The sequence below is a fragment of the Nitrosospira briensis C-128 genome (genome assembly GCF_000619905.2).
In the GTDB taxonomy this organism is placed as follows: Bacteria; Pseudomonadota; Gammaproteobacteria; order Burkholderiales; family Nitrosomonadaceae; genus Nitrosospira; species Nitrosospira briensis.
The window spans coordinates 1,094,306-1,324,991 of sequence record NZ_CP012371.1 but is presented as its reverse complement, the minus strand read 5'-3'; the positions used below and the strand labels follow the sequence as shown (position 1 = coordinate 1,324,991).

At 53.3% G+C, this 230,686-nt stretch carries 195 protein-coding genes, 4 tRNA genes, 3 rRNA genes, 1 other RNA gene, 2 pseudogenes and 1 riboswitch (2 of these 206 cut by a window edge); of the genes and pseudogenes, 106 read left to right on the top strand and 99 right to left on the bottom strand.

Going from position 1 to position 230,686, the window contains the following annotated elements; genetic code table 11:
- From hflK to hfq, 3 genes are all read right to left on the bottom strand, one after another.
- On the bottom strand, nucleotides 1-1,190 hold the 5' portion of the coding sequence (hflK, locus tag F822_RS06025) for an FtsH protease activity modulator HflK (RefSeq protein WP_025040531.1). The gene continues 1 nt to the left of window position 1, outside the view; the window shows 1,190 of its 1,191 coding nt (coding positions 1-1,190); its start codon is at nucleotides 1,188-1,190; its stop codon straddles the left edge of the window (only 2 of its three bases are visible, at nucleotides 1-2).
- A 128-nt stretch (nucleotides 1,191-1,318) separates the two neighbouring features.
- Complete coding sequence (hflX, locus tag F822_RS06020) at nucleotides 1,319-2,485, bottom strand: GTPase HflX (protein WP_025040530.1); 1,167 nt, start codon at nucleotides 2,483-2,485, stop codon at nucleotides 1,319-1,321.
- Entirely contained in the window at nucleotides 2,478-2,723 is a 246-nt protein-coding gene (gene hfq, locus F822_RS06015) for an RNA chaperone Hfq (RefSeq protein ID WP_025040529.1), read from the bottom strand. The genes hflX and hfq overlap by 8 nt, the downstream gene beginning before the upstream one ends.
- Nucleotides 2,724-2,839: 116 nt before the next feature.
- Here hfq and F822_RS06010 point away from each other — a divergent pair, with 116 nt between their 5' ends.
- Nucleotides 2,840-3,085, top strand: coding sequence for a hypothetical protein (locus tag F822_RS06010; protein WP_025040528.1), 246 nt, complete (start codon nucleotides 2,840-2,842; stop codon nucleotides 3,083-3,085).
- Here F822_RS06010 and F822_RS06005 read toward each other — a convergent pair.
- Together F822_RS06005 and F822_RS06000 are read right to left on the bottom strand one after the other, a co-directional pair.
- A complete protein-coding gene (locus F822_RS06005) occupies nucleotides 3,082-4,077 on the bottom strand; it encodes a cytochrome-c peroxidase (RefSeq protein ID WP_025040527.1) in 996 nt (331 codons plus the stop codon). The genes F822_RS06010 and F822_RS06005 overlap by 4 nt on opposite strands.
- Before the next feature lie 289 nt (nucleotides 4,078-4,366).
- Nucleotides 4,367-4,930: an RNA pyrophosphohydrolase gene (locus F822_RS06000; RefSeq protein ID WP_025040526.1), complete on the bottom strand. Its 564-nt coding sequence runs from the start codon at nucleotides 4,928-4,930 to the stop codon at nucleotides 4,367-4,369.
- A gap of 453 nt (nucleotides 4,931-5,383) precedes the next feature.
- Between F822_RS06000 and F822_RS05995 the strand changes: the two genes are divergently transcribed.
- Complete coding sequence (locus tag F822_RS05995; protein WP_025040525.1) at nucleotides 5,384-7,093, top strand: proline--tRNA ligase; 1,710 nt, start codon at nucleotides 5,384-5,386, stop codon at nucleotides 7,091-7,093.
- A 116-nt stretch (nucleotides 7,094-7,209) separates the two neighbouring features.
- On the opposite strand, the gene F822_RS05990 is transcribed toward F822_RS05995, so the two are convergent.
- The 3 genes from F822_RS05990 to F822_RS05980 all read right to left on the bottom strand — a co-directional run bounded on the left by F822_RS05990 (nucleotide 7,210) and on the right by F822_RS05980 (nucleotide 10,663).
- Complete coding sequence (locus tag F822_RS05990; RefSeq protein ID WP_025040524.1) at nucleotides 7,210-7,746, bottom strand: TlpA family protein disulfide reductase; 537 nt, start codon at nucleotides 7,744-7,746, stop codon at nucleotides 7,210-7,212.
- A gap of 31 nt (nucleotides 7,747-7,777) precedes the next feature.
- Nucleotides 7,778-9,013: a YihY family inner membrane protein gene (locus F822_RS05985; protein ID WP_025040523.1), complete on the bottom strand. Its 1,236-nt coding sequence runs from the start codon at nucleotides 9,011-9,013 to the stop codon at nucleotides 7,778-7,780.
- Nucleotides 9,014-9,130: 117 nt separating this feature from the next.
- Nucleotides 9,131-10,663, bottom strand: coding sequence for a 2-isopropylmalate synthase (locus F822_RS05980; protein WP_025040522.1), 1,533 nt, complete (start codon nucleotides 10,661-10,663; stop codon nucleotides 9,131-9,133).
- A gap of 284 nt (nucleotides 10,664-10,947) precedes the next feature.
- On the opposite strand from F822_RS05980, the gene F822_RS05975 reads away from it, so the two are divergent.
- A complete protein-coding gene (locus F822_RS05975) occupies nucleotides 10,948-11,574 on the top strand; it encodes an SCO family protein (RefSeq protein WP_025040521.1) in 627 nt (208 codons plus the stop codon).
- Between the two features lie 122 nt (nucleotides 11,575-11,696).
- Nucleotides 11,697-12,497 (top strand): cytochrome c oxidase assembly protein, encoded by an 801-nt coding sequence (locus tag F822_RS05970; RefSeq protein ID WP_025040520.1) that lies wholly within the window; start codon nucleotides 11,697-11,699, stop codon nucleotides 12,495-12,497.
- Between the two features lie 266 nt (nucleotides 12,498-12,763).
- Here the strand turns inward: F822_RS05970 and F822_RS05965 are convergent, their stop codons facing one another.
- From F822_RS05965 to F822_RS05925, 10 genes are all read right to left on the bottom strand, one after another.
- Complete coding sequence (locus F822_RS05965; RefSeq protein ID WP_025040519.1) at nucleotides 12,764-13,699, bottom strand: pyridoxal-phosphate dependent enzyme; 936 nt, start codon at nucleotides 13,697-13,699, stop codon at nucleotides 12,764-12,766.
- A gap of 159 nt (nucleotides 13,700-13,858) precedes the next feature.
- Entirely contained in the window at nucleotides 13,859-14,257 is a 399-nt protein-coding gene (locus tag F822_RS05960; protein ID WP_025040518.1) for a hypothetical protein, read from the bottom strand.
- Nucleotides 14,258-14,581: 324 nt separating this feature from the next.
- On the bottom strand, nucleotides 14,582-15,925 hold the full coding sequence (locus F822_RS05955; protein ID WP_051536615.1) for a c-type cytochrome: 1,344 nt from the start codon (nucleotides 15,923-15,925) through the stop codon (nucleotides 14,582-14,584).
- Nucleotides 15,926-15,930: 5 nt separating this feature from the next.
- Nucleotides 15,931-16,329: a hypothetical protein gene (locus F822_RS05950; RefSeq protein ID WP_231623581.1), complete on the bottom strand. Its 399-nt coding sequence runs from the start codon at nucleotides 16,327-16,329 to the stop codon at nucleotides 15,931-15,933.
- Between the two features lie 67 nt (nucleotides 16,330-16,396).
- Complete coding sequence (locus F822_RS05945) at nucleotides 16,397-16,996, bottom strand: cytochrome c oxidase subunit 3 (RefSeq protein WP_025040515.1); 600 nt, start codon at nucleotides 16,994-16,996, stop codon at nucleotides 16,397-16,399.
- Nucleotides 16,989-19,022 carry a cytochrome c oxidase subunit I gene (ctaD, locus tag F822_RS05940; RefSeq protein WP_025040514.1) on the bottom strand — a complete coding sequence of 678 codons (2,034 nt, stop codon included), beginning with the start codon at nucleotides 19,020-19,022 and terminating at the stop codon, nucleotides 16,989-16,991. Before ctaD ends, F822_RS05945 begins: the two co-directional genes overlap by 8 nt.
- 6 nt (nucleotides 19,023-19,028) lie before the next feature.
- Nucleotides 19,029-20,096 (bottom strand): cytochrome c oxidase subunit II, encoded by a 1,068-nt coding sequence (gene coxB / locus F822_RS05935; protein ID WP_025040513.1) that lies wholly within the window; start codon nucleotides 20,094-20,096, stop codon nucleotides 19,029-19,031.
- Between the two features lie 113 nt (nucleotides 20,097-20,209).
- Complete coding sequence (locus F822_RS05930) at nucleotides 20,210-22,681, bottom strand: glycoside hydrolase family 15 protein (protein ID WP_025040512.1); 2,472 nt, start codon at nucleotides 22,679-22,681, stop codon at nucleotides 20,210-20,212.
- A 301-nt stretch (nucleotides 22,682-22,982) separates the two neighbouring features.
- Nucleotides 22,983-23,213, bottom strand: a complete 231-nt coding sequence (locus tag F822_RS15230; RefSeq protein WP_156304352.1) for a hypothetical protein — start codon at nucleotides 23,211-23,213, stop codon at nucleotides 22,983-22,985.
- Between the two features lie 605 nt (nucleotides 23,214-23,818).
- Nucleotides 23,819-25,408 (bottom strand): putative porin, encoded by a 1,590-nt coding sequence (locus F822_RS05925; protein WP_025040511.1) that lies wholly within the window; start codon nucleotides 25,406-25,408, stop codon nucleotides 23,819-23,821.
- A 509-nt stretch (nucleotides 25,409-25,917) separates the two neighbouring features.
- On the opposite strand from F822_RS05925, the gene F822_RS05920 reads away from it, so the two are divergent.
- Nucleotides 25,918-26,319, top strand: a complete 402-nt coding sequence (locus F822_RS05920; RefSeq protein ID WP_231623580.1) for a hypothetical protein — start codon at nucleotides 25,918-25,920, stop codon at nucleotides 26,317-26,319.
- A gap of 275 nt (nucleotides 26,320-26,594) precedes the next feature.
- On the opposite strand, the gene F822_RS05915 is transcribed toward F822_RS05920, so the two are convergent.
- The 14 genes from F822_RS05915 to fur all read right to left on the bottom strand — a co-directional run bounded on the left by F822_RS05915 (nucleotide 26,595) and on the right by fur (nucleotide 41,109).
- Entirely contained in the window at nucleotides 26,595-26,933 is a 339-nt protein-coding gene (locus F822_RS05915; protein ID WP_025040509.1) for a hypothetical protein, read from the bottom strand.
- Between the two features lie 95 nt (nucleotides 26,934-27,028).
- Nucleotides 27,029-27,484: a hypothetical protein gene (locus tag F822_RS05910; protein ID WP_025040508.1), complete on the bottom strand. Its 456-nt coding sequence runs from the start codon at nucleotides 27,482-27,484 to the stop codon at nucleotides 27,029-27,031.
- Nucleotides 27,485-27,875: 391 nt separating this feature from the next.
- Nucleotides 27,876-28,745: a carbonic anhydrase family protein gene (locus tag F822_RS05905; protein ID WP_025040507.1), complete on the bottom strand. Its 870-nt coding sequence runs from the start codon at nucleotides 28,743-28,745 to the stop codon at nucleotides 27,876-27,878.
- A 187-nt stretch (nucleotides 28,746-28,932) separates the two neighbouring features.
- On the bottom strand, nucleotides 28,933-30,351 hold the full coding sequence (gene zwf / locus F822_RS05900; RefSeq protein ID WP_025040506.1) for a glucose-6-phosphate dehydrogenase: 1,419 nt from the start codon (nucleotides 30,349-30,351) through the stop codon (nucleotides 28,933-28,935).
- A gap of 1 nt (nucleotide 30,352) precedes the next feature.
- Nucleotides 30,353-31,372, bottom strand: a complete 1,020-nt coding sequence (gene gnd / locus F822_RS05895; RefSeq protein ID WP_025040505.1) for a phosphogluconate dehydrogenase (NAD(+)-dependent, decarboxylating) — start codon at nucleotides 31,370-31,372, stop codon at nucleotides 30,353-30,355.
- 107 nt (nucleotides 31,373-31,479) lie between these two features.
- Complete coding sequence (locus F822_RS05890) at nucleotides 31,480-31,737, bottom strand: cation diffusion facilitator family transporter (protein ID WP_025040504.1); 258 nt, start codon at nucleotides 31,735-31,737, stop codon at nucleotides 31,480-31,482.
- A 220-nt stretch (nucleotides 31,738-31,957) separates the two neighbouring features.
- Nucleotides 31,958-33,643, bottom strand: coding sequence for a phosphoglucomutase (alpha-D-glucose-1,6-bisphosphate-dependent) (pgm, locus tag F822_RS05885; protein WP_036575213.1), 1,686 nt, complete (start codon nucleotides 33,641-33,643; stop codon nucleotides 31,958-31,960).
- A 119-nt stretch (nucleotides 33,644-33,762) separates the two neighbouring features.
- Entirely contained in the window at nucleotides 33,763-34,116 is a 354-nt protein-coding gene (locus F822_RS05880) for a thiamine pyrophosphate-binding protein (RefSeq protein WP_025040502.1), read from the bottom strand.
- A 231-nt stretch (nucleotides 34,117-34,347) separates the two neighbouring features.
- Complete coding sequence (gene pgi, locus F822_RS05875; RefSeq protein ID WP_025040501.1) at nucleotides 34,348-35,988, bottom strand: glucose-6-phosphate isomerase; 1,641 nt, start codon at nucleotides 35,986-35,988, stop codon at nucleotides 34,348-34,350.
- Nucleotides 35,985-36,758 carry a CDP-diacylglycerol--serine O-phosphatidyltransferase gene (gene pssA / locus F822_RS05870; protein WP_231623579.1) on the bottom strand — a complete coding sequence of 258 codons (774 nt, stop codon included), beginning with the start codon at nucleotides 36,756-36,758 and terminating at the stop codon, nucleotides 35,985-35,987. The genes pgi and pssA overlap by 4 nt, the downstream gene beginning before the upstream one ends.
- 279 nt (nucleotides 36,759-37,037) lie before the next feature.
- Nucleotides 37,038-38,054 (bottom strand): ketol-acid reductoisomerase, encoded by a 1,017-nt coding sequence (gene ilvC, locus F822_RS05865; protein WP_025040499.1) that lies wholly within the window; start codon nucleotides 38,052-38,054, stop codon nucleotides 37,038-37,040.
- Between the two features lie 79 nt (nucleotides 38,055-38,133).
- A complete protein-coding gene (gene ilvN / locus F822_RS05860; protein WP_025040498.1) occupies nucleotides 38,134-38,625 on the bottom strand; it encodes an acetolactate synthase small subunit in 492 nt (163 codons plus the stop codon).
- A gap of 3 nt (nucleotides 38,626-38,628) precedes the next feature.
- On the bottom strand, nucleotides 38,629-40,350 hold the full coding sequence (locus tag F822_RS05855; RefSeq protein ID WP_269430530.1) for an acetolactate synthase 3 catalytic subunit: 1,722 nt from the start codon (nucleotides 40,348-40,350) through the stop codon (nucleotides 38,629-38,631).
- A gap of 303 nt (nucleotides 40,351-40,653) precedes the next feature.
- Entirely contained in the window at nucleotides 40,654-41,109 is a 456-nt protein-coding gene (fur, locus tag F822_RS05850) for a ferric iron uptake transcriptional regulator (RefSeq protein WP_025040496.1), read from the bottom strand.
- A 55-nt stretch (nucleotides 41,110-41,164) separates the two neighbouring features.
- Between fur and F822_RS05845 the strand changes: the two genes are divergently transcribed.
- The 5 genes from F822_RS05845 to greA all read left to right on the top strand — a co-directional run bounded on the left by F822_RS05845 (nucleotide 41,165) and on the right by greA (nucleotide 48,087).
- A complete protein-coding gene (locus tag F822_RS05845) occupies nucleotides 41,165-41,911 on the top strand; it encodes an outer membrane protein assembly factor BamE (protein WP_051536613.1) in 747 nt (248 codons plus the stop codon).
- A 37-nt stretch (nucleotides 41,912-41,948) separates the two neighbouring features.
- Nucleotides 41,949-42,764 (top strand): 4-hydroxy-tetrahydrodipicolinate reductase, encoded by an 816-nt coding sequence (gene dapB / locus F822_RS05840; protein ID WP_025040494.1) that lies wholly within the window; start codon nucleotides 41,949-41,951, stop codon nucleotides 42,762-42,764.
- A gap of 155 nt (nucleotides 42,765-42,919) precedes the next feature.
- Nucleotides 42,920-44,059 (top strand): glutamine-hydrolyzing carbamoyl-phosphate synthase small subunit, encoded by a 1,140-nt coding sequence (carA, locus tag F822_RS05835; protein WP_025040493.1) that lies wholly within the window; start codon nucleotides 42,920-42,922, stop codon nucleotides 44,057-44,059.
- Nucleotides 44,060-44,268: 209 nt separating this feature from the next.
- Nucleotides 44,269-47,556 (top strand): carbamoyl-phosphate synthase large subunit, encoded by a 3,288-nt coding sequence (gene carB / locus F822_RS05830; protein WP_025040492.1) that lies wholly within the window; start codon nucleotides 44,269-44,271, stop codon nucleotides 47,554-47,556.
- Nucleotides 47,557-47,610: 54 nt separating this feature from the next.
- Nucleotides 47,611-48,087, top strand: coding sequence for a transcription elongation factor GreA (greA, locus tag F822_RS05825; RefSeq protein WP_025040491.1), 477 nt, complete (start codon nucleotides 47,611-47,613; stop codon nucleotides 48,085-48,087).
- Between the two features lie 43 nt (nucleotides 48,088-48,130).
- Here greA and F822_RS05820 read toward each other — a convergent pair whose 3' ends face one another.
- Nucleotides 48,131-48,493: a YhbY family RNA-binding protein gene (locus F822_RS05820; protein ID WP_025040490.1), complete on the bottom strand. Its 363-nt coding sequence runs from the start codon at nucleotides 48,491-48,493 to the stop codon at nucleotides 48,131-48,133.
- A gap of 30 nt (nucleotides 48,494-48,523) precedes the next feature.
- On the opposite strand from F822_RS05820, the gene F822_RS05815 reads away from it, so the two are divergent.
- The 27 genes from F822_RS05815 (at nucleotide 48,524) to F822_RS05685 (ending at nucleotide 77,171) form a co-directional block, all read left to right on the top strand.
- Nucleotides 48,524-49,144 (top strand): RlmE family RNA methyltransferase, encoded by a 621-nt coding sequence (locus F822_RS05815; RefSeq protein ID WP_025040489.1) that lies wholly within the window; start codon nucleotides 48,524-48,526, stop codon nucleotides 49,142-49,144.
- A gap of 157 nt (nucleotides 49,145-49,301) precedes the next feature.
- Nucleotides 49,302-51,197 carry an ATP-dependent zinc metalloprotease FtsH gene (gene ftsH / locus F822_RS05810; RefSeq protein ID WP_025040488.1) on the top strand — a complete coding sequence of 632 codons (1,896 nt, stop codon included), beginning with the start codon at nucleotides 49,302-49,304 and terminating at the stop codon, nucleotides 51,195-51,197.
- A gap of 146 nt (nucleotides 51,198-51,343) precedes the next feature.
- The gene (gene folP, locus F822_RS05805; protein WP_051536612.1) at nucleotides 51,344-52,120 is read left to right on the top strand and encodes a dihydropteroate synthase; all 777 of its coding nucleotides are present in this window, start codon (nucleotides 51,344-51,346) and stop codon (nucleotides 52,118-52,120) included.
- A 55-nt stretch (nucleotides 52,121-52,175) separates the two neighbouring features.
- A complete protein-coding gene (glmM, locus tag F822_RS05800) occupies nucleotides 52,176-53,537 on the top strand; it encodes a phosphoglucosamine mutase (RefSeq protein WP_025040486.1) in 1,362 nt (453 codons plus the stop codon).
- Nucleotides 53,538-53,724: 187 nt separating this feature from the next.
- Complete coding sequence (locus tag F822_RS05795) at nucleotides 53,725-54,702, top strand: PstS family phosphate ABC transporter substrate-binding protein (protein WP_231623578.1); 978 nt, start codon at nucleotides 53,725-53,727, stop codon at nucleotides 54,700-54,702.
- Nucleotides 54,703-55,259: 557 nt separating this feature from the next.
- Nucleotides 55,260-57,176, top strand: a complete 1,917-nt coding sequence (thrS, locus tag F822_RS05790) for a threonine--tRNA ligase (protein WP_025040484.1) — start codon at nucleotides 55,260-55,262, stop codon at nucleotides 57,174-57,176.
- 20 nt (nucleotides 57,177-57,196) lie between these two features.
- Entirely contained in the window at nucleotides 57,197-57,787 is a 591-nt protein-coding gene (gene infC / locus F822_RS05785) for a translation initiation factor IF-3 (protein WP_082204604.1), read from the top strand.
- A gap of 196 nt (nucleotides 57,788-57,983) precedes the next feature.
- Nucleotides 57,984-58,181, top strand: a complete 198-nt coding sequence (rpmI, locus tag F822_RS05780) for a 50S ribosomal protein L35 (protein WP_025040482.1) — start codon at nucleotides 57,984-57,986, stop codon at nucleotides 58,179-58,181.
- 11 nt (nucleotides 58,182-58,192) lie between these two features.
- On the top strand, nucleotides 58,193-58,552 hold the full coding sequence (gene rplT / locus F822_RS05775) for a 50S ribosomal protein L20 (protein WP_025040481.1): 360 nt from the start codon (nucleotides 58,193-58,195) through the stop codon (nucleotides 58,550-58,552).
- Between the two features lie 102 nt (nucleotides 58,553-58,654).
- Entirely contained in the window at nucleotides 58,655-59,680 is a 1,026-nt protein-coding gene (pheS, locus tag F822_RS05770; RefSeq protein WP_025040480.1) for a phenylalanine--tRNA ligase subunit alpha, read from the top strand.
- 438 nt (nucleotides 59,681-60,118) lie between these two features.
- The gene (gene pheT / locus F822_RS05765) at nucleotides 60,119-62,497 is read left to right on the top strand and encodes a phenylalanine--tRNA ligase subunit beta (protein WP_025040479.1); all 2,379 of its coding nucleotides are present in this window, start codon (nucleotides 60,119-60,121) and stop codon (nucleotides 62,495-62,497) included.
- 323 nt (nucleotides 62,498-62,820) lie between these two features.
- The gene (locus F822_RS05760; RefSeq protein WP_025040478.1) at nucleotides 62,821-63,126 is read left to right on the top strand and encodes an integration host factor subunit alpha; all 306 of its coding nucleotides are present in this window, start codon (nucleotides 62,821-62,823) and stop codon (nucleotides 63,124-63,126) included.
- A complete protein-coding gene (locus F822_RS05755; RefSeq protein WP_025040477.1) occupies nucleotides 63,107-63,487 on the top strand; it encodes a MerR family transcriptional regulator in 381 nt (126 codons plus the stop codon). The genes F822_RS05760 and F822_RS05755 overlap by 20 nt, the downstream gene beginning before the upstream one ends.
- 100 nt (nucleotides 63,488-63,587) lie before the next feature.
- A tRNA-Pro gene (locus F822_RS05750) sits at nucleotides 63,588-63,664 on the top strand.
- Between the two features lie 272 nt (nucleotides 63,665-63,936).
- Nucleotides 63,937-64,677: a 5'/3'-nucleotidase SurE gene (gene surE, locus F822_RS05745; RefSeq protein ID WP_025040476.1), complete on the top strand. Its 741-nt coding sequence runs from the start codon at nucleotides 63,937-63,939 to the stop codon at nucleotides 64,675-64,677.
- 87 nt (nucleotides 64,678-64,764) lie between these two features.
- Nucleotides 64,765-65,400 carry a protein-L-isoaspartate(D-aspartate) O-methyltransferase gene (locus F822_RS05740; RefSeq protein ID WP_407938234.1) on the top strand — a complete coding sequence of 212 codons (636 nt, stop codon included), beginning with the start codon at nucleotides 64,765-64,767 and terminating at the stop codon, nucleotides 65,398-65,400.
- A gap of 107 nt (nucleotides 65,401-65,507) precedes the next feature.
- On the top strand, nucleotides 65,508-66,476 hold the full coding sequence (locus tag F822_RS05735) for a peptidoglycan DD-metalloendopeptidase family protein (protein WP_036575333.1): 969 nt from the start codon (nucleotides 65,508-65,510) through the stop codon (nucleotides 66,474-66,476).
- Between the two features lie 7 nt (nucleotides 66,477-66,483).
- Nucleotides 66,484-67,440, top strand: coding sequence for an RNA polymerase sigma factor RpoS (gene rpoS, locus F822_RS05730; RefSeq protein ID WP_025040473.1), 957 nt, complete (start codon nucleotides 66,484-66,486; stop codon nucleotides 67,438-67,440).
- A gap of 231 nt (nucleotides 67,441-67,671) precedes the next feature.
- Nucleotides 67,672-68,103 (top strand): group III truncated hemoglobin, encoded by a 432-nt coding sequence (locus F822_RS05725; RefSeq protein WP_025040472.1) that lies wholly within the window; start codon nucleotides 67,672-67,674, stop codon nucleotides 68,101-68,103.
- Nucleotides 68,104-68,780: 677 nt separating this feature from the next.
- The gene (locus F822_RS05720) at nucleotides 68,781-69,398 is read left to right on the top strand and encodes a superoxide dismutase (protein WP_025040471.1); all 618 of its coding nucleotides are present in this window, start codon (nucleotides 68,781-68,783) and stop codon (nucleotides 69,396-69,398) included.
- An 18-nt stretch (nucleotides 69,399-69,416) separates the two neighbouring features.
- Nucleotides 69,417-70,622 carry a tyrosine--tRNA ligase gene (tyrS, locus tag F822_RS05715; RefSeq protein WP_025040470.1) on the top strand — a complete coding sequence of 402 codons (1,206 nt, stop codon included), beginning with the start codon at nucleotides 69,417-69,419 and terminating at the stop codon, nucleotides 70,620-70,622.
- A gap of 297 nt (nucleotides 70,623-70,919) precedes the next feature.
- Nucleotides 70,920-72,455: ribosomal RNA gene (locus F822_RS05710) — 16S ribosomal RNA — on the top strand.
- 123 nt (nucleotides 72,456-72,578) lie between these two features.
- Nucleotides 72,579-72,655 (top strand) — tRNA-Ile (locus F822_RS05705).
- 6 nt (nucleotides 72,656-72,661) lie between these two features.
- Nucleotides 72,662-72,737, top strand: a tRNA-Ala gene (locus F822_RS05700).
- Nucleotides 72,738-73,132: 395 nt separating this feature from the next.
- Nucleotides 73,133-76,022: ribosomal RNA gene (locus F822_RS05695) — 23S ribosomal RNA — on the top strand.
- Between the two features lie 178 nt (nucleotides 76,023-76,200).
- A 5S ribosomal RNA gene (gene rrf / locus F822_RS05690) occupies nucleotides 76,201-76,313 on the top strand.
- The 16S, 23S and 5S rRNA genes sit together here with 2 tRNA genes alongside, the layout of an rRNA operon.
- 438 nt (nucleotides 76,314-76,751) lie before the next feature.
- Entirely contained in the window at nucleotides 76,752-77,171 is a 420-nt protein-coding gene (locus F822_RS05685) for a hypothetical protein (protein ID WP_025040469.1), read from the top strand.
- Nucleotides 77,172-77,183: 12 nt separating this feature from the next.
- Here the strand turns inward: F822_RS05685 and F822_RS05680 are convergent, their stop codons facing one another.
- From F822_RS05680 to F822_RS05645, 8 genes are all read right to left on the bottom strand, one after another.
- Nucleotides 77,184-78,257, bottom strand: coding sequence for a sulfate/molybdate ABC transporter ATP-binding protein (locus tag F822_RS05680; RefSeq protein WP_025040468.1), 1,074 nt, complete (start codon nucleotides 78,255-78,257; stop codon nucleotides 77,184-77,186).
- The gene (cysW, locus tag F822_RS05675) at nucleotides 78,238-79,122 is read right to left on the bottom strand and encodes a sulfate ABC transporter permease subunit CysW (RefSeq protein WP_025040467.1); all 885 of its coding nucleotides are present in this window, start codon (nucleotides 79,120-79,122) and stop codon (nucleotides 78,238-78,240) included. Before cysW ends, F822_RS05680 begins: the two co-directional genes overlap by 20 nt.
- Nucleotides 79,123-79,132: 10 nt before the next feature.
- Nucleotides 79,133-79,966: a sulfate ABC transporter permease subunit CysT gene (gene cysT, locus F822_RS05670; protein WP_025040466.1), complete on the bottom strand. Its 834-nt coding sequence runs from the start codon at nucleotides 79,964-79,966 to the stop codon at nucleotides 79,133-79,135.
- A gap of 13 nt (nucleotides 79,967-79,979) precedes the next feature.
- Nucleotides 79,980-80,840: an EAL domain-containing protein gene (locus tag F822_RS05665; protein ID WP_025040465.1), complete on the bottom strand. Its 861-nt coding sequence runs from the start codon at nucleotides 80,838-80,840 to the stop codon at nucleotides 79,980-79,982.
- Between the two features lie 11 nt (nucleotides 80,841-80,851).
- Nucleotides 80,852-81,238, bottom strand: coding sequence for a DUF2325 domain-containing protein (locus tag F822_RS05660; RefSeq protein ID WP_025040464.1), 387 nt, complete (start codon nucleotides 81,236-81,238; stop codon nucleotides 80,852-80,854).
- 39 nt (nucleotides 81,239-81,277) lie between these two features.
- Nucleotides 81,278-82,279, bottom strand: coding sequence for a sulfate ABC transporter substrate-binding protein (locus F822_RS05655; RefSeq protein ID WP_025040463.1), 1,002 nt, complete (start codon nucleotides 82,277-82,279; stop codon nucleotides 81,278-81,280).
- Between the two features lie 60 nt (nucleotides 82,280-82,339).
- Nucleotides 82,340-83,947, bottom strand: a complete 1,608-nt coding sequence (locus F822_RS05650; RefSeq protein WP_025040462.1) for an alginate export family protein — start codon at nucleotides 83,945-83,947, stop codon at nucleotides 82,340-82,342.
- A 205-nt stretch (nucleotides 83,948-84,152) separates the two neighbouring features.
- Entirely contained in the window at nucleotides 84,153-84,350 is a 198-nt protein-coding gene (locus tag F822_RS05645) for a YezD family protein (protein WP_025040461.1), read from the bottom strand.
- Between the two features lie 363 nt (nucleotides 84,351-84,713).
- On the opposite strand from F822_RS05645, the gene ttcA reads away from it, so the two are divergent.
- From ttcA to lpdA, 7 genes are all read left to right on the top strand, one after another.
- The gene (gene ttcA / locus F822_RS05640; RefSeq protein WP_197272901.1) at nucleotides 84,714-85,598 is read left to right on the top strand and encodes a tRNA 2-thiocytidine(32) synthetase TtcA; all 885 of its coding nucleotides are present in this window, start codon (nucleotides 84,714-84,716) and stop codon (nucleotides 85,596-85,598) included.
- A 39-nt stretch (nucleotides 85,599-85,637) separates the two neighbouring features.
- Complete coding sequence (locus F822_RS05635; RefSeq protein ID WP_025040459.1) at nucleotides 85,638-87,008, top strand: Do family serine endopeptidase; 1,371 nt, start codon at nucleotides 85,638-85,640, stop codon at nucleotides 87,006-87,008.
- A gap of 246 nt (nucleotides 87,009-87,254) precedes the next feature.
- Nucleotides 87,255-89,852, top strand: a complete 2,598-nt coding sequence (gene leuS / locus F822_RS05630; protein ID WP_025040458.1) for a leucine--tRNA ligase — start codon at nucleotides 87,255-87,257, stop codon at nucleotides 89,850-89,852.
- Nucleotides 89,853-89,940: 88 nt separating this feature from the next.
- Nucleotides 89,941-90,429 (top strand): LPS-assembly lipoprotein LptE, encoded by a 489-nt coding sequence (locus tag F822_RS05625; protein WP_025040457.1) that lies wholly within the window; start codon nucleotides 89,941-89,943, stop codon nucleotides 90,427-90,429.
- A gap of 44 nt (nucleotides 90,430-90,473) precedes the next feature.
- The gene (gene holA / locus F822_RS05620; protein WP_025040456.1) at nucleotides 90,474-91,484 is read left to right on the top strand and encodes a DNA polymerase III subunit delta; all 1,011 of its coding nucleotides are present in this window, start codon (nucleotides 90,474-90,476) and stop codon (nucleotides 91,482-91,484) included.
- A gap of 253 nt (nucleotides 91,485-91,737) precedes the next feature.
- Complete coding sequence (locus tag F822_RS05615) at nucleotides 91,738-93,003, top strand: glutamate-5-semialdehyde dehydrogenase (protein WP_025040455.1); 1,266 nt, start codon at nucleotides 91,738-91,740, stop codon at nucleotides 93,001-93,003.
- 58 nt (nucleotides 93,004-93,061) lie between these two features.
- Nucleotides 93,062-94,879, top strand: coding sequence for a dihydrolipoyl dehydrogenase (lpdA, locus tag F822_RS05610; RefSeq protein WP_025040454.1), 1,818 nt, complete (start codon nucleotides 93,062-93,064; stop codon nucleotides 94,877-94,879).
- Between the two features lie 114 nt (nucleotides 94,880-94,993).
- Here the strand turns inward: lpdA and F822_RS05605 are convergent, their stop codons facing one another.
- A complete protein-coding gene (locus F822_RS05605; RefSeq protein ID WP_025040453.1) occupies nucleotides 94,994-95,464 on the bottom strand; it encodes a hypothetical protein in 471 nt (156 codons plus the stop codon).
- Nucleotides 95,465-95,606: 142 nt separating this feature from the next.
- On the opposite strand from F822_RS05605, the pseudogene F822_RS15225 reads away from it, so the two are divergent.
- Both F822_RS15225 and F822_RS05595 read left to right on the top strand, forming a co-directional pair.
- Nucleotides 95,607-95,851 (top strand): annotated as a pseudogene (locus F822_RS15225) (IS3 family transposase); the annotation flags it as partial.
- A gap of 47 nt (nucleotides 95,852-95,898) precedes the next feature.
- The gene (locus F822_RS05595) at nucleotides 95,899-97,833 is read left to right on the top strand and encodes an acyltransferase family protein (RefSeq protein ID WP_025040451.1); all 1,935 of its coding nucleotides are present in this window, start codon (nucleotides 95,899-95,901) and stop codon (nucleotides 97,831-97,833) included.
- Nucleotides 97,834-97,866: 33 nt separating this feature from the next.
- Here the strand turns inward: F822_RS05595 and rsmA are convergent, their stop codons facing one another.
- From rsmA to F822_RS05575, 4 genes are all read right to left on the bottom strand, one after another.
- Nucleotides 97,867-98,634 (bottom strand): 16S rRNA (adenine(1518)-N(6)/adenine(1519)-N(6))-dimethyltransferase RsmA, encoded by a 768-nt coding sequence (rsmA, locus tag F822_RS05590; protein ID WP_025040450.1) that lies wholly within the window; start codon nucleotides 98,632-98,634, stop codon nucleotides 97,867-97,869.
- Nucleotides 98,635-98,691: 57 nt separating this feature from the next.
- The gene (gene pdxA, locus F822_RS05585; protein ID WP_231623577.1) at nucleotides 98,692-99,750 is read right to left on the bottom strand and encodes a 4-hydroxythreonine-4-phosphate dehydrogenase PdxA; all 1,059 of its coding nucleotides are present in this window, start codon (nucleotides 99,748-99,750) and stop codon (nucleotides 98,692-98,694) included.
- Entirely contained in the window at nucleotides 99,692-101,029 is a 1,338-nt protein-coding gene (locus F822_RS05580; protein WP_025040448.1) for a peptidylprolyl isomerase, read from the bottom strand. The genes pdxA and F822_RS05580 overlap by 59 nt, the downstream gene beginning before the upstream one ends.
- Nucleotides 101,030-101,092: 63 nt before the next feature.
- Entirely contained in the window at nucleotides 101,093-103,882 is a 2,790-nt protein-coding gene (locus tag F822_RS05575) for an LPS-assembly protein LptD (protein ID WP_025040447.1), read from the bottom strand.
- A 512-nt stretch (nucleotides 103,883-104,394) separates the two neighbouring features.
- Between F822_RS05575 and mpl the strand changes: the two genes are divergently transcribed.
- On the top strand, nucleotides 104,395-105,756 hold the full coding sequence (gene mpl, locus F822_RS05570; protein WP_025040446.1) for a UDP-N-acetylmuramate:L-alanyl-gamma-D-glutamyl-meso-diaminopimelate ligase: 1,362 nt from the start codon (nucleotides 104,395-104,397) through the stop codon (nucleotides 105,754-105,756).
- 30 nt (nucleotides 105,757-105,786) lie between these two features.
- Here mpl and F822_RS05565 read toward each other — a convergent pair whose 3' ends face one another.
- Nucleotides 105,787-106,308 carry a DUF3617 domain-containing protein gene (locus tag F822_RS05565; protein ID WP_025040445.1) on the bottom strand — a complete coding sequence of 174 codons (522 nt, stop codon included), beginning with the start codon at nucleotides 106,306-106,308 and terminating at the stop codon, nucleotides 105,787-105,789.
- 364 nt (nucleotides 106,309-106,672) lie between these two features.
- On the opposite strand from F822_RS05565, the gene F822_RS05560 reads away from it, so the two are divergent.
- Entirely contained in the window at nucleotides 106,673-107,341 is a 669-nt protein-coding gene (locus F822_RS05560; protein ID WP_197272884.1) for an ankyrin repeat domain-containing protein, read from the top strand.
- A gap of 95 nt (nucleotides 107,342-107,436) precedes the next feature.
- On the opposite strand, the gene F822_RS05555 is transcribed toward F822_RS05560, so the two are convergent.
- Nucleotides 107,437-108,720, bottom strand: a complete 1,284-nt coding sequence (locus F822_RS05555; RefSeq protein WP_025040443.1) for a cytochrome P450 — start codon at nucleotides 108,718-108,720, stop codon at nucleotides 107,437-107,439.
- Nucleotides 108,721-108,948: 228 nt separating this feature from the next.
- Entirely contained in the window at nucleotides 108,949-111,132 is a 2,184-nt protein-coding gene (locus F822_RS05550; RefSeq protein ID WP_269430529.1) for a di-heme-cytochrome C peroxidase, read from the bottom strand.
- A gap of 748 nt (nucleotides 111,133-111,880) precedes the next feature.
- On the opposite strand from F822_RS05550, the gene F822_RS05540 reads away from it, so the two are divergent.
- The 5 genes from F822_RS05540 to mgtE all read left to right on the top strand — a co-directional run bounded on the left by F822_RS05540 (nucleotide 111,881) and on the right by mgtE (nucleotide 117,974).
- Nucleotides 111,881-113,734: a ribonuclease catalytic domain-containing protein gene (locus F822_RS05540; protein WP_025040440.1), complete on the top strand. Its 1,854-nt coding sequence runs from the start codon at nucleotides 111,881-111,883 to the stop codon at nucleotides 113,732-113,734.
- A gap of 161 nt (nucleotides 113,735-113,895) precedes the next feature.
- Entirely contained in the window at nucleotides 113,896-114,792 is an 897-nt protein-coding gene (locus F822_RS05535) for an energy transducer TonB (protein WP_025040439.1), read from the top strand.
- A 60-nt stretch (nucleotides 114,793-114,852) separates the two neighbouring features.
- Nucleotides 114,853-115,680 (top strand): shikimate dehydrogenase, encoded by an 828-nt coding sequence (gene aroE, locus F822_RS05530; protein WP_025040438.1) that lies wholly within the window; start codon nucleotides 114,853-114,855, stop codon nucleotides 115,678-115,680.
- Between the two features lie 32 nt (nucleotides 115,681-115,712).
- Nucleotides 115,713-116,405 carry a monofunctional biosynthetic peptidoglycan transglycosylase gene (mtgA, locus tag F822_RS05525; RefSeq protein WP_025040437.1) on the top strand — a complete coding sequence of 231 codons (693 nt, stop codon included), beginning with the start codon at nucleotides 115,713-115,715 and terminating at the stop codon, nucleotides 116,403-116,405.
- A gap of 126 nt (nucleotides 116,406-116,531) precedes the next feature.
- Nucleotides 116,532-117,974, top strand: coding sequence for a magnesium transporter (gene mgtE / locus F822_RS05520; RefSeq protein WP_025040436.1), 1,443 nt, complete (start codon nucleotides 116,532-116,534; stop codon nucleotides 117,972-117,974).
- A gap of 47 nt (nucleotides 117,975-118,021) precedes the next feature.
- On the opposite strand, the gene lysA is transcribed toward mgtE, so the two are convergent.
- Both lysA and lptM read right to left on the bottom strand, forming a co-directional pair.
- Nucleotides 118,022-119,278 (bottom strand): diaminopimelate decarboxylase, encoded by a 1,257-nt coding sequence (lysA, locus tag F822_RS05515; RefSeq protein WP_025040435.1) that lies wholly within the window; start codon nucleotides 119,276-119,278, stop codon nucleotides 118,022-118,024.
- Nucleotides 119,278-119,442 (bottom strand): LPS translocon maturation chaperone LptM, encoded by a 165-nt coding sequence (lptM, locus tag F822_RS15220; protein ID WP_156304351.1) that lies wholly within the window; start codon nucleotides 119,440-119,442, stop codon nucleotides 119,278-119,280. Before lptM ends, lysA begins: the two co-directional genes overlap by 1 nt.
- 80 nt (nucleotides 119,443-119,522) lie before the next feature.
- Between lptM and F822_RS05510 the strand changes: the two genes are divergently transcribed.
- From F822_RS05510 to F822_RS05495, 4 genes are all read left to right on the top strand, one after another.
- Complete coding sequence (locus F822_RS05510; protein ID WP_025040434.1) at nucleotides 119,523-119,723, top strand: hypothetical protein; 201 nt, start codon at nucleotides 119,523-119,525, stop codon at nucleotides 119,721-119,723.
- Nucleotides 119,724-119,727: 4 nt separating this feature from the next.
- Nucleotides 119,728-120,402, top strand: a complete 675-nt coding sequence (locus tag F822_RS05505) for an epoxyqueuosine reductase QueH (protein WP_025040433.1) — start codon at nucleotides 119,728-119,730, stop codon at nucleotides 120,400-120,402.
- 281 nt (nucleotides 120,403-120,683) lie between these two features.
- On the top strand, nucleotides 120,684-121,358 hold the full coding sequence (locus F822_RS05500) for an O-methyltransferase (RefSeq protein WP_025040432.1): 675 nt from the start codon (nucleotides 120,684-120,686) through the stop codon (nucleotides 121,356-121,358).
- 115 nt (nucleotides 121,359-121,473) lie between these two features.
- Nucleotides 121,474-121,800 (top strand): hypothetical protein, encoded by a 327-nt coding sequence (locus tag F822_RS05495; protein ID WP_025040431.1) that lies wholly within the window; start codon nucleotides 121,474-121,476, stop codon nucleotides 121,798-121,800.
- Between the two features lie 99 nt (nucleotides 121,801-121,899).
- Here F822_RS05495 and F822_RS05490 read toward each other — a convergent pair whose 3' ends face one another.
- The 10 genes from F822_RS05490 to F822_RS05440 all read right to left on the bottom strand — a co-directional run bounded on the left by F822_RS05490 (nucleotide 121,900) and on the right by F822_RS05440 (nucleotide 132,537).
- Complete coding sequence (locus F822_RS05490; protein ID WP_025040430.1) at nucleotides 121,900-122,868, bottom strand: type I restriction enzyme HsdR N-terminal domain-containing protein; 969 nt, start codon at nucleotides 122,866-122,868, stop codon at nucleotides 121,900-121,902.
- 74 nt (nucleotides 122,869-122,942) lie between these two features.
- Nucleotides 122,943-123,455 carry a hypothetical protein gene (locus F822_RS05485; RefSeq protein WP_197272883.1) on the bottom strand — a complete coding sequence of 171 codons (513 nt, stop codon included), beginning with the start codon at nucleotides 123,453-123,455 and terminating at the stop codon, nucleotides 122,943-122,945.
- Between the two features lie 53 nt (nucleotides 123,456-123,508).
- Entirely contained in the window at nucleotides 123,509-124,273 is a 765-nt protein-coding gene (locus tag F822_RS05480; protein ID WP_025040428.1) for a hypothetical protein, read from the bottom strand.
- 236 nt (nucleotides 124,274-124,509) lie between these two features.
- Nucleotides 124,510-125,286: a M48 family metallopeptidase gene (locus F822_RS05470; protein ID WP_025040426.1), complete on the bottom strand. Its 777-nt coding sequence runs from the start codon at nucleotides 125,284-125,286 to the stop codon at nucleotides 124,510-124,512.
- Between the two features lie 92 nt (nucleotides 125,287-125,378).
- Nucleotides 125,379-126,128: a lysophospholipid acyltransferase family protein gene (locus F822_RS05465; RefSeq protein WP_025040425.1), complete on the bottom strand. Its 750-nt coding sequence runs from the start codon at nucleotides 126,126-126,128 to the stop codon at nucleotides 125,379-125,381.
- On the bottom strand, nucleotides 126,125-126,658 hold the full coding sequence (gene gmhB / locus F822_RS05460) for a D-glycero-beta-D-manno-heptose 1,7-bisphosphate 7-phosphatase (protein ID WP_025040424.1): 534 nt from the start codon (nucleotides 126,656-126,658) through the stop codon (nucleotides 126,125-126,127). Before gmhB ends, F822_RS05465 begins: the two co-directional genes overlap by 4 nt.
- A gap of 1 nt (nucleotide 126,659) precedes the next feature.
- The gene (gene glyS, locus F822_RS05455) at nucleotides 126,660-128,795 is read right to left on the bottom strand and encodes a glycine--tRNA ligase subunit beta (protein ID WP_025040423.1); all 2,136 of its coding nucleotides are present in this window, start codon (nucleotides 128,793-128,795) and stop codon (nucleotides 126,660-126,662) included.
- On the bottom strand, nucleotides 128,792-129,697 hold the full coding sequence (glyQ, locus tag F822_RS05450) for a glycine--tRNA ligase subunit alpha (RefSeq protein ID WP_025040422.1): 906 nt from the start codon (nucleotides 129,695-129,697) through the stop codon (nucleotides 128,792-128,794). Before glyQ ends, glyS begins: the two co-directional genes overlap by 4 nt.
- Before the next feature lie 53 nt (nucleotides 129,698-129,750).
- A complete protein-coding gene (lnt, locus tag F822_RS05445; protein WP_025040421.1) occupies nucleotides 129,751-131,235 on the bottom strand; it encodes an apolipoprotein N-acyltransferase in 1,485 nt (494 codons plus the stop codon).
- Between the two features lie 144 nt (nucleotides 131,236-131,379).
- Nucleotides 131,380-132,537, bottom strand: coding sequence for a sensor histidine kinase (locus tag F822_RS05440; RefSeq protein ID WP_025040420.1), 1,158 nt, complete (start codon nucleotides 132,535-132,537; stop codon nucleotides 131,380-131,382).
- 378 nt (nucleotides 132,538-132,915) lie between these two features.
- On the opposite strand from F822_RS05440, the gene F822_RS05435 reads away from it, so the two are divergent.
- Together F822_RS05435 and F822_RS05430 are read left to right on the top strand one after the other, a co-directional pair.
- The gene (locus F822_RS05435; protein ID WP_036575288.1) at nucleotides 132,916-134,232 is read left to right on the top strand and encodes an OapA family protein; all 1,317 of its coding nucleotides are present in this window, start codon (nucleotides 132,916-132,918) and stop codon (nucleotides 134,230-134,232) included.
- A gap of 50 nt (nucleotides 134,233-134,282) precedes the next feature.
- Nucleotides 134,283-135,383, top strand: a complete 1,101-nt coding sequence (locus F822_RS05430; RefSeq protein WP_025040418.1) for an anhydro-N-acetylmuramic acid kinase — start codon at nucleotides 134,283-134,285, stop codon at nucleotides 135,381-135,383.
- 125 nt (nucleotides 135,384-135,508) lie between these two features.
- Here the strand turns inward: F822_RS05430 and erpA are convergent, their stop codons facing one another.
- The 6 genes from erpA to rplM all read right to left on the bottom strand — a co-directional run bounded on the left by erpA (nucleotide 135,509) and on the right by rplM (nucleotide 139,578).
- Nucleotides 135,509-135,877, bottom strand: coding sequence for an iron-sulfur cluster insertion protein ErpA (erpA, locus tag F822_RS05425; RefSeq protein ID WP_036575187.1), 369 nt, complete (start codon nucleotides 135,875-135,877; stop codon nucleotides 135,509-135,511).
- 56 nt (nucleotides 135,878-135,933) lie between these two features.
- Nucleotides 135,934-136,347, bottom strand: a complete 414-nt coding sequence (locus tag F822_RS05420) for a bactofilin family protein (RefSeq protein WP_025040416.1) — start codon at nucleotides 136,345-136,347, stop codon at nucleotides 135,934-135,936.
- Nucleotides 136,348-136,357: 10 nt separating this feature from the next.
- The gene (locus tag F822_RS05415; RefSeq protein ID WP_082204679.1) at nucleotides 136,358-136,960 is read right to left on the bottom strand and encodes a DUF6776 family protein; all 603 of its coding nucleotides are present in this window, start codon (nucleotides 136,958-136,960) and stop codon (nucleotides 136,358-136,360) included.
- A gap of 410 nt (nucleotides 136,961-137,370) precedes the next feature.
- Nucleotides 137,371-138,399: an N-acetyl-gamma-glutamyl-phosphate reductase gene (gene argC, locus F822_RS05410; protein ID WP_025040414.1), complete on the bottom strand. Its 1,029-nt coding sequence runs from the start codon at nucleotides 138,397-138,399 to the stop codon at nucleotides 137,371-137,373.
- A 347-nt stretch (nucleotides 138,400-138,746) separates the two neighbouring features.
- Entirely contained in the window at nucleotides 138,747-139,139 is a 393-nt protein-coding gene (gene rpsI / locus F822_RS05405; RefSeq protein ID WP_025040413.1) for a 30S ribosomal protein S9, read from the bottom strand.
- A 4-nt stretch (nucleotides 139,140-139,143) separates the two neighbouring features.
- A complete protein-coding gene (rplM, locus tag F822_RS05400) occupies nucleotides 139,144-139,578 on the bottom strand; it encodes a 50S ribosomal protein L13 (protein ID WP_025040412.1) in 435 nt (144 codons plus the stop codon).
- 273 nt (nucleotides 139,579-139,851) lie between these two features.
- Between rplM and F822_RS05395 the strand changes: the two genes are divergently transcribed.
- Nucleotides 139,852-140,724 (top strand): phosphoribulokinase, encoded by an 873-nt coding sequence (locus F822_RS05395; RefSeq protein WP_025040411.1) that lies wholly within the window; start codon nucleotides 139,852-139,854, stop codon nucleotides 140,722-140,724.
- A gap of 301 nt (nucleotides 140,725-141,025) precedes the next feature.
- Complete coding sequence (locus F822_RS05385) at nucleotides 141,026-143,275, top strand: UvrD-helicase domain-containing protein (protein WP_025040409.1); 2,250 nt, start codon at nucleotides 141,026-141,028, stop codon at nucleotides 143,273-143,275.
- A gap of 32 nt (nucleotides 143,276-143,307) precedes the next feature.
- On the opposite strand, the gene F822_RS05380 is transcribed toward F822_RS05385, so the two are convergent.
- The 4 genes from F822_RS05380 to F822_RS05365 all read right to left on the bottom strand — a co-directional run bounded on the left by F822_RS05380 (nucleotide 143,308) and on the right by F822_RS05365 (nucleotide 146,303).
- Nucleotides 143,308-144,063 carry a BPSS1780 family membrane protein gene (locus tag F822_RS05380; protein ID WP_025040408.1) on the bottom strand — a complete coding sequence of 252 codons (756 nt, stop codon included), beginning with the start codon at nucleotides 144,061-144,063 and terminating at the stop codon, nucleotides 143,308-143,310.
- 54 nt (nucleotides 144,064-144,117) lie between these two features.
- Entirely contained in the window at nucleotides 144,118-145,068 is a 951-nt protein-coding gene (locus F822_RS05375) for a homoserine kinase (protein WP_025040407.1), read from the bottom strand.
- Between the two features lie 87 nt (nucleotides 145,069-145,155).
- Nucleotides 145,156-145,518 carry a DUF2782 domain-containing protein gene (locus F822_RS05370; protein ID WP_025040406.1) on the bottom strand — a complete coding sequence of 121 codons (363 nt, stop codon included), beginning with the start codon at nucleotides 145,516-145,518 and terminating at the stop codon, nucleotides 145,156-145,158.
- Nucleotides 145,519-145,574: 56 nt separating this feature from the next.
- Nucleotides 145,575-146,303: an LOG family protein gene (locus F822_RS05365; protein ID WP_025040405.1), complete on the bottom strand. Its 729-nt coding sequence runs from the start codon at nucleotides 146,301-146,303 to the stop codon at nucleotides 145,575-145,577.
- A gap of 22 nt (nucleotides 146,304-146,325) precedes the next feature.
- On the opposite strand from F822_RS05365, the gene polA reads away from it, so the two are divergent.
- The 5 genes from polA to rplS all read left to right on the top strand — a co-directional run bounded on the left by polA (nucleotide 146,326) and on the right by rplS (nucleotide 151,334).
- On the top strand, nucleotides 146,326-149,067 hold the full coding sequence (polA, locus tag F822_RS05360) for a DNA polymerase I (protein ID WP_025040404.1): 2,742 nt from the start codon (nucleotides 146,326-146,328) through the stop codon (nucleotides 149,065-149,067).
- A 260-nt stretch (nucleotides 149,068-149,327) separates the two neighbouring features.
- A complete protein-coding gene (rpsP, locus tag F822_RS05355; RefSeq protein ID WP_025040403.1) occupies nucleotides 149,328-149,591 on the top strand; it encodes a 30S ribosomal protein S16 in 264 nt (87 codons plus the stop codon).
- 22 nt (nucleotides 149,592-149,613) lie between these two features.
- Nucleotides 149,614-150,126, top strand: coding sequence for a ribosome maturation factor RimM (gene rimM / locus F822_RS05350; protein WP_025040402.1), 513 nt, complete (start codon nucleotides 149,614-149,616; stop codon nucleotides 150,124-150,126).
- A 3-nt stretch (nucleotides 150,127-150,129) separates the two neighbouring features.
- Nucleotides 150,130-150,900, top strand: a complete 771-nt coding sequence (gene trmD, locus F822_RS05345) for a tRNA (guanosine(37)-N1)-methyltransferase TrmD (protein ID WP_025040401.1) — start codon at nucleotides 150,130-150,132, stop codon at nucleotides 150,898-150,900.
- Nucleotides 150,901-150,929: 29 nt separating this feature from the next.
- Entirely contained in the window at nucleotides 150,930-151,334 is a 405-nt protein-coding gene (gene rplS, locus F822_RS05340) for a 50S ribosomal protein L19 (RefSeq protein ID WP_025040400.1), read from the top strand.
- Between the two features lie 406 nt (nucleotides 151,335-151,740).
- Here the strand turns inward: rplS and F822_RS05335 are convergent, their stop codons facing one another.
- From F822_RS05335 to F822_RS05325, 4 genes are read right to left on the bottom strand one after another with little or no spacing between them, the layout of a single operon-like run.
- The gene (locus F822_RS05335) at nucleotides 151,741-152,310 is read right to left on the bottom strand and encodes a c-type cytochrome (protein WP_231623594.1); all 570 of its coding nucleotides are present in this window, start codon (nucleotides 152,308-152,310) and stop codon (nucleotides 151,741-151,743) included.
- Between the two features lie 2 nt (nucleotides 152,311-152,312).
- Nucleotides 152,313-152,468 (bottom strand): hypothetical protein, encoded by a 156-nt coding sequence (locus tag F822_RS15215; protein ID WP_156304349.1) that lies wholly within the window; start codon nucleotides 152,466-152,468, stop codon nucleotides 152,313-152,315.
- Nucleotides 152,465-152,947, bottom strand: coding sequence for a DUF411 domain-containing protein (locus F822_RS05330; protein WP_025040398.1), 483 nt, complete (start codon nucleotides 152,945-152,947; stop codon nucleotides 152,465-152,467). Before F822_RS05330 ends, F822_RS15215 begins: the two co-directional genes overlap by 4 nt.
- Complete coding sequence (locus tag F822_RS05325; RefSeq protein ID WP_025040397.1) at nucleotides 152,944-153,426, bottom strand: cupredoxin domain-containing protein; 483 nt, start codon at nucleotides 153,424-153,426, stop codon at nucleotides 152,944-152,946. The genes F822_RS05330 and F822_RS05325 overlap by 4 nt, the downstream gene beginning before the upstream one ends.
- Nucleotides 153,427-154,011: 585 nt before the next feature.
- Here F822_RS05325 and F822_RS05320 point away from each other — a divergent pair.
- Complete coding sequence (locus F822_RS05320; RefSeq protein ID WP_231623575.1) at nucleotides 154,012-155,184, top strand: hypothetical protein; 1,173 nt, start codon at nucleotides 154,012-154,014, stop codon at nucleotides 155,182-155,184.
- 13 nt (nucleotides 155,185-155,197) lie between these two features.
- Here the strand turns inward: F822_RS05320 and F822_RS05315 are convergent, their stop codons facing one another.
- The 6 genes from F822_RS05315 to F822_RS15210 all read right to left on the bottom strand — a co-directional run bounded on the left by F822_RS05315 (nucleotide 155,198) and on the right by F822_RS15210 (nucleotide 160,188).
- Nucleotides 155,198-155,527 carry a DUF167 domain-containing protein gene (locus tag F822_RS05315; RefSeq protein WP_025040395.1) on the bottom strand — a complete coding sequence of 110 codons (330 nt, stop codon included), beginning with the start codon at nucleotides 155,525-155,527 and terminating at the stop codon, nucleotides 155,198-155,200.
- A complete protein-coding gene (locus F822_RS05310) occupies nucleotides 155,527-156,099 on the bottom strand; it encodes a YggT family protein (RefSeq protein WP_025040394.1) in 573 nt (190 codons plus the stop codon). Before F822_RS05310 ends, F822_RS05315 begins: the two co-directional genes overlap by 1 nt.
- 30 nt (nucleotides 156,100-156,129) lie before the next feature.
- Nucleotides 156,130-156,942 carry a pyrroline-5-carboxylate reductase gene (gene proC, locus F822_RS05305; RefSeq protein ID WP_025040393.1) on the bottom strand — a complete coding sequence of 271 codons (813 nt, stop codon included), beginning with the start codon at nucleotides 156,940-156,942 and terminating at the stop codon, nucleotides 156,130-156,132.
- A gap of 225 nt (nucleotides 156,943-157,167) precedes the next feature.
- Entirely contained in the window at nucleotides 157,168-158,658 is a 1,491-nt protein-coding gene (locus tag F822_RS05300; protein ID WP_025040392.1) for a carbohydrate porin, read from the bottom strand.
- Between the two features lie 460 nt (nucleotides 158,659-159,118).
- Nucleotides 159,119-159,952, bottom strand: coding sequence for a bifunctional DNA-formamidopyrimidine glycosylase/DNA-(apurinic or apyrimidinic site) lyase (mutM, locus tag F822_RS05295; RefSeq protein WP_025040391.1), 834 nt, complete (start codon nucleotides 159,950-159,952; stop codon nucleotides 159,119-159,121).
- Nucleotides 159,953-159,990: 38 nt separating this feature from the next.
- Nucleotides 159,991-160,188: a hypothetical protein gene (locus tag F822_RS15210; protein WP_156304348.1), complete on the bottom strand. Its 198-nt coding sequence runs from the start codon at nucleotides 160,186-160,188 to the stop codon at nucleotides 159,991-159,993.
- A gap of 169 nt (nucleotides 160,189-160,357) precedes the next feature.
- Here F822_RS15210 and F822_RS05285 point away from each other — a divergent pair, with 169 nt between their 5' ends.
- The 23 genes from F822_RS05285 (at nucleotide 160,358) to F822_RS05175 (ending at nucleotide 182,322) form a co-directional block, all read left to right on the top strand.
- Nucleotides 160,358-162,076 carry a tetratricopeptide repeat protein gene (locus F822_RS05285; RefSeq protein WP_025040389.1) on the top strand — a complete coding sequence of 573 codons (1,719 nt, stop codon included), beginning with the start codon at nucleotides 160,358-160,360 and terminating at the stop codon, nucleotides 162,074-162,076.
- Nucleotides 162,077-162,273: 197 nt separating this feature from the next.
- Entirely contained in the window at nucleotides 162,274-162,984 is a 711-nt protein-coding gene (gene lolB / locus F822_RS05280; protein ID WP_036575176.1) for a lipoprotein insertase outer membrane protein LolB, read from the top strand.
- Between the two features lie 14 nt (nucleotides 162,985-162,998).
- On the top strand, nucleotides 162,999-163,844 hold the full coding sequence (ispE, locus tag F822_RS05275; RefSeq protein WP_025040387.1) for a 4-(cytidine 5'-diphospho)-2-C-methyl-D-erythritol kinase: 846 nt from the start codon (nucleotides 162,999-163,001) through the stop codon (nucleotides 163,842-163,844).
- 4 nt (nucleotides 163,845-163,848) lie between these two features.
- Nucleotides 163,849-163,923 (top strand) — tRNA-Gln (locus tag F822_RS05270).
- Nucleotides 163,924-164,092: 169 nt separating this feature from the next.
- A complete protein-coding gene (locus F822_RS05265; RefSeq protein WP_025040386.1) occupies nucleotides 164,093-165,043 on the top strand; it encodes a ribose-phosphate pyrophosphokinase in 951 nt (316 codons plus the stop codon).
- 128 nt (nucleotides 165,044-165,171) lie between these two features.
- A complete protein-coding gene (locus F822_RS05260; RefSeq protein WP_025040385.1) occupies nucleotides 165,172-165,867 on the top strand; it encodes a 50S ribosomal protein L25/general stress protein Ctc in 696 nt (231 codons plus the stop codon).
- A 93-nt stretch (nucleotides 165,868-165,960) separates the two neighbouring features.
- A complete protein-coding gene (pth, locus tag F822_RS05255; RefSeq protein ID WP_036575173.1) occupies nucleotides 165,961-166,539 on the top strand; it encodes an aminoacyl-tRNA hydrolase in 579 nt (192 codons plus the stop codon).
- Nucleotides 166,540-166,642: 103 nt separating this feature from the next.
- Complete coding sequence (ychF, locus tag F822_RS05250; protein ID WP_025040383.1) at nucleotides 166,643-167,734, top strand: redox-regulated ATPase YchF; 1,092 nt, start codon at nucleotides 166,643-166,645, stop codon at nucleotides 167,732-167,734.
- Nucleotides 167,735-167,786: 52 nt separating this feature from the next.
- Nucleotides 167,787-167,939: a hypothetical protein gene (locus F822_RS15200; protein WP_156304346.1), complete on the top strand. Its 153-nt coding sequence runs from the start codon at nucleotides 167,787-167,789 to the stop codon at nucleotides 167,937-167,939.
- Nucleotides 167,940-168,935: 996 nt separating this feature from the next.
- Complete coding sequence (locus tag F822_RS05240; protein WP_197272882.1) at nucleotides 168,936-170,660, top strand: di-heme-cytochrome C peroxidase; 1,725 nt, start codon at nucleotides 168,936-168,938, stop codon at nucleotides 170,658-170,660.
- A gap of 520 nt (nucleotides 170,661-171,180) precedes the next feature.
- Nucleotides 171,181-171,375, top strand: coding sequence for a hypothetical protein (locus F822_RS15195; RefSeq protein WP_156304345.1), 195 nt, complete (start codon nucleotides 171,181-171,183; stop codon nucleotides 171,373-171,375).
- Nucleotides 171,376-171,671: 296 nt separating this feature from the next.
- Nucleotides 171,672-171,968, top strand: a complete 297-nt coding sequence (locus F822_RS05230; protein WP_025040380.1) for an FmdB family zinc ribbon protein — start codon at nucleotides 171,672-171,674, stop codon at nucleotides 171,966-171,968.
- A gap of 17 nt (nucleotides 171,969-171,985) precedes the next feature.
- Nucleotides 171,986-172,657 (top strand): DUF502 domain-containing protein, encoded by a 672-nt coding sequence (locus F822_RS05225; RefSeq protein ID WP_025040379.1) that lies wholly within the window; start codon nucleotides 171,986-171,988, stop codon nucleotides 172,655-172,657.
- Between the two features lie 29 nt (nucleotides 172,658-172,686).
- Nucleotides 172,687-174,453, top strand: coding sequence for an aspartate--tRNA ligase (gene aspS / locus F822_RS05220; RefSeq protein WP_025040378.1), 1,767 nt, complete (start codon nucleotides 172,687-172,689; stop codon nucleotides 174,451-174,453).
- A gap of 123 nt (nucleotides 174,454-174,576) precedes the next feature.
- Nucleotides 174,577-175,071, top strand: coding sequence for a dihydroneopterin triphosphate diphosphatase (gene nudB / locus F822_RS05215; RefSeq protein WP_407938233.1), 495 nt, complete (start codon nucleotides 174,577-174,579; stop codon nucleotides 175,069-175,071).
- Between the two features lie 292 nt (nucleotides 175,072-175,363).
- Nucleotides 175,364-176,464, top strand: coding sequence for a quinolinate synthase NadA (nadA, locus tag F822_RS05210; protein ID WP_025040376.1), 1,101 nt, complete (start codon nucleotides 175,364-175,366; stop codon nucleotides 176,462-176,464).
- A gap of 90 nt (nucleotides 176,465-176,554) precedes the next feature.
- The gene (locus F822_RS05205; protein ID WP_025040375.1) at nucleotides 176,555-177,307 is read left to right on the top strand and encodes an endonuclease/exonuclease/phosphatase family protein; all 753 of its coding nucleotides are present in this window, start codon (nucleotides 176,555-176,557) and stop codon (nucleotides 177,305-177,307) included.
- Nucleotides 177,304-178,308, top strand: a complete 1,005-nt coding sequence (locus tag F822_RS05200) for an L-threonylcarbamoyladenylate synthase (protein WP_025040374.1) — start codon at nucleotides 177,304-177,306, stop codon at nucleotides 178,306-178,308. Before F822_RS05205 ends, F822_RS05200 begins: the two co-directional genes overlap by 4 nt.
- Before the next feature lie 60 nt (nucleotides 178,309-178,368).
- Nucleotides 178,369-179,148: an HAD family hydrolase gene (locus F822_RS05195; RefSeq protein WP_025040373.1), complete on the top strand. Its 780-nt coding sequence runs from the start codon at nucleotides 178,369-178,371 to the stop codon at nucleotides 179,146-179,148.
- A 117-nt stretch (nucleotides 179,149-179,265) separates the two neighbouring features.
- Nucleotides 179,266-179,709: a phosphate-starvation-inducible protein PsiE gene (locus tag F822_RS05190; RefSeq protein WP_025040372.1), complete on the top strand. Its 444-nt coding sequence runs from the start codon at nucleotides 179,266-179,268 to the stop codon at nucleotides 179,707-179,709.
- Between the two features lie 15 nt (nucleotides 179,710-179,724).
- On the top strand, nucleotides 179,725-180,216 hold the full coding sequence (purE, locus tag F822_RS05185) for a 5-(carboxyamino)imidazole ribonucleotide mutase (protein WP_025040371.1): 492 nt from the start codon (nucleotides 179,725-179,727) through the stop codon (nucleotides 180,214-180,216).
- Nucleotides 180,213-181,400 (top strand): 5-(carboxyamino)imidazole ribonucleotide synthase, encoded by a 1,188-nt coding sequence (locus F822_RS05180; RefSeq protein ID WP_025040370.1) that lies wholly within the window; start codon nucleotides 180,213-180,215, stop codon nucleotides 181,398-181,400. Before purE ends, F822_RS05180 begins: the two co-directional genes overlap by 4 nt.
- Nucleotides 181,401-181,425: 25 nt before the next feature.
- Complete coding sequence (locus tag F822_RS05175; protein WP_025040369.1) at nucleotides 181,426-182,322, top strand: phosphoribosylaminoimidazolesuccinocarboxamide synthase; 897 nt, start codon at nucleotides 181,426-181,428, stop codon at nucleotides 182,320-182,322.
- A gap of 34 nt (nucleotides 182,323-182,356) precedes the next feature.
- Here the strand turns inward: F822_RS05175 and F822_RS05170 are convergent, their stop codons facing one another.
- The 4 genes from F822_RS05170 to F822_RS05155 form a co-directional block, all read right to left on the bottom strand.
- Nucleotides 182,357-183,154 carry a sulfite exporter TauE/SafE family protein gene (locus tag F822_RS05170; protein WP_025040368.1) on the bottom strand — a complete coding sequence of 266 codons (798 nt, stop codon included), beginning with the start codon at nucleotides 183,152-183,154 and terminating at the stop codon, nucleotides 182,357-182,359.
- 84 nt (nucleotides 183,155-183,238) lie between these two features.
- Nucleotides 183,239-183,694 carry an EVE domain-containing protein gene (locus F822_RS05165; RefSeq protein ID WP_025040367.1) on the bottom strand — a complete coding sequence of 152 codons (456 nt, stop codon included), beginning with the start codon at nucleotides 183,692-183,694 and terminating at the stop codon, nucleotides 183,239-183,241.
- 227 nt (nucleotides 183,695-183,921) lie between these two features.
- Nucleotides 183,922-185,238, bottom strand: coding sequence for a sugar-transfer associated ATP-grasp domain-containing protein (locus F822_RS05160; RefSeq protein WP_025040366.1), 1,317 nt, complete (start codon nucleotides 185,236-185,238; stop codon nucleotides 183,922-183,924).
- Nucleotides 185,239-185,742: 504 nt separating this feature from the next.
- On the bottom strand, nucleotides 185,743-186,693 hold the full coding sequence (locus F822_RS05155; RefSeq protein WP_025040365.1) for a Kdo hydroxylase family protein: 951 nt from the start codon (nucleotides 186,691-186,693) through the stop codon (nucleotides 185,743-185,745).
- 627 nt (nucleotides 186,694-187,320) lie between these two features.
- Between F822_RS05155 and F822_RS05150 the strand changes: the two genes are divergently transcribed.
- Nucleotides 187,321-188,643 (top strand): CapA family protein, encoded by a 1,323-nt coding sequence (locus F822_RS05150; protein ID WP_025040364.1) that lies wholly within the window; start codon nucleotides 187,321-187,323, stop codon nucleotides 188,641-188,643.
- 36 nt (nucleotides 188,644-188,679) lie between these two features.
- On the opposite strand, the gene F822_RS05145 is transcribed toward F822_RS05150, so the two are convergent.
- The 5 genes from F822_RS05145 to F822_RS05130 form a co-directional block, all read right to left on the bottom strand.
- Nucleotides 188,680-190,161, bottom strand: a complete 1,482-nt coding sequence (locus F822_RS05145; protein ID WP_025040363.1) for an amidohydrolase family protein — start codon at nucleotides 190,159-190,161, stop codon at nucleotides 188,680-188,682.
- Between the two features lie 473 nt (nucleotides 190,162-190,634).
- Nucleotides 190,635-190,763: a hypothetical protein gene (locus F822_RS15865; protein WP_269430526.1), complete on the bottom strand. Its 129-nt coding sequence runs from the start codon at nucleotides 190,761-190,763 to the stop codon at nucleotides 190,635-190,637.
- A gap of 276 nt (nucleotides 190,764-191,039) precedes the next feature.
- Nucleotides 191,040-191,220: non-coding RNA, 6S RNA (gene ssrS, locus F822_RS14820), on the bottom strand.
- 88 nt (nucleotides 191,221-191,308) lie between these two features.
- Entirely contained in the window at nucleotides 191,309-191,617 is a 309-nt protein-coding gene (locus F822_RS05135; protein ID WP_025040362.1) for a cell division protein ZapA, read from the bottom strand.
- Complete coding sequence (locus F822_RS05130) at nucleotides 191,614-191,814, bottom strand: hypothetical protein (protein WP_025040361.1); 201 nt, start codon at nucleotides 191,812-191,814, stop codon at nucleotides 191,614-191,616. The genes F822_RS05135 and F822_RS05130 overlap by 4 nt, the downstream gene beginning before the upstream one ends.
- Nucleotides 191,815-192,002: 188 nt before the next feature.
- Nucleotides 192,003-192,350, top strand: a riboswitch (cobalamin riboswitch).
- A gap of 276 nt (nucleotides 192,351-192,626) precedes the next feature.
- On the opposite strand from F822_RS05130, the gene F822_RS05120 reads away from it, so the two are divergent.
- A complete protein-coding gene (locus F822_RS05120) occupies nucleotides 192,627-194,693 on the top strand; it encodes a TonB-dependent receptor (protein WP_025040359.1) in 2,067 nt (688 codons plus the stop codon).
- 277 nt (nucleotides 194,694-194,970) lie between these two features.
- Entirely contained in the window at nucleotides 194,971-196,800 is a 1,830-nt protein-coding gene (locus tag F822_RS05110) for an ABC transporter transmembrane domain-containing protein (RefSeq protein WP_025040357.1), read from the top strand.
- A 37-nt stretch (nucleotides 196,801-196,837) separates the two neighbouring features.
- On the opposite strand, the gene F822_RS05105 is transcribed toward F822_RS05110, so the two are convergent.
- Nucleotides 196,838-198,796 (bottom strand): polysaccharide biosynthesis protein, encoded by a 1,959-nt coding sequence (locus F822_RS05105; protein WP_025040356.1) that lies wholly within the window; start codon nucleotides 198,794-198,796, stop codon nucleotides 196,838-196,840.
- Between the two features lies 1 nt (nucleotide 198,797).
- The gene (locus F822_RS05100) at nucleotides 198,798-199,778 is read right to left on the bottom strand and encodes an MraY family glycosyltransferase (RefSeq protein WP_036575272.1); all 981 of its coding nucleotides are present in this window, start codon (nucleotides 199,776-199,778) and stop codon (nucleotides 198,798-198,800) included.
- Nucleotides 199,779-200,113: 335 nt separating this feature from the next.
- On the opposite strand from F822_RS05100, the gene F822_RS05095 reads away from it, so the two are divergent.
- The 3 genes from F822_RS05095 (at nucleotide 200,114) to F822_RS05085 (ending at nucleotide 205,468) form a co-directional block, all read left to right on the top strand.
- Complete coding sequence (locus tag F822_RS05095; RefSeq protein ID WP_025040354.1) at nucleotides 200,114-201,367, top strand: dicarboxylate/amino acid:cation symporter; 1,254 nt, start codon at nucleotides 200,114-200,116, stop codon at nucleotides 201,365-201,367.
- Between the two features lie 163 nt (nucleotides 201,368-201,530).
- Entirely contained in the window at nucleotides 201,531-202,745 is a 1,215-nt protein-coding gene (locus F822_RS05090) for a sialidase family protein (protein ID WP_036575150.1), read from the top strand.
- Between the two features lie 113 nt (nucleotides 202,746-202,858).
- On the top strand, nucleotides 202,859-205,468 hold the full coding sequence (locus F822_RS05085; protein ID WP_025040352.1) for a TonB-dependent receptor: 2,610 nt from the start codon (nucleotides 202,859-202,861) through the stop codon (nucleotides 205,466-205,468).
- Nucleotides 205,469-205,501: 33 nt separating this feature from the next.
- On the opposite strand, the gene serB is transcribed toward F822_RS05085, so the two are convergent.
- Nucleotides 205,502-206,332 (bottom strand): phosphoserine phosphatase SerB, encoded by an 831-nt coding sequence (serB, locus tag F822_RS05080; RefSeq protein ID WP_025040351.1) that lies wholly within the window; start codon nucleotides 206,330-206,332, stop codon nucleotides 205,502-205,504.
- Between the two features lie 970 nt (nucleotides 206,333-207,302).
- On the opposite strand from serB, the gene F822_RS05075 reads away from it, so the two are divergent.
- Entirely contained in the window at nucleotides 207,303-208,148 is an 846-nt protein-coding gene (locus F822_RS05075) for an SH3 domain-containing protein (RefSeq protein ID WP_231623574.1), read from the top strand.
- A 22-nt stretch (nucleotides 208,149-208,170) separates the two neighbouring features.
- Here F822_RS05075 and F822_RS05070 read toward each other — a convergent pair whose 3' ends face one another.
- From F822_RS05070 to F822_RS05055, 4 genes are all read right to left on the bottom strand, one after another.
- Entirely contained in the window at nucleotides 208,171-209,763 is a 1,593-nt protein-coding gene (locus tag F822_RS05070) for a sensor domain-containing diguanylate cyclase (protein ID WP_231623573.1), read from the bottom strand.
- 237 nt (nucleotides 209,764-210,000) lie between these two features.
- Nucleotides 210,001-213,462, bottom strand: a complete 3,462-nt coding sequence (gene mfd, locus F822_RS05065) for a transcription-repair coupling factor (protein ID WP_025040348.1) — start codon at nucleotides 213,460-213,462, stop codon at nucleotides 210,001-210,003.
- A 166-nt stretch (nucleotides 213,463-213,628) separates the two neighbouring features.
- Entirely contained in the window at nucleotides 213,629-215,473 is a 1,845-nt protein-coding gene (gene recJ / locus F822_RS05060; RefSeq protein ID WP_025040347.1) for a single-stranded-DNA-specific exonuclease RecJ, read from the bottom strand.
- A 151-nt stretch (nucleotides 215,474-215,624) separates the two neighbouring features.
- Complete coding sequence (locus F822_RS05055) at nucleotides 215,625-216,791, bottom strand: DUF1207 domain-containing protein (protein WP_025040346.1); 1,167 nt, start codon at nucleotides 216,789-216,791, stop codon at nucleotides 215,625-215,627.
- Between the two features lie 259 nt (nucleotides 216,792-217,050).
- On the opposite strand from F822_RS05055, the pseudogene F822_RS05050 reads away from it, so the two are divergent.
- The 5 genes and pseudogenes from F822_RS05050 (at nucleotide 217,051) to F822_RS05030 (ending at nucleotide 222,928) form a co-directional block, all read left to right on the top strand.
- A pseudogene (locus F822_RS05050) lies at nucleotides 217,051-217,378 on the top strand (DMT family transporter).
- Between the two features lie 38 nt (nucleotides 217,379-217,416).
- Nucleotides 217,417-218,313, top strand: coding sequence for a pirin family protein (locus F822_RS05045; protein WP_407938230.1), 897 nt, complete (start codon nucleotides 217,417-217,419; stop codon nucleotides 218,311-218,313).
- Between the two features lie 926 nt (nucleotides 218,314-219,239).
- On the top strand, nucleotides 219,240-220,001 hold the full coding sequence (locus tag F822_RS15860; RefSeq protein ID WP_407938232.1) for a PEP-CTERM sorting domain-containing protein: 762 nt from the start codon (nucleotides 219,240-219,242) through the stop codon (nucleotides 219,999-220,001).
- 432 nt (nucleotides 220,002-220,433) lie between these two features.
- Nucleotides 220,434-222,569: an Agd3-related carbohydrate deacetylase gene (locus tag F822_RS05035; RefSeq protein ID WP_025040343.1), complete on the top strand. Its 2,136-nt coding sequence runs from the start codon at nucleotides 220,434-220,436 to the stop codon at nucleotides 222,567-222,569.
- Complete coding sequence (locus F822_RS05030) at nucleotides 222,566-222,928, top strand: hypothetical protein (RefSeq protein ID WP_025040342.1); 363 nt, start codon at nucleotides 222,566-222,568, stop codon at nucleotides 222,926-222,928. Before F822_RS05035 ends, F822_RS05030 begins: the two co-directional genes overlap by 4 nt.
- A gap of 6 nt (nucleotides 222,929-222,934) precedes the next feature.
- Here the strand turns inward: F822_RS05030 and F822_RS05025 are convergent, their stop codons facing one another.
- Nucleotides 222,935-224,344 carry a transglycosylase SLT domain-containing protein gene (locus tag F822_RS05025; protein ID WP_231623572.1) on the bottom strand — a complete coding sequence of 470 codons (1,410 nt, stop codon included), beginning with the start codon at nucleotides 224,342-224,344 and terminating at the stop codon, nucleotides 222,935-222,937.
- 130 nt (nucleotides 224,345-224,474) lie between these two features.
- Here F822_RS05025 and F822_RS05020 point away from each other — a divergent pair, with 130 nt between their 5' ends.
- Nucleotides 224,475-224,783, top strand: a complete 309-nt coding sequence (locus F822_RS05020) for a hypothetical protein (protein ID WP_156304343.1) — start codon at nucleotides 224,475-224,477, stop codon at nucleotides 224,781-224,783.
- Between the two features lie 160 nt (nucleotides 224,784-224,943).
- Here the strand turns inward: F822_RS05020 and queF are convergent, their stop codons facing one another.
- Complete coding sequence (queF, locus tag F822_RS05015; RefSeq protein WP_025040339.1) at nucleotides 224,944-225,363, bottom strand: preQ(1) synthase; 420 nt, start codon at nucleotides 225,361-225,363, stop codon at nucleotides 224,944-224,946.
- A gap of 137 nt (nucleotides 225,364-225,500) precedes the next feature.
- Here queF and smc point away from each other — a divergent pair, with 137 nt between their 5' ends.
- The 3 genes in view from smc to ligA are tightly spaced (at most 4 nt apart) and all read left to right on the top strand, a layout consistent with a single transcriptional unit that may run on beyond the window.
- Nucleotides 225,501-229,058, top strand: coding sequence for a chromosome segregation protein SMC (gene smc, locus F822_RS05010; RefSeq protein WP_025040338.1), 3,558 nt, complete (start codon nucleotides 225,501-225,503; stop codon nucleotides 229,056-229,058).
- A 4-nt stretch (nucleotides 229,059-229,062) separates the two neighbouring features.
- Complete coding sequence (locus F822_RS05005; RefSeq protein WP_025040337.1) at nucleotides 229,063-230,319, top strand: cell division protein ZipA; 1,257 nt, start codon at nucleotides 229,063-229,065, stop codon at nucleotides 230,317-230,319.
- On the top strand, nucleotides 230,316-230,686 hold the start of the coding sequence (ligA, locus tag F822_RS05000; protein WP_025040336.1) for an NAD-dependent DNA ligase LigA. The gene runs 1,705 nt beyond the window's last position; 371 of the gene's 2,076 nt are visible here — the first part of the coding sequence; it begins with the start codon at nucleotides 230,316-230,318; its stop codon lies beyond the right edge, outside the window. Before F822_RS05005 ends, ligA begins: the two co-directional genes overlap by 4 nt.

Sequence of the window (230,686 nt, the reverse complement as noted above, 5' to 3'; positions counted from 1 at the left end):
TATCTTGTCTCCCGTTCACGGCCGCGAAACGCCTCGCGGGTGCGCGCGGCACCGTCAGGCATAACCTCTTGCGCCGAGGTGGCTGCCGCCTCGGGCGCTACCGAGGATGATGACGAGGGACCGCTTGCCTGAATCAGTTTATCCAGCGGCAGATAAAGCAGATTGTTGCCGGCTTTCTGATCCACAAGGATCTTGCTGGTGTTCGACAATACCTGTTCCATCATGTCCAGATAAAGCCGGTCACGCGTTACCGCCGGTGCTTTGTTATATTCAACAAGAACCTGCTTGAACCGGCTGGCTTCACCCTCTGAACTTGCGATCACCCGTTGCTTGTATCCCTCGGACTCTTCCAGCAGACGCGCGGCGTTACCCTTGGCCTTGGGAATGACATCGTTAGCGTAGGCCTGGCCTTCATTTTTCTGCCGCTCCCTATCCTGGCCGGCTTTAACGGCATCGTCGAAAGCCGCCTGTACCTGCTCCGGCGGTTGCGCATTCTGCATAGTCACTTTGCTGATGGCAATTCCTATCTTGTAACGATCGAGAATACCCTGCATCAGCTCGGTTGCTTTCGCCGCTACTTGTTCGCGTCCCTCATAGAGCACGAAATCCATTTTGCTTTTACCGATAATTTCGCGTATCGCCGTTTCTGCGGCCTGTAGCACCGCATTTTCGGGTTCGCGATTGTTAAACAGGAATTCTTCGGGATTCTTGAGGATGTATTGCACGGCAAATTGAATATCGATGATATTCTCATCATCGGTCAGCATCAGCGATTCCTTCAATACCTTGCTTCTTACATTGTTCCGGTAGCCGATTTCTACCGTACGCACGCCGCTGACGTTAACGGCTTCCACTACTTCCAACGGATATGGCAAGTGCCACCGCAGGCCCGCCTGGGTACTTTCCACATATTTTCCAAATCGTAATACGATGCCCCGCTGACCCTCGTTCACAATGTAGAATCCGCTGGCTACCCACAGCAGCAAAAGCAATCCGGCAAGCAGCCCTATACCGCCGCTATATCGCTTGGGATTGTCGCCGCCTCCTTCACCACTCGATCCGCCACCGCCCCCACCTTTGCGCTTTAAAAGATTATTGAGCTTCTTGTTGAAGTTGCGCCACATTTGATCCAGATCAGGTGGACCGGAATTGCCTTTTTTTCTTCCCCACTGAGGATCGTTTAATCCCATGATGATTCCTATTTTCTGTTTAATGTAGATAAAACCATCAAACGATATGGTGAAAAACGCTAAACTTCAGCCTATCGTAGAAATACTAATCGTATTATTTGCCCAATCGTCAAATCATTATTCGCCAATCAAGCACCGCCACTTTCCAAGTGCTCATCGACTCCTTGGAAAGTGCGCGCCTCGATTGCTTCCGATAGTGCCAACTTGATAAACTCCAGCCCCTCGGCCGTTTTCGCGCTCAGCCGAATTTGTTCAATTCTACCATACTCATTACGCCGATAACCCGCGCGTCCCACGGATAAATTGATCAGGTCTACCTTGTTCAGCACCAGTATCTGTGGAATCCCGTCAGCGCCGATTTCCTTCAGTACCTTATTTACCTCATCGATTTGCTCGGCACGATTGGGGCTCCCTGCATCCACCACATGGAGCAATAAATCGGCCTGTACGGTTTCCTCAAGTGTGGCCTGGAACGCAGCGACGAGCGTGTGAGGCAAGTCCCGGATAAAGCCCACCGTATCCGAAAGCACGAGCGGCCCGCGGTCAGGGATGAACATTTTGCGAGTGGTGGCATCCAGCGTGGCGAATAACTGATCGGCGACGTAGGCCTGGGCATGCGTCAGGCTATTGAACAGCGTGGATTTTCCTGCGTTGGTATAGCCAACGATGGAAACGGCCGTCACCCGGGCACGCTGCCTGGAGCGGCGCTGTAACGTGCGTTGGCGCTCGAATTTAACGAGTTTTTCTTTAAGAAGCTTGACGCGCTTCCCGATCAAGCGCCGGTCGGTCTCCAACTGGGTCTCGCCGGGACCGCGCAGACCGATACCCCCCTTTTGGCGTTCCAGATGTGTCCAGCCACGTACAAGGCGAGTGGCGAGATGCTCAAGTTGCGCCAACTCCACCTGCAACTTACCCTCGTGGCTTTTGGCACGCTGCGCGAAGATATCGAGGATCAGGCTGGTACGATCCACGACGCGACGCCCGAGGTTTCGCTCCAGATTGCGTTGCTGGGCGGGAGACAGGTCATGGTTGAAGACAACCAGCGATGCGTCGGTTTGCTCCAGGGCGAGCAAAATTTCGTCCACCTTTCCGCTACCGGCAAAGGTGGCTGGATCGGGTCTGGCGCGTTTACCCTTGATCACTGCGGAAACCGCAAGTTGATCGCTCGCGGCCAACCGACGTAATTCTTCCAGATTTTCAGCCGAGTCGCCGCCGCCAAGATCGAGGCTGACCAATACAGCAGAATCAGCAGCAGAGTCGGTTTTAAGCGTATTCCCGGCAGGTTGGTCAAGCATCAGGTATAGCGGGTGCCTCAAATGGAATGTTGACGGCCCTCGCGGGAACCACGGTAGAAATTGCGTGCTTGTATACCATTTGCGTTACGGTATTTTTCAGTAGCACCACATACTGATCAAATGAGTCGATATGCCCTTGTAGCTTGATTCCGTTTACCAGATAGATCGATACCGGAATATGTTCCTTCCGTAACGTATTTAGAAACGGGTCTTGTAACAATTGCCCTTTAGCGCTCATCGGGGACTCCGTATTGTAATTATTCAAGAAGTAACTCTACTTGATTTTCAAGAGTAAATCCATATTTCTGAAGGCTAAGGCCGTAGGACACCAAACCTGTCCATTCGATCAGATCGGTGACCGATAATCTGATCAATCCCGATCCTTCAGAAAATGAAATCGGCGGAAATGAAAAGAGCAATAAGAAAGTATTTGCTATGTTTCGGACACAGCCACAGCGACGCCCGGTGGGCTTGAATCTGCACCGAAATGACAAGTCCCCTGCGGTCGAATGCTTGCCCGGGCTATCGTTCAGCCCGGGCAAGCATTCAGAACATCCAATGAAACGTCAGCGCGTTGGTCAAACCAACCTATGTAATTAACTGAATGGTTTAGGTTTTGGCGTCTCATTGGTTGAGGGGGGCAGGATGGGTAGCTTGAATTCCGGCTGCTTCCCGGTCAACGTCTTCAGGAACGCCACAATCTTTGCGTTTTCGTCCTTGCTGAATTTGCGGCCCAATTGCAGTCTCCCCATGGTATCCACGGCTTCTTCCAGCGTCGCAGCGGCGCCATCATGAAAATAGGGATAAGTCAGCTCCACGTTTCGCAAGGTTGGCACCTTGAACATCATGCGGTCGGCATCTGCGCCGGTTACGCCAAATCGGCCTTCCGCCTTGTTCTTCGTTTTATAAGGTTCGACCACCCCCATCTTTTGATAGGAAGCCCCACCTACGGCGGGGCCGTTATGGCAGCCCGTACATCCGCTTTCCTTGAACAGCTTGTATCCTTCCAGTTCGTTTTGATTGATCGCTGTCTTGTCGCCCTTGAGCCATTTATCGAAACGAGAATCAGGCGTTACCAGGGTTTCTTCAAACGCGGCGATGGCGCCAGTCACCATTCCAATGTCGATTTTATCGGAATTGAACACCGCTTTGAAGCGAGTCCGATATTGAGGAATGGAGCGCAATACATCCACCGCCAATTCGTGGGTGAACCCCATTTCCCCTGGATTCGCGATGGGGCCACCAGCCTGCTCTTTCAAGGTTTTGGCTCGGCCATCCCAAAACTGCGCCAGGCTCATGCTCGAATTTAATACCGTCGGTGAATTGATCGGTCCCTCGTGCCAATTATGGCCAATGGATGTCGGCAGATTGTCCGTGCCGCCCATGCTCAGGTTGTGGCAGGAGTTACAGGAGATGAATCCAGATTTCGATAAACGTGGGTCAAAAAAAAGCATCTTGCCCAGTTCCACCATGTTCTGATCCTTCGGTGCGGCGGCCTGAATCGGCTGGATGGGTTCATCAGCGGCCATACCGGGGGGTGCGGCAATGGTTCCAACAGCTAGCAGCGATATGATCAATGCCCGCATTATCATCGGTAATCTCCTAAAAAACGCGGCTGTAATGGCGCAGCCGATTACGCCTGTAAAATCGCAGCATGGGCAAGTTTATCCGCCGACCGAGGACGAGAATAAAAACATTTGACATGACATATACCCTTTTAAAAAGGGACGTATCTGGAAAGCAGGGCGCTTCGAGCAATACCATGAGCAATAATGACCGCACTGGCTAATCCGCAAACCGGTGGAGTGCAAAGGTGCCGAAAAAGCCCTGGCAGCGCAGATTTTTCAGGCTGCACCGCGATAAAAAACGCCAATTCCTGGTTTAGTCCCCCTGTTTGGCAGGCGCAGACGCAACCTGTTCTCTGGCATCATAACCCGATCGGCCGTTATTATCGCTACCAAATGGCGGGAGAGGGCGGTTAAGCAAGCGTGCCAGTTCGGTCAAAGCCTGGCGATAGACTTGCCGTTTGAATTCGACCACGGATTCCAGTTCCACCCAATACTGATTCCATCGCCATGCATCAAACTCAGGGCGAACACTTGTGCGTAGCGATACGTCGCAATCACGCCCAACGAGACGCAATAGATACCAGATTTGTTTTTGTCCTTTATAGTTTCCCCGCCAATCGCGCCTTATCCATTGATCAGGCACCTCGTAGCGCAACCAATGGCGCGTACGACCGATGATTTCCACATGCCAGGGGTGCAAACCTACTTCTTCGGTCAATTCCCGATACATTGCCTGTTCCGGGCTCTCGCCCGGTTTGATGCCACCCTGGGGAAATTGCCAGGAATCCTGCTTGATGCGTTTACCCCAAAATACTTCGTTTTTCGAGTTCAGTAAAATGATACCGACATTCGAGCGATATCCGTTGCGGTCGATCATGCGATTCACCCGTTTGATCCATTACAATAGGCTTCGATTTTTCCATACTTTGTCCCAGATTGAAAGCCGTGCAGAGTTTAATAAAACAAGTAAGGTACAAATAAACTATTCGGGACCCGTAACTGGCAATCTGTCGCGTTATCTCCATGCGGAGAATGGGGAGATAAGCCATTCAACGGCCACATTCCATCCCGGCTGAATTTTAGAAGCGCCTGTCAACGCACGGGTGACGGTATGCTGGTTCAGTGCAATCACATTGTGTAATAAAGGCAGTCCAGCGGGATATCAGTTGGCGTAGCAAGGGGTCGAATGGCCTCTTTCGGGAAGAGATCGCGCCACCCTTTTTATCATGTGTCCGATTTCCTCGATAAAATCCGGATACATGCTGATCGGATAAATACGCCACCGTTTTTCAGGGTAGAATTGCGTATCGATCGTCACGACGGACCTTGTATGCGTTTATCAAGTTTTTTCATTTCCACGCTGAAAGAAGCGCCTGCCGAAGCAGAACTGGTCAGCCACAAGCTGATGCTGCGCGCCGGCCTCATCAAACGCCTCGGGAGCGGACTCTACACCTGGATGCCACTGGGTCTTAAAATCTTGCGCAAGGTTGAAAATATTGTACGGGAGGAAATGGAGTCGAATGGTGCACTGGAACTTCTGATGCCAGCGGTTCAGCCTGCCGAATTATGGCGAGAAACCGGGCGCTGGGATGTATTCGGCCCGCAGATGTTGAAAATCAAGGACAGGCATCAGCGCGACTTCTGCTTTGGCCCTACGCACGAAGAAGTCGTTACCGACATAGCGCGGCGGGAAATCAAAAGTTATCGTCAGTTGCCGATCGTTTTCTACCAGATTCAGACTAAATTTCGCGACGAGATCCGGCCCCGCTTCGGCGTCATGCGCGCGCGCGAATTCGTCATGAAAGATGCTTATTCGTTTCACGCCGGTGTTGATAGCCTGGAGCAAACCTATTGCGCAATGCATGATGCCTATTGCCGAATATTCAACCGTCTGGGATTGAGGTTTCGCGCCGTAACCGCGGATCCAGGGCCGATAGGAGGGAGGGGTTCGCATGAGTTTCATGTTCTGGCGGATTCGGGTGAAGACGCTATCGCTTTCTGCCCGAATTCGGATTACGCCGCCAACATTGAAATGGCCGAGTTGCTGCAGCCGGTAAAGTCCCGCGGGATTGCCAACGGTTTGATGCGGAAAGTCGAAACAACGTCAAAAAAAACCTGCGAAGAGGTCGCGGCAGCGCTGGACGTTCCTGTCGAACAGACCGTAAAAACACTGGCGGTCGTAGCAGATGGAAAAATGTATCTATTGCTGCTGCGCGGCGACCATCATCTCAATGAGACTAAAGCTCGCAAAATTCCTTTCCTTTCCGATTTCAGGTTGGCTAACGAAGAAGAAATCCGCACACACACCGGGTGTCTTCCGGGCTACATAGGGCCGGTCGGCCTGCGCCTTCCGCTTATCGCGGACCGTGCGGTAGTTGCAATGAGCGATTTCGTCTGCGGCGCGAATGAAGAGGACTACCATCTGGTTAATGTTAATTTCGGCCGGGATGTGCAAGAGCCTGACCACATTTTCGACATCCGCAACGTGGTTGCCGGCGACCCCTCGCCGGATGGACTGGGAACGCTCGATATCTGCCGCGGCATAGAGGTGGGACATATTTTCAAATTACATACCAAGTATTCCGAAGCGATGAAAGCCACCTATCTTGAAGAATCCGGGCAAGCCCGGCCGATGGAAATGGGATGCTACGGAATAGGCGTATCGCGTATCGTGGCGGCGGCCATCGAGCAGAGCCATGATGAGCGCGGTATTATTTTTCCGGCGGCGATCGCGCCATTCCAGGTCGTCATCATACCGATTGGCTTTAAGAAAAACGCACAGGTCAGGATGGAAACAGAGAAGTTATATGCCGACATGCTCAGCGCCGGCATCGAAGTTCTGCTTGATGACCGTGATGAACGGCCTGGCGTGATGTTTGCGGACATGGAGTTGATTGGTATTCCGCATCGCATTGTCATCGGCGACCGGGGCTTGAAGGCCGGAAATATCGAGTATCAAGGACGGCGGGATGAAAAACCGCAGGTTGTCCCGCTGACGGACGTGAGTGATTTTTTAAAATTACAAATAGGTGGAACGTGATGTGAGCATCCTCCGCTCGCTTTCACCTACGTTTGCCGTTACCCAGTTGCTTGGTTCAGGTTCAACGATTGCGTGGCGGTCGGATAACTTTCAGGCATAAGGATTAAGCGCAGGAATTACCTGCCTTTTCGGTTTGGTGCCTTTTCAGAACGTACACCCTTTGCATCACGGGAATCTTCCCGCATGAATTCTTCCAGGTCTTCGCGGGAAATCAACCCTACCTTATAGGCTGCCGGCTTGCCGTCCGGATTAAACAAGTATGTGGTGGGCAGCATGGATACCGGACCGATTTGCGCGGCAATTTTCCTGTCGCCAAGTACGATTGGATAGGAAATGGACAGGGATTTTACGAATTTCAACACAGTTTTCGGATCGCGATAATCCATTGCTACGCCGATTATCATGACATCCTTTTTTCGGCTCTCATAGAGAGACACGAGATCCGGAATTTCTTTCAGGCATGGCGGGCACCATGTCGCCCAGAAGTTTATCAGTACCCACTTGCCCTTATAGTCGGAGAGCGTGAGCTTTTTTCCTGTATGGTCCGTGAACGTAAAGCCCGTTGTCTGGGCGTTAACTGCTTGTGCGCTAACCGGCAGCGAAATCAACAGGCACAGCAACAGGGACAGCGCGAGAGAAAGGCGGCGAATCATTTCTTGCTTAACCTGTTTTTATAAAGAATAGTCACGCGAAAACATGCTCTTCATTATCGGGTTTTGGCGCAAAAAGTTGCGCTAGCGATATATTCATTTTCTCGTTCATACCCATCGTGATGTCCTCCAGCAGACGCTCCAGCTCTAAATTACCTGCCGCTGCCGACTGCAGCGCCTCGGGGCGAAATGTAAAGAGGCGATAAATATCGGCCACCGTAACCTGCTCGGGGTCGATTATTTGAACCCACCCTCCTGTTTTTACCTGCTGAACCAGATTCGCTTGGCTCAGCAGCGCCAGTAGCGGCTCCATTTCTTCCAGATTCAGTTTTAGATGTTGTTGCAAACTGGAATAGGTTTCAACTGTGCCTTTCCTGAGCGCTTCGCCCAATACCTGCAACAGGCGTAATGCATCCAGGAACTGCTTACCCTGTGCTGTCGGGTCATGCTGCCAATCGCCAAAACGCCAGCTCGACAGGGAAGCGGCAATCACAGCGCCGAGCAACACCATCAGCCATGAGAGATAAATCCACATCAGAAATATAGGTATAGTGGCGAATGCCCCATATACTGCCTGATAAGTGGGAAACCGGGTGATGTAAAAAGCGAACCCCTGTTTCATTATCTCAAATCCCACCGCCGCGGCCAAGCCGCCGGCTGCGGCATGGCGCCACGAAATTTGACGATTAGGCACGATAAGATAGGGAACGGAAAATGCAATGCTTGTCAGCATTAGCGGCCCTAATTGCAGAAGCGCGACATCAATGCCTGGAATATCCCGGGTCAGGCCCATGGATATCCCGATCAGCCAGGAAGTAAGCGACAAGCTTGCGCCTATCAATAACGGGCCGATGGTCAGCACAGCCCAATAGATGAGCAGTCGATGCAAGAGTGGACGCAACCGCGTCACGCGCCAGATGGCATTCAACGCTTTATCGATCGTCAACATGAGGGCAAGTGCTGTTACGCCCAGAAAAGCGGTGCCGATGGCGGTAAGCTTTACCGCATTATCGGCGAACTGTTGCATATATACTGCAATAACCTTATTTGCCGCTTCCGGCATCATGGTGGTGAGGATAAATGTCTTTATCTGGTCCGACATTTCTCCAAAAGCGGGAAATGCCGCTACGACAGACAGTGCAATGGCGATCAACGGCACCAATGAGAGCAGTGTCGTAAAGGTGAGGCTGGCGGCGACCTGCGTGCAGTTATGTTGAAAAAAACGCACAAGAACATAGCGTATGAAATCCAGCGGCCGCGAGGATTTCATGAGTCGTTGTGAGACTGGTGGACAGGATTGAGAGAAAAACTCAATGCGTATCCTACGCTTTTGAAGCAAGACAACCGATCTAGCATCTGATCCATGATGCTGCCTTTTAGTCCTCGATTACACTTGCGGGTGAGCCCGCTCGAGCTTGCTGTGAAGTTTGTTGAGTGCACTGAGATAGGCTTTGGCAGAGGCCACGACAATATCCGTATCTGCGCCGTTGCCATTGACGATGCGGCCGGATTTCTGCAATCGTACCGTGACCTCCCCTTGCGAATCGGTACCGCTCGTTATGGCATTAACGGAGAATAGCTGCAGCTCGGCGCCACTGGCCAGGATTTTTTCAATTGCCCGGAAAGTGGCGTCGACCGGACCGCTTCCGCCCGACTCGGCACGTGATTCCCTGCCTTCTTCTGCAATCACGATACTCGCATGGGGCGTTTCTCCCGTTTCACTATGGGCCGTGAGCGACAGAAGCTTATAGTGTTCATGCAAGGTCATGGCGTCATCCGAAACCAGCGCATGCAGATCTTCGTCAAAGATGTCGTGCTTCTTGTCCGCTAATTCCTTGAAACGCATGAATGTGGCGTTGAGCACCTCTTCTGATTCCAATTCGATCCCGAGCTCCGCCAAACGGCTGCGAAAGGCGTTGCGTCCGGAATGCTTGCCCAGCAGCAATTTGTTGGCGCCCCAGCCCACATCCTCAGCCCGCATGATTTCGTACGTTTCGCGGTGCTTGAGCACACCGTCCTGATGTATGCCGGATTCATGAGCAAACGCGTTGGCGCCGACGATGGCCTTGTTCGGTTGAACCGGAAAACCGGTAATGCCTGATACCAGTTTGCTTGCGGGTACGATATGAACCGTATCTATCCGTGTATCGCAGGGGAAAAAATCCTGGCGAGTCCGTACCGCCATCACGATTTCCTCCAGTGAAGCGTTGCCGGCACGCTCACCCAGGCCATTTACAGTGCATTCAACCTGTCGCGCCCCGTTCATGACCGCCGACAAGGAATTTGCTACCGCCAACCCGAGGTCGTTATGGCAATGCACCGAAAACACCACCTTATCGGAATTGGGTATACGCTCGCGCAGCGTATGAATGAGTTTTCCGAATTGCTCCGGCATCGTGTAGCCCACGGTGTCGGGTATATTCACGGTGGTGGCACCCGCATCAATAACCGCCTCCAGAATACGGCAGAGGAATGCGATATCCGAGCGACCTGCATCTTCGGGTGAGAATTCCACATCATCTGTATATTGACGCGCCCGTTTCACTGCTTTTACCGCCTGCGCCACCACCTGGTCTGGAGACATGCGCAGTTTCTTCTCCATATGGATGGGTGAGGTGGCAATAAAAGTATGAATACGTGCCGAACTCGCACCCCGCAAAGCTTCGCTAGCGCGGTCGATATCGGCTTCGGTTGCGCGGGCGAGGCCACAGACAATGCTGTCCTTGATCGAATCCGCTACCGCCTTTACCGCCTCGAAGTCACCGTTGGACGCGGCCGGGAAGCCTGCTTCAATCACATCCACACGCATGCGCTCCAGTTGCCGTGCGATACGCACTTTTTCCTCTCTGGTCATGGATGCACCAGGACTCTGCTCACCATCGCGCAACGTGGTGTCAAAAATAATTAAGTGATCTTTCAATGACTTCTCCGTTTTTGAAAGCATACTTGAACTGCGATACAGAATCCAGGAATCGATTCTGCAGGATAAAAACTAGAGAGGGGAAATAATATTAGCGCGCGGGGCGCAGCAGCGGTCGTGCGAGAAGCTGCGGGCGGTGTAAAAGGCGGAGCGGGGAAATGTAGTTTGTGTGCTTCATTCGAGAAATATAAAGGGTTTCCTCGATTCGTGCAATAGCGACATTGAATGCTATATTGAAACAGACGCGCGAACTCCGTCATGAATGATTCGCAGAAAAATTATCGATGAGCAAGGATGTAATCAGAAAGGGACGCTCCGTATCAGGCCGGTTTATTTTGGCGCTGATGACAGCGTTTGCCGCATTTGCCCTGTGCGCATGCATTTCCCAGAAATCCTGGCATGTGGAAGAGGTCACCGGCCATCTCCCGGACCTGAATTTTTCCCTGACGACCGATACCGGCAGGCTTGTAACGTCCACGGCCTATGAAGGGCATTTATTATTGATGTATTTCGGGTTTACGAATTGTGATTCCGAGTGTCCCGTTTCAATGGCTCGTCTCGCGCGCGTATTGCAGTTGTTGGGAAACGATGCGAACCGGATACGCATCCTGTTTGTCACACTTGATCCAGGCCGCGATACGCCGCAAGTCCTCCACCGTTATGTCACGCAATTCGATCCTGACCGTGCAATCGGACTCACCGGGACCACAAGCGATATCGAACGGCTTACGAAACAATATCGAGCCGCCTATCGTCCTCGTTCAAAGATTGGCGAAGCCGGCGATATCGATCATGGCGATGCGGTGTATATTTTTGATTTACAAGGTCGAGCGCGCCTGCTGGCTACGTCCGCCGACTCCGACGCGCACTTGGCGCAAGACTTGCGACGCTTGCTTGAAACAGCTCATTAGGTAAAGACCCGAACCAGATAACGCCAAATAACTGTACGCACTTGAAATAAGACGGACGCTGGAATAAGGCCCGGTTTTATTGCGAGAGTGCGCCGAACGCCACCTTTGGAACCTGTCCGGTAATGGATTTGTTGTATTGGTTCACCCCTTGGGAAGAGTCAGCGCCCGTTTTTATTGCCACGGTTGCTGTGGCGGTGCTGTTTTTGAGAGGTTGCGCCAGAAGCAATCCACGATTTCAACAGAAACTATATTTCTGGACGGGAGTTGCCTTTACCTATCTGGTTTCTCACACCCAGTTCGATTATTACGCCGAGCATCAATTCTTCATTCATCGGCTTCAGCATCTGGTATTGCATCACCTTGGGCCGTTTCTCATCGTGTTGAGCAGCCCTGTGGCTACGCTCCGGGCGGGCATGCCCGAGGCTGGGCAGCGAGCGTGCCGTCTCATCGCGGAGTGGAAGCCGGTTCAATATCTCTTGTCTGCCTTGTGTAATCCCATCGTGGCCGTCACCCTGTTCTGCGGACTCATCGGTTTCTGGTTATTGCCTTCCGTCCACTTTACCGCAATGATCGACTGGCGTTTGTATCGCCTGATGAACTGGAGCATGTTTATAAACGGTTTATTCTTCTGGGGCATCGTTCTCCATCACGAGCCCGTATTTTCGGTCCGGCTATCGCCGGGTTCGCGGATTGCCATGATGCTCGCAGTCATTCCGCCACAAATCGTGATTGGTGCAATAATATTCTTCGCTTCCAGCGAACTCTACCCGATATACACGATTTGCGGCCGTGCGATCGGAGGGTTGGGCGCCATAGCCGACCAGCAAATCGGCGGAATAATTCTATGGATTCATGGCGCGATGATGAGCGCGATTGGTATTTTGATTGTGGTGCGTGGGGAATTGATGCCGCAAAAACACTGACGGTACGGTCTATTTCGGCACGTCGACAACAGCCAGTGAAACATCACCCACGACAGCGCAAAGAATGTAGCCGCTGCAGGGGAGGCTGAAGCCCCTCGCCCCATGTTGATTGGGGAGCGCGTAAATCCGTGAATCCTTGAGGGAATTCATGGGTTGGTTTTACTCATGATAAAATACGTTATCAAGGGTAAAACAGGAAAATAAATTAATTGTTCTTAGCAAACGTTTTCTACCTTGTCCTCCTGGAAATGAGGCACACTGAATACTTAATATTTTGCTACGTCACATTCCACACGTGCCAACTCGACTAAGTCATCAGCGGTAGAACCAACGCCGCCGCATACGATAACCAATACCGTTTTATATCCTGATAACGCTGCAACTTTTTCGTACACCGCAGCGAGCGCAACGCCGCAAGCAGGCTCAACAACAATTCCATGATCTTGCAAAAACTGCAAAGAAGCAGACACGGCCATCTGGTCCGGCAACACAACGCTTTCGATTCGGTGATTTTTTGAGTATGCCAATGCTTGTGCACAAACCATGCGCGCTCCTAACGTCGTCGCAATACTCGATATGTTTGCAAGCTCGACAAGGAATCCCGCGTTTAAGGATTTCCCATAGGAGTCCGCACCTTCAGTTTCAACAGCGATGACGGGCACGTCGGCCCCTCCATTCCGCTTCAATCCCTCTATGACACCGCAAAGGAGGCCGCCACCGCCGACTGACAGAACGATTGCGTCAGGCTTCAGACCAGTACGGAATATTTCATCAATTAGACTGGCATGACCTCTCCAAATCAGCGGGTCATCGAAAGGATGTATATATGCATCGGCGGGTTGCATGAGTGACAGTGCAAATCGGTGCGCTTCGTCCAAAGACTTCCCCTGGACTATAACTTCCGCATTCTCTAAACACATCAAATTCACCGCCCGCTTTGAAGCTGTCTCAGGTACCACGATGATTACAGGTACCGAAAGGCGCCGTCCAGCAAAAGCAACTGCCAGCCCCGCATTCCCGCCCGATGACGCAATGAAGCGTTTTGCTCCTCGTTTTAAATATTCTTCGCATGCATAGCCGATTCCTCGGGTTTTGAAAGAACCGGATGGTTGGGCGGACTCCATTTTCAACCAAATGGATTGACCCACTTTATGGCTGATCAAATGGGATTCAATTAGCGGTGTTTCAATATGTAGCGGCATTTAGAAGAAATATAATTGACGAATACGGCAGGGAGCTGCGCAAAAACATGGAATCGCCGCTCATTGTTCATTCCAAGCACTATTCAAATTTTGCTGAAACGGTGGGCGGTGCATCCAGTTCCAGCCGGGTTCACCGCTGAGTTCTTGGGGGAATCCAAATCAATGTGGCGCGCTCGAAGCAATATAATCGCGTTTCGCAAGTTGCGACACCATCCTGTGGTGAAAAGCAGATTCGGCGGCTTTCTCTGCCGCAAGCTTGTATTTTTGCACTATGGCGATGGCATGCGCGTGTGAATCCTGCTCGTGTCTCCCATAGAGGTAGCTTTTGTCCTTGTAATGCTGGAGCCGTTTCTCGTGTTCCGCTGCTATTTCCAGCAGTTTCCTGGCCCGGTTTTCGTACCGCCTGGCGAGGCCGTCGTGATCGACAAAAGGCCTGATATTTTGTGCGGACACACTCGCGTCTTCCTTTTTTGCTTCGATTACACCGGTCTCCGAGCAGCTCGCTAGCAGGCCCAGCGTGGATATAGCCACTACAAACTTCCTTATTTCTTTTTGCATGACAGGCAGACTCCAATGAAATGGATGAAGTGAAAGCCGCTCCATCCTGATGCGGTCCATGACATTGGAACATTAGGGAAACTCTGGTTTTTAGGTGGAACCCTGATGCACAATGCATGAAGAAGCTTCATAATTGTACTCAGTATTACTATAAATAAAAGTCACGTGTTTTGATTATTATCATAATATTTTTCTTATATATTACGGGTCCTAAGTCCTAACTGCAGTTCCCCTCGGAATACGCCAAAAAATGGTTGTATCCGGCAGCCCGCTAGGTACCCATGTCATTCGCGTTGCGTCCATCGAAAAAGCGATGGAACCCGGTCACGGTGCCGATTGCGGGAGCCGATCGTCGTGCAGCGCTTTTCGCAATAGAGATACATCGCGCGGCGTCACTGCAGGTGCCGCGTTCCCCCAGCTATTACGTACGAAGGTAAGGACATCCGCTATCTCGCGGTCGGAAAACTTTTTTTCATAAGCTGGCATTTTTTTTGGTTTCGGCCCGTTTTTCGTCAGCGGCGCTTTTCCTCCTTCCAGTATGAGGCGAACGAGGGAGGACGCATTTTCGGAGAGAACCATCGCGTTGCCGCCAAGCCGCGGAATTTGCGGGGACTTGCCTGTGCCATTACTCTGGTGGCATTTAGCGCAAAATCCAGAGTAGAGGCCCGCGCCCGGGCGTTCGAATTGGTTTGCAACAGCCCCTGTCAGCACGAGTCGGCCTTGCATGGCGGGGGGGTTGTAGGATGTTTTTTCCTTCTTCCCCGGCAGGGATTTAAGATAGTGCGCAATGGCATCCAGATCAGCTTTATGTAAATGCTGAGTACTGTTTTCGATAACGGTGATCATGCTGCCAAAGGCGACACTATGTCTGTTATGGCCTGTTTCCAGGAACGTGGAAAGTTCCGCTTCGGACCATCTGCCCAGACCCGATGCATCTGTTCCAGTCAGGTTTCCGGCAAACCAGTTATCTATCACTGCGCCGCTCAAGTAGTCCGGCGATGATTCCGAATATCCTTTTTCCTGGAAAGCCAGGCCACGGGGCGTATGGCAGGCGCCACAATGACCAAAAGTTTGCACGAGGTAAGCGCCGCGGTTCCACTGCGTATCGCGGTCGGTGCGTGGCTGGTATGTCTTCCGATTGGCGAATGCCGCGCTCCAGAACATCAGGCCCCAGCGCTGGCTGAAGGGGAAAACGAGTCTGGTTTGGGGGGGCGTGTGATGAACCGGTTTCACTTCTTGCATGAAATAAGCATATAACGCCTGCATATCGTTGTCCGTCGCTGCTGCGAACGAGGCATAAGGCATAGCCGGATAGAGGCGTCTGCCGTCCTTGGCGATGCCTTCGCGAACGGCACGGCTAAAATCGGCGTAACTGTATCTGCCAATGCCTGTGGCTGGATCTGGTGTGATATTCGTTGAATAAATAACCCCGAAAGGCGAATTGATCGGCAGGCCGCCGGCAAAAGGGGGGTGATGCGGCCCGGCTGTATGGCAACTGGCGCAATCAGCCACCTTGGCAAGATATTCGCCAAGGGCGATGGTTTCGGGATCGGCAGCCTGGGCGTTTGCGACAATCATCCCCCCCACGGCAACCGATGCAACCCATGAACGGCCTGCAGCTAAAGCCCGGTTTGTCCAATCCCTGAGTGCCGTTCCTGATATCTTCATCCCTGTTAAATCCACGCACTGCACGGCGGTACCAATAAAACAGCGCACGCGGTAAACAAAATTGCGACGATAAACACGAAACTCGACATTGTCCCCAGCCTTGCCAGAAAGCGTGTCTGCCCTCCATCTGCTTCGAAGGCATGTTCTCCTGCTCCTGACACGCTTGGCCGATGACTTGCCCGTCGCCATAGATTCCACGCGACATAGCCCGAAATCAAGCCACCCGCCAGGCAAATCAGGCTGATCATTGCCAGAATTACCGACAAGTCGGCCAGCAACGGGGCGGACAGCGGAACCTGATGCGGATAGCAAGTATAGGCGGCAAGCGGTTCGCTTAAAGACATCTGGCCTACCCAGAACGTTGGCGCACCAAAAAGTGCCAGCAATATTCTATATGTACTCACCGAATCATGAGTAGGAGCACGATGTTCTTTCGCTATGTCCTGTTTGCCGGTAAAGCTCATTTGAATTTCAGAGGTAAGGAACCAGGTAAAGGGTAGTGAAAACGAACAGCCAGACAACATCGACAAAGTGCCAGTACACCCCGCCGATAGTGACGGCGACATGGCGTTTCTCGTTAAAGTAGCTGAACGATATCCACACCAGCAGGAGCAACAGGATGGCCAGTCCGATGACGACGTGAAGCAGGTGAAAGCCCGTGATCGTGAAATACAGCGATCCATACAGATCCGAAGTCATGCCATACGTTTTTTTATCCCATTCATTGAGCTGAATTCCGACGAAACAGGCACCCAGCACGATTGCGAGCGCCATCGCCGCCATGGCCCACTGGATCTGTTTTTTCCGGATGCAGCGTTCGCTTGCCCAAACGCAGACACTGCTCAGAAGCAAAATCGCCGTATTTATGCTGGGCAGGAGCAAGTCGGGCAAACCTGTCGGCGGCCAATGGTGTTCGGCTTGGGACGCAAGATAGAAGTAAGTAAACAGAAGATATCCAAATAGCGATCCCTCCGTTACGATCAGCGCCAGAACGCCCCACCACCCACCCGATAGTTTGCCCTTGCTCCCTACGGGCAGTGGCTGTACCAGCAATTGATCGGCGTTAACCATGGGCTTCCCGCCGTGGTGCATCAGGCAAGCGTTGAGCAAGCGCTTTTCTGGGCCACATCCAGACGATAAGCGCGGCAATGGTCAATATAATCATCAGCCCGGTGAAATTCCACCAGTGAAGCAGCATGCCAACGAACACCAGTGAAACGAACAACCCGACAAAGAAGGGTGCATAGGAGTCATCGGGCATCTTCAGGATGATCTCCGGTACCGCATCGATCGGAGAAGTGCCCATCGTTTCCCGGCCTTCCATCAGCAGGTAGCCTTCTTCCAGGCTCGAACGATTCCCGCTTTCCCCGTTTTCGTCGAGCCTGCCCTCCCATAGCGGATGCCGGCTTGCGACAACGGGAATGACGGCAAAGTTATAGGCGGGGGGCGGCGAAGGGATGGACCATTCCAGCGAGGCGGCATCCCATGGGTTTGGGCCTGCCCGAGCGCCACGCTTGAGGCTGATCGCGACATTGACAAGAAAAATCAGGACACCAAGCGCAAATACGAAAGACCCGATGGAGGTGATCATATTGACCGTATCCCAACCCATCCGCGATGAATAGGTGTAGATACGGCGCGGCATGCCCAGCAGACCCGATATGTGCATCGGAAAAAACCCTACGTTGAAACCGATGAACATGACCCAAAAACTCCATTTGCCCATCTTTTCATCCATCATGCGGCCGGTGAATTTGGGAAACCAGTAGTAGATGCCGCCGATGACCGGGAACACGTTGATTCCCAGCAGCACATAATGCAAATGTGCGACGATGAAGTAAGTTTCGTTAAGCTGCCAATCGAGCGATACGGCTGCCGTCATCACACCCGATAAGCCGCCGATGACAAACAGAAGGACAAATCCGGCAAAGAACAGAAACGGCGTCTTGAACACCGGCCTTCCGAGCCAGATGGTTGCAATCCATGAAAACACCGCGACTGAGCTCGGAATTGAAATGACCATGCTGGCGGCACCGAAAATCGATAGGGCCACCGTCGGCAAACCGGTGGCGAACATATGATGGATCCATACCTCGAATCCAAGCAGCATGGTCGCCATGGTGGCAAGGGCCATCGCTGCGTAACCCACCAGGGGGCGGCGGCAAAACGTGGGCAATGCGTCCGAAACGATGCCCATCGCCGGAAGCACAATCGCGTAAACCCACGGATGGCCGAAAATCCAGAAGAGGTGCTGCCACAGCAGCGGCTTACCGCCATTGACCACGTCGAAGAAGTAGGTGCCGATCTGGCGGTCCAGCCACAGAAGAAAAAACGCGAGGCTGACCGCGGGGATGACCAGCAGGTTGGCTACGGATGCGGTGAGCGTGCCCCAGACCAGGATCGGTACGCGATTGATTGTCATGCCCGGCGCCCGCATCCGGAATAGCGTAACCACAAAATTGACCGATCCGACAGTCGTCGATATTCCCAGCAGCACCATGCCGAGCGCGAAGACATCGATATTGGGGCCGGTGTTATAGATGGGGCCCGCGAAAGGAACGTAGTTGAACCAGCCGGCGTTCGGCGCCTGGCCGATAGGGAAGCTCGCATACATGAATATGCCGGCAAACAGGAAGACCCAGTAAGAGAGTGCATTCAAGCGGGGAAATGCCATGTCACGCGAGCCCAGCAGTAACGGCCAGAGATAATTGGAAAATCCCGACAATATCGGCAAGGCATACAGGAAGATCATCGTCACGCCGTGCATCGTGAACAATTGGCTGTATTGTTCCGGCGTCAACAGCGTAAGGCCCGGTCCGGAGAGCTGCACGCGCATGATCAGGGCTTCGACGCCGCCGATCAGAAGGAAAACAAACGCCGTGACGATATACCGCAGGCCGATCGTTTTATGATCGACCGTGGAGAGCGAGCCGCGCCAACCGGGGGCCGATTCCCAGGTATGGGCGAGGTGCGCCTCGGCAGCCGAACCAATCGGCGCGCGGCCAAAATCAGGCACGCGGTTCAGGCGGTCATCGCCTGAATGGACGCCGTGGATACTGTTGTCCGCTGGGTTATGCGTGATGTCAGAGGTAGCCATACATTCTTAATCCAATTCCGATAAAAATAACGCCAGCGCGGACTTTTCGGATTCCGATAACGCAATGCTGGGCATGCGTGACCCCGGCTTGAGTTGTTGGGCGTTGACGACCCAGTTCATCAGATGTTCAGGCGAGTTCGTTAATAGTCCAGCTGCAAGCCGGCGTCGTGAGTTCAAGTGAGTCAGATCGGGCGCATGCCGGCCGCTGGCATTGGTTCCCCGAATCGTGTGGCAACCGGCGCAACGATCCATGAACAGTTTGTGTCCCGGATTTTCATCCGTCATCGGAGCAAGTGAAACGGTTTGCCGCTGGGCGTTCTGCCATCTTTCAAAATCGCGGGCGCTTTCCGCAACGATCTCGAAACCCATGTGAGCATGACCGGCGCCGCAAAACTGGACACATTGCCCGGTATATATGCCCGGCACATCGGCCTGGATCCATTGCTGATTCGTGAGTCCCGGGATCATCTGTGTTTTGCCGGCGAGCTTCGGTACCCAGAACGCATGGATGACGTCGGCACTTTTCAGCTTGATCAGGACAGGCTGGCCGACCGGAACATGCAGCTCATTGGCAGTGATGAAGCGCTGCAATGGATCATCATGGTCATACTCGATTTTCCACCACCAGTCATATCCCGTAACGGTCAGCGTAATGGTTGGGCTTTGCGCCGGCTTGGCGACCGCGTTCAGCACCATCAGGGAGTAAATAACCAGGCCAAACAATATGCAGGTGGAAATTCCCGTTCCGATATATATCCACCGCAGCCCTTCGCCTTCACGGCCGATTGTGCGCGGGTTCATGGCGGGACGTCTGCGAAGCAAAGCTGCCAGCAGCAATAGCGTGATAATGGAGAACACTAGTACCGATAGCCCGGCGAGCACCCATCCGAGATGCATTGTCGGTCTGGACGCGGGCCCATAACTGTGCAGGAAATAATTTAGCGGTGCGTCCGCTGCATTCGCCGCGGGTGCCAGTATTGCCACTGTGGCGGATATGACGACCACCCGTGCCGCCAGGTCTGATGCCTGTTTTGAGGCTGCATGAAAATAAAATCCCGGCTTGATAATTTTCATTTTCCGGCTAGGCAATTAAAAAATGATTGTTCTCCATGATGACGATAAGGCTTGTCGGAACGCGGTTCGATACTCGGTTTATCCTGCATAGGCCCATTTTTTTACAAGATCGTTCAGTCCAGGCCGGGTTCAAATATCTCCGTTCGATCAGGATCGCCTTCCGAGCTGAGTCCATGCCTGTCATGTTGCGGCTCCGTCATGCTTTTATTAGTGGCTATGCTGAAATCCTGCCCTTCCCAATGTTCCGCATGATTCCAATAAAACGTAAACTTGAGCGCGATGGTATGGTTTAACTGCCCTTCCCCGAAGTCGTGCACATAAACGCCCAGGCTGGCATCCGATAGCGCGGTATCCTGGGAAGTCATCCAGTTGTCCGCGCTCCAGTGCAAGCGCCCTGAGGCATAAACTTCGATACGCAAGGGTCGTCCGGGATCAAATTCAAGCAGCCTCTGCTTGAATGTCCATACCTGCATGCCGGTGGTCACGCCATCGTTCACGTAGCGCTTGTGCACGGGCGCTATCAAATCGAAAATCGCGCCATCCTGTGCCGACCGCACCAGCTTGATGTATTCCGCGTGAGACCATACGAGCGGCAACGCCGAGCCGGTCGGGCGCCCGATGAGCATATGTTTCTCAGGAATATCGGCGGTGTCCCACACCTGTTCCGGTATCAGGCAGCAGGTGCTCGCAAAGCTTTCCATCGCCCTGATATAGGGATATGCGGAGTGTCCGGCGGCAAGTTCGAAATGGCCGCGCTCACCGGTCAGCAACGGCCAGAGCCGTCCGACACCGGTGGAATCAAAAGGGTCGCCATCTGTCTTTTGCCCGTAACCATCATGGTTATATCGGTGCCAGCCCGGCCCGTACGGCGTATCGACCTTTAGCACGCGATCATAAACAGCCAGGGTTTTCAGGATGTGTTCGTCGCCGGGTCGGCGTATCCCGTAGCGGACCAGCCCGAGGAAGCCGCCCCCGACAACGTCGCGAGACGGGTAACGCCTGGTCTCGCCGGGGGGCAGATTCTTGATCTGCACATAGCCGATATCGGGGTCCTGGACCCCCGATTTCTTTTTTTTGTTCGTAGAGCTGATGCGAACGTAATATTCCGGATTATCCTGGAGAAGCGATCCACAGGTGGTATAAGTCCAGCGCTCGACGTTGGCGGCCCAGTAATCCGCAGTCTCCAGGCAGAGTTTCGCTACTTGTCCGTCACCGCGCTTTGCTGCAATGTCGGCGGTACAAACCAACGCGGAAATTAACGTTGAAAGGCTCGAGGGGGAAATGCCCGCGTCTTCTTCCCAACGCTCCTGGGGAGAACTCGGACCCCGTTTTATAATATATGCCGCCCCCGCTTTTACCATGGGCCAGGGATCGAACCCGCCAAGCCCCTTGTTGTGCAAATGCCAGGCGAGCATGATGGGGAACGCCACTTCGTCCAGTTGGATGCCGCGCCAATGCGGGCGGCCATCCACCCAGCAATTCTGGGGCATGCCGCCATCATCCGATTGTATAGACGCCAGATAGCGGACCACACGCACCGCCAACTCGACATCGCCCGCCGCCAGCGCCGCGGTAGCGGCCTGAACCAGGTCGCGCGGCCATACCAGGTGATAACCGCCTACGTCCTGGTCGCCATGGATTTGTCCCCAGGGGATGGACAATGAGGCACATATCGCGCCGGGATGCAGGCGATCTTCATGCGCGCGTATGAGCATTGCGCTGGTATAGTATGTACGTCCACTGTCGGCGCTCAGCGCGCTGAGGTCGATCAGGCTATCGCAGTATGTATGCCAGGCGCTTGAATATCGCTTATGCGCGTGCTTCCAGCCGCGGGCAAGAGATTTTATGGCGGCGTGCGCCGCGTCCTCGCCCGATGCGCCAAAGCCGATCGCAAGCACCCATTCATGGCCGTGCCGCGTATCGAGTTCACTCATCAGTGCTACGTTGCCGTCAGTGGCGGAAGCAAATTCCCAGTCCATGCGGAAATTGAAATTCAGATCGGTCCAGCCATCGCTCGCGCCGACAAAACCACATGAGCATTTCAGGAACGGAATCGAGGCGATGACGGCAAGCGCTTTCCCTGCACGCTCCGCGATCAGGCAATCCCGGCCATCGACCAAAATGTGCTGCGCCGTATTCCCCATTCCCTGATTACCAATGTGCGGGGCTACCAGCGTATAGATCCGATAGTCATCCGCTTCCGGGCATAAGGCTTCAAAACGCGTGTGCACCAGCACGACCGGCGCATCGGGATCACTGATCGTCTCTTTGACAAAGCGATAGCGGCCATGAGGATCCACGTTGATTTGACGGTAGGCCAATGACCGTGGGTCTGAACATTCGACGCTATGTTTCATGTGACGCTTCTCTTCATGCATGAAACTATTCTCGTCCGCGACGAGGTACTGCGCATCACGTGTATTGGCCGTATCCACGCTCGGAAAATATATTTCATTAAGAATTCCATGGCCGAGGGTAAACCAGACGGGGGATGCCGCCGATAACGATGTACCGATTCCCTGTTTCGCGCTGGAGGTCCAGTTGGGCGCTATACCGGGATGCCCGAATGCTTCCGTATTTTCCATCTTCCGCCTTCATCCTGGCCGATAGCCGACCTGTAATCTCAACCGTCTCCCGCGGTGCTGTCTGCTTTACGAATTTTGCATCTGTCCTGGTTTTCAGCGATCAGTCATCTTCACCCTGGCGGCACCTTTCCGCGCCCTGTGTTTCGACACCGGCCAGGCAGGGAGGTATCGGGCTTGGGCAACGCTCGTCGTATTCCATTCGAACTGCCATCAGATTTTGGCGGGGCGGCAGGAATAGTAAAAAGCGGATACCCGTGCCCGGAGAGATAGGGGATTGCCTTTGTGCGCAGCGAGCAGGCGGCTATATCCATTTCAGACTCCAATAAGCGAAAATCTGCTTGGCGGAAGACTTGATGATGCTGCGTGAGTCCAGCCACGTACCTTTTGGCCTGTTTAAAAGTAACGTGGGGCGGCAGCGGGGTACGTCCGGATCGGTGTAGGCTTCCTGCACCGTCGGGCGGTTGGCGCGCCTTGCATATTCCAGGCCCTGTCGAACTCTACCGGCGATCGACGCCACACCCCGCGGGCTCAATCTCTGATTTCGGCTTGCGGCAACCCGGCTTCCGGCCAAGCCGAGGAGGATGATTGAATGCTACGCTTCTGGCACAATGCTTCTGTTCGCCAGCGCACTTATGATTTCTTCACAATCCCGCGATGCATAATCCAGAATCCGACAACTGGACGGAAAGGAAGCTCACAGGATATAAAAATCCTTTTCGGTTATAGTGCTCAGCTGAAAAATGAACAGCCCGCTGCGGGATTCAGGATAAAACACAGGCGAGCGATTTTTCTATCTGGACATGCGGGACATCAACGGCGGCGCGGCTTCTCTGCGCTAGCTTCAGGTATTCGCGGAATTAGACTGGATTGAACTTATTACAAGCGGGCGAGTCAGAATAAAAGAGAAGCGGAAGTGGCAAGGCAACCGAATAGGCGAATTTCGAGTCGGAGGCGGGAAGGATTCTTTGGTTTTATTCCAGGCTGCGTAAAATTACGGGTATGAGCAGGCAGCGATCGGCGGAATCCGATTTTTAGGCATCAGGTGTCGTACCAGAAAGAAATACGGAGGGAATGACCCCAAGCGAACCTGAACCATCATGGCTGCACCTGGGGCTGAGTGAAGGAGGGAAAAATCGCCTAGAAGGCAACCTGATATTGCAATACGAACTGTCCTCTGCTGGAAGTTTTAACGATGTCGCCGGCGGAGTTGGCGCGGAATATGGGCCGATTCTGGTAATCAAAGGTGACTTTACTGTTATGGCCGTGTAGCAGCCAGTTGACGCCGCCGGCAAAGACGTTCATCTGATCGTGGAGTGCGTCCCAGCCTGCGCTTGTTATCGATGTATAGACCTGCAGTTGGCCGTTATTTGACCCAAGCAAGCTTTTAGGCAACAGATATCCCGCCTGCGCGTACCACATGTCGCCAGTGCCAAACATTGGGTAAGTATTGCCGGGACCATTTCTACTGACGCCCGGGCCTGATCCGTTAGCCGAATTCTGGCCATTTCCGTTCATGCGAAGATAATTGGGCCCATAGTTCATGTGGAAGTATCCGACGTAAGCGGATATGGCGGTTTCCTTCTCCTTGTCCAACGGTGCATCCAGATAACCGGCAACCGACCAGTGAGTCATGTCGTGAAACTGAGGATTAGCCTCAGTGCCTGTCCACATGGCAGCTTTCTGGGTGGCAAAACCGGCTTCAAGATTCAATATGCTCTTCTTGCCGAGATAAGTACCCTGCATGTAGGGGTTGGTGTTGGGTTCAACGTCCCAGAAATTCCAGTAGAACATTCCGGTGTAATTTTTATGATGACCAACCTGGGCAAAATTGGCCACCGTCGCGTTGATGGCGCCGTCATTCGCTATTCCATCGGTTGTTATCGGAAACGAATCGTTCGCGGCTACCATATAGCGAAATTTGCTGATCTGGCCGCGAAGGTAGACGCCATATTGCCTGTTGAACGAAGATGTCCGTTCCGTCGTGTATTGAGCAAGAAGCGGAACATCCAGTGTCATGATGGTGCTGACGCTGGGCGCGCTGAAGCGGGACAGGCCGTTGAACATGCCAAGCCCGCCCCCTATGGTCATTTGATTTCCCTCAGTCAACCGCAGTTCACCGAAGGCGTCATGAAAGTACGCGGCGATGTGTCGATTACCGTTCTGCTGAGTCAGGAAGTTCTGGTTATTCATCCCGTACTGGGTGTAAAAATATACCCTGTCGGTAAGTTGCCCTTGTACGACGAGACGGGTCCGGCGTAGGCCGATATCCGTTGTATCATCCACAGGTTGGCCTTGTACCAGGGATCCCGGATTATTTTGTTCGTACCGTAATTGAACCTGGTTAAGAAAACCGAATTTGATGTACTGGCTTCCATCGCCGTTCAGATTCCATTTGAAAGGATCTTTATCCTTCCAGTTTGCGAAGCCGAAGCCGCCCTCCGGCTTTTTCACACCTGCTATCGTGGCGCCCGGCCCCATTGGAACGCCCTGGCCCACGTTGGGACCGACCTGTACACCGGGAGGTAATGGACCTGTTGCTGCGCTGGGAGCTGGCGTGGCTGGCTTATCCGAAACTCTTTCGAAAGAGCCCATGCGGACGCGGTCGGCTCCCGGTTCGGCATAGATCTGCTTGGTCTTGGTATCCACATAAAGGTCAATGGCCTGGGCATATAGAGAAGCCGGAAACAGGCAGCAGGACAAGAGACTTAGGGGGAAACGAAACTTCATAGATACTCCCGATATCAAAGTTGAACAGCGAAGACTTGAAGATTCAAAAGATGTTCATATCTTATTTGGAAACTATGTCCGCCATGGTAATCGCTCAGTTGATTGTGATTTTTTTTGGAATTCTTGCCGAGTCGAAAATAACACCGTGCCCATGAAAAAAACGTTACGGGAATGTGAAAAATGCGTGAGGAATGGTAAATAGAACTGAAGAGTTAGTCAAGATATTATGCAAAACCACTATTCATTAGTGGTTATCGTATCCTGGAAGGTTTAGTGTGTAGCGGGTAAATTTACGGTGATATGATCGTTATCACCGGTTTGCATTAACAGGTCTATGTCGTGCTTGGCACGCTTTACAAGCGACCACATAAACTTCGGCTTACCGTGAAAAACTCCCATTCAAACCCAGCCTTATACTTTGCCGCAAGCTGCATTATTACCGGATCGCAGGCACGCAGTCTGGAATTGGCGAGTGCAGAACGCGGGGTCGACCATTGAGAATTTGAGACATGATGTACAAACATCTGGCAAGATTTCTTTTTGCGGCGCTGTTGCTTTTTAGTTCCGGATGCTCCGTGTTCATGGCGATTGACCAGCCGGACAAGAAGAATGTGGATTTGTTCAGAGTAGGAACGCCCAGAAGCGTGCTTCTTGGCGAATTTGGCGCGCCCGCCGTGTCAGAAACGCGAAGCGGAAGGAAATACGAAATTTTCAAGTTCGTTCAAGGCTACAGCACGGGAGCAAAAGCTGGCAGGGCGCTAGTTCATGGCGCTGCCGATGTAGCAACATTCGGGTTGTGGGAGGTTGTCGGTACCCCTGCGGAAGCAATCTTCAGCGGCGACGAGATGGCATACGAGGTTTCATACGATCAGGACAATAAGATCGATGAAGTCACGACGCTGAAGGAATAAAAATAATGGAAATTTGTTCTGCTGCCGCTGCAGGCGGCGGCGTACTGCGCTTTCGCTGTCAGCCAACTTTGCTCTATAACTCGATTGTTGAACATGCACAAGATGGGAGACGGTGCTCCGAAATTTCCACCGACTAATCATTGCATGGCTTTAGTAGCAATTTCCAACCGGAGCCTTCGCTGCCCTCCGCCTCGCGATGCCTCGTTGCAACGTACCCGCCTCGAAGCATGGTATCTCATCCCGTTTTTGCAAGTTGCAAACTTACCCAGGAGGAATTACCCTCCCGCCGCTCCTCCCGCTGAAATATTCGTATCCACGTCGGTGTTCGGGCCGGGAGGCGTATTAGGTCCGTAGAGAACTCTTAGAATTTTTTTAAGCAGGCTTTCCTTCGGCGGCGTAGCCCAGCTCGTGGCTGCCTGCTCTTCACAGGTCTTGCTTGTTGCGTTTGCCTGATCAGGCGCATTCTCCACGGGTGTCGAATTTCTGCTTCCTGGCGGCGGAACGTCCTGACAGGTGACCTTGCCTTTCTCTTCCTGGGACGCGGAAGGCTCTCCACCCGTCTGCGCCTGAAGCGGATTTATTGGAAGGAGAATCGTGATAGCAGCAACCAACATATAGCGAACCGCTGCATTTTTTCTTGCGCAAAAAATATGTTTTATGTCAGTTCTCCATTATTCGTCAACGTGCCCGATATCCCCTGACCGCAAAATCAACCGCCAGCACCGCCAACCGAGACGTTTTCGTCCATGTCGCGGTTAGGTCCGCGCGGCGACTCAGCCCGATACAGGATACGCACGACCTTGCAGAGAAAACTTTCCTGCTCGGGAGTGGCGTGCTGGCACGAGTCAGATGTCTGTTGCCCGGCTGCTGACCAGCCTGATGAAGAATCTGTTTGGCTCGACGCAGCCTGGGCAGGTGCAGCCTGAGCAGGCGCAGCAGTATTATTCCCGGGAGCGGCAGCCTGGCCTGTTACAGGGTCTTGCCAGCCGGAAGCTGGCTGCCCGGCGCTTGAGCCAGCCTGCGCGAGCAAATGGGCTCCACCTTGTGCGGCCATATCCGTCTGTGCGGTCTGTGCATGGGACATCCCGACCATGCCGAGAATCAGAATCCCGGCAATTATTAAAGACCGGGTTGCGGGATTTTTCAGAATGAAAGAATGTTTCATAGGTTCCTTTTATTCAGGTCGGAAGATGACGAAAATGAAATACTACTCCTGTTTCTCGAATCTTAACGCAAGTAGACCCAACCGGCAGCCTCACGTTCATAAAATTTGCTCCATAACGCCGCAATGAACAACTGGTGAATGCAGGGGTTGGACCGGAGAGGAGCATTCGGGTCCACCTGGAATGCTTGACGCGTTCCTGCTTCCTGACATGGACGAAAGATTCAAAGATAAACAGGAAAAGAAGACGAGAAGGTCTGGGTGACGAACAAAGTCGTGCGTTCCGGGTTAGTGCAAAAATCAGATTATCAGCAGGAAATTGGAATGGAAGAAGGTTGGCAGTCCACCATCATGTGATGGTGGACGCATATAGTATTTAACCGGCTTCGGGCGCTTACGCAATAGACCCGACAAGCCCTGGTTTGCCCAGGCCCTTATTTTTGCGGTTTGCGACAAAGCCTATCAGCCCCAGCCCAACCAGCAGCATGGCATAGGTTTCCGGCTCGGGAACCGCGGCGGCGAAGCCCGGTACATCCGTGAGCACGATGCGCCCGTTAAGATCCTGAATCTCGCGCGCATCGCCATTCGGGAAAAGCGAACTATACGCATTGATTTCAGCCGCGGACATTTGCAGCGGCTGAGCGAGATCGATCCATTTCACACCCTCGGAGAAAGGGGGCGTCGTCAGCGAGCCATCATAGCGGAAAGATTCCATGTTGGTCGGCAGGAGGGCGTTCAGATCAAAGTGGTTGAAAACGTGCGTCTGCGTCGTGGTCTTGGGCAAATCGGAAAAAATGGGTTCAAGCGCGGCATTGGACGCACCTACCTCGATCCATCTGCCGACGACGAGGATGTTGTTCCTTGCGTCTTCAAATACCAGATGCATTTCCATCGGGAATACCTTGCCATTTTCCAGATGCTCTGCAGGTGTATGGAAGTGGAACTGGGCTAATTGATAGGTATCTCCATCAACGGTTACCGATCCGGCGCCCGCGACGACATTGGCTCTGGCGGCAGTTTTTTCTGTGCCAGGCGAACCGTTATTAATGACGCTCAATGTGGTGTCGGAGCTCAAGTTAAATTGCATCGGCGATAGTTTCTCGAATTTTGTGTCCGCGGCAGTGATGTCAATGGGGCTTTGCGCTTCCATTTTAGCCAGGTTCTCCGCCAGTGACGAAGCTGCATGCGCAGCAGGCAGGCCGTACAGGAAAAGGGCGGAAACAATCGATGCCAGTGGTAGTAACCGAGTCGATGGTGCATTCATGGTTAGTGTCCTCAAAAGTGTGATGCTTGAAATGAAGGGCATGGGTATGACGTTATGCGATTTGAAAATAACATGCCCGGTGTGAAAAAACCGTCGCCTAAATGTTAAGAATGCGTTAACCCTACTTGCTTAGTGCTTAGGTATTAGCCGCTTGTCGCCGCCGAAGGGCTTGGTTGCTTGTTTCATATCAGATTCCCGACTTCGGGTTGTGCCAGCAATTATCGGGCGCCATCAATGTATCCGCGGCTTCGGGTCCCCAGCTTCCACGTGCGTAGGGAATGACTGGATGATGTACCTTCAGGACATTATCGAGCGTTGCCCAGGCGGTCTCTACTGCATCCTCCCGCGTGAACAACGCTCCGTCGCCTCTCATGGCGTCATGTAACAGCCGTTCGTAAGGCAATTCCTGTCCAAAATGTTCTTCGACCAGGCAGAGCTCTCGCTCATCGCCAATAAACTCTTTTCCCGCACGTTTGACGCGTGCAGCGATAGCGATGGTGGAAACAGGGGAAAGCTGGAAGCGCAGGTAGTTGGCGCCGCAAGTTCGAAGGTCAGGTATCGAGTCGGCAAAAAGTGCCTGCGGCGGGGGTTTTAGCTGGACAAGAACTTCCGTGACTGTTTTGGCGAGAAATTTGCCTGAGCGCAAATACCAGGGGACCCCACCCCAGCGCCAGGAGTCGATAAATAGACGCAAAGCGCAAAATGTTTCGACATCCGAGTTTTTTGCTACGTCCGCTTCCTCGCGATAACCGGCATATTGACCCCGCACCAGGTCATCCGGGCTCAACGGCCGCATTGCGCGGAACACATTCGCTTTTTCGCCTTGAACCGCACCGAAGCCCCTATATGTTGGCGGTTCCATGGCAAGCAGCGCAATGATCTGGAAAATATGGTTTTGAACCACGTCGCGCAGGCAACCCGCGGATTCATAAAACCCTCCGCGTCCCTCTACGCCAAAATCCTCGGCCAGCGTTATCTGGATACCGCCTATATAGTTCCGGTTCCAGATCGGTTCCAGGAACGAGTTGGCGAAGCGGAAGTAGAGGATATTCATTATCGCCTCCTTTCCCAGGAAATGGTCGATGCGGAAAATGGAGTTTTCCGAAAATGCTCCGCGCGCGGTGCGGTTGAGCTCGCGTGCAGAGGCGAGGTCACGTCCAAACGGCTTCTCGACGATGACTCTGGCACCATCGGCCAGGCCAGCGGCACCCAGGCTTTTTATAACGGTAGCGAAAAGAGAAGGGGGTATGGCGAGGTAATGCGCCGGCCGCTTGGCACTTCCCAGCGCCTGCTTGAGTACTTTGAAAGTTTCCGGATTATTGTAATCGCCGGAAACGTATCGGAACAACGAAAGAAGACGATCAAGCGCAGGCTGGTCATCGATCTTTCCGGACTGTTTTACAGCTTCCGCTACCCTGCCGCGAAGCTGGGCGATATCCAATGGCGACGAGGCCACGCCGATGACGGGTACATCCAGGGAGCCCTGCTTTACCATCGCATAAAGCGCCGGAAAAATCTTCTTGTATGCAAGGTCACCCGTCACGCCGAACAGCACCAGCGCATCGGACGCAGCTTCTCCGTCGTTTGGCTTATTTCCCCCGTCCATCTCAGCTCGTCCCTTTTTTTTCGTCGTGTCCGCCAAACCGCTTTCGCATCGCCGAGAGCAGCCGGTCGGCATAATCGGCATTGCCGCGGGATTCAAAACGGCTGAAAAGCGCCGCAGCGATTACCGGTACCGGCACACCCTCGTCAACGGCCGCCAGCGTGGTCCAGCGTCCCTCTCCCGAATCCGACACGCGTCCCGAAAATTTGGTGAGATCTGCGTCCTCGATCAAAGCCTCCGCTGTCAGATCGAGCAGCCACGACGCCACAACGCTGCCACGACGCCAGACCTCCGCGATTTCTGGAAGATCCAGCTCATACTGGTAGAATTCAGGATTGCGCATCGGTGCCGTTTCAGCATCTGTATCGTGTGTCGCCTTGCCGGCGTTGGCGCTGTGCAGAATATTCAGGCCTTCGGCGTAGGCCGCCATCAGGCCATATTCAATGCCGTTATGGACCATCTTGACGAAATGACCGGCACCGTACGGTCCACAGTGAAGATAGCCTTGCTCGGCGGTGCTGCCGGTTCTGTTGCGGCCGAAGGTACGTGGCGCTGCCCCGATCCCGGGCGCCAGTGCGGCAAAGATCGGATCGAGATGCTCGACAATCCGGTTTTCCCCGCCGATCATCAGGCAGTATCCGCGCTCACGGCCCGCAACGCCCCCGCTTGTTCCCACGTCGACGTAATGAATCCCCTTGGACCGTAGTTCGGCGCCACGTCTGATATCGTCGTGGTAATAGGAATTGCCGCCGTCGATGATAATGTCGTTCGCTTCTACAAGAGGTACCAGTTTTGAAAGAATCGCATCAACCGCGGCTGCAGGCACCATTAACCACACCACGCGCGGCTTGGCCAGACGAGCGACCAAATCTTCCAGCGAGTCCGCTCCGATGGCGCCTTTCTGCCCCAGTTCCTGGACAGCTTCGGTGCGAGGGTCGTAAACCACGCATTCACTTCCGGCTTGTATCAGGCGCGCCGCCATGTTGATACCCATACGTCCTAGTCCGATCATCCCGATTTGCATCTTGATCCTCCTTGCAGTTAAGAATCGAATTCCGTGCACGCTAAGTTGGTTCGAACGTATGGCATATCTTCCGCCTGCGCCTTTCGATTTTCATTGCGCCGTCGGGGCTACCTCGTCAGGCTCCAGAAGTAAAGTTCTTTGCCATATCCATAGGGGTACCGGGAATCCGTTGGCTGATGGCTGCGATTGACGCCCAGGAGCAGCAATAGTTGATTGTCGGTGTAGACCGTGGAATGAATGCTTTCGGACAGCATGGCCGAACTGCCGGTATGCGCCGCAGCCAGGAATTTCATCAAGGCGATCGCAAGATTGCCTATGATAGCCAAGTAAATGACGAGTTTCGTTTTCGGTGAACCGGAAGCCATATCGTTGCCGCCACGATTTGGGATTGAGGTGCTGGGGAGCAGCGGGAATAGTTACTTTCTCCACCAGAAGCAGGATTTCAGCAAAACATTTTCGATCCCTCTCTACATCCGCATTTCCGGGGGAACACGCCTGAACCAAGCAAGCAACTTCCATTTAAGTTCCTCCTCCGGCTGAACCAAGGTGATAAAGTGGCTGGAATCGAATTACTTCATTAATGTCTCAGGCGGGTTCACCATGGGACGCTGCAGCAAGCGCATCACCGACAATTGCCTGCGCCTCCTCCACGATATGATGCAGGTGATCCGTTCCCCGGAAGCTTTCCGCATAAATTTTAAAGATATCTTCGGTACCGGACGGGCGCGCCGCGAACCATCCACTTTCAGCGATAACCTTGATGCCGCCGATAGGCGCATGATTCCCCGGCGCCTGGGTGAGAATATCCCTTATCTTTTCACCAGCCAGGTCCGAGGAATGGACCTGCTTTGGAGAAAGTTTGGCCAGCAGTCCTTTTTGTTCCCGAGTGGCGGGTGCATCGATGCGTTTAATGACGGAATGGCCGAATTCCTCTTCGAGCTGGCGGTATACCTCACCGGGGTCACGTCCCATGCGCGAGGTGATCTCAGCCGATAGCAGCGCCGGGATGATTCCATCCTTGTCCGTTGTCCAAACGGTGCCGTCCAGGCGGAGGAAAGATGCGCCCGCGCTTTCCTCACCGCAAAAACCGAGCGAGCCATCGCACAACCCATTTGCAAACCATTTGAAACCGACCGGGACTTCGTAAAGTTTCCGGCCCAGTTTCGCGGTCACCCTGTCGATTATCTGGCTGCTCACCACTGTTTTGCCTATCGCAATGCCGTTACCCCATTCTGGACGATACTGGAGCAAATAATAAACAGCCACCGAAAGATAATGGTCTGCTGGCAGCAGGCCCGCGCTTCGGGTTACGATGCCATGCCGATCATGGTCAGTATCACAAGCGAATGCAATATCGTAGCGATCCTTCAAATCGATCAGGCCTTGCATGGCGTAGCGCGACGACGGGTCCATGCGAATTTTGCCGTCCCAATCGACTGTCATGAAACGGAAGGTTGGATCGACAACGTTGTTCACCACCGCGAGATTGAGCCGATAGTGGTCCGCAATTGCACCCCAGTAGTGAATTCCGGCGCCGCCAAGCGGATCGACTCCCATGCTGATATTCGCGCCGCGTATGACGTCTACATCGATTACGTTGTGAAGATCGTTCACGTAAGTGTTGAGAAAGTCATGCTGGTGCGTCGTAGAGGCGCGCAATGCACTTTCAAAGCGCATTCTTTTTACTTCTGCCAGATTCTTTTCCAGGAACTCATTGGACCGGGATTCGATCCAGCCAGTGATTTCAACGCCCGCCGGTCCACCGTGCGGCGGATTGTACTTAAAGCCGCCGCTCGCAGGCGGGTTGTGAGAAGGCGTAATGACAATGCCATCCGCAAATCCGTCCGTCCGTCCCCGGTTATACGTCAGTATGGCGTGGGACACAGCGGGCGTAGGCGTATATTCGCCGTTTTTTGCCAGCATGACTTCAACGCCATTCGCGGCCAATACCTCAAGTGCGCTGGCATATGCCGGCTCGGAAAGCGCATGCGTGTCGATACCAAGGAATAGTGGACCATCGATGCGCTGCCGTTGACGATACAGACAAATCGCCTGAGTGATAGACAGGATGTGCCACTCATTGAAGCTTGCTTCCAGCGAAGACCCGCGATGTCCCGAGGTGCCGAATGCGACCCTTTGTACCGGCACCGTCCAATCGGGAATCAGCGCGTAATAAGCAGTAACAAGCTTGGGTACGTCCACCAACATTGCCGGTTGGGCAGGTTTTCCTGCCAGTGGACTGATCTTTTCAGCAATTTTTTCAGCGGCCATGTTGCCTCTCTTCACTGTGCCGGTAACCGACGCAAGAGCGTCAACCGGAATTTTAGCGTCCCTTCACGCCCTGCCCGAGCGGGCCGGTAGCGGTTTTGATACCGGGGGTCCAGCCGCATTCAGGTGGCCGGTGCAGCGGCTTCCCACCTGCCGGAAGTGCTTGAGGTCGTCAAGCGTGACGGCCAGCCTGCAGCCTGGTCATAACGAGGATTCGCCGCTTTTACACCGGTCAGATAGAGAGGGCTGTAGAGCAAGGCCGAGGCATGGTCGGTCGAAAGCACGAAGCGGCCGCGATTCAGCCATTCGGGGTCGCATGGATCGTAGCAAAGGAAGCGCTGCCAGAGGCAATATGCGGTTGGCGCCGCGCCCATCGGGGTTCCGGGGCAGCCGGAGTTTGACTGCTGCACCGCATCGAGCGGCAAGGTGCGAAGCGCATTGATACAAAGCTGGTCTGATTGCGTTTGTTGGGTCATGGCATGGTTCCAGTAGAGCAAGCCACTATGCTTGCCTGAAAAAATTTGCCCCTTTAAACTTTTAATCGCCCGCTCTTGTGTCTACCCTTGTGTCCGCCGTTCGCAGAATCGGCCTATCGCTATCTATATGAAAGTATTGTAATCCTCTTAATTGCAGAGTTATTAAAAAACTTATTATTCCATATATCAACTGTCGGGCACGGTGAGGATCACGTGACGGGTGACGTGCAGCTATTTCATTTTTTGCTGGTTGTAGCGTTGTATCAGTGCATTGGTCGAGCTGTCATGTTTCAGCGGCAACTCGCTGATACTCTCCAGTTCCGGCATGATGCGCTTGGCCAACGCCTTGCCCAATTCGACGCCCCATTGGTCGAATGAATCGATGTTCCAGATCGATCCCTGTGTGAAAACGCTATGTTCATAAAGGGCTACCAAAGAGCCCAGCGCATAAGGGGTGAGACGCTCGATGAGAATAGTGCTGGTTGGACGGTTTCCCTCGAAGCTTCGGTGGGGACATAACCAGTCTGGAATCCCCTCCGCTTTCACTTCATCCGGGGTTTTTCCGAATGCCAATGCTTCAGTCTGCGCGAACAGGTTGGCCATGAGCAAGTCGTGATGATTACCCAGCGGCTGCAAAGTCTGGCAAAAACCGATGAAGTCACACGGGATCAGGCGGGTACCCTGGTGTATGAGCTGATAAAAAGAGTGCTGGCCATTAGTGCCGGGTTCGCCCCAGACAATGGGCGACGTCTGGTAATCGACACGGGTGCCATCGAGCGTAACGCTCTTGCCGTTGCTCTCCATCGTGAGTTGCTGCAGATAAGCCGGAAACCGCTTGAGGTATTGCTCGTACGGCAACACAGCAATTGTCTGTGCCTGGAAAAAATTGTTGTACCAGATGGCAAGCAACCCCATGAGGGCGGGGAGGTTTTTCTCGATCGGAGCGGTGAGGAAGTGCTGATCCATGGCGTGAAAGCCTGCCAGCATGGCACGGAAATTCTCGGGTCCGATGGCAATCATCGTCGAGAGGCCCACCGCCGAATCCATTGAATAGCGTCCACCTACCCAATCCCAAAAACCGAACATGTTGCTCGTATCGATACCGAACCTGGCCACTTCGTCCGCGTTTGTCGAAACAGCGACAAAGTGCCTGGCCACCGCACGGTCGTCTTTTACCTTATCCAGAACCCATTCACGCGCAGAATTGGCGTTCGCGAGTGTTTCTTTCGTGGTAAAGGTCTTTGAGCAGACGATGAATAGCGTTTCTTCCGGGTCGATATCCCTTGTGGCTTCCTTGAAATCGGTGCCGTCCACGTTGGATATAAAACGGAAATTCAGGTCGCGCAAACTGTAATAACGCAACGCCTCATAGGCCATCACCGGACCGAGATCAGAACCGCCTATGCCGATGTTGACAACGTTGCAAATTCGCTTGCCGGTATATCCACGCCACTGCCCGTTGCGCAACTTGTCGGCGAAATCGCCCATCTGATCCAGTACCGCCTGCACCTCGGGTACTACGTCAATGCCATTGACACGGATTTGTTCGCCCTTCGGTGCGCGTAGGGCAATATGCAATGCGGGACGCTGCTCGGACAAATTGATTGGATCGCCCCTGAACATTGCGTTGATGCGATCACGCAAGTTGCATTCCTCGGCAAGCCGGACAAGCAGCTGGAGCGTTTCGTCGGTTATCCGGTTTTTCGAATAGTCCAGGTAAATTCCGGCGGCTTCGGCTGTAAACCGCTCGCCGCGTGTGGGGTCATCCGCGAAAAGCTGACGCAGATGCAGGGCTTTAACCGACGCATAATGCGCTTCCAGCGCTTTCCACGCGGGACGACCGGTCAGAGTCTGCGCCGCGAATGAGGTCATGGTTGCGGTCCATCAGGTATTTTTTTTCTCTTGGTGAACCGCCACATCCACATGACGTAGCCCGACAAGGCATAAAGCAAAAAGAGGCAGAACAGCACAACCGGTGGATGACTTGGAATCAGAACGAAAAAAAACAGCGCCAGCAGCAAGACGGTGACGAATGGCACGGTTTTGCGTAAATTGATTTCCTTGCCGCTGTAATAGGGGATATTACTGACCATTGTGAGGCCCGCGAATAAGGTGATACACCAGGCGAGCCATCGGATATCCGTACCCGCTATGCCAAAGTCTAGCACTACCCAGACCAGTCCTGCAATCAGCGCGGCGGCGGCGGGGCTGGGTAGTCCCTGAAAAAACCGCTTATCGACGACTTCTATGTTGGTATTGAAACGCGCCAGGCGAAGCGCGGCACAGACGCAATATATAAACGCCGCAATCCATCCCAGTTTGCCCATGCCTTTCAAGGCCCATTCGTATATGACCAATGCGGGTGCAGCGCCGAATGACACCATATCGGACAGGCTGTCGTACTCCGCCCCAAATTCACTTTGCGTATGAGTCAACCGGGCTACCCGGCCGTCCAGGCCGTCGAGTACCATTGCAATGAAAATGGAGACCGCAGAATGTTCAAAACGGCCGTTCATCGCCTGCACGATGGCATAAAATCCGGCAAACAAGGCCGCGGTGGTAAACAGGTTGGGCAGTAAATAAATGCCGCGACGGCGCAGTTTGGATTTGAGTATGAGGCGTGGATGAGGATCATGCATCATGTGTGCAATCCCATAGGAGACTGATGCATGTTAGGCGCTCATGAATTTGTCGTAAACAGCAGCTGCGAATAGCTGTGCGGGACCCGAAACTGGGAGATTCCCGACATTAAGCGCCCGACTGTCCGCATTAACAAGCAATCCGGCAACTTTTCATAAGCTTCCCCCGAATTTGACAGCGATGCGACTGCCGCTTTAACTGGCGGCTTCCGCTTTGCAAGGCCTCGAGCAAAGCGGAAGATATGAAACACCGTATTGATTCAGCCGCTGTTACTTCGTTTCCTAGTTTTTTGCCTGATCAACCAGCTTGTTCTTGTTGATCCAAGGCATCATGCTGCGCAATTTCGCCCCAACCGTTTCGATCTGATGAGCTGACGCAAGGCGACGGCTGGCTTTCAGCATGGGCGCGCCGGCACGATTTTCCAGAATAAATTCACGGGCATATTCACCCGTCTGAATTTCATGCAATACCTTGCGCATTTCATCCCGGGTAGCATCGGTAACGATGCGTGGGCCGCGCGAAATGTCTCCGTACTCGGCGTTGTTGGAGATGGAGTAGCGCATATTGGCAATGCCGCCTTCGTAAATTAAATCGACGATCAGCTTCACCTCGTGAAGGCATTCGAAATAGGCCATCTCCGGCGCGTATCCTGCTTCAACCAGCGTTTCGAAGCCGGCCTGAATCAAAGCGGTAAGACCTCCGCACAGCACGACCTGCTCGCCGAAGAGATCGGTTTCGGTCTCCTCGCGGAAATTGGTTTCTATCACTCCCCCGCGCGTGCCCCCGTTGGCTGCGGCATAGGATAGCGCCAGGTCTCGCGCCCTGCCTGACTTGTCCTGATGCACGGCAATGAGTGACGGTACGCCGCCACCCTGGGTGTAGGTCGATCGCACCAGATGGCCCGGACCTTTGGGAGCGATCATGATGACGTCGAGATCTTCTCTTGGCGAGACCTGGCCATAATGAACATTGAAGCCATGAGCAAACGCAAGCGTGGCGCCTTCCTTGAGATTGGGCTCGATTTCCGCTGCATAAACGGCGCCGATCTGCTCATCGGGCAATAGCACCATTACGACATCGGCCTCCTTCACGGCTTCCGCCACTTCTTTTACAGTAAGGCCGGCCTTCTCCGCTTTGCTCCAGGAGGCTCCCCCCTTGCGCAAGCCGACCGTCACCGTCACGCCGGAATCGCTCAGGTTATTGGCATGGGCGTGGCCCTGCGAGCCGTAGCCCACAATAGTAACCTTCTTGTCCTTGATGAGCGACAAGTCGGCATCTTTATCGTAATAAACGTTCATGGTTTCCTTTCTGCTCAAAAATAGAAATACGTCAGGGCACGGCGATAGCGGAAATATTCCGCTATTTCGCAGAGCGCTGCTACACCTTCAATATCCGTTCACCACGGCCGATGCCGGAGGCACCCGTCCGCACCGTCTCCAGGATCGCGCCCTGCTCCATTGCCTCAAGAAATGCGTCAAGCTTGGAACCGGTGCCGGTCAGTTCGATCGTGTATGATTTATCAGTCACATCAATGATGCGGCCACGAAAAATATCGGCCATGCGCTTTATCTCATCGCGGTCCTTTCCTACCGCGCGTACTTTCATCAGCATAAGTTCGCGTTCGATATGATCGCCTTCGCTGAGATCCACCACTTTGACCACTTCAATGAGTTTGTTCAGTTGCTTGGTTATCTGCTCGACCACGTCATCCGATCCCACGGTAACGAGCGTCATGCGAGACAGGGTCGGGTCTTCGGTGGCGGCGACAGTCAGCGATTCAATATTGTAGCCACGCGACGAGAACAGGCCGGCTACGCGAGACAGCGCGCCCGCTTCGTTTTCCATCAAGAGAGAAATGATATGTCGCATTGTTTATACCAGAATCATCTCGGAGAGACCTTTTCCGCCAGGCACCATGGGAAAAACATTCTCGGTCTGGTCCGTTATGAAATCCATGAATACCAGCCGGTCCTTGAGTTTGAAGGCCTCTTGCAACGCGCTTTCCACGTCGCCGGGCCGTTCGATCTGCATGCCGACATGGCCATAGCTCTCCGCCAGTTTGACGAAATTGGGCAGCGCATCCATATAGGATTCAGCATAACGATTCCCATGGAAAAATTGTTGCCATTGCCGCACCATCCCCATGTAACGATTGTTCAAATTAATAATCTTCAGCGGCAGGTTATACTGCTTGCAGGTGGACAATTCCTGAATACACATCTGGATGCTGGCCTCGCCGGTGACACAAGCCACCATTTCCCCGGGATGGGCAAACTGCACACCCATTGCTGACGGAAGACCAAAGCCCATGGTTCCCAAACCGCCGGAATTAATCCACCGCCTCGGCAGGTCGAATTTATAGAACTGGGCTGCCCACATTTGATGCTGGCCCACATCCGAGGTAATGAAAGCATTGCCTCCGGTTACCTCGTATAGTTTTTCAATCACCATCTGCGGCTTGATAATCGAGCTTGCGCGGTCATACTTGAGGCAATCGCGTGCGCGCCATAAATCGATCTGCGTCCACCATGCATCGAGAGCAACCTGATCAGGCTTTCCCTTGCGCGCCTTGATTAATTTTATCAACTCGTCCAGGACATCGGAGACGTTGCCGACAATGGGAATATCCACCTTCACACGTTTTGAAATAGATGAAGGATCGATATCTATGTGTATTATCTTTCGGTCTTCATTGGAAAAATGCTTGGGGTTGCCTATGACTCGATCATCGAAGCGGGCGCCCACTGCCACCAACACGTCGCAATGCTGCATCGCCATGTTGGCTTCATAGGTGCCGTGCATGCCCAGCATGCCGACAAACTGCTTGTCGGTTGCGGGATAACCACCCAATCCCATCAGGGTATTGGTGCAGGGGAACCCCAGCATTCGCACCATATCGGTCAGTAGTGGCGCCGCGTCGCTCAGGATGACGCCGCCGCCCGCGTAGATCATCGGGCGTTTGGCTTCCAGTATCAGTTGTACCGCTTTTTTGATCTGTCCGGCGTGTCCCCTTGTGATCGGGTTGTAGGAGCGCATGGTGACGTTCGCGGGATAATCAAATTCTGTTTTCTGCTGGCTCACATCCTTTGGAATATCCACCAGCACCGGCCCGGGGCGGCCTGTGGAAGCAATATAGAACGCCTTCTTGATGGTCGCGGCCAGTTCAGTGATATCTTTAACCAGAAAATTATGTTTAACGCAGGGACGTGTGATGCCGACGGTATCCACTTCCTGAAATGCATCCAATCCGATGGCATAGGTTGGCACTTGCCCGCTGATGATGACCAGGGGAATCGAGTCCATATAAGCGGTGGCGATACCGGTCACGGCGTTCGTCACGCCGGGTCCGGATGTCACCAGCGCCACCCCTACCTTATTACTGGAGCGAGCGTAGCCATCCGCTGCGTGCACCGCCGCTTGCTCATGCCGCACCAGCACGTGCTTGACCTTGTCCTGCTTGAATAATTCGTCATAAATGAACAGTACGGCGCCGCCGGGGTAGCCAAAAATATAGTCTACCCCTTCTTCTTGCAAGCAACGCACTGCAATCTCAGCGCCCGTCAATTCCGTGCTCATGCTTTCCTGAATTTCCAATGTTGAGTGACAGCAAAAAAATATTTGAATAAAAGCTGAACAGTAATGTTTAGGCGGTCGTTGGTCAACTGCTTTGCCAAGGAGTCAGCGGGGGCACGGCAGGTTGATAACCGCGTATGCCTCGAAAGTTGATTTATCGAACAGACTGCCCCAATCAGTTGAGGACGAGGAACACGGTAAATTCAGCAGACCGTGAATGGAGCACGCCGAATCTCAGCGTTTTCCAGGCTGAAGAATTGATATCCAGCGCGCTCAAGTGCATAACTATAGCCTGAATCTGCGCGCTTCAGAAAAAAATTAAACTCAACTTTTCACGTTCCCGCCCTTTTCTTCGGTTTTTCGATGCGGGCAAGCAGGTTTAATACAATCCGCGTAAAGTGAAAGTGAGTGCTCATGTATGGCAAAGCCTCGATCTTTGGCGATTTTAATTTGACGCCTCTCGATTTCAGCGTCGTAAAATTCTTCCACCCTGCCGCATTGCAGGCAAACCAGATGGTCGTGGTGAGCGTCGCTGGCAAGTTCGAACACTGCCTTGCCACCCTCGAAATGGTGACGTTCGAGCAACCCCGCCTGCTCGAATTGGGTCAGCACTCGGTACACGGTGGCGAGACCGATATCTTCCCCTTCTCCGATGAGGGTTCTGTAAACATCCTCGGCCGAAAGATGGCGCACCGTGCTGCTTTCGAACAAACTGAGTATTCTAAGGCGCGGCAGCGTGGCTTTCAAGCCCATGGTCTTGAGATTGTTTGGCTTACTCATAGCTCTATATCCATCCATTAGATTATTTGCTGTATCATATAACGTTGAGTTCGCTTTGGAAACCTACGTCGTCGCGATGCGCGCAAGAATACTCACGTTGGTCGGTTTGCTATTGCTCGCCGGATGTTCGTCTGTTCCATCTTTGATCTATAAAATCGAAATCCAGCAGGGGAATGTCATTACCCAGGAAATGGTGAACAAACTAAAGCCCGGCATGACTCGGTCGCAGGTACGCTTTGCGCTGGGCTCTCCCATGATTAGTGACGCTTTCCATGAAAACCGCTGGGATTATGTATATCGCCTCGAGCAGAGGGGGAAGCTGGTCGAGCAAAGACATCTGGCAGTTTTTTTTGAAGGCGATAAACTAGTGAGCACAAATGGCACTTTTACGCCTTCGCTTGCTTTTGTTCAGCCGCCGTCAACCGAGCCTTCCATGCCGGGCGAGTCAACCAGGCCCGTGGTCAAGGAAGAAAGCAGCACTCAAATGACCAGGAAGGAGGATGCTGATCAAGTACCCGGCGATATCCCTGCGTCGAGTAAAGAGGAAGGTTCCCAAGCCGCGACTTACGCAGTGACCGATACTCCCGCTCCCAATAAAGAGGAACCCAGTATTCCGGGTTCCAGCGATATCGCCGCCCAGGGCGAAACGGCGGCTGCTGCCACCAGTATGGCTGCGTCGAGCGGAATTCCCTACGTGAATGAGGCTTCAAGTTTGCCGGAGCCGGAAAAACGCGGTCCCAGGCTGGTGCCGTCGCCAGCAGCGGATATGGGTAATATGGAAGCAGACCTGCCGAAAGAATAGGATCACCTTGGGCGATCCAAAAAAATTCCTGAGATAAATGACGACATTGAAAATTGCCATCGCTGGAAGTTCGGGCCGGATGGGGCGAGCTTTGCTGGAGGCTATCGCCCAGGCCCCGGACATGCAATTGAGTGCCGCGCTGGAGCGTACCGGGAGCCCATTTCTCGGAAGGGATGCGGGGGAATTGGCCGGTGCGCCGTGTGGCATTGCCATTACCGATGATGTTGCTCCCGGGTTGCGGGCAACCGATGTGCTGATTGATTTCACCCGGCCTGAAGGGACGCTTGCGCACCTTTCGGCGTGCCGTGCGGCGGGGGTTAAAATGGTAATCGGCACGACCGGTTTTTCGGCTGAACAAAAAGAAGAACTCAAAGCCGCATCAAAAGACATATCAATTGTATTTGCTCCCAATATGAGCGTGGGTGTGAACGTTACTTTCAAGCTGTTGGAGACAGCGGCCAAGGCATTGAACCTGAACACGGGTTACGACATAGAAATTATCGAGGCCCATCATCGGCACAAGGTTGACGCGCCGTCCGGCACTGCGTTGCAGATGGGCGAGGTGATCGCAGGCGCGCTCGGCAGAGAGCTCTCCGAAATCGCGGTCTACGCACGTGAAGGCAATACCGGCGAGCGGGCGCCTGGCACCATTGGTTTCGCCACCGTGCGCGGCGGAGATATCGTTGGCGATCATATCGTGATGTTTGCAGGGACGGGCGAGCGCATCGAGATTTCACACAAGGCTGGCAGTCGCGCAACTTTCGCCGAAGGCGCGCTGCGTGCTGCGCGATTTCTTGCCGACAGACAGAGCGGATTGTTCGATATGCAGGATGTGCTGGGATTACGCGATTAATCCTGTGCCAAGTATGCTGCGCACGCCTTCGCGGTCACATGATACGGCGGCAGTTTCACTGAAGCCGCTTTTCGAAGTATAATCTCGCACTTATAAAATGGGACAATGACAGCTTGTCCCATTTTCATGTCTTGTCTCATTCGCAGGAGTCTCCCGTGTCACAACGTCCGCATGCCGTTCTCGCACTCGCCGACGGCACAGTTTTCCGCGGCATTTCTATCGGCCTTGAAGGCGTCAGTACGGGGGAAGTGGTATTCAACACTTCCATGACCGGCTACCAGGAAATACTGACTGATCCTTCATATTGCCGGCAGATCATTACGTTGACTTATCCGCACATTGGCAATACGGGTACCAATCCGGATGATGTGGAATCCGGCGACACCGATCGCGTATATGCCGCGGGCCTGGTAATTCGGGATCTTTCCCTCGTCTCAAGTAATTGGAGACAGACCCAGACCTTGCCGGAATACCTCAGGCAACATGGCGTGGTGGCGATTGCAGATATTGATACGCGCAAGCTTACGCGTATCTTGCGCGAAAAAGGTGCGCAGTCAGGCTGTATCATGGCAGGTTTTCTCGATGAAGCTGAAGCGCTGAAACGCGCTCGGGAATTTCCCGGACTGATGGGAATGGATCTGGCTAAAGTCGTGAGTTGCACTCAGCCTTACGAATGGAACGAAGGTGAATGGAGGTTGGGGTGCGATTACCAGGTCGATAAGACCCCTCGCTTCCATGTCGCCGCGGTGGATTTTGGCGTTAAGCGCAACATGCTGCGCAAATTGGCGCAACGCCACTGCAAGGTTACGGTACTTCCTGCTCAAACCACCGCTGACGAGATTCTGGCACTGCGGCCCGACGGTGTATTTCTTTCCAATGGACCTGGCGATCCAGAGCCCTGCGATTACGCAATTTCCACAATCAGAAGATTGCTTGAAGAAGAAGTACCCATCTTTGGTGTTTGCATGGGACACCAACTGCTGGGGTTGGCGAGTGGGGCCAAGACCGTAAAGATGAAATTCGGCCACCACGGCGCCAATCACCCCGTGAAGGATCTGGACAGTGGCACGGTAGCGATTACCAGCCAGAACCACGGCTTTGCGGTGGATATCGACACCCTGCCGAAGAATGCACGCGTTACGCATCTGTCGTTATTTGACGGCAGCTTGCAGGGATTCGAGTTGATCGGCCAGCGTGCATTCTGCTTTCAGGGACATCCTGAGGCAAGTCCTGGGCCTCACGATCTGGATTATTTATTCGATAAATTTATCGGATTGATGGAAAAAAACGGATGAAATACAAATATGAAAGAGACTCCTGAATAGGTCCGGCACGGGCGCTCACTGCATTGTATTCCTTGGCACCACCAGAGGGAGAAATCCGGCTACTGCTCGCAATGCGCCCTGCGATTATTCCGATTTTGCTGAAACGCACTTCTTATGGAATTTAGCCAGCGTTTCCTGAGGCAGCGTATCGACGTCACCCCAAAAATTTCACTGCAGCCATGCCTAAACGTAACGACATAAAATCCATCCTCATTATCGGTGCGGGGCCTATCATTATCGGGCAGGCATGCGAGTTCGATTATTCCGGTACCCAGGCGTGCAAGGCGTTGCGGGAGGAAGGTTATCGCATCATCCTGGTGAATTCCAATCCTGCAACCATCATGACCGATCCGGAAATGGCGGATGCCACCTATATCGAGCCCATTATCTGGCCCATGGTGGAAAAGATTATCGCCATCGAGCGCCCGGATGCGCTATTGCCGACGATGGGCGGACAGACGGCGTTGAATTGTGCTCTCGACCTGGCCAAGAATGGCGTGCTTCAAAAATACGGTGTCGAGCTGATCGGCGCTTCGCGCGACGCTATCGACAAGGCCGAGGATCGCGAGAAATTCAAGCAGGCAATGACCCGTATCGGGTTGAGTTCGGCACGTTCTGCCATTGCCCATAGTTTGGAGGAAGCGCTGCAGGTACAGGCAATGGTGGGTTATCCAGCTATTATCCGTCCGTCATTTACCATGGGTGGTAGCGGCGGCGGTATCGCATACAACCGCGAGGAATTTCTGGATATCTGCGAACGCGGGCTGGAAGCTTCGCCTACGCGGGAATTGTTGATCGAGGAATCGGTCATCGGCTGGAAAGAATTCGAAATGGAGGTAATACGCGATACGAAAGACAATTGCATCGTTATCTGCGCCATTGAAAACCTCGATCCCATGGGGGTGCACACCGGGGACTCCATCACCGTAGCGCCGGCACAGACCCTGACCGACAGGGAATACCAGATCATGCGTAATGCATCGATAGCGGTGTTGCGCGAAATAGGGGTGGAAACAGGTGGTTCCAATGTGCAGTTTGCTATCAGCCCGCAGGACGGACGCATGCTTGTAATCGAGATGAATCCGCGGGTATCGCGCTCCTCCGCGCTGGCTTCGAAGGCGACGGGATTTCCCATCGCCAAGGTGGCGGCCAAGCTCGCAGTGGGTTATACACTGGATGAACTCAGGAACGACATTTCCGGCGGGGCGATGCCGGCATCATTCGAACCCTCCATCGATTATGTCGTCACCAAAATACCGCGTTTCGCTTTTGAGAAATTTCCCCAGGCCAATGATCGCCTCACCACACAGATGAAGTCGGTGGGCGAGGTCATGGCGATTGGGCGAACTTTTCAGGAATCTTTTCAAAAAGCCCTGCGTGGATTGGAGATCGGCGTAGACGGGTTGGATGAGAAAACGGCGGATATTGAAACGATCGCAGCCGAACTGGCTGATCCGGGCCCGGATCGGATCTGGTTTGTTGCCGACGCGTTTCGTTGCGGCATGGCTTTTGATGAAATTCACGAGCATACGCGCATCGATCCCTGGTTCCTGGCCCAGATCGAAGATCTGGTAAGGCAGGAGCAGTCCGTTGCCGGAAAACCTCTGGATACATTTGATCTGCAGGCATTGCGTAAACTGAAACGTAGCGGTTTCTCCGATCAGCGGCTGGCGAAACTGATGAATGTGACACAGGAGGCGGTTCGCGCCCGGCGGCACCAGTTCGGCCTGCGTCCGGTATACAAGCGGGTCGACACCTGCGCCGCCGAGTTTGCCACCCATACTGCTTATATGTACTCCACCTACGAAGAGGAATGTGAAGCGCTGCCGAGTGACAGGAAGAAGATCATGGTACTGGGGGGCGGCCCCAACCGTATCGGTCAGGGTATCGAATTCGATTACTGCTGTGTTCATGCGGCGCTGGCCTTAAGCGAGGATGGGTTCGAGACTATCATGGTCAACTGTAATCCCGAGACGGTTTCGACCGATTACGATACTTCGGATCGGCTTTATTTCGAGCCCCTGACTTTGGAGGACGTACTCGAGATCGTCGCGGTGGAGAAGCCGCTGGGGGTAATCGTGCAATATGGCGGGCAGACGCCGCTGAAGCTTGCACGCGATCTCGAGGCTAACGGGGTCCCTATTATCGGTACCAGCCCGGACATGATCGACTGTGCCGAAGATCGGGAGCGTTTTCAGAAAATGCTGCACCAGCTTGGGCTGAAACAACCACCAAACCGTATCGCGCGAAATGCGGAAGCAGCGATTGCCGCTGCCGGCGAAATCGGTTATCCGCTGGTGGTTCGTCCCAGTTACGTACTGGGAGGGCGAGCCATGGAAATCATCCATGAGCAAGCACATCTTGAACGGTACATGCACCAGGCCGTGAAGGTTTCGCACGATTCGCCGGTGCTGCTGGACCATTTTCTGAACGACGCAGTGGAAGTGGATGTGGATGCGATTTGCGATGGCGAAACCGTGCTGATCGGGGGAATCATGGAACACATCGAGCAGGCCGGTGTGCATTCAGGCGATTCGGCATGTTCGTTGCCGCCTTTCAACCTGTCAGCTTCGATCCAGGATGAGCTACGCCGCCAGACTTCGGCAATGGCGCGCGCGCTCAAGGTCGTAGGATTGATGAATGTACAATTTGCCATTCAGGGTGATACCGTTTACGTACTCGAGGTAAATCCGAGAGCCTCTCGTACCGTGCCTTTCGTATCCAAAGCCACCGGATTGCAATTGGCAAAAATTGCTGCGCGCTGCATGACGGGGATAACGCTTGCACGCCAGGGTGTGATCAAGGAATTCATTCCCTACTATTATTCCGTAAAGGAAGCTGTCTTTCCTTTTATAAAATTTCCGGGTGTAGATACCATACTCGGACCCGAAATGAAGTCTACCGGTGAAGTGATGGGAGTGGGGCAAACGTTTGCCGAAGCGTTTGTGAAGTCGCAACTGGCCGCCGGCGTAAAACTCCCGCTCTCGGGTAAAGTCTTCATCAGCGTCCGCCAAACGGATAAGCCCCGCGTGGTGGAAATTGCGCGCAATCTTGCGCAACTGGGATTCACGCTTTATGCTACCCGTGGTACTGCAACAGTCCTGAGCTCGGCGGGGCTGGCCGTAACGCCGGTAAACAAGATGGCGGAAGGGCGCCCACATATTGTGGACATGATCAAAAACGGTGAGATGGCTTTGATTATCAATACTGTGGAAGACAAGCGGAGCGCGATTCACGACTCTTACTCGATCCGTCATGCCGTGTTGCAGGCAAGGGTAACCTATTACACTACGCTGGCAGGCGCACGCGCTGCCTGCATCGGCATGGCAAGCATGCAGGAGTTGCAAGCCTACAGTTTACAAACACTTCACGGATTGCGAGGAGTGAGGCCAGCCGCATCCTTTCATGCAGATGGAGGTGGGAATGTGCCGTTCAAGGCGCAGGGAACGGACTTGCCGCAAATTTAGCGAAATAGATCGATCAACGAAATCGAATATAAAACAGGTGGTGATAAAAGTCTTATGAGCACAATTCCCTTAACAGTGGTCGGCGCCGGAAAACTGCGCGCTGAATTGCAAGAAATGAAAACCGTGCAGCGTCCGGCCGTTATCGCGGCGATTGCAGAAGCTCGCGCTCACGGTGATCTTTCCGAAAATGCGGAATACGAAGCCGCCAAGGACCGACAGGGTTTTGTCGAGGGACGCATCGCTGAATTGGAGAGCAAGCTTTCCAATGCTCAGGTCATCGATCCCGCTTTGCTCGACGCGGATGGCGCCTGTGTATTCGGCGCAACGATCGATCTGGAGGACATAGCCAACGCGACGACGGTAACTTACCAGATTGTCGGGGACGACGAAGCCGACATCAAGGAGGGAAAAATCTCCATCAGTTCCCCCATTTCTCGTGCGCTGATCGGCAAGTACCCCGGGGATGTGGCCGAAGTCATGGCGCCGGGTGGATTGCGGGAGTATGAGATTCTTGACGTCAGATATGTTTGAGCATTGCCATATCCATTTTCAATGGGCAATGCGCAGTAACGTATCAGTTCGGGATACCACCCGGTAAACCCTGTCTGGTTCGGCGTGACTTCTTCTCATTGCGAAGAGGGGTAGTGTCAGGTGAGCTTATTTTTTCCGGCTTGGGACGATAAATCACCAGTATCTTGCCGATATGCTGTATAGGAGCGGCTCCGAGCCGCTCGCAGATTTCACCCAGCAGGATATTTCTTGCTTCACGCTCATCCCCCGATACCTTGATTTTGATCAGCTCGTGACTTTTGAGGCCCTGATCCAGTTCATGGATAACGCCTTCCGACAGACCGGCTCCGCCTATCCAGACAATTGGCTTGATGGCATGGGCAAGCGCCTTGAGTGCTTGCCGTCTGGCGAGTGCGAGTTCTAACATTAGTTTTCCGAAAATCGTCCATTTTACGCGATGAAATCCTCCAAAACCAGCAAAGCCTGGATGAAAGAGCATGTGAATGATTTTTTTGTAAAGCAGGCAAAAAAAGAAGGTTACCGTTCACGCGCCGCTTACAAACTGATCGAGATTGCCGAGCGTGATCATCTGCTTCGGCCAGGCATGACAGTGGTAGACCTCGGCGCGGCTCCGGGTGGCTGGTCGCAAGTGGCGGCAGAAAAACTGGCTGGAAAAGGCAGGGTGGTTGCGCTGGATCGGCTGGAAATGGCGGCTTTGCCCGGGGTCACCTTCATTCAAGGCGATTTCACTGAAGCGTCCGTTTTAGCGGAACTGAAAATACATCTTGGGAAATATCCCCTTGACCTTGTAATTTCGGATATGTCACCTAATATAACGGGCATAGGAGTAACCGATCAAGCGCGCGGTATGTATCTGGCGGAGCTTGCTTTGGAGTTTTCCGCGGAGCGATTGAACTCTGATGGTAATTTTCTCGTCAAAGTATTTCAAGGTTCCGGTTTTGAGGGGTTTTTACGCGCAATGCGTGCTACATTCAGTCGAGTGATAACACGTAAGCCTGAGGCATCCCGCGGTCGCAGCAGTGAACTCTATTTGCTGGGGATGGGGAAGCGGAGATGAGCATTTGAACCGAAAGCAAATGATATGCAGGCGAGTTTACGAAACACCGGGTTTACGAAATGCTATAAGAGCCATGGCAGGCTGGCTATTATAAATCTCGAAATGGGTTTAGAATGAAGCATTCAAGGATTTTGACGGCGCAAGCCAAGGAGCTATCTTGAACAATCTCATTAAAAACATGGCCATCTGGCTTGTGATTGCTTTGGTGCTGATGACGGTGTTCAATCAGTTCAGCACGCGACAGGCGGCACAGGCGCCGATGGAATATTCGCAGTTCATCGACGAAGTGAAGCAGGGCAGGATTGCCAAGGTGACCATTGAAGGGCGGACGCTGAAAGGTACCAAATCCGATGGCCGGCGGTTTACCACCTACACACCTTCGGATCCCTGGATGGTGAGCGACCTGCTGAAGGCGGGCGTCATCATTGACGCCAAACCGGAAGAAGAGCCATCGCTGCTGATGAACATTTTCGTTTCATGGTTCCCGATGCTTCTACTGATAGGCGTATGGATTTTCTTTATGCGCCAAATGCAGGGAGGCGGCCGGGGTGGTGGTGCGTTCTCGTTCGGAAAGAGCAAGGCGCGCATGCTTGACGAGTCCACCAATCAGGTAACGTTTGCTGACGTGGCGGGTTGCGAGGAGGCCAAAGAAGAGGTTTCGGAACTGGTCGAATTCTTGCGCGATCCCAGCAAGTTCCAGAAGCTGGGGGGACGGATTCCCCGCGGTGTGTTGATGGTGGGAAGCCCGGGCACGGGTAAAACGCTTCTGGCTCGCGCGATTGCGGGCGAGGCCAAAGTTCCGTTTTTCAGTATTTCCGGCTCTGATTTTGTGGAAATGTTTGTCGGTGTCGGTGCGGCGAGAGTGCGTGACATGTTCGAGCAAGCCAAGAAGCACGCACCCTGCATTATTTTTATCGATGAAATCGACGCGGTCGGCCGTCAACGCGGTGCGGGCCTCGGCGGCGGGAATGACGAGCGGGAACAGACATTGAACCAACTGCTGGTCGAGATGGATGGTTTCGAGGGAACCGCCGGCGTGATTGTGATTGCAGCGACCAACCGGCCTGATGTGCTTGACCCGGCGCTATTGCGTCCTGGCCGTTTCGACCGGCAGGTGACGGTGCCGCTACCCGACATTCGTGGGCGCGAGCAAATACTGCACGTACATATGCGCAAGGTACCGATCGCGCCCGATGTGCATGCAGAAATCATTGCGCGAGGTACGCCGGGGATGTCCGGTGCCGACCTGGCCAATCTGGTGAACGAGGCAGCGCTGTTTGCGGCACGCAGCAATAAGCGGCTCGTGGATATGGACGACTTCGAGCGCGCAAAGGACAAGATCTTCATGGGCGCGGAACGTCGCTCCGTGGTGATGCCGGAACGCGAACGGCGCAACACCGCCTATCATGAATCCGGGCATGCGGTAGTGGCGCAGTTGCTGCCCAGGACCGACCCGGTACACAAGGTTTCCATCATTCCGCGAGGACGCGCGCTAGGTGTGACAATGCAGTTGCCGACGGAAGACCGCTTCAGCATGGACCGCGAGGAAATTCTGCAGAATATTGCGGTGCTGTTCGGCGGACGTATCGCCGAGGAAGTGTTCATGGGGCAGATGACGACGGGCGCATCCAATGACTTCGAGCGCGCCACGGAAATGGCAAGGCGTATGGTTACGCAATGGGGCATGTCGGATTCCCTTGGTCCAATGGTATATGGCGAGAATGAGGGAGAAGTTTTTCTCGGTCGTTCCGTTACCACCCACAAGAACGTCAGCGAAGCCACCATGCAGAAGGTGGACGTTGAAATTCGCCGTATCATCGATATGCAGTACACGTTGGCCCGCAAGCTGATAGAGGAAAACCGCGACAAAATCGAGGTGATGACCAAAGCGCTGCTGGAATGGGAAACCATAGACTCTGATCAGATCGGCGATATAATGGAAGGTCGCCCACCGCGGGCTCCGAAGCCCAGCAAGTCCACGCCGACGCCGCCCAGGGACAATACCCCTCCGACAGCGCCAGCGCCAACAGCAACACCTGCTCAGGAAGTTTAAGCGTAAGATATTCCCAAGCTGGGTATCTAAAAGAAAAAGGCGGGCTCGTCCCGCCTTTTTCAATTTCTAATTGACGGCTATATCCCCGGATTTCCGTGCCCCTATTTCCGCAATTTAACGCGCATCATCCTGGCCGAACCCTCGTGATGGGGATCGTCAATGTAACGCCAGACTCCTTTTCCGACGGCGGTTTGTGCGGATCGACAGAACGTGCGCTCCGCCATGCGGTACGCCTGATTGAAGAGGGGGCGGACTGGCTGGATGTCGGCGGCGAATCCACCCGTCCCGGCAGCACCTCCATCAGTGTGGAGGAAGAATTGCGCCGCGTCATCCCGGTAGTGGAAGCTATGGCCAACATGAACGTATCTGTTTCGGTCGATACCTCCAAGCCGGAGGTGATGCGTGCGTCGATAGCGGCTGGCGCAGCCATGATTAACGATGTCAATGCGCTACAGGCAGCGGGTGCGCTGGAGGCGGTTGCGGCCGGCGGCGTGGCAGCATGCCTCATGCACATGCGCGGTGCCCCGCGCAACATGCAAATCGATCCTCGATACGATGATGTGGTGGCGGAAGTGAAAACCTTTCTGCAACAGCGCCTCGATGCGGCGCAAGCCGCAGGTATCTCGCGTGAGCTGTTGGTGATGGATCCCGGTTTTGGCTTTGGTAAAACGCACGACCATAATATCCAGTTGCTGCGCCATCTTGACCGTTTCACCGATCTTGGTGTGCCGATAATGGTGGGGTTGTCGCGTAAGGCAATGCTGGGGAAAATTACCGGTAACGAAGTGGGCGATCGGGTTCACGCCAGTATTGCCGCCGCTCTGGCGGCAGTGGCGAGGGGTGCGGCAATTGTGCGGGTACACGATGTAAAAGCAACCAGGGATGCGCTAGCGGTTTATAATATTATCGAGCAACGACAATAAACTGCAGGGCGCGCTTACGCCGCCGCTGGATTGTAACTATCGACGGAGCCTTCAATTGACAAAAAAATATTTTGGAACTGACGGCATACGCGGGCGTGTAGGAGAGATGCCTATCACGCCCGAATTTGTTATGCATCTTGGTTATTCTGCCGGCCAGGTCCTGGCATCGTCAGAATGGCATTTATCCAAGGGCGAACGTCCGGCGGTACTGATCGGTAAGGACACTCGCATATCAGGGTACATGCTTGAATCAGCGCTACAAGCGGGACTTTCCGCCGCGGGAGTGGATGTGCTGCTTTCGGGGCCTATGCCGACGCCGGCGGTGGCTTACCTCACTCGTGCCCTGCGGCTGCAGGCGGGTATCGTCATTTCCGCTTCACATAATCCGTTCGAAGACAACGGCATCAAGTTTTTTTCCGCAGCGGGCACGAAGTTGCCCGATGTGACCGAGCACGCGATAGAGGCGGGACTGAAGGCGCCCATCAAATCGATGCCGTCAGCGCAGCTCGGGAAAGCGCGCAGAGTCAATGACGCCAGAGGGCGTTACATCGAATTCTGCAAAAGTACCTTTCCGAATCATCTCGATCTGCGCGGTTTGCGGATTGTGGTTGACTGCGCTCATGGTGCGACATATCAAATTGCCGGCCCGGTGCTGCATGAACTGGGTGCGGATGTCGTTGCCATCGGCGCGCAGCCCGACGGCCTCAATATCAATCTCGAATGCGGCGCTACGCATGGTGCCGCTCTGCAGGAAGCGGTCCGGCTGCATCACGCCGATATTGGTATTGCGCTTGATGGTGACGGTGATCGCGTAATCATGGCTGACGAAAAAGGCGTGCTTTACGATGGCGACCGGCTGATCTATATTATTGCCAAGCATCGCCAGCAGAAGGGGTTGCTCAAGGGCGGAGTAGCGGGAACATTAATGACTAATCTCGCGGTGGAAAACGGTTTAAGGAAACTGGATATCCCGTTTGCCCGCGCTAACGTCGGCGATCGCTATGTATTGGAGCTATTGCAGAAAGAAGGCTGGCAACTGGGCGGCGAAGGCTCTGGCCATATTCTTTGCATCGATAAACATACCACTGGCGACGGCATTATTTCCGCGCTGCAAGTGTTATATGCCATGAGAGATTCCGCCAAAACGCTGCCGGAGCTTGCACATGGCGTCACGCTATATCCTCAGCAGTTGATTAACGTCAAGGTCCCCAAGGGGTTCGATTCGCGTGCCAATGTGGCGATCAAAGCGGCCCAGGCAGAAGCCGAGCGCGATCTTGACGATAGCGGCCGCGTGCTATTGCGCCCATCAGGCACAGAACCTCTGATACGAGTGATGGTCGAGGGTGAGTCCAAGCAGAAGGTTAAACATTGGGCGGAAAAAATAGCGGATATCGTGCGAAACGCTGCAGTGGAGTGAAACGTCGATAAAGCAGGTGCCATGGGTGCGAGGTTCCGGTCGTGCCCGCAAGAACCTGTCAGGTTCACAAGGAATGTCACAAGACCGTAATACTAATGACCTAGCATGACTGATGCTCCAAAAATGCGATATCTGATCATCTGACAAGTAAACGGGGGAAATGTTGAAATTACCGAATAGCAATAAAATGAGAATGTCCGTCGTATTTGCCGGACTGATCAGTATCAATGGCATTGCGGCGGCTGATGCAATTGTGAAAATCGACGGTTCCAGTACCGTTTATCCAATTACTGAAGCAGTGGCCGAAGATTTTCAGAAGGACACGAAAGGTGCGGTTAAAGTCACAGTCGGCATTTCAGGGACTGGCGGGGGTTTCAAGAAATTCTGTCGTGGTGAGACAGATATTGTCAACGCTTCGCGCCCTATTCTTAAAAAGGAAATGGACGATTGCAAAAAAACGGGCATTCAATATATCGAAATGCCGATCGCATTTGATGCGCTGACTGTGGTAGTGAATCCGAAGAACGGCTGGAGCAACACGATTACCGTCGCAGAGTTGAAGAAGATATGGGAGCCTGCGGCGCAGGGTAAAATCACCAAATGGAGCCAGGTGAACCCGGCATGGCCCGATGAAACGATCAAGCTCTACGGCGCGGGCGCGGATTCGGGTACTTTCGATTACTTTACGGAAGCCATCGTCGGTAAGGCCAAATCGAGCCGTGGGGATTTTACGGCATCCGAGGATGATAACGTATTAGTGCAGGGAGTGGCCAGCGACAAGAACGGCCTCGGTTTTTTTGGTTTTGCCTACTATGCCGAAAATAAGAAAAAACTGAAGGCTGTTGCCATCGATGCGGGTAAAGGGGCTATCATTCCCTCCGCCAAAACTGTGGAGGAGGGAAGTTACCAGCCTTTGTCCCGCCCTATTTTCATATACGTAAACATCAAGTCGGCAGAGCGACCCGAAGTCAGGCAGCTTATCGAGTTCTACATGAAAAATGCGCCCGCGCTGGTGCAAGAAGTTAAATTCTTTCCATTACCGACTCAGGCCTATACCACCAACCTGGAGCATCTTGACAAAAAGAAGGTGGGAACCGTTTTTGGCGGAAAACCGGAAGTGGATCTCAGGATTGAGGAAGTACTCAAGCGCGAGGCCAGCCTATAAATCCCACCTACGGTGGAGCATCGGATCGGGGATGGCGCTGAAGGAAGGTGCAGCAGGCCATCCCGGCAGGGCAGCTACAATGACAACGGATCTGCTGAACATCTGCGGTTACCCAACGCATACGTCCCTGACAGCCTGTCGGACTTAAAGGAAATCGGCCGCAAAAACGTCTGGCCGGTTCATATTTCGCCGCTTTTTCCGCCAGCAGAATAACTATTGGCCTTCAAAATCCGCAAAATCTGCCCTCACCACTCCCCTTTTCGCTGCAATTCCCCCCAAGTCCGACAAGTTGCTAGCGGTTTCCTTTCTTCCTTTTTCAGTTTTTCCCGGGTTTTCAGGGCCGGAGCAGTTCCCTCTACGGAAACTGCTCCGCATCCAGGACTAAAGCCGCTTATTCTGCTCGTTATGACTCTGTTTTATTGGATGAGGCAGGATTGGGCACGGACGCAAATCTATGGGAAAATAGGTTATTGCAGTCGTGAGTAGTGAATGAACCATGATCACTGTAAAATTTCCGTCGTTTCTTTACTTTCATATCTTTAAAAAAGGAATAAGTCGTGACTGTCATTCGTTTACCGGACGGGTCTGAGCGCAGGTATGAACACCCGGTGACGGTAGGCGACGTCGCAGCGTCGATTGGCGCAGGACTGGCTCGAGCCGCGCTGGCCGGCAAAGTGAATGGCAAGCTGGTGGATATATCCAGCGCCATCGAAACTGACAGCGACTTGACGATCGTTACCGAAAAGGACGCGGAAGGGCTGGAAATCATCCGTCATTCCAGCGCCCATCTGCTGGCACATGCAGTGAAAGAGCTGTTTCCGGAAGCACAGGTAACCATTGGGCCCGTGATAGAGGATGGCTTTTATTATGATTTTTCCTTTCATCGTCCATTCACACCGGATGATCTGGCTGCAATTGAAAAACGTATGGGTGAAATCAGCGCACGCAACCTGAAAGTCGAGCGCAAAGTTTGGGAGCGTTCCCAGGCAATCAATTTTTTCAAGAACCAGGGCGAGCACTACAAGGCGCAGATCATCGAGAGCATTCCCGGCAATGAGGAAGTTTCGCTCTATTCCCAGGGAAATTTTACCGATTTATGCCGGGGGCCGCATGTGCCTGCCACATCCAGGCTCAAGGTTTTCAAGCTGATGAAGCTTGCGGGAGCCTATTGGCGCGGCGACTCGCGCAATGAGATGTTACAGCGAATTTACGGCACCGCCTGGGCCAAAAAGGAAGATCAGGACACCTATCTGCGTCGCCTTGAGGAAGCGGAAAAGCGTGATCACCGTAAACTCGGCAAGCAACTGGATTTGTTTCATATTCAGGAAGAAGCGCCGGGTATGGTATTCTGGCATCCCAGGGGCTGGATCATATGGCAGGAGATAGAGCAGTACATGCGGGAAATATTCCGCAATAACGGTTACCTCGAAATTCGCACACCCTCGGTACTGGATAAAGGTCTATGGGAGCGGTCAGGGCACTGGGAAAATTTCCGCGAAAACATGTTTATCACTCAATCGGAAGAGCGTGAATTTTCGGTCAAGCCCATGAACTGTCCTGGTCATGTCCAAGTGTTCAAGCAGGGACTGAAAAGCTATCGGGATTTGCCGTTGCGCCTGGCCGAATTCGGTTCGTGTCACCGTAATGAGCCATCCGGCGCTTTGCATGGCATCATGCGAGTGCGGGCATTTACTCAGGACGATGCGCACATTTTTTGCACCGAGGCCCAGGTACAGGGTGAGGTGATACAATTTATTGATCTGTTGCAGAAGGTTTATACCGATTTCGGCTTTGATGAGATACTGGTGAAGCTTTCAACCCGCCCTCAAAAACGCGTGGGTTCGGAGGCGCAGTGGGATAAGGCAGAAGCCGCATTACAAGCCGCATTGGATCATAAGAAGCTCATATGGGAGTTGCAGCCGGGCGAAGGCGCTTTCTATGGACCAAAAATCGAGTTTTCGCTCAAGGACAGCATTGGCCGTTTGTGGCAGTGTGGTACTCTCCAGCTTGACTTTTCCATGCCGGAGCGATTAGATGCCGAATTTGTGGCCGAGGATAATTCCCGTCGGGTGCCAGTCATGCTGCATCGGGCGATTCTCGGGTCATTGGAGCGCTTTATTGGCATTATCCTGGAAAACTATGCGGGCGCCTTGCCGCTTTGGCTTGCCCCGGACCAAGCGGTAGTATTGAATATTTCTCAGGGACAGGCAGAATACGCCCGGAAAGTAGCCGAAGAGCTCAAGCATAACGGCATACGGGCGTGCGCGGACTTGAGAAATGAGAAAATAACTTATAAAATACGGGAACATAGTTTACAAAAGCTACCCTACCAGATCATCGTGGGGGAGAAGGAAGTAGCCGCGCAAACGGTTTCAGTACGAACCCGGGTAGGCTCCGATCTCGGTCAGATGTCTTTGCCGATGCTGATAGAACGGCTCAAAGCAGAGATATGTCTGAGAGCGGGCGAGGTTTAATTTATTAACATATTTGGGGAATTACTATAGTTCAAGAAAAAGCAGCCCGTATCAATCAGGAGATTAATGCGCCCGAGGTGCGCTTGATTGGTGTAGATGGAGAGCAAATAGGCATAGTCGCGCTGGCGGCTGCCAACACTTTGGCAGAGGAAGCCGAGGTCGATTTGGTTGAAATCGCCCCCACGGCTCGACCCCCCGTGTGCCGGCTGATGGATTATGGCAAGTTTCGTTATCAGGAGAGCAAGAAAAAACACGAAGCCAAGCTCAAACAGAAGCAGATCCAGATCAAGGAAGTCAAGTTCCGGCCTAACACGGACGATGGCGATTACAACATCAAGCTGCGTAACCTGATCAGTTTTCTTGAAGAAGGTGATAAAGCCAAGATCACGTTGCGGTTTCGCGGACGTGAAATGGCACATCAGGAATTTGGTGTGCGTCTGCTTGAACGCGTCAGAGATGATCTGGAGCCGCATGCGGTGGTTGAGCAGTTTCCCCGGATGGAAGGACGACAAATGGTGATGGTGCTATCTCCGCGAAAGAAAGAAGTAGCAGTCAAACCAAAGGAAGCGAAGTCGAAGGGGGTTACGGAACCTGATGTAGCCCGCGATTAGGGACGTAAACTTACCCGACCATCGCGCAGAAGCTGGAAGTTGGAGAGGGAGTAGCGGGACCGTTTATTCAAGCGTGAATCGGATAATGCGAAAGCGGGCACTGGTGTGAATTTCGATTCGAAAAACAAGTGATCTCCGGGTTTAAAGTGTTCCGGTCAGGAAACACCCGGCGTCATGTTAAAGCAGGAGTAATGCAATGCCAAAGATGAAAACAAAGAGTGGGGCTGCAAAGCGCTTCACGGTGCGAGCAGGCGGCAGCGTCAAGCGCGCACAGGCGTTCAAACGCCATATTCTTACCAAGAAAAGCACGAAGAACAAGCGCCAGTTACGGGGAACCGTAGGCATTCATTGCAGTGATGTGCCGTCTGTGCGCGCCATGCTGCCTTACGCCTAGGAGAGATCGAGATGCCAAGAGTAAAACGTGGTGTAACGGCTCACGCCCGTCACAAAAAAGTACTGGATCTGGCGAAAGGCTATCGCGGCCGCCGCAAGAACGTTTATCGTATTGCCAAGGAAGCGGTAATGAAAGCGGGGCAATATGCATACCGCGACCGCCGCCAGAAGAAACGTCAGTTTCGGGCTTTGTGGATTGCTCGTATCAACGCCGCTGCGCGGGAATGCGGGTTACCCTACAGCGTTTTCATGAACGGTTTGAGGAAAGCCGCGATTGAAGTGGACCGCAAGGTTCTGGCTGATATTGCTGTATTTGATAAGCCGGCTTTTGCGAAAATAGTCGAGCAGGCCAAAGCCAGCCTGGCTGTATAGCAGTAGTAGCAAAAAAATCGCTGCGAGGAGGCTAAAGGCAGAGACGCCTTGCCTCCTTTTTTCTTGTAGAAGATCCGGTATCCATCCTATTTTCGTTTGTGTATGACTAATCTGGATCACCTTATCAGTGAAGCCATTGACCTGTTCAATGGTACGGATGAAATTGCCGAGCTGGAGCAAGCCAAGGCGCGCTATTTAGGCCGGCACGGCCGACTGACGGAATTACTGAAGGGATTGGGCAAGCTCCCGCCGGAAGAGCGTCCCGCCGTCGGACATCGCATAAACCAGGCGAAGGAAACCTTGGAAGCGGCCCTTGATTTCCGCAGGGATGCGATCCAGGAAAAAAAACTGGAGATACAGTTGCTTGAAGAAGCGTTGGATGTGACGCTGCCGGGACGCGGCTTGGGAATGGGGGGACTGCATCCAATAACGCGGACCCTGGAACGCATCCAGTCACTATTCCATTCAATCGGGTTTACTGTAGCCACCGGTCCCGAGATCGAAACCGATTTCTACAATTTCACCGCGCTCAATATTCCGGAGAATCATCCGGCACGCGCCATGCACGATACCTTTTACGTCGATGACGAGGCCGGCAGGCATTTGCTGCGTACACATACCTCGCCGGTCCAAATCCGCTATATGGAGAAAAACCAGCCGCCCTTAAAGGTGATTGCGCCAGGAAGAGTATACCGTTGCGACTCTGATTTAACCCATACGCCCATGTTTCATCAGGTAGAAGGTCTTTGGGTGGATGAAAATGCCAATTTTTCGGCGTTAAAAGGTGTCCTGGCCGATTTCATGCAGCAATTTTTCGAGCGGGACGATTTGCCGGTGCGCTTCCGTGCTTCTTTTTTTCCGTTTACCGAGCCTTCCGCTGAGATGGATATCCGTTGCGTGAAGTGCGAAAACGGTTGCCGCATATGCAGTTATACCGGATGGCTGGAAGTGCTGGGGTGCGGAATGGTGCATCCTAACGTTCTCAAGCATGTTGGCATAAACAGCGAAAAATATATTGGTTTCGCGTTTGGGCTGGGGGTCGAGCGGTTGGCGATGCTGCGGTACGGCGTAAGCGATTTGCGGTTGTTTTTTGAAAATGATTTACGATTTCTGAAGCAGTTTAACTAACCCGGATGTTTCATAAATTGACGCGCGCCCTTGCTGGTCTTTTGTTTCGTATGAAAATTTCGTTCAGTCGGGCGTATGAATAACTACGCCACTCTTTCACAAAATCTCCCTACAAAACAAAATCCTGCGCAATCATCACGCGAATTTATGAAACATCCGGGTTAAAAGACTAACGGGATTACCGGAAACAGCATGTTGCATTCGCCACTCAATTGGTAAATCCAGAAATATCTGGAGAGGCAAGGACGCAAGCATGCCTGGGTAGCGCGGATACTTCTTGCGAATATACTGAAGAGCGGCGAGGTTACGCGAACCTGGAGCGCACGTGTGACTCGGCGAGCAGTGGATAAGCGGTAATCGCCAAACACATCTCATGATCCTTGAAAGGCCCCTTAAGTACACTCGGTCCGTCTCTCCCGCAAAGAAAAATAAATTCAAATGAAATTTTCAGAAAATTGGCTGCGCACTCTTGTTGACCCGCTGTTATCGACGGGCAACCTTGCTCAGGCGCTAACCATGGCCGGCCTGGAAGTTGAGGCTATCGAGCCGGTCGCGCCGGCCTTCAGCAAGGTAGTGGTGGCCGAAGTACTGTCCGTGCACAAGCATCCGGACGCCGACCACCTTTATGTTTGCAAGGTCAATGCGGGTATGGCGGAGGCTGGTGAGCCGCTCCAGATTGTCTGTGGTGCGGCAAATGTTCGTGCCGGCGTGAAGGTGCCATGTGCACTGGAAGGAGCGGAACTGCCGGGTCTCACCATTAAACGGACGAGGATACGTGGAATTGAATCCGCCGGGATGTTATGTTCAGCCAGGGAACTGGGTCTGGAAGAAGTCGCGGCCGGTTTATTGCTGCTTTCGGAGAGTGCACCAACCGGTGAGGATTTTCGACATTATTACGAACTCGAGGATAACCTCCTTACGCTCAAGCTGACGCCCAATCGCGGCGATTGTCTTGGGTTATTCGGCATAGCGCGGGAAGTGGCCGCGATTACATCCGAAGATCTCAAGCCGTTAACGATCAAGTCGATTGCAAGCCAGTTGGATGACACCCTGGTGATACAAGTCGATGCGCCGGACGCTTGCCCGCTTTACTGTGGCAGGGTGGTACGTGGCGTTTCCCTTGATATTACCACCCCTCAGTGGATAATCCGTCGTCTGGAACGTAGCGGTTTGCGTTCGATCAACGCTGTGGTTGACATAACGAATTACGTAATGCTGGAGACTGGTCAGCCCCTCCATGCTTTCGATCTCGCAAAGATTGCAGGTGCCCTGACGGGTTCGATTCATGTGCGCTATGCCAAGCCCGGCGAAAGGCTCCAATTATTGAATGGAGAAGACCTTGTGCTGCAGCCCGGCATGCTGGTCATAGCGGATGAGGTCAAGCCGTTGGCGCTCGCCGGTATCATGGGCGGGAATGAGAGTGGGGTGGTTCAAGGGGCAACCGATATATTTCTGGAGAGCGCTTTCTTCAGTCCTGAGGTGATCTCCGGCAAATCATTTTCCCTCGGGTTTAGTTCGGATTCAGCGTATCGCTTCGAGCGGGGCGTGGATTTTGGCGCGACACGTGACGCCATGGAGCGCGCAACGGGTTTGATCCTGGATATTTGCGGCGGTGGGGCCGGGCCGATTACCGAGATCAGGGGCAAGTTGCCGCAACGCGATCCCATCCGCCTTCGTGTGGAACGGACCCGGAGGGTTCTGGGCATCGATCTTGGTGAAGCCAGGATTGCCGAATTATTCCGCCGCCTGCAATTCGGCTTTTCCGTGGTGGGGGATGTCTTCCTGGTTACGCCGCCGACATACCGCTTCGATCTTGCCATCGAGGAAGACCTGATCGAGGAACTGGCGCGCATACACGGTTACAATCATATACCCGCTACCCTGCCCCAGATGAAGCTGGGCATGCTGCCTGCGCCTGAAACATTGAAGCCCCTCGCACAGTTGAGGGAAATCATGACAGGACGGGATTACCAGGAAGTCATCAACTATGCTTTCGTAGATGCCTCCTGGGAATTGGAGCTGGCGGGCAACAACGCACCGGTAGCACTGAAAAACCCCCTGTCCAATCAGTTAGCGGTAATGCGCAGCAGCCTGATCGGCGGCCTGGTATCGAACCTGCAATTCAACCTCAACCGCAAGCAGCCCAGAATACGTCTGTTTGAAATTGGAGATTGTTTCGAAAAAAGTGGAGACACTTACGCGCAACGTGAAAAATTAGCCGGCCTTTGCTACGGGGATGCATTGACTGAGCAGTGGGGCGAGCGGGCGCGCACGGTGGATTTTTATGATGTAAAAGCAGATATCGAAGTGCTGTTTTGTCCAGCAGCAGTTGAAGTCGAAGCGGCGCCTCACCCGGCGTTGCATCCCGGGAAATCGGCTCTGATCCGCCTGGGTGGCAAAATCGCCGGCTATCTGGGGGAGCTTCACCCTCGCTGGCAACAAAAGTTTGGCTTGCCCAAACCGGTTGTGCTGTTCGAACTGGAGGTGGCAAGCGTCATGGCACGAACCCTGCCGAAAGCGGCGGAGATTTCAAAATATCCACCCATACGGCGGGATATCGCCGTAGTGGTGCCGGAAGATGTTCGCGTTCAGGCAATGCTGGACTGCATGCACGCCGAGAAACTGCCCGTTATTTCGGAAATTTCCCTGTTTGATGTGTATCATGGCAAAGGTATGGAAAACGGCAAAAAAAGTCTTGCATTCCGTATGTTATTACAAGATACTCAAAAAACGTTAACCGATGCGGAAGCAGATCGGGTTGTCGCACAGTTGATAAATGTTTTGCAGAATCAGTTCGGGGCAAAACTCCGCAGCTGATTAAAGCAGAGTAATGACCAGGGGCTACTGTGCGAACCGATAGTGATTCGCAGTGGCACCGGATTCGTAGAGATCCCAAGATAGGGAGACGATGGCCGGAGGCGGAGCGCGAATGATTCGGCTTCGCCACCCCATAGGGTGCCAAACCGTCGGATGCCTGCGCCAGTGGATCGAATACCCGTATTATGTTTGCAGGCCATAGGCCCAGGTAACCACGGCGTCTTGTGATATTTCGTTTTGCCAACTCAGCGGCCACTGAATGCTCCCCGGAAATTATTCAGAGGCTACCAGGTTTGAAAGTAACTAAACAGGTGAGGGAGACTATGACCTTAACAAAGGCCGAGCTGGCGGATTTGCTTTTTGAAAAAGTCGGGCTCAACAAGCGCGAAGCCAAAGACATGGTGGAATCCTTTTACGAGGAGGTTCGCGTTGCCCTGCAAAATGGCGATGGCGTCAAGCTTTCCGGCTTCGGCAATTTCCAGCTGCGCGACAAGCCGCAACGTCCTGGCCGCAACCCCAAGACAGGAGAAGAGATTCCCATTACTGCCAGAAGAGTAGTCACTTTTCACGCCAGTCAGAAATTGAAGGCAATGGTGGAAGAAAATCACGATGGAAAACGTAACACCTAGCAACGCTCTGCCGCCCATTCCGACGAAGCGTTACTTCACTATTGGCGAAGTCAGCGAGTTATGTGGCGTTAAGCCACATGTGTTGCGGTATTGGGAACAGGAATTTACACAGTTGAAGCCCGTCAAGCGGCGTGGCAACCGCCGCTATTATCAGCACCATGAAGTACTGCTGATTCGTCGCATCCGGGAGTTGCTCTACGAACACGGTTTCACCATTCATGGCGCTCGCAGCCGTTTGGGGCTGGGTATGGCCGAGGCAGCTCTTCCTGTTTCCGATTCGATTGCCCCACATCCCTCATCAGTCGATCTGGCGCTATTGAGAGATGAAATCAAAAGTGTCGTGTCATTACTTCAATCTTGATCCATTTTCTGTGGTCCCGCTCTCGCTCTACGGGTCATAAAGCAGCAATAGCAATTTCTAAGGTTCCTAACCTCTTGGCTTGTTGTTATAATTCCATGTTCGGGGCGTAGCGCAGCCTGGTAGCGTACTTGCATGGGGTGCAAGTGGTCGGAGGTTCAAATCCTCTCGCCCCGACCAATCAAGCTTACGGGTTGATTGATTCTGTCGCATATTGCGGGTTTATCAGCACCGCTTGCGAATGTTTTTCTCCCGCTGGCAGCCTGTCGGGCTTGAAGAATCGCAGCGAAAAAGGGACTGGGTGAGGGCAGATTTTGCGGATTTTGAAGGCCAATAGTTATTCTATTGGTCGAAAAAGCGGCGAAATATGAACCGCCCAGACGCTTTTGCAGCCGATTTCCTTTAAATCCGACAGGCTGCTAGGCAAAAAAATTACTTGGGTAACTGTTCGAATGCGCATATTGCTCAGTAACGACGATGGGTATTTTGCGCCAGGTCTCGCCTGTCTCGCCGAAGCGCTTTCCGTTATTGCAGATATCATCGTGGTTGCGCCGGAACGCGACCGGAGTGGCGCCAGCAACTCTCTTACGCTCGATCGGCCCCTGAGTCTCCGCAAATCCCATAATGGATTCTTTTATGTCAATGGCACGCCCACGGATTGCGTGCACCTGGCTGTCACCGGTATGCTCGACACATTGCCGGATATGGTGGTGTCCGGGATAAATGATGGCGCCAACATGGGTGACGACACGATTTATTCCGGTACCGTAGCTGCTGCGACGGAGGGTTTCCTGCTGGGCATCCCTTCTATTGCCGTCTCTCTTGCCAGCTTTTCCACCGGTAATTTCTCCACCGCGGCACGTATAGCGACTGAAATAGTGCAACGTTTCCAAAACGACAAGCTTCACGGGACGGTATTGCTGAACATCAATGTGCCCGACATCCCGTACGACGAATTGCAAGGCATGGAGGTTACCCGGCTTGGCCGTCGGCATAAGGCGGAGCCCGTGGTCAAATCGCGGAGCCCGCGCGGGAATACCGTTTACTGGGTAGGCGCAGCCGGGCCTGCTCAGGATGCGGGAGAGGGCACGGATTTTCTTGCCATTCAGCGTAACCGTGTATCGGTGACCCCGCTGCAAATTGACTTGACACGATATGGGCAGTTGGATGCCGTAAAAGAGTGGTTGAAATAGCAGCACAGCATTTCGGTTATTGTGCATGGTTGAACACCACCTGTTCAAGGTATCGCTAATTTGAACACCCACTACTCCGGTATCGGCATGACGTCGGCGCGTACCCGTGCGCGCATGATCGAGCGTCTGCGCGCGCGGGGCATCGTTGATGAAGTGGTGCTGGCGGCAATGAGCGTCGTTCCCCGGCACATCTTCGTCGAGGAAATCCTGGCAAACCGTGCTTATGACGACGTGGCATTGCCTATCAATTTCGGTCAGACCATTTCGAGTCCATTTACCGTGGCGCGTATGAGTGAGCTGCTGCGCGCGGGTTCAGGCCTAGACAAGGTGCTTGAGATCGGTTCGGGCTGCGGCTACCAGACCGCTGTACTGGCGCAGTTTGTGCGGGAGGTTTATTCGATCGAGAGAGTCGGGCCCTTGCTTACCCGCACCCGCACTCGTTTGCGACAACTGCGCCTCAACAATGTCCGTCTGAAGCATGCTGACGGGTTGCTCGGGTTGCCCGAGTCCGCACCGTTCGATGGCATTATCTTTACCGCCGCGGCTACACATATTCCAGCAACATTACTTGAACAGCTGGCGATTCGCGGCAGGATAGTTTTTCCCAAGGGAAGCCAGGACCAGTATCTGTGCGTTATCGAACGTAATTTGCAGGGTTATACTGAGACAATGCTTGACGAGGTCAGGTTTGTTCCGATAGTACCCGGAATCTGGAAACGTTAAACGATGCAAAATAAGAGACGGGAATGAGGCGTGCGAGGATCAGGCAGAAGTATTTGAGCAGTGATGCATTGTGCCGCGAATTTTTCAGGGGGCGTCGTTCATTTCGTATGAGCAGTTTTTTTTCTTCAGCCTATTGCCCGCTTCTCGTGTTATGCCTTCTGGTTACGGGTTGTGAATCTACGCCTAATCGCGCGCCGGTAGTCGATCGCGCGACGGTAGAGCCGGAAAATGCCGGTTCCGAGGTATCCACCCGGCGACCTGATGCATACATCATAAAAAAAGGTGACACGCTGTACAGCATCGCGCTCAGCCATGGCATCGATCAGAAGAGTTTGGCGGAGTGGAATAATATTTCGGATCCGGGCGCCATTCATGTCGGACAGCAACTTTACTTATCCTCGCCTTCCCTGCTGGCACAGCCATCGTTATTTCCCATCCGGGAAACGACGCTGCCATCCCCGGTCGTAACCACACCTGTCATCGTCTCCCCAAACGGAGCAAAGCCCCAGGCCAGCACGGATAAGCTGAAAACAGAACCCAGGGGGTTCAAACTACCTTATTCGGATCAGGCCGTCGCACAATTGAAAGGCTTACCGGGCGCACCCCCCTTGGTGGTGCCGGTAAAAGTCGACCCGATGACCGAGAAGAATACCGGTACCGAAATTAATCCAATACCTCCAGCAGCAGAAGATCCCAATGACGGCGATCGCGTCGACTGGATCTGGCCAACCAGGGGCAAAATATTGGGCGTTTTCTCGGAAAGTTCGAAAGGGATCGATATTTCAGGTAATGCCGGCCAGGCAGTAGCCGCATCCGCCAATGGCAAGGTGGTCTATAGCGGTGCCGGACTGCGCGGTTACGGCAAGCTTATCATTATCAAGCATAACAATACTTACCTCAGCGCCTATGCTCACAACAGCAAGATTCTGGTGAAAGAAGGACAAACAGTAGTAAAAGGCCAGAAGATCGCCGAGATGGGAAATACCGACGCAAGTCTGGTAAAACTTCATTTTGAAATTCGCAAGAATGGAAAACCGGTTGACCCCTTGAAACATTTACCCGGAATATCAGGATGAGCCCATGATGAATCAGCTACAGTATACCGAGGACGAGGAATCCTTTGACAAGATGGATCCTGTGGATCCCGATGATATTCTTGAAATTTCCGAAGCGCCCGCCAGCGCGAGCGCCGAACCTCCAAGCGACTTCCTCCTGACTGATGTCACCCAGATCTACTTCAATGATATCGGGCACAATGCGCTGTTGAGTGCGAAGGAAGAGGCGAAATTGACACGCCTGGTCCGGCAGAATGATTTTGATGCGCGTCAGAAAATGATTGAGTGCAACCTGCGTTTGGTGGTCAATATCGCAAAACACTATACCAAACATGGCGTCGCATTACTGGACCTGATCGAAGAAGGAAATATGGGCATGATGCATGCACTGGACAAGTTCGATCCGGAGCGTGGATTTCGTTTTTCGACGTACGCCACCTGGTGGATACGGCAGAACATCGAACGGTGCATCATGAATCAGTCGCGAACCATCCGTTTGCCGGTGCACGTCATCAAAGACTTGAATATCATTTTACACGCCGCCCGTCATCTGGAAGCGCATACGGGAAAGGAGCCCAAACCGGAGGATGTAGCGCATTTACTCGGACGTCCCGTCAAGGAAGTGCAAAGAATGTTGTCCTTGAACATGAGCATGATGTCATTGGATGCGCCGCTTGATGTCGATCCATTATTATCCATTGGTGATGCGATCGCCGACGATAACAATCCCGGCCCCGACCATATGGTGGAACAGTCTGAGATCAAATGTCGCATTCAGGAATGGCTTAACCGGTTGAATGATAAGCAACGGCTCATCATTGAAAAGCGCTACGGCCTTAATGGATACGAAATCCAGACACTGGAGCAATTGGCGACGAATCTCGATCTCACACGGGAACGCGTGCGCCAGATTCAGCTGGAAGCACTGCAAACATTGCGGGTAATGCTAAGGTGCGATGGGGTATCCAGGGATGGCGTGTTCTAGATTTAAATTCTTCCAGTTCGGGTATTCTTTTGATATTAAACGGACCGGAATCATTTTGAAGATGTGGTAAACCCGCATTGACTCTTTACTCAGGCAAACTTGTCACATAGAATGTTGCCTAAAGTACGAAATTGCAATTTTCAATCCTCGCGCCCGTTTTTACCTGGGAACCCTAAGCCAGCGACCCCGCCATATAGCTGCGGTAATGATATTTATTATTTTCTGACTACTATGACTACGCCACAACCAGAGTTTATAGCACCCTATCCTGACTTGTGTACCGAAGAGGAAATTTCTCGGCTGGTTCATGCCTTTTACGGAAGAGCCAGAAAAGACCCGTTACTGGGCCCGATTTTCGAAGCGCATGTTACCAACTGGGATGCACATTTTGTGCAGATGATCAATTTCTGGTCGATGAAGCTGCGCGGAACGAGCCATTTTCGCGGTGCCCCCATGCCCAAGCACGTGGCTCTGCCCGGCCTGACTGCCGAATTATTTGAGCGGTGGCTTCAACTTTTTCGCGAAACCACCAGTGAGATGGAAAACCGGGATCTGCAGTTCAACGCCGATATGCTGGCATTGCATATCGGTGGCAGGCTGTGGCTGAGATATCAGATAGAGCGCTATCCCGACAGGCAACTGGTTGAACTCCAAGGTGCATAGCGCCCGATAGGCAACGGGTTTTTGGCGCATTCCAACACAGGTGAGGTAATTGCAACCATCTGCTCATTGCGGGGTGATTTCCGGACGGTTTTCACCTCGCGCATTGATTGAAATTTCTCATCATCCAGGCTCGGGCCTTTCAATTCCTGGCTCGATCTCTCTCTGAATGATTCACCTTCCCAAGTCTTTCACCACATATCCCCGGTTGCGTTCATGACGTGATTTCGGCTGGCTTCACCCGCTATTTGATTCCCGCGTCTGGCCATCGACGGATTTGGACAGTAATACCTGAATGAAGCATTAGATCTCTACCTGCTCTCTGCAAGATGCCAGTGATCAAGTTAGAAGACCGGAAAATGAGACGGCGGACTGATCTGCTGACGCCTCAGCTCCGTATGCTGTCGAACAGCAGCGAGCTATGTTCCGCTTATTTCGGATATACTGCCTATAAGTGTTACCGCCTGATCCAGCTATACCGAAGCCAACCTCGATTCCCTTTTCGATCGGCCATTGTCCATAATGGTCCCGCGAACTGAATCAGAACGCGTTGTTCTCAGGTCATCTTGGTAATAGCGTATCAATCGGTTTTATTCATTTCCCCGGAAATAATTTACCACCCGGTATTTCGTAAAGGGGAACGGATCGGTTTTTATGTCACCACACAAGGAGCAAAAATCATGAGCAACCAAAAGACCGAAAGGGCGCCGCATGTTCTGCCGCCTTTACCCTATCCGGATAATGCGCTGGATCCCGTCATTTCCGCAAATACGCTGAGTTTTCACTATGGCAAGCATCACAAGACTTATGTCGATAACCTCAACAAGCTGATAGCCGGGACCGAGCTCGAGGATTTATCCTTGGAGGAGATTATTGCGTCGGTGGCAGGCAAGGCCGACAAAGCCGGAATTTTCAATAACGCAGCACAGGTCTGGAATCATACTTTTTACTGGAATTCCCTGACGCCCAAAGGCGGCGGTGTGCCTCCGGCAGCGTTGAAGCAAAAAATCGATGCATCTTTTGGTAGCGTCGAAGCTTGCAAGAAAGAACTGCTGACTGCGGCGACAACCCAGTTTGGCAGCGGCTGGGCATGGCTGGTACAGGATGGCGATAAACTCCTGGTCAGCAAGACCGGCAATGCGGATCTGCCATTGACCAAGGGAATAAAGCCCATATTGACGATTGACGTGTGGGAACACGCCTACTATCTTGATTATCAGAATCGTCGCGTGGATTATGTTAATGCCGTGCTGGATAAGCTGATCAATTGGGGCTTTGCAGCGGATAATTGTAGGTAATATACTTCCGGCGTTCCTGTGACAACACAAATTTCAGAACAGCTGGAAATCATCAAGCGTGGTAGCACCGAGATTCTGCCGGGAGACGAACTAGAGCAAAAGCTTGCTTTAAATCGCCCCCTCAGGGTCAAGGCCGGGTTTGATCCCACAGCGCCGGACCTGCACCTGGGTCATACCGTTCTGCTCAACAAAATTCGCCATCTACAGGATTTAGGGCACCATGCCCTATTCCTGATTGGTGATTTTACCGGCATGATCGGTGATCCCACCGGCAAGAATATGACGCGCCCCGTTCTTTCTCGCGAGCAAGTGGCCGAGAATGCCAAATCCTATCAGGATCAAGTCTTTCGCATACTCAGGCCCGAGCAGACCGAGGTGGTATTCAATTCCAGCTGGATGGATACGCTCAATGCCGCCGATCTGATCAAACTGGCGGCGACACATACTGTTGCACGCATGCTGGAGCGTGAGGATTTCGGCAAACGCTATCGAAGTAATAAGGCCATCGCTATTCACGAATTTTTGTATCCATTGATTCAGGGCTACGATTCGGTTGCGCTTGGGGCAGACATCGAACTGGGCGGCACCGATCAGAAATTCAATTTGCTGATGGGCCGGGAATTGCAGAAGCACTTCGGACAATTACCGCAGTGTATTATCACCATGCCGCTTCTCGAAGGGTTGGACGGCATCAACAAAATGTCCAAATCAGCCGGCAACTATATCGGCATTACCGAGAACCCCACCGATATGTTCGGCAAGCTCATGTCGATTTCCGATGAGCTGATGTGGCGATATATCGAGCTATTATCATTTGAGCCGGTCAGTACCATTCGCCAGCGGCAGCAGGAAGTGAGAAGCGGCCGCAACCCGCGCGATATCAAAGTGATGTTTGCGCAAGAGCTCGTTACCCGCTTCCACAGCAAACAAGACGCGGAATCGGCATTGGCCGACTTCGAGGCGCGGTTTACGCGCGGTGCATTGCCGGATGACATGCCTCAGAAGATGTTGTATACTGACGCTGAAGGGTTGCCGATTACACAGTTGCTCAAGCAAGCCGGACTAACCGCCAGTACCACAGAAGCGCTACGCCTGATCGAACAAGGTGGCGTAAGATTGAATGGCGAAAAAGTCAGCGACAAGACCATCAAGTTGAGTCGTGGTGAAAGCGCAGTAGTGCAAGTAGGCAAGCGAAAATTCGCCAGGGTAACGATCTCCTCTTAGCAGAATAAAGAAGTTTGAAATAAACCCTTGACTCTGCTTTTAGTATCCGTATAATGCCGCCTTTCCCTGTGAAGCTTTAAGTTCGCTAAACAGACCGCTCTTTAAAAATTTACAGCCGATAGGTGTGGGCGCTTGAATCGGGACATCTGGTCATATTCGTCTTTCAAGGCGAATATGACCGGAAAATCAAGATTCAAAGTGCTCGCACAATGTAATAAGATTCCGGCGAATATTCTGGTTAACCCGGAATAGAAACTGGAATCATGAAATACGTCAAGCGAGAGTTTTACCAGTATTAAACTGAAGAGTTTGATCCTGGCTCAGATTGAACGCTGGCGGCATGCTTTACACATGCAAGTCGAACGGCAGCACGGGGGCAACCCTGGTGGCGAGTGGCGAACGGGTGAGTAATGCATCGGAACGTATCTTCAAGTGGGGGATAACGCACCGAAAGGTGTGCTAATACCGCATAATCTCTACGGAGAAAAGCAGGGGATCGCAAGACCTTGCGCTTTTGGAGCGGCCGATGTCTGATTAGCTAGTTGGTGAGGTAAAGGCTTACCAAGGCTTCGATCAGTAGCTGGTCTGAGAGGACGACCAGCCACACTGGGACTGAGACACGGCCCAGACTCCTACGGGAGGCAGCAGTGGGGAATTTTGGACAATGGGGGAAACCCTGATCCAGCCATGCCGCGTGAGTGAAGAAGGCCTTCGGGTTGTAAAGCTCTTTCAGCCGGAACGAAACGGTCACGGTTAATACCCGTGATCACTGACGGTACCGGAAGAAGAAGCACCGGCTAACTACGTGCCAGCAGCCGCGGTAATACGTAGGGTGCGAGCGTTAATCGGAATTACTGGGCGTAAAGCGTGCGCAGGCGGTTTTGTAAGTCAGATGTGAAATCCCCGGGCTCAACCTGGGAACTGCGTTTGAAACTACAAGGCTAGAGTGTAGCAGAGGGGGGTGGAATTCCACGTGTAGCAGTGAAATGCGTAGAGATGTGGAGGAACACCGATGGCGAAGGCAGCCCCCTGGGTTAACACTGACGCTCAGGCACGAAAGCGTGGGGAGCAAACAGGATTAGATACCCTGGTAGTCCACGCCCTAAACGATGTCAACTAGTTGTCGGGTCTTAACGGGCTTGGTAACGCAGCTAACGCGTGAAGTTGACCGCCTGGGGAGTACGGTCGCAAGATTAAAACTCAAAGGAATTGACGGGGACCCGCACAAGCGGTGGATTATGTGGATTAATTCGATGCAACGCGAAAAACCTTACCTACCCTTGACATGTACCGAAGTCCGCTGAGAGGTGGATGTGCCCGAAAGGGAACGGTAACACAGGTGCTGCATGGCTGTCGTCAGCTCGTGTCGTGAGATGTTGGGTTAAGTCCCGCAACGAGCGCAACCCTTGTCATTAATTGCCATCATTCAGTTGGGCACTTTAATGAGACTGCCGGTGACAAACCGGAGGAAGGTGGGGATGACGTCAAGTCCTCATGGCCCTTATGGGTAGGGCTTCACACGTAATACAATGGCGCGTACAGAGGGTTGCCAACCCGCGAGGGGGAGCTAATCTCAGAAAGCGCGTCGTAGTCCGGATCGGAGTCTGCAACTCGACTCCGTGAAGTCGGAATCGCTAGTAATCGCGGATCAGCATGTCGCGGTGAATACGTTCCCGGGTCTTGTACACACCGCCCGTCACACCATGGGAGTGGGTTCCACCAGAAGCAGGTAGTCTAACCGCAAGGAGGGCGCCTGCCACGGTGAGATTCATGACTGGGGTGAAGTCGTAACAAGGTAGCCGTAGGGGAACCTGCGGCTGGATCACCTCCTTTCTAGAGAAATTCCTGTTTCAAGCGCTCACAACCTATCGGTTGTCTAAAAAGCAAAGCTAGGGGGCTAAGGAGCCATAGGCTAATACGACAAAAGCCCATCTCTTTGTTTCCAGGCTCTGTTCGGGGTCTGTAGCTCAGTTGGTTAGAGCACACGCTTGATAAGCGTGGGGTCGGTGGTTCAAATCCACCCAGACCCACCAACTAACGGGGGTGTAGCTCAGTTGGGAGAGCACCTGCTTTGCAAGCAGGGGGTCATCGGTTCGATCCCGTTCACCTCCACCAATTCGGAAATCGGAATTTGCATGAATTCAGTTAGAAAGTAGAAGTAAACGATAACGTTTACTTCTGGTTTTTACCAGCGGCTGTACTTCGGGAATAGAATAGAGAGTATCCGGGTGTTTATATTATCACTCCCTGATTCTTTACAAAACTGTTTCTCGACGTTCTTTAAAAATTTGGAAGAAGTAAAGTATTTCATATTCAATGAATACGTGCGTCCTTAATTGGATCACGTACTCCGGGGATGTGAAATAATGGGTTAGATTGTATCGACTCATCGCGTTTTTAGTCGGATGCGATGTGAGCAAACAACTATGACCAGAAGGTTTGGAAGATAAAACGAAGACTCCGGGTCTCAGGCCGGCTTCCGATTGCTTCCGAAGCCCTTAAGGTTATAGGATCAAGCGAATAAGTGCATGTGGTGGATGCCTTGGCGATTACAGGCGATGAAGGGCGTGGTAGCCTGCGAAAAGCTCCGGGGAGCTGGCAAACAAGCATTGATCCGGAGATGTCCGAATGGGGAAACCCGGCCCGCAAGGGTCAACGTTGGCTGAATATATAGGTCAATCGTGGCGAACCTGGCGAACTGAAACATCTAAGTAGCCAGAGGAACAGAAATCAACCGAGATTCCCAGAGTAGTGGCGAGCGAAATGGGAGGAGCCTCCAATCTTTAGCATTTGAACTAGCCGAACCGTCTGGAAAGTCGGGCCATAGTGGGTGATAGCCCCGTAGGCGAAAGTTTAGATGTGGAACTAGGATTGGGACAAGTAGGGCGGGACACGAGAAATCCTGTCTGAATATGGGGGGACCATCCTCCAAGGCTAAATACTCGTAATCGACCGATAGTGAACCAGTACCGTGAGGGAAAGGCGAAAAGAACCCCGGGAGGGGAGTGAAATAGATCCTGAAACCGCATGCATACAAACAGTGGGAGCGGACTTGTTCCGTGACTGCGTACCTTTTGTATAATGGGTCAGCGACTTACATTCAGTAGCGAGCTTAACCGAATAGGGGAGGCATAGCGAAAGCGAGTCTTAATAGGGCGATTAGTTGCTGGGTGTAGACCCGAAACCAGATGATCTACTCATGGCCAGGATGAAGCGGGGGTAACACCTCGTGGAGGTCCGAACCCACTAATGTTGAAAAATTAGGGGATGAGCTGTGGGTAGGGGTGAAAGGCTAAACAAATCTGGAAATAGCTGGTTCTCTCCGAAAACTATTTAGGTAGTGCCTCACGTATCACCTTCGGGGGTAGAGCACTGTTATGGCTAGGGGGCCGTTTAGGCCTACCAAACCATGGCAAACTCCGAATACCGAAGAGTGCGAGCGTGGGAGTCAGACATCGGGTGCTAACGTCCGGTGTCGAAAGGGAAACAACCCAGACCCTCAGCTAAGGTCCCAAAGACACAGTTAAGTGGTAAACGAAGTGGGAAGGCTAAAACAGTCAGGAGGTTGGCTTAGAAGCAGCCATCCTTTAAAGAAAGCGTAATAGCTCACTGATCGAGTCGTCCTGCGCGGAAGATGTAACGGGGCTCAAACTGTGCACCGAAGCTAGGGATTTACACGCAAGTGTAGATGGTAGGAGAGCGTTCCGTAGGCCTGCGAAGGTGGCTTGAGAAGGCTGCTGGAGGTATCGGAAGTGCGAATGCTGACATGAGTAGCGATAAAGGGAGTGAAAAGCTCCCTCGCCGTAAGCCCAAGGTTTCCTGCGCAACGTTCATCGGCGCAGGGTGAGTCGGCCCCTAAGGTGAGGCAGAAATGCGTAGCTGATGGGAAACTGTTTAATATTCCAGTACCTTTATTCAATGCGATGTGGGGACGGAGAAGGTTAGCTCGGCCGGGTGTTGGACGTCCCGGTTGAAGCGTGTAGACGTGCCGCCCAGGCAAATCCGGGCGGCTTAGTTGAGGCGTGATAACGAAACGCCCTTCGGGGCGCCAAGTGAGTGATACCCTGCTTCCAGGAAAAGCCACTAAGCTTCAGTTGAATGAAGACCGTACCGAAAACCGACACAGGTGGGCGGGATGAAAATTCCAAGGCGCTTGAGAGAACTCAGGAGAAGGAACTCGGCAAATTGACACCGTAACTTCGGGATAAGGTGTGCCCCCGGTACGTGTAGCGCCTCGCGCGTGAAGCGGATGGGGGTTGCAAAGAAATGGTGGCTGCGACTGTTTAATAAAAACACAGCACTCTGCAAACACGAAAGTGGACGTATAGAGTGTGACGCCTGCCCGGTGCCGGAAGGTTAATTGATGGGGTGCAAGCCCTTGATCGAAGCCCCGGTAAACGGCGGCCGTAACTATAACGGTCCTAAGGTAGCGAAATTCCTTGTCGGGTAAGTTCCGACCTGCACGAATGGCGTAACGATGGCCACACTGTCTCCTCCTGAGACTCAGCGAAGTTGAAATGTTTGTGAAGATGCAATCTCCCCGCGGCTAGACGGAAAGACCCCGTGCACCTTTACTGTAGCTTTACATTGGACTTTGACAATATCTGTGTAGGATAGGTGGGAGGCGTTGAAGTGGGCTCGCTAGAGTTCATGGAGCCGACGTTGAAATACCACCCTGGTATTGTTGAGGTTCTAACCTAGGTCCATTATCTGGATCGGGGACCGTGTATGGTAGGCAGTTTGACTGGGGCGGTCTCCTCCCAAAGTGTAACGGAGGAGTACGAAGGTACGCTAGGTACGGTCGGAAATCGTGCTGATAGTGCAATGGCAAAAGCGTGCTTGACTGCGAGACTGACAAGTCGAGCAGATGCGAAAGCAGGTCATAGTGATCCGGTGGTTCTGTATGGAAGGGCCATCGCTCAACGGATAAAAGGTACGCCGGGGATAACAGGCTGATTCCTCCCAAGAGTTCATATCGACGGGGGAGTTTGGCACCTCGATGTCGGCTCATCACATCCTGGGGCTGTAGCCGGTCCCAAGGGTATGGCTGTTCGCCATTTAAAGTGGTACGTGAGCTGGGTTTAAAACGTCGTGAGACAGTTTGGTCCCTATCTGCCGTGGGCGTTGGAAGTTTGAGGGGACCTGCTCCTAGTACGAGAGGACCGGAGTGGACGCACCTCTGGTGTACCGGTTATGACGCCAGTCGTATCGCCGGGTAGCTAAGTGCGGAAGAGATAACCGCTGAAAGCATCTAAGCGGGAAACTCGCCTCAAGATAAGACTTCCCGGGGGTAAAACCCCCCTAAAGGTTCGTCGAAGACCACGACGTTGATAGGTCGGGTGTGGAAGCGCAGTAATGTGTTAAGCTAACCGATACTAATTGACCGTGAGGCTTGATCCTATAACCTTAAGCAAGGCATGGAATGTGAAGAATAGACGTTTAATTCACATATTCGTGTCAGGTAAATTGTTTGCAGAGATACAAAATAATCCAGATTTACTTCTTCCAGATCATTGGCTTGCGATAGACGCCCAGGACTTGTAGTCATTGGCTTCCGTCGTTTGTCATTAAAGTTACGCTTGGCGGTCATAGCGCTTTGGACCCACCCCTTCCCATCTCGAACAGGGTCGTGAAACGAAGTCGCGCCGATGATAGTGTGTTTTCACATGCGAAAGTAGGTCACTGCCAGGCACCTTATAAAAAGCCCCGTTCTTGGAACGGGGCTTTTTTTTGTGCCCAGCATGGGCGCACTCCTGCGGGTGCAAGTCCCGTCGTATGTTGATCACAGGGAACGAAGCGAAGCGCAACTGCACGAGGGCAGCCAAATGTGGGGGACGGAAGCGTGGGGGAAGCGATGAGCCAAGGAACGAATCGGATAGAAGGTGCTATCAAGCAAGGCGAGCGCGCCATAGCCCCACGAAGCTCTCATGATGAAGGCGAAGACGAATTGGCGTAAAATCGGGCGACCGCGTAGTGAAGGAGTAGTTCTTGCAGGAAATATTCAAGTACCTCAATATTGAACGCATCGCGCTAGATGTCCATGCTCACTTCCCTCTGACGCCAATCGGAGGTGACTAAGGCAATTCTGCACCTGGTTGGATTTCAGGGCGAATGGTAAGGAGATTCATCATGAAACCACAGCGGTTTTTATCCCTGACGCTAACGTTGATCTTCTGCTTCGCAGCGGGACGTGCCGCCGCGCAGTCGGGCAATGAACCCTATCGGGCAGCAGTTGGCGTCGATGGCGTGCAACAGGTGAATATGCTGGCGGGCGACTATTTTTTCAGGCCCAGCCACATCATCGTCAAAGTCAACGTACCTGTAAGGTTTGTGGTTCGCGCGGAGCGGGGAATCGTTCCCCATGGCCTGGTGCTTAAGGCGTCCGAAGCGAATATCTCGATCAATGCAGACCTGAGCCGGGAGTCCCAAACATTCACCTTCACCCCAAGCGCGCCCGGCAGGTATGCTTTCTATTGCCCAAAGAAGCTGCTCTTTTTCAAGAGCCACAGGGAACACGGGATGGAGGGTATTCTGGAAGTCGTTGAGTAGCCGGCATCGGTCTCAATGTATCTGCGCCGGAAAGAGATCGAATCGGGCGGGTTTGATGAAAACCTGATCACCCCGGATCAATTGTAATTCGCGGAAACGCTCCTTGCTGATTTCGACCTGTATCAGTTCCCCGCTGCTGTCGCCGTCGCGGATCAGCTCAAGACGCACTACGGGGCCGACCGAGAGAATATGAGAGATGCGCGCCGCAAGCGCGCCGCTACCGTTAACCGCTCGGTCCACATGTATATCGTGAGGACGCACGTAAGCTACCGCCGCGAGCTCCTCTGCCTCGATGTGTTTGGGCGCGTCGACCTCGATACCGCCTATCCACGCCCGCCCCTTGTGTAACCGACCATGGAACAGATTCACCTTGCCCAGGAATTCGTACACGAATGGACTTGCCGGCTGCTCATACACCTCGTCCGGCGTGCCGATCTGCTCGATACGGCCCTCATTCATGACCACTATCCGGTCAGCCACTTCCAACGCTTCCTCCTGATCATGGGTAACGAACACGCTGGTGATATGCATTTCGTCGTGTAGCCTTCGCAACCAGGCGCGAAGTTCTTTCCGTACCTTGGCGTCGAGTGCTCCAAAAGGCTCATCCAATAATAACACTTTAGGTTCTACCGCCAGCGCCCGCGCAAGGGCGACGCGCTGGCGCTGGCCCCCCGAAAGCTGGTGTGGGTGGCGGTCCGCCAGCCAGTCGAGTTGTACCAGCTTCAGCAAATTATGCACCCGGTCGTTGATCTCCGTGTTGGTCGGGCGGACGTTTTTAGCACGTACGCGCAAGCCGAATGCGACGTTCTCGAAGATGGTCATATTCCGGAACAGCGCATAGTGCTGAAATACGAAACCTACCTGGCGGTCGCGCACATGCTGTCCGGTTGCGTCTTCGCCCTGGAACAGCACATGGCCGGCATCTGCAGCCTCCAACCCGGCAATGACACGCAGTAATGTTGTCTTTCCAGAGCCCGACGGTCCGAGCAATGCAAGCAATTCACCCGTGCGGACCTCAAGGCTGACGTCTCGCAACGCAGCAAAATTTCCAAATTGCTTGGAAAGGTTACGTACTTCGATGCTCATTGGCATTCTCCATCTGCTGTTTGTTTCTGGATTCGACGAACGCTTTCAGCGCGAGCGTCACCAATGCAAGCAACGCCAGCAGTGACGCTACCGCAAAGGCAGCGGCGAAGTTGTATTCGTTGTAGAGGATCTCGACGTGAAGCGGCAGGGTATTGGTACTGCCGCGAATGTGGCCGGATACCACGGATACCGCGCCGAATTCGCCCATTGCCCGGGCATTGCAGAGGATGGTGCCATACAACAGGCCCCACTTGATGTTCGGGAGCGTGACACGGAAGAATATCTGCCAGCCGTTGGCGCCCAGTACTACCGCCGCCTCCTCCTCTTCGGTACCCTGTGCCTGCATCAATGGGATCAGCTCACGTGCGATAAAGGGGACAGTTACGAAGATAGTGGCGAGGACGATGCCGGGTATCGCGAAAATTATCTTGATGTCATTTTCGGCTAGCCATGGCCCCAGCCAACCCTGCAGGCCGAAGATAAGCACATAGATCAGCCCCGCCACCACTGGCGAAACCGAGAAGGGCAAATCGATAAGCGTTATCAGCAGGCTCTTGCCGCGGAACTCGAACTTGGCAATAGCCCAGGCGGCCGCTATGCCGAATATCAGGTTGAGCGGCACTGCGATCGCCGCCGCAGTCAGGGTAAGTTGGATCGCCGCTACTGCATCAGGTTCCGTGATGGCGGCCACGTAGACATCCACGCCTTTTTTCAGGGCCTCATAGAAGACCAGGATCAATGGTATGAAGAGGAACAGCGCCAGGAAGGCGAGCGCCAGTCCAATCAAGACCCAGCGTACCCAGCCAGGCTCGTCCGTAACCACCCGACGTTTGCCGACGGGTATTGGAAGGACAGTAGTACTCATCGGCGCATCCTCATATGGCGGCGCTCCGGCGCCGGCTCCACCATTGCAGCAGATTGATGATCAACAGCATCACAAACGAAATGACGAGCATGACCACCGCCAATGCCGTGGCGCCCGCGTAATCGTATTGCTCAAGCTTGGTAACGATCAGGAGAGGCGTGATCTCGGATATCATCGGCATATTGCCGGCAATAAAGATTACCGAACCGTATTCACCGATGGCGCGGGCGAAGGCGAGCGCAAAGCCGGTTGTCAGGGCAGGAAAAATCGTGGGAAAAATGACTTTCACGAAAGTTTGCAGCCGGGATGCACCCAGCGTAGCGGCCGCTTCCTCCAATTCCCATTCGATGTCTTCGAGTACCGGCTGTACCGTTCTTACGACAAAAGGCAAACCGATAAAAGTCAGTGCGATGAAAATACCCATTGGCGTAAAAGCGATCTTGATCCCGAGCGGTTCGAAATATTGGCCGATCCAGCCATTTCCCGAATAGAGTGCAGTCAGCACAATGCCCGCCACCGCCGTCGGCAACGCAAACGGAAGATCTACCAACGCATCCACCAGTTTCTTGCCCGGAAAGCGATAGCGTACCAGTATCCACGCCACCAGAAGACCGAATACAGCATTGACCAGCGCCGCTGCAAATGAAGCACCGAACGTCAATCGGTACGATGCCATTACCCGCGGAGTCGTCACCATGGCCCAGAATTCCGGCCATGTGAGCGCAGACGTACGGATGAATGCAGCCGAAAGAGGGATAAGCACGATCAGGCTCAGATAAACCAGGGTAAATCCAAGTGCCAGGTTGAACCCCGGCAGAACGCTATGTCGTTTGAATGTACTCAACCTTGCACTCCGGTCAACTGAAATTTATATCTGGATTCATCGATCGGCCGCCTGCGGGTTGATGCACATTCGCGGCGGCGCCCGGCCCATCCACTTCGACCGTGCGGGCCGGTTCCCCAAGGAAACGACCTTGCAATAGATCCGCACCTGAGCGAACCGCAGCAATCACCTGCTGCCTGGTTTCGATACCTCTTGCCAGGATGACGGCTCCCAGGCGATGGGCTGTGTCCAGCAGCGTATCTATTCCATCATGTTGCAGCAGGGTGGAAGCATTCAGCCTTACGACGTCCGGGTACAGGCTCCCCAGTTCCGCCATGTCGTCGTCATTTGGGCCGCTGTGATTCACTGCAATGCGATAACCACGCGATCGATAGTTTCCGATTACGTGCCTGAGCAACCTCAAGTCGCGATTCACTTCGCTCGGAATCTCGATCACCACCCGCGAGGTTCTGATTCCGATGAGATTCAGTATGTTCTCAAACGCCAGTCCGTGATCGTCCTTGACGCTCTCCAGAAGGCGGGGCTGCACGCTGACGAAAAGACTGCCTTGTCCGGAGGCAACCTTGAAATAATTGATCGCATGCAGCGTACGGCAGAGGCGATCCACGCTGACCAGTAAAGCGTCCTCGGAAGCCAGGGCGAAGACTCCCCAGGGCGACAACACAGCATCGCGATCCGGCTGGGACCGGATGTAAGCAGAATGTCCCGCCACACGGCGTTCACTTGCATCGAATACCGGCTGAAAGACGCTGGATAGCTGATTGTTTAAAAAATAGCCAACTACCCAGCCATTTTCCGCACGCTGTAAAAGATGATCGGTAACTGCCTGGATTTGCCCGAATTCATATTGTTTGTTTCTCGTTTCCATATTCATGTGCCTCTCCTTCAGGCATGAATCCGGTCCAACCCGGTAAAGTTGCCTGGATGCCAGCGTGTCGATCCGTTCATGAATTCCGACCCGATTGGATAGCCGCCGCGACAGGGACTCTCCGCTAATTCGAGCCTCTCCAGCTTTTGGCGCAGGTCATGCGTCGAGCTGCGGCAGAACACCAGCGGTATGTCTCTTCTATACGCTTGCTGCTTCAAAGCGTTCGACACGCCATGGCTGACATAATCGTGCAGTATCACCACCAGCCTGGCACTAACGGGAATCGCGCGCCGGGTAACTCTTGGCTGCCGGCCATCCCAGTGTTCGACACGCCTCAAGCCGTGCGCGAGGAGTTCCCGCCTTAACGTTTCAATGTAATCCCCGCCGATGATCAATGCTGTCATGTCAACCCCGATATATGATTTATTGCCACGAGCTGAATTTCATTGTTGATAAATCTGGTCGAACGTGCCCCCATCGGCAAAATGCAGCTTATGCGCGTTCTTCCAGCCGCCAAACGCGTCATCGATCTTGAACAGCTTGATGGCCGGGAATCGATCTGCATATTTCGCCGCAACCTTCGAATCGGTGGGCCGGTAGAAGTTTTTCGCGGCAATTTCCTGGCCTTGTTCCGAGTAGAGATATTTGAGATAAGCTTCCGCGATATCGCGTGTGCCTTTCCTGTCGACGACCTTGTCTATCACCGTGACGGGCGGCTCCGCCAGGATGCTGATCGAGGGCGCGACAATCTCGAATTTACCGATACCAAGCTCCTTGATAGCGAGAAAGGCCTCGTTTTCCCACGAGATGAAGACATCGCCAATGCCGCGCTCCACGAAAGTCGTGGTAGAACCTCGTGCACCGGAATCCAGCACGGGAACATTCCTGTAAATCCTGGCCACAAACTCCTTTGCCTTGGCGTCGTTACCATAACTCCGCTTTCCATACTCCCAGGCCGCCAGATAATTCCAGCGCGCGCCCCCCGAAGTTTTGGGGTTGGGAGTAATTACCGATATGCCGGGCCTGGCCAGGTCGTTCCAGTCCTTGATATTCTTGGGATTGCCTTTGCGCACCAGTAGCACGATGGTCGATGTGTAGGGTGTGCTGTTATGTGGCAAACGCTTCTGCCAGTCTCCTGGAATCAGCTTCGCCTTCTCTGCAATTTCGTTGATATCGTTGGCCAGCGCCAATGTCACCACATCGGCATCAAGACCATCGATGACGGACCGTGCCTGCTTGCCGGAGCCGCCGTGAGACTGCTTGATGGCGACCTTTTCCCCGGTTTTTGTCTCCCAGTGCTTCACGAATGCCGCGTTGAATTCCTGATAAAGCTCACGCGTTGGATCATAGGAAACATTCAACAGCGTTCTGTCCGCCGACGCGCTTCCGCCAGCCAGGAGGCCTCCAATCAGCAGACCCGTTGTCAGCCATGGTTTGAATTTCATAATTTCCTCTAATGAGTTAGTGGGGATAAGCCGAAAATTTGGTTAAAAAGCTTAAAAAGCTTAAAAAGCGCTGACTACCACTTCAACATAAAAAAAGTCGGAACTGCCGGGGCTCTTGCCAAGGGCCGCTATCTGCCTGTTACGCGTGAACTCGCCGCTTGTAAAGTGTGAGTAACCCACAGTTGTGCTGATATGTTTCGCAATCTTGTAGCGTGCACGGACATCAAAGGAGTGGCCAATGAAATCACCGCTTCTTCCGGTAATATCCCGATTAAAACCGGGGTTGGGACGCGCGCTCGTATTGCCATCAAGGAGATTGTTAAAGCGATCCGTACTGCTGGCAAGCCAGAACCAACTGTAACCGCCGTCTATACGCAAGTCCGCGGTCGGCTGAAACTCAAGCTTGACTTTGGGCGCCTTGATGTTTTCGAAAACAATGTAATCGTCCGCCGACCAGGGCCGCGCAAAACCAAAGAACCGCTCAAAGCGATTGTTTACACCATCATTGGGATGCCGATCGCCGCTTGCATACCCATAAAACGCGCTGATACGGGGTTTCCAACTGTACTCGAGGTTATATCCCACCTCAGTGATATAAGCATGCGCCTCATGTTCTTCCGTGCCATTCCGCCCGAACTGATAGATCAGGTTGAAATCGAAGTCCAGACCGGTATTCCCTATTTTGCCGTAACCTCTCAGGGCAGGCGCGTGAATATGCCGGTCGATCTGCCCTGTCTTGCTGCCATCCTGCATGAGGCCCATGTAATACGGCTGGAGTGTGATAATGTCAGACCACTTCCGCCAGTGGCCGATTGCACCATAGAACCACTGATTCTCGATGCGCTCGTCAAACTCGGTCAGTAGGCGCTTGACAGGTTGGTAAGCCCATAAATCAACTTCCCAGTCGTTTGCTTCCTGGCCCAGATTGAGTCGAAAACCCTCGAACGTGTTCGTGGTATTACGCCATTCGTTCCGGCCGATCAAACGCCGATCCAATGCCTCATATGCCATGCGGCCAACGCGAAGCCTGATGGGGCGCTGTTGTTTCCGATCGTCTTCACCCAATGCGCTTTTGAAGTAGAGCTCGCCATATGCTTGAATCAGTTCATAGTCATTGAAATCACGGTCGTCATGCGGAAAATTGCCGTTGTAGCGGCGCGAGTCCTGAAACTCGACAGCGCCCCGAAATGGATCTAGAATTTCCCTTATCCCGACATATGCGCGCGAGCGCAGCAGAAAAGGCTGGTCGAGTCTCATGTCGGTGCGCCGAATATCGTTACTGCGAAATTCGTAACGCGTCCGATGGTCCAGGCCGATATCCAGCCAGTAGATATCCTTGAATGCTTCAATACCGGTTTTGCTGAGTGTCTGCACGTATCGAGGCGGATCGGATTCCGGTTGGGTGGAATAGCTGCTGGAAGGCTTGAAGTAGCTTGTCGATTTCTTTTCCGCTTTCGGCGCGGGTGGTTTTTTCGCATCCGCTTTATCAGTTCGTTCAGTAAGTTGCGACTTTAAAATTTTGTCGCCCTCATCTTCTCGGCCAATTCGAGCGTCTTCTTTACTCATTCCCGGTGCCTCGAATTTTCCAGTATTCACATCCGCTTGAATCACGCCGATCGGCAATATTGAAATTGTAGATACAAGCATGATTCGCCAATAAAGCTTCATTTCCCCTCTCCTGAATCGCCTTCCGGTATTCCGGTCAGGCGCCGCTCTAGATTTGTTGTTTATCGCCTCCAATCGCTTGGTCGGCAGTTCTTCTTCTTGCAGCACCCGGTTTTATCTGTGGATCGAGTGACTCGGGTTGTGGAATTACGCTACCGCCGCCAAACCGGCTTCACATGCGTTCACATGCCTGGCGTACCTTGGTGCACTAACTTATGCGAGTTTTTTCACGACACTCGATCTGCACCACCTTGCCTCCATGAATGATTATCTCTACCGAGCCATATTCGATATCGGCGATCGCCAACAGAATTCGCTGTTTGATATCCATGGGTATCTGTTTGCCGACCTTTTCGGATCCTGCCTGTCTTTCTTCCAAACCCGTAATTTTCCCTATCGCTACCATTCGTTTTCCCAGAGTGAGGCATGCGGACACGAACGAAAGTTACCAGTCGCGACTTATAATTGAAACTAATAACATTTCACTTGGTTATCTATTTTTTTCATATTGAAAAATCTGCATGAAGATCTTTCCGAAATTGAAATGCTCCAGGAAGCAGTAACCCGCTCTTCAAGCTCCTGTCAGTGAAGGGCTCAGTCTGGCAAACTTTCTTGATCCATGAGCGTTTCGATCGTCTGCTCCGGGACCGCGCTGTCCAAACTGAGCTTAATCTGGGAAAATGCCTGAAGATTAGTTAATAATGCGTGTTTTCGAGCGCTACGGCGGGTTTTTCCGATCAGTGCAGGGATGAGGTTGGCGATGGGAATGATGTCCAGAAAAGAACAACACAATGTCAATAAACTGCATAAGCGGTTGAGGCGCCTTGTCGGCACGGCCATTGCGGATTTCAACATGATCGAGAATGGGGACCGCGTGATGGTATGTCTTTCGGGCGGTAAGGATAGCTATGCCTTGCTCGACATCCTGCGTAATTTGCAGGCGCATGCGCCCATAGCATTCGAATTGATCGCGGTGAACCTGGACCAGAAACAGCCGGGATTCCCGGAGCACGTATTGCCGGGCTACCTCACCAGTATCGAAATGCCGTTTCAGATTGTCGAGCAGGATACCTACAGCGTGGTGAAACGCGTCATTGCGGAAGGTAAAACCACCTGCAGTCTCTGCTCGCGCTTGCGCCGCGGTGTACTCTACCGTGTTGCCGGCGAACTGGGCGCGACCAAGATTGCGCTGGGACACCACAGGGACGACATTCTCGAGACGCTGTTCCTCAACTTGTTCTATGGTGGCAAGCTGAAGACCATGCCGCCCAAGCTGGTGAGCGATGATGGACGGCATATCGTGATCCGTCCATTGGCCTATTGTAAGGAGAAAGATCTAGCGACTTATGCCGAGATAGAAGATTTTCCCATCATTCCTTGCAACCTGTGCGGATCGCAGAAAAATCTTCAGCGCCAAGCGGTGAAGGAAATGCTGCAGCAATGGGATAAAAAATTTCCCGGCAGGCTGGAAACCATGTTCACTGCATTGCAGAATATCCAGCCTTCACATCTGGCGGATCCTGTGCTCTATGATTTTCATGGGCTCAAGGCTGGAAACGGGCCTGTTGCGGACGGCGACAAGGCTTTCGATCCGGAAATATTCGAGACTGGCGTGGAAGAAATGTTGAGTCTGAGTGCTGAGTCGAGTGAATAGGTATTTCGTTTGACCACACCAAAAATACCCGGCCCATCAATGCAAAAGTCCTTCAGGATTATTTTACGCTACACCAGTTTCATTGCTTTGCTGGCAGTGGCGTTGCCCGGCTACTCCGCTGTGCCATTCACCAACAGCAAGAATGGCCTGCCTACATTGGCGCCGCTACTTCATGACGTAACCCCGGCGGTCGTCAATATTTCCGTGCTGACGCCTTCGGCCATCGAAGACAATCCATTGTTTCGCGACCCATTTTTCCGCCGTTTTTTTGATCTCCCCGACCAGGCGGCGCGCCCCGAGCGTAGCGCCGGATCCGGCGTTATCGTGGACGCAGCAAACGGTTATGTCGTGACAAATTACCATGTGATAAAGAATGCCCGGCAGGTGATGGTCACACTCAAGGATCGACGCCAGTTTCAGGCGAAGCTGGTGGGAACGGATCCGGGCACGGACATCGCCGTGCTGCAGATCGAGGCAAAGGATCTGCAGGCTTTACGCCTTGGCGATTCCGAGCGGCTCGACGTCGGAGACTTCGTGGTTGCGATCGGCAATCCATTTGGACTGGGGCAGACCGTGACCTCGGGTATCGTGAGCGCGCTGGGAAGAAGCGGGCTCGATATCGAGGGTTATGAGGATTTCATACAGACCGATGCCTCCATCAATCCGGGTAATTCCGGGGGCGCGCTGGTCGATCTCAAGGGGGAACTGATCGGTATCAACACAGCGATCGTAGGCCCATCCGGCGCCAGCGTGGGCATCGGCCTCGCCATACCCAGCGTCATGGTCAAGGCCGTGCTCGATCAGATTGTGCGTTTTGGCGAAGTGCGCCGAGGCAGGCTGGGCGCGAGCGGCGAAGACATCACCTATGACCTGGCTGCATCCCTCGGGCTGGGTTCCACCGAAGGGGCGATCATCAGCACGGTCGAGCCCAACTCGACTGCGGAAAAGGCAGGCCTGAGGCTTCGTGACGTGGTAACGGCGGTCAATGGGCGGCCCGTGAGAAATTCCGTTGATTTGCGCAACAAGATAGGAATGACGCCTATCGGCGAAACGATAAATCTAAGGCTCTTGAGGGAAGGTAAAGTTATCAACGCGAAGGTCAAGATCGCAAAGCCGCTCGATGAATCTGGTACCGAGGCAGAAACAGTGCCTCAACTCGCGGGTGCAACGGTGGCGAATCTCAAAAGCGGGTCGTCACGCGGGAAGGTGGAAGGTGTGCTGGTGACCAAGGCAGATGCAAACAGCCCCGCCTGGCTGCATGGTCTGAGGCCTGGCGATATCATTGTCGGGGTCAACCGTAGAAAGGTCCGCACGGTACAGGAATTTCTGGCGGTGTTGCAAACGAGCAAAGATGTCATCGTTCTCAATCTGCTGCGTGGCGATTTCAGGCTGACCCTCATAATCCAGTAAAACGGTCCTGACAGAGCGCTGAGGCGGTTGGAGCCGGCGCTGGCTGACGAACAGCCTTTGCGTCTAATACTTTGACTTTGCCCGGATGAATTCGTCAGAGAGTATTTGATGAAGCGTGCGAGAGCACATGGCGCATCGCAACGCGTGATCTGCAATTTTTATCTCGATGTAAATCAACATGCGTAACGTGGGGAATTTTGGATCGCGGTATAATTCCATGTTTTGTGGCAGGAAAGCCGAAATTTTATGCAGGAAAAATATCACCCACAGGAAATCGAAGCGGAAGCCCAGCGGCACTGGAACGATACCGCTGCGTTCAGAGCTGTAGAGATCCCCGAAAAGCAAAAATATTACTGCCTCTCCATGTTTCCCTATCCATCGGGCAAGCTGCACATGGGGCACGTACGCAATTATACGATTGGCGACGTGCTGTCACGCTATCGCCGTATGCTCGGTTACAACGTTTTGCAACCCATGGGCTGGGATGCTTTCGGTTTACCTGCGGAGAATGCGGCGATGCAGAACAATGTGCCGCCGGCGAAGTGGACGCACGATAACATTGCTTACATGCGCAAGCAGCTGCAGAGTCTGGGGCTCGCCATCGACTGGAGCCGCGAGCTCGCAACCTGCAGTCCGGAGTACTACCGGTGGAATCAATGGCTGTTTCTGCGAATGCTGGAAAAAGGATTGGCTTACAGAACGACCGGCACGGTCAACTGGGACCCGGTCGATCAGACGGTGCTGGCCAATGAGCAGGTCATAGACGGACGGGGCTGGCGCACCGGCGCATTGGTGGAAAAGCGTGAAATCCCGATGTATTACATGAAGATTACCGCGTATGCCGATGAGCTGCTGGACACATTGGATACGCTCCCCGGTTGGCCTGAACGGGTAAAGACCATGCAGGCCAACTGGATCGGCAAGAGCTTCGGGGTCGACGTGACGTTTCCTGCCGATGCCGCATCCGGCACGCCCCAAGCGTTGAAGGTTTTTACCACGCGCGCGGATACGCTGCTGGGCGTTACGTACGTTGCTGTGGCAGCGGAGCATCCGGTTGCGCTATATGCGGCGAAAAACAGGCCCGACCTCGCTGAGTTCATCGAGGTGTGCAAGCATGGCGGCACCATGGAGGCGGAACTCGCGACCCAGGAAAAGAAAGGGATGGACACAGGGTTGTTTGTCATCCATCCGCTGACGGGAGCAAGACTTCCGGTATGGATAGCCAATTACGTACTCATGGGTTACGGCGAAGGCGCGGTAATGGCGGTGCCGGCGCACGACGAACGTGATTTCGAGTTTGCGACAAAATACTCGCTACCGATCAAGCCGGTGATCAAACCGGTTGGTTCCGATCTGGGTACTCCGCTTACGCAGGCGTACGCGGAGTACGGTCTTACGTTTGATTCAGGCGAATTTTCCGGTCTTGTATTTCAGGCGGCGGTGGACGCAATCGCGGCGGCGTTGAAATATAAGGGGTTGGGTGAAAAACGTGTGCACTACCGTCTCCGCGACTGGGGCATTTCACGCCAGCGCTACTGGGGCTGTCCTATTCCTCTTATTTATTGTGATGCATGTGGTGTGGTACCGGTGCCCGATGACCAGCTTCCCGTCGTGCTGCCGGACAACCTTGTGCCGGACGGGTCCGGCAATCCGTTAGCGAAGACCCCATCATTTTACGCATGCCAGTGTCCCCGCTGCGGCAAGCCGGCGCGGCGGGAAACAGACACCATGGATACTTTTGTCGATTCGTCGTGGTATTACATCCGCTACGCCTGTGCCGACCAGAACAAGAGCATGGTCGATGCGCGTGTGAATTACTGGCTGCCGGTGGACCAGTACATCGGCGGCATTGAACACGCCATCCTGCATCTTCTCTATTCTCGCTTCTGGAGCAAGGTCATGCACGATCTCGGGCTGGTTGCGTTCAACGAGCCATTCGCCAACCTGCTGACTCAAGGCATGGTTCTGAACGAGATCATGTTTCGAAAAACGGAAACCGGACGTGTCGTATATTTCAATCCGGCGGACGTGGATATACAAACCGATGAGCAAGGGCGGCGTATTGGCGCATTGCTGCGTGCGGATGGTCAACCGGTGGAGTTGGGCGGAATTGGTACCATGTCGAAATCCAGGAATAACGGCGTCGACCCGCAAAAACTGGTGGAACAATATGGGGCCGATACCGCACGGCTGTTCATGATGTTCGCGAGCCCGCCCGAGCAGACCCTCGAATGGGCAGATGCCGGGATAGATGGCGCATTCCGCTTTTTGAAGCGGTTATGGAAACAGGTATATGAACATATGCAGCAAGGCGGGGCGATTGACCGCCCGGCGCAAAATGGAGACCTCGGCCCGGAACTCCGGTCCTTGCGTTACCAATTGCATCAGACTATCGCCAAGGTTGGCGACGATCTGGGCAGGCGGCATACCTTCAATACTGCCATCGCAGCCGTGATGGAGTTAATGAACGCGCTTGGAAAGCTGCAGGATCCCAGCCCGGCTGCGCGCAGCTTGATGCAGGAAGCGATGGAAAGCATTGTATTGCTGTTATCGCCTATCATTCCCCACATCTGTCACGCCCTGTGGCGTGAACTTAAGCCGGGAACCGAACTCCTAGATCAGTCCTGGCCGCAAGTCGATAGCACGGCGCTTGTCCAGGATGAGGTTGAACTGATAGTCCAGGTCAATGGCAAACTGCGCGGCAAGATACGCGTCGCCAGGGATACAGAGCCCACGATTATTGAGCGTCTCGCGCTGGAAAGCGAGCCGGTGCGTAAATTCATCGCTGGCGAAGTGAAGAAGATCGTGATCGTGCCGGGCAGGTTGGTGAACATCGTTGTCTGAATAAATTACTGAACAAGCGGTGCAGGCGTAACGGCGCTTTGCGAGACCTGTTCAGAGGTTCCGGAAAACTGAATGTGAGGAGTCCCGCATGAAAAAAATTCTGCTGATTGTATTCTGTTTTTTTCTGACTGCCTGCGGCTTTCAATTGCGCGGCCAGGCTAACCTGCCATTTGAAACGCTCTATATAGCATTCCCTGCGGGGCATACTATCGGTACCGATCTCAGGCGCCTCATCAAGGGCGGCACGAATACCCGTATTGTTGAGAAGTCGAAAGATGCCCAGGCCATCCTGGAAATTGTCAGTGTAACGAATAACAAACAAATCATGTCGGTATCGGGAGGCGGACGGGTGCGGGAATTTGAGATCTTCTATCGGATTTCATTTCGCCTGGTCGATGCCAAGGGAGCAGAACTCATCCCTACCAACGAGATTGTACAGCGTCGCATTCTCCCTTATACCGACGCGCAAGTAGTGGGGAAAGAGGGAGAGGAAGCGATGCTCGTCAGAGAGATGCAAAGCGATTCCGCGGGGCAGATCATGCGGCGATTGGAAGCGGTTAAAGTAGCGAACGGATAATGGCGCCGCAAGAATGGCCGGACCTCGTGCCGTAAAGGAATACCATGCGTATTACCTCCGATAACCTTTCCCAGCATCTTCGGAAGCAGCTTGCGCCGCTCTATACGGTATTCGGCGATGAGCTGCTACTGACTATCGAGGCTGCGGATCTGATTCGTGCCAAGGCGCATCAGGCGGGCTATATCGAGCGTGAGATTTTTGCCGTAGACCATCATTTCAACTGGGTGGATCTGCAGCAGCGCAGCAGTAGCCTGTCGCTATTTGGTGAAAGACGTATAATGGATATTCGTATACCGTCCGGTAAACCGGGGAATCCGGGCAGTGCGGTAATGGAGGGATATTGCCGCTCGCTGCCGCCCGATACCGTCACGCTCGTCACTTTGCCCAAAATCGACAAGCAGGCTGCGGCGACAAAGTGGTTCAAGGCGCTTGAAGGCGCGGGTGTGATGGTTCCGGTCTATCCCGTGGAACGCACCCGTTTGCCCATGTGGATCGGCCAACGCCTGGACATGCAAGCGCAGAAAGCCGATCCGGATACCGTGCGGTTTTTGGCCGACAAGGTTGAAGGTAACCTGATTGCGGCTTATCAGGAACTCAAGAAACTCGCATTGCTTTATCCGCCCGGGATGCTGTCGTTCGATCAGGTAAAGGATGCGGTACTGGATGTGGCGCGCTACGACGTTTTCAAGTTATCCGGTGCACTGATGGCGGGAGAAACCGCGCGTTATACCCGCATGCTGGAAGGTTTGCAGGGCGAGGGCGCGGCGTTGCCGCTGATCGTGAATACGCTTGCGGGACAAATACGCTCGTTGATAACGATTCGTAAAGGATTGGATTCCGGCAGGTCTCTCACGCAACTGATGAGCCAGATAAGAGCCTGGGGAGATCAACAGAAAGCAATGGAAAGCGCCGCCAGGCGTCTTGATCTCAAGCCATTGGTGTCGGCCTTGATGCATGCCGCGAAAATAGACAGGATCAGCAAGGGTGTTGCCAAGGGGGATGCGTGGGATGAATTACTGCAACTGGGGTTGCGCTTCGCGGTTACCAAGCGCTAGCAACATTGCTGGCGTCCTCATGCTATTTGTCCGCGGGGTGATAGGGTCGGGTTCGTTGTTCCGGGTTTGAGCCGGAATACAATTCAAGCCCGGAGGGACGTTTTACCGGTCGCTGGATATTGGCCTCCGCCGTATGACGCCTTTATAGTTTGCTCGCCATTCTTAATACCAGCGATATCGCCAGCGTATAGTGCCGGCTAATATCGCTGGAATTTCGCACTTATTTAATTCATTGTCTAAATGGGACTGTGGCATGGACATCATCGACATCAAGACTTACATGCAATCAATAGGACGTGAAGCTCGCGCTGCATCACGTCTGATGGCCAAGGCCGAGCCCGCGGACAAAAACCGGGCGCTCACGCTCATGGCCTTGGCCATCAGACGTGACGAGCAGCAACTGCTGGCCGCAAATGCCGGGGACGTGGACAATGCGAAAACCCGGGGGCTGGAACCGGCTTTGATCGATCGCCTGACGCTCACCCCCAAAAGCATTGCGAGCATGGCGGAAGGTCTGTTGCAAATCGCGGCGCTGTCCGATCCGGTGGGCGAGATCAGCGACCTGAAGTACCGTCCCGCTGGCATCCAGGTCGGAAAAATGCGCGTGCCGCTTGGCGTGATCGGCATCATTTATGAGGCGCGGCCCAATGTCACGGCGGACGCGGCGGGACTATGCCTCAAGGCAGGCAACGCGGCGATACTGCGCGGCGGATCGGAAGCGATCCGTAGTAATCAGGCTATCGCAGCTTGCGTGAAGGAAGGGTTGAAAGCTGCCGGGTTGCCGGAAACGGCTATACAGATAGTTGAAACCACGGATAGGGCAGCCGTGGGCGAGCTCATCACCATGAAAGAGTTTGTTGACGTAATCGTGCCGCGCGGGGGCAAGGGGCTGATCGAACGTATCTCCAACGAAGCACGTATTCCCGTCATCAAGCATTTGCACGGCGTCTGTCACGTTTATATCGATGACGGCGCCGATCTCGCCAAGGCTATTCGCGTTGCAGACAACGCAAAAACCCAGCGCTACGGCACTTGCAATACCATGGAAACACTGCTGGTGCATGAGGCCATCGCGGGGGAAGTACTGCCTTCCCTGTGCCAGATCTATCTGGACAAGGGTGTGGAACTGCGCGGCGATGCCGCTTCCCGCGCCATTATTGCGCAGATGAGCGAAGCGACGGAAGAAGACTGGCACACCGAGTATCTCGCGCCGATTCTGAGCATACGTGTGGTAAGCGGGCTGGATCAGGCTATCGAGCACATTGCCGTTTATGGTTCGCAGCATACCGATTCGATCATTACGGAAGACTATGGTCGCGCCCGCCGTTTCCTGCGTGAGGTGGATTCCAGTTCAGTGATGGTGAATGCCTCCACCCGTTTCGCCGATGGATTCGAGTATGGCCTCGGTGCGGAAATAGGCATCTCGACCGACAAGATACACGCCCGTGGCCCGGTGGGGCTGGAAGGGCTGACCAGCCAGAAATTCATTGTGCTGGGCGACGGGCACGTCAGGCAATAGACCCGGTAATAAACTTCCAACAGGGGAGTTCGGTTTTTTCCCTCAAATCAAGGTTGTCATGGCTCAACTTATCGAAATCAAAATCCCCGATATCGGCGACTTCAAGGATGTTCCCGTTATCGAAATCCTGGTGAAACCGGGCGAGGCGGTGGAAAAGGAAACGTCGCTCATCACGCTTGAAACCGAAAAGGCGGCGATGGAGATTCCTTCGCCTCAAGCCGGCATTGTGAAGGAAATCAACGTCAAGCTCGGCGATAAGGTTTCAGAAGGATCAGTCATACTGATGCTGGAGGCGGCTGAGCAGAACGGAAAAACTTCTCCCGACGCCGCGCTTGATCCAGATCAAAAAAAAGACGAAGGGGAGCAAGGTCAACCCGTCATCGTCGATCTGAAACCTACAACAGACAATTCCACCACTGCTGTGCCGCGCGGCGACATCCATGCCGATATCGTGGTATTGGGCGCGGGCCCGGGCGGCTACACCGCTGCGTTCCGTGCCGCCGATCTTGGCAAGAAGGTGGTATTGATCGAGCGTTACCCAACGCTGGGCGGTGTATGCCTCAATGTCGGCTGTATTCCATCCAAGGCACTGCTGCACGTGGCAAAAGTCATTACCGATGCCGAGGAAACGGCTCAGCAGGGCATTGTTTTCGGCAAGCCGGGCATAGAAATAGACAAACTGCGAAAATGGAAGGATTCCATCACCGGCAAGCTCACAAAAGGGTTGTCGGGGTTGGCGCAGAAGCGCAAGGTCGAGGTTGTGCGAGGCATCGGCAAGTTCACCTCGCCCAATATGATGCAGGTGGAAACAGCGGACGGTCAGAAAAATGTGTCGTTTGAACATTGCATCATCGCCGCGGGTTCAAGCGCGGCACGTATTCCCGGTTTTCCATATGATGATCCCCGTATCATCGATTCGACCGGCGCGTTGAAGCTGGAGGAAATTCCAAAGCGCATGCTCATTATCGGTGGCGGCATAATCGGCCTGGAAATGGCAACGGTTTATGACGCGCTGGGTTCGAAAGTGAGCGTGGTCGAATTGATGGATCAATTGATTCCCGGCGCGGATTCAGACCTTGTCAAACCGCTGCACAAGCGCATACAGAAGCGCTACGAGGCGATCTATCTGAAAACCAGGGTTACCGGAATCGAGTCTCAAGAAAATGGACTGAAAGTGACATTTGAGGGAGAACAGAACTCAAACACTACGCCGGAAACTACGCCAGAGCCGCAAACATACGACCGCATTCTCATGGCGGTGGGTCGCCGCCCCAACGGACGCGATATCGGCGCCGAACGTGCCGGCGTCAACGTGAATGAGCGCGGCTTCATCTCCGTGGATAAGCAGTTGCGCACCAATGTGCCGCATATTTTCGCAATCGGCGATATCATCGGCGAGCCCATGCTGGCGCACAAAGCCTCGCATGAAGGCAAGCTTGCCGCGGAAATCATTGCCGGTGGAGAAAAAATGAAAAATGCGGCATTCGACGCACGTGCCATTCCGTCGGTGGCCTACACCGATCCGGAAATCGCCTGGATGGGATTAACCGAAACGGAAGCCAAAAAGCAAGGTTTGGAATATGAAAAGGCGGCGTTCCCCTGGGCCGCAAGCGGCCGCGCACTTGCCATGGCGCGGGATGAAGGCTTCACCAAGCTATTGCTGGACAAGAAAACCCGCCGCATTCTCGGTGCCGGCATAGTAGGCGTCAACGCGGGCGAACTGATCTCCGAAACCGTACTGGGGCTGGAAATGGGCGCAGATATGGAAGATATCGGGCTCACCATTCATCCGCATCCGACCTTATCTGAAACGGTGTTTTTTGCAGCTGAAATTGCAGAAGGGACGATAACTGATCTTTATATGCCGAAGAGGTGATTGATCGTTGTGAGCGATTGCCCAATTTGATTGGGTAATAATCGAAATATGGGTCGTCGCAGGAGCAAACGTGCGAGAAAGGTCACCGAATAAGGATCGCGTTTGCTGAGGAGTTCACGCGTACCTGTTTGGCGATCGGCTGGTTTTACCGGCAACGCCGATACACCAGAGCAGGAAGGCGGCCAATGTGGCGATCAGCAGCAAGTTTGTGCGGGGCGCTGCTGGCCAATAACGATTGGCTTGGGCCACACTCCAGCCATAGCGATTCTTTCTATCGCGGAACCCCCCTCGATTTGCATCCGAGCCTGATACAGCTTCGTGATCTGCTTGGCGGTGAATGCGTGGAGCGACAGGGAGGCCACCGGTAGTCAAGGCCTTTTTTCGCGCCGGGCTTGTTTTTACTGTAGCATGACCGACTCTGCTGATCCAATTGGTTGCATCGCCGTCGTCCTTTCTTGGGTTTGGCTTGGGTTGCCGCACCAAGACGAGAAAAGCGGCAAGCGTGCACCGCCGTACCCACTGCACCGTACCCAAGTCAGTGGGTTTGATGGTGGCTTTCGAATATAACGACGTCGCCTGAACCATGAATCGTTGGTGCTCTGCCAACGGATAAAATCACGGTTACGAATACGCTCCACCCGGTACCAACCCAATGGTGCTCGACGTAACGATAGAACGGCACCCGAAACCCAGAATCCGCTACGATTGTGACGCCATAGATTCCTGCAATCTCGTAGCCGGCCAAGGTCGACGTGGCAACTGCCATGATAGTGCTGTGGCGAGAGTTTCTTCCAGTTGCTCAAGCAGTAGCGAATATGCCGAAGGGTCTATGTCAAACGCGAGCAAGCTCGGCGCGATGTATTCGATTACATCGAAATGTTTTATAACCCAATCCGGCAATATGGTTACAACCATAGCCTGTCTCCAGTAGAGTGCGAAAAGCGCTATATCAACCAATTCGATAGCGTCTAGTGAAAACAGCGCAATTCAAGATTTTGCAAAACCTCATCTTATAAAATATGGAATATCGGCGCGAAATTGACGGGCTACGCGCCTTAGCAGTCGTTCCAGTCATACTTTTTCACGCAGGTTTTGACACATTCAGCGGTGGTTTTGTTGGCGTTGACGTATTCTTCGTGATCAGCGGCTATCTCATTACGTCTATCATTCTTGCGGAAAGAGAAGCAGGCACATTCTCGTTAGTAGATTTTTATGAACGAAGAATGAGAAGAATATTGCCTGCACTATTTTTCGTCATGCTTGCGTATATTCCGTTCGCATGGTACTGGTTGCCGCCACGCGATATGAAGGACTTCTCCGAGAGCCTTATTGCTGTTCCGGTTGCTGTATCAAACTTTTTGTTCTGGCAAAGAAGTGGCTATTTTGATACGGCTTCCGAACTTAAGGCATTACTGCATACATGGAGTTTGGCTGTTGAGGAGCAATACTACTTATTGTTTCCTGCTTTCCTGTTGCTGACATGGCGACTTCGAAGGCATTGGGTTATTGGCATATTAATCGTAGTGGCACTAATCAGTTTGGCACTAGCACACTGGGGCGCATCAAATCACCCCCAAGCGACTTTTTTTCTGTTGCCGACTCGCATATGGGAACTGTTAATCGGCGTGTTTGCAGCATTTCATTTATTTGATAGAGAGGGTACGAAAATAAAATCCAGCGACTCCTCTCACCTCATTCAATTTCTGAGTATTTTTGGTTTATTTTTAATCGTATATTCCATATTCGTTTTTGACAGGAAAACGCTTTTTCCAAGTCTGTATACGCTCATACCAACTTTAGGTACCGCATTCATTGTCTTGTTTGCCACACAGCAAACAATAGTCGGCAAAATACTTTCAAGCAAGGTTTTAGTTGGTCTTGGACTAATAAGCTACAGCGTATATTTATGGCATCAGCCCTTATTTGCTTTTGCTCGCCACGTAGCCCTGGCGGATCCCGGTAGAGATGTTTTTATATTGCTGATACTTCTAGCCACTGCTGCTGCTTACTTGAGTTGGCGGTTTGTTGAGAGACCATTCAGAAATAAGCGTGAGGTGAGCAGAAAGAGTCTCGTTATATCAACTCTATTCTTTACGGTGTTCTTTGTTCTGTTCGGTTTGGCGGGGGTCTTGACGCGAGGATTTGTCGATATAAGAACAAATCATATGCAAAAACAGGTTCTCGCAACAGTTGTTCGAAGCCCAAAAAGAAAGGAGTGCCACACAAGTGGGGCGGACTATAGAAAACCGGAGAATGCTTGTCAGTATTACGTACCCAATGGAAGTTGGGCTGTTTTAGGTGATAGTCATGCGGTCGAACTTGCTTACGCGCTCGCCAAAGTTCTGGAAAAGGATAATAAAGGTGTAAAACATTTTTCCTTTAGCGGTTGCGCTCCAGCATACGGCAGAATTGATAAAACTCATTCAGATAGTATCAATTGCTCTCATTGGACCGAGGAAGTGATGGCGCACATTATTGCTGATAAGGGTATTGATACCGTAGTGGTTTCCTATCACACAGAGGGTTGGGCAGCTTCTGATTCCAATGAAAATGCGGCTCCCTGGCAGTCTTATAAAGGGATCCTGCACGCATTTAAAGCTGCAGGCAAGGATGTCGTGCTTGTTCTACAGGCTCCATCTCTTGATGAAGACATGGAACATTTTGTTTTCAGATTAGATTCGCCACCATTAAATATTCCGGGTAAAAAAAGAAAAGAGTGGGAAGAACGACAAAAATATATCGCAGAGAGAAAAAATGAAATCTCGGATGAGGTTACGATAATAAATCCATCAGATCTGTTTTGTGATGAAAAAAATTGTTATGCAGTAAGGGATGGTAAGGCGCTCTATTTTGATATCCACCATATGTCGGTTGCTGGCGCTCTTCTCGTTGCCGAGGAGGTCGTTGAACGCGTTACTGATAGACCCATTGGGAGCGAAGCTACAATCGAATGAATCCATTGAACCGCGGGTTTCGCATTACGGGCGTTACCGTTCTCCCAGATAGTCTGCAATCGCTACAAACTGCTCCACCGACAAATTCTCCGCGCGTGAAACTGGATCGATATCCAGCGCCAGATAATCTTCCGGCTTGAGATGGGCGTGTAGCGTATTGCGCAAGGTTTTGCGCCGCTGGGAAAACGCGGCGGACACAATACGCGCAAATAACCCTTCCTTGCCGGCTTCAATCAGTGGTTGCCCGCGTGGAATCATGCGAACAACCGCCGACTCCACCTTTGGAGCGGGGCGGAAACATTCCGGTGGGACGATGAAGAGTTGTTCCATTTCGAAGCGGTATTGCAGCATCACCGAAAGCCGTCCGTAATCCGAAGTGGAGGACGCAGCCACCATGCGGGCTACCACTTCCTTTTGCAGCATGAAATGCATGTCCCATATATTGCCGGCGAATTTACTTAAATGAAAAAGGATAGGCGTGGAAATATTGTAGGGAAGATTTCCAATAACTCGCAGATTTTCTCCCAGAGCGGCGAAATCGAATTGCAATGCATCGGCTGAGTAAACCGTCAGTTTCTTCTCGGAAAACTCCCGACGCAAACGCTCGACGATATCGCGGTCAATTTCCACGACATGTAAATGATCGAGTGATTGCAGCAAGGGTCGCGTCAATGCGCCCAGCCCCGGCCCGATCTCCACCAGCAGATCGTCCCTGGAAGGATGGATAGCGCGAACTATGTCTGTTACGATCCGGGAATCAATCAGAAAATTCTGGCCGAAGCGCTTGCGGGGAATGTGCATGGTTTATCCGGCAACGTGCGTGCCGCGCGTACGGTTCGGCGCTGCCATTCGGAGGTTCTATTTCTGATTTCCAACCAGCATCGCCGCCATTTCAATTGCCGCGATCAAACTGCCTGGATCGGCGCGGCCGGTTCCTGCCAGGTCAAGGGCAGTGCCATGGTCCACCGAGGTGCGGATGAGGGGCAATCCCAACGTTACATTGACAGCGCTGCCAAAGCTCGCATACTTCAATACTGGCAGGCCCTGGTCGTGGTACATCGCGAATATGCAATCGTATTCCTTCAGTTTTGATGGATTGAACAGGGTATCGGCTGGCAGCGGACCGATCAAATCCATACCTTCGGCACGCAGTTTATCGAGCACCGGAATGATGGTTTCTATCTCTTCTTTGCCAAGATGACCTGATTCACCCGCATGAGGGTTCAATCCAGCGACGGCGATGCGGGGAGTGGGAATGGCAAAGCGTGTCGCCAGGTCGTGCTGGATGATGCGCAGCTTCTGTTCGAGTGTTTCCGGCGTGATCGCCGCTGCCACATCCTTGAGCGGCAAATGAGTGGTTGCGAGCGTTACTCGCATGCCGCCACCGACGAGCATCATTACCGCCCGGCTGTTGGTAAGTTGCGCGAGGTATTCCGTGTGGCCAGTGAATGCGATGCCGGCGTCATTGATGGTGCCTTTATGTACCGGGGCGGTTATCATTGCACTGAATTCGCCATTGACGCATCCGTCGACGGCGCGTTCCAGTGTTTTTAAAACATAGCGCGCATTCGCCGACTCCAGTTTTCCTGGAGCCGGACGTTCGGCCAGCGGTACGTGCAGTACCTGCAACCCGCCGGTTTTATGCTCAACCTCGATGTCGGGCGAGTAGTCCGCTATCTCCAGCGGAAGCCGAAGTAGCCCGGCGCGCTCCTGCAATAAATGACGGTCGGCAATGACAATCAGATTGTATGGCAGATTCAGTTGAGCGATTTGCACACACAAGTCAGGACCAATCCCTGCTGGCTCTCCCGCGGTGAGCGCGAGCTTGGGTCTTTTGACCCCCTCAGGGTGGGATCTCTTATTCAGCAGCGTGCCGATCCTGACCTTCCAGCCGATATTCGACATAGGCGCGATCACGCAACTGCTGCAACCACTCCTGAAAAGCTTCGTCCGCTTTGCGTGTCCGAATGGACTGGCGTGCAGCTTGACGCTGGCGCTCCTGGCTGACATCCTGCGAACGGCGCGCGAGAACCTGGATCAAATGCCAGCCAAACGGCGACTGCACCGGTTCGCTGACCTGCATGGGTGTAAGCGCGTTCATGGCGTGTTCGAATTCGGGCACGGTGTCGCCCGGCGAGACCCAGCCCAGATCACCACCGGAGGAGGATGCAGAGTCTTCAGAATGAAGTTTTGCCAGTTCCTCAAAACTGCCGCCATGATCCAAGCGCTCTTTCAGGTCGGATATACGCCGTCTGGCATCGGCTTCAGATGTAAGCTCGCTGACTTTTACAAGAATGTGACGAACATGGGTCTGATCTACGACTGTTACGGCGCCTTGCGGGGTGCGGCGGTCGACCAGTTTGAGGATGTGGAACCCACCCGGGCTCGAAACGATCGGCGTTATTCCGCCGGGTTTCATCGGGGTCAACAACTCGGCAAATTTTTTCGTTAATTGAGCAGCGGGCCGCCACTCAAGTAGGCCGCCTGTCATCGCGTCGGGAGAATCGGAGTATTCGGCAGCGACCTGCGCAAATTCAGCGCCGCTTGTCAAGAGCGCCAGGGCAGCTTCCGCCCTCAACCGCCGGGCTTCGCTTTGTGAAGGGGTTGCGCCTTGCGGTATTGTTACCAGAATATGCGCAATGCGATATTCGTCATTATTTCCGGACGAGATTTCCTGAGTTTCCAGAAAATTATCGACCTCTCCTTCGGACACGCTTACCCGGTTACTTACCTCGCGTTCTTTCAGTCGCACCAGAATGATCTCATCGCGAATTTCATCCCGAAATTTACTGAAAGCCACCCCATCCTGCTCAAGGGCGCTGGTAAACTCTGTTAACGACATCTTGTTTTCCTGGGCGATGCGGCGCAGCGTTTGATCGAGCTCGGTATCGCCCACCGTCAAGCCGGTTTCTTTTGCAAGTTGTAACTGGACCCGATTGACGATAATACGGTCCAGTATCTGTTTTTCGAGAATAGCGGGCGGGGGAGGCTGCACGCCCTGCTTCTCCAACTGTTTGAGTGTGGCGCTGAGCACCTCGTCCAGTTCGTGGCGTGTAATCACGTTCTCATTCACCACCGCGACAATATGATCGATAGTCTCAATATTGCCTGAATGGGCCGGTTGCGCGGCAGCAATCACTCCGGCAGTCAGTAACGTCACCAGGACAGGGGGACGCAAAAAAAATTTCGTACCCATGTGAATAAGCGTTATCAGGGAATATAGGATGAGGTGACGGTGGTTTGAGCGAATAACGCCAGTTTAGTGATCTCGCTGATCAGACGGACTGCTTCCTTGACTGCCTATCTGGGTATACCCAGGAATGCTACGCTGCAGGACAGTTAGCGGGTTTGAGCCGATTTGCATCAACCCATTCAACTCAAGTTGCAAAAAAGCCGCTGTGGTTGATTTCGAGGTGGCGGTGACGAGATGCTGGAGCACGAATCGCAACGACCAGCAGCACGCATTATACTCAAGTCCCGCTAATCCTTCCAGAATTCTCTTGTCTTGCAGTGAGTAATTCAGGCGCGCCACGGATTGCCAGTTTTGCGACCATCGCCATTGGCTTGAGGCATCGACCTGATGCAATACGTCGCGGGTAAACCGGTAGCCCACATTCAATACCCTGCCCGGTTCCGGGCGGTAGCTCAATCCTGAGCGTATCACATCGACCATGTACCTGGTCTGATCATATTGCAAGCTCGAATCGGTGCTGATTGTCGGCGTGATAAACCCGGTTACCGCAGCGACGAAATCCGGCCGACGGCTTATTGTGCCTGGTGAATCCAGATTTATCCTGCGATCGATGAAGCTTATCTGCTGCCCAACGGCGACACGCAAGCGCTCCCTTCCCGAGCCAGGTTCTATCAGACGCGTAGTAAGCGCCATTGTCACCTGGTTAGCGTCGTTGATACGATCGCTGCCGCTGAAGCGGTTTTCGGTAAACATCTGGGCAAAACCGAAGTCCGTCCTGGCAGAGTCAAAATTGGGCAACTGACTCTGGTCACGGAACGGTACATACACATAAAAGAGGCGTGGCTCGATGGTCTGAGTGAAGCGCTCGCCACGCAACTCGATCTCGCGGTCAAACGCAATACCGCTGTCCAGGCTGAGAACGGGCAGGGTACGGGTCGGATTCTCGTCCGGCGCGGTCGCGTCCAGGTAATATCTGGTATGGTGTACCCCGACCTTCGGGGTGATGTAACCATACGAGTTGCGGAGTGGGTAACTAACGCTGGGAAAGAGCATGAGGCGAGTGCCGTTTATCAGGGTAGGATGCGAAAAGTTCGTCCAGCTTCCGATAAAATTCACGTCCGCTCCGAGAATGTCCGGTTTATTTGCGGCGAGCGTAAACTGTGGCAAACGCTTGTAAGGCGGAGTAATGGGCGCGCGCGGATCCTGGATGGTCTGAAAACTCTGTACGAGCGTACTGACATTAAGCGTGCCGTCATCTCCCAGTGCGCGATTGTAAGACACTACGCCCTGCTGCAGCAGGTTTGTCCTGGACGTAATATTCAGATTATTGCCGAGATCGCGAAAATAGAAGTCGTCGGAAACCCTGTTATAGTCGAGGCGGGTCGACACGCCATTGCCCAGATAGCGGTTATCGAAGAACGATGTACGCCAGCGTGTGTGTCCGGTAACCAGGTCATTCGGCAATATATCGCCCAGCAAGGTGCCGCTCGATCTTTCGTCCATGTAGCGGAATTCGTTGTTGAACGAAACACCGCGCCGCGACATGAGACGCGCCGAAAGTGTCGCATCATAATTGGGTGCGATGTTCCAGTAGAAGGGCACGGTAACATCAACACCCGTTCTGGCGTTGTAGCCGTACAGGGGAGCAAGAAATCCGGATTTGCGCTGTCCGCTATATGAGAAATTCATCCAGGGCGTATACAATATGGGCACGTCCAGGAACGTGAGTTTAACCATTTTGGCAGTGCCTTTCTTCGTTTCATTGTCGAGCTTCAGGTCGGTCACCTGAAGGAACCAATCATTATCCCCGGCCGGACATGTGGTATAAGTTGCTTTTTGAAGCCGATAGTGGTTCTCGCCCTCAAATAGCAGCGTCTCAGCGTAGCCTCGGCTGCTGGCATCCTTCAAGCGATAATTGGGCTGGCTCAGTTGCCCGGTTTTGCTTGCCAAGTTGAACTTGAGCTTGGAACCCTCGAGTATGTCGCCATGTTGCTCGACACGCACGCTGCCTTCGGCCTCCGCATCATCGGTATCCTGATGATATTTCATTCGCTCGGCGGAGATGAACTGATCGCCATTAGACAGCTCGGCCCTGCCTATCGCTTCGATTTCCTTGCCTGAGTGTCCTTGTAAACGATCGGCTACAACGAATACCTTCTTATTTTTCTTTGGGTCCGTCTCCGCGTCGGATGCTGCAAGCCCGGTTTCAATCTCGGGTTCAGCCGCCCCGCCGAGCCGCAGCTTTGCTTCACCCTCTTGTGCCAGGTGTCCGTGAATGTGCTGAGCCTCGGTAAAAGCCGAAGCGTTTTTATCCGGTTTGACGCCAGGTATCGCGGCTACGCTGACGGGACGAGGCCCGGTGCTGCTGCGCAGCGTGGCTTCATCTTCTTCCGACATATGGCCTTGCGCACGCTCAACCCCGGCGCGGGTCGCCGCGTTTTCACCCATTTCCGAGCCACCCAAAGCAGACTCATTTTCTTCTGCCGGTGATCGTGTATAGTTCTGCTTCGGCCTGGATTGAGCGTTTTCCGGCGTGCTGCCGGGTTGTTCAATGGATGCGTTATTTCCGAGTGCCTTATCATCGGTTTTTTGACGACCTTTCATTTGTTCGGCTGAGCGCAGACGATCACGCCGCAGCTCGGCCTCGCCCCTGGCTTCAGCCTCATATTCATGGCGGCCCTGTATGCGTTCCGTGTCGATAAGCACAGGCTTGTTGTCATTAGTTGTCCGGGCAGGCGGCGTTGTGCTTTCGGATGTGCTGCCGGAAGCGGGCGAAGGCGTATCTGCGCGCGCATCATATGCGAGGCAAAATAAAAGAACTGACCAGCAAATGGGGCGGGAAAAACGCGATTTCATTTGGGGATAGCCAGCCTGAAGAGGAAATCTTCTTGATACGGATGAATTTCCGTTTTCAGATTTATAAGTCTCGTATCACAGACATCGAAGCGTGAGAGCACGTAGCGTATTTGAACCAGGCTTGTGAAAATCGAGGGATGCCTTGCGTTGAGCCTGCTGCTAGCTGGCCTTGATGATGAGTTAACGGGGAACAAAGCTGTAAGTGTAACAAAAAACAGAAGATAAGCTATGCCGGCTAAGCGTAACAATGCCCAGGGCCCGGGTCATCGGTTGGTAAGGAACCGCGAAACGCAGCGCCATCGTACTTCGGGTATACGCCCCAAGTTCTTGTTAGTGCTATAGGTCTGCATGAGGATATTTTGCAGCATTGATCGGCTTGCCAGGTTACTGCGCCGACGATCTATCCCCTTTGTCTTTTTCATGAGGAGCGGTCGATTGCGCTTCAATTTTACGCTGTAAGGTACGGGTTGGCGCGTGCTCATTTTCATATTCACGAAATTCAGGGGCTAAGCTTGCATATTCATATTCTCGGCATTTGCGGCACATTCATGGGGGGTATCGCGACGATCGCGCGAGCAGCCGGCCATAAGGTAACCGGCTGCGACGCGGGCGTATATCCACCCATGAGCAGTCAACTCATTTCGCAGGGGATCGAGTTGATCGAAGGATTCTCGCCGGAACAAATCCGGCTGAATCCCGACCTGTTCGTCATCGGTAACATAGTGACGCGCGGCAATCCGCTCATGGAGGAAATCCTCAACCGTAGCCTTCCCTATGTTTCGGGGCCGCAGTGGCTTTCGGATAATGTCTTGCGCGACAAGTGGGTTCTGGCTGTTGCCGGCACGCACGGCAAGACGACAACGAGCGCGATGCTGGCATGGATTCTTGAGTACGCGGGATTGGGACCGGGATTCCTCATCGGGGGCATTCCGGAAAACTTCGGGTTGTCGGCCAGGCTTGGCAGCTCAAGCTTTTTTGTCATCGAGGCAGACGAATATGACACCGCTTTTTTCGATAAGCGCTCCAAGTTTGTCCACTTTCACCCAAGAACGGTAATACTCAATAATCTGGAGTTTGATCATGCGGATATCTTTGCCGACCTTGCCGCGATCGAGCAGCAGTTTCACCATTTCGTACGCATCATTCCCGGCAACGGCCTTATCATCGCCAATGGCCGGGAAGAGAGCCTGGAGCGTGTGCTGAACAGGGGATGCTGGACACCTGTGGAAAGGGTAGGGGTAGCAAACGGTTGGCAGACCGATATTCTGGCCGACAGCCGGGTCGCTATTTCTTTAATGGGGGAATTTCAGGGAACGCTGCATTGGAAGCTGCTGGGCGAACACAACCGGATGAATGCGCTGGCTGCTTTGGCTGCGGCCCGCCACGCCGGTATCCCTGTGAATATTTCCATCAGTGCGCTGATGGAATTCAAGAACGTCAAACGCAGGATGGAAGTCCGAGGTGTAGTAGAAGGCATCACCGTTTACGACGATTTTGCCCATCACCCCACGGCCATCCGGACGACTCTCCAAGGTTTGCGCGATAAGACAAGAAATGCGCGCGTCATCGCGGTGCTGGAACCTCGTTCCAACACGATGAAGATGGGTTTATGGAAAGACAGCCTGGCGGATAGCCTTGCGGCGGCGGACCTGGTGTTCAGCTATACGGCCAATCTCGGCTGGGATGTGAAAGAGGCATTGGTTTCCCTGGGTGTGAAAGCCATACACCACGACGACCTGGGTTCATTGATCGGGGCCATTACGGCTGCTGCATTGCCCGGCGATCACATACTCATCATGAGCAACGGCGGTTTCGGCGGAATCCATGAAAAACTGCTGGTAGCCATGCGCGACCGTTACGGAGTGACGAGCTGACCCAAAGATAAGTGCGAGATCAGCGCGAGATCAGTGCGCTGATCTCGCCGTCCCACAACTTGCACTGATCCACCGGCCACTGGTGTCGGCGTGCTCATTGACAGGATTATCCTGTACAGTACCATTGAATACGGTCCATCCCGAGAAGCGCTCGGGCGTTGTAAACGTCCCCTCAGCTCTTCCATTACCCTTTAATTGAGAATGGGTACAGACGAGATCCATCTTGTAGCTGTTTTCTGTCCGAATCGCATTTTTGATGCTGCAACCCGATTCCTGCACATAAAAATAAGATGGAATTTCTTCATTCGCCATTTGCTGGGTAATGCAGACTCTGGATGTTGCTGCACCATCCTGGATCTGAGGCATATCCAGTCCATATTGCTTGGCCAGGCTGGTCAGTTTCTGCATTTGCTCCGGCGGAATCTGGGGCACCAGCGCCAGCAGCATCGACGTGGTTGTGACTTCCCATAATCCGGGACGGATGTGATTTTCGGCAGCATTTACGGTTGAAACTAGCGGTAGCAATGATAGTAATAAAAAAATTTTTCGCATTGATTCCTCAAAAACGATAATCCTGAATCGCATACCGTAGCGAGTTCACCAAAAAAGTGAAGCTTAAGAGGTAAAAAGGGGTACAGAAAATCCTTTTCGGTTATAGCACCTAGTTGACAATGAGCGATCAACTGCCGGATTCAGGATAATACATCACTTTGATATTTATCGAACTGGACAAATGTAGAGTACTGCCGTCAAAACTGAAAGGATGACTGTATTTCCGGATCGACTTAGTTCGGCGGTGCGGCAGGAATCAATCGAATCAGCGGGAACGGCGAACACAATGTGAGCCGGAACGACGGCAGCGTAACTATCAGTCTTGCCGCAATCAAATCAGGAAATCAGGAATATGAGGATTGGTATGAAAAACGAAATTGGAATAATCGGCAGAAGTCTCTCTATTTTCGGCGCGCTATTTTTATTGTGCGCATCAGCGAGTACGTGGGCTGATAAAGATGAGGAAAGTCTTATTGCTGCATCCGGCAACGGCGATCTCTCGCGGGTCAAGACACTGCTTGTCAAAAAAGTCAATGTGAATGCGCGCGCACCCGACGGTGTTACCGCCTTGATAGCGGCGTCCCAGGGCGGTTATGAAGAGGTGGCGCAAGTACTGATCCAGGCCAAGGCGGATGTAAACGCAAAGACGAGCAACGGCACTACCGCGTTGATGCAGGCTTCGCAGAAAGGTCACCGGCAGGTGGTACAGGAACTGATTGCCGCCAAGGCCGACGTGAATGCCAGGAGAGGCGATGGCGTTACCGTATTAATGCAGGCATCGCAGGAGGGACAACGGCAGATCGTACAAATGCTGCTCGCCGCCGGGGCCGATGTAAATGCCAGATTAAGCAATGGCGCTACCGCACTCATGCTGGCGTCGCAGATCGGCCATACGGGAGTGGTGCAAACACTGCTCGCCGCCAAGGCCGATGTGAACGCGACAGCAGGTAACGGCGCAACCGCACTCATGCTGGCATCCAAGTATCGTCACCAGGATGTGGTAACACTCCTCAAGGATGCGGGAGCCAGATAAGTACGGTACGGAGCCGCACTCTGACGCAGGCCTGCCCCAACCGCAGCTGCAGTCTTATCTGCAGATCGATTCGCTGCGTCCGGATGATGCAGTCTTCATTGTGCAGTCCAGGAAAGGTGGTACTGTTCCGGGAAAGGACCGGCCTTATAGTCGATCGGGGCTTTAGCCGCAATATTCTGCCGGATCAGGACCTGGCGTACCATCTCCGGGATCATGACCATGCCGACGTAGCGCCCCAGGCACTCATGGCTGCCGAAGCCGAAATGAAAATAGTTATACCAGTTACGCTTCGGGATAAACTCGTCTGGTGACTCGAACGCTCTCTCATCGAACATTGCCGACAAGGTTACCGGCAGCACATAAGTTCCCGCGCGAAGCACCGTTGCGTGTTCCGTGCCCTTGGCCGCGGTATAGTCGCTTTCGCACGTGCGGAACAAATAAGGTGTGATCGGCACAAAACGCAGCGCCTCCCAGACGAAGCCATCGAATTCAGCGGTGTTTCCCTGCTGGGCAGCGGTTGTTGCCTTGGCGAGCCATTCCGGACGATCCAGCAGATACTGCATCACCTGCGCAACCGCTTGCGAGGTCGTCTCGATGGCGCCGATCAAAAGACCGCCCGCGTTAATCCCCAGGCGTTTTATATCGAAATCCACTTGCTTTGGATAATCCGTGCGCAACATTCTGGTCACGATATCATCGTCCAGCCGAATGAGGGTTGAAAAGGTGAGTTGTTCAGCCTTTACTTGCAGCAAGCGGCGAGCAATAAGTTCAACGATGAACTTGCCCAGTTCTTTGGAAGTTTCATTGTGACGGTCGATGATGTATTGGGATTTTTCCGGCGGCAGCGCGTCAAAAGGATGGTTATGAAAGGTATCGCATTGGTTCCAGTAAGACCATTCGATCAAATCGGCTCGCTTTGCTCCGGTAAGCCCGAAATATTCCCGCACCAGCGTGGCAGGCACCATGCGGCAATAATTGCCGACCAACTCGATGTTGCCATGGGCATTGTCGAGTATCTCCCTGGAAATATTGCCCACCATTTCACGCACCGCCGGCAGGTCATCGCGATTCAGCATGCACTGCATCAGGGATTTTTCACGTGTGTGCAGGGCATCGTCATCATGCATCATCAGGTAGTTGCCCATTTTTGGGGCGTAAGGCGCAACCGTGAACACCTTGGGCATATTCAGCACTTCCCTGACGTCATCGAAGCGTGTGACCAAGGTACATTTTGACGTCACCAGAATAGGTCGCTTTTCGCGCAATTCCTTAAAAAACGGCAAGGGCTCCGTATCGATCCAACGGCGTACCAATGCAAATTTATCTGAATCGGCGGCGGCATCATATTGCTCGAGGTAACGGCTAGTGCTCGCATTCATCTGTGGCTCCCTATGAGTTTTTAGCTATGAAATGTCAAATAATCAGGATTAAACCCAGATAAATCCATTAGACGGCTCTGCGAGCCTACCCGAGTGCTGGCGGTCAGTTTGCGGCCATTTTTACCGCTTGCTCGGCGTCCATAGACCAAGCTATGGACTTCTCCCAACCGGCAAAACTGTCTCGCAACCTGCCTCGCCATCATCTCGTGTCCTAATGGATTATCTGGGTTAAAGCGTCTTCAGGTATTCAAGCAAGTCGAGGCGATCCTCCCTGGACATGGGGTACAGGCATTTGTCTTTAATGGAGGGGTCCTCGTCCTTAATGTTTTCATCTGTGCATTGGTCCTTGATCTTCTGGTCTACCGGTCCGTTAGATTCGTCGGCCATGCGTCTTGCCCCGTATTCGTGCCCCGCGTTGCTGTTTCCTTTGGTATAGCCCCCCCGATCGTCCTTGATGCCTTTCGTATTGAAGGGAAAGCCGCCGTAACCGCTGCTTTTAAAACCCACTTTGGCTGGATCGAACTCGCGCGATCCGACTTCAAACTCGTCAGGGCGGTATTCACCATCGTCTGGGTCTCCGGCACGTTTTTTCGGCAGCAGCAAATCGTAGAGCGTCGGCACCGAACCATTATGCAAATAAGGCGCAGTCGCCCAGATACCATTCAGCGGCCGTGCCTTATAAGATTTCAGCGAGGCAACCGGATTGGCCGTGGTATCGGGATCGTATTCGCCGCGCTTGATCGAAGGCTTGATCTTGTTATCGCGAAAGCCTGTCGCCAAATTGTAGAGCCACTCGGACCAACGCTGTAAAAACCATTTGTCCGGTTCCGGGTTGGCGACCACCCCTATGGTCGCTTTGGTCAGCAAGGCCGAGACCGGCGCACGCTGATCGAGCAGGATATCGCCTACACCACCGGCGGAAACATACAGGTTGCGCTGAATGCCCGAGAAACCCTGGTAATTTACGCTATTCTCAGCCATCTGGGGATCAGTGCCGACATCGCTGGCGCGTGACATATGTGCCACGATACGGCGATCGGGATCATCCCGCTTTATATTCGAATGGCAACTGACGCAGTGTCTGTTGAACAGGGACTTTCCTTTCTCAAGACGAGACCTGTCGATCGGCGGAAGGATATTCTCGGGCCATTGCGGAGATTGCAGGCTCAACAGGCGTGCTTCGATACGGCGCAGGTTAAGGACATTGACGGAAGAGTCGTAGCTGATATGCCTGCCGAACAGACCCTGGCCGGTAATAAGTGCAGGTAAGGAAAATCCGTCTCTTTCCGTCCAATCCAGGGTACCGAATACGCCAATCGCTTCCCCCGCGTTGCGGGCGATTGCCTTCAATCCCGAATTTTCGGTAAGACCATTCCATTGAACGTAATCATGCTGAGGCGTATCCCATAAAAATGGGTAGCTGACCGGCGCATTAGGCGGATTAAACAGCTTGTTCCTCAGCTTTCCGAGCGGTTCCAATCCCTCCAGGCTTCTGTTCCTGGTCAAGACTGCGAGGAGGTTGTGGACGATCTGGTCACGCTGCTCGCCACTGAGAACCCTGTCCGTATTTCCTGCTATCGACTCCAGCTCTTCTTCGCTTATCGCCGCGTTTTTCATTATCCACGGATCACTCAGCAAATCCTTGAGTTCCTTGACGGTCACGATATGTTCCAGGACGCGGTTGTAAATGCGTCCAAAGGCATCCAGCCGTGCATAACCGTAATGGGTCGTACTGTAGTTGATCGTGATGTAACTGGCGAGACGCTCGGTATATTTCTGGAGGTCGGCCTTTACGTCAGCCTCTTTTTTGTATGTTCCCCGCGCCAATACATTTTTGACAAACCGGTTTTGGACCTCTTCATTTTCGCGAGTTGCCTTCATGGCCCGGACGATATCCGCCATGAATGTTTCCATATCAGCCCCTGCCGGGCCGCCATCGATACGGATACCCTTGCCCTTGTAGTTTATTTGCCCGGTATGGCAGGCAGCGCAAGTCAGGCCCACGTAGTCGTTACCTTTGTATGTATCCTTGACGAAGCCAACCGGCAGCGCATCGGGATTGCTGGAAGTCGGCTTCTGCGGCAGATAGCGGTAGCGATTCATGTTCTCATTGGATCGAAACGGCTCGGTGGTGCCCTTTTTCTCGAGCACCATGAAGAAATCGTAGGGCATCATATTCGACCCCTGCGTCACGCTATAAAACCATAGGCTGTCGGCAGGTTGCCAGTTCTGGCTGGGAAGGTACTCCACTGTATTGAACTGATCGCCAAAAACATCCTGCTTTACCGTGGCTGCGCCCCGGTCCGGGTCTTTATCGAATGCTGCACAGGCAGGCAGGAGTGCGGTCAAAAAAACCAGCACGGGAATGAAAAATGCGCGCCGTTTTGCTAACACAGCAGAAGATTGCTTCACGATGGTTCCCTTTACCGAGAATGAGAGGAGGAGAATAAGAGCAACGCTCTAATATAATTATAGTTTATTTCCGCAAAATATCTGGTGGCGGCAATGGGCGGTGCTGTTCGGCACAGCCCTGATCGCGCAGTCTCCAAAAGCGATTGACCCCGAAAACCGGCTCGACAGGTGTACGACGCATCTTGAGTAACTCCGCATGAGCGCGTCGGCCGGCATCAGCTTGATGGGCCTGAGCGTTCCAGAGGCTGGCAAAAACATGGCAACGGCTGGGTTCCCCTCGTTTCCCCGTGAGACGGTATTGATGGCCGCTCCAGCACTGCCCCATACGGGGTTGCTCGCTGTGTTAGTATCCTCGGCAGCTCAATGTGGAATCATTGCCTATTGCTACCCGCTTAGCGGGTGTTTGCGGTGTCCCGGTGTTGCCGGCGATGCACTCTTTGGAGCTATACGCGGGTCCCTGACAGTCTTTGTTATGTAAACGGACGCGCGGAAGAAAACTTTTGCCCTGAATTACAATCAAAGGCACGTATTGTGTGGTTTTCCCGGCATCCCGAGTTGGCAGGCGCCGAAAAGCCGGTGCCGCGCATCGGTATCCACTTCATCGTCAAGTATTCTACCCCAGCCAGAGCGAGTCCTCCGAATCCTGGAAAGGCTACGTTTCGGGCTATAATTTGAGCGGCGGTATGCGACTGAACCGGTGCATTTGCGCTTCCTATAATCTTTTACGGCGTTCTCCGCAAACCATTTCATGAATGTTTTTTACGAAGAGGAAGGCACCTTCAAGGTGGGTTCAATACTTGCCGACAACACGACCTCGCTTCAAGTGGAGGCACCTCACGGCAAGCGTGCAAAAATAAAAGCGGCTTCGGTGCTGCTTCGGTTTGACGCGCCCTCGCTGTCCGAATTCATGGATCTTGCGCAAAAGAAGGCAGAAGATCTGGACCCCGATTTTCTTTGGGAATGTTGCGAGATCGAGGCGGAGTTCGCCAGCGACGCGCTGGCTGCGGATTATTTCGGTCACGCTGCCACGCCGGAGGAAGCGGCGGCGGTGTTGATACGGCTGCACAGTGCGCCAATGTATTTTTACAAGAAGGGTCGCGGGCGCTACAAGGCTGCGCCACCGAAAGCGCTCGAGGCGGCGCTTGCGAGCCAGGAAAAAAGACGTCGCCAGGCGGAACAACAGGCGCGCTATATACAATTATTGAGCGAGTTCACGCTACCGGAAGAATTCAAGCCGTCGCTATCCAGCCTGCTCTATCGTCCCGATAAGAATACAGTCGAGTGGAAAGCACTTGATGCCGCTTGTACTGCAAGCAAACTGAGCGTTTCCCGGTTGCTGGAGAAATGCGGTGCTATCCCCTCCACGCATGACTATCATCTCAACCGTTTTCTGCTGGATCATTTTCCTGAAGGTACGGAGTTCGATGTATTCGATTACGGGGAGCTGCATGCCCCGATAGATTTGCCCATTGCGGATGTGGCTGCCTTCAGTATAGATGATGTCACCACTACGGAAATTGACGATGCCTTTTCGGTGACTCCGCTTACGCTGGGGAGCGTCCGCATCGGTATCCATATCGCTGTCCCGACGTTGGGCATCGCACCGGGTTCACCGATGGATACCCTGGCGGCAGAGCGCCTATCAACCGTATACATCCCGGGCCAGAAGATCACGATGTTTCCGGACGCCGTGATACAGCACTATACGTTGGGCGAAAAACGGTTGTGCCCGGTGGTCTCGATGTATCTCGACGTCGCGGATGACTTCACGGTTTTCGCCACAAGCAGCCGTATCGAACAAGTGAGGGTCGCCGCTAACCTCAGACATGACACGCTGGAAGCGCATTTTAACGAACATACCCTGGCGGGAGGAAAGCTGGATCATCCTTTCGGAAAAGAGTTGCTGTCGCTCTGGAACTTCGCCTGCAGGGCGGAAGCGCTCCGGGGCAAGGCCAACGACAGCAATAACGAGCGAATCGATTATTGCTTCAGCGTCAAGGACGATCGTATCGATATCAGCCAGCGCCGGCGGGGCTCCCCGATTGACAAGGTGGTATCGGAATTGATGATTTACGTTAATTCCGAATGGGGCAAGCTGCTTGCAGATAACGGCGTCGCCGGCATCTATCGTAGCCAGGGTGGCGGCAAGGTTAAAATAAGTACCTCTCCCGCACCGCACCAGGCACTGGGCGTTTCGCAGTATGCATGGATCAGTTCGCCTATGCGCCGATATGTCGATTTCATCAATCAGCGTCAACTGATCGCGCTGTTGCGCGGAGAGACACCGCCTTACACGAGAGAGAGCGAGAGTCTGCAGACGTTCATGCGGGATTTCGAAGCGACTTATGAGGTTTATGGAGATTTTCAGCGCAGCATGGAGCGCTACTGGTGCCTGCGTTGGCTGTTGCAGGAAAATATCAGCACAACCGGGGCGCAGGTATTGAAAGAAAATCTGGTGAAGCTGGACCGTCTTCCACTGGTGGCACGAGTTGCCTCGTTACCGGAAGTACCGCCTGAAACGAATATCGAGGTTGAGATTTCCAATATCGATTTGCTGGAACTTACTTTCAATACAAAATTCCTGCATAAGCAGGAAGCATGAAATTATTCTTGCATTCCATGTGACGAATGAGGTTTTATTGTTTAAAATGACGCCGGAAACACCGAACAAGTCGGCCGTCGTGCCTCTGCTTCCAGCTCGGGAATTCATCCGCATGCTCCATAAAAACCTTTCCTCAATCTAGTGTCCGCACGGTTCCGAGATTGAGCACCGTCCCGAATATATCCGGTTTCGACACGATGGCAACTCGCGGCTGGTTGCTGGATGGGTCTTCACGCCTGAAGCTGGCGATATTGATATCCGTGGCCTGCCATGCAGCAGTTTTGTTCGGCATCAACTTCAAGTCTCCCATTCCGAAAGACAGCAAAACCGGTAACCCCCTGGAAGTGGTATTGGTGAACAGCAAGTCCGTGTCCAAACCGAGCAAGGCAGATGCATTGGCGCAGGCCAATCGCAGCGATCGCCGGGCGGAAACTCCAATTCCGCTTGCGCTAAAGAATAATCAAGCGGTGGAGACTGATACAGCAAGCCAGGAAGCAACGCAGCTTGAACAGGAAGCGCAACAACTGACGACTGAGTCCAATAGGGACGAACTCATGTACCAGGCCGAGCCTCCTTTAGCGCAGTCCGAACGTAGCCGGAATGCGATTGACACCGCCGGTCTGGTTCAGCGCAGCCTGGAAATCGCACGGCTCGAAGCGCAGACCCCGGTGAATTATGAGGCTCATCAACACGGCCTGAAGCGCAAATTCATCGGCGTCCGTACCCGGGAATTCCGTTTCGCTCGTTATGCCGAAGATTGGCGCCTCAAGGTGGAACGGATCGGCAACCTTAACTACCCTGAAGCCGCCAGACGGGAGGGGCTTTATGGAAAACTGCAACTCACCGTTGGGATCAAGTCCGATGGCAGCCTTGAATCCATCGAAATAAACCGCTCATCGGGGAGAAAGGTTCTGGATGAAGCAGCGATACGCATCGTCAACCTGGCCGGGCAAAATGGATTCGCTCCTTTTCCCCCCGACATCAGTCGAGATACCGACATCCTCCACATTACGCGCACCTGGGTATTTACCCGTTCGGACGAACTGGCAAGCGAATGAAAACGCAGGCCCCAAGCCTGCCGCCGTTCGTATATCTTTTACCATTCAAGCAGTTGGCTAATGACCGATTTCTATGCCGTCATCGGCAACCCTGTTGCCCACAGCAAGTCACCGCTGATTCATGCCGAGTTTGCGCGGCAAACAGGTCAAGATATACATTATGAGGCCATTCTGGCGCCGATGGATGCGTTCGCTGCAACGATAGCGGGTTTCAGGGCGCGTGGCGGCAAAGGTGTGAACGTCACTGTTCCGTTCAAGCTTGAAGCCTGCAGGATTTCCACTCGCCTGACCGAGCGGGCAGAGGCGGCGGAGGCGGCGAACACACTGGCGTTTGATGCTAGAGGCATCTTCGGTGATAACACCGATGGTGCCGGATTATTGCGTGACATCGTAGCCAATCTGCAATTTTCACTTGCAGGCAAGCAGGTTCTGCTCATGGGCGCCGGAGGAGCGGCCCGCGGTGTAGTGTTGCCCTTATTGGAACACAACCCTTGCCTGTTGACTGTCGCCAATCGTACCAGACAAAAAGCCGATGCGCTGCAGCAGCGGTTTTCGCGCTATGGAAACATCGTGTCCGCCGGTTACGATGATCTGGGCGGAACGAAATTCGATCTCGTCATTAACGCCACCTCTGCCAGCCTGGATGGTAAACTTCCAGCGCTGCCGTCCGGCATTTTTTCCAGTGCATCGCTGGCTTACGACATGATGTACGGCAATGGGTATACCCCTTTCCTGCAATTTGCAAAGCAACAGGGCGTAACTCATTTGGCTGATGGTATCGGCATGCTGGTGGAGCAGGCGGCGGAATCGTTCTTCCTGTGGCGTGGACTGAGACCACGAACAAAGCCGGTGATTGAAATGCTCGGATCGCATGGCGCGATACGTTGAAAATATAAGGTTGCGGCAGCAAACGCATGAGAATGTTCTTCAAGCGCTGGTTCTGGCGCCTCTTTTTGCTGCTTGTTGGCATCGTCTTCGCCTATCAATCCTGGATTTTCGGCCATGTCGTCTATTGGAATTCTTACAACCCTTCTTCCAGCGCCTTCATGGAAGATCGTTTGGCAATATTACGGCAAGGAAATACAGCGGCGGCATTGCGCATGCAATGGGTTCCTTACGAACGGATTTCTCCCAATCTCAAGCGGGCGATCATCGCTGCGGAGGACAGCAAATTCCTGGCGCACGAAGGGTTCGATTTCGATGCTATTCAGAATGCGTATCAGAAAAACGTGAAGAAGCGCAAGCTTGTTGCGGGCGGTTCCACCATCAGTCAGCAACTGGCAAAGAATTTATTTCTTTCCAGTGAAAAAACCCCGGGGCGCAAGATTCAGGAAGCCATCATCACATTGATGCTGGAAAACGTGATGTCCAAACGCCGTATCCTGGAAATTTATCTGAATGTGATTGAATGGGGAAACGGAGTGTTCGGGGCAGGGGCTGCCATCCCCTATTATTATGGCGTTTCCGCTTCTTCAATTACTGCGGAACAAGCTGCCCGCCTTGCGGCCATGGTTACCAACCCTCGCTTTTACGACAAGCACCGTAATACCCCCTGGCTATCGAAGAAAACCGGGATCATCCTCAGCCGAATGGCATCGGCACAAATTCCCTGAAAATATAAAAGGGTTGGAATGCGGCGGATGGAGTAATGCTTATTTTGCATTCCGCACCCCCGCTGTCATAATATCCGACCTAATTTTTCCCTACAATCAGGCCATCCGGTTCCAGGGCGACCCGTTATGACAAAAGCAAACAACCTCAGGGAAACAGAAAATCTGCAGGAGCATCTGCAACGGGTAGTCTATTTGTTGCACGAGCACAGGCTGGCCGAGAGCCTTGCGCATACCCAGGCAGCGCCAGACCGGAAGTTCGAGGAAGAATGGCTGGATAAGCAGAATCTGGCTGAGCTGCAAAAGTTCCTGGACAAGCTTCACCCTGCGGATATTGCGCACATTCTGGAGGCGATGCCGCTCGAAGACCGCCTTTTGATCTGGGACCTGGTCAACGCGGAGCGTGACGGCGAAATTCTTCTGGAAGTTTCAGACGCGGTACGTGAGACGCTGATCGCCACGATGGACAGGCGCGAGATGCGGGCCGCGGCGGAGCAGCTTGACGCAGACGAAATTGCCGACATCGCCTCGGATTTTCCACGTTATATTCTTGATGATGTATTCCAGTCGCTTCCGATGGAGGAGCGCGAGAAATTGCGCGCCGCCATGTCTTATTCGGAGGACTCGGTCGGCGCACTGATGGATTTTGACGTTGTGACCATTCGTGAGGATGTGACGCTGGAAGTGGTGCTGCGCTATTTGCGGCGACTGGATGAATTGCCGGATCATACCGACCAGTTATTCGTCGTGGATAGGGAAGAGTATCTCAAGGGTGTGTTGCCGCTGAACCGCCTGTTGGTCAGCGATCCGGGCGCGCAGGTCGCTTCGGTGATGACCACCGAAATGACCGTGTTTCACCCCGATGAGAAGGCGCATCGGGCGGCGCAGGCGTTCGAGCGCTATGACCTTGTTTCGGCCGCTGTGGTAAATGCGGAAGACAAGCTTGTTGGGCGCGTGACCGTTAATGCGGTAATGGACTTTATCCGCGAGGAATCTGAAAGCGAAGCGCTGAGCCTGGCTGGCCTGCGGCAGGAAGAGGATCTGTTTGCACCGGTATGGAAAAGCTTGAAGAACCGCTGGACATGGCTGGCCATTAATCTGGTGACCGCTTTTATTGCCTCGCGCGTGATAGGCGTATTCGAAGATTCGATTGAAAAACTGGTAGCGCTGGCGGCGCTGATGCCGATTATTGCCGGGGTCGGTGGCAATTCCGGCAATCAGACAATTACCATGATTGTGCGGGCGCTTGCCCTGGGGCAACTTGACCCAAGGAATGCCCGGATGCTGCTTGGCAAGGAAATCAGTTTGAGCGCCGTGAATGGCCTGATGTGGGGCAGCGTGGTAGGGATATTCGCTTTCCTTATTTACCGCAGCATTCCCTTGAGCCTGGTAATGATGTTGGCAATGATACTGAATTTACTGCTGGCGGCAACAGTGGGTGTGCTGATACCGCTGACCCTGCATAAATTCGGCCGCGACCCGGCGGCAGGCTCCAGCGTGATGATTACCGCCGTTACCGATAGTGGAGGTTTTTTTATTTTTCTGGGGCTGGCTACCATTTTTCTGGTGTAACAAATTCAGGAGCGGCATCGCATCAGTTGAAACTGTGCAGTGCTAAGCTACGGCAGGATTTTCTCACCGGCGGTCAACTGCTCTATGGATTCGCGTTCGCGAATAAGATGAACATGGTCGCCATCGATCATCACTTCGGCGGCGCGGGGACGAGTATTGTAATTCGAGCTCATGCTCATGCCGTATGCCCCTGTGGACATGATCGCAAGCAAATCTCCCTGGCGCAATGCGAGGTTCCGGTCATGCCCCAGAAAGTCGCCCGTTTCGCAAACGGGGCCGACCACCTGATAAGTTTTAGCGCCAATGTCATTCTCGGTAATAACGGGAAGAATTTCATGATAAGCATCGTATAACGCCGGGCGCATCAGATCATTCATCGCCGCATCCACAATGGCAAAGTCGCGATGGGGCGTATGCTTGAGATACTCAATCCGCGTAAGCAATATACCGGCGTTTCCCACCAAGGCGCGGCCAGGCTCGATCAGGATGCGCTGCTTACGCTGACCAACCTCGGCACACAGCACATCGACATATTCCCGGACGAGGGGCGGATTTTCCCCGGAATAACGAATTCCCAACCCGCCGCCCAAATCCAGGTGATCGATTTGCAAGCCCTGTGCTTCGAGACGGTCTAGCAGTCTCAGCATTTTTTTGCAGCTTTCGATGAAAGGATTGAGCTCGGTCAACTGTGAGCCGATGTGGCAATCGAGTCCGGTAATGCATATGTTGGAGAACTCATGGGATGAAACATAAAGCGATTCCGCCTCATCGAAGGGAATGCCGAATTTATTCTCCTTGAGGCCGGTGGAAATATACGGGTGGGTTCTGGCATCGACATCAGGATTGACCCGCAGGCTCACGGGCGCGATTTTATTCATCTCTCCGGCGACCTGATTCAATACTCTCAACTCCGCTTCCGATTCCACATTGAAGCAGAGTATCCCTGCGTCAAGCGCTGCCCGCATCTCTTCAGGCCGCTTGCCGATTCCCGAAAAAACGACTTTTTTCGGATCGCCCCCGGCTTTCAGCACCCTCTGTAGTTCACCGCCCGAGACAATGTCGAAGCCGCTACCGAGGCGGGCGAACAGATTGAGAATAGCCAGATTGGAATTGGCCTTGACTGCATAGCACACCAGGTGGTCGCGCGCGCCAAAAGCGGCGTCGAATTCCCGGTAAGCGGCAGTGAGCGCGGCGCGCGAATAAATATAGCAAGGCGTGCCAAATTCCCGGGCAATGCGGTCCAGCTCAACCGATTCACCACATAGCCTGCCATTGCGATAACTGAATGAAGGAAAGCCGCTCACTACATCTTCTCTTCATCTGAAGGCTGTTGAGGCTGGGGGGCAGGTGACTGCTGCGGGGTGGACGATTTCTGTGGCGGCGCTTTCTGCGGAAGATAGAGAGGCGCTTTAAGGCCGCAGGCACTGAGCAGCATGACTGTCACGACGACGGAAGAAAGCGTACGCATGGGTTAACCCAGGAATGATGAGGTGGAAATACTAACACAAAGGCCAGCAAGCGCTGAATACGTCCCGAGGTTTTCCAGCAATGTCCTCAGAGCAATGCCCTCAGCGTTTTCAGAGCGTGATTTATCGAGGCAGCCAGGGTATTTTGCTTTCGCCGGCTACGCTGCGTGAATCATCTTCCGCCAGCGCGGCAGACGCGGAGCTCGAACCAAAGAAAAGCTTTCCCGGCATCCCGGAAAAGGCGGCTGCCGGTGGAAAAATACAAGCAAGTCTGTTAGCCTAATGCCATGGACGAAACGAAAAGACCGAGCCTCATCCCACCCGGCGGCGAGAAGAAGGTATTGCTGCACTCCTGTTGCGCGCCCTGCTCGGGGGAAGTCATGGAGGCCATGCTGGTCTCCGGGATCAACTACACCATTTTTTTCTACAACCCCAACATTCATCCCGAGCGCGAATACCTTCTGCGCAAGAATGAAAACATCCGGTTTGCGGACAAGCACGGTATCGAATTCATAGATGCCGATTACGACACGGAAAACTGGTTTGCGCGCGCCAAAGGCATGGAGTGGGAGCCCGAACGTGGCATCCGGTGCACCATGTGTTTCGACATGCGCTTCGAACGCACTGCGCTGTATGCATTCGAGAACGGCTTTCCGGTGATAACAAGTTCTCTCGGCATTTCGCGCTGGAAGAACATGGAGCAGATCAACGATTGCGGCCGCCGCGCGGCAGGGCGCTATGACGGGCTGGTCTACTGGGATTACAACTGGCGAAAGGGTGGCGGTTCCGCGCGCATGATCGAAATCAGCAAGCGGGAGGAGTTTTATCAGCAGGAGTATTGTGGTTGCGTCTACTCACTGCGCGATACCAACCGGCACCGGAGAAGCCAGGGCCGCTCCCTGATCGAGCTCGGCTCCCAGTTTTATGGTTTCCCGACGGAGAAGGATGAGCCGTCGAGCTAGCAACCTGCGGAATTTGTTCTCACCCGTTCAGTCGGCTGTCAGGTCTTGATGAAGCAGCCGATCCCTGATCGAAAAGCAAAGACTGATTTCGAGCGCTTTGTTCAAGCTGCTGAATGATCCCAGTTAGGCAAGGTCGCGAAGCGCCATGGGGGCGATGTTTCGCATGAAGAAGATAGCTATTGGTTAACTGGAGCGCGCCATGAGGTGAGTTCGGGCTTGCCGGAAAGCGGACTGCATGCCGTGCGCATTTGCGATAAAAAAACAAGAAGGAGACATTCAGCATGAGTCTGGAACAATGGTCCGCCGTCGACGCGTATTTTTCGGAGATGCTGATACCCACCGACCCGGTGCTGGAAGCAGCGCTGAAGCATTGTACCGACGCAGGGTTGCCGTCGATAAATGTCGCACCCAACCAAGGGAAGCTGCTGCACATGCTGGCGCAAATTCGGGGCGCCCGCCGCATCCTGGAAATCGGCACCCTGGGCGGGTACAGTACCATCTGGCTGGCGCGGGCGCTCCCGCCTGGCGGCTCGCTCATTTCGCTGGAGGTGAGCCCCGCCCATGCGGAGGTTGCACGAAAAAATATCGAGGCGGCCGGGTTATCGGATATTGTCTCGGTCATTGTCGGCAGGGCTGCCGATACCCTGGAAAAGCTCGCAGCCGATCATGTGGAGCCGTTCGATCTCGTATTCATCGATGCGGACAAGGAAAACAATCCGGTGTACCTGAAGGGCGCGCTGAAGCTGTCGCGGCAGGGAACGCTGATCATTTGCGACAATGTCGTTCGCAAGGGCCGGGTGATGGATGCGGACAGCAGCGACCCGGACGTGCAGGGAACGCGGCACTTTTTTGAACTTCTGGCCGCCGAACCACGATTGAACTCGACTGCGATTCAGACAGTGGGAATAAAGGGATGGGATGGTTTGTCGGTCTCGATTTTTACAGGTACAGGCTGAGCGGAATGTGACTCGGAATCCCCTCCAGGCTGGGCGGGGGTTTTCAGGCGACAGTTATTGCATTGAAAACGAGGAAATCTCATGAATGAGCAGGGGCTAGCTCAGTCTGTCCCCGATGCTGTTCACAGAACCTCTAACGTCTGATTTTACGAAGGCTGCCAAAGGCTATCCGTGGAAAGAAAAAAGACCAATCGAGTCTGACCCTATAGATTTTCCTATAGATTTTCCTCAAGTCAACAGATGCACGAGTCCGCCGGCCAATTTTGTTGGAGTGGAAGCATATGTGGCGGCGGGAGGATTGATACGGCTCGACCTGTTTGGGCAAGAGGACGAGGGTTACATGCAGGACGCCGGGTTGCTGGAGCGGCTGGCAGTAGTCAGGCTAGACGAGGCAAGCCCGGACAGTAAAAGGCCGAGAGGCGGGCTGGCATGGATTGCATGAACGCGCTTGACACCGACATGACCGACTGGTGGGAGCCGACAGGCGATAGCAATCTTTCGCATGGACAAGAAACGAGACTTGACCCCACATTTTTTATTCTTAGGCATCGCCTTGGACACCGTGACGCCGAATTTGGAATGCGTTACGGAGACTAAAAACATGAAGGGGGATGTCTGTCGGCTTGTTTGGCATCAAGTCTGGATTGAATCTTGAGTTTAAAACCTCGGTGACAAGCAGTGGGATAAATGCTTCACTTTGACCCTCAATTTCAGGGCCGAGATGTGCATTTAGATCCACCTCAATCACAAGATCGCCATGGGCTAGAAAGGGTGAGTGACTAAGAGCTTCACGAAACGCCTCTGCCAGTGGTGCCGGCAATCCAGCAAGAATTGGTGCAAGAAACTCGGGAGAGAAATCGTAACTCACACAATGGGCTTCGCCACCAAAATCGCAATTAGTGGACGCTGTGATCAGTTGATCGCTCACACGGGCGAATAAGCCGAGACGTACGCCGAGCATAACAATCTTTGTATCCTCTGCAAGCCCCATACGTGAGAACTTGAATCCAAGATCAGGAGCAAACTTGCGCAACGCCGGTTCTAGAAGAAACCGTGGAGCCATGTACTTTTCAATTATGTCCCACTTGGATTCGAATTCCTCAAACGGAATGAGAAGCAATGGATCTGGCTGTTCGACGCTGAAGACGGCTAGGGCCTTTCCATTGCATAGTGCGAAGTGCTGGCATCGGACCTCAGGATGTATGGCATAGCTATACGCTTGTTGAACATTTTCTTTACTAAGGACGCTTTCCGTTGGACTCTTTGCATCGAGCACTAGAATAGTTTTCTCCTCCTGCAGCAGCGTGTAGTCCGGAATGATGGTGACGGGATGTTTACGTGTTCCTGCATAGATGAATGGATGAACCAATGTCTTGCTGCGAATTACTCGCGTGGGCCCTGATGGGTGATACCCCAGTCGAGTCAGCATTGGTGCAATGAGCACCTCACGAACGGAATCCTCCTTAAATTGAGGATCGCTTAGAAGCGCCGGATCAAAATTAGTGAACATGCTTTCGACGCTTGGTGTTTGACATGAACGGTAAGACACAGGTTTGCCCCGTATCTGCCTGCCTAATGGAATGGCTAGGTTCGCGTTTCAACGACACTAACCTTTCCTTTCGCAATAGAGACTCCATACGTAACGATATGGCCCTTTGCACTTTCCGGTACGAGTGTGCCATACGTTTCAGTAGAACCGATGTTGACAAAGATTCCAAGTGGATAGCGAAGTACTTTGAGCATCGCGGCAAGATTCGCAAAATCGGCTGTAGCTTCGCTGGCGCTTGCATTTAGTTTCAATTCGATCACTGCGATATTTCCGCTCGCGCGGCTTGAATGTTTTGTTCGATCATATGGCTCGTGAATGACTATGTCTGGTCGAATATTAAGGCCGTGAGAACTGAGACGCTTCTGATACTCCTGCTCGAGAATGGCTTGCTCTGGCAGATGAATGCGTTTCGAGAGTTCCACCATGAGTTGCCCTTGGAAGCCGCGCTCTGTCTCGAACAGCCTAGGGTGTGCGCAGGCAGCGAGTGCCTCACGCATGCTGACAAGGATTGCGTCGGCGTGCATTGGCGACCTAACGCTTGAACTCACCGGCCTGCATCTTTTTTCGCTCAGGTTCGATGGAATGATGAGTTAGTATTGCCTCACGGTGCAGTTCGATAGCTCTTGACCAAGAACCAGCACATGCTAAGCGCAAGTGATCGACCGAGCCGAGCCATTTTTTCTTCAGAGATACCCACAGGCCGATGTGACCCGGGACTAATGAAGCCGTACACGCCCGCGAGGCCCTTCTCCTCCTCTTGAGTGATAAATCCGACCGCCTTCAAGAAACTGAGCACAGAACCCCACTTAGTTTGCTCATAAGGCGGAGAATCAGCCGATTGCTGAGTAGTGGCAATTGCACGAACCAGTGTTTCAAGAGCAACGCGGATGTCATTGAGGCAGGCGTTGTAATTTGGCGGTGACGACCGAAATGAATCAGACGATGTGTTGATCTTTTTCGCAATTTCCTCTGCGTCAGACAAACCAGAGGCCTTCAGTTCTTGAAGAAGATCATCGTCAAGAGAAGGAGCATCACTGATTGATGGATCAGCCTGTGTGAGGTTATTATTTTCAATAATGTAGCCATCGAGTTGTAAACAACGGCACAGGTCGGAAAACCGCTCGTCGTGCCTGTACTTTTGGTTCACACGAGCACGAAGGTCACCAGCAGTTCGAGCTATTTCTTCGACAAGAGACAGCAATTTTTCATCGCTAGCGGAGCGCAAGCATTCAGCGAGTTCAGTGAGCAGCCTTGCTTCTTCAACAGAAATGAGAATGTCGTGTTTGCTCACCAATACTACGATGAAAGCTGTCTCGTGAAGTTCGAGAAACTGGGCCAGCGAATAGCGAGCTCTAAATCCAATCATATATGCGACCAGCTATGTGGATATGCCCAACCGCCCTTTGTCCAGTCATTTTTCTAATAGTACTGACACACATAGTGATTTGGTATTTTGATGGTGTGCGATGGTTTTTATTACCCATTATCAATTTATCATATCTGATAGTTATCGGCAGGTAAATGAGAGCTTTTGGCACTTTCCAAAAATGAACGTCCGACACCGTCGCCAAAATTAGGAAGTGCAGCATTCGGACCTTGCCATCACCCAACCCCCCTCAACTTCTTCCTGGCCGCCGCATAATCCGGATATATACTCCCCACCGTTTGCCAGAACGCCTTGGAATGGTTCATTTCAATGAGATGCGACAACTCGTGCGCCACGACATAATCCACCAAGTCGAGCGGTTTCTGGATCAACCGCCAGTTGAGATGAACGATGCCGCGCGAGTTACAACTTCCCCATAGGGTTCTTGCCCGCGATAACCGTAGTTGTGGCAACGCCACGCCAAGCTTATGTGCATACAGCACGATGCGTTCGCTGAAACATGACATGGCGTGATGACGATACCAGTCCATTACCGCTTTTTCGATTTGGTGGGCGGTCAGCATGGATGGGAGTGGTAATTTCAACTGCGTCTCCTCCACCGCTGTGTTCACCGTGGCTGGAACCATTTGGACAACCCCGGCAGTGGTAACTCTCACCTGCCAGGGTTCGCCCAGCAATGGGAAAATTGCGCCTTCGGCCCACTCGGGCTTGTTCGATTTTTTATTCTTCCATTCGTCGAGTTTTTTTACGATCCAATCGGCTCGTTTTTGCAATACCGATTCGACCCAACACAATGGTTCTCGCGGCGGAATACGAACCGTTAATCCCTCACTGTTGATTTTCATGCCGATGGTTTTTCGCCTGCAGCGCATGAGGACATACGCTACATCTTTGCCGTTCAGGCTGATACGGCGTTGCTCGCTTGCTGCAAGTTTGCTTGTCTTTGGACGCTGGTTTAAACGTTGGGGCAGTGGTTTCTTTTCGTCATGCATTATCCTGAATCCGGCAATAGGAACCTTACCAAGTGAAGGTCAAGTAGAAAAAAACTTTAACAGTCATAGTACGGAACTGAAACATAATGGAATTAACGGCCGGATTCGCGATTGCCTGAAGTGGGATCATCGATGCGTGCCACCTCTGCTTCAATCCATGATTCCACGCGGGCGTTGAGGTCGCCAGGTTCCATGCCTGTGGGGTCGATCGGCTCGCCGATGCTTACGGTAATCGTGCCGGGCAGTTTGATAAGCGCATTCTTGCCCCAGAACCGTCCCGCGTTGTGCGCAACCGGTACGACCGGCGCGCCGGTATGCGTCGCAAGCCATGCGCCGCCAATGCCGTATCTGCCTTTTTTGCCGGGCGCTATGCGCGTGCCTTCCGGGAAAACCACTATCCAGAAACCCTTCTTGAGCCGGTCTTTCCCTTGGCTGACGATCTGTTTCAGTGCCGCTTTTTTCGAGCTGCGATCGATGGCGATGGGGCTGGTCATGGCCAATCCCCAGCCAAAAAATGGAACCAGCAGCAACTCTTTTTTCAGGACCCACACCTGGGGCGGGAATATCAGCTGAAACGCGAGTGTCTCCCACGCCGATTGATGCTTGGAGAGCACAATGCTGGGCATTTGGGGAATATGTTCCGCGCCGATCACGCGATACTGGATGCCGCAGACAACACGGAGCAAAAACAGCATCAGGTGTGCCCAGCCGGAAGTGATGCGGTAGCGGTTGTGCGGCGAGAGCGGGAACGAAGCCAGTATGATTACGAAATAAAGCGGAGTAATGATGATTTGCAATAGACTATATAGCGTCGAGCGGAGCACTACCGAAATCGAGGTCATTGTGTCAGCGCATCGACGGCCGCTGAGAGATTCGGAAAAATCCGGGTATTTTCCGGCAATCCTCCCTTCGCCTTGGTCTTTTTACCTTTGCCTGAAAGTACCAGAATCGGTATGGCGCCGACTTCGGCCGCGGCCTGTAAATCACGAAGCGAATCGCCGATCGCCGGTACGCCGTTCAGCTCCAGGCCAAAGCGATCGGCGATCTCCTTGAACATTCCGGTCGCCGGCTTGCGGCAATTACAATTGTCCGTATTGGCATGAGGACAGAAAAACATCGCATCGATGCGCCCGCCCACTTGATTGACTGCCTTGCACATCTTGTCATTAATGGCGTTGAGCGTCACCATATCCAGTAATCCCCGGCTGATGCCCGACTGATTGGTTGCAATGACGACGCGATAACCTGCCTGGGTGAGATGGGCGATCGCTTCGAGGCTGCCGGGAATGGGTTTCCATTCATCAGGCGTCTTGATAAAAGCGTCGCTGTCATAATTGATGACGCCGTCGCGATCGAGGATGATCAATTTCATTTCAAGCCACCAACCTGGAAATATCGGCGACGCGATTCATGGCATGTTGCAACTGGGCTAATAATGCGAGGCGATTGGCACGCAGCGCCGGGTCCTCGGTGTTCACCAGCACATTGTCAAAAAATGCGTCGACAGGTGCTTTCAGCACTGCAAGTTCCTGTAACGCCAAACCGAACTCTCCTCGATCGAAGGCAACATCTGCTTTAGGCATCACACTGTTGAGCGCGATATGCAGCGCCCGCTCGGCGGGTTCCTGTAGCAGTTCGGCGTTCACCGTGCCGTTGACCGAACCCTCCACCTTTTTCAGAATATTGCTTACCCGTTTATTGGCAATCGCAAGGCTTTCAGCTTCGGGCAAGGCGGAAAAAGCGCGTACCGCGGCAAGACGTTGCGGAATCTCCATCAATAATTGCGGCCTTTTCGCAATGACTGCCTCGATCTGCTGTACCGAGTAACCTTGTTCGCGCAATTGGCTGGACATGCGTTCATAGATGAAATCAAGTAACCGGCAAGATTCGGCGTCGCCAAATTTAATCGTGTTATTGAAGACCCCGCTCGAAATTTTGATCATTTCTTCCAGAGCGATCTGGAGCTTTTTTTCGATCAGAATGCGAGTCACGCCTAACGCGTGACGGCGCAACGCAAACGGGTCCTTGTCACCGGTCGGAATCTGTCCAATACCGAACATGCCTATCAGTATTTCCAGCTTATCCGCCAATGCCACGCAGGTGCCGGTCATATTACGCGGCAATTCGTCGCCTGCGAACCGTGGTTTGTAGTGATCCTCGATGGCAAACGCAACGTCATCCGGCAACCCGTCGTGCTTGGCATAATAACGTCCCATGATACCTTGCAGTTCGGGAAATTCACCCACCATATCGGTGAGCAGATCCGCCTTGCACAGCATCGCCGCTTCTCCTGCCTGCGCTGCAAGCTCATTACCCCCCAGGTGCAAACCCATCGCCTGCGCAATCGCCCATATCCGTTCCACCCGCTCCGCCTGGGTGCCGAGCTTATTGTGATAAACGACCTTATCCAGTCCGGCCACACGCGAATAAAGCTTTTTCTTGCGATCCCGATCGAAAAAGAATTTCGCATCCGCCAAACGTGAGCGCAGCACGCGCTCATTCCCATCGATGACCTGGCTGGGATCGGCCGGCCGGATATTCGATACCAGCAGGAATTTATGAGAGAGCTTGCCGTTTGCGTCCAGCAGCGGGAAATACTTTTGATGGGTTTTCATGGTCAGAATCAGGCATTCCTGCGGTACACTCAGGAATTCGGATTCAAATTTGCCCATCAGCACGTTAGGACGTTCAACCAGGGCTGTCACTTCATCCAGCAAGGCTTCATCCTCAACCGGTTTCAGACCCTCCGCTACGGCAGCCACGTTAAGCTGTCGCACTATCTCATCGCGACGCGCAGCAAAACCGGGGATGACCGCGCCTTCGCTCTCAAGCTGTTGCGCATAACAGTCCGCATCTCGCAGCACGACCGTCTTGGCCCTGGCTTCAAAGCGGTGCCCTTGTGTCTCGCGTCCGGCTGTCAAGCCCAGCACGCCGACCGGTATGATCTCGATGCCATGCAGTGCGACCAGGCCATGTGCGGGACGCACAAAACTCATCGTCGTCCAGCCATCGGCCAATTGATAAGTCATCAGTTTGGCGATCGGAAGTTTGGTGATCAAAGTACTCAGAACTTGCTGCACGTTTACGGCTACAGGTATCCCGACGGCCTCATCCGTGTGGAACAGAAATTCAGTCTTTCCCTCAAATTCGCGTGAAATTCGCTCCTCGAGAACGCTGCGATGTACATCATCAAGGTATCCGCAGCTTTGCCGCAGCTTTTTATGAAATGCCGGGGTGTATTCGCCATCCGCACCCACCCCAACCGATACCGGCATGAGCTTTACTTTCCGCGAAGGTTGCAAGGCGATGTCCAGAACGTGGGTCATATGCGCGGCAAGACGCCTGGGAGACGCAAATATTGTCAGTTGCGAGTCGTCTCCAAGATTATGCAGTTTTTGCAATCCCTGAAACAATAATGTTCCAAATGACTGGCCCAACTGTTTCAGTGACTTCGGTGGCAACTCCTCGACAAGCAACTCGATAAGCACGCTTCTGGCTGTGTTACTCAAGCGACATTCTCCGTCAACTGCTCGACCCACTCGCGTGGCGCCATGGGGAAACCCAGGCGTTCCCGGCTCTCATAATAGGCTTTCGCCACGTTGCGGGCGAGGTCGCGAATTCGCGCCATGTATGCAGCCCGCTCCGTAACGGAAATGGCGCCGCGTGCATCCAGCAGATTGAAAGCGTGCGCTGTTTTCAGCACCTGTTCGTAAGCCGGCAATGCCAGTCCATATTCCATCAGATATCTGGCTTGTCTTTCGTGACCCGAGAAAGCAGTCAACAGGAAATCGACGTCGCTGTGCTCGAAATTGTAGGTGGATTGTTCGACCTCGTTCTGGTGGTATACATCGCGATAGGAGAGCCCTTTTGTCCAGGTGAGATCGAACACATTCTCCACGCCTTGCAAATACATCGCAAGGCGCTCCAGGCCATAAGTGATCTCGCCCGTAATCGGCCGGCAATTGATGCCGCCGACTTGCTGAAAATAGGTGAACTGCGTCACTTCCATGCCATTCAACCACACTTCCCACCCCAGGCCCCAGGCGCCAAGGGTCGGATTTTCCCAATCATCCTCGACGAATCGAATATCGTTTTGTTTCAGATCGAAGCCGAGCTCTTCCAGCGAGCCGAGGTACAGTTCCAGGATATTGCAGGGCGCCGGTTTCAGCACGGCCTGAAACTGATAATAATGCTGCAAGCGGTTGGGATTTTCCCCATAGCGGCCATCCTTGGGCCGCCGGGTAGGCTGCACGTAAGCCGCTTTCCAAGGCTCGGGCCCAAGGGCACGAAGAAAGGTCGCGGTGTGCGAAGTGCCCGCGCCCACTTCCATGTCATAGGGTTGGAGCAGCGCGCAACCCTGCCTGTCCCAATAATGCTGCAGGGTGAGAATAATTTCCTGGAATGTGCGCATGAAAACGCCTGAGAAATTGTGATAGTGGTTTTAACAACCACAACAGTGGGATTTTACAGGTTTTTACGCGTACCGCGAAAAACCGGCAACAAGGCGATCAAAAGTATTATTCCAGCAAGGCCCCATAGCAGACTATTGCCGAACCGGACATAGGGTGTTGCACCGGTATAACCCTGCGCCAAGCCATGTAGTGCGGTTGTGGTAAAAACTTCCGCTTCCTGCAGCACGATACCGCGCTCGTTGATGATCGCGGTAACCCCTGTGTTGGTGGCACGCAGCATATAACGGCCGGTTTCCAGCGCGCGCATTTGTGAAATCTGCAAGTGCTGCCGCGGACCGATGGACCGGCCGAACCAGGCATCATTGCTGACGTTGGCGAGCAACGTCGCTTCTGGCAGTTGCTGAATTATTTCCTCACCGAATACATCTTCATAACAGATGTTCACTGCCACTCTTTGCCCGGCAATATTCATGGGTTTCTGGTCGAGGCCGCCGCGCGAGAAATCGGACAATGGAAATACATTGACGACCCAGCCGAACAGGAATTTCAGGGGAATAAATTCACCGAACGGGACCAGGTGGTGTTTTCGGTAGCTCTGATCGGGCGAAGTGCCAAAGCTGAACATGGAATTATAGAATCCATGGCCATCCTCCGGCACTTCAACCATGCCGACCAGGATGTCACCGTCATTCTGACGCGCATGCGCGGCGAGTTGCGCCAGGTAACTGGCCGGCACCTCCTTACGATACAGCGGTATGGAGATTTCCGGTGTGACAATCAGGCGGCTGTTACTCTCCAGTGTAAGGGCGGCATACCTTTCCAGGGAATTGACGAGTTGATCCGCGCGCCACTTCATGTCCTGGGAGATATTCCCTTGCAGTAGGCTCACCGTTACCGGCTCGCCTTGTGGTTCAGTCCACCGGACATGCTGCAAGCCGAAGCCGGCAATCCAGATAGCGAACAGCGTGAGCAGATAATTTTTTTTGCGGAATTCTCTTTCAAAAAGCAGGCACATGAGCGCCGAACTGCAGACCAGTATCATTGATACGCCATAGACGCCTATTACTGGAGCAAAACCGCCCAGCGGGCTCTGCGGCGCTTGCGAATAGCCCAACGTCAGCCATGGGAAACCGGTGAACAATACGCTGCGCAACCAGTCGGAGAGCCCCCACAGCGCGCCGGCAGCCAAAAACCAGACGTAGGCCGAAGCGATCGGGAGTTTTTTCAGTACCCAGCCTGTCAGCGCGGGGAACAGTGCGAGATAAGCGCACAAGACAAATAGCGCGAACACCGCGGCCGCCATCGGCATACCGCCAAAATCATGCAGGCTCACGTAAATCCAGGTCACTCCCGCGCTGAACATGCCCATGCCGAAAGAGAAACCCAGCATTGCCGCATCGAAGGGCGTCGCGCTTCTGCGCCAAAAACGGCACAGCAATGCGAGCATGAAAAGGGGAATCGGAAAAAGATAAAACGGCGCAAAACCGAGAACGGTAAGTGCGCCGACCAGAAAGGAAATACTGAATTCCGTGCGGATTCTATTCAAACGCTTCAATAACTCATTCCGCCAGTTGATGTCCAGGGTGGGCCGATTCGCTGGCCGGGTACGTAGAGTACGTCAAAAATAATAACAATAACGAGTGACCCTGTAAAACCGGGAAAGTATAGGAGAGACGATTGCTCACCGCTGAGGCAATCTCAATCGGAAGGTCGATCCGGCATCGATTCTCGACTCGACTTCCAGCATGCCGCCCAGAAGCTTGGTGGCGTGGGATGCAATGGAAAGTCCCAGTCCTACTCCAGGGGTGCCATATGTATCACCGCGCCTGAAGGCGTCGAACAGATACTTGAAGTTTTCCGGAGCGATGCCGGGCCCCTGATCGCTAATGCTGACTACCCACTCTCCTTCTTCGCTTTCTGATCTGTTTCGGGCAGTTATTCTTACTTTTCCCTTTGAGCTGTATTTTATGGCGTTGGAAAGCAGGTTATGCAATATAAGAGTCAGCAGACCCTCATCGCTCTCTGTTTGGGCTTCCCCGGGTACGTCCAAGTCCAACTCCAACCCTTTGGATTTTGCTTCAGGGTACAATTGCTTCGCGACATCCCTCAGCACGAAATTCAAATCCACGGGCTGGATATGGGACTCCATCGACCCTTGCCGGAGCTGTTCAGCCTGTAGTATCCGGTCCATCCCCGATATTGTCTGCAAAATGGCTCGATTGACCGAGCGAATATTCTCTACACTTTCGGAATATTCCGGGGCCGGGGCAAACTTTGCGGTGAGAAGCTGCAGATGAAGCGTCGCGCGGTTGAGATGATTCCGAACATCATGCGACAAGAAAGAGAGATATCTGGACTGAACCTCGGCAGCAGCTTTAATCTGCTGCTGCAGGTTTTCGGTAAACGTAACCACGCCGCTTTGGAGTGCTGTATCTATCGCCATGTTCAAGGCTACAGTGCTTCTGGCATCCAACATCTCGTTCAGGTTCTCTGAAACCTGTTCTATGATTATTCTACGAAGCAGCTGATATTCGATAATCAGCTCCCTTATGTTGTAGCTTTCATGAAAGCGCGTAGAGCCGTGGCTTCTGCTGCCTTCAATGAGCTCGCGGGTTTCACGAGGCTTATTCGACTCGAATACATCGATGATTTCTTGCAGAATCGCGGGCAGTGAATTTCGAAGCTGCTGGAGAGTGAGTTCATCGGCCGCGGGCAGCATGGAACGCACGGCGGTTTCCCACTTCTGTATGATGACATCGGAGCGTGACCGCAGGGCGGAAGCAAGACGGGGAAATGCATGGTACGTCAGTAAATCAAGCGTAAGGTCTTCTGTAGACATGCGGTCCTCGTCTAAAAATGCGCAGAGGGGTTAAATGCCCATGCAACGGATTAGAGATGGCGGTTCAGATCGGTGCAATTCGAAGAACAACTACGCTAAGGATGTCTCTTGAATCCGAGAAAAAGATGGATTGCCTGCTGGAGTTTCTGAGCTCCACGTAGTGATTTACGCAGTGTTTCTTGAAGCTGCGGGATTATACAATAGCTGTCGCTGAACCGAAAAGTAAACATTGGGTGGCATTGCGAAAGCCTGGCAAAGTTGGTTATGACTCAACCGACATCGACAGTATGTCTCGACTCCGGTTAACTGGGTCTGCATTTCCCGTAGCGGGCAAATTTTATGTTAGACTCTATGCCCTCAACGGTTGTGGGGGAAAGCATGCAGGGCGACAAAAGTAGTGTTCTAGCGCAAAAGCCGCAGATATTGACAAAAAAAAGGCTGCGCTGGCTCATTCTGTTATCCAGTTTTCCCTTATTCGGCATGATGGCCGCTTTTGGTATCGCACCGGATACCTCCGTAGAAGAATTACCCATCGAGCAGGTGGTTCTCAGCCTCGAGCTTCCTGAAACTCCCCTGACCTCCGACGCCGATATGACATTCTGGCGTCAGGAACGCATCCAGCGTGGGGACACCATTGCAACGCTACTTTCGCGCCTCAACGTGAATACCCAGGACGCAGTCAGTTTTCTCCGGGATACAAGGGATATCAAGGCGGTGCACCAATTGGTAGCCGGCAAAACGATGCATGCGCAAACCACGGCAGCGGGCGAGCTACTTTTACTCCGCTATTTTCCCGGCGGCAGTGAGCAGTTGGTGATGGAAAAGGCCGCCGGCGCATTCAAGCTGAGCGAACAACCGGCAAAGCTGGAGACGCACATTCAGATGAAATCCGGCGTAATAAACAGCTCGCTGTTTGCCGCCGTCGACAGCGCAGGTGTGCCCGACAGCATCGCTACCCAGATTGTCGATATTTTAGCGTCTGAAATTGACTTTCATCGCGATTTGCGCAAGGGCGACCGTTTTACGGTGGTATACGATTCGCTCTATGGCAATGGCGAGCCCGCTAGAGCGGGTCGAGTACTGGCGGTGGAATTCGTTAACCAGGGAACGCCTTACAGGGCCTTGTATTTCCAGGCGGACAACGAGGAAAGCGGTTATTACACGCCCGACGGCAAGAGCCTGCGAAAAGCATTCCTGCGTTCGCCGTTGGAATTTTCCCGCATCAGTTCCGGTTTTTCCAGCGGTCGTTTCCATCCGATCCTGAAAACATGGCGCGCCCATAAAGGGATCGACTATGCCGCGCCGACAGGCACGGGGGTAAAGGCCGCTGCCGATGGGATCGTGGCGGTTGCGGGCTGGCAGGATGGGTACGGTAATGTCATCTTCCTGGAGCATCAGGGGTCGTATTCCACCGTTTATGGCCACTTGTCGGCTTTCGCGAAGGGTTTGAAAAAAGGGCAGCATGTCCGCCAGGGCGACATTATCGGCCATGTCGGCTCAACCGGAATGGCTACAGGGCCACATCTACACTATGAATTCCGGTTCAAGGGCGTCCAGCGTGACCCTTTGAAGGTGGCGATGCCGACCGCCAATCCTGTCTCATCCCGGCAAATGGCCGCATTCTACGAATATACAAAGTCGTCGATGGCCAGGCTGGATGCGCTGCGCGGCACCAGCCTCGCATTCCTGGACTAGTCTTGAGCTAGGCCTTGGTTGGATACCCCCAGGCGTCCAGGCAGAAAAATTTGAAAGCCGCTTACTATATTGGACTCATGTCAGGCACCAGCCTGGACGGGATAGATGCGGTGCTGGCCGACTTGAGTCCGTCTCCCGCGTTACTGTTGCACACCTTTTATCTGCCATACGACGCAGCCCTTCGCAGTCAATTGCTTGCCCTGCACTATCCGGACCATGATGAACTGCATACTGCCGCCATGCTTGGCAATGAGCTTGCACGACGCTATGCGGAGGCCGTAGCCGGTTTACTTGCCGAAAGCGGCGTAGACCCAGAGGACGTTACCGCGATCGGCTGCCACGGCCAGACGGTGCGTCATTGCCCGGAATCCGGAAGAGCTTATACCATCCAGTTGTGCAACGCCGCATTGCTGGTTGAACTCAGCGGCATCACTGTCGTGGCAGACTTTCGAAGCCGTGATATAGCCGCGGGAGGCCAGGGTGCACCGCTGGTCCCGGCGTTTCATCATATCTTGTTCACCCATCCTCAAACTCATCGTCTCGTTGTCAACATCGGTGGGATTAGTAATCTCACCAGCCTGCCGCCCCGGGGAGAGGTCATCGGGTTCGACTGCGGACCGGGCAATATGATGATGGACGCATGGTGCCTGCAACATACCGGCAAGATATATGACGAAAATGGCTCATGGGCCCGGTCGGGAAGAGTAATACAGGGCCTGCTCGAAAAACTTCTGACACTTCCATTTTTTTCTCTTCCGCCCCCCAAAAGCGCGGGAAGGGAAACATTCAATCTCGCCTGGCTGGAGGGTTGCTTAACTGGAAAAGAGGCACCGGCGGACGTACAGGCCACCCTGCTACAGTTAACCGTTCTGGGAATTGCCAAGCCGGTACTCGATTATTTCCCGGATGCAGCAGAAATTTATTTGTGCGGAGGTGGGGCGCGTAACAGTATGTTGGTTGCCGCGCTGCGAACAGCACTGCCTGGCAGGAAAGTGGAATTGACAGACAGCCTTGGCATCGATGCGGACTGGCTGGAAGCGTTTGCTTTTGCCTGGTTGGCTAAGCAAGTCATCCAGGGGGTTCCCGCCAATCTGCCTGCGGTAACCGGCGCCAGGGGCGCCAGGTTACTCGGTGCAATTTACCCGGCTTAAGGTTTTACCTCGGCCTCGGTTTACCCGTGATGCAATCATCATTTACAAATAAAAACGGAAGCCTGCGCTTCCGTTTTTATTTGTAAATGATCTTGTTTAAATTGAATCAGCAGAACTGAGCAGGATTAGACAGAAAATGAAGATCCGCAACCGCAAGTGCTGGCAGCGCCTGGGTTTCGGATGACAAACTGCGCACCTTCGGCATTTTCCTGATAATCGATTTCCGCTCCTGCGAGGTACTGGAAGCTCATCGGGTCTACCAGAAGTTTCACGCCGTTCTTTTCCATTACGGTGTCGTCTTCGCTCGTCAGTTCATCAAACGTGAAGCCGTACTTGAAACCGGAGCATCCTCCGCCCGCCACAAATACTCTCAGTTTGAGTTCATTGTTCCCTTCTTCTTCAATCAATTGTCGGACTTTGCTTGCCGCATTATCGGTAAAGATCAAGGGAACTTGCATTTCTGCGGCCAAATTCGCGTCTGCTGATGCGTTCATATTGATTCGCAAATAAAATTAATCAAGAAAAATTATCCCCTGCTACTAAACAAAGGTCAATCACTGTGGGAAGCCGGTATTAACGTCACCACCTTATTGTCGAGCTGCATCGTATCCTGATGATGCAGCATTCCTCGAACGGATGCGCCAAGCTGAATTTCCATGGTTTTGTAGTGTATATCTCCAGAGACTCTGGCCTTGGCTTGTAGTTCCACATACTCGCTCACTTGTACGGCGCCGACTACGGTGCCGTTGATAACCGCGTGAGACACCTGGATGACCCCTTCAACGATTGCTTCGTCGCTTAGCACTAAAGTGCTGGGCTTGTCGCCCAGCGCGGTAATATTACCTTTGATATGGCCATCTACGCGCAAACCGCCACTGAAGCTTATATTGCCGTCGATCCGGGTGCTTGCACCGATGAGCGAATCGATCTGGTTCTGGGGTTTGCCTGTCTTTTTCCCAAACATTTTCTCTCCTTCACAAGGACAAATTGACGGTTTGTACCAGCTTAGCCTGGGCCACACCTTTTTCAAACACTTTCACCTGCATACTTTCCACGATGGCATCGGGCGGCACACGGAAGATATCTTCCACTCTCTGGTAAAACTTGAAGCTAACCTCTGCATTTGATATGCCGTTTGCAAGTGGCATCGCCATTTTTTTACCATTTTGCTGGAAATTGATGGTGAACTCCAGACTACCATGGAAATCGCCGGGGCGCTGCTTGCCTTGGACCAACAACAAGCTGTAATGATATTCTCCGGGAAAATTGCCTCGTTCCAGTTTCAAGCGACCGATGGAAATTCGCTGTTCGTTTTTTCCGGGAGCTGACCCAAGATTCTGGAAAAATGCGAGATCTTCTTTCAGACGGGTATTCTCGTGTTCCAGCGTTTTAACCTGCTTGGCGATATCTTCTCGTGCCACGAGATCCATCTGCAACTGACGATCAAGTCCGGCTAACCTCACACGCAATTCCTCATTATCTCGCTGAAGGTCGGTGTTTAACTGGGATAGGCGATCCAGCTCATACGTGACTTCGTTCTTGTCGAAACCTGCGAACTTGCGCCCGGCATCATACATTGCCCACGACAGACCGAGTGCCACCAGGATAAGCACGGCAATGGCCAACCATCGGACATACGCCGGAGTTTGCGGGCGGACCGCCACTCGCGACGCGGATATGCCGGATTTTCTTTTAAACGATTTGATCATAACCCAAGCTTATGCCGTGCGGCAGCGAATTACCGAGACACGGCGCGACTAAAAACACCGCAAAGCACTCAAACAAAATGGACGAAGCATTCTCGCCCGGTCGAAATAAAGACTGGGTTAATACCGTTATTGCCGGGTTAACACGGTTATTGGCGTTGCGTCCCCCGTAGCGGCTTCACCCAAAAAGTGAGTGTCAAATGATATGAAGTATTGTTATTAATCATAACACTGATCTCTTAAATGAGCGGTCAACTACCGGATTTAGGTTCAATGAATACTTAAGGCAGTAATGGAGCATGATTGATCGCCAGGGTTTCCGGCAAGCCGAACATGAGATTCATGTTTTGCACTGCTTGTCCCGCCGCGCCCTTTACAAGATTGTCTGTTACCGACAGTATAACTGCTGTGTTGCCGCCTTGCGGGCGATGGACAGCGATACGGCAGAGATTTGAGCCGCGCACTGAGCGGGTTTCGGGATGAGTACCTGCCGGAAGCACGTCAACAAACGGTTCATCGGCGTACCGTTGCTCATATAAAGCCTGCAAATCGGTATCCGCGGCCAGTCTTGCATAAAGCGTGGCGTGGATGCCACGAATCATCGGTGTAAGGTGCGGCACAAAGGTCAGTCCGACCGGACGTGTTGCAACGTTCGACAGGCCCTGCCTGATCTCGGGTAAATGACGGTGTCCGGCAACACCATAGGCCTTGAAGTTATCGGCCGCTTCCGCAAACAGCGTATGGATTTCCGCATTGCGCCCCGCACCGGAGACGCCGGATTTCACATCTGCGATGAGGTGGTCCAGATCGACGATACCAGCCTCGATCAAGGGTAGGAAGCCCAGTTGCACCGCAGTCGGATAGCAGCCGGGATTCGCTATGAGTCGAGCACTTCTGATTTTGTCGCGATTGATTTCCGGCAGGCCATAGACAGCCTCCGCCACAAGGTCGGGGCAGGCGTGAGGCATGCCGTACCATTTTTCCCATACCGCCACATCCTTGATGCGAAAATCCGCAGCAAGATCTATTACGCGCACCCCTGCGGCGAGCAAAGATCGGGTTTGCTGCATGGCGATACCGTTAGGGGTGGCAAAGAAGACCACATCGCATTTCTCCAATCCTGCTTCCGCGGGATCGCAGAACTTGAGCGATACCCGGCCGCGCAAATTGGGAAATAGTTCAGCTACGCCAATACCTGCTTCTTTACGTGACGTAATTGCCTGGATGCTTGCTTCAGGATGTTGCGACAAAATGCGCAGCAATTCCACACCGGTGTAACCGGTTCCGCCTACGATACCAATTTTAAGCATGGTGTCTCCAGGTTTCAAAGGACGAGTCAGGCTTCATAGACGACGCTTCGGAACGGAAGCCCACCCGTGGGCATCCGCTACGCCAATTGGCTCTTCTTGCTTCAACGCAGCAATTCCGCTGTCGACGAAAAATTCCCCGATACAACCTTATTTTCAAGCCGGATATTCGCACAGATCTCAATCGGCACCTCATGCGGGACGAATTTTTCCATAAGCTTGAGCGTTGGATTTTGAAGCGTTATCCGGCTATTTGTCTTGCAGGGACGCAAATTTCATCGATTGATTATAAGCAACAAATAAAAAAGCCGCCAGAAGCGGGCGGCTTTTCGTATCGCATCGTGCAATGCTTATCTCTTCGAGAATTGTTTGCGCCGGCGTGCCTTGCGAAAACCCACCTTCTTTCGTTCCACTTCACGTGCATCACGTGTGACAAGTCCGGCACTGCTCAATACAGGTTTAAGCGTCGAGTCGAAATCAATCAATGCGCGGGTAATACCATGCCGCACCGCGCCTGCCTGACCCGATTCACCGCCCCCGTGAATATTGACCATGATGTCGAAACTCGTCAGATTTCCCGTCAGCTCAAGTGGTTGACGGACAACCATGCGCCCGGTTTCACGGGAAAAAAATTCGTCGACCGGTTTGTCGTTGACAGTGATCAGCCCCTTTCCCGGTTTGATGAATACCCGCGCCACTGCACTTTTCCGGCGGCCGGTACCGTAACTATAGGTTGTGCTCATGGTATCAAGCCCTGACTTCGAGTTGTCGCGGTTGTTGCGCCGCGTGCGGGTGAGAAGCACCCGCATAGATTTTAAGTTTCTTTAGCATTGCGTACCCGAGTGGACCTTTCGGCAGCATACCCTTGACTGCCTTTTCCAGGGGACGCCCCGGAAAACGGGCATGCATTTTTGCGAAACTCGTTTCGTAAATACCGCCGGGGTAACCGCTATGACGATAATAAGTCTTGTTTTCCGCTTTATTGCCGGTGACGCGTAGCTTATCGACGTTGATGACAACAATAAAATCGCCGGTATCCACATGAGGAGTGAAAATGGGCTTGTGTTTGCCGCGCAAACGATGGGCGATCTCTGCCGCGAGACGTCCCAACACCTTGTCGGCCGCATCGATCACAAACCAGTCGCGGATTACTTCATGTGGTTTGGCTGAAAAGGTTTTCACAAAACCTACCCCTGCTTATTTCGGTAAAGCGGCGCATTCTATGCCAGAGACCCGCGAATGTCAAACTTGAGTATTCCCCCTATAGGAAAAAACGGATTGTCCGCAACTGCCTGCCTACGGGCGTGAAAGCGAGAAATGACCTTTATCCTCAACCGTTGCCACCAAAATTATTAAAAAAACAGTTATCATTACGCTGCTCGAGATTTGCTGAAATCAGCGAAACCACTGACGCAAAGCCCCATAACATCTTATTATCCTGAGGAGAAAGCCTGTATGTCACAAAAGCACCCCGTCATCGCCGTTACCGGGTCTTCCGGCGCCGGTACGTCGACGGTCAAGAACAGTTTCGAGCATATTTTTCGGCGCGAGACACTGACTGCTGCGGTGGTAGAAGGCGATAGCTTCCATCGCTACGATCGCGAGGGAATGAAAAACGCCGTAAGTGATTCGGAGAAGGATGGCGGTCATGCCATCAGCCATTTCGGTCCCGAAGCGAACGAGTTCGAGAAGCTCGAAGCGCTATTCAAGGAATATGGCGAGACTGGAGGCGGACAGACTCGCCTGTACCTGCACAATGATGAAGAAGCTGCGCCATATCAGCAGAAAGCGGGTACCTTCACCCCATGGTCGCCGATAAAACCCGGTTCCGATCTACTATTTTACGAAGGCTTGCATGGCGGGGTGGAAAGCGATACCGTCGACGTTACGCAATATGTCGATCTGCTGGTAGGTGTGACGCCCATTGTCAATCTGGAATGGATACAGAAAATCCATCGCGACATGAATGCGCGAGGGTATTCCGCAGAGGCGGTAACCCACACCATTCTTCGTCGCATGCATGATTATGTGCATTATATTACGCCGCAATTTTCACGTTCGCATATCAATTTTCAGCGTGTGCCGACGGTGGATACGTCCAATCCTTTTATCGCACGGGATATACCTACCCTGGACGAAAGTTTTGTCGTGATTCGATTCCGCGACCCCAAGAACGTCGATTTTCCGTACCTGCTTTCGATGATTCACGACTCGTTCATGTCTCGCCCGAACACGATTGTAGTGCCGGGCGGTAAAATGGGTCTGGCAATAGAATTGGTTCTGACGCCGCTTATTCTGGATCTGGTGAGGAAAAGCCGAAGCAAATAGTCATGTAATATTATCGATAAGGGTGCCCTATAAAAACCCGCTTCAACGGCTCATCCAATTGGATTGCCTGTTGTTTTCACACTCACAGCGCTACATAACGCCGCGGAGCTGGAATTTATAGCGGTGCCATATCTTCTTTTTGCCCGACTGCTCCACAAATTGCATACACGCCGGTAACTCGAGCCCAGCAGTTATCGTCAAGCCATACAGGACTCGTCGTGCCCCGCCTGCACGCTGAGCCTTTACCCAATTTCGGAATTCAAGATTATTCCGGAATATCTGACCGGAAACCCTCTCCATAATGCTTTCTTCTTCTCTTTCCGCACTGAATCTTTCCGCACTCAATCCTGAACAACGCGAAGCGGTCACTTTGCCGCACCAGTCGGCATTGGTGCTGGCGGGGGCGGGTAGCGGCAAAACGCGGGTACTCACTACGCGCATTGTCTACTTGATCCAGTCCAGCCAGGTGAGTCCTCACGGCATACTGGCCGTCACTTTCACCAACAAGGCGGCGAAGGAAATGCTTACCCGCATTTCTTCAATGCTGCCGATCAATACGCGCGGTATGTGGATAGGCACGTTCCACGGCCTGTGCAATCGCATGCTTCGCGCCCATCATCAGGATGCCGGATTGCCGCAGGCTTTTCAGATTCTGGATTCCGCAGATCAACTGGCGGTAATCAAGCGCATCCTGAAGAATCTGGGTGCGGATGACGAAAAATTTCCGCCGCGGCAGGTCCAATGGTTCATCAACAACGCAAAAGACGAAGGGTTGAGAGCATCGCAGGTTGAAACCTATGATGATTTTGCGCGTAAGGCGGTCGAGTTTTACCTTTCTTACGAGCAGCAATGCAATAAGGAAGGCGTGGTTGACTTTGCTGAGCTGCTGCTGCGCAGTTACGAGCTGCTGAGCCGGAATGAAATCATTCGCGAGCATTATCGCAGCCGCTTCCGCCATATACTGGTGGATGAATTTCAGGACACGAGCCGTCTGCAATACAGATGGTTAAGGCTGCTTGCCGGCGAACAGGCTGCTGTATTTGCCGTTGGGGATGACGACCAGAGTATCTATGCATTTCGTGGCGCCAACACCGGCAATATGAAGGAGTTTGAAAGCGATTTTCGTATTTCGAAAATCATCAAGCTGGAGCAGAACTATCGCTCGCACGGCAATATCCTGGATGCCGCCAACACGCTGATACGCAACAATAGCGGCCGGCTCGGCAAGAATCTGTGGACCTCCGAGGGCCATGGCGAACCGATACGCGTGTATAACGCACCGAACGATTTCGATGAGGCTGCATTCATCGTGGGCGAGGCAAAATCGCTGCGTGCGGAAGGTGTGGCGCTGTCCCAGATGGCATTGCTCTACCGTTCCAATGCGCAATCCCGGGTGCTGGAGCACGCTTTGTTCAACGCCTCGTTGCCGTATCGGGTCTATGGCGGAATGCGGTTTTTCGAGCGGCAGGAAATCAAGCATGCCCTGGCGTATCTCCGGCTATTGGTCAACCTCGGCGACGACAATGCGCTGCTGAGGATTGTTAACTTTCCCGCGCGCGGTATCGGTATGCGAAGTCTGGAACAGTTACAGGACGAGGCCAAGCGGCAAGGAGGAAGCCTTTGGGAAGCAATGATCGAGAAATGCGGAGGTGGAGCGCTTTCTTTACCGGAAGCGGAGGATAAAACCCCTGCGAGACCCGAGGGTGGTAAGGGGCCGGAGAAGTCAAAGAAAGGAATTGGTGGTTTTGTCGCGATGATCGAATCCATGCGCCAGGTATGCGAGAAGTTGCCGCTACCGGAGGTGGTGGAACACGTCCTGGAGCATAGTGGGTTAGTGGCGCATTATCGTGCCGAACGCGAAGGAGCCGACCGGCTGGAAAACTTGAATGAATTGGTCACCGCAGCCGCGAGCTTCGTACATGAGGCGGAGGACGACAGCCTCACGGTATTTCTTGCCCATGCATCGCTGGAAGCAGGCGAGCATCAGGCTGGCGGTGGAGAGGATGCGCTGCAGTTGATGACAGTGCATTCGGCCAAGGGTCTTGAGTTTCACAGCGTGTTCATGAGTGGGCTGGAAGAAGGCCTGTTTCCACATGATAACAGTCGTAACGAAGCAGCCGGCCTGGAAGAGGAACGGCGGTTGATGTATGTCGCGTTGACTCGGGCCAGGCGCAGGTTGTATTTGAGTTTCGCCCAAAGCCGCATGCTTCATGGCCAGACCCGCTATAACGTTCCTTCGCGGTTTTTGCAGGAAATTCCGGATAACCTGCTGAAGTGGTTGCAACCGCTGCAGAAGGCGGGAATTCGAAATCACGAACCAGGCTCCAGGGATTACGGCCATGGGTATGGCAAGGCAATCCAGCAGCCCGTGAGGCACGACTCGCCGGCATCGCCCTGGCGAGTAGGACAGAATGTCGTGCATGCCAAGTTTGGTGCGGGTGTAATCGTCAATTGCGAAGGAAGCGGCGCGGACGCTCGTGTCGAGGTCAAGTTCAGCCGTGCCGGCACAAAGTGGTTGTCGCTGGAGTATGCAAAACTGGTCGGTGCGTGAAGCTGGATGAATCGGGCGCTTTTGAAGAATTGTTATGCGATTTCCGCCGAATCCTGGAAAATATCGCGGTAACTCGCATAAATGGAAGCGAACAAGATCGGCGACATGGCCGTGATGACTGCTAACTGTACCATTAGCGAAGGACCTACCAGGACGCTTACCAGCATCATCAGTATCGTCATGACGACTACGAGCGTAATAACATAAACCTGGAGTGGAACGATATTTTTCAGACAGGCAACAAAGCTGGACCGCATTGCGTCCAACGCCTGCATATTGCCGAATTTCACCAGCAGTGGCGCAAACCAGACAGCCATCAAAAGCGGAATGGTCAACACGAGCGCCACCAGGGATGCGGAGAGCATATCGCCTGATACATTCCGCAACTCATTCTCATCGACCCTTTTCCCCTCCAGCAACAAGCTCATCAGTACGTCGCCTCCGACCAGCATGAACATTCCAACAATCAGTACCTGCCCCACCAGATAGATTCCCCCTATCGTTATCAGCGGAGATGCAGTACCGCGAAAGCCCGCCAGCAAGTGGGCAATCTCCAGTCGGCCACCCTCGTTCAGCGTTTTGCATCCTGTCATCACGCCCGCCAGGAATACCGGCGAGAGTAAGGTGAAAATAAACTGTCCTGCCATCGGAATAAGCGCCAGTGTGGCAGCGATCAGCAGCAAGGTGGCGCACAGGATAATCCATACCAGAGGCGCTCTGCGGAACAAAAGGAAGCCAGACATTATCCACTGCCATCCCTGTTTTGCATCCACTTGCCTGACTTGCATTTTTTATCTCCGATAGGGCTGTGCCTGCCGCAAAGCGTTGCCGCAGTTTTATACTCAAACCCAAACCGGCGTCAGTCTGGCGTGGGTTGACGCATGGTTCTTCAGTATACGCATGAAGTGGGCGGGGTCTTTGACATGAGTGAGTTCACCCATGCGCGGCAAATGATAATCCTGGAGCCGCGATAACCAGAAGCGCAAAGCCGCGGCGCGCAGCATCACTGGCCAAGCGCTGCGTTCGCTGGCAGTAAGCGGGCGAGTGCGGTGATAGGCCTGGAGTAAAGACGATGTACGTGCCGCATCCAGTTCGCCATTTTCATTCAGGCACCAGTCGTTGGCGGCAATGGCGAGATCGTACAGCAAGACATCGTTGCAGGCGAAATAGAAATCGATCACGCCACCCATTGCGTTGTCGTTGAATAGAACATTGTCGCGAAACAGATCTGCATGAATTACGCCGCGAGGGAGGTTTTCAAAACGATACAATGACTGAAAACGTAATTCTTCCCGAAGAACTTTCGCATCCTCCGCGGCAAGAAATGGCATGACGTCAGGTGCCGTGGCCTTCCACCACTTCGGCCCGCGCGAGTTCTCCATTTTCTCAGGATAGGAAAGGCCGGATAAATGCATGCTTGCCAGGAGTTCGCCGACTTCAGCGCAGTGCAGGATAGTCGGATGTTCCTGGGATTTTCCATGCAGGCAGCTAACGATACTCGCCGGTTTGCCGTTGAGTTCGCCAAGAAATTTATTGTCGAGATCCGCGATTGGGCTGGGGCACGGAATGCCATGACGTGACAGGTAGGCCATCAGGTTCAGGTAGTAGGGCAAGTCGGAAGCGCTCAGCTTTTCAAACAGGGTAAGAACATACTTGCCGTGATTGGTCGTGACGAAATAATTGGTATTTTCGATGCCCGAGGAGATGCCCTGCAGATCGATCAATGACCCGAGAGAGTAGTTTTTCAGCCAGACAGAAAGCTGGTGCTGCGTGACAGTGGTATAGACGGACATGAACGGGAGCAAAGAAGGCTAAGCAGCAACAGGACGAAAAAGCCAGGCAGCAACAGGAAGATGAATCCTGCTGCCTTTAATCAAAGGTCAAAACTCGCGTATTACCCACATCGGGGGACGAATGCGCTGGTCGAGGCCGCCGGTGTCATGGGCAGCAAATGATCCGTCCCCGCGATTATCCATCAGATAATACGGCAGGCCAATACGAGGCGTCACCTTGATCATGTAAAGCTGGCCATTGATCCGGTATTCCTCGATCTGGTCCTCTCCGCGCTTCGTGATCGTAACCTGTGGCTCCAGCGAGGCGTCCTCTTCCGCACCCGGTGAAGGCAACGGTAATTCCGGTGGTTCCGGAACCTCGGGCAAGGGCCGGAGATCCTTGGGCTCATTGGATTGCGCTGCTGCGGGTAGTGCAGAGATCAATAATAATGCAAGAACTATACGACGCATGGCGCCTCCCGGCAGGGTCAGGGTCAATATGCCATTCTATCCGAAATGACCCGCCATTACAGATTGAGTTGGACTTCGCGCTCGGCTGCGGAAGGCTCGAAACCCCGGGTTTCATAATATTTGAATATGGCATCGACCACCTCGCCCGGCTCATCGATCATCTGTATCAGGTTCATATCTTCCGGACCGATCATGCCCTCCGAGACAAGCACTTGCTGGAGCCAATCAATCATGCCGCGCCAAAAATCCGAACAAACGAGGATAATAGGCATTTTCCGGGTCTTGCCGGTCTGAACCAGCGTAAGCGCTTCCATTAGTTCATCAAGGGTACCAAAGCCGCCCGGTAAAACGACGTACGCGCTGGCGAACTTGACGAACATGTATTTACGCGCAAAAAAATGACGAAAGGTTTGGCTGACATCCTGGTAGACGTTGCGGTGCTGTTCATGAGGGAGCTGGATGTTCAGGCCGATACTGGGTGATTTCCCAAAATAAGCACCCTTGTTGGCCGCTTCCATGATACCGGGGCCACCGCCGGAGATTACGGCAAAACCCGCATCGGACAATTGGCGGGTGATCTGCTCGGTCAGTTTATAGTATGGATGCTCAGGGAGCGTACGTGCACTACCAAAAATGCTTACAGCGGGCCTGATCGAACTCAAGCGTTCCGTCGCTTCGACAAATTCTGCCATAATTCTGAACACGCGCCACGATTCGCTCGCCGACCAGGTTTGTTCCCGAAATTCGTTTGTCATGGTGCGGGCTAGCTTGTCTTTCGGGCTCATTGGCAAAAACCTTTGGAGTTAGATGAAAACATTACTGCTGGTTGACGGTTCATCCTACCTATATCGCGCTTTTCATGCGTTACCAGACTTCCGCAACCGCAACAACGAGCCGACGGGGGCGATTTATGGCGTGATCAATATGTTACGCCGCCTTCACAAGGATTACGAAGCCCATTATAGCGCGTGCGTATTTGATGCAAAAGGCAAGACTTTTCGCGATGACCTTTACGCGCAGTATAAATCGCATCGGCCTCCCATGCCGGATGATCTCGTTGCCCAGATAGCGCCGCTTTATGAATGCATCAATGCCATGGGATGGCCGATGCTGATTGTGGAAGGGGTGGAAGCGGATGATGTGATCGCTACGCTGGCTAAACAGGCTGAACGGGAGAATATGCGTTGCATAATTTCTACCGGCGACAAGGATATCGCGCAGCTTGTGAATCAGCAGGTAACGCTGGTGAATACCATGACAAACGAAACGCTTGATGAAGCCGGCGTGGTGGCCCGGTTCGGCGTTACGCCGGCGCGCATGATCGATTACCTGGCACTGGTCGGCGACACATCCGACAACATTCCGGGCGTGCCGAAGGTCGGTCCTAAAACCGCGGTAAAATGGCTCACGCAATACGGTACGTTGGACAATATCGTCACCCATGCCGATGAAATCGGCGGCGTAGTCGGCGAAAATTTACGCGGCGCGCTCGATTGGTTGAGCAGGTCTCGCGAGCTCCTCACGATCAAGTGCGATGTCGCCTTACCGGTAAGCCTGCGTGGCCTTGGGCTGCAGCCGCAAAATACCGCCAAGCTGGCGGAACTGTATGAGCGGCTGGACTTTAAAACATGGCTGCGAGAGCTGCGGGACGCGGGCTCAGGAGAAAAGGGCGGTGAGCTTTCCTTTTCCCTGGCTCGGACTTATCCGCAAGCGAGTGCGGGCGAGGTACGCGCCGATCGGGTGCCGGTGGACTACCAAACCATTGTTACACCGACCCAGCTCGATGAATGGGTCATGCGTATCGATGCCGCGCCGGTGGTTTCACTGGATACCGAAACCACCGGACTGGACCCGATGCAGGCGCGGCTCGTCGGCATCGCATTTTCCGTTGAGCCTCACCAGGCCGCTTACTTGCCGTTGGCGCACCAGTATGCCGGCGCACCGCAGCAACTGCCGCTCGATCTTGTCCTCGATAAGCTCAGGCCCTGGCTGACCAATCCGGTTAAGCCAAAACTTGGGCAGAACCTGAAGTACGATAAGCATATTTTTGCCAGTTATGGTATCGCCTTGAACGGTATCGTTCATGACACGCTGCTCCAGTCCTATGTGCTCGAATCCCACCGCCCGCACGATATGGATAACCTTGCATTGCGGCATCTCGGCGTCAAGACCGTCAGTTATGATGAGATCACGGGCAAGGGAGCCGGCCGGATAAATTTTGATCAGGTGGACATCGAACGCGCCTCGCAATATGCGGCTGAAGATGCCGACATCACGCTGCAACTGCATCAACACCTGTACCCTGTAATTGCGGCGGATGCAAAGCTTGAACATATTTATCGTGTTCTTGAAATGCCGGCGATGGAGATACTGTTCGACATGGAGCGCACCGGCGTACTGCTGGACTTGAAGTTGCTGGAAAACCAAAGCCGCGAACTCGGCGAAAAAATGCTGTTACTGGAGAGCCAAGCGTGTTTGATCGCCGGACAGCCGTTCAATCTGAATTCAACGAAGCAGATTCAGGAAATCCTGTTCAACAAGCTCAAGTTGCCCGTCATTAAAAAAACGCCCGGCGGTGTGCCTTCCACGGACGAAGATGTGCTGCAACGGCTTGCACTGGACTATCCCCTTGCAAAAGTCCTGCTCGATTACCGTGGCGTCGCCAAGCTCAAATCTACCTATACCGACAAACTCCCGCGTATGGTGGATGCCGCTACCGGGCGGGTACATACCAATTACGCGCAGGCGGTAGCGGTGACCGGGCGGCTCGCCAGCAACGAACCCAATCTGCAAAATATCCCCGTGCGTACTGTCGAAGGCCGCCGCATTCGCGAAGCATTTATCGCATCGCCGGGGCATAGCATAATCTCTGCCGATTATTCGCAGATCGAGCTACGCATCATGGCGCATATTTCGCATGATGCGGGGATGCTCAAAGCCTTCGCCGCGGGTGAGGACATACATCGTGCGACAGCGTCGGAAGTGTTCGGCGTCCCGCTGGAAGCGGTGAGCAGCGAACAGCGGCGCTACGCAAAAATCATTAACTTCGGCCTGATATACGGGATGTCCGAATTCGGACTTGCCTCTCAACTCGGCATTGAGCGCGCGGCCGCCCGGGCTTACATGGACCGTTATTTCGCCCGCTATCCGGGTGTGGCGGACTATATGCAGCGGACCAGGGAAACCGCCAAGGAAACGGGCTGGGTCGAGACCGTATTCGGACGACGACTACGGCTCCCGGAGATCAACAGTGCCAACGGCAATCGCAGGCAGGCTGCGGAACGTGCCGCAATCAATGCGCCGATGCAAGGCACTGCAGCGGACATCATCAAGCTCGCCATGATTGCGGTGCATGGTTGGCTGGAACGGGAAAACCTGCGCAGCAAGCTCATCATGCAGGTCCACGACGAACTGGTACTGGAAGTACCATCTGACGAAATCGAAATGATGAAACGTGAATTGCCGAAATTCATGGGTAACGTAGCCCAGCTCGATGTGCCGCTGTTGGTGGAGGTGGGCGTCGGCTCAAACTGGGAGCAGGCACATTGAGGTAAGGGACCATTAATAAGCTTGTTTTGCTAGCTCGGCCACCCACCCACGCTGGCAGGCGATCATTGGAGATTCCGGGTTTTAATGGAAGAACTGCCTTAAACGTGGGCGTGGCTGGCTTGCCCGATCAGCATGTGGTAATCTATCGGCTCTACGCCTTCCATCCCTATTGGCAAGCGGAAGTATTACTTGCTAATCCGGCAAAAATTACCGTAAAATCACACCCTTTTCAGTTTTAGACCTCAATAGGCAATATATACATGGTCATTATTCGATTGGCACGCGGCGGCGCCAAGAATCGCCCGTTTTTCAATATGGTAGTAGCGGACTCGCGAAACGCGCGTGATGGCAAATTCATCGAGCGCATCGGTTTTTATAATCCCAGAGCGGCTGAAGGTGAAGAAGGGCTGCGGGTCAAGCTGGATCGAGTCACCTATTGGCAATCACAGGGTGCGCAGCTGTCGGATACCGTAACGAGGCTGGTCAAGCAGTTTGGCGCGAAACAACAAACCGCAGGAAGCTAGACCGGACACAGCGGTCGAGCCGATGGTGGTGATGGGGCATATCGTTGGCCCTTACGGTTTGTCAGGCTGGATCAAGGTTTTTCCCTATACCGAATATGTAGATGGGCTGGCTGACTATCCGGTATGGTGGTTGGGCAGCGGCAATGGCGAATGGCGCAACGTTAAAGTTAATGCGAGCGGTGTTCACGGAAACAGATTGACCGCGTTACTTGAGCAATGCGCCGATCGTAATGCAGCGGCGGAACTGAAGGGCCTGCAAATTGCAATTCCCCGCAATCAATTACCGGCCTTGTCGAATAGCGGTAGAGACGGCTATTACTGGTCGGACCTGATCGGACTTGAAATCATTAACCAGCAGGGCGAAGCGCTGGGGAAAGTGACCGGATTACTTGAAACCGGCGCCAACGATGTGCTTCAAGTGCAGAGTTTGGAAGAACCTGAAAGGGAAAGATTGATTCCTTTCATCAGCCAGGTAATTGTAAAAGTAGATTTGAAGGCGTGCCGGATAACGGTGGATTGGGGCGTGGACTACTAAGACATGGCTCGTGAGTTTGATGTCGTTACCCTGTTCCCGGAGATGTTCGACGCGATCACCAAGCATGGCGTGACCGGGAGGGCGAACGGAAACGATATTTATCGCCTGCATACCTGGAATCCGCGTGAGTTTACCGTGGATAATTACCATACGATAGATGATCGGCCTTATGGTGGTGGGCCGGGGATGGTCATGCTGGCTGAGCCGCTTGAAAAAGCGCTTACCGCTGCGAGGAACAGGCAGACAGCACTCGGTATCGCGGGAACGAAAGTGATTTATCTTTCTCCTCAGGGACGTCCGCTGGATCATGGCCTGGTTGTGGAGTTGGGCGAGTTACCGGCGCTGATATTGCTGGCTGGGCGCTATGAGGGCGTGGATGAGCGTTTGATAGGGCGTCAGGTCGATTATGAAATTTCTATCGGCGATTACGTACTTTCTGGCGGCGAACTGGCCGCGATGGTGCTGATAGACTGCCTGGTGCGGCAGATGCCAGGCGTGCTGGGCGATCCCGAATCGGCGAGCCAGGACTCATTTGTGGCGGGATTGCTGGATTTTCCCCAATACACGCGGCCGGAGATATACCGGGGAAATGCGGTGCCTGAAGTGCTGATGTCCGGCAATCATGCCAGGATCAAGCGGTGGCGTTTACAGCAGTCCCTGGGCAGGACATGGCTCAGGCGACCGGATTTGCTGGCATTGAAAGTAGAACATGGCCTGACGAGAGAAGAAAAGGAGTTGTTGGAAGAGTTCCAGCATATCCATATCACCAATTGAAACCAGGGAATATAAAGTAAGGAGCACAAATGAACCTGATCGAACAACTTGAAAATGAAGAAATCAGCCGCCTCGGCAAGACAATTCCGGATTTTGCGCCTGGAGATACCGTAATCGTTAACGTCAACGTAGTGGAAGGCGACCGTAAACGAATACAGGCTTATGAAGGTGTTGTTATCGCGAAACGCAACCGTGGTCTCAATTCGGCCTTTACCGTACGTAAAGTATCCAGCGGGGAGGGCGTGGAGCGGACTTTCCAGAGCTATTCACCGCTGATTGCCAGCATAGAGATCAAACGTCGCGGGGATGTCCGTCGCGCCAAGCTTTATTATCTACGGGATCGTTCCGGCAAATCGGCGCGCATCCGGGAAAAGCTTCCCGCCCGCGCTGCGGTAAAGAAGGCGGCACCGAAAGCGAGCCAGCCAGAGGGTTAAGCGTAGCCGCTCTTGACGAGGAGTGAGAGCGGCATTGAATTGCCGGCCGCTATCCTGACAGCCTGTCGGGCTTGAAGGATTTCGCCGCTTTTCCGGCCAATAGAATAACTATTGGCCTTCAAAATCCCCCAAAATCCGTCCTCACCAGTCACTTTTTAGCTGCGATTCTTCAAGTCCGACGGACTGCTAGATAAGATAGGGAAACAGTCGGCCGCCTGATCGGCTTGGTGGGGGCTTTCGCATGTTCCCGTTTCCTTTGAGAGGGAATCATCGCTCCTTGGGCGGCTTGGGCGAAACCTGGTCGCCTTTTTTCAGGCTTAGACCCAGGTCTGAACCCGAAAAATGGCGTTACGCCAGTTATCCCAAAAGCCAGTTATCCCAAAACAACGCAGCAAATAGTCTGCGCTCAGCTTCGCTTCGGCTCCGGCTTAACCTCAATTTCCTTATACCAGATATCGTAGACTTCATCCGGCCATAGCGATTTGATCCAGACGATCACGTCATCGATTTCCTGATTCGTCAATTTGCCATTCCACGCTGGCATACCGGCACCCGGACTACCGTCCCGGATCATTGTTTCCAATGTTTCGGTTGAGTGATGCCAGGCATGAGCACTACCGTCCAGTGGGGGCGGCGGATATCTGCCGTCAGCCGCCGGTATTCGCCAACCTGGAGTGGCCTCGCCATTGGGTCCGTGGCAGCTTGCACAATTCTTGGTATAAGTGGCCTCGCCACGCTTGATTTTTTCCGGATCCAGCTTGCGCGCGGCCAGGTTTTTTGGTTGTTCCGCCGGTGCCGGGACAGATGCCGCAGTCGGCGGTTCCGGTTCAGGAACAGGCGGGGAAGGTTCGGCGGTGGGTGACGCTGGCGCAGCGGCGGGTGAAGCAGGCGGTGTTGATGTTGTGGCAGGCGGCTTGGATTCGCCGCAGCTTGCAATGATGCCGATTACCGCACTGACGAGAATGAGACGATGCACGTTCAAGGCCGCTTGCCTCCCGCGCCAGCCATTCCTTGCGCGGCATGCGGCGGAATGGTCAGGGCTGCAAAGAAACCTATTGGCGATGTCAGGAAAACCCTGCTGGATCTCTCTTTCATGCGCTGCGGGTTAAGGTTACAGAGTTTGATACGCTTCATTTCAGCCTCATCACTGAATCTTTTGCGTCGGATGGACGATGCTGGCTGTAAACAGTAGTATCGCCTTGTTTGTTTATTAAAAGCACATCATACGGATCGCTGCGCGCCCCTTCCATACCCGGAGAACCATGAGGCATGCCCGGAGCGGTCAGGCCAATAGCACGGGGACGTTCCTTGAGAAGGCGTTTGATATCCTGGGCGGGCACGTGGCCTTCAATTGCATAACCATCGACCAGCGCGGTATGGCACGACCCGAGGGTAGTGGAAATCCCGGCTTGCTCGCGGGCCTCCTTATTGCCTACATCGTGGGTATTGACCGTAAACCCGTTTGCTCGCATGTGATCAACCCATTTTGCACAGCATTTGCAGGTCGAACTCTTGTAAACCTCGACCGTCGTTGCGGTGGCATGAGCGCCGCTTCCCGCCAAGGCGCCGATGAGGATGGATCCTGCCAATAATGCCTGCTTTGATATTTTCATTTGGTCTCCACTTCGATTGTTCCTTTCATACCTGGAAAATTCATACCCTTGAAATGCCCTGGCAACGGGCACGCAAAGTCAACTGTTCCGGCTTCGGTGAAATGCCACACCAGTTCCGCGGTCTTGCCTGGCGCGACGCTGACCATGTCGGGTTCGTCAGGGTGCTCCATATCGGGAAATTTTTTCAGCATTTTATTATGTTTATCGATATCTTCCGGCGTACCGATCATCATCTCATGCTTTTTCTTGCCGGTATTATTAAGCAGGAATCTAACTGTTTCACCTTGTTTTACTTTGATTTCCGAAGGCTTGAAGCGGTTATCCACCATTGTTATTTCGACGGTTCGCGAAACCTTGCCGGGATCACCGGGGCTGCCCAGGGAGGGGTCTTTTTTCCCACCATGATGATCATGCTGCGCAAAGGCGGCGGATGAGGCCAAACCCAAAGTTAATGCAGATACGATCAAAATATTTTTCATGTGATTTTCCTCTCGGCAGAGATTCGAATTCCCATTTTCAATATCAACCCAATTTTTATTGGGGATACCTCAATACAAATATAGCAAAAAAAAAGCTCACCGGCCCATTTTGCCCCAAACTCTGCCAGTTGCGATCCGATTTCCCGTACGCAGGTAGGAGGACACTCATTTTACATTATTATCCAGACATTATCCGATGGCTGGCTTCCATTCAATGCCTCAAGTCGTACGCCGCCGACATGAATTAACATCTTGACCGCGGGGATTGGAAAGAGGTAATGTCTTGCCGGAAATAGACTGAGAAGCGGCAGTGGAGTTCCTTTCTTTCAGGCTGGCGGAGCCGATACCCGTTTTGGGTTTTTGGGCATATAGGCAGCGCTGAGCCAATTTCTCGACATCCGCGGATTATACAGGTAGACCTGCGAAGCGCTATGCCTTGAGCCGAACCCGTATCGTCCCGAGCATTTACTTTAAATACAACAAGAATCCGCTATCCCGCTTCCATTCTGCTCGCCTAATCCGTTTATCCAGATGAAACTACAGTATATGGGCAGTTTTTGCTCTCGCCCTCAACGTTCGCTATGCATGTTATTTGGCCTGATAGCCACGCTGGTGCTGCCGGGTTGCTTATCTCCCATCACGCTCAACAGAGCGGTCGGCGCTTACGATGATGCGATAACCAGTGCGGCATCCAAGCAGCTATTGATGAACATCGCGCGTGCACATCACCATCAACCCATACATTTTACGGGTGTATCGAACGTTGCTGCCACCTTTGATTTTCGTTTCAGCGCAGGTGGGACGCCTGCGTTGACGGGGAATGCCGGTGGCATTCTCATGCCGGTATTCGGTGGTAGCGTCGCGGAAAATCCGACCATTAGCATTGTTCCCATCGAAGGGGAAGAATTTACCAAACGGATTCTTACTCCATTTCAGCAAAACAAGTTTACCCTGCTGCTTCGGCAGCGCTTCGATATTGATCTCTTGCTGAGGCTGATGGCTCAAGAAGTACGAATTCAGCATTCTATGCAGCATGTCGCCTATCGCAACAGGCCATCCGATAAGGCGGGCTACGAAATGTTTCGCCGCGTGGTGCTTCACCTCTCGGCCATCCAGGATCAGGATCAGCTTTATGTCGAACCGTTGACTCTGGAACACACCTGGACCATTCCGGCGGGTTCGGTCACCGCAGAAGGTTTTCAAGCACTGGAGAAGGAGTTTTCCATGCTCTATAACGAACTGGATAATACTTTCACGCTTCGTAAACAAGTGCCTGGGCCTATCCTCATTACTAACTATGATCCAAATGTCTTGTCTCCTGAAGAACGCACAAAGTTGAGCAGGGAGGCAGGGAACTGGATGAGCAATGATGTTGCGTTCGACATTCGCCCCGGTCTTTTAGGAGGAGAGTGGCCTGTCAGAGGTGTTTTCCGGCTGAGAAGCTTTCACGCCATCCTCAGTTTCCTGGGCCGTTCAATCGGCGACGAGTCGGAGTACGATGTCGATAAGGATCCAAGAACTCCACCGATCGCCAACGATGAAAATCCCGCTGCCACAATGGAACTGGTTGTTTCGGACTCGGATCCCGATAAAGCTGACCTCTCGATCTACTCGCACGGCCGGTATTACGCGGTGAACACAGTGGGGCCGCTCGCCAACTGGAACCGGGACGCCTTTCAGATGTTGTACCTTCTGTTTCAGATGACCGTTACTGATTTACCCCGTGTTGGCGTGCCCAGTATCACTATCGCTAAATGACTTGCCGAAGACGCTAGTCAGTATCCGCATCCCTGACACACTTCCATAGCACGCTGGGGTCACGAAGCGGATGGCTGATCTCAACCACTTTACGCCGGGATTTAATCCCGTGCTTGAGCGTCACATGGCATTGGCGCACCCCGAATATTCCGGCGAGAAATTCAACTAGCGCGGCGTTGGCGGCACCTTCTACAGGTGGTGCAGCCAGCCTGATTTTCATGGCGTCGCCATGCAACCCAACCGCTTCCGTTTGCTTCGCACCTGGCTGTACATGCAGGGTAAGGGTAAGCCGTTGTCCGCCACTATCACAGCGGTACCAGGTGGAAGATGGTATACCCGGCATCAGAACAGGCGGGAGATTTCGCCTTCCGTCCTCGCCACTATGAACAGCAGCAATTGGATAATTATCAGCACAAACAGTGGTGACAGATCGATGTTGCCGATTGGGGGGATGCGTGTCCGGATAACCCCGAGGAATGGCCGGGTAAAACTGTCGAGTACCGGCGCCAGTGCGCTATAAGGATTGAACCAGGAAAGCACCGCCTGAATGATTATCGCCGCCATGATGATGTACAGCGTCATCTTGACGATTTCCACGAGCGCCAGAAGCGCCAGGGCGCCGGCTGCGAGGCCGACAGTCGAGGTGAAGTTATACCCCTGAAGTATATACACGCCCGCCAATAATATGAGCTGCGTAAGCCATGCCAGCAGCAGCGTGGGGAAATCGATCCCGCCGAAGCCGGGGATCATGCGTCGCGCCGGTCGTACCAGAAAATCCGTAATCGCGATGAGAAATTGCGATAGTGGATTACGGTGGGGCGCCCGCAGCAACTGCATATAAAAACGCAGCAGCAGCACCAGGGAAAACAGCCCGAGAAGGGTGTCGAGGAGGAATATCAACATCTGGTTGAGCATTCAATTTCCTGAAATAATAGTCAGCGAAGTTTATATTTTGCCAAACTCATCGCCCATTTCGCGCGAGCGCTCGTTCGCGACATGTATCGCCCGCAGGATGGTGCTCTTGACCCCTTCGTCTTCAAGAACTCGTATTGCGCGTTCGGTGGTGCCCCCTGGCGATGTCACGCGAGCGCGCAGCGTGGCGGCGTCTTCACTGCTCTGGCTTGCAAGCCTTGCAGCGCCGACGAAAGTATCGATACTCAACTGCCGTGCCTGGGCCGCATCCAGGCCTAGTTCATGCGCTGCCTTTTGCATCGCCTCGATGAAATAAAATACATAAGCCGGACCGCTACCGGAGACGGCTGTAACCGCGTGCAGCAATTCCTCATGCGCAACCCACAGTACAGAGCCTACGGCGGCGAGTATGGCCTCTGCATCACCTCTTTCCGCTTCATGCACGCCAGCCATGGCATATAGGCCGGTAACAGCCGCGCCAACCAAGGCCGGCGTGTTGGGCATGGCTCGCACAATACGTGTATAGCCGCCCAGCCAGCGGGAAATATCTTTTGCGCAAATACCGGCGGCGATAGAAATAACCAGGTGATTGTTGAGCAGCGGCGCAAGCTCTCGTGCCACAGCGGGTAGTTGCTGCGGCTTTACCGCCAGCACAACCACGTTGCTGTTGGCTACGCCTTGGAAGAGTTCCGCTACGGCCTCTACGTTAAATTCTTGCTTTATCCTTTCGCGGCCGCCGGCACTGGCTTCCACCACGCATATCCGGGTGGGGAGATAGCCTTGCTGCAACAGGCCGCCGATCAAGGCGGAGGCCATGTTGCCGCCGCCGGTGAAAGTAATGTTCATAGTGACCTTATGTCTGCCCAGGCTGTCTGTCCAGGCATCAGAAAACTGGATGATATACCAACCCGGAATTTTTAATGAACTGGATCATGAGATGCATCTGGATCATGGATGCATTTGGTACCCGTGAGAGGGCGATCTTCATCCGGCACTCCGAAGTTCGCGGTTCTTTAACGTTTCTGTCACCCACACGCTTCGAGGCTGTCGTTCGCGGCGATCCGCTTTCAGCTAAAACTCGGCATGAACTCTCATCCCATAGATATTTACCGGGCCCCGATCCGCATTAAAGCCCGGGTTGGTAATATGCTGATAATCCGCCGTCACCCACAGCGGCAAATTCAATAGATTGGCGCTGTAAAAAATATCCACTACGTGTTCCGCACCCGCCTTGATCCGGCCATCGCCGACAAATCCATCGACGCCGCCCATGTTCAGATATCTGGCATGTTGACTCGAAATCCAGCCTGCGGCAAATCCGATTCCCAATGAATCCTTTTTTCGTTCCCACCGGGAACCATTGGCCAAAACACCCAGCGAGATCGATCTGTCGGTAGAAGTGTAGGAAAACACTTCGGTTTTGCCATCGCTATACATTCCCCGGAAGAATAAACCGATATCATCCGCCACCTGCTGCTCGATATTGATGCCTATGCCTATTTTATCATTGGGTTTGCGTGCCCAGCATAAATCAGGGGCGCCCGCGTTTCCTGATCCATAATTAAAGCCGGTGCAGGTGGTGGCGTTTTTGTTATGGTTGGATTGGAAGGCGGAAATGGCATCACTGAATTTACCCATGTTTTCATGATTCCTGTAAGCCAGTATTCGTATGGAGCCAGGCCTGTCATATAACCGATGCTTATGCTCGAGCTCTATCTGCTGTCCGTAATAGGTGAATATTCTGCTGTCGATAGCGAGCTGGTTGGGATCGATGGAAGTGGCTACATGGCCGAAGCGCACTGCCCAATCATCATGAAAGTATTCGCTTACCATACCCCAGGTATATCCTCTTGCATCCGCGGCAAAATCGAAGGCGGCGTATGTCATGAAGGCCATGTTCAAAAATTGCCGGCGGAGGTCGCCCGAGTACGAATTCTTGTCGAAGAAATCGATAACGCTAAAATTGCCGATCCTGACGACGAGGCGCCTGCTATCCACCGTTGTTCCGAGTTGCATCGGATCGGAGTCGAGTCGTATGCGATCCCCGCCAAATCCCCAGGTTTGCTTGAAAAACAATCTTGATTGGTAATAGACAGGCGTTTCGGAGCCGCCCTTTTGCATCTCGAAATTCTGTATCGCTCCGCCCAAGCCCTTCAGATCCGATAAAGGCCGCATGGATATCATTTCCGGCACAAAATAAACTTCTCCACCCTGCCATGTCTTGAGCCCCAGATACAGCGTGGCGGTTCCGCTAAAGCTTCTTTCGCTTCCCGGCAACAGGGAATTGATGCTTCCATTCAGGTTTGTATACGACGCCGGAAATGCCTCCTTCCAACTGGAAATATAGGTGAACTGACCATAGGCATTCCAGCGCTCGTCCTCCAGATCATGCAATCCCTTTTTCGACAATAGATTCATGAAATCGAATTCCTCCTGGGCGCGCGGATCCGGTTCGGTCACGCCGGCCCATGCCGGTACGACCGAAAACAGCAGGTAGAAGAGAGTAAGCGCCAGAAAAAAAGTATCGCTGTGCCGGGGGCTTCCAATAGTTTTTCCGAGCACATCACGCCATCGGGACCTTCGATTGGTTGGTGCACATGATTTTTTGTGGGGTATCATTGGTATTGCACCCCAGGCTGGGGAATCGGCTTTTTATCGCAGCTCAATTTAGCAACCGTGTGATATCAATACGCATCGATTGATTGCGCTGCACTAGTCAAAGCGCGTAGAACAATTTGCCAATAAACGTTTGAGTAACTTGACACAGTAATGACGGTGATCATGGTCATCGTAGGAAAAATGGCGTGATGTCGGATTTATACATGCAGAAGCCAGGTATTAAATCTGAACCGAAGATTCAGCAGTCATTGGATGTATTTGGGACAACCAGGATGTTGACGGCAGAGTATGACGCCAAGATATCGCCATGTTCACATTCACACAACCATCAGTCTTACCCCTGAATAGAAGCGCGATCTAGAAGCGCGATCGCTTTTCGTTTGGGCAAAAAAATTCATTGAGTTCAATTATTCCGGCCTGTTTGACAGCGCGGACAATAAAAGCTTGAACGCTGGCCCTGCCGGGTTTGCATGATATTTGTGCTGCATTTACGGCATGGCTGGCCGGCTCGGTGGTATACCCAGTACTGCTGCTGGAAATAGCCGGGATTGCCGCTGCTGTCGACAAAATCGCGCAAGCTGCTGCCGCCCGCTTCAATCGCCAGATTGAGTGTCTCTTTTATGGCCTGTGCCAGGGTTTTGCATTTGCTTACCTCAAGCTCACCCGCCGGTGTCATGGGATTGATGCCTGCCCGAAAGAGTGCTTCATTCGCGTAAATATTGCCGACACCGGCGACGATGCGGCTATTCATCAGCACTTCCTTGATGCTGGCACTACGGTTCCGGGTCCGTTCATATAGCAGGAATCCGTTGAACGCTTCGGTGAGTGGCTCGGGACCAAGCTGAGCCAATAACGGATGGTGCATGGCATCAGCCGATGTCCACAGTATTGCGCCGAAGCGGCGTGGGTCCTTGAAGCGGAGAATCGTGCCGTTATCTAAAGTCAGATCGGCATGGTCATGTTTTTCCGGTGCGGTTATCGCTGCGGCAGGCAGCAACCTCAAGCTGCCCGACATACCAAGATGCAGGATCAGCGTGCCTTTGCCACAGTCGAACAAGAGGTATTTTCCGCGCCGCACTACCTTGTCGATTGTCGCGCCGACTAGCGTTTTTCCCAGATCGGATGGCACCGGCCAGCGCAGATTTGGATTCCGTATCGTGACGCAAGCTACGCGATGGCCTTCAAGATGGGGCGCGATTCCGCAGCGGATGACTTCGACTTCAGGCAGTTCAGGCAATTGAGATTACCAAAAATATGGTTCAGCTTATGAAAGAATCACTCAAAAAAAACACAATACGTCGACTTAAGCGCATCTCCGCCGGATCGATTCAGCATGCCCGGGCCGGCCAGCGAAATGATGGCAGAGGCACTAGCCAGCATGGCGGCCGGGGCGAGCTGTTCGGCCATGAGAATATCATGATGATCCGGATTCGGGCATCCCTCCCTTATCAGCCCATCTCTGTGCTTCTTCATACGATTTGAGAAGGCATTTTTGAATTAACAGAGCCGACGATAAACACATTTACGACATCGTCGTTCTGATGTGCACTTGTGATAAGCGTAAAATATACCTAATATGTGGATTGTACTGAAGGACAGGCTCGTCCTTGACAGCCTTTTTTCGAACGTTGCGGACTTCCCCATGAGCTTTAAGATTTTTGGCGCATTGCCGCTGCTTCTCCTCGCTGCCTGTGCGCAGTTTCCTGCCAAGACCGATGTCACGGCGAGCAATCAGTCGCAAAAAACAGGCGCTGGACAGTCGAAATTACCCAGCCAGGACTTGACTCCTCCCATGTTGTTCGATTTCCTGCTGGGAGAGACGGCTTTTCAGCGCGGTGATCCGGAGATCGCTACCCATACTTATCTCAAGCTGGCGAGGACCACGCGCGACCCGCGTGTCGCTCAGAGAGCGACAGAAATCGCCCTTCAATCACGCCAGCCCGTGCCCGCGCTTGAAGCAGCGAACATCTGGGCAACGCTTGATCCGGATTCGATCGGTGCCCGTCAGACGCTGGCAGCGCTGCTGGTCAACTTCAACAGGCTGGACGAAGCCCGGCCCCATCTGGAGAAATTGCTGGCCTCCGGCGGAAACAATATCGATGAGGCTTTTATGCAGTTGAATAGCCTGTTGGTACGCAGCTCGGACAAAAATGCGACATTTGAGCTGGTCAGGAAACTTGCCGAACCTTATCCAAAGCTACCGGAAGCGCATTTCGCCGTGTCTCAGGCAGCGTGGCTCGCCAATCGTTTCGATATTGCGCTGGCAGAGATGAGAAAGGCATTGGCACTTCGCCCGGAGTGGGAGATGGCAGCAATTTATGAGGGCCGAATTCTCGCGCGTGAATCCAATGCCAGCGCTATCAGATTTTTTGAACGCTATCTTGAGACTTATCCCAAGGCCAACGATACGCGCATTACCTACGCCCGGTTATTGCTGGCGGAAAAAGATTACACCAAGGCACGCGACCAATTTCAGCAATTGCTGGCGGAAAATCCGGATAACGCCGATGTCGCCGTGGCTGTAGGTTTGCTTTCGATGGAATTGCGGGAATATGGCTTGGCCGAATCCAATTTCAAGAGAGCGCTGGAGCTGGATTACAGAGATCCGGGCCTGGTGCGTTTTTATCTGGGTGGCATTCATGAAAAAACCCAGGATGATGTCACCGCGATGGAGTGGTATCGCTCGGTAACGGCTGGGACCCAGTATCTTCCGGCACAGATAAAGTATGCCATTCTGCTGAGCAGAAAAGGCAAGACAGATGAGGCTCTACAGCACTTGCAGCAGTTGCCGGTAACGAACGACCAGCAGCGTGCGCAGTTAATGATCGCCGAGGCGCAATTGCTGCGCGAGAGCGGTGCGTACCAGAAAGCGTTCCAATTGCTGAGTAAGGGCCTCGAAAAACTTCCTGATTCTCCCGACCTGCTCTATGACCGCGCGTTGGCAGCGGAAAAAATCGGTAAATACGAAATCATGGAGCAGGATTTGCGTAAGTTGATCCAATTGAGGCCAGATCATGCTCATGCTTACAATGCGCTCGGTTATAGCCTTGCGGAACATACCGACCGCCTGCCGGAAGCGCTCGAACTCATCGAGAAGGCTATCGCCCTTTCTCCTGCTGATCCATACATAATGGATAGCCTGGGTTGGGTGCATTACCGCATGGGCAATCTCAACCAGGGACTCAGTTATCTGAGACAGGCATTCGAAATGGCGCCGGACCCGGAAATTGCGGCGCATCTGGGAGAGGTGCTATGGATGCAGGGGAAAAAGAAAGAGGCGGCAGATGTCTGGCTGTCAGCGCTCGAGACTCATTCTGGTAATGAGGTATTGCTCAGCACAATGAAGAAGTTCATGAAGTAGTATAATCCCAGATAATCCATTGGGACGCGAGATGATGGCGAGGCAGGTTGCGAGACGGTTTTGCCTGTTGAAAGAAGTCCATAGCTTGGTATATGGACGCCGCGCAGGTAGCAAAAATGGCGGCAAAAATGGCCGCAAACTGACCGCCAGCACTCGCGTAGGCTCGTAGAGCCGCCTAATGAATTATCTGGGATAATATGAGTCATTCTGGTATTGCGACGATGCGGTCGGTAATCCGGGTGAGTTCGTCGTTAAAACAAGACTTCGTTTTCTCCTGGCAGGTTTTTATATTCTGCATACCGTTCATACCGGTTTTTTTTTCGGGGTGCGCCACTCTCAGCACTCATGCTCCCAAAAATGCCGTCCGCACTATCGTTACCGAACCTGTTGCCGGGTTGACCAACGCGATATCAGCAGATTTCGGGCTCATTGGCAGGGTATCGGTGAAGGGCGGCAAAGAAAGTTTCTCAGGTGGAGTACAATGGCATCACAGCGGCGGAGGCGATGAAATTCTTCTGCTCTCCCCATTAGGTCAGACGCTGGCGCAAATTCAGCGCACTGCTGAAGGTGTATACCTGACTACCTCCGAGCACAAGCGTTATTACGCGACTGATGTGGAAAGCCTGACGGAGCAGGCGTTGGGTTGGCGATTGCCCCTCATGGGGTTGCAATACTGGGTACAAAGCCTGAATGCGCCCACTACGGCATCGGCGATAGACCTTGACATGGATGGGTCCGTGGTGGCTATTCGGCAGGACGGATGGGAGATTGACTATTCGGGCCATGCCCCTGTGGCGCTGGCACGAACCGGGCAGTCCGGGACTACGTATCCGAGGTTATTGGTACTCAGGCGAAATGGCCTTCAGATAAAACTCATAGTAGATAACTGGAACCCAGGGGATCGCTGAAGCACGTGGATTTGATGACCAGACTTGCCTGCCCTGCGCCCGCCAAACTTAATCTGTTCCTGCATGTAGTCGGACGTCGGGAGGATGGCTATCACCTGTTGCAAACCGTGTTCCGATTGCTGGATTTCTCGGATCAGCTTCATTTGGCGCCACGGAAAGACGGCTTGGTAAAGTTGCATACGCCAACGCCCGGTGTACCCGAAGACAAGGATCTGTGTGTGCGTGCTGCAAGGTTGCTGCAACAGGAAAGCGGCATTTCTCTGGGTGTCGATATCTTTCTGGAAAAGCGTATTCCGATGGGAGGTGGGTTGGGAGGCGGCAGTTCCGATGCGGCCACGACATTGCTGGGGCTCAACCGTTTGTGGGGCCTGGGCTGGAAAAAGAGCCGGCTATTGGAACTAGGGCTCAAGCTGGGCGCGGACGTGCCGGTATTCATCTTCGGAACGAATGCTTTTGCTGAAGGCATAGGCGAAGCGCTTTCGGCTATCGCCTTGCCGGTTGCATGGTATCTGGTCCTGACCCCACCGGTGCACGTGCCGACCATGCAGGTTTTTAGCAGCGAGGAATTGACACGAAACACAATCCCAATCAAAATACCGCCCTTTTCCATCGAGCACGGGCATAATGATCTGGAACCGGTGGTATGCCGGCTATATCCCGAGGTGGCGCGCCATCTTGAATGGCTGAAGCAGCTCGATGGCCCTCGGATAACTGCGATGACGGGCTCGGGCGCTTGCGTATTTGCGGAGTTCGCCACAGAGCGGGCAGCAAGGTCGGCGCTATCGCAAGTTCCATCCGGTATGAATGGTTTTGTAGCACAGGGACTGGATCATCATCCCATGCATGATTTTGCGGAATAGTTATTGGGGAGTCGCCAAGTGGTAAGGCACCGGATTTTGATTCCGGCATTCGTAGGTTCGATCCCTACCTCCCCAGCCAGTTTTCAGGTTTTGAAGTATAAGAAACCTCCGAATAATCCCACGCGCGCTCCACGGAAGGCGTAGTCAGGCTTTCCAGGCCCAGTCAGATCAGATGTGCGAGAGCCACTTGTATTCGCTTGAATCCCTCGGTTCCAGGTTCAGAATTTTCAAACTTATAGCTTCCAGCCATGGCCTACGATAGCTTGATGGTTTTTACCGGCAACGCCAATCCCAAGCTGGCGCAGGATGTGGTGCGGCATCTGAATATCCGTATTGGCCGTGCGACGGTGGGTCGCTTCAGCGACGGCGAGGTAATGGTGGAAATCCTCGATAACGTCCGGGGCAAGGATGTATTCGTTTTGCAATCCACCTGCATGCCTACCAACGATACGCTGGTAGAGCTGCTGGTCCTGGTGGATGCGCTGAAGCGGGCCTCTGCCGGGCGAATTACGGCGGCGATACCTTATTTCGGCTATGCCCGCCAGGATAGAAGGCCGCGTTCGGTGCGGGTGCCAATCACCGCCAAAGTGGTGGCGAACATGCTGACCACCGTCGGGATAGATCGATTGTTGACCATGGATCTGCATTCGGACCAGATTCAGGGATTTTTCGATATTCCCGTGGACAATATTTATAGCATGCCGATCCTGCTGGGCGATCTTTGGAAAAACGATTACCAGAATCTGGTAGTGGTTTCTCCCGATGTGGGCGGCGTGGTGCGGGCCAGACAGATGGCAAAACGCCTGGAATGTGATCTGGCAATCATCGATAAGCGCCGCCCGAAATTTAACGTTGCAAAGGTAATGAACATAATCGGCGAGGTTGATGGGCGTACCTGCGTAATCATGGATGACATGGTGGATACGGCCAACACCCTGTGTGAGGCGGCCAGGGCTTTAAAGGAGCAAGGGGCGGAGCGTGTACTCGCTTATTGCACCCATCCGGTACTGTCGGGCAATGCCGTGGAACGCATCGAGAATTCCGCCCTTGACAAATTGGTGGTCACCGACACGATTCCATTACGGGAGGACGCCAAAGCCTGTGCCCGTATCCATCAGTTGAGCGTGGCAAGTCTGTTGGGGGAAACGATGCTGAGGATCAGCAATGAAGATTCGGTAAGTTCACTGTTCATGGAATAAAAAGGACATATCTGCCAATTCGCAGGAAGAGAAAAAAAGAAACATCTCGACAAGAATTCGGAGACCGGTACAAGTTTTATTAATCAGGATCATCTGGTCGCGGATGATCCACATTGTGGAGAAAACAGATGCAAATTGAAATCAGCGCCAGAAAGCGCGTACTGCAGGGCAAAGGTGCGAGCCGCCGCCTGCGTGGTTCCGGGGTCGTCCCGGGAATCATCTACGGCGGAGAAAACCCGGCCCAGGCAATCGAGCTGGATCATAATAATCTTTATCATAAGCTCAAGCTCGAAGCCTTCCATGCCTCCATCCTGTCCATGGATGTGGAAGGCCAGAAAGAACCGGTTCTATTACGCGATATCCAGATGCACCCATTCAAGCTTCAGGTGTTGCATATCGATTTCCAGCGCGTCGACCCGAACAAGAAAATACACATGAAAGTGCCGCTGCACTTCGTTAACGCCGACATTGCCCCTGGAGTGAAACTCTCCGGCGGGATCGTCAGCCACGTGCTTACCGAACTGGACATTTCCTGCTTACCCAAGGATCTGCCTGAATTCATTTCGGTTGATCTGGCCGAGCTAGCCTCAGGAAACACGCTGCATCTGAGCGATCTCAAGCTGCCGGAAGGCGTGGAAATCCCAGCGCTCGCCAAGGGCGACAATTTGCCTGTAGCGACCATCGTCATTCCGCGGGGAGTGGCCGCAGAAGAAGCAGCGGTCGTGGCCGCGGGCGATATCCCGACAACGGTACAGAAGAAAGAAGCTCCAAAGGAAGCGGAGAAAAAGGATTCTGGCAAGAAGGATGCGGGAAAGAAGAAATAAACCCTATAGTTTACGTGGGGCCCGCTGGAGTCATGTCTGTTCCGGCGGGCTTTTCTTTAATGAGCAAGCGTATTTTTCCTTCTGTCGGATTCAATGAAACTCATCGTCGGCTTGGGAAACCCCGGTAAGGAATATGCGGCAACGCGCCACAATGCAGGGACCTGGTGGATATACCGGTTGGCGGATGAGTTGCGTATCACGTTAAAAGCAGAAGCGCGGTTTCATGGCTTGTGCGCGCGCGTCGGCCAAGGCGATTCGGAATTGTGGCTGCTCAATCCCCAGACCTACATGAATGCCAGTGGAAAAGCCGTCGCCGCTTTATGTCGTTTTTACAAAATCCAGCCCGAGGAAATTCTCATAGTCCATGACGAACTGGATTTGCCGCCGGGCACCTCCAGGCTGAAACTGGATGGCGGACTGGGCGGACACAATGGTTTGAAGGATATTGCCGCGCATCTTGCCACTCGGGAATTCTGGCGCCTGCGCATTGGCATCGGCCACCCCGGCGACAGAAATGCGGTGGTAAATTACGTCTTGCAGCCGCCGCGCAAGGAAGAAGCGGCACTGATAGACGAGGCTATCCACCGCAGCCTGGCGGTCTGGCCGCTCATCGCGGAAGGAAATTGTCAGGCTGCCATGATGAAATTGCATACCAAAAGTAGTAAAGAATGAAGGGTAAGTCTTGAGAAAGACTGGCGCCTTCATTTTCTCCTTCTCACCTCCGCCATTCGTGACCGTTTCTGGTCGGTTCGGCATTTACCTCTCCAAATAAGCTATGAGCCTGAAATGCGGTATCGTTGGGTTGCCCAACGTAGGGAAATCAACTCTATTCAATGCGCTGACCAAAGCGGGCATCGCCGCCGAAAACTATCCCTTCTGCACCATTGAGCCTAATATCGGCATAGTCGAGGTGCCTGATCAGCGCTTGGCCAAACTCAGCGCGATCGTCAAACCGCAAAAGATCCAGCCGGCCATCGTCGAGTTCGTCGATATCGCCGGCCTTGTGGCGGGGGCATCCAAGGGCGAAGGGTTGGGCAACAAGTTTCTGGCCACCATCCGTGAAACTGATGGAATCGTCAACATGGTACGCTGCTTCGTCAATGACAACGTCGTGCACGTCGCCGGCAGTGTTGATCCGGTGTCGGACATTGAGACGATACAGACCGAACTGGCGCTGGCCGATCTCGCTACCGTCGAAAAGACATTGCAACGCGAAACCAAGCTGGCCAAGTCCGGCGCCAAGGAGGCCATCAAGCTGGTGACGCTGCTGGAAATGACGCAGGCACACCTTGATCAGGGCAAGCCCGTCAGGAACCTTGGGCTGGACAAGGAACAACAGCAATTGCTGAAGCCGCTCTGCCTGCTGACCGCCAAACCGGCCATTTACGTGGCAAATGTTGACGAAAAAGGATTCACCGGCAATCCGCTGCTTGAACGCGTACAGGAATACGCCGCGCGCGAGGGCGCGCCTGTGGTGGTGATATGCGCAGCCCTGGAAGCGGAAATTGCGGAGATGCCCGACGAGGACAAGCAAATCTTCCTGGACGACATGAACCTGGAGGAACCAGGGCTGAATCGGCTGGTCCGCGCTGCGTACCAGTTGCTCGGCCTGCAAACCTATTTCACTGCCGGCGTGAAAGAAGTGCGCGCCTGGACCATATCAAAAGGGGATACCGCTCCTCAGGCCGCCGCCGTCATTCATACCGATTTCGAGAAAGGCTTCATCCGCGCCGAGGTCATCGCTTATGATGACTTTATCGCGTGCAAGGGTGAGCAGGGAGCCAAGGAGGCCGGAAAAATGCGACTGGAAGGCAAGGAGTATGTGGTCAAGGATGGAGATGTGATGCACTTTCGGTTTAACGTCTAGCCGCAACTCGGAAGGCGGCCGCGATCGCGCGCAAGGGTGGCCGGATGCGTACGTGAAGGCATGGCGGGTACTAAGCACCGATTCACGCATCTGGTGGGACGAGCATGTCAAAGAAGAATCGCATCCGGCGACTGCCGAAGGGCTGGCGGAATTCATTCGCGACACGCTGGGACCGATCTGCTTTCAGGCAGAGTGTGAAGCGTGATTTACCCCTGCATTCAAGTCGCAAACTCTAGGTGAAGGACTGCGTACACACCTCTCGGAGAAACTGAACCGCTATGAAACGCATCTGGATCGTAAATTTGAGCGCACTTTGGCGATGCTTTTGAAACTGAAAGAGCTGCGCAGCGTGTAAGACCACAGTACTTGTTTTATGGCGTCCAACGACGTACAGGAACAATAAAAAACCCAATAAAAACTGGGTTTTTTTATGGAGTTCGGTAGCGTATTAAATGATCTTAGGTCTTTAGTTTCAAGATAACAATTACGGTCGTCGCCGTCTTTATTAACATGCCGATTAATCTTTCCTTGTAATGCCTCGTTCACGAAGCGGAGTGATATGTGGGCGGAAATAATAGCACCCACCCCATCGGTCAGGGCTTCAATATCCAAGGTAAAGAGAGCAGGCGGGCAACTGGCTCCAACCGGGAAGTTACCACTGTCGGAGCATGGATCGGACTACCTGTAACAACATAAGCACACAGAAGTTACTACTCAATGTTTGAATAGCGAGAAAAACCCCTTTCTTCTTTTCTGATTACCTCTGTTTTACCTGCTCCATACTTCTTTCAGTCTCTTTTAGTTCTGATTTCGGGTCAGCCAAGGCAGCACCTGCGGCTGGGTCCTCAGACCATCCATCAGCGACAGTATTCTCCAGTTTCCCTCCGTTAAGGAGGCGGTGACAAGCTCCAACGCCCTTGTGGCGAGGGAGTCGAAAATCAATAATTAATAAGAGCGCACTGCGCAATTGTACCGCCAGGCATCAACTGACCTGTATTCCGGGGCGACCCGGCATCCAAGTCAGCTTGATCCATTCAACCGGGAGGTTTCCGAAATTCGTCGATAACTTGTGACTCTCGCACATAAGGATTAGGTGTTGGCGTACACGTTGACACTCAAAACTTTCAGGCGACACGAGGCAACAGGAACGCGGCGGATCCATGAGATATCCCGATTCATTAATCAAGAGGGGAGATAAATCTTGAAAATCAAAGTTCTATCCTGTATTGGCAGCATTCTATCCACCTTGGCCTTGCTCGTGCCCCCGGCCTCAACCGCCGCCGAACCCGTGCTCATGGACCAAGGCACGAAATGGACAGCCTCAGATCGAAAGGATTTCTATAGTCGCGACCAAGGGTCACGTATCATGCCGTTGCGCTGGATCTCCGCACTGAAGCAGCCAAACGGCCAGCCATTCATGGCTGAAAGCCTTGGCCGATATGGCTACCTGCCCAATAAAACCAGTAAGCCCGCAGGACTACCTATTGGATTTACCGTTGCCAGCGGAAGCGAAGAACAGGAAATTGGCATGAATTGTTCCGCCTGCCATACCCGCCAAATTGAGGTTGACGGTACCGCATATCTGATCGACGGTGGGCCGGGAATCATCGATTTCCAGAGTTTTCTGGCTGACCTCGATGTCGCCGTGAACGTCATCCTGACAAATAAACAGGCGTTCACGGATTTCGCGCATGCTGTACTGGGTTCGTCGGCAACCTCAAAGGACAAGGAGACGTTGCGAGCGGCAGTGAAGGCCTGGTATTTGCCCTATCATACGTTGATTGGGGGTTCACTTCCTGACCAGCCCTGGGGGCCGGCGCGACTCGACGCCGTATCGATGATCTTCAACCGGCTCGCCGGCCTCGATATTGGTTCTTCGCCTACTCGCATGATCCCGGAGAACATTCAGCCAGCCATCGCGCCGGTACGCTATCCGTTCCTCTGGAATGCCGCAATTCAGGACAAGACCCAGTGGCCTGGTTTCTCCAGCAATGGCAACGACATTCTTGGCCTTGCCAGAAATCTTGGAGAAGTTTATGGCGTATTCGGGATTTTTCGTCCAAAGAAAGATGCGCGGCATTTGCTCGGAATCGACTACCTGCACAAAAACTCAGCTGAATTTCAGGGGCTGGGCGCGTTGGAAGATTTAGTAAAAAAAATAGGTCCTCCCAAATGGGCATGGAAGGTAGATCAGGCGCTTGCTGATAAAGGCAAGGAGATCTTTGCACGCAATACAGGACAGGGTGGCTGCGCCGATTGCCATGGCATCAAACCGGGGAAAACTCAGTTTCTTAACCAAAAAACCTGGGCCACGCCCGTGATGGATGTCGGTACGGATTCCAGGGAGTACGAGGTTCTCGGCCGGACGGTCAAGACGGGTGTGCTTGACGGCGCGAAAATTCCGCTTCTCGCCAAGCCGCTAAAGCCCGTCGATACTGCCTTCAATGTTCTGAGCACGGCCGTCCTCGGCTCCATTCTTCAGCACTACGTTCCCGTTCTGATGAAAACCGAAGACGAAGCTCGGATGAAGGGTGCACAGTCTCCTTTTCCACCGGAAACAGAATCTCTTCGCGATGCGTTCATGGCGCCCCTAACGGCTGCCACAGCCACACCGTCCTACGCGTATGAATCGCGCGTCCTCGAGGGCATCTGGGCTGCTGCTCCCTATCTTCATAATGGATCAGTCCCCACACTGGCGGAGTTGCTGAAACCGGCGGCTGAACGGGTGAGTTCCTTCAAGGTCGGTCCGGCATACGACACAGTTAATGTAGGCCTTGCCATTGAGCAGACCAAGTTCGACTATACGCTGGAGACTACGGATTGCAGTGATCGAAATTCCGGCAACAGCCGCTGTGGCCATGAATTTGGCACTACACTTTCGGCTGACGAGAAAAAAGCATTGCTGGAATACCTCAAAACACTTTGATCTAGCCATATCAAATACTGCTTCTTCGATATCGAAGAAGCAGTTTCTAGTAGCCTGTCGGACTTGAAGAATCGCAGCGAAAAGGTGCTGGGTGAGGGCAGATTTTGCGGATTTTGAAAGCCAATAGTTACTCTATTGGCCGAAAAAGCGGCGAAATATGAACCGCCCAGACGCCTTTGCAGCTGATTTCCTTTAAGTCCAACAGGCTGCTAGGCATCAAGAATATTTCCTGTTTAACGTCCGTTCGTCCGTTCGTCCGTTCGCCACTCGCGTCTTTTTGACATGTCGAAAAGTATCAGGAGTTCCGAGAATCCTCAAGAGAGGACCACACCCCGTATCACTGATACGCGCTGCTGAGGGGTCGAGCCCGAGGGCAAGCGCCACCGTGTAATTACCAGGGCGTTTTATCGAGGTGTCGGCGTGGGCGCCAATTATTGCCTATACTGTACTTGTATGGCCCGATAAATCGTGACTGAATAAAATTTTTCGAAATCAGGTGCAAGATAAATATGGAGGAGTTATGAGATACAAAGTCCTTATAACACCTGCCGAGCCATCGATAAACGGCGAGCCTAATTACAGTGGCGTTCTAGCTGATTACGATATCGAAGCCGACTCTGAAACTGAGGCTGGAGATCTGGCGTTCACTCGATTTTGTCAGGAAAAACCTTATCGTTCTCTCAATCGCGACGATTACATCATAAACGTGCATTGAAACGTATATGCCGGACCTGATCTGCGTTCGATGCAAACGCTGTAGATCTGCCTGAGAATCCCCATCCATTTTCAATATCCGCATACCCGGCATTTTTACGGGCGTGCTATCCTGTTTTATCGCCGATTTCCTACCGTGGATCGCACAAACTCCGTATCCCGGCATTAATCCGGGCTCATTCAGGGTATATCCGGCAGCCCATCTTGTAATCCCCGCTTGCAGCCCATATTTCCCGGTTAAGCAAGTGGTTGAGGTATAATTTCATTTTTTCTATTCCGCTGTATTGGAGGGCTGTCATGCCGATCTATGAATACCGTTGCGGGTCCTGTGGTTTTGAAAAAGAATATCTGCAAAAGGTGAACGATGCGCCGGTTGCGGCGTGCCCTTCGTGCGGCAGCGATGCTTATGTCAAGCTTATTTCCGCTGCGGGTTTTCAATTGAAGGGCAGCGGCTGGTACGCTACCGATTTCAAGGACGGTGCAAAGCCGAAACCGAAACCTGATGCGGAAGCGTCAGCCGCCGTCAAGAGTGAAACCGGACCTGCGGCAACACCGGCAGCGGGTGCCGCGTGCCCGGCCTGCCCTGGTGAGTAAGTTCCCAATCCCCTGATATGAAACGCTACTTCATTACCGGGCTTCTGATCTGGGTGCCTCTTGGCATTACCGCCTGGGCGTTGAGATTTCTCATTGGTACCATGGATCAGTCTCTGTTGCTCTTGCCGGAGAACCTGCGTCCTGAAGCGTTTGTGGGCGTATATGTGCCCGGTGTCGGTACGGTGTTAACCTTGCTGGTGGTATTTCTCACTGGCTTGCTGACGACCAATATCATCGGCCAGCGGCTGGTATTATTCTGGGAAGGCGTTTTATGGCGCATACCGGTCGTAAAATCGATCTATTACGGGGTCAAGCAAGTCAGCGATACGCTATTTTCCAGTCAGGGGGAGGCGTTCCGTAAGGCATTGCTGGTGCAATATCCGCGTAAGGGTTCGTGGACCATTGCGTTCATGACAGGACATCCGGGCGGCGATGTGGCCAATCATCTCAAGGGAGACTATGTGAGCGTCTATGTGCCGACTACGCCCAACCCTACTTCCGGATTTTTCCTGATGATGCCGAAAAGTGATGTGATCGAGCTCGACATGAGTGTGGATGCGGCATTGAAATATATTATTTCCATGGGTGTCGTCGCACCCAGCAATGGAAAAAAAGACGCGAATCAATCACAGGCAGCGCTGCTGCATGGCAGCGGTGCTGCCAGTTCCGCTTCAAGCGACAAATCCTGATTTCTTATTCCCCCAATTACAGAGCTGTCATGCGTACTGACTACTGCGGCCTCATTGATGCCAAATATCTGAAGCAGAATGTCACCCTCTATGGCTGGGTGCATCGCCGCCGCGACCATGGTGGCGTCATATTCATCGATCTGCGAGACCGCGAGGGGTTGGTGCAGGTGGTATGCGACCCCGACAATGCGCCCGCTTTTCAAAGCGCGGAGAAAATTCGCAACGAGTTCGTACTCCGAGTTACCGGCACGGTGAGGCCCCGTCCGACCGGCACAGTCAACCCTGACCTCGTCAGTGGCGAAATTGAGGTGCTGGTACAGTCCATCGAGATACTCAATGCTTCGCTCACGCCACCGTTTCTGATGGATGACGAAAACCTGAGTGAAGCCGTGCGTCTGGAACATCGCTATCTCGATCTGCGACGTCCGAAAATGCAGGAAAACCTGCGATTACGCTACAAGGTGGCGATGGCGGTCCGCGTATTTCTCGACCAGCACGGCTTCATTGATGTTGAAACGCCAATGCTGACCAAATCCACGCCTGAGGGTGCGCGGGATTACCTGGTGCCGTCCCGTGTCAACACGGGGCATTTTTTTGCGCTTCCGCAATCGCCGCAGTTGTTCAAGCAACTCCTGATGGTCGCCGGATTCGACCGTTACTACCAGATCACCAAATGCTTTCGCGATGAGGATTTGCGCGCCGATCGCCAGCCCGAATTCACCCAGATCGATATCGAGACGTCTTTCCTGAATGAAGCCCAGATCATGGCGCTGATGGAAGAGATGATTTGTGGAATATTCAAAAACACAATGAATATTGATCTGCCAAGTCCCTTCCCGCGCCTGGCATACGGAGAAGCGATGTCCCGGTACGGTTCGGACAAACCGGATTTGCGCGTCTCGCTGGTTTTGACCGAGCTTACCGATGTGATGCGGGATGTGGAATTCAAGGTCTTCCGCGAAGCTGCCCTTAAAACCGGGGGCCGAGTGGCTGCGCTTCGGGTACCGGCGGGTGGGACATTATCCCGCAAGGAAATAGATGACTACACCAGTTTCGCAGCAATATATGGGGCGAAGGGGCTCGCATATATCAAAGTCAACGCGCTGGAAAAAGGTCTTGAAGGCCTGCAGTCGCCGATACTGAAGTTTCTGCCAGAGGCAGTGATACAAGTTATCCTGGAGCGTACGGGCGCGGAAGATGGCGATCTCATATTCTTTGGTGCGGACAAGGCCCAGGTGGTGAATGAGGCGCTTGGTGCGTTGCGCGCCAAGGTCGGGCATGACCGTGGACTTGCCGAATCCGGTTGGAAGCCTCTATGGGTGGTCGATTTTCCCATGTTCGAACGCGATGAGGAAGAAAACCGCTGGAAAGCCTTGCATCATCCATTTACCTCTCCTGCGGACGGCCACGAAGACCTGCTGGAGAGTGACCCCGGAAACGCATTATCCAGGGCGTACGATATGGTGTTGAATGGCTCGGAAATTGGCGGTGGTTCAGTGCGTATCCATCGCCAGGAAGTACAGTCAAAGGTATTCCGCGCGCTCAATATCGGGGCCGATGAGGCACATGAGAAATTTGGTTTTCTGCTGGAAGCGTTGCAATATGGTGCGCCACCGCATGGCGGCATTGCATTTGGACTCGATCGTATCGTTGCGATGATGACGGGTTCCGAATCAATCCGTGATGTCATTGCTTTTCCGAAGACGCAGCGCGCACAATGCCTGCTGACGCATGCACCCAGTACGGTGGGTGAAAAGCAGTTGCGGGAACTGCATATCAAGCTTCGCAATATGTAAGCTGTAGGCGCCAAAAGTAAAATCCTGGTGCGTGGTCAGCGGAGATCCGGATTGAAAATAATGCGCTCCGCAGGCCGGAGCAATTTTCCAATCTCTATTCCTTGCGAAATCTTCGCGGTGAAAATTTATAAGACACCGATTTCCGTCCTGGTAATCATCCACACGCCGGATAGGCAGATTCTGTTGCTGGAGAGGGCGGATCATCCCGGGTATTGGCAATCGGTTACGGGGAGTCAGAATCAAGGCGAAACGCTTCTGCAAACGGCAGCGCGCGAAGTGGCCGAGGAAACCGGACTGGATGCCGGTCGCTACGAATTGACCGACTGGAACATTCAGAACGAATACGAGATTTATGAGGAATGGCGCTGGCGGTATGCACCGGAGGTGACACACAATACCGAGCATGTTTTCGGCCTGCTCGTGCCAGAGCCGGTTCCGGTCTCGGTGGCAGCAAGAGAGCATCTCCGCTTTGCCTGGTTTCCCTGGGAGAACGCAGTGGAAAAGGTTTTTTCCCCGACTAACGCGGAGGCGATACGAAAGCTGGCTTCAGATAAAAGCGACAGAAATAATCGCAGCGAAAAAAATCCATACCTGGAGCCTGGTAGAACCGATAGTTAGGATATGGGTCTGACAAAGTATTTGCCAGGCAGCCTTTGGATAACTACCCGAGTTTGCCGGCAGGATACTGGAGCATGATCTTGGCAAGATAGCGTCCGGAATGAGATGTAATTAAAAAAGAAATGCCCTGTGCAGATGATCGCGTCAACAGCCTCATCATATGCTTGTGAATTATTCCGGCTTTAACGGCTCAGTTGCATTGCAGTTGCCAGCTTGGCGCTTGATAAGCGATCCACACAGGTCCTATTAGAGGTTGTCTAACCGTTTCTTGAGGAAAAAAACAGGAGTAGCCATGCCAGCGGAAGCTATTGCATTTGAACGTTTTGATAACTTGAAAGATGACGACTGCGCGCAGCGCATTGTGGAGGCTAAAGCCACGCTCGGAAAGCGCGTCGTAATTCTCGCCCATCATTATCAGCGTGCGGATGTTTATAAGCATGCCGATCTCACCGGCGATTCCCTGAAGCTGTCGCGCCTTGCCGTGGAAACGGATGCGGATTATCTGGTGTTTTGTGGCGTCCATTTCATGGCCGAAGTGGCGGATGTTCTCTCCAAGCCGGAGCAGGTTACCATCCTGCCTGACCTCGCGGCCGGTTGCTCGATGGCGGATATGGCAAGTCTTTCCAAGGTGGAGCGTGCCTGGCGCGAGTTGTCGGAAGTGCTTGATCCTGATGAGGCGGTCACGCCCGTGACCTATATTAATTCTGCCGCTGATCTAAAAGCCTTTTGCGGCGAGCACGGCGGCATCGTCTGCACTTCCAGCAATGCGACAAAGATTCTGGAGTGGTCCTTTTCGCGCCGGGAAAAAGTACTATTTTTTCCGGACCAGCATCTGGGACGCTGGAGCGGCCACAAGCTGGGGGTCCCACTGGACGAGATGGTGGTGTGGGATTTTGATGAGCCGCTGGGCGGGCTTACACCGGAGCAAATCAGGAAAGCAAAAATCCTGCTATGGAAAGGGCATTGTTCGGTGCATCAGATGTTTCAGCCGCAGCACATACTGCGATTCCGCAATCAGCATCCGGACGGAAAGGTGATTTCACATCCGGAATGCAGTTTCGAGGTATGTAAAAATTCCGATTTTGTTGGTTCTACCGAGTACATCATCAAGACCATCCGTGAAGCGGAGGCGGAAACCCGCTGGCTGGTGGGTACCGAGCTGAATCTGGTCAGCCGTATCGCGGAGGAGTTCAAACCCGAAGGGAAAATAGTGCAGTTCATGGCCTCGACAATCTGCATGTGCTCCACCATGGCCCGCATCGATCCGCAACATCTGGCGTGGACGCTGGAAAACCTGATCGCGGATAAGGTCGTGAATCAGATCAAGGTGCCGGCTGCCGAAGCGGTACTTGCGAAATTGGCGCTGGAACGGATGCTGGAGGTTTCAATATAATGAAAAAATACGATTTCTCCAGGGGACCGGAAATGGATATTGGCAGGTAGCATGCACATCAATTTTCCGGGATAAGCTGACGTTCACCATATGCTCAATACGCTGCATATCGCGACCTATAACATTCACAAAGGTTTTTCTCATTTTAATCGGCGCGTAGTGCTGCATCAGTTGCGCGACAGCTTGCGGGCACTTGATGCAGACATCATTTTTTTGCAGGAAGTGGTCGGCTTCCACAAGGGGCACGCGGCGCGTTTCGAAAACTGGCCATGCAACCCCCAGTATGAGTTTCTCGCCGATTCGGTCTGGTCGGATTTCGCCTACGGAAAAAACGCGGTATACAATGAAGGGCATCACGGCAATGCAATTCTAAGCCGTTACCCTATCATGCGATGGGCCAATCTCGATGTTTCGGCGCATCGTTTCGAGAGCCGGGGCCTGCTCCATTGCGAGATCGATGTTCCTGGCTGGCCGGAAAGACTCCACTGCATATGCGTGCACCTGGGGCTGTTCAAGAGAGGACAATCGCAGCAATTGCAAGTGTTGGGGCAGCATATCGAGCAACTGGTGCCCCGACAGGCGCCGCTGGTCATTGCCGGAGATTTCAACGATTGGCGCGAAATAGCGAGCCGGGTTCTGGTTGAGCGATTCAGCCTGATCGAAGCTTTTGAGTCGACTGAGGGGAGAGCCGCGCGCAGCTATCCCTCCGCGTTGCCGTTGTTCCGGCTCGATCGCATCTATGTGCGAGGGTTCCAGGTAGAAAAGACGCAGGTGCATCGGGGTCATCCCTGGTCGCAAACTTCCGATCATGCTGTGCTGTCGGCGAGAATGACGCTTAGATGATGTCACTGGAACCGCACAGCCAGATCACCGCTGCTGCTGCGTTGCTAAGGGCGGGCGGGGTCGTGGCCTTTCCCACCGAAACGGTTTATGGCCTTGGGGCGGATATCTCCAGCCCTTCCGCGGTACGACGTCTGTTCGAGATAAAAAAGCGACCGGTGGATCATCCCCTCATCGTTCATTTTGCCGGTTCATCTCATTTGCAACGCTGGGCGCAAGAAGTCCCCGAACAGGCTTGGCAACTGACCGAATACTTCTGGCCGGGGCCGCTGACTTTGATATTGCGGCGCAGCCGACACGTGCCGGAAAGTGTAACGGGAGGTCAGGATACGGTTGGATTGCGGGTGCCGGATCACCCCGTCGCGCTTGCCTTATTGAATGCACTGGGGCCAGAGAAAGCGCTTGCCGCACCGTCTGCCAACCGGTTTGGGCGTATAAGCCCTACAACGGCAGCTCATGTGCGGGAAGAACTGGGTGAGTCGGTAGATATGATTCTGGATGGTGGTCCATGTCGAGTTGGCCTGGAAAGCACAATTGTCGGCTTTGACGGCGAGATGGCCGTCATATTGCGGCCGGGAGGTATTCCGTTGCCGGCGCTGGCAGAGGTATTGAAAGGCAGAGTGATACTATCCGGACAAGAAAAGCGCGCTGTACGCGTGCCGGGTGCGCTCAAGTCTCACTATGCGCCGGAAACGCCGCTGGAGCTTTGGCATTCGGAATTATTATCCCATCGTGCTCTCGAGCTCGGGACAAAAGGATTGCGCATTGTGATAATAGCGTGGTCCGACCGGCAGATGGATCACGCCGAAAATAAAAACATCGCCCATTTTTCCATGCCTGCTGAACCAGCGGCATACGGTCGCCTGTTGTATGGAACGTTGCGCCGGTTCGACCAGGAACGGTTCGACCGCCTGCTGGTGGAAGCGCCTCCGGATAAACCAGGCTGGATGGCGATCGCAGATCGGTTACAGCGCGCCAGTTGTGCCGCGCAGCGCGATGATTGAAACATGTCGTGCCATGGCAAAGAATATCGAAAATAAAGCGACAAGATGAAGGAGATAGTGATGAATAGCGCGGTTCGTGCGGTACTGTTTGACGTTGACGGCACATTAGCTGATACCGAGCGTGACGGACATCGTCTCGCTTTCAATGCCGCGTTCGAAGAGTTCGGCCTCGACTGGGAATGGGAAGTCGAACTTTATGGTGAACTGCTGGCTATAACAGGCGGAAAAGAGCGCATTCGGCATTTCATGGAAAGCCATGCACCTGCGGAGCTGAGCAGAAGCGGACTGGATGACTGGATAGCCGGCTTGCATAAGGTGAAAACGAAGCATTATGTGAATTTGCTCGAAAACGGCGGAATTCCGCTACGCCCCGGTGTAGCTCGCCTGATCCATCACTTGCGCGATACGAATATAAAAATGGCTATTGCGACTACCACGACACCGGAAAACGTAACCGCACTTTTGAAATCTACGCTGGGGGAGGATTCCCCTGGTTGGTTCGACGTTATTGGTGCGGGAGATATCGTTCCCGGAAAAAAACCTGAGCCGGATATTTATCACTGGGTACTTGATCAACTGGGGTTGCCGGCGCAACAATGCGTGGCAATAGAAGATTCCGAAAACGGGCTGAGAGCATCGCTCGCTGCAGGGCTCGATACGATAATCACCATCAGCGATTACACTCGACTACAGGATTTTAGCGGAGCGGCGATAGTATTGTCGGATCTGGGCGAACCGGCGCAACCATTCACTGTGCTACAGGGGAATCTGCCTTTCACTGGTTGGGTGGATAGTGCACTACTGCTGAGTTTGAAGGGGGAATACCGCGGAAGGCCATAGAGCCGCCTGCAATAATAATTACCCGCTTCAATCGAAATCGACGTCCGAAATTGGAATTGTCATCTGGAAGAGGTAATATTGGCTTTGATTGCTGGCAAATCATCACAGAAAAATAAAATGCTGAATCCCCGCACCACTATTTATTCCCACCGGATGCTTCGGCTCTTTGAAGCTGCGGGACTCATCGTTATCGCGTTGGCCACGATTTTTGCAGGTTATCAGGAAACCATGCTGATGGTACACAACGCCAGAGTTACGCTCGCAGATTTGCTGCTGATGTTTCTCTATCTTGAAATCCTGACGATGGTGGGGTTATATTTCGAGTCCGGCAAGCTGCCGGTACGATTCCCTCTTTACATCGCCATGGTGGCGATGGCGCGATATGTGACAGTCGATATCAAGGAGATGGATAGTATGAGGCTGCTTGGTGTCTCCGCCTCGATTGTGCTGGTCGCGTTGGCGGTTCTGGTTATCCGTTTTGGGCATGTGCGTTATCCCTACCTGGAAGACCTGGATGATCTGGAAGACGCGACGTCCAGAAAAACGCGTCCCCTCGATTGAAATGAAGGGCATTAAATGAACAACCCCGTGGTTGGCGTAATAATGGGTAGCAGTAGCGACTGGGAAGTCATGAAGCATGCGGCCGATATATTGAGTGAGTTTAATGTACCTTACGAGGCCGAGGTGGTTTCCGCTCATCGTACTCCGGATCGTATGTTCGAGTATGCGGAAACTGCGGTCAAGCGTGGGCTCAAGTGTATTATTGCCGGTGCGGGCGGTGCGGCCCATCTTCCTGGAATGATTGCCGCCAAAACTATCTTGCCGGTGCTGGGTGTGCCGGTTACTTCCAGGCAGCTTAAAGGGCTGGATTCGCTTCTTTCCATTGTGCAGATGCCCAAGGGTATCCCTGTCGCCACCTTCGCCATAGGCGATTCGGGTGCATCCAACGCGGCATTGTTTGCCATTGCGCTGCTGGCGGTGGAAGATACAAAACTGGCAGCGCGTCTTGCCGCATTTCGCGAAACTCAGGCAGCAGCGGTCGCGGCATCGACACTACCTGAATTATGAGCATCAGGCCGGGAGCGATGCTTGGCCTTCTGGGCGGCGGCCAGCTCGGCCGCATGTTTACCATGGCTGCGCAGAGCATGGGCTACCGCGTCACCGTACTCGATCCAGCCGAAGGGAACCCATCGAGCAGCGTGGCTGACCGCCATTTGCATGCGGATTATCTCGACACCGATGCGCTGGGTGAACTCGCATCCACCTGCGCGGGCGTTACCACGGAATTCGAGAATGTTCCCGCTGAATCTCTTCGAATACTGGCTGAGCACTGCGTGGTCAGTCCGGCAGCGAACAGTGTAGCGGTTGCGCAAGATCGCATTCTTGAAAAAAATTTCCTTGCTGCGAACGGGTTGGGGGTCGTGCCGTATGCGGTAATACAGAATTCACATGAATTGCATAAATCGCTCGATCTGGACGAGGCATCACCACGAAAGCGTCCGGAACTGTTCCCTGGATTATTTCCGGGTATTCTCAAAGTTAGCCGTTTCGGTTACGACGGCAAGGGACAGGTGCGGGTAAAAAACGCAATAGAACTGGATCATGCGCTGAGTGGAATGAAAGGGGCTGCATGCGTACTGGAGAAACTGTTGTCATTGGAGTGCGAAGTGTCGGTTATCGTATCGCGCGGATTCGATGGCGAGGTAAACACTTTTCCCGTATCGGAGAATCAACATCGTAACGGCATACTCGATGTCAGCATTGTTCCAGCCAGGGTATCGGAGACTATCGTTCAGAAAGCACGTGAAATTGCGGTTCGCGTCGCGGAGAAGCTCGATTACCATGGCATATTATGCGTGGAATTCTTTGTGCTGTCCGATGGCAGGTTGCTGGTGAACGAAATTGCTCCGCGTCCCCACAACAGCGGCCATTACACTATTGATGCCTGCGTCACCTCGCAGTTCGATCAACAGGTGAGGATACTTTGTGGCCTGCTGCTCGGCAGCACCGCCATGCATGGGGCGGCGGTGATGGTGAATTTATTGGGTGATCTGTGGCAGCGGGGAGAGCCGGAATGGGAACAGTTGCGTCGGCATCCCAACGTCAAATTACACTTGTACGGCAAGCTTGACGCTCGGCCAGGACGAAAAATGGGGCACTATACCGTGCTCGCCGAGACGGCTGAAGCCGCGTTGCAGCTTGCGCTGGAAATCAAGCAATCGCTAGAATCCCAGCATCATGCCGCTATATGAAAATAGTGCCTGCATAGATACAACCATGAGTAATCAACCTGTGCTATTTGAAACATCGATACAAAGCCTGCCTCTTTTGCACCGGGGCAAGGTACGCGACATCTATGCGGTGGATGATAACAAGCTCTTGATTATACAGACTGACCGGGTTTCAGCATTCGATGTGATCCTGCCAACGCCAGTGCCGGGCAAGGGAAGATTGCTGACTGCGCTATCCGGCTTCTGGTTTGAAAAATTCGCTCACATAATCCCCAACCACCTCACCGGCATTTCGCCAGAATCTGTTGTAGCAGAGGGCGAGCGCGAACAAGTAGCCGGCCGTGCATTTGTGGTGAAGCGGTTGAGGCCGTTGCGGATAGAAGCCATCGTTCGAGGTTATGTCGCGGGCTCCGGATGGAAGGATTACAAAAATACCGGTATGATCTGCGGCATTACACTCCCTCCCGGGTTGCAGGAAGCCGCCAGACTGCCGGGTGGAGCGATCTTTACGCCTTCGACCAAAGCTGCGCAGGGAGCGCATGACGAAAACATTTCTTTTGCCGAAGCAGAAAAGCTGCTGGGCAAGGAGTTGACTGTGCAGGTGCGCGAAAAGGCAATCGCTCTGTACACGGAAGCAGCGGATTATGCGATTACAAGAGGCATTATTATCGCCGATACCAAGTTTGAATTCGGCCAGGATGACGCAGGCGAGCTTTATCTCATAGATGAGGCGCTTACTCCCGATTCTTCCCGCTTCTGGCCGGTCGACCAGTATGCGCCAGGGAAAAATCCGCCCAGCTATGACAAGCAGTTCGTGCGTGACTGGCTCGAGACCCAGGACTGGAACAAGAAAGCCCCCGCTCCTGCGCTACCGCCCGATATTCTCGCAAAAACTGCCGAAAAATATGAGGAGGCGCTAAAGCGCCTGGTATCCAGCGCTTGACGCTGAGCGCTACAGACTCATCAGTTACCGGCTGTTAAAAAAGCCCAATCAACATCTTCGTTCCCAGCAAATAAAGCAGCACCACAAAAATCCGCCTTAGCGTCGTGGTTCGCATGCTATGAGTCATTTTCGCCCCTAGCGGCGCGGTCAGCGTACTGGCCAGCACCACCCACCCCAACGCTGGTAAATAAACATATCCCAGGCTATATTCCGGCAGCGGTTGTGATTGCGCCATGCCATTAGCGATATAGCCGATGGTTCCTGCCACAGCAATGGGGAAGCCTACCGCGGCCGCCGTGCCGATAGCATGTTGCAACTTGACATTGCAACTGGAAAGAAAAGGAACCGTCAGCAAGCCGCCGCCGATCGCGACAAAGCTCGAAACCACACCGATTATGCCGCCCGCCGCAAACATCCCCGCACGTCCGGGGAGCTTACGGCTGGGCTTGGGCGTAATTTTGAGCAGCATCTGGGTAGCTGCAAAATAGATGAACACAACAAAAAAAATACTGAGAATCCGGCTGGGCAGCATGCTCACCAGTGTGGCACCGCCGAGCGTGCCAACGATAATTCCCGGCGTTATATATTTCACGACCCGCCAGTTCACCGCGCCGTGGAGATGATGGGTACGAAGGCTGGAAACCGAAGTAAATATGATGGCAGCCATCGTGGTGCCGAGGGCTAGATGGAGGATGCGGTCGGCAGGAAAATGTTGCGCACTGAAAATGAAGGTGAGCACCGGCACGATGATCAACCCGCCGCCGATACCCAATAGCCCGGCAAAGAAGCCAACGACTGCGCCTAATATCAAATAAACCGGCCACCATTCCACGTTAAATTTTGCGGGGATTGATATTCGGTTTCAGAATTTCCAAACGGCTTCCGAGTTTGGCGGATCCTCTCCATAAGCGGGCCATTATAAAATTCCCGCAATGAAATCCCATTCTGCCGGATCCACCGGTGTGATGGACAGACGGCTACCCTTCTGCAAAATACGCAGGGTAGCCAGTTCGGGATAACCCCTTAATTCCTTGATGCTGACCAGGCGCGTCTTTTTGACGAGCCGAACGTCAACGTTGAACCAGCGCGGGCTCTGCGGTGTCGCTTTCGGATCGAAGTATTTACTACCGGGATCGAATTGCGTAGCGTCTGGGTAGGCGAGCTTGCTAACCTCGGCAATACCGGCGATCCCCGGTTGTTTGCAGCTCGAATGATAGAAAAAAACCCGATCGCCGACGCGCATCTGATCGCGCATGAAATTGCGTGCCTGGTAGTTACGCACGCCATACCAGGTGACTGTTTGTTGGTGCATTGCGCCAAGGTCGTCAATACTTACGTCGGACGGTTCGGATTTCATTAGCCAGTAACGCATGTCAGTTCCTTGTTGTTCCTATAAAGTTCCAAGAGTGTTCCAACCCAGATAATTCATTAGGCGGCTCTACGAGCCTACGCGAGTGCTGGCGGTCAGTTTACGGCCATTTTCGCCGGGGTGGCGGTTGGTTTCCGCGATACGACCAAGGGAACGACGATATGGTCATGGCTTTGAATTGCCCGGCCATGAATTGCAGGGACGCTGCACATTACTCTCCAGACTACTTGCTAAACCGAATGATGCTTGGCCGCGACAGTACGCATCAGGTTGAACGCGAGGAGTTTTCCCAGCCGTTCGTTGCCCACCGGCCCCCTGCCGATCCGCTGGAGCATGTCGAAATCCGGTGCTTTGTTAATTGCGATCATGCATGGTCCGTTGTCAAGCAGGGCGACGTCCCAGCCGATCAGCACCTGGTCAGAGAACGCGCTGCCATGGGCATATCGGACCAGATCGATCAGCTCGGGCCAGTATGGAAGCTTGCGATGCAGAATCTGCGCGCCATTTTCGTAATACTGCTCATACCATCCATCCACGGTAGACCCCCAGGCCCCACAGGTGGCCCTCCCCAACTCGCCGGTATGAATATCCACATTGGCCGCGATTCCCCCTGTATGAAAATTGTCGACAACGGCGGTGCTATTTTGCGCCATGCGAAAAACCGCATTGGTAACTTCGAATTCGCCTCGCTCATTACGGCAACTCATCACCCGGATCGTTGCAAGGGTGCCATTGCCGAGGTCGGCAATCTCCCTGTGATTCACGAGACGTGGCTGCACCAGGAAAGCTCTTCGTTGTGATGCCTGGCGCAAGCATTCAAGCACCTCGTTCGCGGTAGCATTTTTACCGTCGTTGCGTCGATATTGCCCCGAACCCAGATAATCCCAGCGCGTGGCATTTTTTCCGTTCTGACCCTGCAACGGCTTCACGAAGAGATCGATCTCCGGGAGGCCCGGTCCGCTCCAATCAATTGCCGTAATCTTTCCCTTTGCGACGCTCAGAAGGGCAGGCGCAGTGGCAATACCAAATTCACGGCAGCGGGACATGAAGCGTAATTTGTCTTTGATGTACGCCGTGCTGCGCTCCGCCGGGACGGGAAGGCCACCATTGTAGTCGCGCAGGAGGCGATATAGCCCGCTTTTCATCTCAAAACGGTTCACGTATTCGGAGGCGTGTTGTCGCTTATCATCGTCATGCAGTTCGAAAATATAGTACCAGGGAGGCAAAATCGCGCACCGGAGCGCGAGTCCGATCTGCTCGCGGGCTTGGCGGGTTATCCCTTTCCCGGTCCTCTGCTTTATTGCCTGCCCGTTTAGCGCGGTAAAGACTGTTGCCAGCACCGCGATCACCAATGGCACAAACGGTAGCGCCGCACAAATTACGATACGTTCGCGGAGCCTGATCTCGTGCCAAATCTCGTGCTGGAAGCATCGGTGGACAAAAGTTGCTGCCGAGTTATCGTCAGGCAAGCGGGAAAACGTCCACATCGCACCGCTCAATTCCCGCGTGATCCTGTCAAAGCCCCAGCCGCTTACAATCTTCGTCATGGCAATCCAAAATTATCCTAAATCCGGTAGTTGGACGGGGTGAAGTGTACGGTTTTTGGGGTGCAGGGCAAGGCGCAACGACGCGGAATGGTTGTTCCATTCCAAGGAGTTGCAACGCAGCCATGTGCCCCAAAAACTGTGCAATTCACCCCGTAGCGCCCTCACCCGGAAGGTGAGCGTCAAATAACATGAAATATTGTTATTAATCATAATACTGATCTATTAAATGAGCGGTCAACTACCGGATTTAGGATTATAGCTACAATATAGTGATTATAAATCAATAACCTGCGTCTGACGTCCTATCGAGAAAGTATTTGGTGCTTGAGTAAAGAGTCGGGGCTTAAGTTGAGGATTCCCGCTGTTTTCCCCGGTCTGTCCGAGGAGGAGCAGAGCAGTATGCAGCCGCCGAGGTAATCGTGATGGTTCGGGACCTCCGGGATCTTCTTTCGTTGGGTCGGGCCGGCAGGACTGTCTTGGCGAGTCCTGTCGGCCGTTGCTCGCTTAAACCAAGGCCTCGCCGGTCAGCCTCTCCAGAATGCGAAGCGATGAACGCGACGGATCATTCATCGCCTCCACCGGCAGGTAGAACGTCTGATCGAAGCTGTGCTGGCCCGACACCGCGCCGTGCAGCACCAAGTCGGTGATCGCGATCCAACTTGAGCCGGGCGGGAATTCCATGAACTTATGCGGTGCTGTCTGTTGGTATTCCTTGTCGCCCATACCAAGGGCGCGAAGCGCCGCAATGTACTGATCGTATTTGGTCTTGGTTCCGTCGACGATGCCGAGGCGGGCCAGAATAGAAGAAATAAAACCCGGCTCCTTGAGGCGCACTGAAGGCAGGAAGCGACGCACGAAGGGCTCGAACGGTTCCCCGAGTTGCCAGATACGCGGTCGAGTGGTGGGATGGATGTTGGAGAAAATGCGCAACATGCCGCGCCCCTGGGTGGGGTACCCGTAGCTCGAGTCGATGTGCAGGGCCTGGATGTTGCTGCGCTGAAAAGGCCGATAGGTGACCCGTTTGCGGTCCAGCGTTCCCTGGTAGCTGGGGAACAATTGGCCGATCACACTCTCGGTCCACTTGCCGTAGCGCGCCATGGCCGCCTCGAGATCAGGACGCGCCGTATCTCTGACCTTGGCGCGCATCATCTTGCCACGCACGCGCGCATAATGATATTTCTTGATATGGCCGCGCGCCGGATCGAAGATGATCGTGGGCCGGCCATCCTGAACGTCGGGCTCCCGGGTCAGGATCTTCGCCGTGTCAGAGATCAGCTCCCGCTCTTGCTCAGTAAGCTCGAAACCGCTTTTGGGCAGGTAGATGACGCCTCCCCCTTCCAACGTCTCAATGGCTGTGCGTCGCATCTCCGGCGTCGATAGATCGGCTCCGGGCTCGATCGTCAGCATCTTCACGGTTTCAGCTTCGCATACGGAAACATGTTCTTCATTTACCATGGCATGGCATCCCCTCGATGTGTAAGAGCGTAATAGTCTGGCAGCAAATTAATAACACTGCATCATCCATTTTCTGTTTTTTAGTACCGGTAGCAGCAAATTGGCGGCACGTCTGACTGGCCCCGGAACCACGGCCGGACAGAAGTGGAAAATTCGACTCCATAGGTATACGGGATAAGCCACGATTCCTCGCAATCAGAGTGGGGTGCGCCTCAGTATAGTGAGGTCGCAATTTTGCGCTTGGTATTCCCTAAAGACAATAGCCACTGTACATTGAAGCGCTCCTGTCTCAAGTGTCCACTGAAGCTTTTCACATGGCGCCGCCGGTCGGCTTGCCGGAGGCGGCTGAAGTCGAGTTCAACGCTGGTCCAATCCGGACCCCATACCAGACCCATATCAGACCTGTAGGAGGTCTGGGTTTCAAGTCGGCGACACACAATGCGTCGGGCTGAGCCTGAACTAATACGGATTAACCACGCTTGGGTGCTATAAATGTATCGTCTTCCCCGCATCAATAACTGCAATTATTACCCTATGCGCTATATTGAATTCACCGATCTTCGTTGATGTGTTTCTATCGCAGTCAACAGGGTCAACCGCAATCAAACGCATTGGCGCGATCCAGCGATGAAGAGTCCCGAAAATTCCAGGCATGTAAACCGGCAACTGGAGCGGCGCCAGTTTATCGGTTATGCGCTGGCTGCGGGAATCACCATTGCAGTTCGGCCAATGTGCGCCCAGGCGATCACAATCGATACCGGCAACAACGCCGCCGAAGCCGGAAGCTTATCGATAGATAGTGAACAAACCACCGGCGGCCAGCATCCACAGTCCCTTCACCCGATTACCTTGTTTCTCTGTGGCGATGTCATGACGGGAAGGGGTATCGACCAGGTATTGCCACATCCCGGTGACCCCATCCTCTTTGAGGGTTACATGAAAAGCGCGAGGGGATATGTGGAGCTTGCCGAAGAAGCAAACGGACCGATTCCGAAGCCCGTCGATTTTTCCTATATCTGGGGCGATGCGCTTTCCGAACTGGAGCGAAGAAAGCCCGATGTGCGCATTATCAATCTGGAAACCGCGGTCACCCGCAGTAATGACGTGGAAAACAAGGCAGTCAATTATCGGATGAATCCCGACAATATCCTCTGTATCACGGCGGCGAATATCGATTGTTGCGCTCTCGCGAACAATCATGTTCTGGACTGGGGATACCCGGGACTTGCGGAAACGCTGAAAACGTTAAAGGATGCGCATATCAAAATTGCGGGAGCCGGGCGCAATATTCAGGAGGCGCAGGCTCCCGCTGTGATAACCATTCCTGAGAAGGGGAGGGTACTGGTCTTCTCATTTGGATCAGAAACCAGCGGCATACCCTGGAGCTGGGCTGCTGCACCGGACAGACCAGGAGTGAACATGTTGCCCGACTTTTCCGCTGCAACGGTTCAAGGCATTCACGACAATATCGGAAAAGCGAGATTGGCGGGCGATATCGTGATCGCGTCGATTCATTGGGGCGGTAATTGGGGCTATCAGATCCCGCACGGTCAACAGGAATTTGCTCATCAGCTAATCGATGACGCGGATGTTGACATCGTCCATGGCCACTCCTCTCACCATGTGAAAGGGATCGAGGTTTATAAAGGAAAACTGATTCTTTACGGCTGCGGCGACTTCCTGAACGATTATGAAGGTATTTCAGGGCACGAAGCTTATCGGAGCGATCTGGCCCTGATGTATTTTGTACGCGCGGATCCCTCTACCGGCAAGCTGGTCAGCTTATTCATGACGCCCATGCAGGTCAAGCGCTTCAGGTTAAACCATGCGGTTGAGAATGATGCCCTGTGGTTAAGGGATATCCTGAATAGGGAAGGCAAAAAATTCGGAACTTCGGTCGAGCTCCAGGCAGGCAATATATTGGCCCTGAGATGGGCATCGTCGCACTAGCCGAAACCGGTGGTTCAAGGGTGACTCAAGGGTGGCTTAAGGTTGCCCAGCGCCCGGTAGATTGAGGAATTCGCGCCGTGTCTTCGGCCCGTAGGTCAGGAAATGCGGCTCGGGATGTTCCATATAAGCCAACCGCTCGCGGGCAATACGGTCGCGTTGGGTATATTTCTTCACTTCGTCCGGGCTGATCGAGTAAACCTTTGCCGCGTTTAGTCCGAAAATCCTGGCACGTAGCTGCGGAGTCATTTCAGGATAGCCATACCTCGCGCGCAATTCCGGGGCGATCTGGAACGCGCGGAATGCCTGAATCTGATCCTGCGGAGAGCCATACCAGATGGAGTCCGTACCCCAGAGTACGTTATTCTCGCCGCAGTACTTCAAGAGCTTGCCCAGCGTATGCGCTGCTGCTTCAGGATCGCGCATCAGGTAGCGCCACGTGCTGCCAAGCTCCGCATAAACGTTGCTATTTGGCGATACTCCGTTCTCGATGAGCGAGCGGATCAGTGTATCGATGCCGTCGTCAGCGCCCCTGCCCTCGAAGGCGCGTTCGGGGACAGTAGTAACAAAGCCGGAGTGATAGACCAGGAAGGAAACGTCGGGGAAGCGCTTGGCGACGACGCCGATATCACTGCATTGGCTGTGCTCATAGGATTGTTTACCGAAGGGCAAACCCTTGTGTACGCAGATGACCTTGACGCCGAGTTTACGTGCTTTTTCGATGAAACGCGTACCGATGTCATCCGATAGAAAATAGCCCTTTCCGCCGGGCCCGAACTGGGTATAAGTCTTCCAGGCAGACACGCCCCAGCGCTCCTTCAATTCGTCCATCGCTTCAAGGTCATGTTCCTGGTTAGGGTTGACACGTCCATGGATCAACAGCCGATGCATACCTTCCATCCGGTCGACGATCCTGCGCACCGCGTCCGCCCCCTGGATGGTAAGCGGCTCGGCGTCGGGTTTCGATGGTACAAAGGAGAGCACCATCATATCGGTATCGGAATCGAGGAATACGTCCTTGATAAACTCATCAGGCCCCAGGCAACGCAGGTAGCTGTGCGAGCCAGGCTCCGACGCGAGTGCGCAGCCTGTTTTTGGCATCTGGCTCAGGGGTTTTACGCCGGGCGCGAGTTTCTGCAACCAGGCACCGTTCGGGTCCACAAAGTGGCCCTGCACGTCGAAGATGAATTCGCCCTTGCCCCCGATTCGCGCCTGTGCGAGTTCGGGATCGAGCGCAGCTTCGATTGGCAGATCGAAAAAACCGCCTGCCTTGCCTGCTGCGGCGTTCGCCGCGTTGAAGGCGAGCAAGGTGGAGGCCGCCCCGCAAGCGGAGATTAGAAAATTTCTTCGAGAAACAGACAAACGCTTTGAATTCTTATTCGCCGCTTCATGTGCGAGGCGGTTCGCAGCCTGATTCACAGGGGATAATGGTACCGGCTCAAACTCCCCGTTGGATGTCGGGTCGAGCTTGATAGGGAGCCGGGCGCCGTCTGGATCAACGAGTGGTTTAGCCGAGTTCATGTTGGCTGGTCCTTTCAAAAAAATAAATGCGGAGCGCAGAAGAGCTCGCCGCCGAGAAAGTCGTGTGCGTTATCCAATTTCACCCTTGAACTCGCACACCCAATCCTGCCAGATTTGATCTTGAATGAGGTGTTCCACTCGCAACCGAAATGCAAGCTCTGCTTGAAAATTAGGCAAGGAGACGCTATCGACAGATTAATACATAGAAATCGATTTGGCAAAGCGCGTATTTGAGATCATTGTTTTACCTACTGATGCGGCGGACTTGCGCAGACAGTATCAAGCAGGCCAAGGTGAAATGTCTGCGTTTATAGCGTCTTCCGCGGGTGTTGTTATCAGAATGCGTCGCCTACATTCAGCGACCGTGGAACGGTGGGTATGGCCGGTATGAGTGCCATGCTTTCGGGGAATGTCCTTGAAGCAGCCACGGAAGGGATTATAAGAATTACCGCCCTGCTGAGCGCCGATACTCGCTATTCATGGTGCAGTATTGCATATTGCATACCGGTGGCATTTTGATGTTCGCTGGCTCGGGTAATGATGAACTTTTCACGACCGGGCTGCGCAGCGCGGTATGGGATCATGATTTTTGCCGTTTGCATGACAATATCCTGAGCGAGCGAAATAGCGTGCTACCGGGATGGTCTATGTTGTTTCTGGTCAACAAACGGGGGGTGCCGGTGAGTGCAATTGACAGGGAGCGGAAAACCTGCCACGGAAATAAAACAGCACATTGACATGCACGTTACCAGCAAAGATAACCCTGCGCCAAGGAAGAAGAAGCCGAGTGACTGACTCCAAAGATGCGTGATTCAATCAGGATTGAAATTAATTGAAGGAAACAAAAAAGCGGCATAGCCGCTTTTTTGTTTCCTGATAAGGTCCCCGCAGATGCCGTCAACCCATTTATCTTGAACCTTAGGGTCCAAGGCGGTCACTAGCCGGATGCATCAGGCGCTTCCCCGAAAGGACTCGCACAACAGCATCACTATGGTTTGCAACCAGTTCTTAAAAAGTTGGTTCAAAGAATATAGGGCTAAACAAACACCGCAGGGAACAACTTTGGTCCATTTTTGCCTGCATTTAATATCTGACTGGCTGGCCGAAATGAAGAATTTGTTCGGGCTGGCTTGAATTTGTAATCCGGTTAAAACAACTTGTCCTGTTCCGGCATCACCGCATCAAGCGCTGCCTGCATGTGATCGATTCTACGCTTAAATTCTTCCATGTCAAAGCCTCCCCTGTTCCTCGTGGTGAGCAACTCATGAGTAATGTTGAGCGCCGCCATGATAGCGACGCGCTCCGACCCGACCACTTTGCCGCTATCCCTGATTTCGCGCATCTTCTTGTCGAGATAGGCCACTGCTTGCAGTAGTTCCTCGCGCTCTTCGTCGGGGCAGGCAACGCGGAATTCCCGCCCCATGATGGTTACATCCAGGGTTCTGCCGGTCTTCATTCTTCGCTTTCCGGAATCTGCATCAGGATGGCCTCGAGGCGAGTGGTTGCGACACCTATTTTTTCGGCCAAACGCTTGTTTTCACTGATAGCGCCAGCCAAGTCCTGGCGGAGTTGGATATTTTCCAACCGCAATTGATGACATAAATGCACGAATTGATCAATTTTCTCTTCGAGGGACTTCAGTTCCGATTCCATCAAGTCACTATAGTTTGGAAATCCCTGTCGAGTCAACTCCCTGTTGAGTCAACTGCTAACGTGATTTTTTAAATGTAGTTTCAAGTAATCCACGACAGTCGGTCACGATCCGTCGGGCACTCGCAGCGATAAATTCGACAGTGGAAGCCTAACCATCAGTTTACGCCCGAAACTGATGGTTCTGGTAGAATGCCGGCCACGTTTGAGGTGCTCTGGCCGCTTTGCGCGGTCGAGTTAAACGGGAACCAGGTCAAGCAACCTCTGAATATAAATCCTCCGGTAGGACTTATTCAGCGGTTTCTTGAATGCCTGGGCTGCCCCCGCAACGGTAAGCAGGTGTGGGCGTATCGAATAAGAAGCTCTGAACAAGAAGTGTTCCGTAAAACGCTGGGTTGGCAATTGCGTTGCCAACCCAGCTGCCAGACCCGGGGATTTTTTCAGAGAACTCTTGATGCCACTGTGAATGCTCCAATTCATGGGAAGGCGATACGTCAAATCCTGCGAGCCCGGATACCGGCCTTGAACGCATATGGAAATATCGCGTGGGGCGGTATCCTGATCGATATCTGTTCGCTCAAAAGCCTCCGCGGTATTTTCTTGTTCTCGCCCGGATGTTTCATAAATTCGCTTGATGATTGCGCAGGATTTTGTTTTGTAGGGAGATTTTGTGAAAGAGTGGCGTAGTTATTCATACGCCCGACTGAACGAAATTTTCATACGAAACAAAAGACCAGCAAGGGCGCGCGTCAATTTATGAAACATCCGGGCTCGATACATGGTGGATACGATTCCTCCAATTACAAGCTGATACCATGGGTCTATTCCACAAGCTGCTCTTGCCGTTTTTTGTCATGTCTGTGTCTTCATGGGCAATCGCCGAATCCAACGATCCGGCGACACTTCCCCTTGAAGAGGTCGTTGTTTCCGCCACGCGCTTTAATCAGCGTGTCGAGAAGTTGCCGATAGGCGTTTCGGTAATTCACGCGGAGCAAATCAAAAATAGTGCTGCTTCGACTTTGCCGGAGTTGCTGCAACAACTGGCTGGCATCCATACCCGTAATGTCGATGGCAGCCCGGACCCACAGATCGATATGCGCGGATTCGGCATTACGGGCAACCAGAACACGCTGGTTTTGCTCGATGGCCAGCGAATGAATGAAAACGAACTGGTGGGTATCCGCTGGTCCACGGTTCCGCTTGATTCAATCGAGCGCATCGAAGTGCTGCGGAGCAGCGGCGCCGTCACCTATGGGGCTGGCGCCACGGGTGGCGTAATCAATATCGTCACACGCGCTGCCGCGCCTGGTCGTGTGTCAGGCACCGGCGGCGTTTCAATTGGCAGCTATAGCGCAACGGAATTCAATGGAACGCTAAACGCCGCAGGCAAGAACCTTGGGTTGGCGCTCACCGGTAACGCGCTGCAAACGGATAACTATCGCGTCAACAATGCACTGCGTCAGTTGAACCTGCAAGGAGATCTACGCTATAAGTTTACCGGTGGGAGGGCATTGCTGAAGTTCGGCCTGGATGATCAAAAATTGGAATTACCGGGCACTCGCACCGAAGCACAACTGAAAACAGACCGAAAAGGGACCTCGACACCGCGCGATTTCAGCACGCGCGAGGGCTCGTTTGTTACGCTCCGGGGAGAACGTACTACTGGATTTGGCGAGCTTGCCGCGGATCTTTCCTTTCGCGATGTCCATCGTACGGCATTGTTTGACGATTACAATCTCGACGGCTTCAACGCCAAAACGTTCGTCAATTCAAAATCCGACCAGTGGCTGTTCAATCCGAGGACGAAGCTGCCGTTTCAGGCTTTGGGAATGAATCACGAACTGATACTGGGCGCGAACCTGGAATGGTGGGATTATCGTGCCGAACGCCTTACCGGATCGGAAACCATACCGGGCTCCACATCCGCCACCACACCTCAGACCGATGTCGTGGCGACTCAGCAGAACCGCGCAGTTTATCTGCAACACACCTCTACTTTACCCAAAGGTACGGTCATTACGCTGGGAGGGCGGTTGCAATGGGTGGACAATAAGGCCAATGATCGTTTTAATCCCTCGGCTCATGCTCGCGGTCAACAGAGCCGCACCGTTCATGCCTATGACGTTGGGGTGCGCCAGCCTCTGGGGTCTGCATTTTCGTTCTACGGCAAGTTTGGCCGCAGTTTCCGCATACCCACGGTAGACGAAAACTTCAATCAGTTCGGTGGGCCGGCATTCGATTCCATCATCAAGATACTTGAGCCTCAAACCGCTCATACCGGAGAAATCGGACTGGATTATCAGCAAGGGCCGGTACGGGCCCGCACCTCGCTTTATCAGATCAATCTCAACAATGAAATCAACTTCATCAACATAGACCCGTTTCGGTTCTTTGCTAACACGAACCTCCCCCCTACCCGGCGGCAGGGCTTCGAACTGGAGGGATCCTGGGCCGTTAATAGCGCAATCGATGTATCCGGCAGCTACACTTATAGTGATGCACGTTTTCGTCAGGGGAATTTTGGCGGCGTCGATGTTTCAGGAAACATCATTCCGTTGGTGCCGCGCCATAAGGTTTCAGCGGGCGGTACCATTCGGCTTGCACCGACAACGCGCTTCGCTGCGACGATGAACTATGTTGGGGAACAGGTATTCGATAACGATCAGGCCAATACAGCCACGCGTCGCATGCCGGATTACGTCACCGTGGATCTCAAGTTTACTCACCAGCTAAGAAAGCTGTTGCTGAGCATGGCAGTAAACAATTTATTCGACGAAAAATATTTTTCATATGCGATTCGCAACGCGCCGGGCACGAGCTTCAATGCGCTACCGGCTCGCGAGCGTAATGTCTGGTTCACCGTAAAATATCAGTTCGACTGAGATTATTCGTAACCCGGATGTTTAATAAATTTGCGTGATGATTGCGCAGAATTTTGTTTTGTAGGGAGATTTTGTGAAAGAGTGGCGTAGTTATTCATACGCCCGACTGAACGAAATTTTCATACGAAACAAAAGACCAGCGAGGGCGCGCGTCAATTTATGAAACATCCGGGGTAATAACGTTCCGCGAAGCATCTTATCGCGCATGGAAGCAGATGACATAATACGGCTTTGCCAGAACGCCTGGTAGTGCACTGTCTCCCGATTCTGCTTGCGCATGCAAAACACGCAAATCCCCACCCGCCGTCAACTATATCTGCGCCTGATAAGGTATATCGCGCCCTATTGGGACGCGGTCATACTGGGATTGATCAGCATGATTGCGATGGCTGCAACTGCGCCTATGCTGGTCGCATTGGTGCAGCCGATGCTGGACGGCGCTATTGCCGGCAAGAACCTGGAATTGATGCAGCTCGTTCTGCTGGGAATCATCAGCCTGTTTGCGGTTCGGGGAGTGGCCGGCCATATCGGCGCCTATGCGGTCAACTGGCTGGGGAGCAAACTGGTGCTGGACTTGCAGGTGGAGATGTTCGCTAAATTATTGACCCTGCCTGCTGCCTATTGCGCCAGCCACGAGAGCGGTAGCCTTGTTTCCGGAATCACATCCGATACCGAGCAGGTCGCCCGTGTTTTTACCGATGTCATGACGGTGATGGTCAAGGACTTGCTTGTGATTCTCGGACTGCTGGGATGGATGCTTTATCTCGACTGGCCGCTTGCCTTGCTGACGTTATTGATGGCCACCGCAATGCCGCTGATCATGCGGCTCATCACGGCGCGACTGCAAAAAATGGCAATGGAAACCCAACAAACAATGATAAATCTCAACCAGGTGCTGGGGGATGCCATCGAGAACTACCAGGTGGTCAAGCTTCACGGTGGTGAGCAGTATGAAATCCAGCGCATGAGGAAACAGGCCGAGGAAGCGCATCGCTTCGCTAAAAGACGGATGGCCATGGCCTCTCTCCGTGTACCGTTGATACAGATAGCCGCTGCAGGTGCGCTGGCGGTTATTGTTTATGTTACGGCTCAGCAAGCGTTTGCCGATGAGATGACGGCAGGCAGCTTTGCTTCTTTCGTGGCAGCCATGCTGATGCTGATTTCTCCGGTAAAACGTGTTGCCGGCCTGAAGGAGATTCTGCGGCATGGACTAGGAGCAGCCGAGAGCGTATTTTCGCTGCTTGACCAGGAGCCTGAACCGGACACGGGAACAATTATCGTCGAGCGTGCGCGCGGCGAATTGCGATTCGAGCAGGTCCGTTTCTACCACGATCAGGAAAAGAGCCTTGAAGCCGGTTCCAAAGCAAGTCCAGAACCAGGTGGCCAGCAGGGTACCGGAGCATGTTCGACGCTGCCGGGCATCACGTTGACCATACAACCGGGCGAAATGGTGGCGTTAGTAGGTTTTTCGGGAAGCACCGCTGTGCTCGCGAATCTGGTGCCGCGTTTCATTAATCCCGCATCGGGAAAAATCCTGCTTGATGGCCATGATCTAAGGAGCCTTGAATTGGCCAGCCTGCGCGCCAATATTGCGCTGGTATCATCGAAGACAACACTCTTCAATGACACGATAGCAGCCAATATCGCTTATGGCGCACTGGGCCGCGCAACAGAAGCAACGATCACTGCTGCAGCACAAGCCGCGCACGCAACGGAGTTCATCCGGAAAATGCCCCAGGGATTGCAAACCCTCATAGGAGAACACGGTGTAAACCTTACGGGTGGACAGCGGCTACGTATCGCCATTGCGCGAGCACTGATTAAAAATTCGCCTATCCTGATTCTGGATGAAGCAGCCGAAACATTGGACATCGAATCTGGGCATCATGTCCAGGCAGCGTTGGATGCCGTCGTGCAGGAGCGTACCACGCTTGTTATAGCCGATCGTTTAGCCACCGTGGAGAAAGCGGATCGCGTCATCCTGCTGGGTAAAGGCGGAGCCGTTGAGATCGGCAGCCACCGGGAATTACTCGCAAGAGGTGGGGCTTACGCCAAGCTCGTCCAGACCTTGTGTGTGCAAAAAGATGTGGCTGCCAGGCAACTCTGAGTCGTCGCCTGAATAAATGGCGCGGGAAGTCAGGAAATCATTGCCCGGATTCCTGGCTTGAATATTCCGGAACCCATCGTCTCAAATCCTGCTTGACTTCCTCATCGCTCAATGCCGGATGCTCGTTTATCCATGCCAACAGTTCCATCAGCCACTGTTTTTCAACCTGGCGGGCTTGGGCAATGCGCAATTTGGGATGGGGCGTCGGTAAAGTGTTCTCATCGTCCGCCAACAACTCTTCGTAGAGTTTCTCCCCGGGGCGTAATCCGTTATATACAATTTGAATATCGCTCTCGCTCAATCCGGAAAGACGGATCAAGTCTTTTGCGAGGTCGGCTATCTTCACGGGATCGCCCATATCCAGCACGAAAATTTCACCGCCACTTTTCCCGCTCCCCATTAATCCCGCTTGCAGAACCAGTTGCGTGGCTTCAGGTATGGACATGAAGTAACGGGTAATTTCCGAGTGGGTGACAGTGATTGGGCCACCCTTTGCGATCTGTTCGCGGAATTTTGGAATGACACTGCCTGCGCTGCCCAGCACGTTTCCGAAACGTACCATGACAAAGCCTGGCTCATGCTTCCCGTCAATCAAATCATTTTTTCCAGAGGCGTTTTCAGAAATGGAGATGGGCTGCTGCAATGCCTGACATACCATCTCCGCCAGACGTTTGCTGGCGCCCATGACATTCGTAGGATTCACCGCTTTATCAGTCGAGATCAATACGAATTTTTCCACGCCATGCTTGATCGCGGCCTGTGCCAGCACATAGGTTCCAAAAACATTGTTCAAAACAGCTTGCCAGGCATTTTCATGCTCCATCAGCGGCACATGCTTATAGGCTGCGGCATGGAATACAACCTTCGGCTGGTACTGCGAGAACACTTGAGCCAGCCGCGCGGCATCCTTGATATCGCCAATGGCGAATACCATGGGTATGTTCGGAAAATTGGCCTGGAATTCCTGCTCGACGCTGTAAAGGGCGAATTCGTTCAACTCGAACAGTACCAGGCGGCCCGGTCTGAATATCGCAATCTGGCGGCATAATTCCGATCCGATCGAGCCGCCGGCACCCGTAACCAGAACCGTTTTTCCTGTCAGCAAGCCGTGCAAGCCGTCGTTATCCAATACCACCGAGTCCCGGCCCAGCAAGTCTTCCGGCTCGACAGTGCGGATCTGCGACACGGTGATTTTACCGCTGATCAAATCGTCGTACGAAGGGACAATCAACGCCTTTACCCCAGCGGTGGAACACATCTGCATCGCCCGCCGGCGATTGCGGAGATGGCGGTCCGGCTGGCGCCTGTCGGATTGGGAGCGGTAAAATTTGCGGCGGTCGGATGACGATGATGTCATGGCGATGATGGCATGATCCACGCGAAACTTTTTTGCGATGGCCGGGAGCTCGCTGATTTGACCCATGACCTTGAAGCCGTGTAACATCAAGCCACGTTTCGCGGGATCATCGTCCAGGAATCCCACTACTTCCCATTGCATGCTCCGGGCAAGCTCTTTCACCAGACCGACTGCGGCATCTCCCGCCCCAAGTACCAGGACGAGATTTTTTTCCAGTTTCTTGCGTCCATAAAGTCGATGTTCCTTCCATAACCGATAGGCAATGCGGCTTCCTCCCATGATGAACAGAAGCAGAATGGGGGCCAGCAGCAACACAGTGCGTGGTACGCCGCTGTGTACTTGCAACAGGTATAACGCCAGGGGTACTGCGGCTGCCGATGCCAATACAGCGAAGAGGATGCGCTGTAAATCGGGCAGACTGGCATAATGCCAGAGCCCGCGATACAGGCCGAACCATAGAAACGCCGCGGCGTGTATCAACACCGTAAATGGCAGGATTTCCTTCAATGCCGCCAGGTAAAAAGGAGGTATTTCGAAATTGAAACGGAACAAATAAGCGAACCACCACGCAGCGACTACTGCGGCAAGATCATGAACGAAGGCAATTCCTGCCCGTATGTTAAGTTTATGTACAGGCATGCTATGAGCCGCCGGGATGGCGTTTCCAGTAGTGGTCGGATACCCGTATCATGATCAGATAAATTCCACCCCATGCGACGCCGACCCCGAGCTGAGCGGCAGTCTGCTGCCCCACTGCCCATATGGCGCTGGCACCCGCGGCTAACATGAGAACATAACCGAGCAGGGCTGTATTGCGATGACCCAAGCCGCTTTGCACCATGTGTTGATAATAATGCTCACGATGCGCCTGCCAGACTTTTTCACCGCGCAGGCCGCGTTTCGCGAGAGTAACAGAAGCATCGACAATAAATGGTGAAAATATGAGCAACGGCAACCATAGCGGCCAGTCACCGTTTATCCAGCCCATAATACCCAGTATTGCAGCCAGGAACCCTAGCGGAATCGATCCTGCATCCCCCATGAAAATACGTGCGGGATGAAAATTGAACAACAAGAAAGCTGCCGCTGCCGCTGCGATGCAGAAATTGATCATGGCAAACGGCGCATTCCCGGCTAGCCATGCTGTCACGCCGTAGCAACTGAAACCTATCAGCGTCATTCCCCCCGCCAAGCCATCCGAGCCGTCCATGAAGTTATAAAGATTGAGCATCCAGGTAATTGCGACCGCGGCCACCGCTGTGATCATCCAGCCATGGATATCGGATAGCATTGCTGTGGAGAACCAGATCGCAATCACTCCATGCATCAGAAACCTTGTCCAGGCCGGCAGGCCCGAAACATCGTCGGCAAATGAGATTGCTACCAGTAATATAACGCTTGCCCATATAAACAACGGCAGCACGCCGGGGAGAAGCGCCCATGAGACGAGGATCCCGGACATCAGGCCCAGTCCTCCGGTCCGCGGAATGGCCTTGCTGTGAAGAGAGCGGGGATTAGGGTGGTCCAGCACTTTGAGAATGCCACCCTTGATCAAATAAGAAATCAGCGCGAACGCCACCATGAATGCGGCGAACGGTGCTGCAAAAGCTGAAAAAGACATGCCGGTGTCCATGATAACGGATTATAGTTGCTGAGAATGCCGCGGCAGATTCCCCAATGGACGCGATGCTTCAAGCATAGGAAAGCTACCGATAAGGCAAACTGATAAAACAATGGCGAAAGCCAATTTTCGGAAGAGTCTGGATTTATTTCTACCTGCCGAGTTTTGCTTGAACCTTACTCTCCCAGCTTCTTCCGATCAAAAAATCTGGTATTGTTGCTCGCAAATTTGCAGCGTTTTCCCAGGACGGTGCTTTCACTCATTGTTCAAATGATCACCGCGAACAAGAATTTTTCACAGCGTATCAAAAATCAACCTCATAAAGCAGCGTACCGATGAGAAAGACATCGCTGAATGCGCAAATTCTGGCTGGTGTGCTGGCTGGTCTCCTGCTGGGTTTGGGGTTATCCCTGCTTGGAAAGGAATCCACAGCCGCGCAGGCTGGGTTATATATCGCTGAACTCGTCGGAACACTGTTTATCGACTTGTTGAAAATGGTGATGATTCCACTGGTGTTTACTTCCATCGCGGTGGGCGTTGCCAATTTACGCGCACACCGGCAGATGCACAAGGTATGGAAAGCAACGCTGGGCTTCTTCATATTCTCCATGGCGCTCGCGATCATGCTGGGGTTGACTGCCGCCAACCTTGTCCGTCCCGGCGCAGGGCTGCAGCTCGCGATGTTTCAGGATGCCATGCAGGGGTTTCGAGCCGAGCAAATGGCACTGTCCGATTTTTTCGCTCACTTCCTCCATTCGTTGTTCCAGAATCCAATGACTGCGCTGGCGCAGGGGAATGTGATTGCGGTGGTGGTTTTCGCGCTTTTGCTCGGGATTGCCCTGGTGGTGGGCGGCGAGCGCTACGCCAATATTCTCATTCTGTTACAGGAACTGCTGGAGTTGATGCTGATGCTGGTGGGCTGGATCATGCGGTTGGCGCCGCTCGGCATCATGGCATTGCTGTTGAAGCTGGCGGCCACGCAGGACGCGGCTTTGCTCGCCACATTGGTGGAATTTATCGCCGTAGTGGTGACGACAACGTTGTTGCACGGCATGGTGGTTCTGCCGTTGATTCTTTATCTGGTTACAGGCATGACCCCGCTGAAATTCTGGCGCGGGGCACGGGAGGCCTTGATAACGGCCTTCGCCACCAGTTCCAGTTCCGCCACTTTGCCGGTCACTTTGCGCTGTGTCGAGCAGCATCTGCATGTCAAACGCGATATTGCCGGTTTTGTCGTGCCGCTGGGCGCTACACTCAATATGGACGGTACCGCGTTGTACGAAGCGGTGGCCGCCCTGTTCATCGCTAATCTGGCAGGCATCGAGCTCAACCTCATGCAACAAATGATCGTGTTCCTGACGGCCATGCTGGCTGCAATGGGTGCGCCCGGCATACCCAGTGCCGGGATGGTGACGATGGTAGTGGTGCTGCAATCGGTCGGGCTACCCGCCGAAGGCATTGCCATCCTGTTGCCCATCGATCGCCTCCTGGATACATTTCGCACTGCGGTCAATGTCGAAGGCGACATGGTGGGAAGCCTGGTGGTGCAGAAATGGGTGGGGCATGAGCAGCACATCAACGAACATTAGGATCGCTGTTGCTGCCGCATAACGTATTGATTTTCAATCAGTTATCGCGCCTCCTGCTCTCCGGTTCATGAGATCGCAATTATCAGGTGCGACAATTTGCCACATTCCCCTATTTCGGTAAATAGATTATTCTCGACCTCAACATTGTTAATGGGAGCGAGAGATGTATCGGGTTCTTCATATTGCATCCATTTTCCTGATGAGCGTTTCGGCAACTGCGCTCGCAAGTCAGCCGGATTCAGCTAATGGAGGGCACAACCATTCAATGTGGCATGCGCCAAAGGCTATGCTGGCGGTGGGCGCAACGCTGGATGAGAATGGACGCTTATGGATAGCAAGGGTTGAGAAGCAGCGACTGCTGGTCTCCTGGTCGGACGACGAAGGAAAGAACTTCTCCACGCCGGTTATCGTCACGCCCGAACCGGAAACCATATCGGCTGATGGCGAGAGCCGGCCCAAGATTGCGGTTGCCCGCGACGGTACCGTACTTTTGACCTGGGTGCAGTCCCTGCCTCAGAAATATGCCGGCAACGTCCGGTTTGCGCGCTCGACGGATTCAGGTAAGAGCTTTTCCGCACCCATTACGCTGAATGACGATGGCCGCATCACCAGCCATCGGTTTGATTCGATGGCGATCGATGGCAACGGGCGGGTGGTAATTGCATGGCTGGATGCCCGTGATCGGGATGCGGCGAAGGAAAAAGGCGAAAATTTCACGGGCACATCGATATATACAGCTAAATCAGACAATAACGGCAAAAGTTTTGGCCCGAATCACCGATTTCACGAACATACATGCGAGTGTTGCAAAATTACGCTCGCCTGGACGAAAGACGGACCGGTCGCCCTCTGGCGGAATATTTTTGGTGCCAACACGCGCGATTTTGCCATTGCTAACCTGGATAAGGGTGGAGTGAGGCGTGCGACGCGTGACGAATGGCAAATTGATGCCTGTCCACATAATGGCGGGAGCCTCGCGGCTGACAGGTGGGGCAAGCTGCACCTGGCCTGGTTTACCAATGGCACGGCTCGCCAGGGATTGTTCTACAAGAATATTGACGGTGATTGGGAGTCCCGGCCCATGCCCATCGGCAATCCGGCGGCCCAAGCAAATCATGCCTCGGTCGTCGTGGAGGATAAAATCGTTATCCTATCCTGGCGCGAATTTGATGGGCAATCCTATTCCGTGCAGATGATGTATTCGGTTAATGGCGGTGTGTCCTGGAGCGAACCTGCACGTTTGATGTTGTCGGCTGGCGCAACGGATTATCCAGTACCGCTGATTAGCGGCGAGAAAGTGCTGGTGGTGTGGAATACCGCAAAAGAGGGGCTGCGAATTGTGCCGATTGAACGGATCACTGCCGGGCGCTCCAGCTGATCTTTAATGGATTGGGATAAATTGTAGTGCTGGCGCAACATTTGAAGCATATGTTGGTAAAGATCCTGGTTGATCGTTATCAGTAAGAGCGATCACGTAATATAAGAATAAATATGAGATCTTTCTCGTTTTTCCTGGTGGGTCTGCTTTGGGTATCTCCGGCCTCTGCAGCCGAAGATTCGGATCAATCAAAAAAATCTCCGCCGAAATACGATAATACGGGTCCCCGCACAGAGGGAGTTGCCACCCAAATATCCCCTTCCGCTGGTGCCGTCAACGGGTTAATGGTGCAGTCAGGCAACCCAGCTTCATCGGCGGAAGATACGGATCGGGTGTCGTCTGGCGCCGGCTCACTCCCTGGTTCTGACACGAAGGCGGCGGGTAAGGTCTCCGGCAAGAACAAGCGCAAGGATGAAAATAAGGATAATCCGGCGCAAGACAGCGTATCGGAAACGGTATTCAAGGAAATGGTTGTTACCGGCGAGACCGAGCGTGACACCCATTACACTTCGCCTTCGACGCGCGTGACCCGGTCACAGATCGAGCTGCAAAACGCGCAAACCACGGAGGAGGTACTGAAATATCAGCCGAGCCTGCAAATCCGGCAGCGTTATGTCGGTGATCCCAACGGTGTTCTCGGCATTCGGGGCGCGGATATGTTCTCGACCGCGCGCAATATGGTCTATGCAGATGGCTTGCCGCTGCACAACTTTCTGCAGGCTTCCTTTAACGGCGCGCCGCGCTGGTCGATGGTCGGCCCCAATGAAATCGATTCCGTCGACGTCGTTTACGGGCCTTTCTCGGCGGAATATAGCGGAAACTCCATCGGCGGTGTGGTAAACATAAAAACGCGCATGCCGCATAAGCAGGAGTTTTATGTCGAGAGCAGCTTATTCATTCAGCCCTATAAACTTTACGGGCCGGATCAAGGAACGTTCATAGGCGATCGGCAATACGTTTCCTATGGCAATCGAATCCAGGATCGGTTTACAGTATTCCTGGCCTACAACCGTCTTGAAGCGCAGAGCCATCCACAGTCCTACTTCATCGACAATACGGGACTATTCGATGTGCCGGGCGGCACCCCGGTCACGGGTGGCATACGGACGCCCGATACTCGCGGTACGCCCAGCATGATCTACGGCGATACCGGGCCGGAAAAGGTACAAACCCACTTGTTCAAGGGCAAGTTTGGTTATGACATTACCCAGGATCTTCAGGCGATCTTCACGGTTGCATACGAGGACCGCACGCGCAACCAGAATCGCCCCCGCAACTATGTAAGCGACACAACTGGACAGCCATTTTGGGGAGGGGCAGCGCCGCCTTGCAAAACTATCGAAGACTGCGCCGTACCCGGTAACGCTTCCTTGGATGGGACCCGGTTCGATGTTGTGCAACGTGGTTTTGGAGGCAGCCAGGACAAGCGGGAAACGCTGAATCTAGGGTTGCAGCTACGCGGCACTCTCACTCCAAACTTGAATGTCGACACGACTATCAGCTATTTTGATGTGCTGAAAGACACGCGCGCTTCAGCTTTCTTCAGTCCCAAGGACCCGGCAAATACTGGCGCGGGGCAGATACAGGATTTCAGGAAATTCAGCTGGCTGAATTATGACCTCAAGCTAAGCACGCCAGCGCTACTCGGCAACGAGAAACTATCACTTCTGAGCGGATATCATTTTGATCAATACAATTTAAGCTTTCGGCAGTATGCACTGACGGACTATGCCACGCTTACTCGCGGTGCCTTGCAGCCTGGCGCGAACAATGACGGCCAGACATCGACTCATGCGATCTTTGCCCAATCCGCATATCGTTTCTTGCCCGACTGGGATGTAACGGCAGGAGCGCGTCAGGAATGGTGGTCGGCTTCCAACGGTGTTGTCGGCAGTACTTCAGTACCGGATCGCGCCGTATCGGCGCTTTCACCCAAAGTCTCGCTAGGCTATGAGCCTGGACCGTGGAAACTCCGTTATTCCTTCGGCCGGGCTCATCGATTCCCCGTCATTGCCGAGCTTTATCAATCAATTGGTACCCCGACCCAGATCGTGACGGCAAACGCCGCGCTTAAGCCCGAAAACGGGGTACACCATAATTTCATGTTTGAGTACGCGCTACCCAAGGGTTACGTCCGCGTGAATGTGTTCCGCGATGATATCAAGGATGCCATTCAGCAGGTTCTGGCAGCCTCGGGCGTTCAATCGAAGGCTTCATTTCAGAATATCGATCAGACCAGCACTACCGGGGTGGAATTTATCTTTGACCAACGGCGGATACTTGGCTCGAAATTCGATTTCATGTTTAATGGAACCTGGATGAACGCAAAGGTAGACAAGGGTCCCACCATCATTTTTACAGATTCGACCGGAAGGTCAAGTAATTTTGATCTCACGGGTAAACAACGCATCCGCCTACCTCACTGGCGAGCGAATTTTTTTACTACCTACCATGCTACAGAAGCTTGGGACATTGCATTCTCCGGTCGTTATACCAGTGATTCGTTTAACGATCTCGATAACCGTGACCATGTAAATGACGTGTTTGGCGCGCAGAGCGATTTCTTCTTCCTGGACTTCAAAACCAGCTATCGGCACAAGTTCCAGAGCGGCCTTAAAAGCCGATTCTCGTTCGGTATTACCAACCTGAACAATGACAAAGCCTTTGTGTTTCACCCCTATCCGCAACGCACCTTCCTGGTGGAAGCTGCGTTCAGCTATTGACGTAACGAGTCTGCATGATCAGGATGACGCGGGTCATGCGAACAAATTGACTACCCCATCCAGACCCACATGATTGATAGCATAGGTCGCCTTCTCCTGTACGATGGGCTTCGCATGATAAGCGATGCTGATCCCGGCCTCTTCCATCATTTTGAGGTCGTTGGCGCCATCGCCGATGGCGATTACTTGCTCGCGCCTCAAGCCCAGCTTTTCGCGTACACTTTTTAGCACTTCGGCTTTTCCCGAGGCGCCAATGATTTCCCCCAATACCTTGCCGGTGAGTTTTCCATCCGTAATTTCGAGCTTGTTGGCTGCGGCGTAATCGAGATTCAGTTTTGTTTTTATTCTATCTGTAAAAAACGTGAATCCACCAGAGATGACCATGCTCCTGAGGCCGGCGGATTTCATCCGTTCCAACATTTTTTCCGCACCGGGACTGAGTCGCACGCGCTCATCGTAAACCTGTTGCAATGCATCCTGGCCCAACCCTTGCAGCAAGGCGGTGCGCTGCCTCAAGCTTTCCGCGAAGACGATTTCGCCACGCATGGTTCTCTGCGTAATTTCCGATACTTGAGGTTTCATCCCGTGCATATCGGCTATTTCATCAATGGACTCGATCGCAAGCAGGGTTGAATCCATATCCATCGCAACCAGGCCAAAATCGGAGAGCTGTACCGTTTGTTCGATGAATGCGAAATCCAGTTCGGCGTCGGCGCAGTATTCAGCCACATGCTCGCGGCGACTTGCGTTTTCCAGCCGAAACGCCTGGCCTGTGATTCGTTCGATATGGTCAGCGCCGGCGAGTTTCGCCAACTCTCTCAAATCGCTGTTTGCTACCTCAAGCCCTTGTATTATCAGATTCATATACCGTTCCATTTATTGTTAAAGATATTTCCAGTCCCCTTCGAGCGCGCTCGAAGATAGCCTGGGCAGTCCAAGCATGCTATCGCTTCAAGAGAGAATTGATGGAGTAGCCGCGCCTGTGCGCCTTCCTGTACACCTGTAGGGCGGTCCGAGGCAGACTCCCATATTTTTATGCCGCGGAGAAGGCCAATGTAGCGGGACTGATATTTTGCTGGCAACCCGACATTTTGCCAGCAATCGCTACCAACTTCCACATCGAATTTCTGGAGCGCTGTTTACGCAGTGGTTCCGGTACCCGGATACACGCCTGCCTGAAGCTACAATCACCCATGGCGGCTCGACCTTTCAACCTAAATCCGGTAGTTGGACGGGGAGAAGTGTACGGTTTTTGGGGTGCAGGGCAAGGCGCAACAACGCGGAATGCGACCACGCAGGGCGGAGCAGTGCCTTCCGCAGGAAGGTGCGACCCCGAAGCGGAATGCGGGCGCCCCCTTGCGTGTGGAGCGCGATCGTGGCATCCCCTGCGCTGCCCGATCCCCACTTCGTGGGGCCCCTCGTGCGACGCTTCGGGGCGCCGTTCCATTCCAAGGAGTTGCAACGCAGCCATGTACCCCAAAAACCGTACAATTCACCCCATAGCATCCTCACCCGGAAGGTGAGTGTCAAATAATATGAAATATTATTATTAATCATGACACTGATCTATTAAATAAGCGGTCAACTACCGGATTTAGGTTCAAGGTCTCGAAAAGCGCTTTCAGGTCTTGACGATCAAGCGAATGAGGATGTGCTTGCCGGCGCACCGCTCTATATCTGCTGCTCCATTCGATGAGCGGGACGGCAAGCAGGCACGCTAATAAATTTTATCTGGCAAGCTTCAGACCCCACATTGAAAGGGGATGCTTACCACATAAACCGGAACTGAGCGATAATATCTGCTTCAATATCAGGATGCGGAGATAACCGAGTCATGGCACCATTGAAGCGGTCAGTTAAGCGCTATAGTCTTTCAAAGCTTCAGCCAGTACCTATGCCGGGCCGGATAGTTTTCGGCCTTATCGGCGTGATCATGACGGGATGCAGCATTCTTCCAAAAGCATCTCCGTCCCAAGCTGAGATTGCCGGCTCCCTCTGGTCATCCTGCGTTGGGAAGCAGCAGGAAATCGAGCGCCTGCAAAAGCTGCTTGTGGAAAAAGAGACGCAGCAGCAGGAGATCGAACGCTTGCAGAAGCTGGTGGCGGAAAAGGAGGCGCAGATCCGCAGCCAGGAGGCCCGGCAGCAGGATCAGGCAAAGACGTTACAGGAAACCAGCAGCCAGGCTGCTCATGCGCAGGTAAAACTCAGGCGTTTAGCTACACGTCCTGCCGCTGCCTCTACCATTGCGGAAGTTGAAATGGTCATGGAAAACCTGAAGTCATCCTCGGCCACAGGCTCCGATCAGTTATTGCAAGCTCAGGCAGCGCGCCTGCTGAACGCGGCCGCTACATCGTACGCAGAGGACAACTATGCCGCGGCAATGGATTATGCTGCGCAGGCTCGCGAGTTTATCAACATGATGACAAACAGCCACGGCCGCAAGAGCGCGGAGTCGCGTCAAGTAACGGTCTCGTTGCAGGTTCCTATCCCGCTTCGCGCCATTGCCAATAGCAATCTGCGCCAGAAGCCGGGCTTGAATGCTGCGGTACTCGGCGTATTAAAGAAGGAATCCCTGATGATAGCGGATGCCTATCAGGGCCAATGGCTGTTGATCTCAGCCGATGGACGGTCGGGATGGGTACTCAATACGCTGGTGGAAGCGCACCTGGGCAAACAGTAAATACCGGCGGACAAACGACGGATTAATGAGCAATATATGCCTGGTTGCGACCCGCCCGCTTTGCTTGATAGAGCGCTTTATCAGCACGAGTGAACACTGCGGTTGGCGTCATATCGTCGAGTTGACACTGCACGATACCGATGCTCACTGTTACTGCAATCGTCGAGCCGTTGGCGTCATATTGGGCATTTTCTACATGTGAACGGATGCGTTCCGCAGTTTTCGCCGCCAGGTCCGCAGAAGTATCAACCAGAATAATAATAAGTTCATCACCGCCGTAGCGTGCCGCATAGTCGATGCTACGGACAGACTGAAGCAGTATCCGGGCTACGCTTTGCAGAATTTCATCGCCGGTGACGTGGCCATAGGTATCATTTAATGTCTTGAAGTGATCGATGTCCAGCATTAATAGTGCAAACTGCCGCTGCGTGCGTTTAAAGCGCGCAAGCTCATCGGTCAGAATCGCATCGAGTTTACTGCGATTGTACAGGCCGGTAAGACTATCGGTGATGGAGAGTGTCTCCAGCACCTGATTCTGCTGTTGCATGGCTTCATTGGCGGCCATGATCTCGGCGTGACTCTGGCGCAACCGATCCGCCATCTGATCGAATACCACTGTAAGACGACCGAGCTCGTCATTTCGTTTTGCCGAAAGCCGTACCTCCAGATCGCCCCCGGCAATGCGGTCCGCGGCACGGATCAGCCGTTGCAACGGCGCAACAATCGAGCGTCCCAGCTGGAAGGCCACGGCTGCCACTACCAGAACCAGTGCGCCTACCAGCCCCAGAAACATATTCCGAAGTTCTATCCACTGGCCATAAACCGCGGCGCGATCAAGCTCTGCCACAATGACGACTCCCGGCTCCGCGGATACCTCGGCCAATCCAATTACGTTGCGATGCGTCAGGCCATGAAAAGCCACGGAGTTGCCCGGTTGAGCGAGCAGATACCGCAGCACCGACGGATCCAGCTGCGGCAATTTACCTGTGCCGGCCTGACTGCTGACAAGTGCTCTGCCGTCTGAATCAAGCAGGATCACTTCGCCTGGCGGCGATTTTATCTCACTTTTCAGACGGGGCTGCAAGCTATGAAGATCCAGCACGGCCACCAATGCACCCATCAATAAATTGTCGTAGGACAATACCGGAACTGCAACGCTAAGTGTGGCGGTAGCATATCCCTTGTCCCAGTGTGGCGGTGCAATCACAAGGCCTTCCGTGAGGGAACTCTGGGGCCAATCATCGGGGAGCGTCACTGTGACGGGCATTTCCGCGCTGCTCGCCACAACTTTACCGGTAGCATCCACGACAGTCAGTTCCAGTATTGTGTCGAGTTTTACCTGCACCGACCGCAGATAATGAGCCAGGGCTTGCGGATTTCTACCCGGCAAGCTTGTTTCGGGATGGTTGACCGCTGATAGACCGTCTATGACGGCACTGGACGTGGACGTTACGTGCACCTCGTGGACACGTTTATCAATCCAGAGTTCTACTTCGCGGCTGGCGTAACTTGTCATGGCGCGGAGCTCACGGGTTACATTATCGCTTATCTGCGCCTCGTTCTGCCGAAAGGACAACAACCCCAGCCCTAACGACGGAATGAGTGTGGCCATCATGGCAAACACAACAATTTTGCTTTTAATGCTCCTTAGCCACGACATCAGGATGGTTTTCCGGCATAAACGATTATTAACGGACAGGTTATGCCCGAATGAAGGGCGATTATCCTGAAAAGCTGCGATTAAGCATGTATTTTTTCGTACAAACCGGAAACGTCGTAATCGTCAATAGCACTCATCTGAAGGATACCAAAACGCTTGATCGACGCTGCGCCTTTTTGCGCAACTGGATCTTCAGCGACTCAATTCGGTGATCAAGCTTTTTATCCGCGTTACCCGTTCTTTCACTCCCGGGATCCGTACTTTTATTTTCAGGCGATCGGGACCGGAAAGTTCATAATCGCGGCTGCGTTGAAGGAGCGCGACGATTGTTGCGGCATCGACCGGTGGGTTGGGAATGAATTGCACCTGGATGGCGTCAGTGCTCGCTTCAATGCGAGTAATTCCCATGGGTGTAGCAGCAATACGCAAACGGTGGCAATCCAGCAGTGCTCTGACGGGATCCGGCAAGAGACCGAAGCGGTCCGATAATTCTATTTGAATATCATCCAGTTGATCATCATTTGTGCAATTCGCCATGCGCTTGTACAGTACCAGGCGCTCATGTACGTCATTGCAGTATCCATCAGGCAGCAAGGCGGGAACATGTAAATTTATTTCGGTGGCAACGCCCAGGGGATGCTGCATATCGGGTTCTTTGCCCTCCTTTAGTGATCGAACCGCAGCATCAAGCATGGTGGAGTAGAGAGTGAAGCCGATTTCCTGCATCTCGCCGCTTTGCGATTCGCCCAGTACTTCGCCGGCGCCGCGAATTTCCAGATCATGCATGGCGAGATAAAAACCCGCACCCAGTTCTTCCATGGCTTGAATGGCTTCCAGACGTTTCCTGGCTTGTGTTCCAAGCGCTTCTTCCTCAGGCACCAATAGATAAGCGTATGCCTGATGGTGGGAGCGGCCTACGCGCCCGCGCAACTGATGTAATTGCGCCAGACCGAATTTGTCTGCGCGATTGATGACAATGGTATTGGCGGTGGGAACATCGATACCGGTCTCGATGATGGTTGTGCAAAGCAGTAGATTGAAGCGCTGCTGATAAAAATCCTTCATCACATGTTCCAGTTCGCGTTCGCGCATTTGCCCATGGGCAACGCTTATGCGCGCCTCCGGCAACAACCGGGCAAGCTTGTCATGCATGGGTTGAATAGTGCTTACTTCGTTGTGCAGAAAATATATCTGCCCGCCGCGTTTTAATTCGCGCAAGCATGCTTCACGGATGATGCCTTCGGAAAAACGATTGACAAAAGTTTTGATGGCGAGCCGTCTTTGCGGGGCGGTAGCGATTACGGAAAAGTCACGCAGACCTTCCAGCGACATGGCAAGCGTACGGGGAATGGGTGTGGCGGTAAGCGTTAATACGTCCACTTCAGAACGCAGACTTTTCAGCTGTTCCTTGTGACGTACACCGAAGCGATGCTCCTCATCGATGATGACCAGGCCCAGGTTGCTGAATTTCACCCCTTTCTGGACCAGTTTATGTGTACCGATGACGATGTCGATTTGCCCGGTAGCCAACCCCGCCAAGGCTTGGGTTTGTTCCTTCGACGAGCGGAAACGCGACAGCTCCGCAATTTTTATGGGCCATTCGTTCGCGATCAGGCTGAAGCGATCGGAAAAATTCTGGAAATGTTGCTCAGCCAGGAGCGTGGTGGGTACCAGTACAGCCACCTGCTTACCATCGGCAACCGCGACAAAGGCTGCTCGTAAGGCCACTTCGGTCTTGCCGAAACCAACATCTCCGCAGATCAGGCGGTCCATGGGCTTGGCCGAGGCCAGATCCTCGATTACCGCATCGATCGCGGCGGCTTGATCGGGCGTTTCCTCAAAACCGAAACCTTCAACAAATGCTTCATAATCATGTTGCCTTAGCCTGAACGCATGGCCCACACGGGCGGTACGTTGAGCATAAAGATTCAGCAGTTCCGCAGCGGTATCGCGCACCTGTTGCATCGCTTTACGCTTGGCTTTATCCCATTGGCCGCTGCCGAGTTTATGCAGCGGCGCCGCTTCAGGCGTCGCCCCGCTGTATCGCCCAATAAGGTGCAGTTGCGAAACCGGTACATATAACTTATCTCCACCGGCGTATTCAAGTGATAGAAATTCTGTTGCGCCTTCTCCCATATCCATGCTCACCAACCCGAGGTAGCGGCCGATGCCGTGCTGCTCATGCACAACCGGGTCGCCGGATTTGATCTCGGACAAATCGCGCAGCATCGCATCGGCTACTGCGGAAGTCTTGCGCGAATCACGTTCGCGGCGGCCGTGCAAATGCCTTGCATACAGCTCGTTTTCCGTAATGAAGGCCGTTCCTTCGCCCCGGAATATAAAACCGTTGTGCAAGGGCCCCACGCCAAGCATGAAAGCTTTGTTACCTGACCGAAATTGCGCGTAGTCATCGCAGATATCGATATCCAGCCCATACTGTTTCAGATGATCTGAAATCAGCTCCCGCCTGCCGAGGCTTTCCGCCAATAGCAATGTTCGCCCGCCGGGAGAGGTGAACTCGGAGGCGAATTCCGCGATGAAATTATCAAGTCTCTCAGCTGGATTGTCAGCGCGGCGATCAATCTGAAGAGGCGGTAGCGAGCGGGTCCAGCTTTGAGTTTCCGCTTTCGAGGTTTGAGCATCGGATGGGATCTCGATGCGCGCGTAGGGCTTCAGCGCGCCGAAGAAAGCCTCCGTCGTGACGAATAATTCCCCCGGTGCCAGCAATGGATGATCATTGTCGCCACGCAGCAGTTGATAGCGTGATTGCGTGTCGCGCCAGAAGTTTTCCACTGCCGGATGGATTTCATGGTGCAGGCATAGCAGTGTCGCTGGCGGGAGGTAATCGAAGATTGTCGCGGTGTCCTCAAAAAAAAGCGGCAAATAATATTCGATACCCGCAGGCGTGGCGCCCTTGCTTATATCTCTATAGATGCGACTTTTCGATGGATCGCCTTCGAAATGTTCGCGAAAACTACCTCGAAAACGACTGCGGGCTTCTTCGTCGAGAGGAAATTCACGCGCCGGCAGTAATCTTATCTCGGTGACTGGATAGACACTTCTCTGCGTATCCACATCAAATGTACGGATGGTTTCGATTTCGTTATCCAGCAAATCGATGCGGTAGGGCAGCGGGCTGCCCATGGGAAACAGATCCACCAGCCCGCCACGCACGCTGTATTCCCCCGGCGAGAGCACTTGCGTTACATGACTGTAGCCCGCCAAAGTCATCTGGCCGCGTAGCGTGTTCAGATTAAGCGTTTCTCCCCGCTTGAGAAAAAAAGTATGCGCCGCCAGATACGCTCGCGGTGGCATCCGGTATAACGCGGTGGTGACAGGAACGATCAGTACATCGCAGGCGCCGCTCATGAGCTGGTAAAGCGTGGCAAGCCGGTCCGAGACGAGATCCTGATGAGGTGAAAAGGTATCGTAGGGCAAAGTCTCCCAGTCCGGCAGCAGCCGTGTTTTCAACTCGGGGGCAAAGAAGGGGATTTCCTCCAGCAGTCTTTGAGCGGCGAGCGCGCTTGCCGTAATGATGGCGACAGGTTTTGCATCCTGCGCCAGTTTTGCCAAAGCCAGGGCATCGCCTGAACCGTCGAAATGACCATAGCGGGTCATCGAACCGCACTGGGGAATAGTCAACTTGAATGGCATCTGTACTGTTTTCAATGGCCGCAACCGATAAATGTCGCGCTCCACATAAAAAAGAGAGACATTATATGCCAGTTATAATGCCGTATATCCAGCAGACGGATGGCTTGCTGCGAAAGTATTCTTTCATCCGCCCTCGTCAAATTGGAGAACGATAAAAAAATGCATATCAGGTTAATCGCGCTTGAGCAGGCGTAACTTGAGCATCAGGTACGGGCTGAAACCAATGCTCCAGGATGAATTGCAGGGTAGAGCTGCCGTTGAACTCGTTTATCTGTAGTCGGTAAATCGCCTCTATGACATCTGGAAGCGGGTTTGCGTGGGAGAATAATATAGCGTCATAAAGAATATCCGGTTTCATTTGCCTTCCATCTCTGATCCTGGTTTCATGCCTCCTCAGTTTTAATTTCAGATGCTTTTGCCCAACCACGCGCTGATCTTCCACATAGAAGCAGCTACTGAATGTGGGTGGTGCAAAACCCTGACCCCATATCTGTTCCGTAAGATGCCGTGCCAGTTCCAGATTCATTTCGGATTCGTCCAGGTCTCCGTCGGTTTCGATAATATGCTTGAGATCGGCCGGAGCGAGCAACGCCTGTGCAGTTTGCTCGAACGCATCGCGAAATCTTTCGAAATCGCCAGTAAGTATGGTCAACCCGGCCGCGGCCGCATGACCGCCGAATTTCAGCAAAAGACCCGGGTAGCGTTTGGAAACGAGATCCAGCGCATCCCGTAGATGAAATCCCGTAATGGATCTCCCCGAACCTTTCAATTCGCCATTACTGCCAGGCGCGAATGCGATGACGGGGCGATGGAACTTATCCTTGATGCGCGATGCAAGTATGCCTATCACGCCTTGATGCCAGGCTGGATCGAACAGGCTCAGGCTATGGGTATCCAGCGCCTTTATAGTTGGGTATTGTGAATGGGGTGTCGGTGCCGGAAGGAGAGCGTTCTCCAGCATCGTTAACGCACTATCCTGCATATCCGCCTCGATTTCCCGGCGTTTGCGGTTAAGCGTATCGAGTTGCAGGGCTATTTGCGAAGCGCGGGATGCATCATCTGTAATGAGACACTCAATGCCCAGGGACATATCGTCGAGCCGTCCCGCTGCGTTCAATCTCGGCCCCAGCATGAAACCCAGTTCATAGGCGGAAACGTGCTGAAAATCCCGCCGTGAAACTTGCAGGAGCGCGTTGATGCCTGCGCAGGCGCGCCCCTTGCGGATACGCTGCAAACCCTGGTGTACTAAAATCCGGTTGTTGTCATCGAGTTTTACGACATCGGCTACGGTGCCCAGTGCAACCAGATCCATCAGGCTGGCGAGGTTAGGTTCCTTTTGAGGAGGGCGAAAAACCCCATTGGCCCGCAACTCGGCCCGTAACGCCAGCATCAGATAAAACATCACGCCGACGCCGGCGAGATGTTTGCTGGGGAAATCGCAGCCGGGCTGGTTGGGATTCACGATCACAGCGGCATCCGGCAATTCATCCCCGGGCAGGTGATGATCGGTAACGAGCACTTGCATACCGAGCCGGTTGGCTTCAGCTACGCCTTCCACGCTGGCTATGCCATTATCCACCGTGATCAGTATATCGGGACGGGTTGCCCCACCGGTCGCGGTTGCGCCTGTGGTACCGGCTGCAATACGCACGATCTCCGGCGTGAGACCATAACCGTATTCGAAGCGGTTGGGGACAAGATAATCGACTACCGCGCCGAACTGCCTCAAGGCACGGATGCCGACTGCGCATGCGGTGGCGCCGTCGGAATCATAATCGGCTACGATCAGGAGACGTTTTCGAGCCAGAATTGCCTCGGCAAGAAATCGCGCCATTAGTGAAACATTCTTCAGGCGATCGAATGGGATCAGCCTGGACCAGTCCACTTCGAGCTGGACTGGTTCTTCGATACCGCGCGCAGCAAAGACGCGAGCCAGTACGGGATGGAAGCCGTGCCCGAGCAGCGCATCGAAAGCATGCGACGGATAGACCCGCTGGATCGTGTTGGACATGCGTCAGGAAATCTTGGATCAGCCGCTACCGGAGTACACTGCAGTCAGAGTTCATCGACCTGTTCAGCAATAGTCCGTCCGACTGAATAAATAGTTAGGTTGAAGTGCGACTGCCGGGAAGGGCATCCATTCAGCATTTGCTGACCAGGGTTCAAAAATGGTAGTGTGCGCCGAAACCAAGGTAGTCGACTCTTTGTCTGAAAAATTGCCCAGTGGGAGAATTTCCATGAAAATATTCTACCAGGAACAGGAGTTTCCGACCAAATGCCTGGAAGTGATCCAATTGTACACCTGCCCTCGCGGATACATCGGCGTTCCAGTTATTCTGTTCATGGTTTTTGATGTCAACCGCTGCAATTGGTCTCATTGATACAGACTCGATGCGCCAGGGACTTCTGAACTCGACGCCATATTGTATTGACCACGGTTTGATTGTCGACGGTTCCTTGTGAAAGATGCCTCCTCCTCCGCCGTAGACTCGTAATCCATACGGGAGCTCATACGACAGCCTGAGATCGGCTCCTTCATAGCTGAGGTTGATCCGCTCGAAATTGGTTAACCTGCGCAGCAAAAACTCGTCGCCAAGATGTGAGCTCTGGTGATAGATGCGGCCGAAAGCGGAAAAGTTGCCTGCTCGCATACTTCCGTAGGCCGAAGCGATAAAATCGGTATTGATGAGATCCGCAGAGGGCGCGCCGAGATTGAAGTCGCTGAAGACAGCGGCCTGGAGGCCGGCTTCCCATTGCACCGTGGATTTTCCGAAATTACCACGGTAGAACGGAATCGTTTCCCCGAAGCTGACAGCGCCATTGCTATTTCCATCAATGTTGTTTCCAACATAATTACGGTACGCGGCCGAGAAATGGGCCCATCGGGGATCAGCCAGCAATGGTTTGAACAGATGACCTTCAGGCAGCATTCCGGTGGCGAGAACTGCCGGACCCGCTGCGGGCACCCCTTCACTCGCAACTGCCTCTTCTGGCGCCGGCCCCCGCGAGGTAGCGGCAGGTTGCTGAATAGGTTTGAATGCATCGCGCTGAGCGGGACCACCAGCAATATTTTCCGACACAGTCACCCCAGTGACTCCCGGAATCTGTGCCAGTGCCTGCACAATCGAGATACGGTTGTCCGGTGTCAGTTTATTTGCCGGCACTGTAATGATGCCATCCCGCACGATCAACGTCGGAATTTCGACCTTGAAGCCATGCTTGAGGATCCCAGCGGCATAACCGGCAATATAGGCGTCCTCGGTTACCGCAGCGTTGACCGTTGATGTAAAAAACAACAACGCCGCAGCGATGATAGAAAGATGTCGCACGGTATTTCCCTTTTTTAAAGTCTTGTTTGAGGATGAGGTGGTTCTGTAGCTTTTGCTTTTTTTAGCTTGCAACTCATGGATTATCATTTCCAGCAGCCGCGCGTCTGAATTCTTGAACATTATTGAGGAGCAAAAATCTGGTCGGTACGGTGGCGCACATAAAATACCTGGGTGGCCTTTCGATTATCACCGATGTTGCCACTTGGGGTATTATGTGGATAAGGTCAATTTCGGGTGCCCGATCAGGCAGGAGCCGGCAATGCAATGGCTTTTCCTTTCCATCGCAATTACCAGTGAAGTCATTGCGACTTCCGCTTTGAAGTCGAGTAACGGATTCACGCAGCTGTGGCCGTCCCTTGTAGTGATAGCGGGCTACGCCGCCGCCTTTTTTCCTGTCTCTTACCTTGCGCACAATCCCCATGGGAATCACCTACGCTATCTGGTCTGGCGTCGGCATCGTGCCCGTCACGCTTATTGCCTGGCTCGCTTTCGGACAAACACTCGATGGCCCCGCTATACTTGGACTGGCGCTTATCGTCGCTGGCGTGATTGTCCTGAACGTGTTTTCCAGGTTAGCGACCCATTAACATACACCTACTATTCACCTTGAAGCGGGGAGAGCCTCATGAGGATACTTGAAATGGCAGCCGGGAACTCCACCAAGAAATTATTGCGCGTCCAGCGCGGGGGAGAGCAGCACTGGGTTGGCGACGGGTTCCCCGTGCGAACGCTTTTCGCTTATTCGAACCTGGGGCCGATGATCACCCCCTTTCTGCTTCTCGATCATGCTGGCCCCATGGAATTTCCGCCGACTGAAAAACGCCTGGGTGTCGGCGAACACCCGCATCGCGGATTCGAGACGGTCACTATCGTATATAGCGGCGAGGTGGAGCATCGCGACAGTTCCGGCAGCGGTGGCATTATTGGCCCCGGTGACGTGCAATGGATGACGGCGGCGTCCGGCCTAGTCCATGAAGAATTTCATGGCGGCGATTTTGCGCGGCAAGGCGGCATGCTGGAAATGGTGCAGTTGTGGGTCAATCTGCCCGCAAAAGACAAGAGCTCCCCACCGCGCTACCAAAGCATATCGAATAGCCAGATTCCCGCACTGAATCTCCCCGGCGGTTATGGAACGCTGCGCGTCATCGCCGGCGAGTTTGGCGGTATAAAGGGACCTGCGCGAACGTTTACGCCGATTCATGTGTGGGATCTTCATCTGGCGAGCGAGCAGCCGTTCTGCCTCCCGACACCCGAAGGGTACACCACGTTGCTGGTGGTACTCAAAGGTTCGCTAAACGTGAACGGCTCTGAAACGATCCGGGCGGCAGAGGTTGGCCTGTTTGATCGGGTTGGCGATCAAATTTGCATTGATAACGCACAAAATGCAACCGTGCTGCTGCTTTGCGGCGAGCCGATCGACGAACCGATTGTGGGAAGCGGCCCTTTTGTCATGAACAAGCCAGAGGAAATCAGACAGGCGATTACCGATTACCAAAGCGGCAGGATGGGACGTTTGTCATAGTTCCCACATTTGCCGCAGCTGTCATGAAGGGCAGGCAAGTTCGCCCAAGTCAAGATTTCCTCACTGAGTGACCCTGTATCACTACCATGGTCGTTTAATCTTCGCTTCTGGCGACAGGTCGCGGTGACGTCATCAAATAGCCGGTTACATCTTGCTATCCCGACGTGTATTGGTGTGATTCCGATCATCCATGCTGGATGGGCTGCGGTTTTGGTACCGTGCCGCCTGAAGAGCGGATGATCGATTGCCACGCACTTCTTCAGAATAGTTATTCATTCCCGCCCCTGTACGTCCGTTAGAACATATCTTCCTACCCGACACATTCACCGTTAACTGTTTTTCCTTCCTGCCCTCACCGGCTTCGTCCGTACTACCTGCTCGCGCGCCGACAGGAATGGAGTGTCAATTTGTCCTTGAACTCGGGACGTAGTGATCCATTTGCGCCCTGAAGGTGTACCAAGGTCCAATTGACCCTACTGCCGAGGTTGTTACGATGCACACATGACCTGAAAGGCTTTTTTCTTGGGCTTGAATCCTGATCACACTGCCCGGACTGCATTGATCTTCAAGTTTTTACCTCAGTTATCAGATGAGCATCGGTAAATCGGAGTACACGTAGCGTGAGCATAAAAATTTTCTTGCGAGCAGGGGTATTTCTAATACTTTTATTTTCTGCAAACACCCATGCAATTCCCATATTTCAGCCCGACTTTGCGCGTTCTTTGGATGGAGATGCCCATGACGCGCAATATGGCAGCCTCACCAGGATCAGCACGGGGGCTGATGATGTTCCGATACTTGCAAATCCTCTCCTGTGGAACCAGCCTACTGCCGCGAATGCTGCGCCATTGACTGATTATCCGGGCGGAATCGGTATATTTTATGGCGTTCACTCGGTCTTTGGGAGTGATTTTTCGGGTCTGGATATGATGAGTTTTCTCATCCTGGACCATCCGTTTGCGGATTTCATCGACGCAGCGCATATTGTCGGATCAGGTGATGATAAAAACGCCGCTGATGAATTTTTTGCCCTGTTAGGCATTTCACTGGAGGACCCGCTAACAGCCGAAAAACATTCACAGGCATTTATTCGGAAAACCTCACCGGCTGCGGCGCCTGCAATAGTTCGGCAAGGTTCGCGAGATGATTGTCCGCAACCGCGCCAGGAGCAGTCGCAAAAGCGAGGAGGAAGTCTTTGCCCCGAAGAGATTGGGTCGGGCGGCGGTAGCGGTTCTGGCAGGGGTGGCAGGGGCCGAGTCTCAATGCCCGGGGGTGGCGGAAGTGCTGGCCTGGGTCCCCAAAAGAGCATTATGGATGGCAGCGGCTTCGGTGGCGGTGGCGGCCCTGGTGGAAGCGGAGGCGGTGGTGGTACTGGCCAAAGCGACGCTGGAGGCGCTGGCGCCGATACAGGTTCCGATAGTGCTAACCCTGGTACTGGTATTGCAGGTAACGGAGATGCCGATAGCGGGTTCGATTTTGACAACCCGGATGGCGGGGGTGCGGGTGGTGGTTCCGGCATTGGCGGTGCCGATGGCGGCGGGGCTGGTGGAAACGGAAACCAGGGCGAGGACGGAATCATCCCCAATGAAATCAGCACTGTTCCGGAACCGTCGACATTGGCGCTTCTTGCGCTTGGCTTTATCGGTCTCTTCATCGCGCGTAAAAGTGGCCGGAAGCAATCAGGATAAGTATCGGAAGTTTTCTCGAAAATTGGAGCTGTCGGTAGATGCCGATGTTTATTGATCCAATGCTTGCTCGTTGTGTTTCCTTTTAACCTAAATCCGGTAGTCGGACGGGGTGAAGGGTACGGTTTTTGGGGTGCAGGGCAGTCAACTACCGGATTTAGGTTTAAGGATGCAGAACGGGAGTGGCGAACTATATCTTTTACGCGGACATATCCAGGTTTTTGCTTCGGAGGTTTCCTTCTCTTTTTTCTTCTTCCTGCTGGGCAGGGCAATATAATAGCCAGCTATTATTTATAGTAATGTCGGAGAATCTGGCGTAGGTTTTCTTGTCAAATCCGAGTGTGCGACTTATTGTTGATTAAGGGGTGGCGATGGTGTGTGAGGTTGATGGACGGAACTCTTTTGGTTTTCGTCTGCAATAAGGAGATTTCATTGATGAAGCGGAGCCTGGGCATAACACGCTTGCTGCTGGTTTCGGCGGGAATATTGGCTTTAGCTGCTGTGGCGCCCCCCGCATTTTCTGATAATGCCGTCAAGCTAAGAATACTGGTCATCACGACAGGTGAGGTAGCGGAAGATCTGGGATTCGCCTATATCGGCCCCGTCCTTGACGAAATGGAAGTGCCATATGATGTATTGAATGCCCGGACACAGGATTTAACGGCCGCCATGCTCGCCTCATCTTCGACCGGCGTCGGTTGCAAGGCTGAGGATGCGGGCTGTGTAGGCAACTATAACGGCGTCATCCTTACCGACGCCGATCTGGTTCCAGGCTTCACGCCATCGGAATGGGACATACTACATAATTACCAGAAAAACTTCGGCGTCCGCCAAGCGGTGCTGTCAGGATGGCCAGCCACCTATACGGATCCGCAACCTCCTCATGGAGTCTACCTGGATTATGGCCTTGCCTATTCGTCAAGCGGCAATGACTTCGATGCCAAGTGGACGGTGCCTGCCGCTTATAGCAAGGAGATTTTTGAGTATGTGAACCAGGCGAGTCCGTTTCAAATTACAGACTTTGCCTTCGCGGCCAACCCTCGAAGTGATGCCAACCGCCTGCGGGACGGTTCCATACCGCACGTCGATCCCATTCTGCGAACCCGAAATGGCGAGGCGCTGATATCGATTGTGCGATACATGATGCCTTCCCAGGCAACGCCTGTACGCGAGGTTATGATCTCGACTATCACGAACGCGTCGTACCTTGTCCATTCCAATGTTTTGGCCTACGAGTTCATCAACTGGGTGACACAAGGCATATTCGTGGGCTCACGCTTTGTCTATATGGCTGCCCATATGGACGACTTGTTTCGCCATAGTAAATTATGGGATCCCGGTCTCAAAAAAGAACATCCCGTCATGACCTATCGCTTGAACAGTGCTGACATCAACAATACAGTGCGTAGACAGCAGGCGTTTCGTGCCGCACATCCACTAGCCGGTAATTTCAAGCTGGATTTTCCATTCAACGGTGCGGGCGCGGTTGTCGATCCAGAAGCGGCGCCGCTGGCCGCGAATTTGACGGAAGACCTGGTTGCGGCGGTAGTGGCCAACAAAGCAGATTTTCGTTTTATCAACCATACCTTCACTCACGCGGATTTGGATAAGGCGCCGATTCCAGCGGATGCCCCCTGCGATGAGGCTAGATTTACCAACGTCGCGGCCATCCGCGCGGAAATTACCAAGAACCAGGCGGTTTGGGCGCTTCTGGATCTTCCCGAGAGAAGTCAAAACAACCGAGTGCTGATAAGCGGCGCCCACTCAGGCTTGAGAGACCGCAAATGCACGGAGGATCCTGCTTTGCACCCTGATATGTTTGACCTTCAAGCTGATGACATAGCATTTGATGCGGGTGGCGCCAATCCGCTATTCCTTGAAGCAGCCGCCAGCGTGGGCGTGGAGTATCTCGGTGCCGACGCATCGCAGCGGGCGGAGAACATCGAACAATATATCGCTCAGTACGAAGATGGTAGCGGAACGGATCGACTGATGCTGCCGCGCTGGCCAACCAATATTTTCTATAACGTGACGAATCCATCCCAGTTGGAAGATGAGTACAACTATATTTACAATGGGAGATTTATCAATGCAGGGCGAAATCCATGTGAAATACCCGAAGCTATCTGCTCTCCCCGGAATTATGCTGAAATCCTCATGGTGGAAGCAGATATGGCATTACGACATATGCTGACATTCAATATGTGGCCTCATTTTTTCCATCAGGCGAATTTGGCTAGATACGACGAAAGCGGTAATACACTGGAATTTGACTGGCTCAATGCGGTTTTCGTGGAATATGAGCAACTGTTCAATTTGCCCGTCAGGAATTTACCATATTATCTGATCGGTGACGGTACCGCGGAAAGTCTCAACGTCAAGTCTGCGATTATCCACGCGCAATGGAATCGCACGACCAATCAGATTATCCTGTCTGCAAACAAAGCTGTACCGAACCTTCGTGTCACGGGACTCTCTGGTGGAGAGCTGTACGGCGGCCAATTTATCCGCGCTGTCAACGTAGATACAAACGCAACCGCGCACGTTGTCGACCGCGGGTTGACCCAATGAGTATGCAACGCTTCTTGGCTTTTCGCATCCTGCCGGTTATTGCGCTTTCCATTTTCATTGTCATAGGAGCCCCGGTAGCGGCACAGACGGTATCGAAAAAAACTGATGAGGCAACTCAGCAAGCCAGTGATGAGGCTAGAAAGAAGATACGAAAGGCAAATGACTTCAAGCTGAAAACAGGAGAGCTGTTGTTTCCCAAACAGGCAGAATCTCTGGCGAAGGGTTATAAAGAGACAGCGGAGATTATCGCCCGACAAGGCGGCGACCCCAAGCCCATCCTTGACGCCGCAGCCTATTTCGAGGGCCAGTCCGAGCTTGTTTCAAGAGTCAATGCGAGTAATAAGCCTTCCGTTCGGTGAACACACTTACATGCGTTTTTTTTCTGGCAAGGCAAGTTTCGCCTTGGCAGCGGGCAGCACTGTCTTATCCACGAATTTGTGCTTGAGCGTGAGCTTCTGGCCGATTTGCAGCAGACGGCCCGTACCCCCGTTCCATGACCTTATTTGCTCTACCGTGACGTCATGGCGTTTGGCAATGCCCAAAAGCGAATCGCCTTTTCTGACAGCGTAGACGAAATTGTGTTCGAGCATTTTCGGCGTGGCGGGTTTGTCGCTCATAACCGAAATATCCATACCTTCGGCGCTCCCATTACGGGGAACGAGCAAAATCTGTCCTGCCGTTATCGCGCCGCTCGTATCAATATCGTTGATTTCCTTCAGTCGCCCGACGCTGATCCCATGCCGAGCCGAGATTTTTTCTATCGTCTCGTCTTTTTTTGCCTCGTAGGCTTGCCACGATACCAAGGGTCTGTCATGAATTTTCAGATTTTCCACAAAGACATCCACTTTTTCCGCTGGAAGCAGCAGCGTACGCGGTCCGTCGATATTAATGACCGGCCGATTATGGCCTGGATTAAGCGCTTTAAACTCATCCACGGAAATTTCAGCAAGCTTCGCCGCCACCTTTACATCGATATGACGGGTCGCTTCGACTTGGCCGAAATAAGGCTCGTTGGGAATGGATTCAAGCTCAATCCCGAAGGCGGCCGGGTTCAAGATAATATTTCTGATTGCGATCAGTCTGGGAACATAGTTTCGGGTTTCAGGCGGCAGCGCGATATTATGAAAATCCTCCGGAAGGCCGCTGCTGCGGTTCTTCATGAGCGAACGTCCCACCGCACCTTCACCCCAATTATATGAAGCCAGTACCAGTTCCCAGTCGCCGAAGATGCGATGGAGGTTTTGCAGATAATCAAGTGCGGCGCCGGTGGCGGTGACTATGTCCCGACGTTCGTCATACCACCAATTCTGTTTCAAGCCATAATTCTTCCCCGTGGATGGGATGAACTGCCAGATGCCGGCGGCACTTCGATTGGAATAGGCCTTTGGATTGAACGCACTTTCGATGATAGGCAGCAGGGCGATCTCGGCAGGCATGCCGCGGCGCTCCACCTCTTCAACGATATGGAAGAGGTAGCGTTTACCGCGCTCGACGATGCGCTTTATATATTCAGGACGATCAACATAAAAATCTTCGTTGCTGCGCACCTTTTCACCATCCAGTTTAGCCATGGCAAAGCCATTACGAATGCGTTGCCATAAATCAACGGGGAGAGGAGGCGCTATCTTGCGCGCGGGCGGACTCGCTTCGATGATGGGAATGACTGGATCGCTTTCTGCGATGGGAAGCGTGTTCGATTTGTCGTGCGCAAGCTCCGCAATCGACTGACCAGCATGTTCTTCTGCGTTTGCTGCGAGACTCGCGGCTGTCAGCATGAGACTGGTAATCAAAACTAAAGTGAGCCGTTGCACTTCCATGGTTATTATTGACCTTTTGCCGAGGTTTTATTTGGAGAAAATTCGCTGGGGTAGGGCCTCATTCTAAAATTGAACCTAAATCCGGTAGTTGGACGGGGAGAAGTGTACTGTTTTTGGGGTGCAGGGCAAGGCACAACGACGCGGAATGCGCTCGCGCAGGGCGGAGCAGTGCCTTCCGCAGGAAGGTGCGCCCCCGAAGCGGGATGCGGGCGCCCGCTTGCGTGTGGAACGCGATCGCGGCATCCCCTGCGCTGCCCCCGATCCCCGCTGCGCGGGGCCCCTCGGGCGACGCTTCGGGGCGCCGTTCCATTCCAAGGAGTTGCAACGCGGCCCTGTGCCGCAAAAACTGTGCAATTCATATGAAATATTGTTATTAATCATGACACTGATCTATTAAATGAGCGGTCAACTACCGGATTTAGGTTTAATCGAGCTGCACAAGGCATTATCCCGTGGCAGCAATCGCTAAACGGATATCAATCCCATCAAAAAGCAATAGGTGAGCTATAACGGCGGGACCTGCCCCGTGCATGGCTGCTACGGGCCAGACAAGAAATTTATCCTCGTGTTGCAGGTTGAGTCCCGAATGCCGCCAGTTCTACCGCCGGCAGTGGTTGCCACCCTGGTTTCCGATGTTCTGCGATGACATTGGTAAAAATACCGCCGCGCACGTAAAATTTGGCAGTGAGACGTAGATACCTTGGCTCCAGGACGGCAACGAGGTCATCGGCAATACGGTTGGTTACCGCCTCGTGAAACGCTTTTTCATTCCGATAAGACCAGATGTAGAGCTTGAGGCTTTTAAGCTCGACGCAGTTTACGTTTGGAATGTAATCCAGAATCAGGGTGGCAAAATCCGGTTGTCCGGTTTTTGGACAAAGGCAGGTAAACTCCGGAATTTCCATATGAATATGATAATCCCGCGCCGGTGCGGGGTTCGGAAAAACTTCCAAGTCGGTCGTGGGGTTGCTGGGCATTCTCTTATCTCTTTCAAATCGGTTAGAATTGTCTACCCTGGGGTGTGGTCGTTGCTCAATAGCCCAGAATAACTTCAGGGCTTTTTTCAAGGCTATCTTTTCGATCTGCTCAATTATAACTGGTTGCGAACGACAAGTTGCGTCTCTCCCGCATCAAACTAGCCGGGTTCAAATCCTTTGTCGACCCTACCGAGATTCCCCTTCCAGGGGATCTGGTCGGGGTTGTGGGCCCCAATGGCTGCGGAAAATCCAATGTGATCGACGCCGTGCGCTGGGTCTTGGGCGAATCGCGCGCGTCTGCGTTGCGCGGCGAATCCATGCAGGATGTGATTTTTAACGGTTCCGCGAATCGCAAACCGGTGGGAAGAGCCAGCGTAGAGCTGATGTTCGACAACAATCTTGGCAGGGCAGCCGGGCAGTGGTCGAGTTATGCGGAGATTTCCATCAAGCGGATATTGCGTCGCGATGGTGAATCAACCTATCACATCAATAATATCCATGTCCGCCGGCGGGACGTCGCGGATATCTTTCTTGGCACTGGAGTGGGCGGGCGCGGCTACGCCATTATCGAGCAGGGAATGATTTCTCGCATTATCGAAGCAAGGCCGGAGGAGTTGCGCGTACTTCTGGAGGAGGCAGCGGGCATTTCCAGATATCGCGAGCGCCGCCGTGAAACTGAATCGCGCCTGGCCGATACACGCGACAATCTTCTGCGGATAAGCGATATTTGCCAGGAACTGGAAAAGCAGTTAATACGCCTGGAACGACAGGCCGAGGTGGCCCGACGCTTCAATGACGTGAAAGATCAATTGCATAAAGCACAAAACCTTTTATGGTACGCCCGCAAACAGGAAGCCGCCGCGCAACGTACCCTTGCGGAAAAAGAGCTCCGATCGCTGCAGACCTCGCTGGAAATGGAAAGCGCGCGCCTGCGCGATGCAGAAAAACGCCTGGAAGAGAAGCGCGCTCATCATTATGCCATGGGCGACCTCCTGCATGAGTATCAGGGCGAGCTTTATACAGCCAATGCGGAAGTAGCGCATACCGAACAGCAAATCCGACACGTGCGTGAAAACCATCATCGCATGGCGCAACAAATCGAGGCAGTGAAGAGTCAGCTTGAGAACCACAAAAAACAAGTGGAAGATGCGGCTGAAAGTTTGAGCCGCTGGCGTGGGGAATTTGAACGGGCGCGCCTGGCCCGTGAAGCCGGCAAACAAAAAGCTGTGGCAGAGAACGAAAAATTGCCGGTGGCGGACTCCGCTTTTCGCTTATGCCAGGAGAAATTTACCGAAACGCAGCGTGAGGTGTTGGTGGTTGAGCAGGCTGGTCAACTGGAAGAAAGTAATCGGGCCCACGCGGCAAAAAACTTCCAGCAGCTTGAGTTGCGACGAGTACGGCTAACGGCTGAGCGAAATTCCTCGCCCCAACCGGAAATCGAAACACTATCCGGTTTAACCCGGCAAGCGGAGGCCAGCGCGGCTGATCTCAAAAACAAACAGGAAACGCTCTCGCAAACTGAAAGCCTGCTGCTGAATGCCGAGGAAGTGAAACGCGAGTTTTCGCGTAAAGTGCAAATGCTGGAGCAACAGATTGTACGGACTGAAGCGCGGCTTGGTGCCTTGGAGCGCTTGCAGAGCCGTCTCGAAGGCAGCGAGGGACTGAGCGCATGGATCGCCCGGCATCAGCTCGATACACTGCCGCGTTTGTGGCAACACATCCAGATTGAGAAAGGGTGGGAAGATGCGCTTGAAGCGGTGCTGCGCGAGCGCCTGAACAGTGTGCGGCTCGGCCAATTGGAGATGGCGCGTGAGTGGGCGGACGATCCTCCTCCGGGGAAATGGGCGCTGTTCGAGTTAGCCAGGCCAGCGACCCAAGGGTTACAGGGAATATCGGGCGAACAACAGCAAGACGCAAGAGGAAGGGAGAGTTGGATACCGCTGCAATCGTATCTGGCTTGCGATCATGCAGAAACAAAACCTGTTTTGGACGAATGGCTGGGTGGAATATTCGTGGCCGAGGATGTGCGGACTGGTCTTTCGCAACGAACAAGTTTATCTTCGCGCGAATTGCTGGTCACTCGCGAGGGCCATATCATTACATGCCACAGTCTTACCTATTATGCTCCCGATTCGCAGTTACATGGCGTATTGGCCCGGCAACGCGAGATAGCCCAGATCAAAGTCGAAGTGGATGCGCTGAGAGTAAGCCTCGCGGATGAGAAAGCCGAGCTGGATATGGCGGAGGAAGCCTGCCATGCACTCGAATCGTCTGTATCTTGTCTGCGTGATGATATCGGGGATCTCCAGCAACTGCATCACAACGTACAAATGCAGGCGTTGAAGCTCACTCAACTCGCTGACCGTACTAGTCAGCGGCATAAGCAGATTGACAGCGAACTGGCTGAAATCGGGCAGCAGGCAACGGCAGAGTCCTTCCGGAAGCAGGAGGCTGAAGAAAAATTGATGCGGTATCGGGTTCAGGCCGAAGCGCTGCAACAGCAGATACAAAAGGAAAAACAAGCGCGGGAAGCAGCGGAACAGTTTTTGGATGCACAGCGCCAGCGCGTACGGATTGCCGAGAAGGAAATGCAGGAGGGGGCATTTCACGAAAAAACCTGCTTGAATAAAATTGCCGAAGCGGAAAATTCCATTCGGTATATTGGTGAAAATGCCGTTGAGCTTGAAGCTCATCTGGAAAAATTGCAAGCCGCGCAGAGTGATTTTGATGAAACGCAACTGAGCAGCCTGCTTCAGGAACGACTGGCGTTGCGTGAACAGCGTGAAGAGAGATTGGCGGTTGCGCGCAATGCCCTTGAAGATGCGGCCAGCGAACTGCGGGAAATAGAGCAGGAACGCATGACTTCCGAGCAAAAATTGCACCCGCTGCGGGAAGGCATCAACCAGGTGCGCCTCAAGGAACAAGAGGCGCGAATTGCCGAGGATCAGTTTGGCGGGCAATTAAAGGAATCAGGTGCCTCGGAGCAGGAACTGATCCACTCTCTTGGGAAAACACGGCCTTTCGCTTTGCAGGCCGAGATAAACCGGATGAATGGAGAAATCGCTGCCTTGGGGGCAGTCAATCCGGGTGCGCTCGATGAGCTGGAATCTTGCCAGACGCGCAAAACCTATCTGGATTCACAATCACAGGATCTGGAGGAGGCATCGGAGACGCTTAAAAATGCCATCCGGCAAATAGATCGTGAAACCCGCGAACGACTGCTGGAGACGGTCGAAAAGGTCAACGGCCATCTGGAAGACATGTTCCCCACCATGTTCGGTGGCGGGCAGGCGAAGCTGATATTGAGAGGTGAGGAAATTCTCGATGCAGGCATACAAATTTTCGCCCAACCGCCGGGTAAGAAGAACAGTTCTATCAACCTTCTGTCCGGCGGTGAAAAAGCGCTCACTGCGCTGGCGTTTGTGTTCTCGCTGTTTCAGCTCAATCCCGCGCCGTTTTGCCTGTTGGATGAAGTGGATGCCCCTCTGGATGATAGCAACACCGAGCGGTTCTGCAATCTGGTGCGGAAGATGTCGCTTCGGACCCAGTTCATATTTATCAGTCATAATAAGATCACGATGGGCATCGCTCAGCAATTAATTGGCGTCACCATGCAGGAAAAAGGCGTTTCACGGGTGGTTGCGGTAGAAATCGAAGAGGCTGTCAGACTGAGTAGCGCTTCCATGGCGACTTGAACATATGATGAACATGAGCGAATTGCAAATCAGCTTGATAGCCATTGGAATCATCGTGGTTATGGGTGTTGTCCTTTTTAACTGGATGCAGCAACGCCGCTATCGGCAGGGCGCGGAAGAAGCGTTCGGGCCAAAACATGAGGACGTATTGCTGAGAGAAACCCTATCCGGCGAACAAAATGAAAGGATTGAACCGCAGCTCGATAAGGCGTTCTTGCAAGAACCCCGGATGGAGCCCCGGGGGGAATCAACCGAAAAACCGATCGAAGAAACTAACGAAGGGCCAAACGAAGAACCAGCAGTAGAAGAATCAATCGAAGAATCATGCGAAGAACCGGCGGAGGCTGCGGAAACTGCCCGACCCAGGCCGGAACCGGCCATAGGCCCGGTCAGGGCCATAACGGCGGTTGAGCAGGAGCCCGCGCCGCTTGAGGAGGATAACTCCCCGGATAGTGTGGATTATGTGATTGAAATCCATAGCGAAAAACCGATCATGAATTCGAGCCTGGCAGAGGTGTTACAGCGGAAATTCGATTTCAGCAAGCCCGTGCGATGGCTGGGGCAGAGAAGCACGGAAGCATTTTGGGAAGAAATCACAACAGAGGCCAACGGTAAGGGGGGCTATACCCATCTGCGCGGTTGCCTGCAGCTCGCCGATCGAGCCGGTCCGGTAAGCGAAGTCAGTCTGTCCGAATTTCGCGACATGGCGGAAAATTTCGCCACCCATGTGGCGGCGGCGGTAAATTGCCCTAATATACATAAGGCGTATGCGCGAGCAATATTGCTTGACGAATTCTGCACGCAGGTGGATGTCATGGTAGGCATCAACATTATCAGCAAGGATAACAGCGTGTTTACCGGCGCCAAAATTCGCGTCTTGGCAGAAACATCAGGTTTCAAACTGGGAACCGAAGGTCTGTTTCATTACCGTGACGAAAATAATGTGGTTTTATTTTCCCTGGGCAACTATGAGCCTTCCCCTTTTCTCCCCGGCAGCGTCCGCACGCTCACGACGCGTGGTATTACATTTCTTCTTGACGTACCGGGCGTAGCAAACGGCGAAGCCGTTTTTGGGCAAATGATGCATCTCGCCGGTGTTTTCACGGACAATCTCGGAGGGGTCATGGTGGATGATAATCGCATACCCCTGAGCGACAGCGGTATCCGCAAAATCAAGCAGCAATTAGTTGCAATACAGTCCACCATGCTGTCGCGCAATATTCCTGCCGGTGGCGAAACTGCACTGAGGCTGTTTGCGTGAGTGGGCATCCGGATGAAGTCTCTCAAGTAGCGCGCCGCATACAGGAACTGCGCGGCAATATCGAACTGCATAATTACAGCTACTACGCACAGAATACCCCGACTATTCCGGACGCGGAGTACGACAAACTGTTCCGGGAATTGCAGGAACTCGAACAGCGCTATCCACAGCTCATTACGCCTGATTCCCCTACCCAGCGCATAGGCGCTGCCGCGCTCACTGAGTTTCCCCAGATTGTCCATCGCATCCCGATGCTGTCCCTCGGCAATGCATTTGGACCGGCGGAAGTGGAGGCGTTTGATCGGCGCGTGCGCCAGACCTTGGGGGTGAGCTGCGTGGAGTATGCGGTGGAGCCCAAATTCGACGG

What these genes read in the sequence shown, in the direction of transcription:
- hflX (WP_025040530.1), bottom strand. Translation starts at nt 2,485, where the DNA reads ATGCTTGACCAACCTGCCGGGAATACGCTTAAAACCGACTCTGCTGCT.
- hfq (WP_025040529.1), bottom strand. Translation starts at nt 2,723, where the DNA reads ATGAGCGCTAAAGGGCAATTGTTACAAGACCCGTTTCTAAATACGTTA.
- F822_RS06005 (WP_025040527.1), bottom strand. Translation starts at nt 4,077, where the DNA reads ATGATAATGCGGGCATTGATCATATCGCTGCTAGCTGTTGGAACCATT.
- F822_RS06000 (WP_025040526.1), bottom strand. Translation starts at nt 4,930, where the DNA reads ATGATCGACCGCAACGGATATCGCTCGAATGTCGGTATCATTTTACTG.
- F822_RS05995 (WP_025040525.1), top strand. Translation starts at nt 5,384, where the DNA reads ATGCGTTTATCAAGTTTTTTCATTTCCACGCTGAAAGAAGCGCCTGCC.
- F822_RS05990 (WP_025040524.1), bottom strand. Translation starts at nt 7,746, where the DNA reads ATGATTCGCCGCCTTTCTCTCGCGCTGTCCCTGTTGCTGTGCCTGTTG.
- F822_RS05985 (WP_025040523.1), bottom strand. Translation starts at nt 9,013, where the DNA reads ATGAAATCCTCGCGGCCGCTGGATTTCATACGCTATGTTCTTGTGCGT.
- F822_RS05975 (WP_025040521.1), top strand. Translation starts at nt 10,948, where the DNA reads ATGAGCAAGGATGTAATCAGAAAGGGACGCTCCGTATCAGGCCGGTTT.
- F822_RS05970 (WP_025040520.1), top strand. Translation starts at nt 11,697, where the DNA reads ATGGATTTGTTGTATTGGTTCACCCCTTGGGAAGAGTCAGCGCCCGTT.
- F822_RS05965 (WP_025040519.1), bottom strand. Translation starts at nt 13,699, where the DNA reads ATGCCGCTACATATTGAAACACCGCTAATTGAATCCCATTTGATCAGC.
- F822_RS05960 (WP_025040518.1), bottom strand. Translation starts at nt 14,257, where the DNA reads ATGCAAAAAGAAATAAGGAAGTTTGTAGTGGCTATATCCACGCTGGGC.
- F822_RS05955 (WP_051536615.1), bottom strand. Translation starts at nt 15,925, where the DNA reads ATGAAGATATCAGGAACGGCACTCAGGGATTGGACAAACCGGGCTTTA.
- F822_RS05945 (WP_025040515.1), bottom strand. Translation starts at nt 16,996, where the DNA reads ATGGTTAACGCCGATCAATTGCTGGTACAGCCACTGCCCGTAGGGAGC.
- ctaD (WP_025040514.1), bottom strand. Translation starts at nt 19,022, where the DNA reads ATGGCTACCTCTGACATCACGCATAACCCAGCGGACAACAGTATCCAC.
- coxB (WP_025040513.1), bottom strand. Translation starts at nt 20,096, where the DNA reads ATGAAAATTATCAAGCCGGGATTTTATTTTCATGCAGCCTCAAAACAG.
- F822_RS05930 (WP_025040512.1), bottom strand. Translation starts at nt 22,681, where the DNA reads ATGGAAAATACGGAAGCATTCGGGCATCCCGGTATAGCGCCCAACTGG.
- F822_RS05925 (WP_025040511.1), bottom strand. Translation starts at nt 25,408, where the DNA reads ATGAAGTTTCGTTTCCCCCTAAGTCTCTTGTCCTGCTGCCTGTTTCCG.
- F822_RS05920 (WP_231623580.1), top strand. Translation starts at nt 25,918, where the DNA reads ATGATGTACAAACATCTGGCAAGATTTCTTTTTGCGGCGCTGTTGCTT.
- F822_RS05915 (WP_025040509.1), bottom strand. Translation starts at nt 26,933, where the DNA reads ATGTTGGTTGCTGCTATCACGATTCTCCTTCCAATAAATCCGCTTCAG.
- F822_RS05910 (WP_025040508.1), bottom strand. Translation starts at nt 27,484, where the DNA reads ATGAAACATTCTTTCATTCTGAAAAATCCCGCAACCCGGTCTTTAATA.
- F822_RS05905 (WP_025040507.1), bottom strand. Translation starts at nt 28,745, where the DNA reads ATGAATGCACCATCGACTCGGTTACTACCACTGGCATCGATTGTTTCC.
- zwf (WP_025040506.1), bottom strand. Translation starts at nt 30,351, where the DNA reads ATGGACGGGGGAAATAAGCCAAACGACGGAGAAGCTGCGTCCGATGCG.
- gnd (WP_025040505.1), bottom strand. Translation starts at nt 31,372, where the DNA reads ATGCAAATCGGGATGATCGGACTAGGACGTATGGGTATCAACATGGCG.
- F822_RS05890 (WP_025040504.1), bottom strand. Translation starts at nt 31,737, where the DNA reads ATGGCTTCCGGTTCACCGAAAACGAAACTCGTCATTTACTTGGCTATC.
- pgm (WP_036575213.1), bottom strand. Translation starts at nt 33,643, where the DNA reads ATGGCCGCTGAAAAAATTGCTGAAAAGATCAGTCCACTGGCAGGAAAA.
- F822_RS05880 (WP_025040502.1), bottom strand. Translation starts at nt 34,116, where the DNA reads ATGACCCAACAAACGCAATCAGACCAGCTTTGTATCAATGCGCTTCGC.
- pgi (WP_025040501.1), bottom strand. Translation starts at nt 35,988, where the DNA reads ATGACCTCATTCGCGGCGCAGACTCTGACCGGTCGTCCCGCGTGGAAA.
- pssA (WP_231623579.1), bottom strand. Translation starts at nt 36,758, where the DNA reads ATGATGCATGATCCTCATCCACGCCTCATACTCAAATCCAAACTGCGC.
- ilvC (WP_025040499.1), bottom strand. Translation starts at nt 38,054, where the DNA reads ATGAACGTTTATTACGATAAAGATGCCGACTTGTCGCTCATCAAGGAC.
- ilvN (WP_025040498.1), bottom strand. Translation starts at nt 38,625, where the DNA reads ATGCGACATATCATTTCTCTCTTGATGGAAAACGAAGCGGGCGCGCTG.
- fur (WP_025040496.1), bottom strand. Translation starts at nt 41,109, where the DNA reads ATGAGTAAGCCAAACAATCTCAAGACCATGGGCTTGAAAGCCACGCTG.
- dapB (WP_025040494.1), top strand. Translation starts at nt 41,949, where the DNA reads ATGACGACATTGAAAATTGCCATCGCTGGAAGTTCGGGCCGGATGGGG.
- carB (WP_025040492.1), top strand. Translation starts at nt 44,269, where the DNA reads ATGCCTAAACGTAACGACATAAAATCCATCCTCATTATCGGTGCGGGG.
- greA (WP_025040491.1), top strand. Translation starts at nt 47,611, where the DNA reads ATGAGCACAATTCCCTTAACAGTGGTCGGCGCCGGAAAACTGCGCGCT.
- F822_RS05820 (WP_025040490.1), bottom strand. Translation starts at nt 48,493, where the DNA reads ATGTTAGAACTCGCACTCGCCAGACGGCAAGCACTCAAGGCGCTTGCC.
- F822_RS05815 (WP_025040489.1), top strand. Translation starts at nt 48,524, where the DNA reads ATGAAATCCTCCAAAACCAGCAAAGCCTGGATGAAAGAGCATGTGAAT.
- folP (WP_051536612.1), top strand. Translation starts at nt 51,344, where the DNA reads ATGGGGATCGTCAATGTAACGCCAGACTCCTTTTCCGACGGCGGTTTG.
- F822_RS05795 (WP_231623578.1), top strand. Translation starts at nt 53,725, where the DNA reads ATGAGAATGTCCGTCGTATTTGCCGGACTGATCAGTATCAATGGCATT.
- rpmI (WP_025040482.1), top strand. Translation starts at nt 57,984, where the DNA reads ATGCCAAAGATGAAAACAAAGAGTGGGGCTGCAAAGCGCTTCACGGTG.
- rplT (WP_025040481.1), top strand. Translation starts at nt 58,193, where the DNA reads ATGCCAAGAGTAAAACGTGGTGTAACGGCTCACGCCCGTCACAAAAAA.
- pheS (WP_025040480.1), top strand. Translation starts at nt 58,655, where the DNA reads ATGACTAATCTGGATCACCTTATCAGTGAAGCCATTGACCTGTTCAAT.
- pheT (WP_025040479.1), top strand. Translation starts at nt 60,119, where the DNA reads ATGAAATTTTCAGAAAATTGGCTGCGCACTCTTGTTGACCCGCTGTTA.
- F822_RS05760 (WP_025040478.1), top strand. Translation starts at nt 62,821, where the DNA reads ATGACCTTAACAAAGGCCGAGCTGGCGGATTTGCTTTTTGAAAAAGTC.
- F822_RS05755 (WP_025040477.1), top strand. Translation starts at nt 63,107, where the DNA reads ATGGAAAACGTAACACCTAGCAACGCTCTGCCGCCCATTCCGACGAAG.
- surE (WP_025040476.1), top strand. Translation starts at nt 63,937, where the DNA reads ATGCGCATATTGCTCAGTAACGACGATGGGTATTTTGCGCCAGGTCTC.
- F822_RS05740 (WP_407938234.1), top strand. Translation starts at nt 64,765, where the DNA reads ATGACGTCGGCGCGTACCCGTGCGCGCATGATCGAGCGTCTGCGCGCG.
- F822_RS05735 (WP_036575333.1), top strand. Translation starts at nt 65,508, where the DNA reads ATGAGCAGTTTTTTTTCTTCAGCCTATTGCCCGCTTCTCGTGTTATGC.
- rpoS (WP_025040473.1), top strand. Translation starts at nt 66,484, where the DNA reads ATGAATCAGCTACAGTATACCGAGGACGAGGAATCCTTTGACAAGATG.
- F822_RS05725 (WP_025040472.1), top strand. Translation starts at nt 67,672, where the DNA reads ATGACTACGCCACAACCAGAGTTTATAGCACCCTATCCTGACTTGTGT.
- F822_RS05720 (WP_025040471.1), top strand. Translation starts at nt 68,781, where the DNA reads ATGAGCAACCAAAAGACCGAAAGGGCGCCGCATGTTCTGCCGCCTTTA.
- F822_RS05685 (WP_025040469.1), top strand. Translation starts at nt 76,752, where the DNA reads ATGAAACCACAGCGGTTTTTATCCCTGACGCTAACGTTGATCTTCTGC.
- F822_RS05680 (WP_025040468.1), bottom strand. Translation starts at nt 78,257, where the DNA reads ATGAGCATCGAAGTACGTAACCTTTCCAAGCAATTTGGAAATTTTGCT.
- cysW (WP_025040467.1), bottom strand. Translation starts at nt 79,122, where the DNA reads ATGAGTACTACTGTCCTTCCAATACCCGTCGGCAAACGTCGGGTGGTT.
- F822_RS05665 (WP_025040465.1), bottom strand. Translation starts at nt 80,840, where the DNA reads ATGAATATGGAAACGAGAAACAAACAATATGAATTCGGGCAAATCCAG.
- F822_RS05660 (WP_025040464.1), bottom strand. Translation starts at nt 81,238, where the DNA reads ATGACAGCATTGATCATCGGCGGGGATTACATTGAAACGTTAAGGCGG.
- F822_RS05655 (WP_025040463.1), bottom strand. Translation starts at nt 82,279, where the DNA reads ATGAAATTCAAACCATGGCTGACAACGGGTCTGCTGATTGGAGGCCTC.
- F822_RS05650 (WP_025040462.1), bottom strand. Translation starts at nt 83,947, where the DNA reads ATGAAGCTTTATTGGCGAATCATGCTTGTATCTACAATTTCAATATTG.
- F822_RS05645 (WP_025040461.1), bottom strand. Translation starts at nt 84,350, where the DNA reads ATGGTAGCGATAGGGAAAATTACGGGTTTGGAAGAAAGACAGGCAGGA.
- ttcA (WP_197272901.1), top strand. Translation starts at nt 84,714, where the DNA reads ATGTCCAGAAAAGAACAACACAATGTCAATAAACTGCATAAGCGGTTG.
- F822_RS05635 (WP_025040459.1), top strand. Translation starts at nt 85,638, where the DNA reads ATGCAAAAGTCCTTCAGGATTATTTTACGCTACACCAGTTTCATTGCT.
- leuS (WP_025040458.1), top strand. Translation starts at nt 87,255, where the DNA reads ATGCAGGAAAAATATCACCCACAGGAAATCGAAGCGGAAGCCCAGCGG.
- F822_RS05625 (WP_025040457.1), top strand. Translation starts at nt 89,941, where the DNA reads ATGAAAAAAATTCTGCTGATTGTATTCTGTTTTTTTCTGACTGCCTGC.
- holA (WP_025040456.1), top strand. Translation starts at nt 90,474, where the DNA reads ATGCGTATTACCTCCGATAACCTTTCCCAGCATCTTCGGAAGCAGCTT.
- F822_RS05615 (WP_025040455.1), top strand. Translation starts at nt 91,738, where the DNA reads ATGGACATCATCGACATCAAGACTTACATGCAATCAATAGGACGTGAA.
- lpdA (WP_025040454.1), top strand. Translation starts at nt 93,062, where the DNA reads ATGGCTCAACTTATCGAAATCAAAATCCCCGATATCGGCGACTTCAAG.
- F822_RS05605 (WP_025040453.1), bottom strand. Translation starts at nt 95,464, where the DNA reads ATGGTTCAGGCGACGTCGTTATATTCGAAAGCCACCATCAAACCCACT.
- F822_RS05595 (WP_025040451.1), top strand. Translation starts at nt 95,899, where the DNA reads ATGGAATATCGGCGCGAAATTGACGGGCTACGCGCCTTAGCAGTCGTT.
- rsmA (WP_025040450.1), bottom strand. Translation starts at nt 98,634, where the DNA reads ATGCACATTCCCCGCAAGCGCTTCGGCCAGAATTTTCTGATTGATTCC.
- F822_RS05580 (WP_025040448.1), bottom strand. Translation starts at nt 101,029, where the DNA reads ATGGGTACGAAATTTTTTTTGCGTCCCCCTGTCCTGGTGACGTTACTG.
- F822_RS05575 (WP_025040447.1), bottom strand. Translation starts at nt 103,882, where the DNA reads ATGAAATCGCGTTTTTCCCGCCCCATTTGCTGGTCAGTTCTTTTATTT.
- F822_RS05565 (WP_025040445.1), bottom strand. Translation starts at nt 106,308, where the DNA reads ATGCGAAAAATTTTTTTATTACTATCATTGCTACCGCTAGTTTCAACC.
- F822_RS05560 (WP_197272884.1), top strand. Translation starts at nt 106,673, where the DNA reads ATGAAAAACGAAATTGGAATAATCGGCAGAAGTCTCTCTATTTTCGGC.
- F822_RS05555 (WP_025040443.1), bottom strand. Translation starts at nt 108,720, where the DNA reads ATGAATGCGAGCACTAGCCGTTACCTCGAGCAATATGATGCCGCCGCC.
- F822_RS05540 (WP_025040440.1), top strand. Translation starts at nt 111,881, where the DNA reads ATGAATGTTTTTTACGAAGAGGAAGGCACCTTCAAGGTGGGTTCAATA.
- aroE (WP_025040438.1), top strand. Translation starts at nt 114,853, where the DNA reads ATGACCGATTTCTATGCCGTCATCGGCAACCCTGTTGCCCACAGCAAG.
- mtgA (WP_025040437.1), top strand. Translation starts at nt 115,713, where the DNA reads ATGTTCTTCAAGCGCTGGTTCTGGCGCCTCTTTTTGCTGCTTGTTGGC.
- mgtE (WP_025040436.1), top strand. Translation starts at nt 116,532, where the DNA reads ATGACAAAAGCAAACAACCTCAGGGAAACAGAAAATCTGCAGGAGCAT.
- lptM (WP_156304351.1), bottom strand. Translation starts at nt 119,442, where the DNA reads ATGCGTACGCTTTCTTCCGTCGTCGTGACAGTCATGCTGCTCAGTGCC.
- F822_RS05510 (WP_025040434.1), top strand. Translation starts at nt 119,523, where the DNA reads ATGTCCTCAGAGCAATGCCCTCAGCGTTTTCAGAGCGTGATTTATCGA.
- F822_RS05505 (WP_025040433.1), top strand. Translation starts at nt 119,728, where the DNA reads ATGGACGAAACGAAAAGACCGAGCCTCATCCCACCCGGCGGCGAGAAG.
- F822_RS05500 (WP_025040432.1), top strand. Translation starts at nt 120,684, where the DNA reads ATGAGTCTGGAACAATGGTCCGCCGTCGACGCGTATTTTTCGGAGATG.
- F822_RS05495 (WP_025040431.1), top strand. Translation starts at nt 121,474, where the DNA reads ATGCTGTTCACAGAACCTCTAACGTCTGATTTTACGAAGGCTGCCAAA.
- F822_RS05490 (WP_025040430.1), bottom strand. Translation starts at nt 122,868, where the DNA reads ATGTTCACTAATTTTGATCCGGCGCTTCTAAGCGATCCTCAATTTAAG.
- F822_RS05480 (WP_025040428.1), bottom strand. Translation starts at nt 124,273, where the DNA reads ATGATTGGATTTAGAGCTCGCTATTCGCTGGCCCAGTTTCTCGAACTT.
- F822_RS05470 (WP_025040426.1), bottom strand. Translation starts at nt 125,286, where the DNA reads ATGCATGACGAAAAGAAACCACTGCCCCAACGTTTAAACCAGCGTCCA.
- F822_RS05465 (WP_025040425.1), bottom strand. Translation starts at nt 126,128, where the DNA reads ATGACCTCGATTTCGGTAGTGCTCCGCTCGACGCTATATAGTCTATTG.
- gmhB (WP_025040424.1), bottom strand. Translation starts at nt 126,658, where the DNA reads ATGAAATTGATCATCCTCGATCGCGACGGCGTCATCAATTATGACAGC.
- glyQ (WP_025040422.1), bottom strand. Translation starts at nt 129,697, where the DNA reads ATGCGCACATTCCAGGAAATTATTCTCACCCTGCAGCATTATTGGGAC.
- F822_RS05440 (WP_025040420.1), bottom strand. Translation starts at nt 132,537, where the DNA reads ATGTCTACAGAAGACCTTACGCTTGATTTACTGACGTACCATGCATTT.
- F822_RS05435 (WP_036575288.1), top strand. Translation starts at nt 132,916, where the DNA reads ATGCAGGGCGACAAAAGTAGTGTTCTAGCGCAAAAGCCGCAGATATTG.
- erpA (WP_036575187.1), bottom strand. Translation starts at nt 135,877, where the DNA reads ATGAACGCATCAGCAGACGCGAATTTGGCCGCAGAAATGCAAGTTCCC.
- F822_RS05420 (WP_025040416.1), bottom strand. Translation starts at nt 136,347, where the DNA reads ATGTTTGGGAAAAAGACAGGCAAACCCCAGAACCAGATCGATTCGCTC.
- F822_RS05415 (WP_082204679.1), bottom strand. Translation starts at nt 136,960, where the DNA reads ATGTATGATGCCGGGCGCAAGTTCGCAGGTTTCGACAAGAACGAAGTC.
- argC (WP_025040414.1), bottom strand. Translation starts at nt 138,399, where the DNA reads ATGCTTAAAATTGGTATCGTAGGCGGAACCGGTTACACCGGTGTGGAA.
- rpsI (WP_025040413.1), bottom strand. Translation starts at nt 139,139, where the DNA reads ATGAGCACAACCTATAGTTACGGTACCGGCCGCCGGAAAAGTGCAGTG.
- F822_RS05395 (WP_025040411.1), top strand. Translation starts at nt 139,852, where the DNA reads ATGTCACAAAAGCACCCCGTCATCGCCGTTACCGGGTCTTCCGGCGCC.
- F822_RS05385 (WP_025040409.1), top strand. Translation starts at nt 141,026, where the DNA reads ATGCTTTCTTCTTCTCTTTCCGCACTGAATCTTTCCGCACTCAATCCT.
- F822_RS05380 (WP_025040408.1), bottom strand. Translation starts at nt 144,063, where the DNA reads ATGCAAGTCAGGCAAGTGGATGCAAAACAGGGATGGCAGTGGATAATG.
- F822_RS05375 (WP_025040407.1), bottom strand. Translation starts at nt 145,068, where the DNA reads ATGTCCGTCTATACCACTGTCACGCAGCACCAGCTTTCTGTCTGGCTG.
- F822_RS05370 (WP_025040406.1), bottom strand. Translation starts at nt 145,518, where the DNA reads ATGCGTCGTATAGTTCTTGCATTATTATTGATCTCTGCACTACCCGCA.
- F822_RS05365 (WP_025040405.1), bottom strand. Translation starts at nt 146,303, where the DNA reads ATGAGCCCGAAAGACAAGCTAGCCCGCACCATGACAAACGAATTTCGG.
- polA (WP_025040404.1), top strand. Translation starts at nt 146,326, where the DNA reads ATGAAAACATTACTGCTGGTTGACGGTTCATCCTACCTATATCGCGCT.
- rpsP (WP_025040403.1), top strand. Translation starts at nt 149,328, where the DNA reads ATGGTCATTATTCGATTGGCACGCGGCGGCGCCAAGAATCGCCCGTTT.
- rimM (WP_025040402.1), top strand. Translation starts at nt 149,614, where the DNA reads ATGGTGGTGATGGGGCATATCGTTGGCCCTTACGGTTTGTCAGGCTGG.
- trmD (WP_025040401.1), top strand. Translation starts at nt 150,130, where the DNA reads ATGGCTCGTGAGTTTGATGTCGTTACCCTGTTCCCGGAGATGTTCGAC.
- rplS (WP_025040400.1), top strand. Translation starts at nt 150,930, where the DNA reads ATGAACCTGATCGAACAACTTGAAAATGAAGAAATCAGCCGCCTCGGC.
- F822_RS15215 (WP_156304349.1), bottom strand. Translation starts at nt 152,468, where the DNA reads ATGAAGCGTATCAAACTCTGTAACCTTAACCCGCAGCGCATGAAAGAG.
- F822_RS05330 (WP_025040398.1), bottom strand. Translation starts at nt 152,947, where the DNA reads ATGAAAATATCAAAGCAGGCATTATTGGCAGGATCCATCCTCATCGGC.
- F822_RS05325 (WP_025040397.1), bottom strand. Translation starts at nt 153,426, where the DNA reads ATGAAAAATATTTTGATCGTATCTGCATTAACTTTGGGTTTGGCCTCA.
- F822_RS05320 (WP_231623575.1), top strand. Translation starts at nt 154,012, where the DNA reads ATGTTATTTGGCCTGATAGCCACGCTGGTGCTGCCGGGTTGCTTATCT.
- F822_RS05315 (WP_025040395.1), bottom strand. Translation starts at nt 155,527, where the DNA reads ATGCCGGGTATACCATCTTCCACCTGGTACCGCTGTGATAGTGGCGGA.
- F822_RS05310 (WP_025040394.1), bottom strand. Translation starts at nt 156,099, where the DNA reads ATGCTCAACCAGATGTTGATATTCCTCCTCGACACCCTTCTCGGGCTG.
- proC (WP_025040393.1), bottom strand. Translation starts at nt 156,942, where the DNA reads ATGAACATTACTTTCACCGGCGGCGGCAACATGGCCTCCGCCTTGATC.
- F822_RS15210 (WP_156304348.1), bottom strand. Translation starts at nt 160,188, where the DNA reads ATGAAGAAGCACAGAGATGGGCTGATAAGGGAGGGATGCCCGAATCCG.
- F822_RS05285 (WP_025040389.1), top strand. Translation starts at nt 160,358, where the DNA reads ATGAGCTTTAAGATTTTTGGCGCATTGCCGCTGCTTCTCCTCGCTGCC.
- lolB (WP_036575176.1), top strand. Translation starts at nt 162,274, where the DNA reads ATGAGTCATTCTGGTATTGCGACGATGCGGTCGGTAATCCGGGTGAGT.
- ispE (WP_025040387.1), top strand. Translation starts at nt 162,999, where the DNA reads ATGACCAGACTTGCCTGCCCTGCGCCCGCCAAACTTAATCTGTTCCTG.
- F822_RS05265 (WP_025040386.1), top strand. Translation starts at nt 164,093, where the DNA reads ATGGCCTACGATAGCTTGATGGTTTTTACCGGCAACGCCAATCCCAAG.
- F822_RS05260 (WP_025040385.1), top strand. Translation starts at nt 165,172, where the DNA reads ATGCAAATTGAAATCAGCGCCAGAAAGCGCGTACTGCAGGGCAAAGGT.
- pth (WP_036575173.1), top strand. Translation starts at nt 165,961, where the DNA reads ATGAAACTCATCGTCGGCTTGGGAAACCCCGGTAAGGAATATGCGGCA.
- ychF (WP_025040383.1), top strand. Translation starts at nt 166,643, where the DNA reads ATGAGCCTGAAATGCGGTATCGTTGGGTTGCCCAACGTAGGGAAATCA.
- F822_RS15195 (WP_156304345.1), top strand. Translation starts at nt 171,181, where the DNA reads ATGAGATACAAAGTCCTTATAACACCTGCCGAGCCATCGATAAACGGC.
- F822_RS05230 (WP_025040380.1), top strand. Translation starts at nt 171,672, where the DNA reads ATGCCGATCTATGAATACCGTTGCGGGTCCTGTGGTTTTGAAAAAGAA.
- F822_RS05225 (WP_025040379.1), top strand. Translation starts at nt 171,986, where the DNA reads ATGAAACGCTACTTCATTACCGGGCTTCTGATCTGGGTGCCTCTTGGC.
- aspS (WP_025040378.1), top strand. Translation starts at nt 172,687, where the DNA reads ATGCGTACTGACTACTGCGGCCTCATTGATGCCAAATATCTGAAGCAG.
- nadA (WP_025040376.1), top strand. Translation starts at nt 175,364, where the DNA reads ATGCCAGCGGAAGCTATTGCATTTGAACGTTTTGATAACTTGAAAGAT.
- F822_RS05205 (WP_025040375.1), top strand. Translation starts at nt 176,555, where the DNA reads ATGCTCAATACGCTGCATATCGCGACCTATAACATTCACAAAGGTTTT.
- F822_RS05200 (WP_025040374.1), top strand. Translation starts at nt 177,304, where the DNA reads ATGATGTCACTGGAACCGCACAGCCAGATCACCGCTGCTGCTGCGTTG.
- F822_RS05195 (WP_025040373.1), top strand. Translation starts at nt 178,369, where the DNA reads ATGAATAGCGCGGTTCGTGCGGTACTGTTTGACGTTGACGGCACATTA.
- F822_RS05190 (WP_025040372.1), top strand. Translation starts at nt 179,266, where the DNA reads ATGCTGAATCCCCGCACCACTATTTATTCCCACCGGATGCTTCGGCTC.
- purE (WP_025040371.1), top strand. Translation starts at nt 179,725, where the DNA reads ATGAACAACCCCGTGGTTGGCGTAATAATGGGTAGCAGTAGCGACTGG.
- F822_RS05180 (WP_025040370.1), top strand. Translation starts at nt 180,213, where the DNA reads ATGAGCATCAGGCCGGGAGCGATGCTTGGCCTTCTGGGCGGCGGCCAG.
- F822_RS05175 (WP_025040369.1), top strand. Translation starts at nt 181,426, where the DNA reads ATGAGTAATCAACCTGTGCTATTTGAAACATCGATACAAAGCCTGCCT.
- F822_RS05165 (WP_025040367.1), bottom strand. Translation starts at nt 183,694, where the DNA reads ATGCGTTACTGGCTAATGAAATCCGAACCGTCCGACGTAAGTATTGAC.
- F822_RS05160 (WP_025040366.1), bottom strand. Translation starts at nt 185,238, where the DNA reads ATGACGAAGATTGTAAGCGGCTGGGGCTTTGACAGGATCACGCGGGAA.
- F822_RS05155 (WP_025040365.1), bottom strand. Translation starts at nt 186,693, where the DNA reads ATGGTAAATGAAGAACATGTTTCCGTATGCGAAGCTGAAACCGTGAAG.
- F822_RS05150 (WP_025040364.1), top strand. Translation starts at nt 187,321, where the DNA reads ATGAAGAGTCCCGAAAATTCCAGGCATGTAAACCGGCAACTGGAGCGG.
- F822_RS05145 (WP_025040363.1), bottom strand. Translation starts at nt 190,161, where the DNA reads ATGAACTCGGCTAAACCACTCGTTGATCCAGACGGCGCCCGGCTCCCT.
- F822_RS15865 (WP_269430526.1), bottom strand. Translation starts at nt 190,763, where the DNA reads ATGCAAACGGCAAAAATCATGATCCCATACCGCGCTGCGCAGCCCGGT.
- F822_RS05135 (WP_025040362.1), bottom strand. Translation starts at nt 191,617, where the DNA reads ATGAAGACCGGCAGAACCCTGGATGTAACCATCATGGGGCGGGAATTC.
- F822_RS05130 (WP_025040361.1), bottom strand. Translation starts at nt 191,814, where the DNA reads ATGGAATCGGAACTGAAGTCCCTCGAAGAGAAAATTGATCAATTCGTG.
- F822_RS05120 (WP_025040359.1), top strand. Translation starts at nt 192,627, where the DNA reads ATGGGTCTATTCCACAAGCTGCTCTTGCCGTTTTTTGTCATGTCTGTG.
- F822_RS05110 (WP_025040357.1), top strand. Translation starts at nt 194,971, where the DNA reads ATGCAAAACACGCAAATCCCCACCCGCCGTCAACTATATCTGCGCCTG.
- F822_RS05105 (WP_025040356.1), bottom strand. Translation starts at nt 198,796, where the DNA reads ATGCCTGTACATAAACTTAACATACGGGCAGGAATTGCCTTCGTTCAT.
- F822_RS05100 (WP_036575272.1), bottom strand. Translation starts at nt 199,778, where the DNA reads ATGTCTTTTTCAGCTTTTGCAGCACCGTTCGCCGCATTCATGGTGGCG.
- F822_RS05095 (WP_025040354.1), top strand. Translation starts at nt 200,114, where the DNA reads ATGAGAAAGACATCGCTGAATGCGCAAATTCTGGCTGGTGTGCTGGCT.
- F822_RS05090 (WP_036575150.1), top strand. Translation starts at nt 201,531, where the DNA reads ATGTATCGGGTTCTTCATATTGCATCCATTTTCCTGATGAGCGTTTCG.
- F822_RS05085 (WP_025040352.1), top strand. Translation starts at nt 202,859, where the DNA reads ATGAGATCTTTCTCGTTTTTCCTGGTGGGTCTGCTTTGGGTATCTCCG.
- serB (WP_025040351.1), bottom strand. Translation starts at nt 206,332, where the DNA reads ATGAATCTGATAATACAAGGGCTTGAGGTAGCAAACAGCGATTTGAGA.
- F822_RS05075 (WP_231623574.1), top strand. Translation starts at nt 207,303, where the DNA reads ATGGCACCATTGAAGCGGTCAGTTAAGCGCTATAGTCTTTCAAAGCTT.
- F822_RS05070 (WP_231623573.1), bottom strand. Translation starts at nt 209,763, where the DNA reads ATGATGGCCACACTCATTCCGTCGTTAGGGCTGGGGTTGTTGTCCTTT.
- mfd (WP_025040348.1), bottom strand. Translation starts at nt 213,462, where the DNA reads ATGCCATTCAAGTTGACTATTCCCCAGTGCGGTTCGATGACCCGCTAT.
- recJ (WP_025040347.1), bottom strand. Translation starts at nt 215,473, where the DNA reads ATGTCCAACACGATCCAGCGGGTCTATCCGTCGCATGCTTTCGATGCG.
- F822_RS05045 (WP_407938230.1), top strand. Translation starts at nt 217,417, where the DNA reads ATGAGGATACTTGAAATGGCAGCCGGGAACTCCACCAAGAAATTATTG.
- F822_RS15860 (WP_407938232.1), top strand. Translation starts at nt 219,240, where the DNA reads ATGATGAGTTTTCTCATCCTGGACCATCCGTTTGCGGATTTCATCGAC.
- F822_RS05035 (WP_025040343.1), top strand. Translation starts at nt 220,434, where the DNA reads ATGAAGCGGAGCCTGGGCATAACACGCTTGCTGCTGGTTTCGGCGGGA.
- F822_RS05030 (WP_025040342.1), top strand. Translation starts at nt 222,566, where the DNA reads ATGAGTATGCAACGCTTCTTGGCTTTTCGCATCCTGCCGGTTATTGCG.
- F822_RS05025 (WP_231623572.1), bottom strand. Translation starts at nt 224,344, where the DNA reads ATGCTGACAGCCGCGAGTCTCGCAGCAAACGCAGAAGAACATGCTGGT.
- queF (WP_025040339.1), bottom strand. Translation starts at nt 225,363, where the DNA reads ATGCCCAGCAACCCCACGACCGACTTGGAAGTTTTTCCGAACCCCGCA.
- F822_RS05005 (WP_025040337.1), top strand. Translation starts at nt 229,063, where the DNA reads ATGATGAACATGAGCGAATTGCAAATCAGCTTGATAGCCATTGGAATC.